Here is a 230,686-nt window from a genome sequence, read left to right as displayed (position 1 = left end):
TTCCTGAAGATATTGCTGCGGAAGAGTGCGATGCCTCCCCTCTCCAAATTGTGGAAAACAAAAGACCGCTTTCCAACGAATCGTCAATCAACCAGGCGGTTGACCTGATCTCCAATGCCAAAATGCCGTTACTGCTGATTGGCGCTGCGGGGAACCGCAACCGAGTGTGCAAAGCTTTGGCTGGTTTCGTCGGGAAAACGGGAATCTTTTTCTTCAACACCCAGATGGGTAAGGGGGTGATCGACGAACGCCACCCCTTGTTCCTCGGAACCGCTGCCCTTTCCAGCGACGACTATCTGCATTGCGCCATTGATCGGGCGGACCTGATCATTAATGTGGGACACGATGTGATCGAGAAGCCGCCTTTTTTCATGGATAACTATGGAGCAAAAGTCATCCACATCAATAATTTCACCGCCCAGATTGATGAAGTGTATTTTCCGCAACTCAATATTGTGGGCGACATTGCCAGCAGCATTGAAAACCTGACCTCCCAGATCCAAAACAGCCCCGGATGGGATTTCGAATTTTTTAAACGAGTCAAGCGTGATGTCAAAGAGTTTACCGGGGTAAAATCAGATGATGCGAGGTTTCCTGTAATCCCGCAGTATCTGGTTTCGCAGGTAAGAAAGGCCATGCCGGACGATGGCATCATCGCACTCGATAACGGGATTTATAAAATCTGGTTTGCCCGCAACTATCCGGCTTACAGACAAAACACCGTCCTCCTGGATAACGCGCTGGCCTCGATGGGAGCAGGATTCCCATCAGCCATGGCAGCAAAAATCGTCTATCCGGAAAGAAAGGTGATGGCGGTTTGTGGCGATGGAGGATTTATGATGAATTCGCAGGAGTTGGAAACAGCCGTGAGAATCGGGCTGGATCTCGTCATCCTCATCCTGCGCGATGACGCTTACGGCATGATCAAATGGAAACAAACGGGAATGGGGTTCCAGAATTTCGGATTGGATTTTGGCAATCCTGACTTTGTAAAATACGCTGAGTCTTATGGAGCGCAGGGTCATCGTCTGAAAGAATCCGACCAACTGGCAGAGGTATTAACAAACTGTCTGGACTCCAAAGGAGTGCATTTAGTCGAAGTAAAGGTGGATTATTCTGAAAATGAAAAAGTCCTGATCGAAGAGCTCAAAAAGAGAACCTGCGTTTTATAAAATAACGAGAAAGAGATTCTAACAATGCCCGACTCATTACAAATTACTTCGCCCTTTGATGGAAAGATGGTTGGAGAACTTCCTTTGCAGGGCTTCGATGATGTTGAAAACGCTCTTTCCATAGCCCATGGCCTGGCCAGCAAAAGCGACAACGTCCTAGCCACAGCAAAAAGAATCGAGATACTGGAAGCAACAGCTCTCATCGTGGAAGAAAATTTGGAAGCATTTGCCCTGGAAGCGGCACGGGAAGGTGGCAAACCTTTAATCGATTCCCGGGTTGAGCTGGACCGGGCGGTCCAGGGGATCCGGGCCGCCATTAATGGCATCAGTCAATTGACAGGTCGTGAAGTTCCCATGCGCCTGTCCCCATCCTCTGAAAACAGGATGGCGTATACCTTCCGAGAACCCATCGGAGTGGTGGCCGCCGTGAGTGCATTCAACCATCCTTTCAACCTGATTGTTCATCAGACTATTCCCGCCATTGCGGTGGGATGCCCGGTGATCATAAAACCTTCGCTGACCACCCCCCTTTCCTGCATGAATCTGGTGAACAGCCTTTACAAGGCCGGGTTGCCCAAAAACTGGTGCCAGGTTCTAGTGTGTGAAAACGAGGTATCCGAAAAACTGGTTACGGATTCCCGGGTGGATTTCTTTTCCTTTGTGGGATCTGCAAAAGTGGGTTGGACTTTACGTTCAAAGCTGTCACCCGGTACACGCTGCGCCCTGGAGCATGGTGGGGCAGCTCCCGTGATCATTGACAAGAGTGTAGACATTGACGAGGCTTTACCCCTTATCGCAAAGGGGGGTTTTTATCATGCCGGTCAGGTTTGTGTTTCGGTGCAACGGTTATTTGTTCATGAAAGTTTACTGGATGAAGTTTCTAACCGGTTAACAAAACTGGCAAATGAATTGGTTGTCGGAGACCCAACGCATGAAGCTACAGAGGTTGGCCCGTTGATCCTGGAACAGGAAGTAGAACGGGTCGAATCATGGGTCAACGAGGCCAAAGCGGCTGGAGGGAAAATTTTAGCGGGAGGTTCTTCTATAAACAGCACTGGCTACGCTCCTACGTTAATCCTCAATCCACCGGATACGGCCAAAGTTTCTACAGAAGAAATATTTGGCCCGGTTATCAATATTTATTCTTATAAAGACCTTTCAGAAGCGATAGACCGGGCGAATCAAATCCCGTTTTCTTTTCAAGCAGCAGTGTTCACTGAAAATCTGGACGTTGCCCTGGGTTGTGTCAAGAGATTGAACGCAAGCGCAGTGATGGTTAACGACCATTCGGCATTTCGTGTAGACTGGATGCCTTTCGCAGGACGCAAAGTTTCAGGTCTCGGTGTCGGAGGCATTCTCCCTGCAATGCAGGAATTAACAGAAGAAAAAATGATGGTCATACGTTCTCAGGCTTTATAAAAACCCGGTGTGAAGGTTTTAAAGGAAATTCCTACATGATTGAAATCAATTGTTCTGAAATCTGGGGAGGAATCAATTCTACAAATAATGATGTAACGACCAGAAGAGTCAATGCCAGCCTTTATTCCAGAGCCCATGATAATGATTCAGGTGGGGACATCTATTACTTCAGCGTTTGTGGAAAAGATTTGATTACCCGGATCGCCATTGCGGATGTCGCAGGTCACGGTTCCAGTGTCAGTGAAATCAGCTCCTGGCTGTATGAAGCTCTTTCGGACAACATGAACCAGGCCGAGGGACAAAAGGTACTGAACAAAATGAATCAGACAGCTCTTGAAGAAGGGATCAAAGGCATCACAACCGCCTCGGTATTCACGGTCAACGCGATGAGTTCAAAGTTATCGTTTTCCAACGCAGGTCATTTCCCTTTTCTTTACAAAAAATGTAACGAAACCTTCTGGAAACCCATCTCCTTCACCAACCCAAAAACCAAAGGGAACATACCCCTGGGCACACTGCCAGGAACCCATTTTGATGAAGAATCACTTGAAATCCGTTCCGGTGACCGGTTTTTTATTTATACCGACGGGTTATTTGAAGCCTCGAATAAGGAAAAAGAAAGTTTTGGAAGCATACAGTTACTTGAAACGCTAAACGATGGACCTGATTTGGAATTAAGCGAACTCAAAGAAAGTATGGTCCAGGCACTTGAAACTCACCGGGGAGAAATGCCGGTCCAGGATGACTTAACTTTTATGGTAGTAGAGTTTGCCAATGAAGGGTCCTGAACAATTTCCCCGTCCAAATTGGAGAGCATTGCAATGAACAGTTCTTCCTCCCCTAAATTGGTAACCAATATTGAAAACTTGTCGCTGGAAAATTTCATGCACGGCCTGGTGAGACGAAACCCTGGCGAAGCCGAGTTTCACCAGGCTGTCGAGGAAGTCGCAGGTTATCTGATCCCTTATATAAAAGAACACCCTATCTATTTTGAATCAAGAATACTAGAAAGACTTACCGAGCCTGACCGCATTCTCATTTTCCGCGTATCGTGGGTTGATGACGAAGGGAATGTCCGCACCAGTCGGGGATACCGGGTTCAATTTAATAATTCGATCGGCCCTTACAAGGGAGGGTTAAGGTTCCACCCATCAGTGAACCTCAGCATCTTAAAGTTTCTGGGGTTTGAGCAGATTTTCAAAAACAGCCTGACCACCCTGCCTATTGGTGCTGGCAAAGGGGGGTCCAACTTCAACCCCAAGGGTAAATCGGATGCTGAAGTGATGCGGTTTTGCCAGTCTTTTATGACTGAGCTATCCAAACACATCGGGGAAAACATAGATGTTCCCGCTGGAGATATCGGAGTGGGTTCCAGGGAAATCAGTTTTTTATTCGGCCAATACAAACGGATCAAAAATGAATTTACCGGATCAATGACGGGGAAAGGCCTGGAGTTTGGGGGAAGCCAGATACGGAAGGAGGCCACCGGGTTTGGCTGTATCTATTTCATGCAGGAAATGCTGAGACACGAGGGAAAAACACTGGAGGACAAAGTATGTGTGATCTCAGGTTCAGGGAATGTAGCCCAGTATGCGGCCATTAAGCTTATCCAGTTGGGAGCAAAGGTCGTTACCTTGTCCGATTCAACCGGATTTGTGCATGACCCGGACGGACTTAGTCAGGACAAGATTGACTACATCATCGAATCGAAAACGAAAAGACACGAGTCACTTTCCATTTTTGCCAAAGAGTTTAAGTTGAAATTTCATAAAGAAAAGCGTCCCTGGAAAATCCCCTGCGACTACGCATTTCCCTGCGCGACACAAAACGAAATCGAGAAGTCAGACGCGGAAGATTTAATAAAAAATGGATGCGATGGAATCGCAGAAGGAGCCAATATGCCGGTGACCGGTGAGGCCATTACAGTTTTTAATAATGCCAAAAAACTGTATGCCCCTGGCAAAGCTTCTAATGCAGGCGGTGTGGCTATTTCCGGACTTGAGATGACTCAAAACAGCATCCGTATGTCCTGGTCCCATGAAGAACTGGACAATCACCTTCAGGGAATCATGAAAAAAATCCATCAGCAATGCGTTGATTATGGAATGGAAAACGGTTACGTGAATTATGTGAAGGGAGCCAACATTGCGGGGTTCAAAAAAGTCGCTGATGCCATGCTGGCATATGGCGTTGTTTGATTCTCCCCTATCCACAGTTTCAAACCCGGGGAGACAGTTCGACCACTACTTCAATGATTATTTTGAGGAAAGGGTATAAACCCCCTGCCACTGTTCCTCAGGGGGTGATTGTTCCAGTTCGTGGCACCGGGCAATTAAGATTTTAGATGGGCCATCATCCGGGTCAATCTCCAGCGCCTTTTTAAATAAAATAATCGCTTTTTCCCACTCCCCCTCTTTATAAAGAGCCAGACCCTTTTCGTAAAATTTGATCATTTCCTTTTTGTCTTCCTCAAGGCATCCCTTTACCCCGATCAACTCAAATATTTTTACTGGCTTCTTTCTACCAACAACCTGGATATAATCCATTTCCCTAGCCTCAATCGCATCCTTTGCCTGCAGGTAAGTCGATTCCGCGATCATGGTCCAGGTACCGTAGAATTTGTTTGCTCCTTCCAGTCGTGCCGCCAGGTTTACCGCATCTCCATTCATTCCATAGCTCATTCGCGTTTTGGAACCCAGATTTCCAACAACAATCATTCCAGTATTGATTCCTATACGCATCTTTAGTTCGGGAAGCTCTTTTTCTTTCCATTCATGATTGAGCTCTTCTAGACGTTTTTGCATAGCTATCGCCACCATGCAGGCTTTTTCTGCATGATTACTGAAATAAACGGGAGCTCCAAAGAAAGCCTTGATAGCATCACCGTCATACTTGTCCAGTGTCCCCTCATGTTTCAGCAAAATATCGGACATCTCGCCCAGGTATTCATTTAAAAATTTGACCTGTGCTTCGGCCGTCATTTTTTCTGAAAAGGATGTGAAACCTGCAAGATCTGTAAAATAAGAAGTGAGCTCTTTTTCTTCGCCTCCCAGTTTCATATTGTCCGGATTCGAAATAAGCCGATCGATGACCTCTGGAGAAACATACTGGTCGAATACACCCCGGATGAATCGTTTCTGGTTTTGTTCCACCAGATATTGGTAGGCAACCATTAAAGACAAAATCACCAGGCTTTGCAGCATGGGAAGTGTGCCGAAAAGAAAAAATCGCTCGCTGACAAAAAACCATTGAACTATACAAAAATATCCGAAATTCAAGGCCATCCACAACCCCAGCCCCCAAACAGGTTTTGCCAGAGAAAACAGGATCGTCAGAAAAACTCCCCAAACAAACAGGAACCCGGGTTCTGCCAAATCCAGCCAGGCGGGGCGATACAAGGATTTGCCATTCAGAATATTATCAATAATAGTGCCATGAATTTCGACTCCGGGAAAAACAGGATCGAAGGGGGTTAGCCGGATATCCTTTAAAGCAGTCGCCGTGGCACCCACCAAAACGATTTTGTCTTTGAAAATTCCAGAATCCAGTCCCCCCTCCCTGGGGGCATAGATATCTGCCAAAGAAATGTAAGGAAAACTCCCTTGAGGCCCGAGAAAATTGATCATGATTTCCCCCTTGGAATTGGTGGGAATCACAATGGGTTCTTTTGCATCAATCAAAACCTTTTCAACACCAGCAGGCCCAACCTTGAATAACATGGTTCCCTTAAAAAATTTCTCAACGGATTTGACAGCAAGCGAAGGGAAGAAAAAATCGCGACCGGAATCTGCATCATGATATTGGACAAGTAACGGTTGACGACGCAGAGTGCCATCTGTTTCAACATCGAAACTGAAAAACCCTGCATGGCGTGTGTTTTTTGATAACTCATCCAGGTTGGATTCCACAGCATACGCCTGCAAAATATTAAAGTCGGAGGGATCGATGGATTGGTCTGATTTAATAAATCCCCTGAAGCGGGTGGATTTAATATTTTTAAAATTCTGGTCCAGTTCCTTACGCGAAAGATGGCTTAAAGTGGAGGGATCAAAATGAAAAAAATATCCAAGGACAACTCGTCTCGAATTTTTAATGGCGGTAGCAAATAGGTTGTCCCGATCTGCGGATTCTATGGATTCATCCAAAATGGATAAAACAGAAGAATCCTTAATCCCTTTTTGACCCAGTTTATCCTTTAGCTTGAGGAACCCTGGAAGCCCTCCACTATTATCTTCGCCCGAAAATACCATATCAAAAGCAATTACCCTGGCACCCATAGCGGTCAAATTATCGACAATACGGGCAAAAACATCCCTGGACCAGGGCCATCGACCAAGTTTGTCCAGGCTTTTTTCATCAACCGAGGCGATGACAATATCCTTTCCCGGGGTATCGGGTCCACGCCAGTGAAACTGCGCGTTCTGGTAAAGCAATTCCAGATCTTTTATAAATCCAGGCGACAAACTATAGATGATGAGAGTGAATATAGTGGCCGCAAACCCTAAAAAGTACTCATTTTTCTTTTTAAAGGTCATAAAAATATCGCCGAATCAAAGTTTCAAACTGGCTGATCCTATTTATGTTGGGAAACTACCGCTTGGATAAAAGGATTTTCTTGTACAAAACCTCGTACCGCTTACACTATGATGGGTGGTATTATTATAACCCCATCACTAAAAAGTCCAACTGTATTGAGTTTCTGTATGCAAGCAAACCAAATATTGGGTTTTGAGTTTTTCCAGAAAATCCCCCGTACTCAAGCCGAAGAAATCCTCGCCAATTCAGAAACCATAGTGGTCGAAGGAGGGGAATTTTTGTTTCAGGAAAATGAAACAGATCCTTTTTTCTATTTTGTTCTTGAAGGCGAAATTCTGATATTCAAGCAGGAAAAAGAACTGGCCGTCAGAAAGGCCGGAGAATATTTTGGGGAGATGGCCCTGATCGACAATCAGCCAAGGGCAGCAGGAGCAAAAGCATTGACCCAATCTACACTGCTTAAAATCGGGCAGGATAGTCTCGATTTATTGATTGCAACGAACCCGGAATTTTCGAAAAACCTCCTGCAAACCCTCGTTTCCAGAACCCGGGATGACCTTGGGGAGCTCAACCAGGGATACAGAAAACTAAAAGTCCAAAAGAAAAAAACATCCAGTCTCAATCGAATCCTGGATGACACCACCAATGAGATCTATATTTTCGACTATTCCAGCTTGAAAATTTCCCAGATGAACAAGCGTTCGCTGAACAATCTGGGGTACACACTGGATGAAGTCAAACAGTTAACTCCTTTGGATATTCTGGCAGAAACTAATGAAGAAAGTATACGTAAACTTCTAAACCCCCTGGTGGCTGAATCGCAAACCCAGGCAGCATTTGAAGGAAGACAGACCAGGAAAGACGGCACCACCTACCCGGTCGAAATCCGTTTTCAGTTAATGGAAGCCGAACCCAGAATCCAATTGGTGGCTATTGTTCATGATATTTCTGAGCGAGTCAAAATGGAGAGAAAAATCCGGCAACTCGCGTATTTCGATCACCTCACCTCACTGCCAAACCGAAACAGTCTGCTGGAAGACATTCAAAATCTTGAGGAAAATAGTGGCCTGGATAAAATCAGGCTGGGCCTGTTTCACATAGATATGGATGAGTTCAAGAGAGTAAACGATTCACTCGGCCATCAAGGGGGGGACATTCTTCTGAAAGAAGTCTCCAAACGACTTAAAGATGAGTTCAGTCCTGTTGCCAATATATACCGACTCCGCGGTGACGAATTTGCCCTTCTCATGCCATGTGTAGATACCACCGAAAGTGCGATACGTTTTGCAGAAGTGATCATGAAGCTGATCGATAAAATGTTCAGCATCCATTCTTTTGATATCCACTTGACTTGCAGCATTGGTATTGCCCTGTTCCCTTTTCACGGAAACAGTGCAACCACCCTTGTTGAAAATGCAGATCTGGCCCTGACACGATCAAAACAATTAGGGAAAAACCGATACAGTTTTTATGAATCTTCTTTAGAACCCCTGGCACTCAATAAACTGGCTCTTGTCAGCGGTATCAAAAATGCCCTGGGAAAAAGTCATTTCTATTTACTCTACCAACCTAAAGTTGATGCCAGGACAAAGCAGGTTGTGGGCGCAGAGGCGCTTGTCAGGTGGGATCACCCCCAAATGGGAAGCATTTCACCAGGCAAATTCATTCCAATCGCCGAAGAAAGCGGATTAATCATCCCCATGGGAGAATGGATTTTAAGAAAAGGATGCTCACAGCTTAAAAAATGGCACAACATGGGCTTCACCGATTTTACGCTTTCAATCAACTTCTCTGGAATCCAATTCAGCCATGATGGAGCGATTGATCTGGTAAAGGAAATTGTGGAATCTCCGGAATCTGCAGACCATGGCATTGAATTGGAATTGACCGAGAGCATAATCATGGAAGACACTGAAGAAGCTCTTATAAAGTTGCAAGATCTCAAAGACCTCGGACTTCTTCTCACTATTGATGATTTTGGAACAGGGTACTCCTCTATGAAATACCTTAAAGACATGCCTTTGCACTGCTTGAAAATCGACCAGTGTTTTGTCCGGGGAATTGAAATCAAGTCCAATCAGGCCATTGTAAAAACCATAGTGAATCTGGCTAAAATGCTTGACTTAAAAACGGTTGTAGAAGGTGTAGAAACAAAGGAAGAAGACCAGATAATGGAAATGCTGGGCTGTGATTTGATCCAGGGGTATCTGTACTCAAAACCCGTTTCCCCGGAAGCCATTGAAGAAATGCTCGAAAAACAAATAAATAAAATATTGGATTAAAAACAGGAATATAAAAACCTGAATACCCTGTTTCATTTATATATAATAAAATATCAAGAGCTTAAAATATGCCCTAATAATTAATGGACCAAAACAATACTTTTAAAAAGCATCATAATCAAAGGCTTTAAGTAGACAGTTTTCATGCAAACCAAACTGGCACAACCCTTGGCTAATAATTCTTGGCTGGCTTAATAAGGTCAAAAGGTTAAACTAAAATTGTATTTTACCTGCGATGTTTTGGAGTCAAAACAACATGTATGAATTACCCATAAAAAACTCGTTGAAAAGACAGCGACTTCCCTTAGGTAAATTGCTTGGGACTTTTTTTGTTGCCGCGTTTCTCGCATTTCCCGTTTACTCCCTGGGGCAAAAAGAAGAAGTGACTCGCATGGAGTTTATCCGGCTCATGGCCAAGGAGCAAAGCACCAGTAAAATGGTCCCCCAAAATGCGGCCAGGCTCTCAGATGACGAATTGTACAAACAGGTGACGCAAAACCTTAAGAAGAATGGATTTAATATTCTCGACAGTAAGAAGCCGGACCAGCCTTTAAGCCGACAGGAATTTGTCCGCCTCACCTATGCATTTTCGGGTCAACCCGCAGGGAAGTCCCTTTTCGACCAAAAACAATATTTAAAAGATGCTCACATCATCAGCACTGCTGATGTGGGCCTCACCACCGGATTGCAAGGACGTGCCGTTCAATACCGCGATGAGGTAGAGGGCTATTCTTCATCCGAACTGGCCGGACCGGTTTTTATGCAGGACCGGGTGGAAACGGATCTCGATTCCATGATCACCTTTACCTTTGACGATGGCAGCACCATGTCACTGGGTGAAGATGCGGTGGTCAACATTACAGAGCACATTTACGATCCAGATAAAGATTTTCGCAAGACCATCGTGAATGTGGCTTTAGGTGCGGTTCGCTTTAAAGTCACCAAAGGTAAAGCCGAGGGATCCATATTCAAGGTGCTGACCCCGGTCGCCACTGCGGGTGTCAGGGGTACCGAGTTTGTGACTATCGTTGAACCCGGTGGCAACACAAAGTTTATCGGGATTGAAGGCCTGATCGAAACATTTTCCCGACTTCCCAATGGCAAGGAAGGCAAACACGAAATGGTTTCTGCAGGAACCATGAACAGTATTTCTGAAAACGGTGCTTCTTCGGGGGTGCAGAAAGCAGATGCCGCCACGTTAAACAATGTAATCCAGCAAACAAGTCCCGATCAAACATTGACTGAACAACCCGGAATGACCCTGGCAAAAGCCATGCAAGCAACAGGAGCAGACCTTAAAGCGGCAAACATCCTAGCCAATGATGTAGTGCAATCAGCAGCGAGCGATGCTGCAACGCAATCCGCAGCGACCGAGGCCGCAAAAGATGCTGCACAGATGGCCGCAAAAGATGCTGCACAGATTGCTGCAATAGGTGCTGCCCAGATTGCTGCAATAGAGGCAGCTAAAGAGGCCGCCATACAGGCCGCAAAAGATTCAATAAAAGCTTCTACAAAAGATGTGATCAAAACAACCGCAAACACTTTTGGAGGAATCGCCGATCCTGGTGGCAACCCGAGCACTGTGAGTGCAACAGGCCAATCAATTGGGGAGGTTGTAGGAGGCTTGAGTCAATCCAGCGCCGGTGTTGTTAGCGGCGGAATCGGTGGAGGGATTGGTGCTGGAGGTGGAGTTTCCCTACCGGGAATTGGAGGTGGCGGTGGAATTTCCCTGCCGGGAATTGGCGGTGGTGGTGGAATTTCCCTACCGGGAATTGGCGGTGGCGGTGGAATTGGCGGTGGGGGTTGTTTAATCCCGCCCTGTTAACGTCAAAGGACAAGGGAAGGGGAAAGGTATAGAAATTGGTTTAGGACCGTAAAGCTTTCTTAATCTTCATACAAGCACCGGGACCCAGTCAAAAGGGGATCCCGTTTTTTTTTAACTATACCGTCTCTCATTACCCAAATAGTTGTTTTTTTTATTTTTATATTAGCTTGATAGAGTCAATCCACTTAAACCTATAAACTATTGAAAAATTTAATGCTCCGCTAACCCAACTTGCCCTGCCTGGAAAAAATCAAAATATTTCAATGGTTTACAGGAATTAATTCGGCATATTTGGCTTGAAAAATGGTCTATAATCGCTAAGCTGTTAAAATCTAACGGCTAATTCTATTTTTTTGGTGGAGGGGTATTATGTCGGCCCGACATAATCTGGCAGGCGTTTTTTTGTTTTCCTGCCTTTTATTTTTTGCGGTTATTTTCATTGGAGCCCCCCTTCCGTCATCCGCATCGGTAACCGTAACCACCCCCATTAAATCCGGGATCGAAAATTATAAAAAGGGGCTGTTCTCCAAAGCCATTAGAGATCTTCAATCCGGTTTGCTCGAATCGGCCTCTCCTCCGGCAGAAGCTTATTATTATCTGGGAGCAAGCCTGAACAAGGTCGGTAAATTTGGCGAGGCGATTGAAGCTTTTAAAAAAGCACTGGAGATCAATCCAGACTATTCCCAGGTCTATATGGATCTTGGGATTGCCCACCACAACAGGAAAAATTATTCCGAGGCCCTTTCCAGTTTTAATAAAGTTATTTACGCGGACCCGGGAAATGGCGCGGCCCTGTTTTTTCAAGGACTGGCTTTACAGGGTCTGAAAAAAGTGGATCAGGCCATCAACAGTTTTAATATGGCGGGGTCTATGGATCCCGACTTTGAACAACTGGCCAAATTCAATATAGGTTTATTGAGATACAAAGCCAAACAGTATGAAGAAGCAAAAGCACAATTTGAAGCTTGTATACAGACCAACCCCGAATCCAATACAGCCAATTCTGCACGCGAATTCCTGTCCCTGATAGAAAGCCAGAAACCACCCAAGCCCTGGCGAGTCGCTTTACGTGCTGGTGCGTCCATAGACGACAACGTCACCTTAACAGACTTAAATCTAACGACCGGGGTTGGCGACCTTTTGACGTTCTATTCATTTTCCGGGTCTTATCAGTTCGAACCCATTGAAACATTCACGTTGGACACTGGATATGATTTTTTCACAAGCATTTATGACAACCTGCACCAGTTTGATATGCAAATCCATTCAGGTTTTGTGAATGCCACCAAAAGTTTTGAAGATGTCGACTTGAAAATGGGCTACACCTTCAACTACATAAAACTGGATGAAATCGATTTTGAATACATCCACACATTCAATTCCGGTGTCAGCTTTACCCTGAAAGATTGGTGGTATGTGGACCTCAGTTATTTCCTGAGTTCCAAGATATTTGTCAGTGCTCCGGCGCGCGATGGTCATAACCATTCGTTGCGCATATCCAACTATTTCACGCTGAATGATGACGGTGGATTGGCCTGGATTTCCTATGCACCAGAAGCGGATGTGACCCGGGATCCCCAGGTCACTTATGTCGCTCAAAATATTTCTGTCGGTGCAGTACACCCTGTCCCCTGCCTGGAAAAGCTAAAAACCAAAATCCGGGCCAGCTATAATTTCACCTATCAGGACTATCTGTTTATCACTCCTTTTATTGGAGAGGAGCGCATAGATTTCAGAAATTCTGTTTCGTTTGAAATCATCCAACCCGTTATGGACTACTTTGATATCATATTCCAGTATCAGTACATGAATAGCGCTTCCAATTTCCTGGCGAACGATTACGTCCAGAATGTCTTCAGCCTCTCCGCCGGCGCCTCTTTCTAAACATCCCTGTTTTCGCCATACTTTTTTCAAACCAGCAGGGCTACTCTGTTTTTATCCTCCCTATAAAAATAATTCTTACGTTTAAATGCATTTTAATACCCCTCCTGGAATACATTCCAGGGTGTAAATGTTTATAAAAAATGTACCACCTTTAATAAATAAATGATCTACAGGCACTATCATCGAATTTCAAAGAAAAAAGAACTCCCCTTTATTTTCAATAAGTTAGAAAATAAGTTCAATGTAAATCAATATGGCACCAACCTTGCTCTAGTAATGATGCACAGGCCAGATGGGCCAATTTCAAATATTAATCAAATTTTTCCCTACGTAGGTGGAGGCAAGGAAAAAATGAGTTGGTTATTAATAAATACTTCAAATAAAAAAATCGGGAGACTGTCCCGAAAGATCTTAAGCGCAATTCTCATCGCCTCTTTTCTGGCGGCCCCTGGTTTTTCGTTTGCCCGTGAAGAAGATGAAGTCACTCGCATGGAATTCATTAAACTCATGGTAAAAAACCAGAAACAGAGTTCGGTTATTCCTTCCAATGCATCCGCACTGTCTGATGAGGATTTGTATGGACAGATCGCGCATAATTTGAAAGAGAAAGGTTTTAACGTATTGGCCAGCAAAAATCCGGACCAGCCTCTATCGCAGCAGGAATTCGTGCGCATCACCTATGCCTTTTCCGATCAACCCGCGGGGAAATCCATTTTTGAACAAAAGCAATACTTGAAAGAAGCAGAGATCATCAGCACAGCCGATGTCGGCCTCACCACAGGGCTCCAGGGCCGTGCAGTTCAGTTCCGGGGTGAAGAAGAATCCTATAATCAATCCGAAATAGCGGCACCCGTATTTATGCAGGACCGGGTGGAAACAGACCTGAACTCAATGATCACCTTCACTTTTGATGATGGCAGCACCATGTCCCTGGGTGAGGATGCAGTCGTCAATATCACCGAACATGTTTATGATCCTGAGCGCGACTTCCGGAAGACTATCGTGAATGTTGCACTTGGAGCTGTCCGTTTCAAAGTCACCAAAGGGAAAGCTGAAGGTTCCATGTTTCGGGTCATCACTCCAGTGGCCGTTGCAGGGGTTAGAGGCACTGAGTTTGTGACCATTGTAGAACCGGGAGGAAAAACAAGGATTGTGGGGCTCGAAGGCAAGGTCGAAACCTTCCCCCGCCTGCCCAATGGCAAAGAAGGTAAGCATGAGTTTGTAATTGCCGGCACCATGCACGAAGTTTCAAAAGATGGTTCTTCCATAGGGTTACAGCAAGCTGATGCGGCTTTGATGAACAGGGTTTTCCAGAAGACCAATCCGAATAAAAAAATGAAAAACCGGCCGAAAATGACAATGGCCAAAATTATGAAAGCTGCAAAAGCTGACTTTAGAAATAGAAAGGCTTTTGGAAAATCCATCAACAAAGGCAACAACAAGGCAAAAGTAAATAACGGGATTGGCAAAGCAAAGGGGCTTCAGAAAAAACTGGCCAAAGGGCTTAACGTAAAAGGAAAAAGTCTGGAAAATAAACTCGCCAAGCTCAAAAATATTGAGAGCAAAATCCTTGCGAATGGGATAATTGGAAATGAAATGGTTGGAGACTTAGCCAAAAATGCAGCCAAGATTGTTGCTAAATCAGCAGCCCAGTCTGCAGCAAAAAACGCAGCAAAAGGGGTTGCCAAACTAGCGGCTAAAAGCGCTGCCAAAATGGCGGCCAAGGATGCTGCAAAAATGGCTGCCAAGAGCGCAGCAAAAGTAGCGGCTCAAACGGTAGCCAAGAACGCAGCGAAAAATGCAGCCCAATCAGCAGCAAAAGAGGCTGCTCAAACGGTAGCCAAAAATGCAGCCAAAGCTTCCGCAACACAGATGGCAAAAAACGCTGTAAAGGAAACCACAATGCAGGCCATTTCCACCACTTCAAACTCCCCGGCCCTGAATGGCAACGGAATCGTGAATGGGGTTGGAAATGGACTTGGTAACGGCATTGTTAATGGTATTGGTAACGGAATTGGCATTGGCAATTGAATTGGCAGGGTAAGGATTAAATAATAACCACTTACCTCATAAGAAGGATTTCCTGGGAACAATCGCCCGTCAGGATCAAGGCAAAACCTGGCAGGCGGGATTTCGGGCAGGGGCTTTAATAAATGACAATGTCATACTCAGCGACATTAACCTGCCAACCGGCGAGGAAAACCTTCTCACTTTTTCCAGTTTTCCTGGTTTTACAACTGGTCTCCTGCAGAGTCATTCAACCTACAGGCTGACTACGGTTTCTTTCAGAGTATTTACGATACCCTGCATTCATTCGACATGCAGATTCACACAGGGTCCCTCACTCTGACAAAGGAATTTGAAAAAATTGAAACTAATATTGGCTATTCCTTCAGTTATATAAAACTCGGAGAACTCGACTTCGAAAAGACCCACACGCTGTCATCCGGCCTTTTTTTCTCAGTTATGTAAAACTGGCTACTTGATCTTTAATACGCTTTAACCATAAAGGATTCCTTTGCGATTCCACAGCGTGATGGCCAAAACCACACCCTGCGGATATCCAACTAAATAACGCTGGATGAAGGCGAAGGGATGATCTGGTTCTCTTATCTCACCTGAAGGTAAAATCACACGCGACCAGCAATCCACCTAAGTCGCTCAAAACCTTTCAATTGGCGGGGACCACTTGATACCTTAGCTCGAAAACCTGGAAATCAAAGTCCGAGCCAACTACCAATATATTTATCAGGATTTCCAGTCCATCACACCACTGATTGGAATGGAACACCAGGACATCGTCAACCAGGTCTCATTTAAAATCGTCCAACCGATTCCAGGTTTCCTCGATATCACCTTTCAATTCCAGCATATCAACAGCGATTCCAACCTATCCGCAAACGACTTCGCAGAACATATTTATTCCCTGTCCGCCGGCACCACTTTTTAAAGACGGAAATTTTTTCACTCAAGTGGTAAACGGTATTGGATAAAACCCGACTTCCTGGCAACTTTGTCGTAAAGCATCTGAGCTGTTATATTGTCCTCATGTGTCATCCAATAAAGACGTGCACATCCCGCCTCTTGTGCACAGTCTTGCACTGCACTGATTAGTTGCCCCCCGATACCCCTGCCCCGCTTGGAAGGGGAAACAAAAATATCTTCCAGATAACAATAGTGACTTTCGGACCAGGTTGATCGATGCAAAATGTAATTCACAAATCCAACCATGGTTTCGCCCTCATAAGCCCCCAAACTGAATACAGGTTCATTTGGATCAAAAAAACGTTCCCAGGTGAGGTCGGAAATTTTTTCTGGCAAATCGGATTTATAAAATTCAAGATAACCTTGCCACAACTTCAGCCAATCTGATTTATCATGAGCATTGGGCGGATTAATACTAGCCATAGCGACACTATTCTTTTAATAAGGAATTAAGGAAAAAACAAACTTTTCCTTATCTTAACTCAGGGGATCCAGCCATGAAAGCTGTCGGGTTATACCAGTACTTACCTATTGAAAACGAACAATCACTGGTCGATGTCGAAATGGATTGTCCGGAACCTGCCGGGAAGGATCTGCTGGTAAAGGTCCAGGCCATTTCAGTGAATCCGGTCGACACCAAAGTGAGGGCGCCCGGAAAAGACATTGCAACCACGCCGCAGGTATTGGGTTGGGATGCCGCCGGTGAAGTGATTGAGGTTGGTCCAGATGTGGCCCACTTTTCCGTTGGAGACAAGGTCTTCTATGCAGGCGATATCACACGGCCCGGCAGTAATAGCGAGTTTCAGTTGGTCGATGAGCGCATTGTTGGAAGAATGCCTCAATCACTCTCATTTGAAGAGGCCGCAGCATTGCCACTCACGGGCATTACGGCCTGGGAAGCCTTGTTCGAACGACTCGGTATTTCATCAGAAGGGAAAGATGCGGGGCGATCGATTCTCATCATCGGCGGTGCTGGCGGGGTTGGGTCCATTGCAATCCAGCTGGCAAAAAAACTGGCAAAACTTAAAGTGATCGCTACCGCTTCCCGTCCGGAGTCTTCCGCCTGGTCCAAAAAGCTGGGTGCCGATCTAATAGTCAACCACCGGAACCCTCTTGATGCAGAGTTAGTTGCCATTGAAACGCCCCAAGTTGATTTTATTCTTTGCCTCAACAACACAGGCCAGCACTGGGGGGCTATGGCAAAAGCGATTGCCCCGCAAGGCAGTATCTGCTCCATTGTCGAAACATCTGAACCGGTTGAACTCGGTTTACTGAAGAGCAAAAGCGCTTCCTTTACCTGGGAGTTCATGTTCACCCGATCCATGTTCCAGACGGAGGATATGATTGAACAACAGAAATTGCTCAACAGAATTTCGGACCTTGTGGAAAAGGGGGAGCTCGTCACCACAACCAATAACGTCATACGTCCTATCAATGCAAGCAATCTGCGCAAAGCACATGCTCTGATCGAACAGGGAGCGACTATCGGTAAGATCGTTCTTGCCGATTGGCCTGAAAAGTGAGAACCGAATAAAAATCGAACTGATAAAAATATATTTTTTTAAACTTTTTCCTGTGGTAACAGTTTCAAAATCAGTAGCAGATGTATTAATACTTTTAACGATAGAAAACTCATCCCATCACCCTTGAATTGTTTTAATCTCCAAGGTAAATTTTTATATCATTGGGGTAAAAATTCCATCATTTCCCTAACTCCTGCCCGATCATGATCCGGTGCCCATCATTTGTTCGCAAGCCAAACTCCCTCATATTCCATGGCTCGTTCCTGATGTCTTTTATTAACTCCACGCCCTTTCCTTTAACCTCTGCGAAATATTCATCGATATTATTTACAATCAAATATGCAAAATAGGAATGATCCCCCAAATCGTGAGCCGGGATAGAATCGGGACAATGCCCTGCCATGATCTGACACGCATCTTTTTCAAAAATTCGCCATCCATCGTCCCCGATTTCTTTTACTTCAAACCCGAGAATATCGCGATAAAAAGTGATAGACGCTTCGAGGTCCCGCACCGCGAGAACAAACATGCTTTTCTGAATCATTTTCAATCCCAAAAAGATTTCTAATTTTATCTTCAAACTTGAAAGGCTGTCTGGATTATACACAACCCCTTTTAGCCGGTTAATTATTCCCCACCTACCCTACTGCTCAACAAGCGCTTTGTGGTACAATTACAAACACGCTAAACCATAAAGAATCAATAAATTAGAGGTCGCCGGACCAACCCGGCTATGAGTCTTGATGTTCAAAAAACTCCTCATTATTCCCGGTATCGCCCTGGGTGTATTCGCCATGATGTATCTGGTAGGAACACGCCAGCAACCCAGGCAGGTGACGGTTGCGGAACGTGCAACCACTGTTAAATACATCCAGGTTCCACAAATAGATCTCATTCCACGGGCGTCAGGTTACGGCTACGTTCAACCGGGAAAAACCTGGGAAGCGGTGGCGGAAGTCTCCGGGCGCATCACCCAGATGCGCGAACCTTTAAAAAAAGGAGATTTTGTTTCTGCCGATGATCTCCTCTTTCAGATTGAACCAGACTCCAGTCGACTTCTGGTCCAGCAATACGAAGCGGATATCCTGAACACCCAGGCGCAATTGGCGGAACTCAACCAAGTTGAAAAGGAAACACTCCGAAAACTGGAAACTGAAAAAAAGGCTCTCGAGATCAACCGTGACGAATTGCAACGCCAGCAAAAGCTCGCTGACGAAGGGATCATCGCTCAATCGCAGTTGGACAAGGAAAAGCTGAACCTCCTGGCAAGGATGAATACGGTAGAAAATTATATCGGCTCACTCGACCGCCTGCCCAGTCAGCGTAAGGCACTGGAAGCCACATTAAAAAGCCAAACTATGCGCAAGGAAGATGCCGAAATCGTTCTGGATAAAACAACCATCTTCGCACCGTTTCCCGCCCGAGTTACAGAAGTCAGCGCCGAAGTGGGTCAGGCCGTTTCCGCGGGCAAGGTGTTGACCAAACTGGGCAGTATTGATTTAGTAGAAATCGAAGCGCAGATCCCTGGATTCCAGTTGCGAAACTTTGTGCCACGCTGGATGTTCGCCCCCAATACAAACTCTACCTCTCGCTCGAAAAACTATCAGGATGATATTGACTTGCAGGCCATCATCTTACGGAAAGAAGGCGACCATATCATCAAGTGGAAGGGAAGGTTTATACGATTCAGCGAAACCGATCCGCGAACCGGAACGATGGGTGTCGTTATTGCCGTTGACAATCCTTATTCGCAAAACAGTAAAAAACGGCGCCCTCCCCTTGAAAGGAACATGTACGTTGAAGTTCAGCTTTCAGGTAAACCCCTGGCAAAAAAGAAAGTGGTTCCCCGCACCGCTATCCATGAGAACAAATTGTATGTGGTCAATTCAAAAAACAGGCTGGAGCGACGCCCCGTAATAATCGAATTCTTCCAGGGCAACCTGGCTGTAATTGATTCCGGTGTTAAACGGGGAGAAAAAGTGATCACCCACGATATCGTTCCTGCGATTGACGGCATGCTATTAAAACCTGAAGAAGATACCAAAATTAAAAATATACTATCCGGGAAACGCTGACGCTATGGGTCGCCACCTCCAATTCATGCGTTTCTTCGCCGGTCACCCAACGGCGGCCAATCTTCTGATGATCATCGCTCTGTTCTTTGGCTTCATCAGTATCGGTGAACTTCAACGCGAAACCTTCCCCCATTTTGCTGCAACCAAAGTCGAGATCTCCGTTCCCTACCCTGGCGCCACTGCAGAAGAGGTCGAAGAAGCTGTCAGCCAGCGGATAGAAAACGCGGTCCGCGACGTCAACAATGTCCTCGAAATAAAAAGTGAATCGCGGGAAAACCTGGGTCGGGTTGAAGTGGAGATGTATGAAGATGCCGATATCGGCCGCTTCCTGGACGAAATCAAAACGGAAGTTGAAGCCATCGATGACTTTCCTGACCAGACAGAAGTCCCCGTGATCCGGGAGTTGGGACGAACGGATTCGGTTGTATCGATCGCGGTGTCGGGTCCCATGTCGGTTTCAGATCTCAAACTGTATTGCGAAGCCCTTAAAGACCGCCTCTTACTTTTGCCAGAGGTTTCGCTGGTGGAAATTTCTGGTTTCTCCGAACATCAATTCCGCGTGGAAATACCTGCGGCCACATTAATGCAATACGGTTTGAGTGTTGTGGAAATCAGCGATGCCATCGCACGGCAGAATATTGATTTGCCTGCTGGCACACTTGAAACCCCTGGCTCGGATATTTCCGTCCGTTTTAAAGATGAACGCCGGACCTTGAAAGAGTACGAAGACCTGCTGATCATTTCGCGAACCACCGGCGAAGAAGTGCGTCTGGGAGAGATAGCGACTATTACCGACCTGTTTGAAAATGAGGAGGAGAAAATCCTTTTTAATGGAAAACGTGCCGGGTTACTCAAGATCCAGAAACTCACCACTGAAGATTCATTGCGCATCATCAAGGTGATCCGGGATTTTATTGAACAGGAAAGACAGGCATCACCTCCCGGAGTCAGTTTTTCCCTGACCCAGAATCGAACCGACATTATTAAGGACCGATTAACCATGTTGAGCCGCAATGCGATTCAGGGATTAATACTGGTTTTCATTACATTATGGTTGTTTTTCACTTTTCGTCTTTCCTTCTGGGTTGCCATGGGATTACCCGTGTCCTTTATGGCAACTTTCTTTTTCATGAAAAGCTTCGGCCTTTCTATCAACATGCTGACCATGGTCGGCCTGTTGCTTGCCCTTGGACTATTGATGGATGATGCGATCGTCATCTCGGAAAATGTGATGACCCAATTAACCAAGGGTAAAAATTCACTGGATGCCGCGGTTGAAGGAACCGGCCAGGTGACGTTGGGTGTGTTCTCTTCCTATATAACAACCATGGTGGTTTTTGGCAGCATCCCCCTCATGCTTGAAGGAGAAATGGGAAAGGTTTTATGGGTGTTGCCTGTGGTACTTCTCCTCACACTCAGTGTCAGTCTTATAGAAGCCTTTTTCATTCTTCCAAATCATCTGGTCCATTCCTTAAAAAACTACGACCACAACAAACGCAACTTGTTCAGAGTGAAATTTGAATCCTTGTTTGAAAAGGTGCGGCACAAAGTTCTCGGAAGATTGGTCGACTCTGCTGTGAAATGGCGCTATTTGTTTATTGGACTTTTGATTGCAGTGATGCTTTTTTCCATGGGAATGATCGGTGGAGGTCGAGTCAAGATCGTGGGTTTCCCAGAAATAGATGGTGACGTCCTCCAGGCCCGGATTCTTGCCCCACAGGGAACTCCACTTGAGGAAATGGAATCCATTGTGAAACATGTTGTGAATTCCATTATGCAGGTGAATACAAACCTGAAACCCAGGCAACCCGGAAACCAGGACCTCATTCAAAATGTAGTGGTTCATTACAGTCAAAATCTGGATGCTCACGAAACCGGCCCTCACGTCGCCACTGTATCCGTCGATCTGTTAGCAGCAGAAATCCGCACCTCGGATCTGGAAACAGTTACAGGGCAATGGAGACAGGAAGTCGGATCCATCCCCAGGGTTATCAATATCACTTACAAAGAACCGGCTATTGGACCGGGAGGATTGCCCATCGATATCCGTTTGCAAGGGGAAGATTTGACTCAGATGAAACGTGCATCGCTTGAGTTGCTTGCCTGGTTGAAACAATACGAAGGCGTTTTTGATCTTCAGGATGATTTGCGACCGGGGAAACCGGAAATTCAGGTTCGAATGAAACCTGGGGCCTTAGCCCGCGGGCTCAATTCTTCCATGATCGCCGGCCAACTACGCGCTGCCTTGTTTGGGCGAACCGCAAATGAAATCCAGGTCGGTTCAGAATCGTATGAAATTGATGTTCAGGTGAGCAGACAGGATCAGAACAGCTTGTCAGATCTGGAAAATTTTTACGTTACCGATGCGGAAGGCAATCTTTACCCTCTGGGTGAGGTGGCTTATCTGGAGCAAGGCAGGGGCATTGCCCGGATTCAGCGGGTAAATTCACAACGCACGGTTTCGGTTCAAGGCGACATCAATCCTCAGGTCACCAATGCACAGGAAGTCATCAAAGATACAGAAAAGCGTTTTTTAAAGGGATTGATCCAAAAGTATCCCGGCGTCACTTATTCGCTGGAGGGTCAGCAAAAAGAAACCGGTAAAACTGGAAAATCCATGATGAAGGCGTTCATGTTCGGAATATTTGGCGTGTTCATCCTTTTAAGCTTCCAGCTGAAAAGTTACGTGGAGGCCTTGATCGTTATGGTGGCCATACCCTTTTCATTGATCGGCGTCATCTGGGGACACGTGTTGATGGGGCTCGATCTTTCAACGGTCAGCATGATGGGATTTGTATCGCTGGCCGGTGTCGTTATCAACGACTCCATATTACTTGTTGAATTTATTCGTATGGGAGTCGAGGAAGGAAAAGAAGTCGTCGAAGCAGCCAAGCAGGCCAGTCGTCAACGATTTCGGGCGGTGTTACTGACTTCCCTCACCACCATTGCTGGCCTATTGCCTCTATTGGCTGAAAAAAGTTTGCAGGCACAGGTGCTCACTCCCCTGGTGACCAGTCTTGTTTTCGGGCTCATCGCCTCCACCGGACTTGTTTTGATCGTCGTGCCCTGCTTGTATTCCATACTATCTGATTTTGGAAGAAAACCCGCTGGAGCCAGGCAATAGAAATATCCTAATTAATCAGACGCCAGATTTTCTATAAAAACGACCGGACATATTCGTCCGCATATCCATCTTGAAAAAAAATCCTTTTTTCCAGCAGGCATCTACGTTTTTTGATCTGCGTTATAATAGAGTATTAATTATATCCATTTAAGCAGGACAGAATATGAAAGCTAGCCCAGAGACCAGAGATGAAATTAAAAATGTTTTGGACAAATATTTTGAGTCGTATCTTAAAGGTCAGTTGGATGACGTGATCACCCATTATTCACCAGAACCGGACACGACATTGATAAATTCCGGCCTGGAGGAAAAACAAATCGGCCGGGAAAATATCCGATCCAGGATCGAACAAAGTCTAAACCAGAAAGAGAAGATAACTTCTTTGAAATACCATAATTTGATGGTCTCCGAAAAGGATACAGTGGCCTGGATTTCTTCTGACCTTGAGGCCAGGCTTGCCTGGGAAGACCAGGAAATTAACTTGATGCTGCGGTTAACTGGAGTATTTGTAAAAGAAAAAAACAACTGGTTAATTACCCAAATGCATTCCTCAGCCCCCTTTACGATGGAAAAGCATGAAGACTGAAAAGCCCCCACCCTTTTTCCGCTTCTTTTTTCCTGGGACATAATCCATGATTGGTTTCAATATTGTTCCAACATTTAAAGGGAAAAATTTTTTTGTAGTCGATACCACAACAGAGTTTTTGGGAGGTTTAGCCGAACGCCTCGAAAGTCTGGTTAAAAACCGATTGTGGCTTAAAGTAATAATTGGGTTGATTGCCGGGGTTATTGTTGGGGCCATATTAGGACCGGATCTGGGATGGATGCCTCCTGAAAAAGCCCATCAGATAGGTGGTTGGTTGGCCCTTCCCGGTAAATTATTTTTAGGGCTGATTGGAATGGTGGTCAGTATTCTGGTTCTGGCTTCCATCATAATTGGCCTGAGCCAGTCCTCCAGTGGGGAACAATTAAAAACCATTGGGGCGAAATTCACGGTTTTTGTGGTTGCAACCACTGCTCTTGCAGCGGCCTTGGGAATCGCATTAGGGTTGACCATCCAACCGGGTTCTTACGTTGAACTTAAAAGCACCAGTACCCAACCCAGTATTCCAGCCCCTTCTCTTGAAAAAAAAGAACCACTTAATTCCAGTGTCCCAGAACTGATCGCGGGGCTGATTCCCAGAAAACCCTTAGCCGCACTTGCGGAAGGCGAAATGTTAGGGATCGTGATTTTTTCTATTTTGCTGGGGATTGCCTGCACGACAGCCGACAGAGAAAAAGTAAAACCTTTTCTGGACTGGATGGAGTCCATAATGGAAGTTTCCATGACCGTTGTCAAATGGGCCATGCTTCTGGCACCCTGGGCGGTTTTTGGTCTTATGGCGCAACTGATTTCAAATGTGGGGTTTGACACAATTGTTGGTATGGGAGTCTATGTTTTAACCGTGTTGTCAGGATTGTTTCTCCTCCTGGCTTCCTATTTCATTTTAGTTACAATCATTGGTCGACAAAATCCTCTAACCTTCGCCTCAAACATCGCGGAAGCCCAGCTACTGGCGTTTTCAACATCCAGTTCTGCTGCTGTGATGCCATTGTCGATTAAAACCGCGGTCGAAAAGTTGAAAGTTCCGGAAAGTATTGCCAGCCTGGTCGTACCACTGGGAGCCACTGTTAACATGGCCGGAACCGCCCTTTATCAGGCCGTTGCCATTATATTTTTAGCCCAGATGGCACATATTGAACTTTCAGTTGGAGAATTATCACTGATTATCGTTACCCTGGTGGCCTCATCCATCGGTTCACCCGGAACACCGGGGGTGGGATTGGTCATCCTTGGAAATATTGCAGGTGACTTTGGCATCCCAACAGAAGGACTTGTTTTGATCATGGGGGTAGACCGCATTCTGGACATGAGCAGAACAGTCGTCAACCTCACTGGTGATTTGGCGGCCTGTGTCTTACTGGGATCAGCAGCGCCTTTTTCAGAGCGAATCACACCTGTGGATCTCTCTGAAACCGGTATCGAGAAAATCCCATTATAAAACTCCGGTTTTTTATTTTCAGTTTTTTGTAATGATCAAATTCATAAGGTAAATCATTTCATACAATACCAGTTACCCTTCCTTAAGACGTCCCTTCATATCGGTGTAAGCCGATTCGATCAGCCTCTTCAGAGCCTGGGTATCGACGTCACTTTGGGGCCTCAACTTTACATGACGCATGAATTTACCAGTGCCCTCAAGCAAACCATCCGGGTCGGCGAGCTCTGCTCCGCGGAAGAAACCAACATTGACGTGGGCCTTAAAGGCATTGACATAAGCAAACGCGGCTTCACCAACACAAGCCGTTGGATGGCCATCGTGCAATAGCTCCCGGACATCGTCTCCCGAAGCCCTCATCACCGTAAACCAATGCCGGGCGATAGCGCCAAGCTCATCGGGCCTCTCATTCATCCAACGGTCGATGGCTGGGTCTCGTTTAACTGAACTCGAAAACAGGAAAAGACCTTTCATAGAGGTTTACTCCATTACTAGACTTCATACTTTTTACTAGAGAAACGCTGGGAATCGAACTTCTTTTGGCAGGATGTCATTTTTTGGACAGACAAAACGAATAGATAACTCAGGTTCCGCAGAAGGTTTTATAGGATGGGTCGGGTACAGGTGGCGGCCCGGCATAAGCTTCTTTTCCTGGAACTTCATCGAATGGATGACTTATAACAGATAGCAATTCCGTGAAAGGTGTCATGTCTTCCTTATCGGTTGCGGCGGCAAGAGCTTCTTCAACTTTATGGTTGCGTGGAATATAGATCGGATTTACCTGGTCCATGGTTTGTGCACCAGACTCCGGATCAGTTCCTTCCTTCTCCAGGCGCTTCTCCCACCGCCGAGCCCAGACATTAAAGGCACCGGACTGATCAAGCACTTCTTGCACTGGGTCGGAATCACCCCGCAAGACCTGAGAGAGACGGCGGAAAAAAAGAGTGAAATCTGCCTCGGCATCTTTCATCACCCATAAAAGATCGTTCATCAAATCCAGATCCTGCGGATCTTCCGTCGTCAAACCAATCTTCGATCGCATCCCGGCCAGCCAGTGTGTTTCATAAAGTGATGGAATATTCTGGATGCATTCATTCAACAGTTCGATGGATCGGTCCTTGACAGGATCAACCAGGGGAATCAGCGTTTCAGCCAATCGAGTCAGGTTCCAGCCCAGGATCACTGGCTGGTTCGCATAAGCATATCGGCCGTGACGATCAATCGAACTGAACACGGTGCCCGGTCGATAGGTGTCCATAAATGCACAAGGCCCGTAATCGATAGTCTCGCCGGAGATCGTCATGTTGTCGGTGTTCATCACCCCGTGAATGAAACCGATATTCATCCAGCGGGCCACCAGAGAAGCCTGGGCGTCGGAAACAGCTTTGAAGAATGCCAGGTATGGATTTTCCGCATCGGCTATATCCGGGTAATGCCGTGCAATTGAATAATCGGCGAGCTCGCGAACTTTTTCGACTCCACCTTTCCTTGCAAAAAATTCGAAGGTTCCAACACGAATGTGGCTGGCGGCTATACGGGTGAGCACAGCACCGGGCAAAACCTTTTCCCGATAAACATCTTCACCGGTGGCGACGGCAGCCAGGGCCCTTGTCGTCGGGATCCCGAGAGCATGCATGCTCTCTCCAATCAGGTACTCGCGTAACACCGGCCCAAGCGGTGCCTTTCCATCTCCGCCCCGCGAAAATGGAGTGGGGCCCGACCCTTTCAACTGGATATCGCGGCGTTTTTGATTTGTATCAATCACTTCACCAAGAAGCAGCGCGCGTCCATCCCCCAGTTGAGATGCGTACCCGCCAAACTGGTGCCCGGCATAAACCTGGGCTATGGGTTCGGCGCCAACGGGTACTTCATTGCCGGAGAATATCGCCTGGCCTGCTTCCGAATCGAGTGCAACCGGGTCCAGCCCAAGCTCTTCAGCAAGTGCATGGTTGAATTGCAATATTTTCGGAGCAATTGCCGGGGCCGCCTCGCAAGGAGCGAAAAAGCCCTCAAAGGTACGGGCGAAGCTGTTATCGAAATTGAACTGGGATTGTTTAGAGTCGAGTGTTTCCATTCTTTTTACAGCTTTCCTTATCATTAAAAACTAATTTTAAAAATCAGTTCAATTTCAATTCACATCGTTCAAGATTCAGATGCATTCTTGACGGCTAAAGATTCTTTTTACCTGAAATTCAAAGGTTCGTCAGAGGAGGGTTTTTCTAAGGGAAGCGTTCTGTGTAATAAAATTAGTATTAAAGCTGTGAATGACAAACCAGTTTAAAAGGAAACGAAGGCATGGCATCACAGCGTCTCCCGGAACACTTCCCGCCCTCAATTTAAGAAATCTTATCTAATCCTTAGTAGCCAATGCAGTTACTAATCCGTTTTTAATATCCCTTGTCACCTTAGTAAACCCTGTTAGAGTTATTAGCTTTTCGATCGAATAAGGAATAAATTGAAAACCAGACTTTGTTTTCCCCTAAGCTCTTTTTTTACTTTTGTGCCACGAAATAGCAATTTTGGAAATCATGGTCCAGGCGGTTGATATTCACTTTTTTAAAACCTGTTTCCCGAAGCATGTCTTGAGCTTTTTCAATGCCCCACATTGCTCCAAGACCTTCGCCTCCTTGTTCCAGAGATACGATCATACAATGCATACAGGAAATGGTATAGAGCAGTGTCCCCAAGGGATGACTTATACTTTTGTGAACATGTGTGGATCCTGAAATATCCTGCATCATAAAACTTCCCTTGGGATTTAATGATTGATAAATATTTGCAAGGACCTGTCTCGGATCAGCCTGATCATGGATAGAGTCCAAGGCTAGAATCAGAAAAAACTGTTCCTTTTCATTGAAACTTGAAACATCCCGGACCAGGAAATCCAAACTCGCCAAACCTCTTCTTTTCACTTCCTGATTGGCATAGGCGATTGCTTCATGAGAAAGATCGTAGCCGGTGAAGCGGCTTTCCGGAAACGCTATTGCCAGTTCCAACAGTGCCCTTCGCCTACCGCAACCCACATCCAGAACATTTACACCCTCAACCAAAGCTTCCTTCATTCCATCAAAGGAATAACCTGATCTACAATTACAGGGAAAAACGATTGACCACTATCCTCTTCCATAATTTCATGGAATCGCTTGAATGATGGATAGGGAACACCTCCACCAATTTTAAAGCAGTCTAATATTTGATCCTCGACGCTACACAGCTGCGAAATATATTGCCCAAAACCGCAATATTGCCTTCCACAGACTTCCGCGACAACCATGCTGCATGTTCAGGAAGCAGAAAATATGATTTATCCTCCGCGTCATACTTTATAACTCCACCGGTAACCATGTTCTATGGCCCAAAGAAAGCTTAAGGGATAATGCGCCCCGGCTTAACGTTGCAACTAAACTTTCAGATAACTGATCCGATGCCTTTTTATCAAACTTTTGTGTTTGCAGCATGGCACCTCCTCAATAATTTCCCCAGACCTTAAAACAGGCCGGTCTGTCTAGTTTTTCAGGGGAGGGGAAGATTTGAGCAACCGATCAAGGAAATTCAAATCAGTCTTTTCATAATAAAAGGAGTACTCTATATGAAACCCGTGTCTACGAGGGTCCAGGAACTTTTAAAAATGTGATTCCAATAAAGGTGTTGAAAGTCCACACAATTCAACAATCGGAATCCTCTCATCTATTCATGAAAAACAATGAACACATAGGAAGACCACCAACAAAACCTTCTATCCCCAAAGAATAGATATTAAATTTCATAGTAACGACGGTTGCCTGGGAAACCACTTCTTTAAATCAAGGCAACAATCAGCACCAGCAATACAAACTCTTCAAAAGAAAACTTTCCAGGAGAAAACAAGATGGAAAACCCGGCCTTTTATGTTCTAGTCACCTCAATGATTGCCAACTTCATTGTGCTGGGAATTTCTTTAAACCGGCCAAATTCCTTTTTCCCAGTCAGTCTTTGCGCCCTTTCCATTTCTTTGCAAGGTTACGCATTGAGACTGATCGCCTTAAACTCAATCAGCTGATTTATTTAAACAGGCAAAACGTTTTTGCGTAGAGACAATGATCCCAATTTGAGGATACAGCTTTCTCTCCAGGCACCAAAATGGGACCGTGTTTCAACTGGAAAGATTTGAAAAAAGGTTTTACTGTTTCCTGTCAGTCCATGTCGTCAGACAGACCTTGATCGATATGGTTTTTTGAGATAGAAACACGAGGATTGAAAAGAAGCATCACAGGAATTTTCCCCACTCTGGCACTCATCCCCCAAACAGTATTGGATATCCAATCCAGATGGTTCTTTCCTTACCTTCCCCAAGCTAAAAAGACTCCCCTTTTTCTCCAGGGAACAAAACAACACGAGCTTTCAGATATTTCCACCCGGATTTCCAGTTATTTCTATGAGATCATAGTAAATACCTCATGTCATTTTCCGTTTTAACCGCTATTGGTATAAGAGTACCTCTAAAGTGAGACTTTCTCTTTACTCAAAAATCTTCACATACCAAGAGGGTTGGGTGCGTTAAAGCTGAAAATAACTTTTTAAAACAGCCTCAAACCCAAGAATTAACCCAACGATTTTTAATATTTTATAACTTATAAACGTTCTTCAGCCTAAAAGTTCCTCTCCCTTAACTTGCTAATGGAATGGAACCTTATGAACTTTTTCTTAGTTTTTGATGTCAGTATTTAATTTCATTTGGAAGTTTCCTGGGGAATACAAACCTGCACTTTCCCTGATATTATTCATTCTATTTTTCATCACCACCCCTTCTTTAAGTACCGAGATAGACTATGAAGTGGATTTTGAAGGATCGCAACAAGAAGATTTACTGGAAATGCTTCAAAACTCTTCAAACCTGACCCAATTAAGAATCCTCCCTCTAGCCACATCGGCCGGTCTGATTCATCGGGCAAAACAGGATCAGGTCCGATTACAAAAGGTTCTCGAATCATTTGGATATTATTCCGGAACCATTGAAGTTTTTATTGGATCGCTTTCTCTGGAAAAAATAAATTCCAATTCGATTCCTTCCAACATAAAACACAAGGTAAAAATAAAGGTCACCCCCGGTCCCCAATATCGCTTCAACAAAATTAGGATCAAGGGACTACATCCCTCTTTCATTAAAAAACTCACGCTTCCTATTTCAAGGGGAGAACCCTCCATTCCATCAAAAGTGCTGGACTTGGAGAAGCTGATTTTAACCAGGTTAAATAAAAATGGTTTCCCTTACGGGGCTGTCAAAAAACGAACGCTAACCATCGACACTGAAAAAAACACAATGGATGTGTTTCTTAAAGTTTCGATAGGACCCAGGGTTCGGCTGGGAAAACTGATTATCAAAGGAACCCAAACAGTGTCCCCCGCTTTCATCGCCAAACTGGCTCCCTGGAAAAGGGGAGAATTTTATAATCCAAAAAAGTTTTCAGATTATAAATCCAACCTGCTTTCATTGGAGGTTTTTTCCTCCATTAAACTGAAATTCCGAGACAATGCCCCTAAACATGCTTCCAAAACGATCACTCTACCGGTCATTCTCCATTTAAAAGAACGCAAAAGAAAGTTCATCGGAGCTGGAGTGAATTACTCAAATAACATTGGTGGAGAAATAAAAACCTACTGGGGCCACCGGAATTTATTTGGACAAGGGGAGCGCCTAAAAATCACTGGAACCCTTAGCCGTATTGGCATCAATGAATTCGAAGAAATAAACAAAACACTTCATGGTGAATTTTTGAAACCGGAGTTTTTGACTCGGAAACAGGATTTTTTGATCAATGGATCAATTGCCAGTGAAAAGTTCGATTCCTACGAACGTGAAGCAGTTTTTGGCTCGCTTGGTTTGAAACGTCAATTCACTCCTGCCTTAAGCGGTACAGCAAGTGTCACAGCGGAACTTTCTGAAATTGAAAACAATAATGGCCTGGAAACCTTTGGTGTGCTCGGGCTTCCATTAGCCATGACCCACGACACACGCGATGATTATTTTGACCCCAGGTCCGGCATGAGCCACGAAATCGGACTTGCTCCTTATCTGACCCTGGTGGGACCCGGCACCGGCTTCACTATCCTTTCTCTGACAAGCCGTGGGTATTGGGATGTTCTTAACAACGGGCGAGCCATTCTCGCAGGGCGTTTTACCGTCGGCAGCATTCTTGCTGATATGGAATCGACCATCCCTTCAGACAAACGGTTTTATGCCGGAGGAGGAGGCTCTATTCGTGGCTATGAATTCCAACAGGTCGGCCCCTTGGATAATCAAAATGACCCTCTTGGGGCGGAAAGCCTTATGGAACTCAGCCTTGAACTTCGTCTTCGAATCGGTGACATAGGAGTTGTTCCTTTTATAGATGGAGGAAATGCATTCGACTCTGAGCTCCCAGACCTGGACGAAGGATTTCAATGGGGGGCAGGAGTCGGGTTTCGTTATTACACCAGTTTCGGCCCACTCCGGCTTGACGTTGGTTTTCCAGTCAACAAACGGCCGATTGATGACGACTGGGCCTTCTATATTAGCATCGGACAATCATTTTAAAATGACATCGAAACGATCCCAATCATTCGAACCCCCAGAACTTTCTGACAAGAAAAATTCTGGTTCCTTAACAGACAAGGGAAAGCCAAAGCAAGTTTCCTTTTCCAAGGTAACCCGGTTTCTGTTTCGTACACTTCTTTGGGGAAGCCTGACACTCCTGATGACTCTGGCCGTTCTACTGGTTGGCATACAAACCGATTCCGGAAAGGAAATCATCATCACTCAGGCAAGAAACATTGCCGCGCAATCGGGACAGAAATTTGAATTAGAACAGTTAGAAACCAACCTCCCCTTCTCTCTTCAGTTTCAATCTCTCAAAATAATGGATGAAAACGGGGTTTGGCTGGATTTGATCGGTTTCAAATTAAACTGGAACCCCTGGTCTCTGTTTTCAGGAGAGCTGTTTATAAACCAATTTACTCTAGATCAGTTGACACTGGCTCGCATGCCCAATGCTGAACAAGAAGAGAACGCAACCAGATTAGAGACTTCAAAACCTTTCAACCTTGAATTACCTGTCGGAATCACACTCAATCGATTTGCAATAGGCAAGATATCACTTGGGAAAAATATTCTGGGCGAATCAGCACAATTCACTCTGGCAGGGTCAGCCGATTTAGGGGATTTGGAAAAAGGAATTTTTGCAAAAGTTGCTCTGAAACGAATAGACAGAACTCCCGCATTTTTAAATGCAGATATCGTATTCAATCCCTTTAACCATTCTCTTCGCCTATCAATGGATGCAGGTGAACCCGCAGGCGGCCTTTTTGGCAAACTCCTTGACCTGAGAGGAAATGAACCTGTTTCGGCAACGATAAAAGGTAGCGGTCTCATTAAGGAATGGAAGTGCCTGATCGACGTGAAGGCAGGAACAGGTTTATGGCTAAAAGGAGACGCAACCATCCAAACCGATAGTCAAAATATTTCGACTTTGAAAACCAATCTAAAGGGAAGCCTGAAATCGATTCTTCCAAAACGACTTCATCCCTTACAAGGAAAAGAAATCATTTTTTCTTCTGCAGTATCCAAAGAAACTTCCGGTGCCCTTCAGTTACGCTCCTTTAATTTATCCGGAAAATTTGGAGAAATAACCACAAAAGGAAAAATCGACCTGCCAGGTTCGAAGATGAACCTCGATTATTTTCTAAAAGTATCTACAGTAGGAGATTCACTGGTTCAGGGAGTACACTGGAAATCGCTTGCCCTGTCCGGGAATGCAAAAGGCCCTATTAAATCCCCTGTTATTACCTCAACTCTGAAAATCACACATCCCCAGTCCAGGCTCATCACCCTCGATTCATTTGACTTGTCTTTAACAGCCAGACCCGCAACCCACCTGAACGCTTCTTCATCCGCGTGGGATGTCCAGGCAAATATGAAAGCAGTCAATCCGCAGAGACTGGACCCAAAAGTATTGGACCTGCTAGGCCCCCAACCGAATTTTGATATCCAATTGACAGCCAACCTGGAAAACCGTGAGGTGCTGATTCATAGAGCCCTGCTAACTGTGCCCAATATGAACCTTCAGACAAGGGGTCGGCTGGTTAACTGGGGAGAAACCCTTCTCTTGAACAATCAGGTTGAGATTCCAGATTTAAGCCAATTCAACCATCTCACAACCAGCAAGCTCGGCGGCTCCCTTTCCTTGACTGCAGAGAGTAAAGTTTCAAATTCAGGAAAACAGATCAATTCATTGTTTGCAGCAAAGACAAATCGATTTTCATCGGGAATCACAGAATTGGATAATATCCTCAAAGAGGATGTTTTCATAAATGGAAAACTATCCAGAAACCCTGAAGGGCAAATAGATGTTTCCAAACTTGTCATTTCTGCCCGACCCGTTACCATCACAGCAAACGCCTCGCTCGATTCCAGAAATCACCTTTTCGCAAACTGGAATGCCAACCTCCCCCAAATCAACTTTATTGAAAAAACCATCGGCCAACATGTGTCTGGGAAACTCAAAATCACAGGACAGGCCACCGGAAATATTCAACATATTCAGGTAAAAGCTCAACTGGAAAGTCCACAAATCAAGTTCAACGATATCAGCATGAAACACCTAAAGGCCAGCTTAACTGGCCAGAATCTTGCCAAACAACCCAACGGTTCAATTCAGCTTTTGGGACATGTTCAGGGACTCGAAACCCAATTGAAAGCCCACTACCGCCTAACTCCACAAAAAGTGGTTCATGTTTCAGGTCTCGGCATCACTCTCCCTGGCCTGGAGTTGAGAGGCAACTTGTCACACTCGATCTTGTCAGGTTTGTCTAAAGGTTCGATTGAAGGTGGGTTTTCGGAACTTTCCATGATTGCAAACACGTTTGATCAGCAGATTTCCGGCAAGCTCCAAGTTAAAGTAACGGCGTTTGAAGAGTATAAACAATCCCTGAGATTCTCTCTGAACGGGTCAGATTTATCCGTAGGAAAAAACACACCCATCACTCTATCAAAAGCAAACTTGACAGGACGGATTCATCACCTTCTTGATAGTCCGGAGATCAATTCCAAGCTGATCCTTAAGGGCATGAAAACCGGCAAAGGAATTCTCGACACACTGAATGGTAAGGTGAAAGGGAAGATGAACGATCTAACCTGGGCGTTTCAATCTACCGGGCATTTCAAGGAAACTGTAAGAGCTAACTTAAATGGACAATGGTCGCAAAGTGGTGCAGGAAGTGAATTTACAATTTCTCGATTAGAAGGATCCTTTGGAAAAACACCTATCGAAAGTGTCAATCCTATAAAACTGGAGTTTTCTGATGATGTGACAAAAGTTTCCAATTTAGATTTACGTGTTCTGGGTGGTCAAATTCAAGCTGATCTTTTTCTCGGTTCTCCCAGACAAACCTTGAGTGCAAATTTTAATCAAATACCTCTAGCTCTTCTCGACCACGCCTTGCCAGAGTTAAAAATACGAGGGCAACTGAATGGACAAGTCAATCTCAGCGGTAGTCCGGCAAACCCGGATGGAACAACCCATCTAAATGTTTCCAATGTTCATTCTCTTAATGTGGAAGATTCAAAACAATACATGGGAACAGGGAATATAGATATTAATTTGAAAAATGACTTGATAAGTGCCCAGGCGGCCTTCAAACAACCCAGGATTGGACACCTTTCTTTTAACGGTTCTATCCCAATTTTAAAAGCCTCACATTGGGACAAACTCATTTCAAACTCGGCAGCTTTGAATGGGAAATTAAACGGAGATATTGATCTCACTGGGTTAAACCCTTTCCTTGTCGGCGCTGGAAACTGGATTCGTGGTCATCTAAATTTAAATGGCTCCGCCCAGGGAACAGTCGGATTTCCCCAGTTAACAGGCTCTGTAAATTTAAAAGAAGGGGAATATCAAATCGTCCAGTTTGGGACACACTTAAAGAATATTACGCTAGACCTGTCAGCCACCCCGGGCTCCATCCATCTGAAGCGACTTTCAGCAAATACACCTGAGCAAGGTGTGATTTTAGCCAAAGGCACCTTGCATAAAACAAAAGAAATTGATTACACCGCCAACTTCACCGTCAAAATGAACCAGGCTATCCTTGCAGCTATAGACATGCTCAAAACTCAGGTGAGTAGCGACCTGACTTTAAAAGGCCCGCTTTCAAACAGTGTTCTTTCAGGAAACGTTGAAATCAACAAGGCCGAGATAAGAATTCCCGACAAACTGCCGTCGAACCTGGTTGTCGTCGAAGTAGAGAGAAAACCAAAATCAGGCCATTCGGAAAAACCTTCTGCTAAGGATTCGAATACCTCGACTCCACCCATCCAATCCAGACTGGATGTAAAAATTCACGCACCTAACCAGATATATCTGAAAGGCCGCGGGCTGGAAGCAGAAATGCAAGGTAACATTCACGTGACAGGAACTACAAATACCCCCAACGCAAATGGGAAACTCAAAGTACGGCAGGGATTATGGAAGATTCTGGGGAAAAATTTAAAATTCAAACGTGGGATAATCTCCCTGGAAAACGCTCCCAAAAAAGATCCCGAAATTGATTTTGAGGCTGAGGTCGATGATCCAAAATGGAAAATTATTTTTTCTTTAACCGGCCCCGCCACTCAGCCTTCTATTTCATACCGGTCCATCCCTCAAATGCCACAGGATGAAATACTTTCGCGTTTTCTGTTTAACAAAGACGCGGGAAATATTACGCCTTTTGAAGCAATCAAACTAGCTAGTTCCGCAGCTGAGTTGGCGGGTCTTACGGGGTCAGGCCCTTCCATAACCGATAAACTCAGCTCAAATCTTGGTTTAGATTCTGTTGATATTGGTGGAGACGGCGATGGGGGGGCTAAGGTGGAAGCTGGAAAATATATTTCAGACAAAGTTTTTGTTGGCGTCACCCAGGGAAGCAAACCCGGGTCGACAGGTGCCAAAGTTCAGGTCGAAGTGACTCCAAACTTAAAAATAGAAGGAGAAATGACCGGGACATCTGATTCAAAATTAGGGCTCAATTGGGAAATGGATTATTAAGGTATTAAATACAAGAAAAAATCACATCTCGGAAGGGAGAGACATCTATTTCAACAAAATTTATATTTTCCAAACCTAAGTCAGGAGGTTCCCTGTCGCTAAATGAGGGTTTTAAATTTTTTTAGTAATTATTTAATCAGCGAAACTTTGTCGTGGAAGAAATAAAAACATAGAAATTAAAACGTTTTTAATCCCTTTTATCATTTGCAACTTTCCCTTAAGTATTCAATAAAACAACTGATTGATGTGTTGATTAACACGGGCGATCAACACCTGCGCCTAGCCCAGTTTCTATTTTACTTACTTTCGGTGTTGTGGTGAACTTACTGGCCGCGTCGCGAAAAAGAGAGCGATGACCAAACCTCTTCCACAGCAGGCGTTGCACGTATACTAATTTTGGATTGTGTTCCTCTTCCTCAATAATTGCCCGGGCGATAATTTCATCCCAAGTTTGCCCTACCTCCACAGCCTCAACCTGATCGACAGTATTCTGGTATTTTGAATGGAGAGCTTCCAGTGTTGCCCGAGTTGGAATGTCATCATCAGAAAAAACAATTCCTAGCATGGCTGTCCAATAACATTTGATAGCGCGTTTCTGATGATGGGCGGGGATTCGGTTTACAATTTGTTCCATCCCATGCAAAGAGGTAATTAGATGGAGCACGATGAAGTCTCCCGGCTTGGCCAAATATAAAAGAGTGGTCCCCTCATAAAGCTCTCTCCATATTGTTTCCATATCGAGACTCTCAATCCAAGCGGGGGTTGTGTGGATTAGTGGATGTCCTTCTGTTAATACCTTGGCGATATCGTATTGAAACCCCGTCATCGAGAGTTCGGGATGAAATCCAGAAGAAGCAATGTACTTATCACTGGCGAGAGTTGCTTGACGCCACTTGTCTAGAGCTTCGCCATTTGTTTCCCACTCTTCGGCCATATGAAGTAACGAGCCCAGGATGGACTTGTCCGCTTCTGAATCGAAAGTCGATGAAAAAATTTTTTCAGGCTGACACGAAACATAAGAAAATGCCATATAGGCCAGGCCTTCAATGATCATCCAGCGATTGCCAGAGTCTAACCCCCACCCAAGGTGTATCGTGCCGTGCATGAGGGAGCCAACACATCCCGGTAACAGAATGGGAACATACTCTTCCAGCAGCCGATCCATTCCAAGTTCTTTTTCCTTTTGATCAAAAACCTCGCAATAGGAAGTGAAACTGCAATGCTTCCCAAAATATACCTGCCAGTTGTTTTGAGTGATTTCGCGCTCAGAGATTTTCGGGGTCTCCAATCCAAACCCATAAGTAGTTTGCTTCGCATAGTGCTCGTAATACTCCTTAATCCTTTGAGCGGATGCACCAAGCCCCATAAGGGCGACAACCCCTTGTTTGGCATGGTTGGTTAAGAAACCATTGAACTCTATATGGTAAGACTGATCGTTGAGCAGCATTTCAACAATTTCCAATTTGGACATTGAGGTATTCCTTTTTAAATAACAAGAGATCGAGTTATGACTGATTTCAATTTTAAATTAAAATAAACTTCCTGTCGGCTTTGAGTCGAATAGAGACGGTCATTCAAAAAACCAGGACACCAGCTTTATTACTAAAAACATTATTACATACAACCAACTGCGGGATCGAATGGTCCGAGCAGATTCTGCCCAGTTTTTTAACAAAATTTTTTCGAGCCACGGAACCCAATTGTCCATCAAAGTTTTTGCCGATTTAAAGATGCGCGAGAAGATCAGGATTTTTCGAAAAAGAAAACCTTGAACGGACATATTTATTGTATTTTTGAGGAATAAAAAGGCAAAAATTTAACGTTCCCGCGTCACTTAAAGAAAGTTATGAGGCTGCGGTCAGGGATGGAAAACAAGTTATCCAAGATGAAACGGTATCACGGCTTGAGGCGGGCGCGGTTCAGAGGATTCAACAAATTCCGGCTACATATTTATTTTACGGCGGTGGCGGTGAACATCAAACGGTGGACTTACAACGCAGGTCCTGCGGGTAGGTTTAAGTCGGAAGCTTTGCTCTAAAGGTCATTAAAAAGACTCTTGAACTCTGTATTGGATATGTTCCTGGATTTTTCTAAAACAGGAGGGTTGGTTAGATATAAAATCTACGTGTACTATTTGCTATTCGAACGAGTGATAACATTACAGGTACTTCAACAAGGACACCGACAACAGTTGCTAATGCCGCCCCTGAATTCAACCCAAAGAGGCCAATCGCTGCTGCAACCGCCAGTTCAAAAAAGTTGGATGTGCCAATCAATGCAGCTGGAGCGGCAGTGTTAAATGGAACCTTCCATATATAGGCCCAACCGTAGGCTATCGCAAAAATACCATAACTTTGTATCAAAAGTGGTGTCGCAATTAAGGCAATGACAAGTGGCTTTTCAATAATGGTTTGCGCCTGAAATCCAAACAACAGCACTACAGTTGCTAAAAGTCCCATGATTGAAAATGGTTTTATTTTTGCTGTAAAACTGTCAATGCGTTCATGTTTGCTGGAACTGTCCAGAACCTTGCGAGTGAAATACCCAGCCACCAGGGGAACTACCACGTAGAGGACGACAGAAAGAAATAGCGTTTCCCACGGCACAACAATATTTGTTACGCCTAAAAGAAAAGCAGTTATCGGCGCAAACGCAAAAACCATGATAATGTCATTTATTGATACTTGCACCAGAGTATAATTCGCGTCACCCCGAACCAATTGACTCCAGACAAATACCATCGCTGTACAAGGAGCAACACCCAGTAAAATCATTCCAGCAATATATTCCTTTGCCGTTTGTGGTTCTACAAGGCCAAGAAACAAGTTCTCAAAAAACAAAATACCTAAGGCAGCCATCGTGAAGGGTTTAATAAGCCAGTTCACAACGAGCGTTATGCATAAACCCTTTGGTTTTTTCCCAACATCCTTAATTGAAGCGAAGTCTACATTGACCATCATTGGATAAATCATTATCCAAATAAAAACCGCTACAATAAGATTCACGCTGGCGTATTCTATCTGGGCTACTGCCTGAAATAAACCAGGCAAAACAAAACCCAGGCCAACTCCAGCTAATATACATAACCCTACCCATACGGAGAGGTACCGTTCAAACAAACCCAAAGGTGATGTTTCTTCAGATGTCATAACAACTCCATCCCCTCAAAATGATTCTTTAAATTTTTTGCATCAATATCATCTTTCAGAAAACCCACCAGAGTCTTGATTCGTTTTTCAAGCTGCTCAAAAGTTTGTTCAAAGGCCTTCATACGTTCTGCATACGATCCTCCAGCGGCAGCAGGGTCTTCCAATCCCCAATGAAGTTTGATGGGATTGCCTATCCAGACTGGACAGGTTTCTCCAGCGGCGTTGTCACAAACGGTAATGACTATGTCGAAGTTTGGAGAATTTGATTTTGTAAACTCATCCCAGCTTTTGCTTCTTAAATAGGGTTCCCAGACTCCCCGGTCGCCCAAGAGAGCAATGGCAAGTGGATTCACTGCACATACAGGATGGCTGCCAGCGCTGTAGGCCTGAAAACGGCCTTCAGCTATATTATTTAGAATAGCCTCCGCCATGATGCTCCGGGCTGAATTGCCAGTACAAAGGAAAAGAACATTTATTACCTTGCCGGACATTGTTATTTGCCTGATGCCTCAGAAATACTTACGACAGAGTTTTCACAAGTTTCTGCATCTCCCTTGCAGCAATTTTCAGTCAGGTAAGCCATGAGCTCATTCATCGACAGATAATTTGCAGAATAAAATAAGGTCCGGCTTTCCCGACGACATTGAATCAGGCCTGCATTTTTGAGTTGGCTTAAATGAAAAGAAAGCGTCGATGGTGGTATACCCAGTTTTTTTCCAATTTCACCTGCCGGAATACCTTGAATCCCTTTACGTACAAGAAGACGAAAAATTTCCAACCGGTGTTCCTGTGCCAGGGCAGATAGGGCTGCAACCGCAATAGATGATTTCATATTTCTAAATTTATAGAATTATAGAAAAAAGTAAAGGGAAAAATCATGGTCTGCTGGGACAATGGCCCTAAGTTATTTAAATTTAATACTTAAAAAAGGAATTGAAAGAAATATTATTTATGAATTTAGAAGGCACAATTCAAAATAAGATTAAATTTCACTTTTTACCTACCCCTATTCCATTGTTATTTCCGGCGGGATATGACCCTATTGGTCAAGTCAGACTCTCCCTTTTCGTCTTAAGCCCGCACCCAACAGTAAAAAGTAATTACAGAAACCTCAAAATAACGGCAGGTTTTAGAAACGTTTTCGGTTTCCTTGGCGTGGTCCAGAACTCTCAGTTTTGGACTGATATCTCGTTCTTCAGGTGTCACCTCACGATCTAAGGTTGAAAAGGTTCAATACTACCAAAGCCTGGCAACCAATCTCGTGCATTTTTAATAACCGGCCAAATTAAAAAATGTATATGTTGCAGGAGAACGAAGAAACCCGTTCACTAATGCGGAAAAGGGGCAAAATACATTTGGCTCAGATCATTTGCCGGTTTGGGTTGAATGCACGGCCTTCTGGTACCGGATTTGACATTATTTGGGTTTAATGGCCCAATAATAGAGTTGGTTCTTGAGTGATCTCACCATTACTCAAATTGAATGAAAAAACGAAATGTATTGTGGAGGGGCTTTACAGGAAATCATTTCCATTTTGGTCTTCTAACCCTAGCTTAGATGGAAGGAACCTGAACCATGAACATTCTTATTTTCTTTCTTCTATCAATTGCCTTAGTTGTATTTAAATTCAGGACCCACTCATAACTTAAAACGCAGTTTTCTAATTAAGAAACCTCCCAGCCTCTCCTCTCCAGAGAGTCTTGGGAGGTTTTTTTTGTTGGTTCAAAGTGTTCGACTATCAATGGCCGCGACAATTTTATTTTTTTGGCGCGGTCATTGAATTTTTAAACTCAAAATAAATTCCTTCTTAAACCTCAATTACCCATTAGGTGTTCTTGCATAACCTTTCCGGATCTTTAAGACTTACCATTAAAGAATTTTTCCTTGCTGGCAACAACAATGTTTTGAGTTTGTGAAAAAAAAAGAAAGGCTTTTTATCCATCTCTTAAATTGAACCACCAAGCAGCCAAGGCTGGGGCGCCCGTCCCGTTTGTTCTGATTACGGGGTGGAATGGACGGTTTTCTTTGAGGTTTATAGTACGTGCCTCATTAAGTATTAAATCTGACAACTTGATACTCTGACTGTACCACCCTGCATGGTCAATCAGGGAGTTTCCAGTTTTTTCCAACGCTGCTGCTTCCTGCTTATAAACCAGTCAACAGGCTAGAATTATTCCCAGAGCCGTGAAAGGCAATACAAAATAAAGCTAACGTCATAATTTCAGGAATTTTAAAGTTGAAATAGTTTTGGAGTTAGAACTCCTGACCCAGATCCTCTGAAAAACTCCCCAGTAAATTACAAGTTTCTATGGCAGAACGAATAGACCATTTTGGATCGTTTTCCGAGTGGGCGGTTTGTCCAATTAACCATTCCCCATAAGTAATTCCTGATGAAGAGAACGGTTTTTCCCAAACCCTTTTTCCAATTTCGGTCAGTTTTTGAGAGCCATATTCTGGCTTAGTATTATCGGGCATACTTTTGTCCCCTGATTTAGGCGGTTTTTTTTCGAAACTGGACAACCTTCTTAGGAGGAAGGTCTATCCTTCGGGCCAACTTCGAATTATTTAAGGGACGAATTTAAATTGGATTGTTCGGGCAGGTTCTTCAGTTGCTCGAGGTACTTTCCCAAAATATTGATCCGGTCCCATTGGTCCTCACAGTTATTGAGGAGTAATTTCAGAAGCAAGTTCTTTTCCTCTTTTAAGAGTTCCTCTTGGGAATCCGGTTATTAAAAATATTCTAAATGGATACTATCAAATTCCTGAGAAAATTTCTTGCTAAGAAAGGATCTCTTACCTTTATTTTATTGGAAAAATTAACTTTACAACCATATGTTTGGGTAAGGGGAAATTTTCTGAAAACTCTGAAACAGATAGGAGAAAATACTTAATTCCCAAAAAACTCTTCCAGGCTCCCCTCTCCAGAGAGTCTAGGGAGGTTTTTTTTTCGTTGGTTCAAAGTGTTCGACTTGCAATGGCAGTGACAAACCTTTTTATCTTGGTGTGAGAGTCCGGAAATCGGTTAACAGTTTAGGCTGTGGACTTGTGGAAAATGCTTAGCGTTTTCGCACAGGGCCCACAGCTCTTCAACTGGCCATTTTTTCTTTCAGGATTTCATACGGGGTTTTCCCTTTAAACGCTCCGTGAGGTCTATGGCAGTTGTAGAAGTTTTCCCATTCTTGCAGTTTTTTATTCAAGTCCACGTCATCCGTATATTCCAGTAGCTGATAGAACTCCTGCTTATCAGTTTTGTGGGAACGTTCGACCTTACCGTTGAGGCGCGGAGTACCCGGTTTGATGTAATGATGGCGAATGCCTCTATCCTCTACGTGCCTGTGGAATTTTGATTGGAACTCGTGCCCGTTGTCGGTCCGGACAGTTTGGATTCGAAAGGGAAACTTGTCGATCACATAATCGATGAAATTGATCGCATTCTTTTGCGTGTGTTTTTTGTAGACCTTTAAAGCCCTGATTCGAGTGGCATCGTCAATCGCCGTGTATTGGTACCGTTTGATCTTCGATCCGTCTGGTTGGGGAAATATAAGAAACTTCACATCGACTTGAATGTGATGACCCGGCACCTGTTTTTCATAACGAACCGTTTTCAGGGCTTTCTTTTTTGGTTTCTGGGAAGGCGGTTCAATCCGTGTCGAACCAAGGTCCGGGGAGCCGCACCGGATGAGATACGAATTTTGTGATAGCGTTCAAGGTACCACGCGATTCTTTGCGGACCCATGTGATAGGTCTTACGAAGGTAAAGGATTTTTTCATAAACCTCATCCGGGTATAGGTGCGGCACATTTCCATAGGAAGGTCCTGGGCTTCGATTGATCAGGCCAGGCTCTCCTTTTTCCTCGTAGGCCCGCCTCCATTCATAGAAAGTGGTTCTTGAAATCCCGAAATAGCGGCAGGTTTTGGAAACGTTTCTGATTGCTTTTGCGTGATCTAAGGCTCGAAGCTTACGATGAATATCTTGTTCTTCTGGTGTCATCACGACCTCCGGTTAAAAAGGTTCAATACTACCAAAACCTGTCAACCTATCTCGTGAGTTTCAAACTGTTGAGAGTTACTCAATTGCTCGACCATGGGCATTTTCAACCAATGACCTCGTCGCATTTTTCGCCTGAATTTTTGCTGCCTAGGATGATCTCTCTTGTGTAATTCCTCTCCAGATTAGTTGTGGGATCCCAATTAAGCCGGCCAGTGCAATTACAATAGCTCTAATTTCGTTGTGAAATTTTAAAAATGTCTCAACCATGAGAAATTTTTTTTGATTACGAGTTTGTAAGAATTGTTTCTTTAATTTCTGCTATAGCTGGTAAATGTCCGACCTTAAACCTAAGGCAGTTGATTCCCGATTCCCGAAGGATTTCATCTCTTTTGAAATCTTCTTCTCCTTTGTTTTCATGAGATTTATCGTCTAGTTCGATTGCGCAAATGATATTGAATGCTTTATCGCAAATTAGAAAATCTACGACTTTCTGCCTGGCAGTTCCAAAGAGAGCGAAGTTTTCCTTGCTGTCTCCTCCTCTTGTTCCAATGAATTGGGAGAAAGCCACTTGTGGCAGTATCAGCAAATCCGGAACTGCTCTAACGAGTGCAAAGTATAGTTTTTGTTCAGCCGATGTGACGGGTCTTTTTGAATAAAAGTATGAAGTGCTGATTCTTCTATCAAACTGCTGACTTTCATTCTGGCTTTTTTGTTCAGTGAAGTTTTCTTTTTTAATTTTGGTGACGACTATATTTTTTGCCTTGGAGAATAATGTTTTTAATATCGTAGTAATTATCCATTTTGCTGTTAACGCTAAACCTAGAAGCAGAGCAAGTTTTGTGAATATTGAAGGCAGTTCTGATTTTAAGGATTCTTGTAGCACGCTCATAAATCATTTTTATGCCTTTTGCTTTCTTGCTCGAAGCTTGACAACCTTCCTGGGTGGAAGGTCTATCCCTCGGTCCCGCTTCGATAGCTTAAAGGGTAATGTTTAAACAGGTTTTTCTCCAGAAGGCCCCTCAAATATTTGATATAGTTTTCCAATATTTTGAGTCTCTCTCTGTGATCTTCTCGATCTTCCATTAGCACCTTTAATAGCAAGGCATTTTCCTCTTTTGAGAGTTCCTCTTGGGAATCCGGTGATTGGGGTTTTGGCATGTCGATATTATCAAAAATTTGATCTTTTGTCCTTTTTTTTGTTTCCCACGCCTGCAAAGTGTTACATGTAATCCCAACCTCCTTAGCCAAGGCCTCCAAAGTACCTCATTTTGATCGCGCCTCTCTTAATCGAATGCTAAATTCTTGCGACATAAAAAAACAAAATATACTCGATTTGGGCGTGAAAGGCCGCAATCGATCCTAAACATCCTGATCGAAATTTCTACAAGCTATTTAACGACAGGGAATTAAGGTTGGCAGGCTCCAAATCCCCTTTGGAGAAGAGGTTAGACAGTACTAAGACAATAATCATTTTACAAGGAAGGTCTTTTTTATTCCCATTGCTTTAATACGAGTAGTAAGAGTTGTTGGTTTGATACCTAAAAGTTTTGCGGCACCGTCTTCCCCGTATATTTTTCCTGCACATTGATTGAGAGCGTGAATAATATTTTCCTTTTCCCGACGCTTCATTTCTTTTTCAGGTATCACCTCAGTGACATCCACTTGTGAGGTGGTTTTTTCCTTTACTGTTTGTTCCGTTTTAACATCAGGCAGTTCTAATTTAATCCTTCCTCCTTGAGAAATGATTACCGCACGTTCGATCAAATATTGAAGCTCCCGGATATTTCCTGGCCAGTCATATTTTTGCAGTTGGGACATTAAATTTGCGGACAAGGGTTTTACTGGTTTATTAAATTTTCGGGAAGCCAGGCTGACAAAATGATTCGCCAGTAAAGGGATGTCACCTTTGCGTTCTTTCAAGGGTGGAAGTTCGACAGGAAATACATTCAGACGATAAAACAGGTCTCCCCGAAAGGCTCCCGCCTGCACTTCCTTTTTTAGGTTTCGATTAGTCGCCGCCAGAATTCGCACCTCGGTTTTTTGAGTGCGCTCGTCACCAATTCGCTCGAACTCTCCCTCCTGGATCACCCGCAACAGTTTGCTTTGCATCTCCAGTGGTATCTCCCCTACTTCATCCAAGAACAAAGTTCCTCCGTTGGCAAGTTCAAAACGTCCCCGCCTGTCCTGAATGGCCCCGGTGAAAGAACCCTTTACATGACCAAAAAATTCGCTTTCATAAAGGTCTCGTGGAATGGAGGCGCAGTTAACTTTTATCAATGGCCGGTTCGAACGTTGGCTCCTTTGGTGAATCTCCCGAGCCACCAGTTCTTTTCCGGTCCCGGATTCTCCGGTTATCAAAACATTGGCATCCGTGCCGGCTACCATTTCAATCTGCTGCACCAGGGATTTCATGGGAGGACTCTGGCCCAGTATTTCCCCAAAAGCCGCAGTCTCCTCAAGCTCCTGGTTCAGGTATTCGTTTTCTTCTGCCAGTTGTTTATTGAGCACTTCAATTTTTTCGAACGCTTCAGCGTTAGTGATGGAAACTGCCAGATGATCAGCTACCAATCTTCCCCAAAAAAGCCCTTCACCTTTCATATCCGCATCTTTAAAGGGAACAAAGCTGTTTACTCCAAGCACTTTCCCCCGAAACACAACAGGTATAACCGCAAGCCCCAGGACATTTACCCGCTGAGCCCAATGTCTGGAAACCATGTATTCCAAATCTTCTTTTTGCGATAGAGCATCCTCCACCTCTGCGGTGACTGCGGAACGTCCGACTTTTCCAACGCCCAATGGAATCCTGGTGTAATCGTCCTCTGTATCTACTTTTTTTGGGTCAGCTCCCACCCCATAACTTTGAGCAACCAGATGCAAACACTGGGTCTGGTCAAGGCACTCTTTTCTAAGCCTGCAGGTTTCACATTGATCTCCCGGACGAATAAGCCAGATCCGGCAGAGCGCAAGTGATGGGTCCTCAGCGTATTTTTGAATCATCATTTGAAGTAAAGAATCCACATTTCGAGCCTGGGGTAAGGCTAAAAGCAATTCTCTAAGTTTGCTGATCGCAGTAGGGAAATAGTCTGACTCATTCATGGCCCTATCATAACGTAATTACGTTGCCTAGCAATGTTTTACCGTTATAAAACGGATTAATATTTTCAAAGCACGAACCAAACAAATATAAAAATATAATAAAAACAATAGGTTAAGAGGACAGGACTGTTTGGCATCAAAACTGCTATTTAAAGTCAATGAAAACCTCAGTTCTGTTTTTTTAACCCTTATATGTGGAGAAAAAAAATGAACGATTTAAAACATTCTTTAAGTGAAAAAAACTGGGCTTATTTTTGCAAACAAAGTTTTTGGATGACGTTGCTCACCGGTTTCCTGATCCTAAACTTTTCAGGGCCAGCCCAGGCAGATGATGCTGATGACAAAAGAGCCATAGCCAGTTGGCGGGCAGAAGGGAATGTCTATCCTGTAGGTAAAGGGCAGGAGTTTTACTCGGGTGTAATGAAAGGAACATTTTTTGTAAAAGATCATACAAATAAAACCCATTACATGCATGCCGCCAGAATGGATTGTCCTTTTGCAGTTCATATTAATCAGTCAGGAAATGATGTTTTACAAGGCACCTGTCAGTTAACCGATCAAATAGGATATAAGGCCAACGCTAAAATTTCCTGTGAAGGTCCCAAGGAAAACTGTCAAGGCAAATTAACCTTCACATCTGGAACGGGTAATTTAGAAGGAATTCAAGGCGGAGGCGCAATTAAGGTTCGTGTGGATCTTATCAAACAGGATTCACAGCAAGACTCAGATTCATCTTATGGAAAAAACATGACAGCATCTGGTTATTTAATCATCAACAACTTGCAGGATAACGTCAAAGACCAAGATGGCCACCCAGTGGTTCATTAACCCCCCTGGTAAGGCAGGAGTGTTTCTGGAACCACTCCTGCCTCGCCATCTTAAGTTGAAAGCAACCCAACTAATTTATAACTGTTTATATCTGGAGAAAAAGCCATGGATTATTTAAAACAATTTTTTAAAACGGAAGATTCCATTACCCCTCTTGTACTGCGTATTACCTTGGCATTGGTTATCTTTCCTCATGGAGCGCAAAAGGTTTTAGGATGGTTTGGAGGGTTCGGGTTTGAAGGGACTCTGGGATTTTTTACCCAAAAAATGGGACTGCCCACGGGACTGGTCTTGTTGATTTTTGCTGGAGAATTTTTGGGAAGTTTGGGGCTGCTTACCGGTTTTCTCACTCGATTTAGTGCCGCCGGAATTGCGGCAATCATGACGGGTGCTGCTGCCACCGCTCACTGGGGCAATGGATTTTTTATGAACTGGTCTGGCAAACAAGCTGGTGAAGGTTTTGAGTTCCATATTTTAGCAATCGGGATCGCTGTTGCCTTGATTATCACCGGAGGCGGAAAGTTTTCTGTCGATCAATGGATTTCAGAAAAGTTTTTGAAATTTTCAAAAACTCCTTTCGTTTCAAGAAAGCTTTCCTTGTTTACTCAATAAATTTTTAGAGAGGTGTTGCCATGAAAAATAAAACAAACATGTTTTCCCGAAGAAACTTCTTAAGGACCGGTCTGGGAACGGTGGGGGCCGCCGCTGGAACCCTGATCACAAATTCGGCTTTTGGCCAGATGTTAAACCTTAAAACTCCAAGACAGACGCTGGGGCCCTTTTTCCCTGATGATGGGGATCCGGTTCATGAGGTTCGTGAAAATCTTGACTTTCGGCTTCCCATAAGTGAAGCCAACGACAACGACCTTACCCTCATCAATGGCCATCAGGAAACTGCCCGGGGTCAGGTGGTATATATCAAGGGCAAGGTTTTATTCAAAGATTCGGACAACACAAAGAGCCCCCTACCCGGAGCCGTCCTCATTATGTGGAACGCTTCGGCCTCCGGACGCTACAACCACCGGGGAGACACGGATGCACACCGTTTCCAGCACCCGATAACCGGGGAATGGATCGAAAGAAAACTCGATGAAAATTTCCAGCATTGGGGCCGTTGCATCACCGATGCAGAGGGAAATTACTGGTTCAAGACCGTCGTTCCGGGTTTCTACCCCGTGCGGATCGGGAAAGATAACGAATCGGATAAACCGAGTCTGGGGAATAGCTGGTATCGACCTCCGCATCTGCATTTCATGGTTACCGCACCGGGCATCCCTCAGTTGGTGACTCAACTTTATTTCAAGGGAAATCAAATCGAGCACAATGATTTCATTCAGAAGTTGAACGCCAAAGATGCAATTTTAAGAAGCGAGCGACTGACTCAGGATGAGCAGGAAAACATAATCATAGAATACAAGAAAGACCGTGCTAACAAAATAACCGATGGGTTGGTGGGGAATTATGATTTTGTCCTCACTTTTTAGGGGAAGAAGGTAAAGAGATGAATACAATTCAAAATCAAAAAATGCCAGCTTTGTTTTTAGGCCATGGCAGCCCGATGAATATCATCGAAAAGAACAAGTATTCAAATAACTGGGAAATTTTGGGGAAATGCCTTAACAAACCTAAAGCCATCTTGTCTATTTCCGCTCATTGGGTAACACGAGGCGCTTTCGTGACCGCAATGGAGAACCCGAGAACCATTCACGACTTTGGAAATTTTCCTCAGGCTTTGTTTGATATTCAGTACCCGGCAAAAGGCAGTTTAGACCTTGCAAAAAGAATTCAATCCCTAATAACCAAAGTCCATGTTGAACTGGATTCCAGTTGGGGGTTGGATCATGGGACCTGGGGACTTCTGATAAAAATGTATCCTGAAGCAAATATTCCAGTTCTGCAATTGAGCCTGGATAGAAGTTTGTCTCCTCAAGAACATTATGACCTGGCTCAAGAATTAAAACCTCTGAGAGACGAAGGGGTGTTGGTTTTAGGTAGCGGAAATATCGTCCACAACCTTCAGTTTTTTAGTTCTAATCCGGATGACGAACCTGCGGATTGGGCCATCGAGTTTGATGAAAAGATCAAACACCTTTTACTAAAAGGAGATCATCAGGGAATCCTGGAGTTTGAATCCCTGGGTGAGATTGCGCACCTTTCAGCGCCAACACCGGAACACTTCTTGCCATTGATCTACATTATTGCCCTGCAGAATGAAGAAGAGAGAGTCACTTTTCCGATTGAGGGAATGGTTTCCAAAGGAATATCAATGCGAGGAGTTATGATCTCATAAATTTTAAAAAACCTTCGTCATATACGTAACACTCTTTTTTGAAATTTTTGAAATATGAGCAATCTTTTGACTAAAGGAATATAAAAAATGAATAAGTTTATTGGTGTGGTGTTGATCACAGTCTTTTTTTCATTTGGTGTCGCATTTGCTGAAAACCTCCCTCCTCATACTGCCAAGATAGATGATGGTGTTTATAGCTATGGGAACCCAGCGAATGGTTATTTTTCAATGTTTGTTGTAACTAACGAGGGTGTGATTGCTATTGAATCCGTTAATTCCAAACATGCAGCAGGATTCGTAGAAGCAATCAAAAAAATTACAGACAAACCAATTCATTATCTGTTACACAGCCACAATCATTGGGACCATTCGAGTGGTGGTCAGGTGTTCAAAAATGCCGGAGCGAAAACCTTGGCTCATATCGAAGCCTACGAATGGATGCAAGCTAACCCAGGGGCAGATATGGTGGTACCGGATGAAAGCTGGAGTGGAACCCGGAAGGATCTTTCGCTTGGTGGCACGACGGTTGAGTTGCACTATTTTGGGATGAATCACGGTTTGGGCATGACGGTCTTTCTTTTGCCAAAGCAAAAAATTGCTTATATAGCGGATATAGTTACACCTAAAAGAGTGATGTTTAATATTGTTCCAGATTTTAATATCAAGGAGTGGGAACGATCTTTGGAAGAAGTTTTGAAACTGGATTTTAAAAAATTTGTAGCATCGCACAATGAAAGACAACATCCTTTACAAGGAGGGTCGAAACAAGATGTCGCTGATAGTTTGCAATTCATTCGCGACTTACGCGCCGCCATTTTTGCAGAATTTAAAAAAGGAACGAACCCTATGATGGTTCCGAATGTAGTTCAGCTTCCCAAATATAAGGATTGGGCTATGTATAAGGAATGGTTGCCGATGAACGCTTGGCGGATTCTCCTCGATGAATGGATGGGGCCATTTCCGTGGAGACCAAATAAAAAATAATTTTTATGGGCTATTTTGATGCCCACCAAGGAACCTAATTTAGGAAAAATTTGGAAGAAAGCCTGGTCCTTCGGGGTCAGGTTTTTCTCTTTTAAGATTTCTAAAGTTGACTACTTTCACCTTAACCTAAACATGCTCATTAGATGAATGTCCGCTTTGGGTTGGGTTTAGATGATCTTCCCATAGATTTGAACATCTGCTTTTAAACTATAAGCTTTATCATATGTCCATAGCTAGCCGATAAATTAATCCGAGCAATGCTTCTACCTTGGCATTCGAAACGAAATTTTTCGAACCTCTGGAACCCCACAGTCCATCAAACTTTAAGCCGATTATTAAAGGTTTAGGTTTTTATGGCGTTCTCGAAATAGCTGGCTTTAAAAAAGTTTGTCGACAACCTGAATAATCGCCCCAGGAAAACCTGTCAGTATCTGACACCCAACCAAATGTTTAACAATCGATTCGTGCCTCTTTTATGAGTGGAATTGGACTTATTATTTGAATCCGCGTTTATTTGACTTCACGCAATGGCACCAGGTTCGAACCTGTTTTCCCAGATCGCTACCCCTCTTCCTTATTGTAGACCACTGGCATTCTGCCTTTCCACTTGTGCCACGTGTCCTCGTTGCAAATCAAATCCGCCATGAAGTAACTCACATTTATTCGGCTGGTTGTTCCAGCATTGAAAATTGCACATCGAGTCGGCGAGGGATGGACTGTAAATTCACTTACTTCATCTTCATCGAGCAAACTGTCAGGACGCACCACCACCCATTCAATGAGTCCATCATTCTGGCCGATCTGGGTGCGCAGGTAATCTGCAGCTTTTTCGTTATCCACGTGAGGTGGCAACATGAGGCGAAGGAGACCAACGACACATTTATTCCTGAAAGAAACCTTTTCCTTAAGGTCCCGGTTACTATTTCCAGCCGTGTTCATGAGCACAAACTTGACGGGTCTTTCTGGATTGTTTGCCTTTAAGGCATTGCAGAGTCGCCGAGTAGCATCCGATACAAGCCTGCGCGGCGGACCGAAAATCCCCTTAAAACTCAGATTATGCCCAAGACAAGATGCCAATGCGTTACATCCCCTAACATGTTGGGCAAGCTCCGCATCACTCAGGTCCACGACATTTGCCTGGATGACAGTTAAATTATTGTGGTTGGCGACTACATCGGACAGGCTATCAGTGGATCGGACAATGATTCGCACCTGTTGCCCACGGTCCAATAAATGATTCAGGAGCAAACGTCCAGTTGCCCCGCTGGCTCCTACAACCAAAGTCGTCATGTTTCACTTACCTGCACTTGATAACGAGCTAATTTAATGAATAATTTATAAGCTCATAAGGGTATGACCAAATACCGATGGGATCAACTAATAATGATATTTTCGAATCTCTGGAACCCTGCTCTTAATCAAGCGTTGAGCGATTTACAATAAGTAAATGAAAATTATCAAAAGAGAGGCTTAGAGTGCAGACTTGTATCATCCATAAACATAAATCATGACTATAATAATAAAATGACAAGCAAACTGGAAATTCGCCAAAGCCGCCCCAGTGACCTTTCCGGGATTGAACAACTATATAAAGACGCCTTCCCTGACGAGGACTTATTACCGCTTGTGAGAACACTCCAGGGTTTTGGGCCAGGAGTGAAATCACTCGTTGGAAAAAATGAAAAGGAAATCGCAGGACATATTTGTTTTACTTTTTGCCACATTGAAGGAAGCAAAAATAAGGTGGCGCTATTAGGTCCGCTTGCAGTAACACCTGCTTTGCATAGGCAGGGAGTTGGAAGTGCGCTGGTTCACAGGGGTTTAAAACATCTGGAAAATTGTAAAACCGGTTCTGTATTTGTTCTTGGTGACCCGGCTTATTATTGTCACTTTGGATTTAAAGCAGAGGACAAAGTCAAAACACCTTATCCATTACCAACTGATTGGCATGGCGCCTGGCAGTCCATCCGCCTGTGCAATTCAGAACCAAATTATGAAGGAAAATTGTTGGTACCAGAACCCTGGCGTCAAATTGAGCTGTGGACATCCTGACCCGCCAGTTCAGGTAACACCAGTATTCGAACTACAGCTTTTTATTTCACCTTGATATTTTTTCTACTAACCCACCCGACACCTGCCCGGCCTCAGTGAGGTAAAGGAAGGGAAAATTTTCAAGCCTTCCAGTTGTAGTCAGGAAAAGACTTGCCTCTTTCCCTTTATGGTTTTCGGTTAATTACCTGAAGCGGCATCCCTCGTCACGGTAACGTCTATTTTTTTCCGTCTTCTTCGCCCATCATCATATTTCATAAAAAAATGACTCCCCTTACTACGAATAATTTTGAAGCCAAATTTCTGTAGACAATTGAGCAGTTTCCTGCCCGTTATCCTGGGAAGGGGAGGCATGTTTTATTACTAAATTGGAATTCGAAATGCCCCAACAAAACGGGATGGCATCTCTGGAGGGCCTTCAACATCTATATAAAGACTTACAGCTTCTTTTAGCCTGTTCATCAATCCTTCGAAAGACTTGGCTAGAGTATGGCACCCTGGAAGTTCTACTACCGAAGCGACATAAAATCCTTCGTCATCAATCTCAACAATCACATTTAATTCTTCAGGGGAAATATTTTTTGAAAACAGCCTGTGGTCTTTCTTCATACCTTTTCTCCCCAAAAAGAGAGAATAAACTGGCGTCCCCAGCGGGATTCGAACCCGCGTCGCCGGCGTGAAAGGCCGGTGTCCTGGGCCTGGCTAGACGATGGGGACGCCCTGTAACTTTTTGATGACAAAACTCGCATGAAAAATCCGGCGGGGAGCCGGACTCTCTTGCTGGTCACCTTTTCTGCTCACAGAAGAAAACGGTACTCCATTTCCTCTGCGATTAAAACCGGAAAAAACGGGACAAGCCTCGTTCCGGCTTGACCCGTAACTCTCTTGCGAGTAGTGAGCCGCGAAGGGCTCGAACCTTCGACCCACGCCTTAAAAGGGCGTTGCTCTACCAACTGAGCTAGCGGCCCGCAAATACCGAACGTACTGAATATCAAACCCATTGTAGCATGTCAATTTATTTTATGGGGGTCCCCACCAAATCAGCCATATATAGGGGTCCCGACCCTGCCCCAAAACCCCATGGCTTCGCCTTCCCCCCCTCCGGTAATGATAGATTTGCGAAACTAAAACAAAATTCCAGATTCCCTTGTTCAAGAAGCGCTATTCGCGATTTTGAATTAAAAAGGAGGGGGTATGGGGAAGGTTGATTCCATGACCCCTCCCGCATCCTTCCCTCGCAAGGGGAGGGAAATTTACAACTGATTCTGATTACTTATTGATAAAACAACAGGTGATGAGAGTTTTGCGTAACTGTATTTTTTAGGGGGCAAGCAAGGAAGCCCCACCTCCCTTCGACCAGCCCAGGACAAGCTCCAGGCGCAGTGTGACAAATAAAATCAAGGGAATGTCATTTTGAGGAACCCGAAGGGTGACGAAGAATCTCGCCTTTGTTTTTGATCTTGGAGTTATGCAAAGGTTTCATCGGTGAAGGGGGAGGAATCTGTTTTCTGCCTGGAAATCACCTGGAAGAAACCCCTTCCTGATTTACAGGGTTTTGCGATGCTCTCCACCCGAATCCACCCGCACTGCTTGCCCTTCCGCCCCCTTCCCCCACTTTTTCGAAAATCTACTCATTTAACTTGATTTTCCCCCGATGCCCTCTCTACAATGATCAAAATCCGGCGCAACCCGAATAGTGGCAAACGGTAACAGAACGCCCCCCGGTATTTGGAGCCCCAACGTTTATGATATCCTGACGCTTCCTCTTTACAGGCTAAAGAGTGATCGAGGAGGATCTACTAAACACCGGGTATTTCCCTTTGGCGTTGGTAGAAAATCAAAGCACATGCGGACCCCAAACACCCAAAATTAACTTCAAGCAGGATGCCAAGCGGTATGGAAAAATCTGAACAAATCTGGATGGACGGCAAGCTCGTCCCATGGCACGAGGCCAATGTCCATGTCCTCACCCACACATTGCATTATGGTTACGGAGTCTTCGAAGGCATCCGCTGTTACCAGAAAAGCGATAAAACCTCTGCTATCTTCCGTCTCCAGGAACACGTCGACCGTCTGTTCGGCTCGGCCCGCATCCTGGGTATGGACGTTCCTTTCAGCAATGAAACAATTTTCAACGCCATCGTTGAAACGGTAAAAGTCAACAAACTGGAAGAATGCTACATCCGCCCGATCATTTTCCTGGGCGATAACAAGATGGGGTTGAATCCTGCCGGGGTCGACGTGCGCGTTGCCATCGCCGCATGGCCCTGGGGCACCTATCTTGGCGACGAAGCGCTCAACAAGGGCATCAACGTCCGCCTGTCTTCATACACCCGGCATCACATCAACGCCACCATGACGAAAGCGAAGGCCTGCGGTTACTATATCAATTCCATCCTGGCCAAAATGGAAGCGGTCCGCGATGGTTATGACGAAGCGATCCTGCTCGATCCCAACGGTTTTGTCTCAGAAGGTTCCGGCGAAAACTTATTCCTGTGGAAAAATGGAACACTACAGACACCACCGCTGGCCAGCGGTTGTCTGGATGGCATCACGCGCGATGCCGTCATCAAAATCTGTGGACACCTCGATATCCCGTTAGTCGAGCGCCAAATGACACGGGATGAGTTATACACAGCAGAGGAAATTTTTCTGACCGGTACCGCTGCGGAAATCACCCCCGTTCGCGAGGTCGACTCACGAGTAATCGGGTCGGGTCACAAAGGGGAGATCACTGACCGTATCCAGAAGACCTTTTTCGATATCCTGCGCGGGAAAATTGATCTCTATCCGGATTGGCTGACCCCTTTATAAGTCCGCCATCTCCATTTCTGCCTAATTTTTCAGCAGACATTGGGTTTTTAGGATATAATCTTGAATGATCCTGATCGGGCAAGTGGCCATGGCAAAAAATGATTCAAGGCCTTGCCACGTCAGTTTTTAGGTATTATTGAGAGACAGGGCAAATCCAAATTTACCCTGTCCCATTGGAAAAATCTGACGTCAGCCACCCCCCGGGGTTCTAAAAAATATGGAGGAAAGTTTCAATGCCGATTTATGAATACGAATGTGGAAAGGGGCACCAGTTCGAGTTAATGGTCTCGATCAGTGGTCCCGACCCCAAGACCTGCATTATAGACGGATGCCGCAGCAAGCCCAAGCGCATGGTATCCGCAGCTGGCTTTATTCTGAAAGGCAGCGGCTGGTATGCGACTGATTACCCATCGGAATCCCGCAGACAGGGAATAGACAATGAAGCCAAAGACGCCAACCCGGGTGCAGGCCACACCTGTGGCTCCACTTGCAGCCATGGTGTAAAAGGCGATGGAGGACCAACGGATGAATCGGCTCCCCCGCCCAAAGCGTTGACCGAACCGATTAAGAAGCCTAAAGAAAAAAATCCGTACTCCACCCGGAGCAAAAAGAAAAAGAAAGCGACCAAAGCTTGACCCTTCAAGCCAGACTGTCATGACAGGGAACTCCACGTTTGCCCCGAACATTCTGGCTTCTCTGATAGATTCTATTCTGCTGGTTTCTCCTGAAGGCATAATCAAGCAGGGAAATTTTGCCACCGAGGAAATGTTTCGCCAGTCTCAGGATGCCTTTTGTGGTAAATCGATCACCGAATTTTTCCCCAATCATCCCGAAATAGAAATGAAGATTAAGGAGACCTGCCAGGATGGAACCTCCTTCCGCGATATCGAATGTTTTGGTCGCAGAAAAAACGAGCACGTCCCCTTTCCCGCAAGCCTGACCATCGCACCGTACCTTCCTGGAGAACAGGGCATTCAGTGGGCAGTCCTGCACATCCGTGATCGTAGTCTGGTCCAGGAACTGGAAGAAACTTCACGACAGATCGACCAGATTTCGCGCATGGGAGTTCTTTCTCTGGGCATGGCGCACGAAATAAAAAATCCACTGGTCGCCATCAGTGGCTCGGCGCAATTACTGAAATCCAGATTGGAGGATGAAGAGCACAAGGAATACCTGGACATTGTCATCAAGGAAGTGGATCGTATCAACCGGATGATGAGTCGCATGCTGAGTCTTGCCGAACGGAATCCTCCAAACCTTGAGCCAATCAACATCCATCGTATCCTGGAAGAAATATTGATATTGGAAAAAGACCAGGCCAAAAACAAAATCGAGTTCATCCAGTGTTATGATCCCAGTCTGCCGCAGATTCCAGGTGATGAAGATCAGTTAAAACAGGTGTTCCTTAATTTAATCCGCAACGCTCGCGAGGCCCTTCAAGATGGAGGGAAAATAAAACTGACTACCCGGTTCCGCTCGGATTACACCGTAAAAACCAAAAATAATCCCAGCCCGCACCAGGATATTGTCGTCGAAATTGCCGATGATGGAGTTGGCATTCCAGAGGAACATCTCAAGACCTTGTTTGTGCCATTTCAAACTACAAAATCAAAAGGCAGCGGGCTGGGACTCCCCATTTCCTTGAAGATAGTGGAAAATCACCACGGAAATATCAAGGTCATCTCCAGTAAGGGCGAGGGCACGCAGGTTCAAGTCTTTCTCCCCATTCAACAGGTCTAACACCTATGACGGTTTCCAATAAAATCCTTGTGGTCGATGACGAAGAGAGTATCCTCTGGGTTTTCAAAAAGGCCCTCGAAAAAAGAAACATCACCGTGCACACCGCAGAGTCTGCCCAGCAGGCATTAGATAAAATCCAGCGCAACGACTACCTCCTCATCTTCACCGACATTTTCATGGAAGGCATGAGCGGACTGGATTTGCTAACAGCAATAAAATCCCGCAAGCCCTCCCCGCCCGTTGTGGTGATGACCGCACAGGACACGATGAATAACACGATTGAGGCCATGCGGCAGGGAGCCTTTGATTACGTGAGTAAACCCTTTGACCTCGAAGACATCTACGACCTTGTCGACCGTGTGGTGGAAACCAGTAATATCAAACCTCCTGAAAAAGAACCAACTCCCCCTGAAGAAGCTTTTTCTGTCGATGCCATCATTGGGCGCAGCAAGCACATGCAGGATATTTTCAAAACAATCGGAAAAGCATCCGTCACCGATCTCGCCGTTCTGATCACAGGTGAAAGCGGCACCGGGAAAGAAATGGTGGCGAGAGCGCTGCACTATTATTCGCACCGGGTGGAAGAAAAATTCATCGCCATCAACTGTGCCGCCATCGCCCGAGAACTTTTGGAATCCGAATTGTTCGGCCACGAGAAAGGGGCCTTCACCGGGGCCGTCGAATCTAAAAAGGGTAAATTCGAACTCGCCAACCGAGGCACCTTGTTCCTCGATGAAATTGGTGACATGGAAATTTCACTACAGGCAAAAATTCTGCGTGTATTGCAGAACAACGAGTTTTATAGAGTCGGCGGTCGGGAGCCTGTCAAAGTTGATGTCCGCATTATTGCGGCGACCAACCAAAACCTGCATGAGTTGATGAAACAGAAATTGTTTCGTGAAGACCTGTTTCACCGCCTCAATGTAATACAGATTCCACTGCCACCATTACGCGAACGGCTGGAAGATGTCCCGCATCTTGCGAATTTTTTCTTACGCAGGATTTCAGAGGAACTCGCGCACGAATCGGTTTTTCTTTCGCCGGAGGTGGATCGTCTTTTTAAAAACTATCAGTGGCCGGGCAATATTAGAGAACTGGAAAACGTAATCAAGCGCGGTGCGGTACTGGCCTCAGGTGGTGCCATCCTTCCCGAACACCTTCCACCCGGACTGCAAGAAGGTGTCATCGGAAAATCTGCGGTCAATGAATTCTGGGAACAACACCTTGATCCGTTGGTTCGGGGCTTTCTGCAAAGCCATGCAGAAAGTGACCACGGGAACCTGTATGACAAGCTGGTGGACGCACTTGAGAAAAACCTGTTTGAACACCTGTTGCGCAGACTCAATGGAAACCAGGTCGCCACGGCCAAGGCTCTTGGGATCAATCGCAACACGTTGAAGAGAAAAATTGATGCGCTGAATATCGAGCCTAAAAAAGGTCGCCATCTCAACCAAAAGGAAGGAACCCCCGAAGACGGGATCAAATGAAAACCGAGGTCATCGCTTCATTTGAAACCCCGTTTTTAACCCGGGTGGAACTCCTCCGCCAATCCTTCCTGCCCGAGAAAAAACAAGTCAACACTCCTCGCCTGGCCTTTATCACGGGCCTGCATGGGGACGAACTCGAAGGCTTGTACGTCGGACACCGGCTTCTCAATTTTCTTGAACAAATAGAAACGAATAACCCGTCATCACTTTTGGGTGAGGTACACGTATATCCCGCGGTCAATCCTCCGGCGCTTAATCACGCTTCACGGTTGTGGCCTGGTCACGGCACTGACATGAACCGGACCATGGGTCTTCCCAAACCAAAAGAGCTCACGGCGCAATTTTCATCAAAACTGATTGAAGATATCAAAACCCATGCCGATATTGCGGTGGATTTTCATGCCAGCAACCTGCACCTCCAGGAATTACCACAAGTCCGTATGATTGATGAGTGGTCTTCCTCGCTGTTACCGCTTGCCATGCTCACCAATACAGATCTGGTATGGTCCCATCCCATGGCAGACCTGTTCGCGGCGACTCTAGGCTACAACCTGAACAAATCCAAAGTCCGCACCCTTGTCATCGAAGCCGGAATCTGCCACCGCATCACACCCGAGTATGGCGACCAGGTATTTGCTGGGATTGTTCACCTTATGAAAGAAACCGGTATTCTGGATCAATCAGTCTCGGTGGCAGGACGAATGAAAAACCCTTTGCCGATCAGGGCCAATCAGGTGATATCGGTCAGTGCTGAAAAACCAGGGCTGTTTGTTTCGGATTGCCATTTGGGCGAATTTGTTGGAGAAGGCCAGCACATTGGAAACATCCTGGATCCGGTCCGGGGAAAAGTGCTGGAAGAAATAAAAGCCCCGGCATCCGGATTGCTGTTCACTCTTCGGGAACATCCCATCACATATGCCGGGTCACTTTTGGCGCGGGTCGCACTGGAAAAGGAGCCTCCACCGTGATGGAAATCCTTTACGAAACCACATCACCATTAGGAGAACCCGTCACCCTGTACAAACGGTCCTGGTTTGGAAAAGAAGAGATTCCCGAGACCGTTTCAATTGTGACGGGCCTGCACGGTCATAGTCTTACCGGACTTTACAGTGTCATGCGTCTCGCTGCTTTTCTCGATCAGATTTCGGATGGATTGGGAAATGGTTACCAGATCACAGGAAACATTCAACTGTTTCCTGTGGTTCATTTAAGAGCCATGGAAGCCGGTGCCTCTGTCTGGAACTTTGACCACCTGGATACAAACGTCGCATTCCCCGGAACCATTGAAGGGGAACTCACGGAAAAACTGTGCAATATTCTTCTGCAACATACCGTCCGCTCCGACTTCGCAATCGTACTGAAAGGACCAAAAAGATGGTGGCAGGAAATGCCTCACGTCAATCTGTTAAAAGCAGATGGCAAAATGAAAAAACTTGCCGGCTCCTTAGGGCTCGAAGTGGCTTTGCTGGAAGAAAAAAACCCTCTGGAAAATTTGCAGGTCCTCAAACAATGGCAGGACTGCCATTTAAAAGCCCTGGCCATCGGAACAGGTGAGGCCTCTGTTATGGACAGAAATAGTGGAGAAAAGTTATTCAAGGGGATGTTGAATTATCTTCTTGCCACCGGATTACTAACGCACCCTGAAATGAAAGAAGCGAAACAAGATACCAGCCTCTATGCAGCCAATGGGGAGAGGGAAATAACCTGTGAACGCGCAGGCTTTTTTATCAGCGAAGTTGGAACAAAGATAACCGTTGAAGCAGGTCAAAAACTGGGTGAGATTCAAGGATTGTATGATGGAAAAGTCCTGGAAGAAATAAAGGCACCAGAAAAAGGTCTTGTCTTCGCTTGCCGTCATCACCCTTTAGTGTGTTCCGGCGAGCCAGTGATCCGGCTTCTTACTAAAAAATATTCACGCTGGTCCAGATTCCTGGGATAGGTGGACTGCGTTTTCTATTTTTCCCCAGCTTTCACTCTACATTCATAAAGAAAGTGACCGCTCCATATATCGCGCAGCCCAGCCCTGTAAGTGTCATAATTGTGCCGCGCATCGATTGTCTCTTCAGGTCACGGGTGCGTTTTTTATCTTTGTCGATCATCTCCCATTTGAGTTTGGGGTCACGTAAAATCTGGTAGTCACGCCGCTCCATTTTGGCACACCAGTTCAATAAAAATACTCCGAGGAGGAAAAATCCAACACCCATCATTTGCCCCTCGTTCATCAAATTCTTGATAAAATCCATATCGCTCCCCCATCTGATCAGTCCTAAAGAGAACCAAAATCGTTACGGCTGTACGATTATAAGGACAAACCTTCTTTAAAATCAATTACTTTCACAACCCCTCTCCCCCGTCAAACCTTGTGCACAGGGCATGTTTGGGCTAGACTGTGCGCTTAAGAGGCCGATGACCCATATTATTAATGGGTTATCGTTTTTCAGGAGCTTCCGTGAGTTTGGTTCTCGATCAAAATGGGACAGGCTATCGGTTTTCAATGGAGCCTTTTCTTCTGGCAGACTTTGTCAGACCGGAAGCTGGCAGCCGGTGCCTTGAAGTGGGGACGGGCTGTTCCATTATTCCGTTATTACTGCTCACCCGGCAGCCGAAACTTTTGTTCCGTGCTATTGAAATCCAGGAATCCCTGATCCAAAAAGCGCAATCCAATTTAGCAGACAACAATGCACTGGACCGCGTCCAACTGGTGCACGCAGATTTCCTGGAATGGTCCCTGGCACATTTAAATGAAACCTTTGATTGGGTTATCAGTAATCCACCCTATCGAAAACTTAACAGCGGACGTATCAACCCGGATCGGGAAAAAGCACTGGCACGACATGAAATTACCCTGACTCTTGAGTCTCTAGTCTCCCGCGCAGAGAAACACTTAAACCCTGGCGGAAAACTGTGTCTGGCGTATCCCACTGAACGGCTGGAAGAAGTCAAACAGGTACTGGTTTCGAATGGACTCCAACCCGTTAAGGTAAGGAAAGTTTTTGGCAACGAATCTTTGCCCGCACGGTTTTTTCTGATACTAGCTGAACGGAACCTTGAGGAGGCAAACTGCGAGGAAGACCGGTTTTTTATCTATGAGAAAAACGGTTCTTACACCTCAGCAATGAAATCAATCTATGAATCCTTTAATTATCCTGGCCGGTCCCACCGCTACCGGGAAGAGTGAAACTGCCGTTGAACTGGCAGAAACTCTGAATACGGAAATCATCAGCGCGGATTCGATGCAGGTCTACAAGCATTTTGATATTGGCACCGCCAAACCATCAGCCGAACTGCGCGCACGTGTGAAACACCACCTGATCGACAGCCTGGAACCCCACGAGGAGTTCACAGCCCACGATTTTAAACAACGTGCAGAAACCATAATTCATGGCCTGCATCAAAAGAGCCGTATTCCTGTTCTCGCCGGAGGAACCGGCCTTTACTTAAAGGTACTCATGGAGAATTTTGAGTGTGGTGAAGCGGCTGACCCGGAACTCCGGAACCGGATTCGAAAAGAAATTAAATTGAAAGGTCCGGAGGCGATGCACGCCGAGTTGGTGAAGGTAGATCCCGTCGGCGCTGAAAGAATTAAACCCACCGACCCTTCTCGAATCGAACGAGCGTTGACCGTTTTTTATCAAACCGGGAACCCATTGTCTCAATATCATGAGAAAGACTCCCACACCTTCAGAAACTACGATGTCCATCTCTTTGTCCTGACCATGGACCGCACCCGACTTTATGAAGCAGTCAACAAACGCGTGGACCAGATGATCAAAAAGGGGTGGTTAGGCGAAGTGCGCGATTTGCAGGATCAGGGAATCCCCGAAACATGCAAACCGTTTCAGGGAATCGGTTATGCCCAATTGAACAAGGTCATCAAGCATCAAATGGACCTTGAGGATGCAGTAGAAGATATAAAACGTGAAACCCGACGCTACGCAAAACGACAAATCACCTGGTTTAAAAAAAGCCCGGGAGCACAAACGATTGAAGTCGGCCCAAAAGAAACTCCCCGAACCTTAAAAACCCAGATCCTTGCAAAACTGTCAGGGACCATCAGTGCAGTGGCTGCACTGTCAGTCCTTGCCCTTTTTCTGGTATTTCCAGTTGCGAAATCCTGGGCAGGGCAAATGCAGGACGCGGCCCGTTATCTTAAGTACAAAAAACCCAAAGCTGCTTGCGAAGCTTTGAAGCCCCTGGTTTCTAATGAAGCAAACACCCCTCAGGGTATCCGCGCTGGATTTTTAATGGGGCGCTGCCTTTCCAAACAAAAAAAATACAAAGAAGCCACGACCTATTTTCAAAAATCACTAACTGCTTTGCCAGAACTGGAGGATTACACACGGCTTGAGCTGGCAAAGATCAACCTTGCTTTGGGTTCCGCGAAAAGCGCCTTTGAAGAAACCTCTTATCTGTTACAAAATTTTCCACAGTCGCGGATCATCCCTCAAGCCGAACAATTGCGTGCCCGTGCCCTGCATGGACTTGGCCAGACTGAGCAGGCTATATTTTTTCTGGAAGAGGCCATAGCCCGTTTGACTGGCAAAAAGGCAGAGTCAGATTTTGCCCAGTTTATTCCAGAGCTCATCCTGCAGGCGGGCAGACTCCAGGAAACAGAAAAACTACCCAGTCGTGCCTATCTCAACTATCGCAAAATTTTTGTGGAACACCCCAATCACGAATCAGCAAAAGTTGCAGAGAAAGCTCTCAAGAGGATTGTCAGGAGCCAGGCTCTCAAGCCACCCTCCCTTACAGAGCGAGAGCTAAACAAAAGGGTCTCACGCCTTTTCAAGTCCGCACGATACAAAGAGGCTTTGCGTGAACTGAATGCCTACAAAAATGAAATGGGCAACAGGAAACTTCCCGTTGAATGGTACTTCAATATGGCGAAAGCCTATAACGGAGTCCGAAAGCGCCAGTTGGTAGTTTCTATCTTAAAAGAATTTATCAAAATCTACCCCAACCATGGAAAACTCCAGCAGGCCAGATTCAAAATTGGTCGTACGCTATGGAACCTGGGACACGACGGGGAAGCAAAAAAGTATTTCAGAAAAGTCCTCGAGACTACTTCAAAAAATTCCTGGAAAGCCACGTCGCGTTTTTATCTAGGTCGATTGCACGAAAACAGCAAACAATATGATCCCGCAAAAAAATACTACAGTGAACTGTTGGCCATGGGTGGAAGCAGTTCATACCTTGAAAAAGCCGCATGGCGGCTCGGGTGGATCGCTTTCAGGACAAAAAATTTTGGTGAAGGAATCAAACAGTTTCAGAAAAACATCGAACGCTGGCCGGGCACTATCTGGACTGCAAAAAATCTTTTCTGGCTTGCAAAACTCAACGAGTTATCCGGAAAAAAACTCGAAGCTCTAAAGACTTTTGCCACCCTGCTTGAACAATTTCCATATACTTATTATGGGGTACGCGCTGAGGAGAAGGTGATATTGCTCAAACAGGAACTACCGGCAAATACTGTGCCTCGCATGATCAAAACCGGGTTCACCTCTCCAGGGGAAAGCCCCAAAGGACTAAACCGTTCCTTGACCGAACAGGAAAATTTCCATTACACTCGGGCCATTACCTTATCGGAAATGGGTCTCTACGATGAAGCCCGACTGGAAGCGCGGAAAGCTGTTTCCACCCTGCGTAAAAACCTGTCCGGGGTTTTGTGGGCCTCCGACTTGTATATTAAAAGCCGGGCCTACCCGGAAGCCATGCGGGTTCTTTATATGTACCGCGATTACAAACAACCGGCTGGGGAAAAAGATTTACCCGTCGCATTTTGGAAAAACTTTTTCCCCCTGGCCTATTTCGATCTGATCAAAAAACCTGCAGCCGCCTACTCGGTTGATCCGTTTTTTGTCGATGGGCTTATCCGGCAGGAAAGCCTTTTTGACGACGACATTGTCTCGCCTGCCGGAGCACGCGGGTTGATGCAGATCATGCCTGAAACCGGTAGGCGCCTGTATTCTGCAGGAAAGGGCGATACTTCTTACGACCCGGAAACCCTGTTTGACGCACGGGTCAATGTGAGTCTGGGTATCAAGTTTCTCGGGCAGCTCACAGAACGGTTTGGAAATAAGGGTATGTACCTTCTCATTTCATATAATGCCGGACCGCATGTTTTGGAAAAATGGCTCAAGCGATTTGCTCACATCCGGGACGAAGATGTTTTTATAGAATCTATTCCCTACCCTGAGACTCGAGGTTATGTCAAACGGGTCATGCGCAACTACGGAATTTATAGACGTTTATATTCAGATGCCGCATCCCGTCAGGAAAACAACAGGGTTTTCTAACCTCAAACGCATCTTAAAAAAATGAATCAGATAGTTCCGATTCAAGGTTAGAATAGGCAACGGATTTTATGTTTGTGAACAATCGCTAGGAAGCGGGTCCGCGTTCATCGAACTGAATCGAACAGCAGCCAAAATCAAGACCGAGGGATTCTTTTGTAAGGAGGGATCGTACTTCGGGTTCAATGAAATTAATGATTCTGGTGCCTTCGCGGCGAGACCCTGTGAGACCGCTGGCCCTTAAAATAGACAAGTGGTGGGACACTTGAGGTTGAGGCATGGCCAGGAGATCAACCAACTCGGAAACATTTTTTTCACCCTGCAACAAGTGACGAACTATGTGGAGTCGGGATTCGTCGCCAAGTGCTTTCAAAATACGGGCGCATTCACCTGTGTCAGGTTGTTTGGTCATGAGTGCAGTATAGGAACTCAACCGGGACCCGTCAACAAGGGACAACAGGATATCGGAACAATTAATGAGCGAATCCCTGAACAGTGAGGAATGGGTTGATCGCTACGGCGACATGTTGTACCGGTTCGCACTGGTCCGGGTCAAAGATCAGGATGTCGCTGAAGAACTGGTCCAGACAGCCCTGATGGCAGCGCTTCAATCAAGCAAATCCTTTCAGGGCCGATCGACCGAGAAAAGCTGGCTCTTTGGCATCCTGAAACATAAAATCCTGGACCATTTCCGGCACGTCAAAAAACAAAGGACTTTTGAATTAACATCCGACGACGATTCGGACCCATACGAAGATGCCTATGATGAAACCGGACACTGGATTCACCCTCCACGGAAATGGGCACTCGAACCTGAAAAAGCAGCAGAGAACACGGAATTGGCGCAAGCGTTGGCCAAATGTATGAATAGATTGAATGAGAAATTTAGGGCTATTTTTGTTATGAAAGAGGTCGAAGGGTTGGATTCTGCTGAAATTTGTAAGGAATTTGATATACAACCGACAAATTTATGGGTAATACTGCATCGTGCAAGAAACCAACTAAAGAAATGTCTTGAGAATCACCACAATCTGGATCAGAAATGAGTGGCTCCCTGGTTGAAAAACTGAATACTCGCGTGGTTAAATGGATGAGACTATCCTGCGAACAGACTTCTCCTCTCATTTCGGAAAGCCTGGATCATCCTCTCACTTTCTGCCAGAAAATGAGACTTAGAATGCACTTGGTCCTGTGCGGGGTTTGTAAATGTTATCTGCAACAACTCCAGACTCTTGGAGGTCTTGCCCAATGCCTGGGACAGGAAGATTCTCCAGTGCTAAAGAATGAACAGCTCAGTCCGGAGTTTAAAGAGCGACTGAAAAAATCTCTTAACCCCTGACAGGCTCCCAATTAACGAAAGGATATCAGCATGAACGACCGGTCATCTGCAAACCAGGCCGCAACCCAACAAGGTGTTTCTCGCAATGAAGTTCGGGATTTTTATGCAAAAGCGGCTGTCGCCAGCCAGGAAAGCCTGTGCTGTCCGGTCAAATATGACACGGGCGATTTATCCCATATTCCGGAAGAGGTTTTGTCTATTTCCTATGGCTGTGGCAGCCCGGTCAGCCGTGCGTCCATTACATCCGGGGAAACACTGGTCGACCTTGGTTCCGGTGGAGGCATCGACTGTTTCATCGCAGCAAAAGTTGTGGGTGCAGAGGGCCGCGTGATCGGTATTGATATGACCGATGAAATGCTGGACAAAGCGCGTCACCATTCAAAAGAGGTCGCTTCCAACCTGGGGTATTCAAACGTTGAATTTCATCAAGGGTTTCTGGAAGCCATCCCTGTAGATGATACCACTGCCAATGTCGTGACCTCCAACTGCGTGGTCAACCTGTCGACTGAAAAACAAGAGGTCTTTCGCGAAATCAAGAGGATTCTCAAACCCGGCGGTCGTTTCGTCATTTCAGACATCATTTCCGACCAACCTGTGCCAGAAACCATGCGCACCAATAAGGAACTCTGGGGCGAATGTATCTCGGGAGCACTGACACTAGAAGAATTTCTGGACTATGCACGCAAGGCAGAATTCCACGGATTCCGCGTGGTGAAGGACTATCTCTGGAAAGAGGTCGAAGGCATCAAGTTTTACTCCTATATTCTGGAAGGCTTCAAACCAGATCCACTCGCCGACCCTTCATGCTGCAAAGAATTTTTCGCGGTTTACGGTGGCCCATTCAACAAGATAGAAGTCGCCGGACAGGAATACCAGGTAGGTGTTCCCACTGAAGTCGACGACTCAACAGGACACCTTTTGAGTCAACCTCCCTACCGGGACCATTTCAGCATCATCGACCCGGACAACGAAAATTTTGAGCCGGAAGCTGGCGACTCCTGCTGCGGCTGACACAACCCCCCTTTAAAATATGACTCGCGCCCGGTTCCTGCAGATTATTGCGGGATGGGCGTTTTTATTTGCTGCCCTGCCCTTCCGTGCTCTGGCTGCTTTAAAATTAAAACCGGTGGCCAACATGGCCCCGCGATTCACCGTTCCAACAGGCGATACTTCGCCAATAACTCCCACCTCACGTTTTTATGTTGAAGACATCTCCGGTGTTCCCGACTATGTAAAAGCAGGAGCTCCAGATTGGATGCTCCAGATCCATGGTGAAGTCGAACGGCCTCTTTCTCTGAATCTGAAAGCGATCGCTGCTAAACCACAGGTTCAAAAAATCATCACGCTCTCCTGTATTGGTAACCCGGTAGGGGGCCACGCAATAGGCAACGCCAAATGGCAGGGTATCTCGTTACGCAAACTGCTGGAAGAAGTTAGTCCAAGTAGTGATGCTGACTGGATGATTGTGAGAGGGGCCGATGGTTACCATGAATCAATTCCAATAAAGAAAGCACGCCACCCGGCTGCTTTGCTGGCCACGCATATGAATGGCGAGAGGCTGACGAAGGACCACGGTTATCCGTTGCGGCTACTCATTCCTGGACTTTACGGAATCAAACAGGTCAAGTGGATACAGGAACTGGAATTCTCAGCAGGAAGACAACCTGGATACTGGAATAAAAAGGGGTGGACGCGCGATGCCCGTGTCCAGATTTTTTCCCGTATCGATTGGCCGCACCAGGGCGAGAATCTGTTACGGGGTAACCATAACATTCGTGGTGTTGCTTTTGCTGGAGATCGTGGAATCATCCGGGTCGAAATTTCGTTTGATGAAGGCAAAACCTGGCAACTTGCAACCCTGGGGAAACCCCTTTCAAACTATTCCTGGGTATTCTGGAATGCGTCGGTCCCGCTGGGTCCCGGACATTATTCCGTGATGGTTCGTGCTGCCGATCTTTACAGTGGAATCCAGAGCGGGTACAAACGTGACCCCTTCCCTGCAGGCGTAAACGGTTTCCACCGGATTGAATTCAAGGTTTTCTAAAACCTTTACAACAAGCAGGCACACCGTGGGACCGGTCCACAAGGACCGGTCTCAACGGTATACCGCGCTGCGCCTCCCCCAGGAGGGCAGCATCGGATCCGGGGTGGCCTACTCCGGACCCGGGGTGGAAAACAACACGCTCAGGTCGATTTTCCCCTGACCAAACTGGGGAAACCCGGGGGTGGTGGGATCACCCTCGTTTAGATTCGACGCGGTGTTATCCGGTGGGAACAGAATAAGACTACGGAGAGCTTTAAGAATCTGATCCTGTTGATGCCTTGGGAGGTGTCGAAAATTTTTCTGGGATTTTTCAGCTTCACCGCCATGACGCAAAATCACCTCTTTCAAAGATATACTGCGTCCATCGTGGCCATAGGGAGCGGTAGACCCTACTCCCCAAAGTGGGGCTGTCATAAATTCTTTCTGGATGGTCCCGTCATAATTCAATTCATGAAAATTTGGTCCCAGGTCGTGTCGTTTGAAATCGGTGAAAATTTTATTAACGCGGAAAGCATCGCCGTCAGGTAAAATTAATGGAAGCGGTTGTCCATCATCTTCCTTGTAGAACCGCGTTTCAGCTTTCGCGAACAGTCGATTCCATTGGCCTTTTTTCGGGTTGAATCGGGTTTCAACATCGGCCACTCGCCGGTCAGATTCGACCTTCAGGTTTTGTTGGTGGCAGCGGGTGCAACCGATCTTTTTAATCAGTTCAAATCCTGCCTGCGTGTCAAAATCGGTTTCACCCGTACCTGGCTTGAAATAATTCAATAGATAAAATTCAAGATAATCCACCACCGCAGGATCCACTTCATGGGTGACCCCATCCAGGTCGCCGTCCACTGAGGAGTCTGCAATTGGCGGCGCTTCAATTGCGTCCAGAGCTCCATCAAGAACCATCCCGGAAGGAGTAACACACATCCCACCTGCTGAGGCGGCTTTCAGACAGGGGTCGGCAGACTGCAAACCCATTTCGGCACTTAATGCTCCAACAACAAATTCGCGAATAGAGACAGTCCCTCCCTCGGCAAAGAAAGGCCGAACTCGAAGGTCAGGATTAATCCCCTTCACCTGGCTTGTATCCACAGTGCCATCCGGATTCGCGGTAAGCTTTCCGTAATGGATACCCTTGCTTTTAAGCCTGATCTGCTCCGGAGTGCCGGAAGCGGCTGCGTCGATGAGAGCCTGCTCACGAAGCGCACGCAAGTCGCGAGTTATTTCATCAGCCAATTGTTCTTTTAAGCCCAGACCAAAAAGATGGGGGGCATTGCGCCCATCCGGTCGCGTCACAACATCACCACCAAAACCTGCTGACCCACGAGGCAATCCGTGACAAGCGGCACAGGAATCAGATAACCCAGCGCCGAGAGCACCTATTGTTTCAATATCTCCTATTCCATCTGTTGAAGTTCGTGGACCCTGCCCCTGCGCACGAGTAAACTTTCGCTGAAACAACTGGCGCCCTCGCCGGATGGCCCGGGCAGGATCGCGTTTGATTTGATAGTGGGAGGAGTCTGGGGTGGTAATATTGCCAGAACCAACACTAATCTGTTGTTCCAGCGACAAAGCAATTCCCCTGCCTGCGGTGTTCGGTGTTTGAGTAATGTCGGTTAATTGAGCAAAGGCTTCTGTCTCAAACCCCGCCTGACAACTTAGCAATACCGCTAATACAAAAACCAATGGCCTGGAATTAAGAATCATACAGTTTCTCCCAAAAATTTTACAAGTAAAATTAACATTAAAAAGTTATCGAAATAAAATTTTATTGTCAAATTTTTAAACAGATTACCAGAAAAAAGAACTTTAAAGTCACAAAATTCAATGAATTTAAAAAATATTAGTACTTTTTACCACACAATTATAGTAATGAAAATCATTTTTAAAAAATTCCTTGCAAGTGCCTTGGTCTCTTTCTGAATATTTCTCCAACCCTCCCACTAAGGCCATTAGTGTTTTTTTTGAGCCTTTACCCAAACCAGATCGGGAGGGAATTTCTGCTTAATTTATTTTCGATTTAGAGTTTTGATTGCAGATGAAAAAAAATCAAACGATTCTACATTGAGGAAATAGGAGGGAAAAACAAACAGGAGCTGATTATGGGATGGGCTGGGCAACCCACACTCCTGTCTTTTTTTGAATAGTTTCTCAGAATTTCAGGCGAAAGTTTCCTTGATAACATCCAAAAAAAAAGAGCTCTTTAAATACAAATAGTAAAAATTTGAGAATTGTTCTTTTCGGTTTTGTGGTGGTATCAGGTGACCCGCCGGCCCACTAAACCCTGAGTCCTTTGTCCCGGAAAGACTTACGCTTTGTGGACCTTTTCGAATTTTTTTTTCAGAAAAACCTTCAGGCAGGAAAAGATTGTCTTTTTCGCTGCTTGAGTTTTTGATAAAGAGTCGGCACCAGGGCAAACAACCCAAGAAGAATGAAAGCCCCCAGAACCTGAGGCGATGCAATATCTTTCAGTGAGTTGATGGAAGCCAGGTTGCTACCTGCATTGGCATAAACAAATGTCCCCGGAAGCGTGCCAATCATGGTTCCAAGGAAAAAAGTACGCGCAGGGATACGGGTTATCCCGGATGCAAGGTTGACGAGGAAAAAAGGAAATAACGGGACCAGTCTCAGGAACAACATATAGTTGAAGGCATTTTGTTCGAAACCCGCCTGAAACGCATTGAGTCGTTTACTAAACTTCGATTGGACCCAATCCTTTAACAAAAACCTTGCCGCAAAAAATGCCAGCGTTGCACCGCACGTAGCTCCCACATTTACGATGAAAGTTCCCTTGACCGCGCCAAACAAAGCGCCACCGAGCAATGTCAGCAAGGTTGCACCTGGCAATGACAAGGCAGTGGTCGCTATATAAACACCGATAAATCCAAGAATCATTAACACTGGATTCAATTCGTAATAAGCCTGAAGATCATCGCGGTGGGTTTTCAGACTTTCCAATGAAAGGAATCGACCGAGGTCGAAAATGAAAAACGCCGCAACACCCAGCGCAAAAATACCAAGCAGTATTAATTTCTTATTCATGGCTTATACCTGTATTGCAAGTTTTCACTCGCAGGTTTCCGGAATTATAGCACCGCCTGATAGTGGAGCGATGGATATGCATGTTTTTACCCGTCAGTTTATCGTCAACCACTTCACCCCAATTCAGGGTTTTTACAGGATAAGCCTTGGCCTTTCCTTTAAAGTGAAGACCCAACACCCTGTCGGCGCCATTCGAAAACTCCTCCTCTGCAGTTTTTCCAGAAACAAATGCAGGATCAGTTAAAGCAGGGATACCATCCCCGGGAGGTCCACAGGACTTTATTTCAGCAAGAGGAATACTGTGACTGGATAAATCCAACCCGGATAGCAGCGTCCCAAACAAGATACAATCGACAACCGTTCCTCGCATTGAAACTTCCTCCAATAACATGATAGGAAGTCGCTATCCGTGTCCTTTCCTTACAAGTTTCATTGAACAGCTTGGGCGGGGTTGATACATTTAAGGGGTCAACAGTCGCGATGATCGTGCATTTCTTTCAGGCGTTGATGAAACACATTCTGGATTTCACCTCTGATTTTCGAGGATTCATATTCCACCATACTGCCGCCATTTTCGATAAAGTCGATTTGTTTTTCGATTTTCGGGCATACGGCAGAGTCTACATTTCCCGCATTTTTTCCGGAAGCGATCATCAGATCACAAAACCTTATCCCCTCTTTCACGGTTTTAGCCAATGCCGGGTTGATATTGTACCCTTTGGTTTTTTCCAGGTAACTGGATATGGTGAGAACTTTCTGAAATTGTTTCCGTGCATTGTCATAATTCCGGTCAAGAACAAACTGTATGGCCTTCATCATGGATAACCCCTTATTGCCAATAAACTGGTCGGGTGCCGTTTCTTTGAAATACCGCGACTCGTATTCCATCAGCAACTCCAATGCACGCTTGCGGCAAACCCCAGGGGACAGAGGTTGACCCTGTTCAGCAGAAGCGTTGTCCGGGTTGATCTGTTCTGAAATATAAAACCAGATGAGGGTTTTGAGCGCCAGAGGACGCGACAGGATCGGTCCTTTTAAAGCATGCTCAATGTGCTTCAATCCTTGCAGCCGAAGGTCTCTCCCTCCCTGCATTAAAAAATTGGAGATGCCTCCGATCCTGGTATTGCCATATTCATAAACACCGAGCCCAACATAGGCATCGTTGTAACGCGGGTCCAGATCAAGTGCGTCTTCCAGATGGTTATCGGCATTCAATCCATTCATCAAGGCAGACAAAATATGACCCGCCCCATATTCAACAATTCCCACATACCCTTCGGAGGCTCCAAGATAAAAATAGGCCTCCGCCTGCTGATCTTTGGAAATTCCCGGCATTTCCAGAATATCCTCAGCCAGTTCTTTCGCTCGCTTGCTGTTGCGGTCAAAATCATCACGAATAGAATCTATCTTGTACTTGCTGGTAAAAGACAACACATGAGACAGTTCCGCCAACAAACCGGCAAGGTAAAAATGGAACTTCATCAGCTCCAGTCGGTTTGCAATGGCAGGGGTTTTGTTTTCGAGGGTGGAAATACGTTTGCGAAATTGAGGAAACCATCGGTCAAAGTCGTAATACAGAGTGCCCACAATAGCCCTGGAAATCATCTCATCCGCATCAAGTTGATCCAGGTTTTCAGAAAAAACCTGTGCCGGCCTCTTGTCTTTAACGACCCCTCCGATACCGGTCAATAAAACCAGACTCAATAAAAGAATGACAACAAACAACAAACGCTTGAAACCCGCAACGGGTTTGACTCTTTTTGTAGCCATTGTTTGTATACCGTATTCAGTTGTCAAGCTGAGAAAGAATTTCCCGAATCTTGTCTGCTTTTTGAAAGTCTTTTAGTTTGACACAGAGCTTTTCGCCTTTTTCCAAAAACAACCGGGCCTGTTCGGGATTTTTCAAATGAGTTGCGTTTAACTGCCCTAGTAAAAGGTAAGCATCCGCCAGATCCGGCTTAATCCTCAGGGTTTCCTTAAGTGCGGTCGCAGCCTTTTCATACAGCCGGGAATCCATCAGCACCAAACCAAGGGTGAACCGGGCATGGACAGAGTCTGGAGCCAGTCGCGCCGAATGTTCGAGCACCCGTACCGCATCATCATAACGTTGAGTGGATCGATAAGCGTTTCCCAGATAAAAAAACAGATTAGGGTTTTCAGGGGCAAACTCTGTTGCTTTTTCCAAAAGGTCGACTGCCTCTCCCGCTTGCCCTTTTCTGAGATAGGCCGCTCCCAGGGCAATGTAGGCGTGGATGAACTCCGGGCCCAACCGTATAGAATGCTTAAATGCACCTATTGCATTGTCCAGTGTGTCAAGTCCCTGATCTTCCAGGCTACCATAGGCGATCCCCATGTTGTAATAAGCGTCCAGGAAATCAGGGCGAAATTTGATCGCCATCTTGTAAACATCCACTGCAGCCTGATAGCGCCCCTGCTTGTGAAGACGCAGCCCCTCCTGAAGCCAGGCATCCGCCGACGACTCATCAATTTCATTTGATTCGTTGCCCTTTAACAGCTGTTGAGTAAAACGGGCTCTTTTTACGTCACCTTTTTTCTTAAACAGGGTCTCGGCTTTTCCAAGATATTGGGACGCGCGTTTTTTGTTTCGTAATTTTTTGAGATGGAGGACTCCGAGCTGAAAATAAGCAGAAGAAAATTCAGGTTCAATCCGCACAGCATTTTTAAACGCCTGCCGTGCCGAAGCATTCAATCCGACCTCCAGCAAGGCATTACCCACCAGGTAATAACCCATGGAAACACACCGGGCTTTTTCAGCCAGCGCTTTTTCTTCGTTGCCATAGATGTCCAGAAACCGACCCAGGTTATCCGATGCAAATGTCAACCAGTGATCCAGTACATCAAAATCGGGCTCCAGATTTACCGCACGCTTCATCGCCTCATAGGCTTTGGGCAAGTTATTGAGGGCTTCATAAGAGCAGGCGAGATCAAAATAAAACTGACAGATATCAGGACGCAGGCGTAAAGCCTTTCGATAACATTCCACTTCCTGCTTATATTTCCCCATGCTTCCACACACGTAACCCAGAAAATACTGTGCGGCGTATGCTTTGGGATCCTGCTCGCAAATTTCCGTAAACACTCCCAAGGCTGTCACATTATGCCCCCGGATCATTAAAATCATACCTTCATAAAACGCGTTGCGGTCCTCCCAGTTATAAGGGAACAGATCGCACACCTGATCAACCAGTCGACCTACCACCTGGTCAGATTTCTGTTTCGCCACTTGTTCAACGAGTTCAGGATATTTCTGCCGCAACTGGTCGCCGAGCGCTGTCCAGGTATCCTCCGGACCCGCAAATACGGTTCTTGCTTTTTGAGCTATAGTGGGTTTCATAATCGGTATTAAATGATGGTGGGTTTCATAATGAGTTTCAAATGGTTGAACTGCTATTATAGTATTTCAATCAAGACAATAAAAGCAGCCGGGAATATAACAAAAAGCAGAAGAGCCTGATTCTCATGAAATTTTTCTAATCCGATGGTCCTCAGGCAAAACCTTTCCCTGATCCAATATTATTTGAGTGTCACTAATCCGCTGGGCCTGTAACGGATCGTGAGTCACCCATACCAGCGTGCGGGATGATTTTAGCGACAAGGCCATTTCTTCAATAACGGCTGCGGATTTCTGATCAAGTGAAGCTGTGGGTTCATCTAACAGCAAAACATCCGGATCAAGGGCCAGGGTTCGCGCCAGTGACAGCCGTTGCTGTTGTCCCTGAGATAAAGCCTGGGCAGGTGCCTCCAGCCTGTCTTTGACTTCCTGCCACAATCCAGCTTGAACGAGCGCCTGCTCTACAAGGTCTGGAAACAGGATCCGGTCCTTCGGCCGATGATAATTTAATCCGAAAATCACATTTTGATAGATGTTCTTCGGAAACACACAGGGTTTCTGGAATAACAACCCTACCCGTCGACGAAGTTCGCAAAGGTCAGTGTTTTCACCATAAATATTCTCACCAAAAATTTCAACCGATCCCGTTTGAGAAAATCCTGACAACCTGTCGTTCATTCGACACAACGTTCTAAGCAAAGTCGATTTGCCTGCCCCGGAAGGTCCGAGAAAAGTGGTGATACTGTTGGCAGGAAGATTCAGTTTTATATCCTCGAGTACCAGGTTGTTTCCAAATCGAACACAGAGGGAATTCACACTTATTTGAGAGGAACCGGAAATCATGAGTCGGCCTCCACAACATATCGCGAACGCAATATTAGAGACAATCCGATCAGAAAAAACACGATACAAATCAGCGCAAACCCTGCACCCCATGCATTGGCCAGTGTGTTTGGGTCAACCGCTTCCTGTGCCAGGGTAAGGATATGGGTTTGCAGTGTGAGCACCGGGTCGTTAAAGGATTCAGGAATCAGGATCCCGGAAAAGACCGTTGCCGTGAACATGATGGCAGCCGTTTCACCCGTTGCCCGAGCCAACCCAAGCAAAACCCCGGTAACAAGACCATATGCGCTTTGTGGAAAAACCACGGCCATTATCCGCTGCCAGGTCGATAAACCCAGAGCCCTTGCTGCCTCCTGGTAATGCTCAGGAATTGCCTCAATAGATTGGCGCATTGCCGTTTGTATTGTGGGCAAAATCATCACTGCCAGAATCAAAACACCTGTAACCCATGAGACGCCGGTGTTCAACCAGACACCGAATACCATGAATCCGATTAAACCAAATAAAACCGTAGGCACTGCATTCAGTGAATACATCAACAACTGGAATAATTCAGAAACTTTGCCCGGTCTCAGGATTTCAGTCTGGAACAAGGCAGCCCCCAATGCGATGGGAAAACTCAAAATGCCCGCACCTGCCATCAGCAAAAGCGTTCCCAATACCTGATAGAAAATACCACCTTCTCCAAACTCACCCGGTTTCGAAAATAAAAATTCAATACTGAGAGCGGAATGACCACGCCACAATACCGCCGCAAGAACCAAAACCAACAGACTGCAGCCCACACCGGCACAAACTCCAAGAAACCAGCGAACAAATTTATCTTTCGTTTGCCGATTCATGCTGTTTTCCTTTTTAGCAATCGTGTCCCTATCAGGCTGATCACAATTACCATTAAAAACAATACCAAGCCGGAAGCAATCAGAGCATTCCAGTGCATGCCTGAACCCAACGCTTCAGCGGCTTCACGACCAAGTTTGGAGGGAATACTCTGACCCGGTTGGGTGATGTCAAACCAGGGTTCTGGGATTAAGTCCAGCCCCCCTATAACAAGCATAACGGCCACCGTCTCTCCCATAGCCCGGCCGAGTCCTAACAATACAGCCCCTGCCACACCGGGCAGGGCTTGAGGCAACACCACGCCAAAAGTAATTTCCGAGGAAGTCAGACCAAGAGCCCGCGCGGTTTCGCGATATTCAGAAGGAACAGCACGTAAGGCATCTTCGGCCAGGGTCATGATCGTTGGCAGAATCATCGCCGCTAAAAGGAAAGAAGCCGTTAACAATGTATTGCCATCAATCAGTCCAAAAATATCTTTGACCCAGACGGCCAAAAATGAAACGCCCAGAAGCCCAAACAAAATGCCTGGAACCCCGGAAAGAAGTTCCATCATAGCCTTGACCACACGGCGCCAACTGGGAGGAAGATACTCAGAGGAGTAAAGAGCACAACCCAAAGCAGGAGGCATCACCCATACCAGCGCCAGGGCTGTAACAATGAGAGATCCGTAAACCAGTGGCAATACACTGTAACTCTCACCGGGCAACCAATCTCCACCGGAAAAAAATCCAAAACCGAATTCAGCGAACACAGGGAAACCTTGAACGACCAGAAAAAGAAACAGGAGGATTACAGAACCCGAAGCCAGCGTGGCTGCCAATCCGGTCACCCAAACGACGGGGTGTTTCCAATTGACTTCCGGATCGACCAAAAATTGCATGATGAGTAAATTACAAACCGGGGACTTTTCCCGCCAGATGGGAACCTTCGGTTTTACGGGCAGGAATATAGTGGAGATCAGCCACTATCGACTGGCCGCTCTCGCTCAAAACAAATTCCAGAAACTTTCGGGATTCAAGGTTAGCTTTTTCAGAAAGTAACATATTCAGGTTGCGGACAATGGGATAGGTCCCATTTTCCACATTGTCCTGAGTAGGCTGGATGATTCGGTCCCCTTCAATCAGATCAAGTCCACGAACCTCTTCGTTCATCCAGGCAAAAGACAACATTCCAATAGCGGCGTTGCTTTGCGCGATTTTCGCCTGCTCTTCGTTATTGGAGCCGGTAACCAGCCGGACTCCCCGGGCACGTGCTTTAGGGTTGCCAAAAATATAATTCATGAAGACATGCCGCGTCCCGCGATGTCGCTCCTTATCGATAACCACAATACGGCTGTCCGGCCCTCCTACATCCTGCCAGTTGCGGATGCGTCCTTCATAGATCGCCCGGATCTGTTCACGAGTCAATGCCGTTACACCTGCTTTATAAATCTCGGAGGATACAACGCATGCCACTGCATCGCGTCCGATCACATGCACTTTAAGGCCCTGTTGTTTAAATTTCTTAACTTCTTCAGGAGTCATTTCACGCGACGCCAGTCCGATATCCAACAGGCCACTCCCTGCCCCTTGAATACCCACCCCCGAACCACCGCCACTGACTGTAACCTGAACTTCAGGATTTAACCCGTTATAGCGGGCTGCCGCCTTGGAAACGACAGGCAGAACCGTGGTTGAACCACCAGATCGAATCAGAGTTCCGGCAAAAGATGAAGTCACCAGGAATAAGAAAGAAAGGGCGATAACCCCCGTGAGTGCGCCAGGGAAAGTGTTTGAAAACAGGAAATGAGCAGGCTGTTTTGGCATGAGTCCTCAAAAATGAAGCAAACATCTAATTATATAGATAAATACATACAACAAACCAGTATTAAGTCGGACCCCTGACTAACTCCTTACAAACATTGAAATTATTATTGGGAAAAAAGAAAATTCAGGTGAAAATAGTCTGGTTTAGACTGGCCCAGGCGGGTAGGAAGCCACGATCAGCGGCACGGTAAAACCATCGTTGTGACAGCTTGGGATTCGGAGCAATCCCCCTGCCTGTGCGGTAGAGGAATCCCAATCGGTGTTGGGCTTCCGGGTGCCCCTGTTCGGCTGCCTGCTGGAACCAGGTGAATGCTTGTCGTGGGTCAGCCTCAGTTCCCGCCCCTTCAAGATATAACCGGGCCAGAGAAAATTGGGCATCGGCAAGACCACGCTCAGCCGCTTGTGAAAATAGTTGGAACGCTGTATTTGTATCTTTTCTGGAACCAAGCCCCAGATAATAAAGTCGACCCAACCGATACATCGCTTCATCGCATCCAGCTTCAGATGCCCGACGATACCACTCCATGGCTCTGGAATAATGAGCTTCACCCTTCACACCATTTTTTTCATATCTGAGACCAAGTTGGGTCTGAGCTTTTCGCGACCCATTGGCAGCCACTTTTGCCAGCCATTCGACATCCACATTGAGACCGTTGCCCGAAAAGTTTTCACTACTATTTGTTTCGCTCCCGGTTCCCCGGCGAAACCAGTAGGCCGCCTCATCAAAATCTTTATCCATACCCCGTCCGGAAAAAAGGAGTGTGCCTAAACGGCTTTGCGCTCTCTTCATTCCCTGCACTGCGGCCTTCCGGAGCCAGCGGGCAGCCTCGCGGGCATTGGGATGACAACCATCCCCCTCAAGATACATTTCACCCAACATGCATTGAGCATGCGGGTTCCCTTGCAGTGCGGCCCTTTTCATCCAGAAAAATCCCTGAACCCTGTCCCGGGTCGAACCTTTTCCTATACGATAAATTTCTCCGAGCTGAAATTGCCCGTAGTCATGGCCTTGCTCTGCCGCTTCGTGGAACAGCGCGATGGCTTTTCCATTATCTCCACTTCCACCTTGCCCATTTTTAAGCATCCGGCCCAGATTGTATTGTCCCAAAGAGTTATTTTGCTCGGCCGCTTGTTCATACCAGTAACGGGCTGCACCAAAATCCGGTGTGGTCCCGATACCATGGTAAAGTGCCCGGCCAAGATGATATTGCCCAAAGGGATCTCCAGCTTCTGCGGCAAAACGGTATCGTGAAAAAGCATTTTCAAGAGACACCGGACCTGCAAGACCATTTTCCTGGATGATGCCCAACAGAACTCCCGCATGCGAATAACCGCAATTGACAGCACGTTCCAGATGGTCTCTTGCCCCTTCAAAATTCTGGGGAATCCCCACACCCAGGAATGTCAAAACACCCAGGTGAAAATCAGCATCATTTATTCCCTGGCGAGATGCCTCCTCAAACCAGTGGACAGCTTCTTCCAGATCAAGTGAAGTCCCTATTCCCTGTTCCAACAAGCGTCCCAGTTGCAATTGAGCTTCAGGATGACCCAGCATCGCTGCCCTTCTCCACCACAAGACGGCCTGGCTGAATTCCTGCTGGTCAAACATCGCCTGACCCCGTGCGAACAAATCTTCCGGTTTAGGAGATTGTGCAAGGTCAATGAACTCCAGGAATTCGCGCGCTCTTGAATCTTCCTGACTCACAGCTTCACACATCCAGTAAAGCGCCTTTTGGGGATCCTGCGCGACTCCTTCTCCGGAATAATAAAGTGTGCCCAGTTTGAATTCGGCCAACTCGCAACCCGCTTCACAGGAAAGATGGTACAACCGTGCCGCTTCTTCCGCATTCCGGGTCACACCGCTGCCGGTTTCATATAGTTCTGCAAGATTGTACAGCCCCTCAGCATGTTGTTGCTCTGCAGCCTCCCCATACCAGTGAGCGGCTTGCTCCATATTTATTTCAGTTCCCTGCCCAGTTTCATATAAAAGACCCAGCTGGTTTTGAGCATCAGCCAATCCTTCTTCCGCTAACTCCTGAAACAATTCAAAAATATTGCGCTGGCTTAAATTTCCGCATCCTTTATTCAAATACATGAGCGCCAGGTTGAATCGCGCTTCAAGGTGGTTTTTCTGGGCAGCCCTCCGATACCAGTGCAATGCTTTTTCCTGATCGCGGGAAACGCCAAACCCCTGCTCATATAAAATTCCAAGATAAGTTTGTGCCGGGGCGTAATCCTGGGCTGCAGACTTCCTGAACCAGCGAAAAGCTTCCCGGTAATCAGTACCCTCGCCATATCCTGTGGTGCGCATCACACCCAGGTTGAACTGTGCCACCGGGTTACCCTGTTTGGCCTGCCTGTACCACGAGCGAACCCGGCGCGGGGTCAAGGCTCCCATCAGACGTGAGTCCATTGACCTGGACTGCCCTTCTGAAGAACCTGTACAGGCACGAACAAGAAACCGGGTTTCAGAGGATTTACTCCAGGAGACTTCTTTTTTTTGTGATCTGGAATTTGATTTCATTGTCATTCACAAAATAGAACAATCCGATGCCAACCGGGCAACACGCATTTTCAGGGAATCAATCTTTTCCTGGGCTTCATCTGCCATTTCCTGAAGAACATCGCGACCTTCCGTTTCACCTTTATTGCAATAGGTTTTTAAACGCGCCATGTCAGAGTTTCGCAGTTGTTCAATTTTTTTTTCTATTTGCAATAACCGGTGGCGAACCTGCCCCGTCTGCTTCAACACGCGGGATAATTGCTGCCTTACTGAATGGGATTTATCTTCTTCAGGAAAATTCGCCTCACCTTCATCTATCAATGCACGAATTTTTTCGGAATCCATTTCAAGGTAGGCTGCATTGAGACGCGCCATTAAATCGTGACGTTTTTCCCTTTCTTCAGTATCGGTTGTAAGATCTGGATGAAATTTTCTTGCGGCTTCGCGAAACAGCTTTTTTAAAGTTTCATCGGGGGTGAATGGATCCCCTTCACCAAAAATATCCGCTGAACCCGTATCATCTGTTTCTTCGGATTCATCAAATGAAAAATTTTCCCAGTCTTTTTCAAAGTTTTTCTGTTGGTCACTGACGGTCTGCGATCCTGAGGAATCAAAACCTGCGGCAAAATCGAGAACACGTTTTTTTAGACGTTCCAGCTCGTTTTGACGCTCCCCCATGATCCTGTTATAGACATTTTCAAAAATTTGGAGCTCGTTATGTAAAGTCGACAGCTCCAACTCCTGTTCCGTAAGTGATTGCTGGAGTGCTTTCAGTTCCGCCTGACGACGCACCAATTCTGCCCGATCCAGGGTAGCGGTTTCTGTTACTGTGCTCATATTTCACTCCACAAAACGATACTGAAAAAACTTTATTCATCTTTAACCAGATAATTATTATCAAGGGGTCTTTAGGATGTGGCAAGCTTATAATTATATTTTTCAGTATTTTGGAACAAATTTACATTGGCATCCGGATATTTTCCGTCCTGTTAATAAAGTAAAACTCGGTTAGAATAACGACCCATGACCTCCTCTCTTTTTCCAGATTCATCAGAATTTATCAAGCGGGACACTCGAAAGACCCGTTGGGCCATCCCTTATCATTCAGAATGCCTGAACGCCCGAACCCATGTTTTACTGGGTCAGAATGGGGATTCGCTTGATGGAAAATCTGTTTTCGATGCCGCCTCACATATTGGAACCCTATCCTATGCTGCCCTACAACTGGGAGCGAATCATGTGAGGGGAGTGGACTCTGAAGCTCGAACGATTACCACCGCAAATGAATTATTCGAACACCACGGAATCACAAAGGACCGTTACCGTTTTGAGGTGGGGGATGTTCTGGAATTTCTGGAGGAGGCGGGACCCAACGCTTTCGATACGGTCCTGTGTTTTGGCATGTTGTATTACACAGCGGAACCCTACCGGCTGCTCAAGCTGATGTGTCGAGCAGCGCGTAACTGTGTTTTAATCGACACCTTCACTGCCAAATACGCCGCGCTGACAGGAAAAGACGCGGCCCATATTCTCCCAAATGTAACGGACGAAACCTGGCAACTGCCGACCCTCATCACCACGCTAACCCAATCAGCCAAAAAAGATTACACCCTGCCGGAATCATTTCCTTATAAAGACAACCCCGTTTCACTCACCGCTTTCCCGACTGAATCTCTGCTGGAATTATGGTTTGATTCGCTTGGGGGGACTTATCGGAAGCTGGACTGGTCGGCTTATAAAACACGCGATTGTTCCTGGCGGGACCTCATGACACCCGATCAGAAAAAATCATCGCATTGGGCGGATGTTTATACGGCGGGTGTAAGGGTTGCGTATCGACTGGATCTTAAAAGCTAGGCGGACTCTGGTTCAAAGAATTCGGTCGACCCGTGTTATCGTTCCATTATTATTGAACGCCTGTGCGTAAATCGACCAGGCCCCGCCGAGGAAAGCTCCGGTCACAGTAATCCGCTCACTCATGTGGTCGTAACCCATTGCGCCTCCACCTCCCCCAGTCCCATAATCACCATAGACAGAGACCGCGGCTCCCGGGTGACCGGCGAAATGGCCGTTTGCGAGAATGCTGGTTCTGAGACCAACGGCATTGCCCGGATTGGGCTGGATATGCGCTGCCAAAATTCCATTCCCCGTATCCAACACGACAAATGAACATCCGGTCAGCATCCCTGTGACCATCAGGATATGCGCAGACGGCACCGGCAACAGATAACCGGCAATGGCGGGAATAGCAGTCGCCCCTTCGCCCACCATCTGGACTGAATGCGCATTAAACGTTGTCGCACCGACCGCAACAGCACCACCCCCATGCCGACCGATCGAAACTTTGCGGGTGCCGTGTTTGCGTAAGTTCCCCAAAATCTTTCCTGGACGATAATTATCATATCTCGGCACAATTTTTCCTTTTACAACTTTAATGTCGTCAAGCATAGAGGCGACATACTGACTCACCCCCGAGGCGCCAGGATCTCCGGCAATAGAAACCTGGTTGTAACGTAAGAAAGTACCGGGTGTGGTCTTGAGCTTGTTGATGGCTTGAGCTGCTGATAGCATGGAAAACCTCTGGAGGGGTGGGGGAACAAGCGGGGATGGAATCTGAAAATTCCCTGGTAAAACCATACATTAAAAAAGCAAAATAGCAATCCTACCCCCCAGGCAACGCCTTCACCATTCTCATTCCATCAGCTGACCAAAAAATAACCGTTGGCTACCACCTCCTTCATTAAATAGAGACCTTTGCAATAAGCCCAGAAGAAGGACTGACTTACTCACAATTATTTACCTCTTCTAGAACTGCTATTTGCCTCCTTAAATCCCCTCCTTAAAAAAGGAGGGGATACAGGGGAGGTTGTTTTAATGACCCCTCCCGCACCCTCCCCTTTCCAGGGGAGGGTAATAAATGGTTACCCAAAAGGTTCTGTTGAATTAGAAATTATGGGTATTGCAGTGGTCACCTATAAATAGACCCGGAAAATAGGGCCAAAGGTTCCCCTCTAAAAAAACTTATTTTACATTGACCGTCATGATGACGAACTCTTTATTCATCTGGGTTCCCTGATGCGGCTCAACATAGGTTCCATCGTAGTAATACCATTGCAGGGGAACCATCTTCCCAAGTTCTTTTGGTTGTCTGGGAAGTTTGCTTACATCCAGTCCGTTTTCGATAAACGTTTTTGGGTTCAGGTAATACACAATGTCTTCCTGGGTGTTTTCCGGGTTAGATGAAAAATGCGTCATGTTGTGCTTGGTCACCGTTTCCAGCATGCAGTATTCACCGCTGGCGTTTGTGATATCGATCGCTTTAATCTTGGAACCCGGAGCAAACAGATTCGCGATGGCGTTGATTTCTTTCTTCGCCGTTCCTTTTAATTTCAGGACAGGTCCAAATTCCTTTTTAATCGACTCCAGTTCTTTTGCGGGATCGCTTGAAGCAAAAGCCGGATTGGAACTTCCAGATAAAACCAGCAGACCAACCAATAAGGACAGCGTTATTAAGGGTAAGTTGAGGTTTCGTTTCTTGTTCATGATGTTCCCTTTTCAAAGATAAAATTTTAAGAGTTGGAAAATAAATTCAGTTTTTTTTCAAGAAAACCTGGTACAGGCTTCCCAAATTCTTAAACCAAGAATAGAGAATTCCATAGATATTAAATATCGACAGAAGGACAATAATTTCGGGCCCTTCATTGATTTTTCGCATAGTAAAACTACTACAATTCAAAAGATGGCGATTATTAAAGGACACATGTTCTCGATTTACCCCCTCCACCTTAAATAAACCCCTAATTTCATCTTCTTAAGGGAAGTTTCTGTTCCCTGGATATACGTTTACACAGAAACCCTCTCGTGCTAAAAACATAGGCATATTATCGGTTTAGGAATGACAAGGCAGACGGATTGATGGATTTCCAATAGAAATTCCCAAAACTCCGAAAACCATTGGGCTTTTAATTCTGATGACAATTTTATACGGCTACCGGATTAATTTAAGGAGAGGGAAAATGTTGCCTGCGAAAAATCATTTTTTGGGAAAGAGCCTTCATCTGGTTCTTTCATTTCTGCTACTCAGTTTTTTTGCAAAAACCGCCATTGCCCAGACACCCTATCTTGTAAAAAATATTAATACTCAACCTAACCCGGTTAGCAGCGGTCCGAGAAATTTTGTACAGGTGGGTTCCACTACCTTCTTTACCGCGCGTACACTCGCTGAAGGTGTGGAACTTTGGAAATCTGACGGCACACTAGGTGGAGCGACCCTGGTAAAAGATATATTCCCAGGCCCTGACGATAGTTCACCCTCAGAGCTCGTAAATATTGGCGGAACTCTATTTTTTATGGCTTCAAATGGAACAAATGGACAGGAGCTTTGGAAGTCAGACGGCACCACTGCAGGCACGGTGATGGCCAAAGATATCAATCCGGGAACTGGCAACAGTTCGCCAAGGGAACTGGTTAATGTAGATGGGACGCTTTTTTTTCAGGCCAATGACGGGACTAATGGAACGGAGCTTTGGAAATCTGATGGCACCACTTCCGGTACAGTACTGGTGAAAGATATCCGGCCCGGACTGGGGGCTAGTTCGCCTTGGGAAATGGTAAATGTCGGGGGGACGCTATTTTTCAGGGCTCTCAATGGAACAAATGGACAAGAGCTTTGGAAATCTGATGGAACGACTACGGGCACAGTATTGGTTAAAGATATCAATCTAGGTTCTGCAAACAGTTCCCCAGGCAGCTTGGTCAATGTGGCCGGAACACTTTTTTTTCAGGCAGATGACGGGATCAATGGTCGTGAACTATGGAAGTCTGATGGGACATCTTCAGGTACCGTTTTTGTAAAAGATATCAATCCAGGGACTGGGGGGACTGGGGGTAGTCCCCCTGGTTCCTTCTTAAATATGGGAGGAATACTGTTTTTTTCAGCTTTTGATGAAACCAATGGACTGGAGCTATGGAAATCTGATGGGACGCCTTCTGGCACAGTATTAGTAAAAGATATCAATCCAGGGAGTGGAGGCAGTGGACCTGGGGAACTAGTTAGTGTAGGCGGTACGCTATTTTTTAGTGCAAGTGACGGGATCAATGGAGGTGAACTTTGGACATCAGATGGAACGGCTTCTGGTACGGTACTAGTGAAAGATATCTATCCAGGAACTGAAACCAGTTTCCCTCAGGAACTGGTTGATGTAGAGGGGACTCTTTTTTTTAATGCCAATGATGGTGCAAATGGGGAGGAGCTTTGGAAATCAGATGGCACGACTGCCGGTACAGTGTTAGTAAAAGATATCAATCCGGGGACTATGGGCAGCGGCCCGATTGGACTCGTTAATGTAGGCGAGACATTATTTTTTACTGCCTATGATGATGCAAATGGATTAGAACTTTGGAAATCTGACGGTACGGCTGTTGGCACATTACTCGTAAATAATATTGGAATCGATGAAGGGGGTAGTTTTCCAACGGAATTCGTTAACACAGGCTCAACACTGTTTTTTATGGCTAATGACGGAACAAATGGGCATGAGCTTTGGAAATCTAATGGAACCCCTTCGGGTACGGTGTTAGTGAAAGATATCTTTCCAGGGCTTGCGGGTAATTTTCTGGCTGAAATTGAAAATGTTAGCGGAACCCTGTTTATTACAGCCAGTGATGGCGTAAATGGACAAGAACTTTGGAAATCAGATGGTACCCCTTCAGGAACGGTGCTAGTAAAAGATATTGTTCCAGGGGCTGGGAGCGGCATTCCGAGATTGCTCACGGAAGTTGGTGGAACGCTGTTTTTTCAGGCAAATGATGGAACAAATGGACACGAGCTTTGGAAGTCGGACGGCACGGCTGCGGGAACGGTAATGGTTAAAAATATTTTTCCAGGGTTTGGGAATGGGGCACCTCAAGAACTAGTAGATTTAGGAGGAGTTCTTTTTTTTAGAGCTTCTAATGGGACGAATGGTTGGGAGCTTTGGAAATCAGACGGCACCACTACTGGAACAGTGTTAGTAAAAGATATCTTTCCGGGGTTTGCAAGTAGCAACCCAACGGAACTACTTGATGTGAATGGAACACTTTTTTTCACTGCTACAAATAGCGTTGGAATCAAACAGGAGCTTTGGAAATCAGACGGTACCGCTTCTGGTACTTTATTGGTAAAAGACATTAACCCCGGGTATGCGAAAAGCGACCCGAAGGACCTAGTAAATATAAATGGGACACTGTTTTTTACTGCTGATGACGGAACAAATGGACGTGAGATTTGGAAATCAGATGGCACAACAACTGGCACAGTCATGGTAAAAGATATCAATCTGGGGACAGACGGTAGCAATCCGGAGGAACTCATAAATGTGGACGGAACCCTGTTTTTTACGGCTAGTGGTGGAATAAGTGGCCGGGAGCTTTGGAAATCAGACGGCACGACTGCTGGTACCGTGATGGTTAAAGACATTAATCCAGGGCTTGGAACCAGTTCTCCACGAGGTCTTGTTGATATAAATGGGATACTATTTTTCACCGCTTCTGATGGGATAAATGGAGAAGAGGTTTGGAAATCAGACGGCACCTCTTCGGGCACCGTCAAGCTTCCAGATATTGCGCCGGGTTCTTTTTCCAGCAATGCACATGAATTGACCCAGGTAGGTAATACCTTATTTTTTTCTGCGAATGATGGCCTCACGGGTCGGGAACTCTGGGCCTTTTCCCTTCCAAAATATCAGGTGCTCAATGATTTCGATGGGGATGATGATTCCGATGTTCTGGCTGTCCATTCCAGCGGGGTGCTGGTTTCGGTGCGATTGGAAAACTCGGTGTTCCAGGATTTCGGGTTCCTCCTGCAAGCCGACCCGGCGGCAGGCTGGACGGTCAACGCTACGGGGGACTTCAACAACGATAAAAATTCCGACCTTCTTTTGTACAACACAACCACCGGTGAATACCGCACCGTTCTGCTCGATGGCAATTCGGTATTGAGTGACACTGTCGTGTTCACAATCGATCCGGTTATCGGTGTCGAACCTCGCGGTGTTGGCGATTTCGACGGCGACGGTGAAGACGAAATCATCATCTACCATCCGCCGAGTGGTTTCATAGGGTTGGTCTATCTTGCAAGCGGAACGTTCTCCTCTTTTGAAGAAGCAACAACGATTGATATCGCGAACAACTGGACTTTAAAAAACACAGGGCATTTCAACAGCGACAACAAAACCGACCTCCTCATTACCAACACGGTCACAGGGGAATCGGCTGTCATCGAAATGGATGGTTCCACCGCAACGCCTCCAACCTCTATCTTCACCTTCGATCCAAGCTCTGGATGGACAGTAATCGACACTGGCGACTTCAACGGTGACAAAAAGTCGGATGTTCTCATACTGCACACGTCCGGTGCGCTAGGCGTACTGGTTATGGATGGGCTGACGTTCCAGAGTTTTTACGTGCCCGGTGGTCTGTCGCCCGGTTGGGAACTGGTAAACGTCGGCCACTACAACAGCGACAAGAAAGCCGACTTCCTGATTCACGACACCAACACAGGCGACTTGTTAACCGCCGTTCAGGATGGCGCGACTGTCACCACCTACACACCCGTGCTCAACCTCGGCGTTGGGTCGGGCTGGTCGTACCACGGCGGGAAACCGTAGACACTTCTTTGTTTTAGTTTTAGCAACGAGAAAATGGGTTTAGAAGGCACTGCCTTTCAACCTGGCCCTTAAACTAATTATTTCAACAATGTGAAAGTCTGGAAATCAACAAGGATTTATTCTATAAACACTAAAACCTATTTGGGCAGCCAAATTATCATTGACATATTTTTAGCGCATGCCTAATAATCGACAATCGAAATGTCACCTCCTTTTCTAAAAACAGTACCACCCACTCTTTTAAAATAATCCGTTTTGCTGTTTTAAAAGAAAATTAGTCAGATTTACATTTGTGTGACAAAGATGTCAGAAAACAATAATGGACAGACACCCTGGGCTATTTCTTTTTTATTGGTATTTTCCGGAATAATCGCATTTCAAACTTCTTCCCCACTTAAAGCCTCCCGCCCTTCAAATAATTTTGAGATAAAAAATAATTACTCCCAACTAGAGGAAATAGATTCTCGTCTATGGGAAGATCCTTTTGCTGCAATAGAAAGATTAAAAAAAAGAAATAAAGACGATTTAAAGGTATTGGCTTCCGAAAAATTCCTCATCACAGAAACGGGTGACCACGAAATCGAAGTCAATGCGACTCTTAAAGAAACAGCAAAAGACTTCTTCTATAAAACAGATGAAATGCTAAGGGTGAAATTATTAAATGGCACAATCTTCGATGATAATTTTGACCGTCTTTTAGTCTTGGGGGTTTTGTTTCCGGAAGGCAAATACTTTGAAGACACAGAAACCCGCCGACGGCGAAGATACGCCATTCTTTCCGCGATGGGCGAAGAGGGCTACACCCCAAACAACCCCAAAAAAATCGGGATACTTCCATACAAAACCAATAACAACACACGATCTGAACTCATTCCTTTTGAAGGACTAAAAAAAGGAAACGATCAAGTTCTCATTTTTTGGCTGAATGAAAGTTTTTTTAATTCGATTAAATTTCCTGATAGTGCGGAGCCAAAACCATTGAGGAGCATCATTGATTTCATGGATTTCCTTGCAAACGATCCCGAGAACACAAAGGTTGTTTTTAAAATCATTGGCCCCACAAGCTCAGACAGTCTAAAAAATATCCTAAAGGAATTGACCCAGATTGAAAAAAATTTTCCGAAAGGCAAGATTAAACATCCACGAAAGCTGGAAATCATTTCACCCAATACAACTGCAGATGAAACAGAACTGCTAAAAACAATAAACAGCAAGGAAAATTCTATTGCAAGTCTCTTTGAAAAAGGCGCAAATGACATTTCGTTCATCAAGGCAACACCCAGTGACAAGGAATTGGCAAGAGCCGTCTGGGACGAACTAGCCCTAAGGTGTATTTCAAATCTTGACATGAATTGCGACCAGGAAAAATACAATGTCGCCTATATCTCAGAATGGGATACTTTTTACGGGCGGAAGCTACCCGAAGCCTTTAAAATCACAAAGGCGGAAAAAGGCTTTAATGGGGAAGATATCGTTTATCATTACATGAGAGGTTTGGATGGTAAAACACAAAACCCATCTTCTCCTGAAGCCAAGAAAGAAACTTCGAATTCTGAAAAAGAGACTTTAATTAATTTAGGCCAACTCGAAAAAGCCGAAGGTAACAACCAATATGATTACCTAAGGAGAATTGGCCAAAATTTAAAAAAACGTGACAAGGAATTATTTCAGAAAAAAAGAGAAAAAATTAACGCTATAGGCGTATTGGGTTCAGATATTTACGACAAGCTACTGGTCTTAGAGGCATTAAAAAAGGACTTTCCAAAAGCTGTCTTTTTTACGACAGACCTCGATTACATTTTTCTTCATAAAGATCATTTTACCTGGACCAGGAACCTCATAGTTTCATCAGGATACGATTTCCAACTCAACAAAAAATGGCAACAGGTTGCTCCTCCTTTCAGAAGCAGTTACCAGACAGCAAACTTTCTTGCAACGCTAATAGCCCTGGATAATTTTGAAAAAACTCCTGCTATGCCGGGGAAAACAGCAAATTGGATTGAACTTATTAGGTCCAGCGGTCCACTGGTTTATGAAATCGGGAGGACAAAAGCGTTCCGGCTTGACAAAAATAATATTAACGAAACCCTGCACCCTGAAAAAACCCCCTTCTTACAAAACAAAGACAGTTGGTTTTTTATTTTCCCAATTGGGTCAATTTTACTTGCAGCATTAATTTTTTACCTGATATTTCCCGATTGGAGGAAGGGATTTAAAAGGTGGTCTCCCAAAATTGCTGTTATTTTTATAGCACTCATTTTAATTATCTACTTCGATACTGTGAGTTCCACTGGTGAGATATTTTCATTTTCACACGGTGTCAGCATTTGGCCCACTGAAATAATCAGAGTTCTTGCAATATTCATTGCGATCCTTTTGTTTTTAAATGCCAGAAAAACTATCAGGGAGAGCTCTGATAACTTGAAAACATATTTTTTGACCGAGGACAAAAATCTTAATAAAAATTCCCATCGTTTTAAAATGGTAACCGGGTTCCCTGGAGGCCCATCAAAATTATGGAGATTCATAAAATCGCCAAAAAAATTTCTTCGGGCCTATGAATGGAGTTTAATCCCCAAAAAACCAAAAAATGGCTGTATCAATCCGGTTAGTTTCTGGAAATTATTCAGGCTACTGGATTCGTTTGGATTCCGAATGTACAGGACATGTGTATTATCTATCCTCTTTACGGCATTTGGCATCCTCATGGCCAGACAATGGCCCCCTTACATACCTTACCGCGGAGTATTTAATCTGACGTTTGATTGGATTATTCTTTATTGCCTCCTGATACCATCATTTTTAATTCTGGTGTTTTTTGTTGTCGATGCGACCTCCCTTTGTTCTCGGTTTTTGCATGAACTCCGTAGCAGGCCAACTGGCTGGAAAAAACATACGCTTGAAAAGCTCCTATCTCATAAAATAGAGAATGATACACACATTCAGTACTATAGAGATTGGGCTGATATTAAAATTGTCGCCAAACAATCTGAAACTATCCAAAAAATTATCATTTACCCATTTTATATTGAGTTCCTGGTAATCGTTTCTCGTAGCACCCTGTTTGACAGATGGGATGCCCCTATCAGCCTTTCTATTATCTTTTTTCTCTGCGCCGCATTCCCTATTTTTTTCGCATATCGCCTTCAAATTGATGCCAAGAAAATTAAAGAAAAATGCCTTGAAAACTTGTCCCAGAATATAATCAAATTAAAAGAGCAAAACTTCCCCGAATCCAGAAAAATAATTCGACAATTGAAAAAATTTGCTACAGAAATTGAAACTATTAACGAGGGCACCTTCCGTCCTTTTTCTCAACAACCCGTCATCCGTAACCTATTAGTCCCATTTAGTGGTTACGGAGGGCTGGCTCTTTATGAGTACATTATGTTATCAACCTCTTGAACTTCACAAAACTGGCAAAAATAAAGATAAAACGAAAGGAGCAGGTCTTTTCTAAACTTCGATTTTAAATAATCAATTTTCAGTGTTGAGCGGTGCCAAACTGTAAACCCGGTCTGCTTCTCTTGCCACCTTGCCGTGGATGTACAGGGCCAGCCAGCGTTTGCCACCCTCGCGGGCCACGGTGTAGGCGATGTCCTTGAACAACACTCCGGGGTTACCTCTCTTAAAAGTCTTGTAGGCCAGCGTGGAATACTTCACCGCTTCCCCGACCTTGTACTTTTTCAAATAATCAAACCACTGACTGTCCAGCACAGTATCCGCCACTCTTTTGATTTTCAAAAGATGAGACAGGCGCAGGTCGAGCACTTTTGATATGACCTTGCGGTCTTTCAGTGACGATAGACTCTCGCACATTCGCGACAAACTGAGCAGACAATCCAACAGGGTCGCTTCTTTCAACGGCTGCTCGGCCTCCGGATGGTAGTTTGCAGCGATGTCCTTCACCAACTGCCGGTCGATCTGTTCGATCTCCTTCCACGTCAGTGTTTTGGTGGCGAGCAATAATTCCCTGCGCGACTTTTCGACAATGGCCCGGACTTCTGGAGGAAAATCCGCTAACTCGACCTTTGGCTCCTCCAGATCATCCAGATCTTCGAGCACTTCGTCATCGGGAAGCTGGGGGCGGCGGTCCGGTCCGCCATAGACCTCCAATGCCACTTCCCCAAGCGCAAGGTACCAGCGCACCAGCATCCGTTTAAACGCAATGTCATATAAAACGAACCCACCGGATTTGAACAGCCAGAACAGGGCATCGCCACAGCGCGCAATATTCGTCGCCCACTTCATGATGAAATAGACATTCCAGCGCCGGGCAAACTTTCCGAGGGTAGAGTTATCCCACGCTTTCTTTTTCTGCCAGGCGTTTTGCAGGGTTTCGATGTGACGCAACCGAAGTTGCAACAAACCGCCCATCCCCGGCATGCGGGTCAGTTCCAGCAACGCATCCTTTAATCTCAGAAAACCGGTGAGCATCGGCCCGATACGGGCACGGGTCAGAGGATCTTCTGAATCGGGATGATACGCCGCCGCCATCCCCGATACCATGGTGCGGGACACCTCCCACGCGTTGAGTTGCCCGGCATCAAGAAACCAGCGCGCCTGCAGGGAATCCACATGCGCCAGCAGGATTTCAATGGCGCGTCTTTCTCCTGGAGTCGGTGCTGTTTCCCAACGGGCACGCAGGTGGGCGAGTTTGGCATCGTCACTTTTGGCAAGTCGACGGTAGACCTTTTTCTGTCGACGCGCCCAAAGCACCGTTCCCAGAGCAATCGCGACCGCACTCCAAATCCACCAGGCCTCAAGCCAGCTCAGATCCATTCCTTCAGAAAAAAACATGTTGTTGGGTCCCGATGGTATTAAAAAAGTTGGATGGCTGACATAAAAAAATAGCTGGATTGGATTCAGATAACATGAAGCATGTTGAACAGAAAACTAGTTGCAGGATAGATCAAAATAAAATTCACTGCCCTCACCCAGGCGACTCTCGACACCCACTTTCCCGCCATGAAGGGAAATTATTTTTTTCACAATGGCGAGACCCAGGCCCGTGGATTTTTCTCCGCCTGTAGGTCTGGAAGTCAGTGTCTGAAATTCACCGAACAACAGTTTTTGGTCTTCGGGCGACAATCCCGGCCCTTCATCACGTACAGAAAACCTGACAAAACCTTCCCTGGCTTCAGTCACTATTTGGACTCGGGTGTCGGGTGGTGAAAATTTGATCGCGTTTCCAATAAAATTACCAATGACCTGGACAATGGCGCTTTCATCAAATTTCACCTGCGGGATTCCACCGAGAGACGTTTCCAGGCGGATTTGTTTCTTCTCTGCCAGAAGCTGGTTCAATTCAAACTGGGTTTGAACAACCCTGTTCAAATCCTGCAGTTTCATATCAAGATCAATTTTTCCACTTTCAATTTTGGAAATGTCTAGCAGGTTTTCCAGAAGACTTTTCATGTAGTCGCTGGAATTGAAAATTTTTTCCAACAGCTCTTTTTGTTTGTCGGTGACCGGTCCTACCGTCTCCTCTTTAATAATTTCACTGAACGATCGAATCAGATATAGAGGGTTTCTTAAATCGTGCGAGGCGATACCAAGAAACTTGTTTTTCGTTTCGTTCAACTCCTGCAGCTGGCGGTTCTTTTCCCGGATTTCCTCCTCCACCTGCTTGATTTCCGTAAGGTCTCTTTCAATGGCAGCGAAATGAGTCACTTTACCCTGCTCATCCCGGAGGGGGATGATATTTATATCAAGCCAGTATTTTTCCCCGGACTTTGAAAAATTTACGATGGTGGTTCTGAAAGGTTCCTGCCTCTCCAGGGCCTTCCTGATCTCTGCCCGGGCTTCTGGAGAGGAGTCCTTACCCTGCAGTATCCGGGGAGTTTTACCTACCACCTCATCAAGCAGGTAGCCAGTGAGTTGAGTGAAGGCCTCGTTTACATAGACAATCCTCGGCCCCGGATCGTCAAGGGGAAATGCTTCAGTTACGATCACAATATCATTGGCAGACTTGATAATATCTTCGTATGAAAAACTGGAATCCATATCCCCCCCCATGTTTTCAATCGATCAGGTCTCAGAGTACCATCATTTAGGCGGCATTCAGGTGAATCAAGCCCTGAAACCCATTTGACAGCCCGGAAACCATTAATTTTGTCAAAGTTTCAACTGCCTTTCAGGACAAAAAACCCCTCAATCCAAAAAATATCTGATTTTTTTAAGACTTAACCCCTTTTATTTTCAACCATTTAAAATTTTATTTCATTTTGTCTAGAAAATAATATTGACATATTTTTAAATTTGTCTAATATAAATCCTAGACACCAACTAAAGAACAACAAACAACATGACCATCAAGTTCTATTCAGGCCACCAGGAGGCACCCAAAATGAAAACCCAAAAAATAGCATCAGCCATCTCAGCAATCGCATTCGCATCCCTGCTCGTCGCCGGAACGGCCTCAGCGCACTCAGCTCACGACCACAGTCACCTGCCGGTTGGCTGGACTTTCGATAAACAGGTCACAAACAAAATACAGAAGAACCTGGAACAGGGTCATAAAAAGACCGGGCTTTCCTCTCAGGAACAAAAAATTCTCGGCCAATATGGAATAGGGATCGGAAACTCCTTCAACACCCGTGTGGATGGTCAGACTTTGAAGGTCACCCGAACCGATTCTGGAATCCGTGTTGAAGGCCAGATCAAAATGTATGCCGATGGTCTTCAGGAAAATCTTCCGATTCGTGAGAATGCAGAGGTTGCAAGGTCTTCCTTCTCCCAAAACCACACCGGTCACGACCATAGCCACCTGAAGATGTCCTGGGTTTTCAATCCTGCCATTGAAGAGAAAATACATGACGCCCTCGTGACCGAACGTGCACATAGAGCCATCGGATTAACTTCAGGCGAGCAACGGGTTCTGGAACGATACGAAATCAAAATCGGGAACTCCTTTTACACCTATGTGGATGGAAAAACGTTTACGGCTAAACGCACCTCAATGGGTTTACGGATCATGAATGAAGTTGATGGTCGCACAGTGGCCTCTGCTCCGGGTGCTGGCAGTGGGTCCTACTGAGCGGGAGTTCGGTCCCGGGGAACCTCCTTTTCCCAGTGGTCAGGCAGATCCCGGGACCGGCTTCTTTTCGGAAGCCTGGTCCAAAAACCAGGCCCAAAAGAACTGAAGTTTTGAACAACTTACTAACCCCTCGTTAACTGGAAATTAAAATGCAATCCACATTAACCATAGGCGAACTCGCTCAAATGACAGGATTCACCACCCACACCCTCAGGGTCTGGGAAAAAAGGTACGGAGCCCTCGACGTTCTCCGGCTGCCATCGGGTCACCGGCGTTATCCCCGGTCTGAGGTTTGTCGATTACGGGCCGTTTCACAGGTTTTGAAACAGGGTCATAAACCGGCAAAAGTTTCCTCCAGCAGCTTGGAGGAACTCAATCAGCTGCTTGATGTCCATCCCACACAAATAACAGCTTCGTTTCTGGAACAAGATTTCCTGGAATACCTCCCTGAAGAGCCATTAACCCAGGAATGGTTAACCGCCACCGATTACTACGATGAAGTGACCCTAACTAAACTATTAAGCAGGGAATGGAGGGAGCGCGGCCCCCTGTTATTTATTGAAGAATGTTTAACACCGTTTCTATCGGCGGTAGGACTTCGCTGGGAAAAGGGAGAGTTAGCAATTTCCCAGGAACATTTTGCCTCCGACTGCGTGAACGATTTCCTCTCCAGTAAATGGAGAGAATTAAACAAAGAAAACAAAGGGCAACCAATAATCCTGACAACGCTCCCCGGCGAGCCCCACCGCTGCGGTCTACTGATGTGCGCAGTGGTTTCAGCCTTCGCGGGCAAACGGGTTATTTCACTCGGCGTCAACACGCCCACAAAAGAAATAGTGAACACCGTTAAGCGTAGCCAGGCGGTTGCCCTAGGAATCAGTATCTCGAGTCATTACCCAAAAGACAGATCATTGCAGTTCCTGACCGCCTTAATGGAAGATCTTCCTCCCACAACAAAACTCGTTGTGGGAGGAGAAGGCAAGCCTGTTCTTCCAGAAAATATTTTCACCTTTAACAATTGGGGAAATTATTTTCTCTGGATTAAGAACCTCTAAAAGCGAAATCAATTACAAACGTTCACCATTTTTATAAAAATTTGATCAAAGGGAGAACATAATGAGGAAGGAAAATATTCTGATAACTGGAGCAACGGGCTACATAGGACACAGCCTGGTACAGCGCCTGACCGAAACCAATTTTCCCGTCCACTGTCTGGTTCGCGAAGAAAGTGTTGAAAAGCTCGATCCCAAAGACAAAACCAATATTCGTATTGGAGACCTTCTCGATGCCGAGAGCCTTTCCTCCGTTTTTAAGGGAATCGACATTGTTTATTATCTGGTCCACAACCTGGACAAAAAAGACAACTTCGAACAACTAGAAAAAAAGGCTGCAATCAATTTCGTTACTGCTGCAAAAAAAGCGGGTGTAAAACGGATCATATATCTAGGCGCTCTTGGTAACCCGGAAGAGAAAGACTTGTCCCCACATTTAAAAAGCAGAAAAGAGGTGGGCGAAATCTTAAGGGGATCGGGAATCCAGGTCATCGAATTCCAGGCTTCCATTATTATTGGTTCCGGGAGCCTTTCGTTTGAAATGGTGCGAGCCCTGTCCGAAAGACTGCCGGTCATGATCATGCCAAAATGGGTCAGCGTTCTGGCCCAACCCATTTGCATACGCGATGTCCTGGAGTATCTGGTGCAATCCATTTATCTGGAAACAAAAAACAACGAAGTGTTTCAGATAGGCGGGCGCGATAGGGTGACCTATAAAGATTTGATCTCTACCTATTCAATAAAACGCGGTTTAAAAAGACTGTTGATTCCTGTTCCAGTCCTCACTCCCGGGCTATCCAGTTTATGGCTGGCTTTGATAACTCCGCTCTATGCACGGGTGGGTAGGAAATTAATTGAAAGTATTAAAAGCCCGACAATCGTGCAGGACCGGCTCGCAAGTTCGGTCTTTCCCAATATCCACCCCATGGGAATGGAAGAGTCTATCGAATACGCACTTAGAGAAAAACCAATTGATATCAAAATTCAGGGGCAACAGGCTTATTAAAATGGGCATGTTATTAATATGATATAGTTTCTAGTATGGTCGGAAGTTTTTATACCGCCACCCTATACAGGAATCCTATGAAACCCTTCGCTCTAATACGCATCTCCATTTTTCTTCTTGCCCTGCTTTTAGTTCTTCCGGCATGCGGTTCAAAAACACGGGATGAATATATCCAGGAAGGATTGGTCTCCATCGAAGCCAATCACGTACAGGATGCAAAAGTCGCTTTCATGCAGGCGATCGATGCTGATCCAAAACACGCCGAAGGCTATTACCATCTGGGCAGCGTCTTTAATGTCCAGAAAGAATATGAAAATGCAGTAGAACAGTTCACCATTGCCATCCGTATCGACCCCACCCATTTCGACGCCCACTACAGCCTCGGGTATGCTCTTGAACAACTTGGAAAAAAAACCGAAGCTGAAAAAGAATACGCTATCTTCAGACGCCTCAGGAAAATGTCCAAAAAACTGGAAAATAAACGGCAGCAAACAGGATGAATAACCGGAAACCTGTCAGGTGGATCGCAGCCGTGTTGGTCATCGGTCTTTTGGCTGGCTGCGGTGGTGGGTTTTCCAAGAAGACCAAACCGCCTGTAGCCGGTGAACACTTTCCCCAACAAAAAACAAGCGACCTCCCCCAGAACGCAGTTGAAGAAAACAACGAATCCTTTCCTGAAGAGGATGTTGAAGAAAAAATCATAGCGCAATCCCTAGCGCCCCCATCGCGACCCGTATTCCAACCCACATCACTTCCTACCGGTTCGCCTTACCATCCTTCAGACCTGTCGCAGTTACCGACAACAATCAACCGGACGGATCGCTCTACCATGGTACTGGTACCGAAAGGATCGTATCTTGTTACTAACGCCAGGCGGGTTTCGGGTGGACCCTTCGGCAACAAAGAGGCACTCTACCCCGTGCCGATGCCAGCGTTTTACATCGACCAACACGAAATCACCGTGTCGCAGTTTAAACGTTTATATTCGGAATACGATGAAACCGCTTTTACCGGGGGTACCCCCTGCCCAAACTGCCCGGCAATGGGCATCACTCTGGAAGAAGCGGAATCCTATTGCGCCCGAACGGGCAAGCGGCTGCCATCTGAAGCACAATGGGAAGCCGCAGGACGCGGCACCCGAAACCAACCCTATCCCTGGGGCAAACGGTTCGAATCAGATCGTGCCAACCTCAGCGGCGACAAGGATGGTTCCAAAGGACCCGCCAATGTGGGGTCGTTTCCTACGGGAGCGAGTGCTTTCGGATCAATGGACATGATCGGCAACGTGTGGGAGTGGGTCAATAGCGGAGAATCTACGGTAGCGTTCAAGCCTATGCTGGGAAAAACGCTTTCCGATAAACTGGAGGAAACCCGATCCACATCAGTTCCTTCACGGCCCAAACGGATGGGACTGGTCAAGGGAGGAGGCTATCGGACCACGCCGATGGTTGCGATTCTATCAACTCGGCATCGAGTCCCGGCCGACATGCGCAACCCCACCTTCGGCTTCCGCTGCGTCAAACCGCATCTTGGGAACTGACTTCTGGACTCTTAAAAAACTCTGAAACTCACCTTTGCTTTTGGTTTTATACAATGTTCCCTCTTGTAAAGAGGGTGATTATTTTGGACTGGCTTAGGCGTAGTCCGAACCTTGCGAGTTACGCGTTTGCAATCCATGGCAAAACTTCTTCTACTTTCGGGTTAAGGCCCGACGCTCTCCGAACAGAATTGCCCACCATCATCAGGCATTCCCTTTGGATATAGAAAGGAAGGCGGCCACCACCCCAAAAGAGGTCTTTATTCCAGTATTTCTGAAATGCCAGGGCCAAAGAAGTTTATCTTTAGAAAAATCATATAAGCGCACACAATTTGAGAAGGCCGTAACTTGGCTTTGGCAGGGGTAAAGTCAAGTTACGGCCTTTGAACCGCGGTGGCTCAGGTTTTGATGAGGGCGAACGCTTAGGAACAACCCGAGGTCGCACCGCAAGAAACGCATTTCAGGCAGGTCCCGTTGCGGACCAGTGTCATCTGTCCGCATTCTCCGCAAGGATCGCCTTCGTATCCTTTTAATTTTGCCAGCACCACTGCGGTATCGGCTTTCATCACAGCAGTCGCAGACGATTCGCCCTTGGCGTGCCCATTGCCATTCCCGTGACCATTTCCATTTCCATTTCCGTTACCATGGCCATTGCCATTACCCGGAGTTGCAGGTTCAGGAGATGTTGATTCCAGTTTCGGATCAGATCCATCAAGCTGTTCTCCTCCACCATCCGGATAATCCGTGTCATCATCGAGGAGTTCTCCCCCACGCTGCAGGGCATCGGCTCGCAAGTCTTCCTGTGTCACCTGCGCCAGATCATTTCGACCTAGATAGGTAATCGCCAGCTCGCGGAAGATATAATCAATGATCGAAGTTGCCATCGTAATTTTGTCATTGCCGGTGACGATTCCGTTTGGCTCGAAGCGGGTGAAGACAAACGCATCGACGAATTCTTCCAGCGGGACACCGTGCTGCAACCCGAGGGAAATAGCAATCGCGAAGCAGTTCATCAGACTACGGAAGGCGGCGCCTTCCTTATGCATGTCGATGAATATCTCGCCGAGATCTCCGTTGTCATAATCACCCGTGCGAAGATAAATTTTGTGTCCGCCCACCACCGATTTCTGGGTATACCCCCGGCGGCGCATCGGCAGTTTTTCGCGCAAACCCTTTTTAACATCCCGTTCGATGTATTTAACAATCGTTCGAGCTGCCTTGACCGGATCCTGCCGGACTTCTTCTTCGTCCAGATCGTCGAAAGCAAAATCTTCGCGGGCCACAGAGTTGAGCGGCTGACTGAGCTTCGACCCATCGCGGTAGACGGCGGTGCCCTTCAGCATCAGTTTCCAGGACAACATGTGAGCCTTTTCAACTTCCTCAATGGTAGCTTCATTCGGCATGTTGATGGTTTTGGAAATCGCTCCGGATATAAACGGCTGGGCAGCGGCCATCTTGTAGATGTGCGCTTCGTGCCGGATAAAGCGTTTGCCGTATTTACCGCATTTGTTTGCGCAATCGAATACCGGGTAATGCTCGACTTTCAAGTGCGGTGCCCCTTCAATCGTCATGGTGCCGCAAACATGATCATTCGCTTTCTGGATCGCGTCTTCTGAGAAACCGATTTCCTTGAGCAGGTTGAAGTCCAGAGCATTCAGGCGGTCCTCGCTCAGGCCCAGCGTGTTCTTGCAGAAGTCTTCACCCAGCACAAATTTGTTGAACGCAAACGTGATGTCAAACGCTTTGGGCAGTTCGCACTCAATAGCCTCGATCAATGTATCGGTGAAACCTTTTTCCTTGAGCGATTCACGATTGATACCCGGCGCGTTTTCAAAGCTGCCGGCGCCCACGCAGTAAGCGACGATGTCCTGCACCTGATTGTGGGTGTAGCGCAAATTGCGAAGCGCAAGAGGCACGGACTGGTTGATGATTTTGAAATAGCCACCCCCCGCCAGCTTCTTGTATTTGACCAGCGCAAAGTCAGGTTCGATCCCCGTTGTATCGCAGTCCATGACCAGGCCAATCGTGCCGGTCGGAGCGATACAGGTGGTCTGGGCGTTTCGGTAACCATACTTTTCTCCCATCTCCAAAGCCTTATCCCACGCCTTGCAGGCGGCTTCCCGCATATATTCCGGGCAGAAATCAGGATCAATAGCTTGTGGCAGTGTGGTCACGCCTTCGTAATCATGGGAACCAGAATTGTAGGTGGCACGACGGTGGTTGCGCATTACACGTAACATGTGCTGGCTGTTTTCCTCATAACGAGGAAATGCTCCCAGTTCCTTTGCTATTTCTGCGGAAGTGGTATAGGCAACCCCGGTGAGAATTGAAGAAATTGCGCCGGTGATAGCCTGCGATTCATCAGAATCGTAAGGAGTGCCAGATACCATCAACACCGTACCAAGGTTGGCATACCCCAGACCCAGAGTGCGATATTCAAAACTTTTCTGCGCAATAGATCGGCTCGGGAACTGAGCCATCATTACTGAAATTTCGAGAGTGATGGTCCACAACCGGCAAGCGGTTTCAAAAGCGGGAATGTCGAACCGGCAGGCTTCGGCATCGAAAAAGCGCATCAGGTTGATAGACGCCAGGTTGCAGGCGGTATCGTCCAGGAACATATACTCCGAGCATGGATTCGACGCGTTGATGCGGCCGCCTTCGGGGCAGGTGTGCCATTCATTAATGGTGGTATCGAACTGGACACCCGGATCAGCACACATCCACGAAGCTTCATTGATACTACGCCACAGGTCACGGGCCTTAAGTGATTTGGTCGGTTTTCCGGTGGTCCGTCCTATAAGGTTCCAATCTCCATCCCGCTCCACTGCCAGCAGGAAATCGTTGGTCAGACGAACCGAGTTATTGGAGTTCTGCCCCGCGACAGTTTGATAAGCTTCGGATGTCCAGTTGGTGTCGAACTCTTCAAATTCGATATCCTTGACGTCCTGTTGGCCCAGTTGAATGATACGAAACAGGTAGTTTTCCGGAACATAATCACGGCAGGCATCCCGTAAAGCTTTCTTCAGTTTCTTGTTCTTTTTGATGTCGAACCGCTCGGCGTCGTTGTCCCAGGCCCAGCATGCGGCAAGAACAGCCTTTAAATGTTTACGGCAGATCTTGCTGCCCACAGCCAGAGCAGCTACCTTGCGCTCCTCTTTCACCTTCCATTCGACGTATTCCTCGATGTCCGGGTGGTCAACATCCAGAGTCACCATTTTGGCTGCCCGACGGGTTGTGCCTCCGGATTTAATCGCACCGGCAGCGCGATCTCCGATTTTAAGAAAACTCATCAGACCGGACGATTGTCCTCCACCCGACAAGGGTTCACCTGCTCCCCGCAATTTAGAGAAATTGGTGCCCGTTCCGGATCCGTATTTGAAAAGACGCGCTTCATGGGTCCAAAGATCCATGATGCCGCCCTCGCCTACAAGGTCATCATTAATCGCCTGAATGAAACATGCATGCGGTTGCGGGCGCTCGTAGGCTGTTTTAGATTTCTGAGTGACACCAGTTTCTGAATCGGTGTAGTAATGGCCTTGTGGGGGTCCTTCGATACCATAGGCCCAGTTCAGCCCGGTGTTGAACCATTGCGGAGAGTTGGGGGCTCCACTCTGTGTGGCCAAAAGCCAGAACATTTCGTCATAGTAGTTTTTGGCGTCCGCCTCGGAAGAGAAAATACCTTCTTTCCAGCCCCAATAAGCCCAGCAACCGGCCATACGGTGGAACACCTGCCGGGAATCATCTTCTCCTTTAAATCGCTCCGATTCGGACAAGGAGGCCATCGCTTGGTTATCGGGTTCGGAAGGGCACAACCATTCCGGAACCCCTTCTTCAACCTTGCGCCGGGTTTTGGCAGGAACTCCCGCTTTGCGGAAGTATTTTTGAGCCATGATGTCGACCGCTACCTGGGACCAGCCCTCGGGCACAACCACCTTGTCCATTTCGGAGACTACAGAGCCATCTGCATTGGTGATTTTGGAAGAACGTTCTTCGAAACGAGGACTTCCGTGGGATTTTTCTGTAGTATCTGTGAAGTAGCGGGGGATTTGCATTTAGAGCTCCGGCGGGAAAAAGTTTCTAACTATTGTGTTTAAAGGCCTTTTATAATCTGTCATGTTGCCAAACAGGATAACGACCCTCCATACGCCATATTTTGTACCGGTCAAAATTATGGCCACAACATGTTGTATTGTCAATGATAATTTTCGGCAGGAACAGCATACCAAATTTTAAGGATTCGGAAACCTTTTCAAAATAAGTCTTTAATAATCAAATGTCTTTATTTCCGGTTCCTGCTTCTCAAAATGTTTCTCACAGCTAATAACGGGGTACAAAATAGGGTATAGGCTTTTCACCCCTGATTTAAGCCTTAACAAGGGTGGAGACCTTCTAAAAGCCTGATATTTTGGCTTTAATTCGATGGCAAGGCGGGAAATTATTTAAAATAAGCCTTGGAACCCTGTGGACTTCGGGAAACCCCTGAATTTATGCAGGATTTTTTGGTGAATGGTCAGGAGATTCAGACCTTACGAGGCTAAAATGTGGCGCCGGTAGACCAGAACTGAACAAGAACAAAATATAGTGTCTCCGATTCTGTAAAAACAGTATTTTTATCTGATTTCGGGTTAGTGTGACCTGAGTATCCCCCTTAATTAACGAGAGCTTTGCACAATTTGAAACAAGGTGCGCACCATTGCGGGGCCACTGCGACGAAGCAATAGAGCCGGGCAACGCCCGGAAGAAATGGACAACCCCCCTCTGGGTCTACCCCTTCGAGACACGAAAGTTCAGGGAAAATACCACGACTGCGCTCCCTCTGGTCGCTCGCGATCACTTTTTTTTGACTCGGTTGTTTCAGAACAACACTGCTTTGATACCGGGATTATGCCAAGGTCTCTTAGTTAATCGACTTGAATTCACTTCGCTTGCAATCCATACCATTTCACATTTATAATTTTTTATAGACCTGCTTATCGAATATCCAATAATCTTCAGCATTGTACGCTATTTATTTATTCATGAACTGGCGCGAGGGTGCCATTTTTCCACCTCCCCTCCTGCCAGAACAAATCTACCGGCGCACCTTGTAAGGAAAACTGGATGAATTACATCAAGCGCTTGGATTCTGTATTTGCAGCCAAAGTTATTACTCTCCTTTCGCTATCCATTTTTTGGTTTTTTTTCACATTCAATTCTTCACGCGACGAATTTTCTCACGAAGCTGCCAGTGTTTTAAAATCTTATGTGGCGTTAATTCTATTAACCCAGTTTATTATTATTTTCTCTTTAAGGGCAGCTTCCCTGAAAAAGATTTCACGCAGCTTGTTCCCGATATTTTCGACCCTTAATATTTTCTCTCTATACATTACTTTTGAAACAAACTTTATTCAGTTGGAGTCCGGGTATCAATTGGCTGTTTTATTGCTGGCTGTATTTATTTTCCATGCGATGTATCAACAAATAGCACACGACCCCGGCACCCGGGTGATCACACCGATAGCGGCTATATTGCTGGCACTTTATGGAGGCTTTTTCCCTGATTTAAAAAATTCACCGCCTTTACAGGAAGCCCCGAAAAACATCCACAAGGTCTCGTTTAATAAAACACCAAATATTTATTTTGTGTCCTTTGATTCTCTTATTCCAGAAGCGGTCGCGAACAAATATTTAGGACTTAAGTCCATTGCATACCCGGATATCTTGAGGCAATACAAAGCCCGCATCTTCAAAAATGCATTTGCCGATGCCGTCCCCACCCAATCATCCTTAAACAGCCTGATTGCACTTGATATCGGGGAATGGAAAAAAAACCAACAGCATCCTTTAAAGTATCTATTAGGCCATTCCAATGGGGCTCTTTATCAAATCTTAAAAGCTAATGGTTATTCGCTAAACTTTTTTTATACCGATCATTATTTTGGTACAGAAAAAGGGCCTTATCTGGACAACTATTTTACTATGAGCAATTACCCCCATTGCCGTTTTCTAACTAAACTGACGCAGGAATTTGGCTTCTTTGGAGTCTGCCACTTCTTAAAGGGAAGTCTCAAAAAAAAGACCTCTTCGGAACTGGCTCAGGATCTGCTCGATTTCTGCCTATCAAAATTTTCGTCCCAAATTAAGAATGGCTCGCCCAACTTTAACCTGGCTTATTTGATATCACCAAAACACACGCCAAAAAACTTTGTTTACCAAAAGGCATCTGACCTGGAGAGCTATAAAAAACGATTCGACACCAACAGCAAGAGTGTTGCATTGCAAATAGAAGCATTAATTAATTTTGTAAGACAGAAGGACCCAGGTGCCTTATTGTTTATCTTTGGGGATCATGGCGCTTACATGTCACGCAGGCTAAATCATGCTGAGAATATGACTTTTATCCAACAAGATCGGCATGGAGTAATGGCAGCATTTTATCCTCCTCAGGTCTGCGCCCAGTCCTTTGACAACCCATATTCACAGGAAGTGGTCACGATCTCACAAATTGGCCTGATGATGATTCGCTGCCTTGCCAACGGCCAGGAGCCACTAATGTCCCCAAAAAAAATGGGCGCAGAAGCAGTTAAACCTTTTTTAGGGTACCAGTATGAATAATTTAAAAACGCTTCAAAAAATCTGCACATTTTTGACCCGACAACCCGTTCTCACTTCAATGCTAAAAAGGGTTCGTGGTCAGAGTCAATATTCAGAAATGTCCTTAAAAAAAACCGGGGGCCGATACCTGGACATCTTTTTCCTGACATTTTTTCTTTTTATCGCCGGGACAAAAAATGCTTCAGCCTATATTGACCCAGGAACAGGCGGGATGATTATTACAGCCATTCTGGGGTTTCTCGGTGCTATCAGTTATACAGCACGAAAATACTATGCGGCCTTGAAGAACTGGTCACAGGGGAAAAAACCAGAAAGTGATACTGAGGAAAAATCCGATTAACTCGAACCGGCTTTTTTGGACATGACAATTCAGGCAGATGCAGGTTCATTCCGGGACCCGGGCAACAAGGTCTACCGCATAGGGAACAGTGTATTGCGTGGAATGGACCCGGCATCAATGGAATGTTTCAACCGATTGAACAAAGAAAACTTTTACCAGGAGTTCCTGAAAAACAATTTTATCGTCTCCGCAGTTCCGCAATCCCCAGAAAATAAATATGCAACAGAGATTTTAAAATACGGCTGGGCAGGAGTCCTCGAGCATGATTTGATTCCCTTTATCTCTTATCCCTATGAATGGACTTTTTCCATGCTCAAGGACGCGGCGTTGCTCCAGTTACACCTCATTGAATCCTCTCTTGAGCACGACTGGACCTTGAAAGACGCAACATCCTACAACATCCAGTGGAATGGCATTCTCCCTATTTTTATCGACACTCCTTCCCTCGTCCAACGAACCAAGGGCGAGCAATGGGTCGGGTATCGTCAATTCTGCATGCTGTACTTGATCCCCTTAATGCTCAAAGCATATACAGGAATTCAGTTCAATCCTCTGCTGCGATCCCAACTTGACGGTGTTAGCCCTATCGAAGCCGCAAACTACTTCAAGGGTCTCAATCGTTTTAAGAAAGGAGTCTTGACGCACATCATATTTCCAGCAACAGTGGAGACTCGGATCGTCAAAAACAAACAAATTGCCAGCGCCCAAAAAAGAATTCAGCATACCCGGGCCATGGTTTTGGGTCTGGTCCAGGGACTACAAAGACTGGTTCAAAATCTCGAGATAAAAATGGAAGATACCGTTTGGTCACAGTACGACAAGACCCATTCCTATATGGAAGATGCCTTCAATAATAAAAAGCTGTTTGTTGAAAAATATGTGTCGCTTCACACAAGACGGTTAACCTGGGACCTGGGATCCAACACAGGAACCTTTTCAGAAATCAGTGCCCGGCATTCGGACTATGTCGTCGCGGTCGATGCAGATCATGATGCAGTGGAAAAGCTTTATCGGAAAATGAAGAGAGAGAAGCAATCAAAAATCTTGCCTCTGTTCATGGACCTATCCAATCTATCGCCAGGTCAGGGGTGGAGAGGAGCTGAAAGAAAGGCTTTTGATAACCGCGAACAACCAAGCCTCGTGATTTGTCTGGCTCTCATCCACCACATCGTAATATCCAAAAATATCCCGATAGCATTCTTCCTGGATTGGCTGCGAGAGTTAAACTGCGAGGTTATCATCGAGTTTGTTACCCCGGAAGATGAAATGGTTCAAAAGTTATTGTCTAATAAAAGCGGATTTAATCCAGACTATGAACTTGAAACATTTATACGGGAAGCGAGTGAGCGATTTAATATAGTCGACCAAATGCCTTTGAAAGATGCAAAACGGCACCTGTTTTATTTGACTCCCAACCATTAGGCCTCCTCTAGAAAAAGACTTTTGCAAAATTCGAAAAACAAAAACGAGAAAATTTGCGGTCGCTCACAATAATTGAAACTAAAACAGGATTCCTGTGTTCTCAATTATCCAGAATCTCGACTTGTACCTTGCCCAGGAATTCCATCAGCTTGATCGCTCCCTGGTAATTGCCCACCGATAATTTGATATGGGTCGCATCCACTGCGTCCTGCCCAAAAGTCGGGTCCAGCGCACGCCATTCCCCCACATACACCTCCGGCCATGCGTGATACAGAAATCCTTTATATTTTTTTGAATACACCAGACCGTTCACCACCCGGGTGGGAATCCCCTCTGCCCGCGCCAACGCTGTGAACAGGTTGGTATGAGACTGGCATTCACCTCGTTTACTGTTCAGGGCATCGAGGGCCGTAAAAGCGTCGACCATGACTTTTTCAAGTTGTTCATGAACCCAGCCATTGATGAGAAGAGCGGATTTCCATGCATCTGTTTCCCGGCCAACAATCAACCGGGCCTGACCACGAATCAGGCCATTGCGTGACTGGATTTCCGCTGCTTCTTCCAGGTATTTTGGGTCTGGAACATCCGTCACCGGTCGTTTCGGTCCGGGGTTTTGCATCGCCCTTTCACGCTGGATCAATACCGTTGCCATAAATCCACCTTGCCCATCCGGCTCAGCTTTCAATATCTTCTGACGTTGATCCTGCGGCACCGAGTCCGCTTTTTGCAGCGCCGACATTTTCAGCTTCAGGGTTGACAAGTTACCGGGGTTTTTTATTGCACGATTCGGTGTGACCAGACTCAGCGTGATGAAATTGGATACAGAGATGGCTTTTTTATCGAGTTTCTGTGCAAGGTTTTTGTCTTCCTGCAAAGACTCAAAACCCTGCTGGGTACTTTCGCGCAAAACTGATCCATCGGGCGTGACCCACAAGGTCGTTTTCATTCCTCCGTATTCCTGCACCACAACAATCGCATCGTGACTTTGTCCTTTAATGTCCACTTTTTCATGACGGAGAATGGCGTACGTCATCGGAACGATCATCTGGAATGGTTCAATAAAAAGTTTGAGCGTTCCCTTTTTGCCTATATCAAGACCTCGGTCGAGAATATTCAACCAGGCCGTGGAAGATGGCACAACATCCACCGGGAAATCCATCGATTTAGTTTTCTGATAACCACTGGTAGTCACCTCGTATTCCAGCTTGTCATTCACCCGTTGTCCGAGGACCCGCTGCCGACTCCCCATAATTTCCTGCAGCAAAGAGAATTTTTTTAACTGTAGATTTTCATCCAGAGTGGTGATCTGGCTGATAATAGTAGTCTGGTCTTCTCCACCCGCATGTAGACGAAAAAACACACGAGTATGGACCTCAAGATCCTTGCCCTTATGTTTTACCTGACTGTGCGTGAATCCCAGCTTGTGACCTTTGAAATAGGTCCCAGACCATTCATCCCGTTCCTGAACAGCCAGAGGGGACGCTGCCAGTGCAGGAAGACCTGCGACCAGAATTAACAAAACCAAAATCAGTAATGCTGTTTTTTTCATGAGACAAGATTAACAGGGTGACAACAGGAAACACAAGTTGCCAAAAGGAAATATCCAGTAAAGAAGGCTTTAGAATTTAAAGGGCCCTGATCCCTTGCATAAACCTGCCGAAGAGACGGTTTATTTTCGATAGCCCTCTGACAATACTCCCCTTATAATAAATATCCCGGCACACAACCCAACAGGTCTCCGATGGACGGCGACCCGAAACTTCAGGAGGTGTTAATGCTGATCACCAACACCGAGATCATTCCCGGTAAAACCATTACGCAATTTCACGGCATGGTTTCCGGATCGACGGTAAGAGCAAAGCACGTCGGGCGTGACTTGATGGCAAGTTTTAAGAATATTTTTGGTGGTGAATTAAAGGGGTACACCGAATTGCTGAGCGAATCCCGCAAGGAAGCTGTGGAACGGATGACCGCGCAGGCCAGGCAAATGGGAGCAAACGCAATCATCAACGTCCGGTTTTCAACTTCATCGGTTGCCTCAGGTGCTGCTGAACTCTATGTTTACGGCACCGCCGTCACCCTGGCTTAGGGAGACCTTTTATGGATAACCTGATTGCCATTATCGTCCTAACCCTGATCGGCTTCATCACAGGTAAGGTTGCCGAAAAGAGGCACTACACCTCTATCAAGGAGCGTGAAAAAGCCACTATGAAACTGCCCACGACCAATACCAGGAAACCGCTGGGCGTAGAGCCCGGAAATGTACGCATGGAGCTGGTTTCGGGGTCCGTGGTAATTTCGGTCGACTATTTCAAAATGATGCTGGCCGGTCTCCAGAATATTTTTGGCGGTCATGTCACCGCCTACGAACCTCTTATTGACCGGGCGCGCCGCGAAGCCATATTGAGGATGAAGGAACAAAAACCGAACGCCATCCAGATATTCAATGTCCGTATTGAGACCACCTCTATCTCGAAAAATGCAGGTCGGGGCGCTGTCGGCAGCGTTGAGGTCCTGGCGTATGGGACCGCGTTGACCAAAGCCCACTAGTCTGTGCAATACACACCCAAATTACCTGAAGAAAACGACAACGTTTCCTCTTCCTCCCCGGTTAAAGATTTTACTATCCTGCTTTCGGGACTGATCGGAATCATCGTTGTCGTTTACATGGCTCTGGGCTTTGCGATTGATTGGGCTGTGGAGAAAATGGATCCCAGAACAGAAGCGAAAGTATTCAAAACCATCTCGTTTGACCTGGGACTTGACGAAGACCACGATGTCCGAAAATCCGCCATCCTCCAACGCATGGTGGATGAACTGAATCGAGACTGCACCCGGCTTCCCGTAAAGTTCAAGGTCTATGCAATTCCTGATGAAATGATCAACGCCATGGCATTACCCGGCGGAACCATCCTGGTTTTTGGCGGTCTGCTCGATATCATGGACTCGGAAAATGCGTTGATGATGGTGCTGGGCCACGAACTCGGCCACTTCAACAATCGCGACCATCTTAAAGGAATTGGTCGGTCCCTCGTATTGATGGTCCTGTCCTCCATGCTGATGGGACCCAATAATATGCTCAATGACTGGATGAGCACTTCCCTGACGCTATCACAACTGGCCTATTCAAGAGGGCAGGAATCCAAAGCCGATGCTTTCGGACTGAAAGCCCTGCAGTGCCGGTACGGTCACGTTTCCGGCTCAACCCAGTTTTTTGATACGATGTCAAAAAAGCACCATATCGGAAATGTACAGAAGTTTTTTGTTTCACACCCGGTAAGTGAGGAACGCGTCGCCAATCTCAAAGCACTGGCCGCGCAACAGGGATTTGGCGAAGGCAAACTCACCCCGCTTCGGGAAGAATTAAAAACAGAAAAACTGATGGAAGATTAGTTCTTCACTACATTCCCTGGGATTTTTCAAAATATTCATTGAATCCTTCCCAACTTTAAAACAAAATTTTTATGTAATGGTCTACTTTTTCATTCGACTAAGCTGTCGTCAGCATATGATTCATTGACCAAGGAGGCCGTATGGCCAAACGCGACTACAACCTTATTGCTATAGGAGCCGGCTCAGCAGGTCTGGTGACGACTTACATCGGCGCGGCGGTGAAAGCCAAAGTCGCACTCATCGAAAAACACAAGATGGGAGGTGATTGCCTCAACACGGGCTGCGTGCCGTCCAAGGCGCTGATTAAATCAGCATCTGTCCTTTCCCATATAAAACGCCATAAAGAGTACGGTATCCGGAACGCCACGGCGGATGTCGAATTTGCCGAGGTCATGGAGCGTGTCCAAACGGTCATCAAAAAGGTCGAGCCGCACGACAGCATTGAGCGTTATACAGGTCTTGGAGTGGACTGCATCACCGGCTCGGCATTTATCAAATCACCGAACGAAATCGAAGTAAACGGAAAGACCCTGACCACGAACAACCTCGTCATAGCCACCGGCGCGCGTCCTTTTGTTCCACCGATACCGGGGCTGGATCAGGTCGACTTTCTGACTTCGGACAACGTCTGGAACCTGCGTGAGAAACCAGAGCGGTTGGTAGTGCTCGGTGGCGGCCCCATCGGCAGCGAACTGACCCAGACTTTTTCGCGGCTCGGATGCAAAGTCACCCAGATTGAAAAGGCGCCCCGCCCCCTGAACCGCGAAGACCCGGAGTGTGGCGACTTTATCAAGAAACAGTTTGTGAAAGAAGGGGTCGACGTTCGCACAGACACCACCTGCAAATCCATTGAGGTAGAGGATGGACGGCAATACGCGGTAGTGGAAAAGAGCGGTCAAGAAGAACGCATCGAGTTCGATAAAATTCTGGTGGCCGTCGGGCGCGCACCCAACACGAAGGGTTTTGGACTGGAGGAGTTGGGAGTCAACTTGACCAAACGAGGAAATATTGAAGTTGATGATTTCCTTCGCAGCACTTCCCATTCGAATATCTATGCGTGTGGAGATGTTGCAGGTCCCTACCAGTTCACACACACTGCTGCACATCAGGCCTGGTATTGCGCGGTCAACTCGCTTCTAAGTCCTGTTAAAAAATTCAAGGTGGACTACAGCGTCATTCCGTGGTGCACGTTCACCGACCCTGAAGTCGCACGGGCAGGCTTAAGCGAAACTGAAGCGAAGGCCCAGAACATTCCGTACGAAGTTTCCACCTACGGGATCGACGACCTGGATCGGGCTATCGCTGACAGTGAAGACCATGGTTTTGTGAAAGTGCTCACAGTACCGGGCAAGGATAAAATCCTGGGCGTGACCATCATGGGTCACCATGCAGGAGACCTGATTGCAGAGTATGTGCTGGCGATGAAACACGGGATTGGCCTGAATGGAATCCTCGGAACCATCCACATTTATCCGACGCTGGCAGAGGCCAACAAGTATGCGGCAGGCATCTGGAAGAAAAACCATGCACCACAGGGGTTGTTGAAATTAGCACAAAAGTTTTTCAACTGGCGCAGGTGAGTGTTGTCAGGAATTTCACGTCCAGGCAGGAGTCAGATTTCGATATAGATACCGTCGTCCCTCAACAGGACCCGGTAAACAGGCATTGAATTGGTCCGGTCATACTTGAGCAAACCTGTTTTAAAATTCCACGGGTGCTCCTGCCCCGAACAGGTCACAAATAAACCGTTGATCTTGCCTGCAGCCAGGCTGGCACCGCATTCCTTGCAGGTGTCGGTGACAACAAAATACCTGTTTTTTGCAAAATAGATTGACAGTGGGTACGGGTATTCGGTCAGAGGGTGAATAAGTTCGACATACTTGGCTTCACCTTCCACCGGAAGATCATTTGAGTCGAGCAATTTGACTTCAGACATCCCGATTCACCCTTCTTCCTTTGGCAGATACGGACCCCAGTGGTCCCGGAAATACTTTTCAAGATCCCAACGGAACTTGCCTTTTAAATGGGGCAGTTTTTCAGCCACATCGTGATCGAAGGCCACATAGTCCTCCGATTTTTCCTGCAACTCTTCCGAGCGCTTGATATTAGGATCCAGATAAGATTCCCCGAGTGCTGAGGTAGCAACGATAAGCTCCGCTCCCTTGCGAATCCATTTACCAAGTAACAGGCGTTCCTCGTCGGAACCGGGCTCGATGGCCATAAACAAAAAACTCCAGAAAATTGAAATTGATAGAACAACTCAAAATATAACAGTGTCCCCGGCAGCTTGATCGTGGGTGGATTTTGAGCGGAACATAAGGTAGCATAGGCCCAATCCAAGATCAAATAATCCGGTATTAACCGGGTTTATTTTTTTAGAAAGGAAAGGTTAATGACCTCCGATACCGAATCCTCACACAGTGCAGAGGACTGGTTTAAAATTGGCCTGGACCGCGGCCGGGCAGGCGATCATCAAGGCGCAATCGAAGCTTATCAGGAAGCTGTTGAGCAGGACCCCAATCATTTTAAAGCTTATATGAACATGGGCCTGCGCTACGGTAAGTTGCTGATGAATGTCAAAGCGCTGGATTCCTTCAAAAAAGCTATCGACATCAAACCGGACGATCCTATTGCGCATTACAGTCTGGCTCTGACTGCAAACTTGTGTGGCCTTACCGATGATTCCATCAAGCATTATAAAGAAGCGGTCAGAATTAAACCCACCTATGCAGAGGCCTACAGTAATCTTGCGACAGTCTATTACCAGTTCAAGCAGGGTAAGGATGCGATTGAAAATCTGTTGATCGCGCAAAAACTGTTTGATGAGCAGGGTAACCGACAGATGGTCGCCACCGCACAAAGCCTGCTCCAGGATTTATACAATGAGTTTAATATGAAGCGGGAAGACTTTCCTGAGGGTTAATCACCGCTCCACCTTGCGGTGGGCGATGTACAACCTGTAGGCAACAAAACTGGAACCTTGAAGCCCATTTCTTTAACCACCTTGCGGTGGGTTACTCGGCGCAGGGCCAATAGTTGACCTTTTTTGAGCCAAGGGGAATTTTAGAGCGCGTCGCACAACACTTTCCGCTACCGTCCGGCAGGGACACCTCATGGATTATGATGTCATTATTTTAGGCGGTGGATCGGCAGGCTATTCCGCTGCCGATACTGCGGAACGCCAGGGAGCACGGGTCGCAATTGTCGACCCCGGGCCCCTGGGCGGGCTCTGTATCTTGCGTGGGTGCATGCCCACCAAAACCCTCCTGCGTTCATCCGACGTAATCTCTCTAATGAAGCGTGCACGGGAATTTGGACTGTTGCCAGTCGATGCGCGTGCGGATCTTTCTGCAATTATCGACCGCAAGAATAAACTGATCGACGAGTTTGCCAGCTACCGCATAGAACAACTGCATAATCCTCGGTTCTCTTTGATTCAGGAACGAGGAGAATTCATCTCCCCCAACGAAATCCAGGCAGGAAGCAAAACCCTCAGCGCGGATTCGATCATCATAGCAACCGGATCTGTGGTGAACCATGATTTTTCTGTCCCCGGACTGGACAATGCTAATTGCCTGACCAGCGATGATGTCCTGACCTTACGCGAACAACCTGAATCCATGATCGTGCTGGGTGGCGGGCCTGTCGCGCTAGAACTAGCCCAGTTTTACCAGCGCATTGGCACTCAGGTGACTTTAATCCAGCGTAGTGCTCACATCCTGTCTACAGGCGATGAAGACCTGGCGCGACCGGTTGAGGAGAGGCTGCGTGAGGAAGGCATGCAGGTGTTCACCGACACAAAACTTTTAAACGTTAAAGAGACTGCCGGTCAAAAACAAATTGCTTTTGAGCACGAGGGGAAAGAGCAGACTGTCGAGGCAGCAACCATTTTGCAGGCGTTGGGTCGCCGACCCAATATTGATGGACTCAATCTTGAAGTCGCTGGAGTACAAACGGAAGGAGGCCGGGTCAGAGTGGATGCCGAAATGCGAACCAGCCAGAAAAATATTTTTTCGATTGGTGATGTTAACGGTAAACACGAGATAGTTCACATTGCCATTGAGCAGGGTGAGATCGCCGGCCACAATGCACTCAATGCGGATAACCCTCGTCGCTACGATGACCGTTTGAAAACATCCGTTGTGTTCACCGATCCGCAGGTGGCCAGTGTGGGTTTAAGCGAAAAAGAATGTAAAGCTCAGGGCATCGATTATCGTGCCGCCTCGTATCCATTCAACGACCATGGTAAATCAATGTGCCTTGGAGAAACGCATGGCCATGTAAAACTGCTGTCCGATCCCGAATCGGGGAAACTCCTCGGCGGACATATTGTCGGGCCCGAAGCCGGAGAACTGATTCATCAACTCGTCGCCATCATGTATTTCAACGGCACCATGCAGGATATGCTCAACATGCCGTATTACCATCCCACCTTATCGGAAATCCTGACCTACCCGGCGGATGAGTTGATTTTATAGAAAATAAAAATCACCTTGATTCATAAAACCCCAACGATTTCAATCAACTCTTGGTTGTAATTTAATTCCATTCCTTTGATTTACATATAGCTATAAAAGTAAATCTTGTTTTCCAAAATTTCTTATACTATATTTTCGACATCTCACACTATTTCTAGCTGACGTGGCGAAACCAAATCTTTCGGATTGGATTAAAAAAGGATTTTGTATCGGGTCCTTGGTGCTCCTTACGGGCTGTTCCGTTGGGCCATACGGGAGTCTCGCCAGTAAGGTTACCTACACTGAATCAGCAATGGTGGTGGAGGTGTATTCCCTGGGTGTCCATTTGCGACCAGGGGGATTCGATGGCGGTGCCTCTATCGGACACAGGCAGGCCGTTTATATTTTTCCCTGTTCCGTAGAAGAGCTTCGGGAAAATGGAGCCGGGTGGCATTGGTTCCATGCCCCTCTTCCAGATGGGACACCCCTGACCAGAGCGGTTTCCTCTTATGGCCTGGAAATGGAAACAACTCCTTATCAAAGGCGGGTTGCTCTGGGGTATTCAGACCAGATTGAAACCATCGGGCCCGAACCAGGTGATTCGATTCTGGCCAGAGTCTTTTTTGACCGGGAATACCCGGAAAAAACTCACGTTTTTCTGAAGGAGAAACTGGATGAGCCCCAAATCAGTTTATGTCGGTAGTGGCCTGTGTCTGCTAGCGATGCTTGTTACCCTCTCGGGGTGCGGGAATTCTAAGAATCTGGTATATCGTCAAAACACTGTAATCGGTCTGGAGGTATCCGCCAATCCTGAGGGCACCAGCGGCAAAGCCGTACTGGGCTACGACCGTGAGACCAATGCTGTCGTTCCGAAAAAAATGAAAAGTGGTGGTGAAACTGCAGGACAGGAGGCGATGTCAGCTGTATCCATTTCACATGTGCAGATCGGCTTTCTTGAGGCAAATTGTATTTACGAGGCATTTGCCACAGGAGATGCTGCCGTAAACCTTGCAGAAAACAAGGGCAAATTGCATGGTTTTCTCCAAGGAGCCACAACAAACAATAATTCTGGTTCCTCGACAAACTCCGACCAGTCAGCCGAAAGGGCCATTCCTAATTGCACAAAAGGACAATATTCAAACAACGAGGAATAACCGTTGCTTTAATGGAATATTTTTTTTCCTAAACCATCCCAGAGGATTGTGATGAAAACATTTTTGCGCCTCCAGTATTTATCATTGCTTGCTCTTTGCCTGTCACTATCTGCCTGTGCAGAAAACTCAGTCGTCTTCCATGAGCGAACCCAATTTGGCCTGAACCTGGAGGCCCGCCCCGAATTAAGCACACCTGTAAACCTCAACATGGCTTACAACAGAAACCTGCTAGCGGTGGTCCCATCAAAAAATGAAGGAGATGAGTCTACGGAAAATAGCGCTGGCAGTCGAAGTTCAAATAATGACCAAAATGATGACTCCGAAGAAGCTGTATCAATCCTGTCGACCTTTGGGGTGAACTATAAAAAAAATGAGGGATTTTTTTCAGGATCAAATGTTTTTATCCACAACCATTTTGCAACAGGGAAAGCAGCAAAGGCATTAACTAAACCTGCCTCTGGAAACGGCGGTACAGAAAGCAATGTAAATGACAGGGTGGGGAGTTCAGTGGAAAGTACAAACGGAAATTCATCATCCGAGAACATCATGAATGTTTTAACGGGTGGCCCAAATTGAAGCTACCAGGATAATAAATAGAACTTAGAGCAACGCTAAATCACATTCAAAGCGTTCACCAACCGTTCCATATCATCTTCCGATGTAAGTTCGGTGGTGCAGAGGAGGAGGCAGTTGCCCAGCTCTTCGTGGTGAGTGCCTAGGGGCAGACCGGCAATAATTTTCTCTTCAAGCAACCTCGCCTGGATTTCTTCGGCCGGTCCCGGGCATTCCAGAACAAATTCGTTATAAGTGGGTGCGTCAAATTTCAATTTGAAATTTTTGAGTCCTGCCAGCTTTCTCTTGAGTAAATCCGACCGCTTCACGTTTTCTACAGCGATTTCGCGTAATCCTTTCTTTCCCATGGCGGACAGCCATATCGTCACTGCCAACGCGCACAACCCCTGGTTGGTGCAGATGTTGGATGTGGCTTTTTCGCGCCGGATGTCCTGTTCTCGCGTTTTTATGGTCAAAGAAAATGCGCGCCTGCCTTCTCTGTCCACGGTCTCACCGACAATACGACCGGGAATCTGCCTGAGATATCTATCATGCGTTGAGAAAAAACCGACGTAGGGTCCGCCAAATGACACGGGTAATCCAAAACCCTGGCCTTCACCGGCAACGATATCGGCTCCTCTTTCACCGGGGGGTTTGAGGATCCCCAGTGAAGTAGGTTCTGCAACGGCCGCGACAAGCAGGGTTTTCTTTTCGTTCAAAAACTCTCCGAGCCCCTCAAATTCCTCAACCACACCGAAAAAGTTGGGACTTTGCACTACTACGGCACAGGTGCTATCGGTCACTTTGTTCTGCATGGCGACAAGGTCGCTCTGCCCGTTCGAGTTCCAGGGAACGCGAATGATATTGACATCCGACCCGTGCAAATAGGTTTCGACCACTTGCCGGTATTCGGGATGGACCGCATCAGACATCACCACTTCATTTCCGCCAGCCACTCGATGCGCCATCAAAACAGCTTCTGCAAGTGCCGTCGCTCCGTCATACATGGAAGCATTCGCAATCCCCATTCCCGTTAGCAGGCTGATAAAGGTCTGAAACTCAAAAACCGCCTGCAATGTTCCCTGGCTGACTTCCGGTTGATAGGGAGTGTAGCAGGTGGCAAACTCACCACGCAGGATCATATGGTTGACTAACGAGGGTGTGAAGTGCCGATAAGAACCCGCACCGAGGAAAGATGCACAATCCTCGGCACTCATATTTTGACGGGCCAGATCCTTCATCGCCGCAGTCAAATCAGATTCCGCCAGTGCCTCGGGCAACCTCAATGGCTCGGTCAATCGCAACGGTTCCGGAATGCTGGTGAACAGGTCGCCGACCCCGTCAATTCCTATCCGGTCAAGCATTGCCCGAATATCGTTTTCAGTGTGTGGGATATAACGCATAGTGTATTAACTCATAAAAAAAATGGAGGCCATTCAATTTTCATATTTTGAAAAGCAACTCTTTAGTAACAATCAGTCCTGCTCCTGTTCCTGGATAAATGCTGTGTAAGCTTCAGGAGTCAAAAGATCATCAAGTTCCTTGGTGTCGGTGATTTCAATTTCAACGATCCACCCGTCCCCATAAGGGGCAGAATTCACGAGTTCCGGCTTGGCTTCAAGCTCGGTATTGGCTACCGTCACCTTGCCGCTCACAGGAGCGAATAAGTCAGAAACGGTTTTAACTGATTCGACTACACCAAAAGTCGCATCCTTGGTCAATTCCGTGCCTGCCTGGGGTTGTTCTACAAAAACAACATCTCCTAACTGATCCTGGGCAAAATCGGTGATACCAACTATACCTTTGGAATCTTTTACTCGGACCCATTCATGTTCCCGGGTGTATAAAAGATCGTTTGGGACCTCCATGAACTACCTCCTTTATTTTTTCACGTGACTTGGAACAAAAGGCAAGGGAACAACTTCCGCCGAAACCCCCTGCCCTCGGATTTCTATCTCAAATTTCTCACCGGATTTTGATTGCCCCGCAGGAACAAACCCCATCGCAATCCCCGTATTGAGTGTGGGGGAAAACGTACCTGAGGTCACCTCACCCACTGGAACACCCTCTTTTAAAATTTTATAGTGGGAGCGGGGAACCCCTCGTGCACTCATTTTCAGTCCAACCAATCTGCGTTGAATACCCTCTGCCCTGGCCTTCACCAAAGCAGTTTTCCCGCAAAATTCGTTTTCCTTATCCAGCTTCACCACCCAGCCCAGACGGGCTTCCAAGGGGTGAATGTCGGAGTTTATTTCCTGACCGTACAAAGCATACCCCATTTCCAGCCTGAGAGTATCACGCGCACCCAGCCCAATAGGTTGAATACCATGCGGCGCCCCAGCTTCAAGCAAATGACGCGCCAGAGCGGTCGCGGATTCTGCAGGCAGGTACAACTCAAACCCGTCTTCCCCCGTATACCCTGTGCGGGAAATAATACAGTCAATTCCTCCAACCTGGCCTCGCAAAAAATGATAGTAAGCAATCGTTTCAATTTTTTCATCCGTTAAGGACTTTAAAACCTCGAGAGCTCTGGGCCCCTGCAAGGCCAATTGAGAGGTTTGTTGACTGATATTCTTTACCTCAACGTCAAACCCGTTCGACTGGCCGGTGGCCCATTCAAAATCCTTGTCTGTATTCGAAGCATTTACACAAAGGAAATAATGATCCTGAGAATGGCGATGCACCAGTAAATCATCGACCACCCCACCATTTTCATAGCACATCACGGAATAGAGGATGCTGCCATCAACCAGGGTCGAAACGTCGTTAGTAACTAAATACTGCAGATAGTCCAGCGACCCCGGCCCCGTGACTTCAATTTCCCCCATGTGGCTGACATCGAATAGACCCACCTTCTCCCTTACACAACGGTGCTCTTCCATCACTCCTGCAAACTGGATAGGCATGCTCCAGCCTGCGAAGGGGACAATTTTACCTCCAAGCTCCCGGTGCAGGTCGAGAAGCGGGGTGGTTTTGAGAGGAGTTTTCAATTCGGTCTTTTGTCCTTTGCGGGCAGCAAAAAGGCGTTTTCCTGTAATGCCCACGAGAAGTTTTTCCAGTTTATAAAAATCAGCTTTTTACCAACATCAGCCTTAGGGTGGCACCCAAGGGTCGAAGGCTATATCTTATTTACTCACAAGTTGGGGAACGCCCTTAAATGTATTTCATCACCCCATGCAAGTGAGCTCCCTGTATAATCAAAAACAATAAGGAGATCAAGAGACAATCTCCTTTCCCGGGTGCATTGTGAGGCGACAAATGGCTCCCAGTTTCATATAATGGAGCTAACCAATTGAACTATGGACCCCTTGAACGATTCACAGCAATTTGATGCCATCCTGCTGGCTGGCCAGGGCGAATCAAGCTATAAGGTCTTGAACCAGCACAAGGCTTTCCTGCGCCTTGAAGGCCGATGCCTTGTCACCCATGTTATTGATTCTTTAAGGCAAGTGCCTTCTGTTCGATCAGTTTATGTCGTGGGCCAAAAAGATGATCTCAAAAAGACTTTGATGAACGACGGCATTGATCTGGAAACCCCCAGACCGATCACCCTGCTTGAACAAAAGGAAAATTTGTATCAAAACATATGGCACACCTTTCTCGCTACCCTTCCTGAGGACCACAACAAACAACCGTTGGAAAGCGGGCCTTACCGCGACCGAGCCGTCTTAATCGTCCCCTGTGATGCTCCCCTGATCACTCCACATGAGATTGATCACTTCATTCGGCATAGCGACATCAGCCGTTATGACCACATTCTGGGAATTACACCCGAATCCCGATTGAAGCCTTTTTATCCATGCCAGGGAAAGCCTGGAATTCGCATGGCATACCTGCATTTGAAGGAAGACAATTACCGGATCAACAATCTTCACCTGGTAAAACCCCTCCGAATCGGTCATAGGGAATACATCCAGCAGATGTACCAGTACCGCCACCAACGCAATATCAGAAATGTGATCCCTTTTGCCTTCAAATTGTTTTGGAAAGACCAGCATAAAGGGTATCATTATTACCTTGGTTTGATCCTGAGCCTGTTATTCTCCAAACTGAACTGTCCGCAGCTTGTCCGGTTCTTTAAATCCTGGGTTCCGCGCAATGAGTTGGAAGAATGGATATCCAAAGGACTCGCGACCCGATTTAAAAGCCTGGCTGTTCCCTATCCCGGAGCAGCTCTGGACATAGACAATGGACCGGACTTTGAAGCTATGAAGTGTCGGTATCAGGAATGGCGGACTCTGTTAAAACAAATGGAAGGGGATCCTGTACCGGAAGATGGATCCCAGCCTGAGGTCAAGCAAAAGCCCTCCCTGGCATTTCCCCAGCTCACTAAAACCTGAGGTCGTATCTTTTCACAAGAAAAGTGACTCAGGCTTCCCCGGTAAACCTTCAGGAATTTTTCTTAGTCAGGACATCTATTTTTATGGACCAGAACCAGATTCGTAACTTTTCGATCATCGCCCATATCGACCACGGCAAATCGACTTTGGCTGACAAACTGATGTTATCCAGCGGCGCTGTGACCAATCGGGAAATGCGCGACCAGTTGCTTGACAACATGGACATAGAACGTGAACGGGGAATCACCATCAAAGCCCAGACGGTTCGCATCGATTACCAGGCTGAAGATAAAAAACAGTATATCTTCAACCTGATCGACACTCCCGGCCATGTAGACTTCACCTATGAAGTATCACGCAGCCTTGCCGCCTGCGAAGGCGTGCTGCTGGTGATCGACGCCACCCAGGGGATCCAGGCTCAGACCATCGCTAACGTAAACCTTGCCATGCAACACGATCTTTTCATCATTCCTGTCATCAATAAAATTGATCTGCCCTCAGCAGATCCGGATCGTGTCAAAGAGGAAATCGAAGACGTTCTGCAAATAGAAGCCTCAGAAGCAATCCTTGCCAGCGCTAAAGAAGGGATCGGTATTGAAGACATCAAACAGGCTGTGGTCGAACGAATACCTTCACCGGTGGGAGACGCCTCCAAACCGTTAAAAGCCCTGTTGTGTGATGCCTGGTATGACATGTATCGGGGCGCAATCATTCTGGTCCGTATCATGGAAGGGGTGCTCAAAGCGGGGTCGAAAGTCCTCATGATGGCCACCGGCCAAACCTACGATGTGGAAGAGATTGGAGTCTTCACTCCAGCTCCAAAAGTAGTCAAGCAACTGGAACCGGGAGAAGTCGGGTTCATCGTCGCCGGGATCAAACAACTCGACCAGACTCGTATTGGGGACACAGTAACCCTGCCCGAAGAACCGACAAAAGAACCGCTGCCCGGGTACAAGGAAGTCAAGCCCATGGTGTTTTCAGGGTTGTACCCGATCGATGGTGTGGATTATGAAAACCTGCGCGACGCACTGAAAAAACTCAGGCTGAACGATGCTTCGTTCAGCTATGAACCCGAAACGTCAGCAGCACTCGGTTTCGGTTTCCGCTGCGGATTCCTCGGGCTGTTGCACATGGAAATTGTACGCGAACGGCTGGAACGGGAATATAACCTGGCATTGCTCACCACAGCCCCCACGGTTATTTACAAAGTACACACCACCGATGGTGAAACGGTGATGTTGGACAATCCGGTAAAACTCAGGGAAATTTCCAATCTCGATCATCTGGAAGAACCCTATATCCACGGAACCATCATCACACCAGAGGAGTTTGTGGGCAGCCTGATTCAGATTGCCATTGAACGCCGCGGTATCCAAACGAAGATGGAATACCTCACTCCCAAAACGGTACGGCTCGAGTATGAATTCCCTTTCAATGAAATCGTACTTGATTTCTATGATGTGCTGAAGTCCCGCACCAAAGGTTATGCTTCTTTTGATTATGAATTTATAGATTTTCGGTCGGCTGATCTGGTAAAGTTGGATATCCTGTTCAATGGGGAGCTGGTGGATGCCTTGTCTACCATAGTCCATAAGGACAAGGCTTACTTCAGAGGGCGGGATCTGACCAAAAAACTCAAGGAACAAGTTCCCCGACAAATGTTCGAACTGGCCGTCCAGGCTGCCATCGGGGGGAAAATCATTGCTCGCGAAAGCATCAAGGCTCTGCGTAAAAATGTTCTGGCCAAATGTTATGGTGGCGACATCACCCGGAAACGGAAACTTTTAGAAAAACAAAAAGCCGGAAAGAAAAAAATGAAACAAATCGGCAAAGTTGAAATCCCACAGGAAGCTTTCCTGGCAGTGCTGAGGACCGATGTCAAATAATTCCACCAGTGAGGAAATCACCGGAGAAAAAGAAAAGCCGCAAAAAGGAAGCGCCAGGGAACTGTTAGAAGCCCTGCTCGTTGCATTTTTACTGGCAATTTTTATTCGCACGTTTTTCGTTCAGGCTTTCAAAATTCCGTCTGGCTCGATGAAAGACACCCTCCTGGTGGGCGACCATATTCTGGTAACCAAATACAGCTACGGAATCCATATTCCCAACGAAATCCTTTTCACCGACATTCGGCTGTTTTCCGATATTGTGTTTTTCCAGGATATCCCGGAACGTTTCGATGTCATCGTTTTTAAATTCCCGAAAAACGAAAGTGTGGATTACATCAAGCGTGTCATTGCACTTCCGGGAGAGACATTGGAAATCAGAAGGCAGGAAATATACATCAATGGGAAAAAACTGGAAGACCCTCATGCCCACCATACAATGCCTGTTGACCTGGATGGGGCTCGGGACAATTATGGTCCGATTCGCATCCCTGAAGGTCATGTCTTCATGATGGGAGACAACCGCGAAAACAGCCGGGACAGCCGGTTCTGGGGTGTGCTCGACGTTAAAAAAATCAGAGGTAAAGCCCGTCGGATTTACTGGTCCTGGGAAACGACAGGCGACTGCTTTCTCTGCGGCAGGGTGCGCTGGGACCGGCTATTCAATGCTATCGAATGACCCCTGAAAACGAGCCAAAAGATCCTCAGGTAATCTGTTCGCGGCTGGGAACACTGCTCAAGCCTGTTGAAGCACTTGTTCTGGACTTTGACGGGTTGCTGGCAGACTCTGAACCCTTCCATTTCAAAGCCTACAACACTGTGTTCGAACGTTACGGACACTCGCTGGACCCGGATGAATACTGGGTTGAATTCACTTCAAAGGGAACCGGTATTCAGGGAGAGATTGACCGCCATAACCTTGAGCTGCCAGCAAGTGTCAACACAATCCGTCAGGAAAAATTCAAAGAATATTCCGATTTTTGTAACAACGGGGCGATTCCACTCTTTCCTGCAGCCCAACGGTTCATTGAGTTGGCAAAAAAACGATTCACCCTCGCCATCGCATCCGGCTCTTGGGAACACGACATCCGTGCAATACTCAAACATGCAGACGCAGATGGACTTGTCACCACCATACTCGGCAAGGCCCCCGACAAACGCAGGGAAAAACCCGCGCCGGATATTTTTATCGAGGCCGCCTCTATCCTCAACCTACCTCCTGAAAAGTGCCTGGTGATTGAAGATGCCTTGAAAGGTTTAAACGCAGCACGGGAGGCGGGCATGCCCTGCCTGATCGTACGCAATAAGCTCAATATGAAAATTGATTTTTCTGAAACCGATTTGGTCATCCCGGACCTCGACCATCTCGTAACGCATCTGGAACAAAAAACATAAAAAAAACGGGGAGCCGAAGCTCCCCGCTATAAGAACCGTTTTAGACGGGATGTTCTTATCTACTTCCCGTTTCTGAAATACCGATGCGCTTGTAATCCTCTTCCGTCAACATTTTGTGCCCACTGCTTCCGCTTGAGGAGGGAGCAGCACTTGCAGAGGATTTACCCCCGGAGGAGGCTCCGCCGGAACTTCCCTGACCTTGCGTAGCGCAACCAAGGCTCAATACAACAAGAAGTACCAGGCCTGTGCGAATCATCATGTTCATGTTTAACGCTCCTTCATGTTAGTCAAAAGAACAAGTGAATAATCATTTCCTCCTGAGGGCCAGGGAAAACATCCATGTTCCCCTTAAGCATCTCCTATATGGAACCTCAGAGACCCTCTAAATTAGTTAGAGTGTGTCACATAGATAAACACGGTGTCCGTTACCGACGGATTGTAAGGGATGTGATTCCCCTTGGCAAAAAGCGCCCGAATAGTATGCACACCTGCACTGAATTCGATAGTTTTACATTTGGAACCGTCACCCATGTGAATATGCTGGGCATCCTTGGGAATAGGTGATCCCAGATCGGGGAGGTCTGCATCTATGATCAGATGATGGTGACCTTTACCCGCGTTCACTCCATTTTTTGCTGGCTCGACAGTATACCCATTGGTTTCCATGCAGATTTCAACCGGACCCACATGATGCTTGCTTGCAGTTTCCGGGCTCACAATAGTCACCCCGGTACCACTATCGCGAGTACTTCCTGATGAATCACTCGTGGAAGTGCCTGATGAACCTGCAGAAGAACCCCCTCCTGATCCGTGGTGCATGGTCTCACAACCTACCAGCAATACTGCCATTGCAACCATAAAAATGCGTGTGAATATTTTCATTTAACGTCCCTTTCTTACAATTAATTCCCGGATGCACTGGGGGCTTACTTTTTATTTGTAACCGAATTGGTAGCCGTTCCCCCACCCTTGTATCAATTTTATTGTTTTGTAATCGGTTATCGGGATAAATTATAATGGAAAAAGAGCCAAAATCAACCAAAGCGGGTAAATAAATCTCCTATGGTGACCTCCGATACTTCATTATTTGCTTCCCAGGGAAAAGTCAATCGGCTTCTTTCCAGAGATGAAGGATCCCTTAGATCAGTTTTTCGGAGATTGTTGGGGAAACACAGCTATCCCTCTATAAGTTTTGTCGTTATCGCTTTTCTTTTTAATTTCCTTCCACAGTTTGCCCTGGGTGGAAGCTTGCCCCAGAACTGGGAAAATATAGAACCCGGACTTGAAATGGCCTCCTTCCCAGCCCCCGGTATAGTACGGCCCGCAACGGCAGCCTCCATCCGAGTCCTCAGGATTGATCCCAGCCGCTTCGAATTCCGCTTGCTCAATGCTTCCCGCAAAAAGGGAGGCAAACCCCTTTCGGCCCGACAGTGGTCCCGTCGTCATGAACTGGTCGCCGCCATCAACGCCAGTATGTACCAACGCGACCACATGACCAGCGTGTCTTATATGAAATCAGGAAAGCACGTCAACAACACCTGGTTCTCAAAAGACAAGGCCTTACTGGCATTCGATCCGCAATCCCCTGCCCTGCCGCCCGTGCAGATTCTGGACCGTGATTGCCAGGACGTAAAACAATTGCGAAAACAATACCAGTCCCTGGTGCAAAGTATCCGGATGGTGTCCTGTGACCGCAAAAATGTATGGGAACAACAAAAGCGAAAAAAATGGAGCGTCGCCGCAATCGGCGAGGACCTGCAAGGCCGCATTCTGTTCATCCATTCCCGCGTTCCCACTTCGGTTCACGATCTCATCGAACACCTGCTCAAACTGAAAACAATCCAGTTGAAGCGAGCCATGTATGTAGAGGGCGGCCCGGAAGCACAACTGTTCGTGAACGCCGGAGAATCGAAACAGGAGTTCGTCGGTACATTTAAAAACAGCCGACCGGAAAGCACAGGCAACACCATCGCCTGGCCCATCCCGAATGTCATCGGCGTCGTCCGCAAACCCGTTAAATGATGCCGAAATCCAAAACCCCAGGTAGCCAGGAAACCGTGAAATGCAAAGCGCGTTTCCGTATCACCGTGCAGGGGGAGATCGCCCTGGGTCCTGGAAAAATTGATCTACTGGAAGCGATCGACAGCGCAGGGTCCATTTCAGGCGCCGCCCGCGAACGGGGACTCAGCTACAAACGGGCGTGGGATATGGTGGCAACAATGAACCAGTGTTTTAAAAATCCACTGGTGTCGCGTGAAAAAGGGGGTGCAGGAGGAGGCGGGGCCAGCCTTACAGAGCTGGGTCGGGAAATTATTTTGCTATACCGCGATATGGAAAAAAAATCCCAGAAAGCGACCGACAAGGAATGGATCGCAATCAAAAAACAATTGAAGAGTTGATGATGAACTACTGTGTACTCCGATTTTGCCCATAAATATATTTAACAAACCAAAGACTAAAGTAAAAAAGAAATAATCCAAGGCGAGATTTGGAGCCTGTCCTGAGCTTGTCGAAGGGTCGCCTACGGCTTCTCAGAATGACATAAAATATCGTATTGTCATGCTGAGTGAAACGAAGCATCTCGCCCTGGACTTTGATTATCCATTATTGAAAAGCTCCATTCGGGAAGAGGGAATATCGAAATCGTATTCCGGGTCAATCTATTATTTGATTTGCCTGTAACGGAAGCAGGACGTTTCGTGGTCGTTGACCATCCCCACCGCCTGCATGAAGGCATACATTATGGTTGACCCCACAAAACGAAAACCACGCTTCTTGAGATCTTTGCTCAAGGCATCGGAAATGGGAGTAGTGGCGGGAACTTGCTTTAACGATTTCCATTTGTTGCAAATTGGTTTTCCATCCACAAATCCCCAAATGTAGGCATCGAAACTGCCAAACTCTTTTTGAGTTTTCAAATAGGCCTTCGCGTTGGAAACGGCGGACTCTACCTTGAGCCGGTTGCGGATAATGCCGGTATCCTGAAGCAGTCTCTCAATCTTTTCCTGCTTAAACCGCGCCACCTTTTTTGGATCAAAATCAGAGAATACTTTTCGATAATGATCCCTTTTCTTTAATATTGTGTCCCAGCTCAAACCCGCCTGCGCCCCTTCGAGAATCAAAAACTCAAACAGCAGACGGTCGTCATGCGCTGGCACCCCCCACTCCTCATCGTGATAGGGAATACTGTTTTCGTTAGTCGCCCAGGCACAGCGTTTATTTTTCATTGAGGTTCACTCAAATGTGGAAGACATTTGATAATGGAAAATACGTACGATGACACTCCAATATATTTCATTTCAAACTAGCGACAACTACCTGTCTGTAGAGACAAGGCTTTCTTCGGGAACAAGAAGGTCACTCCCATTCGATGGTGCCCGGGGGTTTGGAACTGATGTCGTAGCAGACGCGGTTGACGCCCTGCACTTCGTTGATGATCCGGTTGGAGATTTTACCGAGAAGTTCATAAGGAAGGTGGACCCAGTCGGCTGTCATGCCGTCGGTGCTGTTGACGGCGCGCATGGCGATCACGTTTTCGTAAGTGCGCGCATCGCCCATCACACCCACCGTTTTCACCGGCAACAGAACAGCGAACGATTGCCAGATGGATTTGTAAAGTCCGGCGGCTTTGATTTCTTCGAGTATGATCTTGTCGGCCAGGCGGAGGATATCCAACCGCTCACGGGTGACCTTGCCGATAACGCGGATGGCGAGCCCTGGACCGGGGAAGGGCTGACGGGAAATCATTTCATCGGGCAATCCCAATTCGCTGCCCAGCGCGCGTGCTTCGTCTTTGAACAGTTCACGCAGCGGTTCGACCAGCTTGAGATGCATCTTTTCCGGCAAACCGCCCACGTTGTGATGGGATTTGATGACTGCCGATGGCCCGCCTTTGAAGGAAACCGATTCGATTACATCCGGGTATAACGTTCCCTGCGCCAGGTATTCAAAATCTCCAAGGCGGTTGGCTTCTTCTTCAAAAACCTCAATGAACACATTGCCGATGATCTTGCGTTTCTGTTCGGGATCTTCCACTCCCTCCAGCTTGTCGAGAAAACGATCAACCGCATCGACCACGATGAGATTGATTTTGAAATGCTCACGAAAGGTTTCCGCAACTTTCTGACGTTCGCCGGTTCTTAAAACTCCGTTATCCACAAAGATACAGGTCAACCTGTCGCCGATGGCCTTGTGCAGCAGGATTGCCACCACCGAAGAATCGACCCCGCCACTCAAACCGCACAGCACTTTTCCATTGCCAACCTGTTTGCGGATGTTGTTGATGGAAAACTCGGCCAAAGAATCCATTTTCCACTCGGATTCCACAGCACAGATTTTATAGAGAAAATTCTTCAGTATGTGCAGCCCCTCCTGGGTGTGCACCACTTCGGGGTGAAACTGCAGACCATAAAGTTTCAGTAACGGATGCTCCATCGCTGCGATGGGTGAGTTGTCTGTGAACGCGGTGGTACGGAAACCTTCAGGCATACGCGAGATACGGTCACCGTGACTCATCCAGACAATCGACTTGTTTTTCACGCCATCGAACAGGTGAGAAAATTCCTTTACCATGAGCTCGGCGCGGCCAAACTCGCGTTCCGTAGACGGATCGACACGACCGTTCAGCAGGTGGGTCAACACCTGCATTCCGTAACAAATTCCCAGCACGGGTATATTCAGTTCGAGAACGTTGCGGTCTATTTGGGGCGCACCTTTTTCCAGAACACTGGCCGGACCGCCGGAAAGGATAATTCCTTTCGGATTAAACTTTTTGATTTTTTCCAATTCCCAGGTGCAAGGGTGGATTTCGCAATACACCTCGCATTCGCGAACTTTCCGGGCAATGTTTTGTGTGTACTGGGATCCAAAGTCAAGAATGAGGATTTTATGATCGTGCAGGCTCAATGATTTCCCCCCAGGCTCCCGGGTTTCCGGGAGACCTCAATGTAGTTTTGAATTTTGCAGGATGCGGTTGGGTGAGCAAGGGTGGCCAGTCTTTGCCCGTTCCCTGTTATTCGATATGGTAGTTCGGTGCTTCTTTGGTCACGATAACATCGTGGACGTGACTTTCGCGCAAACCGGACGGAGTGGTCCGGATGAATTTCGATTTTTTTCGAAGATCTTCGATACAAGTGCTTCCGCAATATCCCATACCCGCCCTCAGTCCGCCAAGCAACTGGTGGACGGTGATACGCATGCCACCGCGGTAAGGTATTCGTGCCTCGACACCTTCCGGCACCAGTTTGCTTTCGTTAAGACCCAGCTCCTGGAAATATCGGTCGGAACTGCCCTTCTGCATGGCGCCGATGGACCCCATGCCGCGATACTCTTTGTAGGACCGCCCCTGATACAGGATTTTCTCTCCCGGACTTTCCTCGGTACCGGCAAACAGCGAACCGATCATGACGGCACGGGCACCGGCCGCGATGGCTTTGGTGATGTCTCCGGAGTGGCGAATACCCCCATCTGAAATAATGGGCACTCCTTTCTTTTCAGCGACCTCATTACACTTCATGACAGCGGTGATCTGTGGCACACCCACTCCGGAAACCACGCGGGTGGTGCAGATAGACCCGGGCCCAATCCCGATCTTGACCGCGTCTGCCCCTACCTTGATGAGTGCTTCTGTACCTTCTGCAGTGGCCACGTTCCCACCAATGACCTGCAGTTCCGGGAATGTTCCTTTGATCTCGCGAATGGTGTTCAATACTTTTTCCGAATGCCCGTGGGCACTGTCAATAACGAGAACATCGAGTCCAACCGTGACCATGTCCTGAATGTGCTGCAGGGTGTTGGTGGAAACGCCAAGTGCAGCTCCCACGCGCAGTCTGCCGTGGTCATCCTTGGTCGCGCCCGGATATTCGGTTGCCTTCAGAATATCTTTCAGGGTGAGCAATCCTTTGAGGTTGCCTCGATCATCGACCACTGGCAGTTTTTCGATCCGGTTGTCGTGCAGGATGCGTTTTGATTTTTCAAGTGAAGTGCCGTCCGGAATCGTCACCAGGTTTTCACTCGTCATCAATTCCGAAATTTTCTTGAGCATCTTCGTTTCAAACCGGATGTCCCGGTTAGTGAGAATACCGACCAGCTTGCGATCTCGGGTGATTGGGATACCGGTGATTTTGTATTTGTCCATGATCTCCAGCGCTTCGCCGAGTGTTTTGTCCGGATCAAGGGTAATCGGGTCTGGAATGATGATGCTTACCGCGCGTTTGACCCTTTCCACCATCTTGCGTTGCACTTCTGGCTGGAGATTGCGGTGAATGATGCCGATTCCACCTTCCTGCGCCAGAGTGATCGCCAACTCGGATTCCGTGACTGTATCCATCGGTGCCGAGATCAACGGACATTTCAACTCGAGGGATTTGGTCAGTTGCGTAGAGATATCCACATCCGAAGGCAACATGGTGGAATATGCCGGCAGAAGAAGAACATCGTCAAAAGTAAGGTACATTTCAGGATCTTGTATTTTGGCCATAAAGTCTTGTGTTTCCGGATGCTGGAGGTGTGGGTGGTGACGCTATCGCAAACGCCTGAAAAAGCATAATAGCACGGTCTAACCGGGGGTTGGGAAGGGAAAATTTGACGCTTTTTATTTCCGTATTTTACACGGCATTGGGGGTCCCTTTTTGCATTTCAGGTGGTCGTCATTTCAGTGACAGAAATATCACCTTTGATTTGGCCCCAGGATCATGGGACACTTTTAAAGTGGCTGGAAGATAAAAAATTTAAATCGGAGATTTATATGAAACGCTTGTCCATTGCCTGCCTTTTACTCGTTGGATTTATTTTTACTGCACCGGCTCAGGCCGGTTTTTTTGATGAATTACTTGGTGGCATAACAGAAAAAGCTCCGGCTGTCACATCCGGAGACCTATCTCTGGAGAAAATTGTTTCAGGATTAAAAGAAGCGTTGTCTGTCGGGACAGGCAATGCGGTTTCGGTGCTGTCGAACCCGGGTGGCTATTTCAAAAACGAAGCAGTGAAAATTCTACTGCCTGAAAAAATCAGAAGCATGACCAACATGCTGCGGGAGGTTGGTTTTGATGGACCGGTGGATGAATTTGAATTGAGCATGAACAAGGCCGCAGAAGCGGCAGTCGATAAAGCCAAACCGATTTTCATGGATGCGGTTAAGGAGATGACGTTTGAAGATGCCAAAAAGATTCTCGATGGCAGCGACACTGCCGCGACGGAATACCTCCGCGAAAAAACTTCAGGCAAGATCGCCGAAGCGTTTCGTCCGATCATTTCCAACAGCATGAATGAAGTCGGCGTGACACGGAGTTATCAGGCCCTCGTCGACAAGTTCAACACGATTCCCTTTATGAAAGCCGATTCAATGGACCTCGAACCTTATGTGACCGAGAAGGCCATGGACGGTGTGTTCCACATGGTGGGAGAAGAAGAGAAGAAAATCCGCACCAATCCGCAGGCCCGCGTAACCGACATTCTGCAGGAAGTGTTTAAGTAGACCCGAGGTGGGCTTGCTCCCCCTTCTCCGAAGGGGGCTGGGAGGCTTCTTCCGTAAAATCTTTTATCAATAATCTTTTAGAAGTAAGGCAGGATACAGCGGCACGGAATTGGTCAAAGCCCCCTGCTCTTTACTGGCTGTGCGCCAGCACCTTCGCGTCCCTCTTCGGAGAAGGGGGAATTTTGAAAAATCCAAGGCGAGATTCTTCGTCACCCTTTGGGCTCCTCAGAATGACATGCGGTGTTTTTGCTATTTGCCGACCGCAGAAGGACACATAGAAAAACTCTTCAATGTCCCAATTGTATTGCCAAAGGTTGTACGCTGGCCGTGCGCCAAGCACCGTTGCCCGCCTGGCTAAGTCTTTGGTTGGGCGACGATTTCGATGCCCATGAATTTGAGGGGGAGGTTCTGGCCGGGGAAGTGGCTGTAGGCATCGGTCTCATCATAATATTCGTTCGCATCAAAATGCTCGACGGCAAAATTGGCTGCGCGCACGTCTTCTATCATATGGTGGCAGAACTTGTCTTCTATAGGAACCAGGGTTTCCAGATAACCAGGCATGAGTTTTTCTCGATACAGGGGGTCTTCTGCGTCTTTCAGGATGCGGTACTCCAGGTCGGTGTCGATGATGATGAGTTGTCCGTCCGGCTTCAACGCCGTCTGTGCCCAGGCGAGAAATGCGCGCCTCTGTTCACGTTGCAGGTGATGTAAAAATTTACTGACGTGAATCCTGCCGAAGGTTTTCTTCATTTTCCCCTGCATGTCTTTTTCAAGCGGGAAACTCCATGACTGAATCGTGACCTGCTGTTTTCCCATCAACTGGCGGAAGTGGTTGAGCCCTTCCACAATAAACGGCATGGTGTCGGACAGGGTCAGGGGAGGATGCGATTCGGGCCAGTCGTGGATCAGGCTGAACCCGGTAAGACCGGTGGCGACGTCCAGCACCGGGCCATCCTTGGGCCCTACTCCTTGCGGAAGCGGATCTTCCCAGGGAAAATTTTTGGTGAGCCAGAGATAAAAACTGTAGCTCTCCGCCAGCAGCTTGACCAGAGTTGGATCGTTTAAAAACCGGTTGTCGGCACGTAGAGTATTGGCCAGAGCGTAGAACACCGCTTCCATGCGCGTATTGAGCAATAGTGGGTCGAGTTCCAGCTTTGCTGCATCGGCTTCGCGGTTGAGGTGCAGGTGATCGAGGTTGAGAAACACCATGGGCCGCTCATGCTGGACGTACAACAGGTCGGCAAGATCAATCATGATCTCGGGATAGCTGTAACGCAGGAGTTCGTTGAACGCTTCCTGCTGAACCTGACCTTCGGGAGAATCGCGAAAACCGAGCCGGCCATTCAACGTTTCAAAAAAGTCGCGCACGCGTTCGTTGAGGTCTGGCGCGTTGGACCTATCGAGTCCCTTGAACGCCCTGCCCCGTTCGGTTAACAGTGGCAGGCGGTTGGGGTCTTCAATAAATATTCCAGCAGATGTGTTCATGTTTTTTTACTTATATTAATCTCTGAAAATGTTTCCTATTGTCATTGCGAGGAAATGTGGTGACGAAGCTATCCAGCGGGCCACCCCTAAAATCCATTTTCAGCTATGACTATGGATCGCCACGCCCCTTTTTGTCACTCGCTATGACGAAGAACACTCACTCCGAAGATTCATTTTCTAACAAAAGAAAGGCCGCCATTATACACACAAGATTTCTACCAGCATCACGGCCAGTCCCAGGCGGCACGGCCCAGGTAATAAAAGGCAATGACGACCGTTGACAAGACCCAGGGCACTATAGGAAATGCAGTTCCAGCGATGAGTGTATACACCGAGACACCTATCCGCCCGGCGTAAATAAGCGCGAGAGACATCGCAAGCTTACGACCCTGGCGTGCAATCAGTAAGGACAATCCCCCACTCAGGACAACGGCAACCAGGCAAAACATGACACCGTAGAAGGGATCAAGCCCCACGGGTGGCATCACAAAAAAAGTGATCACCAGGTACAGCAGATTCATCCCGGTGAACATCCAGGCGGCTTGTTTGTATTTTTTCATCCTGCCATTTTCTATTGATGGGACATCAGTCATTTATTTTTGCTCTACTAAAATCAGGTTTTGGGATAAGCCTTCAATTGCAGTTTGCCGGGGGGTATGATAGCGTTCAATTCCTGTTCAACCAAACAAACTTATGCGACCTTTAAACGAACAACTTCAGATCATCAAGCGTGGAACCGTCGAGATCATCGACGAGAAAGACTTTACCGAACGTTTGGAGAAGTCTATCAAAACAGGGAAACCCCTGCGCGTCAAAGCCGGGTTTGATCCGACAGCGCCCGATCTCCATCTCGGCCATACGGTTCTTCTACATAAGATGCGGCATTTTCAGGAAATGGGTCATGAGGTGGTGTTTCTGGTCGGAGATTTCACCGGGATCATCGGAGACCCGACGGGAAAATCCGAGACCCGCAAGAGCCTCACTCCGGAAGAGGTCAGTGAAAATGCGAAGACCTATCTGGAGCAGGTTTACAAAATTCTGGACCGTGAAAAAACGACGGTAATGTTTAACAGCGAATGGATGAACAAGCTGACCCCGGTCGACTTCATCAATCTTGCCGCCAAGTATACGGTAGCGCGGATGATCGAGCGCGACGATTTCCAGAAACGCCTGGCGGCCAACCTGCCGATCTCCCTGCATGAGTTATTGTATCCGCTGATTCAGGGCTACGATTCAGTCGCGATGCAATCGGATGTTGAACTCGGTGGTACGGACCAGAAATTCAATTTGCTGGTGGGGCGTGATCTGCAACGAGCGCATGGACAGCCACCGCAAAACATCCTGACCATGCCGCTGCTGGAAGGCACCGACGGTGTTCAGAAAATGAGCAAGAGCCTGAATAACAGCATCGGCGTGCTCGATTCCGGCACCGAGATGTTCGGGAAAATCATGTCCATTTCAGATGAATTGATGTGGCGCTACTATGAACTGCTCAGTGATATTTCCACTGAGGAGCTGGAGGAGTTGAAAAAGGATGCCAGCTCCGGGACGCTCAATCCAAAAGTGGCGAAGGTGCGGCTCGGACGCGAGCTGGTGGCCCGATACCATTCAGAGGCAATCGCCGACAAAGCTGTTCAGGAATTTGAAAATGTGTTCAAGAAGCACCAGTTACCGGATGAGATACCCGAGTATTCCGGCTGGGGTAGTGAGAAATGGCCAGTCTGGAAAGTGCTGAAGGAAAGTTCGCTCTGCCCCAGTACATCGGATGCAAGGCGCATGATTAAGCAGGGTGCAGTCTCAATCGACGGAGAGAAAGTCGCGGATGAGAACCAGGAACTTTCAGGAGACCGCGACTGCCTGATCAAAGTTGGCAAGAAGCGGTTTCTAAAAATAAAGGCAGGCTGATAGTTTCAAAGATCCTGGGAAATATGATTGGATCTGCTCCGGCAACTCACAGGCCTTTAAAATAAAGGCCCGCTCGTAGCCGAATACAATTTGGATTCCTTTAGCGTTTACTGCGAATGCGGTGGCCGGGTAATATCGGTTCAGACCCATCGACAATCATTGCAGTCGAAGACTTACCGCCCACCTTGACCACAACCAGCTCACCAATAACCCGGTCAATGGACAAACGCGGCTCCGGATCGACAATTTTCTCTACGTGGTTGATCAGGCTGCGGATCACTTCCTTTTCTTCCCTGGCTGCGGCCAGAATATCGAAGCGGTCTCCCGGTGCCACGTTATGCGTCTTTCCAAGGTCGATGAACACAATATCCCGTTCACTGCTTAACAGATAGCCTTCCCGGTTTTCCATAACAAAACCGGACAGATTTTTACGGGGACCTCGAAAATCTTCGGTCATCATGGCCGGAAGGTTCTTTGGATAAGGAGCAACAAAAGATCCGCGTGGAATGAGCTCGATCATTTCAGTAACCTGCGCCCGCGCTTTTTCAGCTTCAACCTGCTTCACTTCCAGGATACCCACCACGCGAACCATGTCTCCGCGGTCTTCACCTCTTGCGATCATCAACTCATCAAACCATTCCAGTTTTTTCTTCCAGATCCCTGTTTCTCCAGTGCCGATTTTCATGTCCCACAAATCATTGGCGACACCACCATCTCTGGTTTTCAGATAAGGATGGTCGGATTGAACCGGATGGCGCACGGGAACTTCCAGATCAAACCCCTGGTTAAAATTATCATTGATGAGATAGGCCAGCAGTTTGTCGCCGGGCTTCAAGCCCTTGTTCGTTCCAATGTCGAGGTCAACAATCTCATAGTTGATCGCATTGCTCCAAAACCCTTCGTTACGAATAATGGAACCAAATGGAGTGTGTTCATCCACCAGATATCCGGAACGGATGTATTCTCCAAGAGTGATGAGGGACAAGTTTTCATTGAAGAACTGGGTCGGCGGGCTGGCTGCGGTGACTTGCTTGGAAATCACCTCCGGGGCCGGTAACCGAGACGCAACCTGCATAGGGTTGTCGGATTGTGCCTGGGATGCTGGCGTTTCCGTTTCTTCCAGATCGCCACGATAAAGGGGCAACATATCAGAACCCGAGGTCAGTTCTGCCATAACCTCAGGTTCCGCCAGAGCCGGGCCGGTAGCCACAAGAGCCATAAGCCCCATAACAATCAAATAGTTGAAGACCAAACACTTTCGCGTTTTGTGCCGCATGGTCGCGTTCTCCTGCAAATGGAATATCCCGCCTCTTGGGCAGAATTTAACCAAATTTACATTATTTTTGGGTAAATTAGATGGTACCAGATTATTCCTGTTTGTAAACCTGAAAAAGATCCTCAAGTCAAAATAATTCAGAGAGATAATGGGATTTTATTCAAAATAACGGCTTTTGGAAAGGCTGGATGTAACCTCCTAAATTTACAGGTTTTCTCCCTTGACAGGTGCCTGAGGCAATGAAATAATCCCTGTTCAACTTTCAACGTGGTTTGCTCCCGGAAATGGTTCGTCATGCCCGGAAATAGTGCTAACCCACCCAATTCGATATCAATTAGACATGAAACGAACTTTTCAACCGAACAACCTGAAACGCAAGCGCACCCACGGGTTTCGCGCCAGAATGGCCACTGTAGCGGGTCGCCGGGTACTCTCCAACCGCCGCCGTAAAGGACGCAAAAGCCTCACGGTTTGACCATGGGGCAGCAATTGTTTCCCAAGGAAAACCGGCTTTTGTCCCGTCCCGATTTTAAACGGGTGATGGATCTTGGGCGAAAACGGCGCGTCGATAAGCTTTGCCTCCTGTTTTTCCTCCCAAATGACACGGGTCTAAAACGGCTCGGCATCATTGCTTCCAAAAAGGTAGGGAATGCCGTCGAACGCAACCGGGCAAAGAGGAAGATCCGGGAAGTGTTTCGACTGAATATGGACCGGTTCAAGCCCGGCACGGACGTCGTCGTGGTATCCGGAAAACCCATGGTGAAAACCCTGTACGGGGAAATTGAAGGTCGTATTCTTTCCCATTTACCCAGGTCCTGAACAAAAATCCTAATGATCAATTCCATCCTGAAAACTGGTGTACGTGGTTACCGCTATCTTGTTTCTCCGCTGATGGGACCGTGTTGCCGATTCAACCCCACGTGTTCGCACTTTGCCCTGGAGGCGCTGGACCGGTTCCCGTTCTGGCGCGCGATCCCAAAGATCTTCCTCCGTATTTCCAAATGCCATCCCTTCCATAAGGGTGGTTACGATCCTGTGAACTGACGAGGGAGACACCTGCTTGGAAAACCGACTGCTCATTGCCTGCGTCCTGTCGCTGGGAGTCTTTGTGCTCTGGGGATGGCTGATGTCCGTCGTCCAACCGCAACCCCCCAAAGGGAATGCGGATTCGACGGCAAGCGAACAAACAGCTGAAGCTCCCGGGAACTCATCACGAAATAAAGTTAAACCAGCAGACGATGCTTTACCGGTTCCCTCTAAAATCGAGGAACCTGATGAAGACGCAACTCTGGAGTCTCTACTCCCGCCAGCTAAAAGTAATACGCTGAGTGAAAATGGAGAAAGCCTGTCTGGTGAAGCGATGCTGGAAACCGAAGGTAAAAGAGAAGAGCAGATCTCAGCTCCCCCCAAACCCGCAGCTCCTGCAATTCCGGAACGCACAATCGAAGTGGTCAGTGGAGCGCTCACCTATACTCTGTCTAATCGTGGCGGGGTGATCACGTCTGTTGGCAGTCGCCACATGAAAAGCCTGAAAGGTGAGGCAGCGGAACTGGTGCCACACGAAGAAGGCACAATTCACCCGATGACACTGGTGACCGACCACACCGGCATGAACAAGGCACTGGCGCAATCGATTTACCAGACCGACGCGCCCCCCAGCCAGATGCTCGATTCAAACAATTCAAAAGTAATAATTAGTTTTCATCTTAAGCATCCCACTGGGCTCACCGTCGACCGTACCTATACCTTTGAGCACGGCAACCCGGTGTTCAAGGTTGAGAACAAAATAGATGGCCGGGTATTTGCTGGGGAGAACCTGCAATACAGGATCCTTTGGGGCCCGGGACTTGGGGGTTCTAAAGAATCGCAGGCCGATTACATCATATTTTCCGGACCGACCACTTTCCTCAACAATGAACGGGTTGAGACGAATCCTGCTGACATGACAAAGGATCGGGTGGAGCATAAGGGTGATCTGAAATGGACCGGGTTTCAAAATAAATACTTCGCTGCGGCCCTGCTACCGGTTGATGGAATCGATTCCGGAGTTGTGGAGAAACACGGCGACAAGGAAATTTATGTCGGATTGCAGATGGATTCGGCGCAGTCCAGTGCATCCTCGATTGCAAAAGTGTACGTCGGCACTAAAGAGCTGGAAGTGCTGGAAAATGCTGGCGACCACCTGGTTCGTCTGATCGACTACGGCTGGTTTGGAAACAAGTTTGCATTTCTGGTGAAACCCATTTTAAAAGCCCTCAACTTTTTCTACGGGCTCACGGGTAATTACGGCTGGTCGATCATCTTCCTGACGTTCGTCATCAAACTGCTGTTCTTCCCCCTGACGCACAAGAGTTTCAAATCGATGAAGGGCATGCAGAAGGTCCAGCCTTACGTCAAGATTATCCAGGAGCGGCACAAGGGCGACCGGCAGAAAATGACAGAAGAGATGATGGAACTGTACCGCAAACACAATGTCAGCCCGATGGGCGGGTGTTTGCCAATGTTGTTGCAGATTCCCGTGTTCATCGCGCTGTATCACGCATTATTCTTTTCGATAGAACTGCGTGGCGCTCCATTCATGTTGTGGATCACCGACCTGTCTGAAAAAGATCCGTTTTTTGTGACTCCGGTTATCATGGGTGCCACCATGATCCTCCAGCAGAAAATGACACCCACTGCCATGGACCCGATGCAGGCCAAGATCATGATGATGATGCCGATCGTGTTCACCTTCCTGTTCATCACCTTTCCAGCGGGACTCGTCATCTACTGGACAATCAACAATATCCTCACTATCGCCCAGCAGTACTATATTTATAAAGTGGCGAAGGACTAGCGATCACATTCCCCTGCTAATTCATTCAAAAAAGATGCTTTACCCCGCTCCCTGACCGCCAGAACACAAATGAACAAATGTTCATTGTTTACAATTACACGGCTTCCCGCCATACTGAAAGTTAGAAATAAGGACAGGAGCAAACAGAATGCAACGCTTATCAATAGAAGTTACCCCGGAGCAACATAAACGGCTAAAGGCCGTCGCCGCTTTACAGGGCAAGTCTATCAAGGAATATGTTCTGGAACGGGTATTGCCTCCTCTGCCGGAAATGGACTCCATGTCGGAAGAAGAAGCGATCAGCAGACTGGAAGAGTTTTTAAAGCCACGCATTGAAGGGGCACGCAGAGGGGAGTTTGCCACACGGTCAGTTGAACAAATTTTTGAGGACGTTCGGCAGGAATCCTAATAGTGCTTCCATATGAATTGACCAAAGGTGCGGAAGCCGACCTGGAAGGTATTTCCCGCTACACGATCCAAGAGTGGGGGGAGGCCCAGGCGAAAAAGTATCTTGGGAAAATCAGTCAGGGTTTAAAAAATATCGCGGCCAGAAAAGTATCTTCACGGACCTTTTCAGAAAAGTTTCCAGAGGTGCAGGTTGTCCGCTGTGAACATCATTTTATTTTCTATTTTTATTCCGAAAGCGGGAAACCTGTCATATTAGCTGTCCTTCATGAGCGAATGGATATGCTGATCCGCCTTAAAGAGCGACTGAAATAATTTCTCCTCTTATTTAACACCCGGACCATCGCCCAGCAGTACTATATTTATAAAGTGGCCAAAGACTAGCAATTGCCAGACATAGAAACCCCACCTCTATCATTTTAGATGAAATTTCTCTTGGGCTCTTATTTCAATAGAACCCTTTTGTTGAAATATACAAATAACGCATTACACTAAATACACGCCCTGTTTAATTCCCAACCAAAGGTTGAGCTGAAATGCCTGACTCACTTTGCCAAAAGAAAATAAACGGTTGGATAATTACCTTTTGTGTCCTTTTTGCAGCTTTAACCTGGCACACCACGGCCTTCGGCCAACAGTATTCCAAATCAAAATATTTCAAATTGAAGAAAGGGACGGGCCTGTTTCACTACGACCGCGAGAAGCAGGAAAACTGGCTGAAAGGAGCCATGTGGAAACAATACAAAAAAATCCCACTATCAGTTTCCAACTATGCACGGGAAAGTTACACTTATCTTAAAGATGTCGAAACGGTTGAGTTGATTAAAAAGGAATCCTTCACCCAAAAAAGAGGCACGGCAAACAATTATTACGAAGAAGGTGGCGTGGGTTATGTACAACTTCCCGATGATATTCCCGAACACAATTTGACCATGTACAGGGTAAAAGTTTTAACTGGCGAGGCCGTCGGCAAGGAGGGGTGGGTTTACGAAGATTATCTGGGATCTAAAACGGGCAAACCCGGGTATCAGCCCAAATCAAGTTCTGGGGAAACCGCCTCAGCGGCATCCAAACCCAGGAGCGCCTCATCCAGAAAAGGATCCTTGTTTCTTGTTAAACTGAAATCCGGCAAGACCATTGTGTCCAAAGTGTACAAGGAACTCAATGACACGGTTACCTTAATGAAAGGGGCAAAAACCTTGACCTTGCCCAAAGAAGAAATCGCTTCTGTTAAGACCTTAAAATAAACAACCCATATTAATAACCACATCTTCGGTTTAGGGAGCTCGTTTTCGAATATCCCCCTGAAGTAAATTCCAATTAATGAGGAAATAAATCCTGAGAAAACCGCTTCAACTCTTTTGATGTTTAGAAAGCTCAAATATCAACATGTAGTCAATTAAAGACTTGACCCCTTTAAGGACACCGGAAACCGTTTTCAAGGAAGGTCTTCCAAAACCAGATAAAATACAGGAGCAAAAACAAAAAAAGACGGCTAAAATAGCCGCATAAATCACATACCCAACAAGGGCCACTGTTCGGCAAATACTAGCTTTGTACACATATATAAAATCTTTCTTCTTTGCTTAACTGCTGGTAATGTCTCATAGGTGCGATTCCTTTGGGTGAGGGTAAGATTTTTCCGCAAATCAATCCTACCTCCTTTTTTACCAAAGGAATTGCACTTATTGTATGAATCCGCGCATTAAAATTATGTTCTCCTAAATCGGGACGGCCAGGAACTGGTTTCCCTTTTTTCCATGTTTTTTGTGTTAGGTGCTAACTGGACAAACGAAACCTAAATATTATTCACAAAAACTATTACGAATAAAAAATTTCGATGGAAGAACATACAATTTCTAGGGCAGCATTATCATCAATATCAATGAATTGATAACATTTATATGGATGATTGCTGGGAATGACGTTTTCATACAACCTACTCAAAGCATGTTGTAATACTTCGCTATCTCCAATGATTTCAAAAAAACCTGAAATACCATTCACGTCGTTATCAACTACCCGAATCACATCGTTAAAGTTTATCGTAACTTGGGACTCGTTCCATGCCCTAATTTTCACAACAAATAAACTATGTTTTTTCAAATAAGAGACAAACTCAGAATCATTAAAACCAATTTGAGTTTTAACATCAATTTTTTCCATTATTGCGCCCCTGGAAATTTTTCACCCGGTAAAAAGCCGGTCCCTTCCCCTCGTTGGTACTCGGGAGGCTTTACCTTAGTTGTATTATTTTTATTGTTCCAGCTTTTCGTCGGATCTGTCCGTGTTTCAACATGGTAGTGTTGGCCATGGTGCCTTGGAGAGTAAGTTTCGCCTGGCTTTACGGGATGTTTTTCTGGGCGAATACGAACCTTGTCGCTTGGATAAATTCTCCCTTTTGCGTCACGAGGTAAATCCGGAAGTAAATCATCCGGGTTTTCCGGAAATCTATTTCGATTATTTTTAGCCGCTTTTGCGGCTTTTGCTCCTTTTGCAAATTTAACTATAGCACCAAGGGAAACGCCGCCGGTGGCCCCCATGACAGTAGATTGTACTATTTCCCATCCGTCATAGCAGTCAAAATTTAAACCATGCTCCATAAACTGAAGGCCAATTTCAAATACTAAGCCTCCAGCGGCACCCGCAGCAGCGCACCACGGGCAGAAACAATTTGGACAATTCCCAGTGGGGTCAATGAAATTGATCGGATCGTTGAGGACGTGATACCGTCTGAAAACCCCGGATAGTGCAGTCCTGGCGTGGAGTGATCGGGAGTTTTGGGTGTGCCGGGGCACATGATTTCAGCCTCGGCCTGTCCTGTTCTCCCTGAGTCCCTCGGTTTCACCTCCTTTGCTTCGTTTGCTTCTTATATTAATAAGCTGACTCCAGTTTTATATTATAGGGATCACGTCGGTGCGGGATCGGACTGGACTTTCAGTTTCTCCATCTCCAACTTGATCCATCGTTTGATATTCACCGCAACCGCCGTGAAGTAACATTGAAGCTTCATCTTGTTTAGTCCCCGATACCTGGCCCGCGTCAGCCCGTGATACCGCTTCATCTCGGACAGTTTTCCCTCGATCGCCTGCCGGAGTTTCATGTCTTCCTTGAACTGATCAGTCTTGTTATAAACTTCCGCGTCTCTCAGTTCCTGGTGCGCAGGACCGATCCCCACCACACGCCGTTTCTCTTTTGCTTTTGTGCATTTTGACAGGTGCTCGCATGGGCCGCACTTTGTCAGGGGAAAGTGAAACATCCGTACGTCCTTCTGGTAATCGTGAAAACTCTGCTTGATCGTCACACCGGCAGGACACGTCAGCGTGTTCTTCTTCGCGTCATAATCGAACATCGACTTCGGATACACGGCTCGCGTGATGTTGTTCATGATCCGCAGGGGCGCGACCAGTTCCGTGCCGTGTTCCTTGAGCGCTTTTCTATATCCTCCGTCGCTGTATGCCGTGTCGCCGATCAGTTTCTCCGGCTTGAGACGGTGCGGCTTTTGTTCTTCTATTGACTGCACCGTCACCGATCCGTCGCGCTTGTTTCCCGGTGTTGCCTGCACACTGGTGATGAAGCGGCTGTTGACGGTCTCGGTGATATTGGCCTTGTAACCGTGGAACTTCTTCGTCTTCGACTTCGCGCCGAAGCGTGCATCGGGATCGACCGGTGACACCAGCAAGTCGGCGGGCTTCTCCTTGCGCACTTTCTCTTTAGGCTGGTTGTTCTCATCTTCGGTGATGTGTTCCCTCAATATACGTTTCAGCATTTCGACGGATTTCGAAAGGTTCTTGTCACCTTTAACGGACTCGGCCTTGCGAAGCACTGTCCGGGCATCAGTCACCACCTCCACCAGTTTCTTCTCCTTGGCCGCAAAATCCAGACGACCATCCACTTCATGGTCCACCTTGCGGTGATCGTACTCCTCCACCGTGATCTTTTTGCCAAGTGATTGGTATAGTTTCGGATGTTTCTTCTTCAGCGGGATCAGCACGTTCCGCACCCCCTTCTTCACCAGCACCGTCATGGTGGGAAGCGCGATATCCGCGATCACGTGCGTCGCATCGATGCGCTGGATTTCATTCCGGCCGATCAATCCCTCCTTGACCAGTTTATCGAGGAGTTTGTCGAAGACTTCCTTCTCCTTCTCATGTTCTAAAAGGCGTTTTCTGAAGTCGCCGAGAGAAGAGTGATCGAACGGGCGTTCGTCCAGCCGTAACCCTAATGCAAACTTGATCTCGATATCGAACGCACAGGCACGCTCCATCTCGCGGTCCGAAAGATTCCGGTGAAACTGGAGGATGGTGGCCTTTGCCAGCAAGGCCGGGGAGATCGGCGGACGACCGTTGTCCAGACAATACATCGAAGCGAACATCTTATCCTTGATGAGCGGATTGATCTTCTCTTTGAACCGCCGGTAGAAACTGTCTTCAGGAATAATCCGGTCACACACATACTCCGGATCAAAAAAACTGCCCTGACCGGAATGCGGGGAAGAGGCAGAAGGCTTCAACATAAAACCTCCAGGGAAAGAGGGGGAAGGGAACTTCTAAAACGACTTTTAAAACTTAGGTTGCAAAGCTATTCTATCGCGTCTCGAAAAAAAAGATATAGGCCACCCATAATAAAAGCCCCTCCAATAATCACCATAATAGTCTGAGCTAATAAGAAGTTACGATAATTAGTCTTTTTATTAAAAGCCTCTTTCCCCCAAATATTTAAGTGGTGAGACAAGACGGCAGAAGAAATTCTCTTCCTCTTGAATAATCCAATCAGACCCAAAAGAATAAATATTATGCTATTTATTGTTTCCATTAATCAAAATCAATAATTTTAATAGTTTGAGTTGCTCCAATCGATACACCGAATCCCAAGCCCACTCCAGCTCCAGCTCCAAGATTTAATTTCCCTTTATCATCAACAGTCACCGATCCTTGAGCACCAACGGGAACGCCTCTAACAGGAAAACCACCTCTTGCAATTATACCCAAACCAATTCCTTCACAAGGATCACCTGTATTAATGGTTGCTGACACTCCTTTTCCGATTCCTAATCCAAACCCATAAGTAAAAAATATCCCTTTGGGCCCTATTTGAATTGAAACAGTTCCCCCAGGACCTGTAGTACCAGTAGCAGACCCTGATGCACCAACATCTATGTACCATAAACCATTTAAATCGATAAAGTTTACGGGGTCTTGGGGCGTGTACCCATACAGGTTTGTCTCAACCAGGGGTTTTCCGACACTATCGACGTATCCAAAGAGGTTAGTGTCGCCGCCTTCGAACTCGATCGGGTCTTTGCTGGTCCAGCGTCCAATCTCCGGGTCATAATCGCGAGCACCGAAACGAACTAGCTTGGTGTCTTTGTCGTAGAGACCTCCTGCAAAACCGAACGGGATGAGGTCACGGTTGCCGCTAACGATGGTCTCGACACCCCATTCGTCGTAACTCAGCTCAAGCGCGGTGGTTCCATTACTGATATCGATGACAAAACGCGGACTTCCTAAATGATCCGAAATAATGCGGTAGACATAAAAGCCAGAAAAAAAATACAGAGGAAAAAACAAAAAAGACGGCTAAAATAGCCGCCTAATTCCAACATCTAACAAGGGCCAATGTTAGCTAATTACGATTCTTGTACACCCTTTTTTTAATTTATGAGGATAAAATCATCTCAATTTTTTTTTCTACAAAACCGTAACCCATAAGGGAATCTTTAGGATATTTTTTTTTATCAATTTTTTTAATTTCTACTTCTTGTTCACCAATAATTTTTAGAGTGTTTTCATCATATTGGCTCAAATAACCAACTGAACTACCCTCCTCAAACCTTAAAAACAATGGCATTGGCCACTTTTCCCTAGACCACTCAGAAACTCTACCTATTACCTCCCATTTTTTCTCTAAAAAACCTAAATCACCAAATTGACCTAAAAGAACCGCATTTTCAGGAAATATGTTTTCGTCGATAACTAATTTTTTAAATTGTTCAACTTTAGGGCCAAAAAAATAACCAAAAATACCACCACTTCCATCCATCCTGGCTACAACTCCACGCGCATACCCCCCTTCTGATAGAGGTACAGAAAAACAATCTCCTTCAGAATAGTTCAAAGTTTTCTTAGGCATCTAAAGTTTCCCTCCAGAATCCATATACTTTTTGCGATTGCGATTCCTGTCACCAATAGGGTTCTTCTTATTTAAACCCCCATTTTCCACTCGCGCTTCCGGGTGCTGATCATGAACAATTTGTTCTCGACCACGTTGGGCATCATAAGAATCAGTTCTTTTGTCAACTTCAAACTCAAGGTCCTTTGTTTGAGGATCCCTTTTGTGCTCTTTTTTACGTCGCTCAAGATCCTTAGATCGTCCTGTTCTTTTTACACCACCATCAGGAGTTTTTAATTTATAAGTACCTCCTTTAGGTAAAAACTTACTTCCATTCCCTGCTCTGGCAACACCAGGGGGTAAAACCGCCCCAACGGCAGCCTTACCTACGGCTTCCCAATCAATGCACTCAATTTTACCTCCATTTTGGGTCATTTGAATGGCAATTTCGATTAAAATTTCAATCCCGATTTTGACGCACCATGGGCAGTTGCCGGTAGGATCAATATAGTTGACGGGGTCGTTGAGGACGTAGCCGAAGAGGTTTGTGTCACCGCCTTCGAATTCGATCGGGTCTTTGGAGGTCCAGCGTCCAATCTCCGGGTCATAATCGCGAGCACCGAAACGAACTAGCTTGGTGTCTTTGTCGTAGAGACCTCCTGCAAAACCGAACGGGATGAGGTCACGGTTGCCGCTAACGATGGTCTCGACACCCCATTCGTCGTAACTCAGCTCAAGCGCGGTGGTTCCGTTGCTGATGTCGATAACGAAACGCGGACTTCCAAGATGATCCGAGATGATGCGGTAGACGACCGGGTTTGCCCCCGACACATCCACCATAACGTCCGGCACATTGGAACGGGTGCCGTAAATGAACCGCTTGGTGATGTTGTCGTTTAAGTCGAGTTCCGCAATCGGGTTGAGCGGGTCGCCATACAGCCACTTCTTTGTGATAGTCCCGTTGACCTTCTTCGCGATCCTCCGATTGCTACCGTCGATGATGTAGTCGATTACATCGTTTGTTAAAGGCGGGTCGACCTGCCGGAGGTTGCCCAGCACATCGTAGGTGTAGGTCGTGGTGCCGGACGCATCGACCTTCGTTGCAAGCTCACCGTTGTCGTTGTAGGTGTATGTGGCGGTGGAGTTTGCCGTCAGCCGGTCCTGCACATCATAAACCGCACCGTTGTTCAGACGGTCCACACCAGACGGGCGACTGACTCAAAAAATATTAAATTTCACAAAAAGAATCACAAAAATAAAAAAAGACGGCTAAAATAGCCGCCTAAATCCCAAACCCAACAAGGGCCTCTGTTAGCCAATTACGATACTTGTACATTAAGATGGGTTTTCTTTAATTTTTCTGAATTTTTGGTTTATTAATTGGCGAATCTTTTTGTATAAAAATGGAACTAACTTGAACCATTGCAAATAACCTGCAATTGATGAAAGGGTCCAAAGTAAAATGTAGTGAAAATAGGGATGTGAGTTATACAAAAAAGGATCTGGAATAGAAAAACCCTCCTCAAAAATTTCAATCAAAATTCCTACTAGTCCAAATAACAAATAATTTATTGGAAACCCTAGGAGAATCATACTCCAAGAAAAAAATGCTCCCGTATGACTATCTTCAATTCCCGCAATTGAAACCAAAAGTATAACCACTGCGGCCAATACCCAAATAGTTCGAAGAATATTGAAAGTCCATTTCATTTGATATCAAAGCCCAGGTCGATTTTTCAAAATACATTTTAAGCTGCATCTTTCATTTACTGCATCATCGTATTCTTGGCAATCTTGCCCAAAAGGTATGCCATATTTCGGGCGAGGTTTCGCCCACTCTTCAATCAGACAAGATTCAAAACATTCGTTGTTTTCTTCGGAAATTTGACAACCTGGAAATCTAAGTTGATCATCACTTGCTTTTCCATCACTTCTTACGGGGCTTCCCTCATGATCTTGTCCACCACATTGAACTCCATCAGAATTGACAATACAGGAATATTGATGATAAGCGTACACAACCTCATCGTGGGCCCACTGACTGATGCCAATTCCAAATTTATTTGTTAAAGCGTCTAACGGCTTAGTGCATTTATAAGTAATAAGTCCAGTAGGATCAATCAAATTGATGGGATCATTGACGACATAGTTGTAAAAATTAGGATCGTTTCCTGTCAAACGAATGGGGTCTTTACTTGTCCAGCGTCCAATTGCAGGGTCATAATCGCGTGCACCATGACGGACCAGTTTTGTATCAGGATCATACAGCCCACCAGCAAAACCGAAGGGTTGAAAGCCAGAATTAGTATCACTCAATATATTTCCCCATTCATCATAGCTTAGTTCCTGGATTATTGCGCCTGAAGTCGTGTTGACAACCAATCTTGGAGAACCTAAGTGGTCGCTAATTATTTTAATAAAGGTGTCAAATCTTTATTTGACATCTTTTAGGTTTTATTGATTCCAACTATTTAAATTCCAAATTTTTCTGCCTCCATTCAGATAATTTTCCAACAAAAAGATTTCATAAATTCTTCTCCATCGCTTTAACAACATTTCTTGAAATGATTCGATTTCCTTCTTTGGAAGGGTGGATGCCATCGATCATCAGCTTATCGAGGCCTATAGGAGATTTTTTAAAGGCTTCGTTCGCATTGATAACGGGGGCCTGCATCTTTTTTCCCAAGTCGATCATCGATTGAATATAGGCTTTCTTCAACCGTGAAGGGAATGGATGTAGTTCCAATGCCTCTTCAAACAAAGGGAGCCAACCCTTTTGGCCCTGTCGCTTCAACAACTGCCCTTCTATAAATTTGGTCCGGTAGTAATCAGGTGCCAGCTCTTTAAGCCTGACGATAACTTTTTTCACCTCATTATAATTGCTCTCCTTTAAAAACTTCCCCGCAGAGCTTACCAGTTCGTTTACTTTGCCTGTGCCATTCGGGATTTCCAGTAAATAGGGAGCGCCTGGATTACTGGGTGCGATTATGATGAATGCGGGAATTCCTTTTTTATTTGCAACCTCGAGAAATTGATTCAGGTTGTCAGTGAACTCCGGCAAACCAACTCTGACGGGCTTTTTCAGCACTTCCTCAAGCGACAACACCCCAAGCATTTTAAATGGCTTAACCGGGACCAGTTTCTGTTTTAAATACTGATAGGAAAGGAAATGATTAAAAAACTCCTGAACCCCTATCAAGGATTCCGCCTCTTTAAACTTTTGAAGGTCATTTGAGCCCGCCAGGGAAACATCATTATTTCCTGTATACAGGATCACGTAGTCGGGCTCGACCTGGTCGACCAATTGCATAAATTGATGCAGGTTTTGGTGGGAGGTGTAACCAGGCACCCCGCCATTAAAAACCTGCACACCGGGTAGCGAATCCTGCAAAGCTTTTTCGAGAAGATAGGGATACGTGTCCTCGTAATCCATTCTCCAACCAAAGGTGCTGGAGTCCCCTAAACATAAAATTCTGGGACCTTTATTCGCAACTACCGGAGTGGAAGGATGGATGCGCATTCCATATTCATCTGTCCTGGTCTCAATTCCCAAAAAAGACACCTGGGTGTTGGGAAACAGTTTCCACCACAAACGAGGCGATTCCTGGAACAACATGGGAGAGTTTCGATCATCACCAAACAGGATGGAGTAAAACCGGTTGCCCTGGAAACCACTCAGGTGCAAACCTCCTTCAACCAAAGCAAATAAAATAATCAGAGGCATTAAACAGAACAGGATATTTTTTAAAATCTTTCTCATTACATTTCCACTGAATGATTAGTCCAACATACAGGTTAGGTGCAAACCGTGGATATGGAGACAAAAAAATGGATTTTCAAGACAATCAATAAAGACAAACCCAGCTTGCAAAGAGAAAGAAAAATCTTATTAAATGAGTAGCACCGACTTTTTTTGGGCAAGGAAGAACTTTGTTTCATTGGCATACCACCCTTGACAAATCGCAATTTCTGTCTATAATAAGAATTAGACATTTCTTAATGGAGGTGAGTCATGAACACACATTCTGATAAGAAAAGTTTCTGGGACTATTTCAGCTATGACAATGCCCCTCATTGGGTCAACGTCTTCATCCATATTGGCTTTGGGTTTGCAATCCTATCAGCGCTCATAGTCATGATCATGGCCTTGATGGGGTCTTCATTGTAAAAATTAATATTTTTATCCAGGAAGTCAACAATCCCGGTAATTTAATTGCCGGGATTGTTTTATTTGGAAAGCATGCAGGAAGGCGGGTCAATTTTCTCAGGCAGTAATTTTCAAATAATTGTAGAAGTCCAAATAACGTACCTTTGGCATCCTTATCATCCCACAAATGGCCCCAGGTAAAGCCGGTTTTCCGGAACTGTACTGGAATTCCACTCATGGATTGTCTTAAAATCTCCGCTAATACAGGGAAAACCATTGAATAAATGATGAATACCAAAACTTATTCCCCACATTGCATTGCGTTGTCCTTTATTTTGCTTTTTGGAGGCTGCACAACAGTAGGGCCGGATTATATTCCTCCGGACCCCAAAGTGCCGGAAAGTTTTAATACCAAGGTGGAAGATCAAACATTCAAACCCAAAAACAGTCATTCGAACGAGGATAACAATCAGAACCTTCCAGAGATTCCCGTCAAACGCGTCACTCCGGAAATGCTGGCTGATTGGTGGAAGACTCTTGAAGATCCCTTGTTGAGTCAATTGGTAAAGAAAGCGGTTGAAAACAATCTGGATTTAAAACTGGCGCAGTCCCGTGTCAGGGAAGAACGTGCCCGCCGGGAAATTGCAAGTGCCGGCAACAAACCCAATGTCAATTTGGGTGGAAGTACAACCAATCAACGAGGATTAAACCAGGTCGGGGGTGGTAGCTCAACAAACACTCTGGTTTCATCCGGATTTGATGCCAGTTGGGAAATTGATTTGTTTGGCGGCATCCAACGTTCCGTTGAAGCGGCGGATGCAACGCTTCAGGCAAGTCAGGAACAACTCAATGACACCCTTGTCACGCTGGTTGCTGAGGTGGCTTTGAATTATCTCGAAATTCGTACTTTTCAGGCCAGGCTTCAAGCAGCAGAAAAAAACCGGAAATCCCAGGAAAACTCATTACAAATCGTAGAAGACAGGCTGAAGGCAGGTTTAACCACAACACTGACCCGCGCACAGGCACGATACAATCTGGAAAGTACCCGGTCCGAAATTCCCACATTGAAAATAGGAATTGAGCAGGGAAAGAATGGTCTTTCAGTTTTACTGGGCGAATTTCCCGGAGCGCTCAAACAGAGTCTCGATGATGATTCCAAAATTCCTTTAACCCCGATAGAGGTGGTTGTAGGTGTTCCAGCCGATCTTTTGCGAAGAAGACCGGATGTTCGTCAGGCAGAAAGAGAATTGGCATCGCAAACCGCGCGGGTCGGAGTCGCCACTGCTGAACTTTACCCAAAACTCCGCTTGCTGGGTTCAGTGGGGTTGGAGACCATTTCGGCGGCAAGCTTTTTTGCAGGGCCTGCCGCAGCTTACCAAATTGGTCCACAGGTGAGTTGGAATATTTTCAGTGCAGGCCGGATCAGACAAAACATCAAAGTCGAAGACGAAATCCAGGAACAGGCGTTGATTCGCTACGAATCCACTGTCTTGAAGTCAGTCCAGGAAGTTGAAAACGCCCTCATCGATTACGCGGAAGAGCAGGTCCGACGGCAGTCTTTATTGAAATCCATAAAATCCGCTCAGGAAGCGGCAGAGCTTGCACGCGAGTTGTATACAGCCGGACTATCTGATTTCCTCGGGGTTCTTGAGGCAGAACGATCTCTTTTTACTTTTCAGGACAGGCTTGCGCAGAGCGAGGGGAAAGTGGTTTCCAATCTGATTCGACTTTACAAAGCGCTGGGGGGTGGTTGGAAACCTCTGATGGCGGACGCTCCTGAGGAAAACCTAAACTCATAATGATTCAAAAACGGAATTCAATTTTGCTGAATAAAAAAAATCAGTTCTTTATATATTTAGGCATTTTACTGACGACCACTTTAATGGGATGCCAACAGGAAAAAAGTGCAGCCACTCCGGAACCCAAACGGCCCCCACCTGCTGTAACGGTGGCTCCCGTTGTTCTCGAAAAGGTCATTCGCACCCATGAGCTGGTTGGGCGCACAACACCAGTCAAAACGGTGAAGCTGGTAGCCCGTGTGACGGGGTACCTTGAAAAGAGAAATTTTAAGGAAGGGGAGGATATCGCCAAAGGCGATCTTCTTTTCATTATAGAACAGGAGCCGTATCGAATCGCGGTAAGAGCGGCAGAGGCCAATGTAGTGAAAGCCCAGGCCACGTTGGAAAATGCCAAAACCTATTTAAAGCGCGTTCGTTCCGTTCGAAGAGGGGCTGTGTCCCAATCCGATCTGGACAAGGCACAGAGTGATGTTCTTACAGCTGAAGCCAGTATGCTGGAAGCCCAGGCCAATCTGGAAAAAGCGGAGTTGAACCTGAGCTACACCGAAATCCGGTCCCCCTTCAATGGTCGCATAGGTCTTGTAACAGTCAATGAAGGCAATCTGGTCTCGCCGGAAACCGGCGCCCTCGCCACCCTGGTTCAAATGGACCCGATGTATGTCCTTTTTACCGTGAGTTCCGCTGCTGTACTCACTGAATTTCAAAACCAGATAAAGAAAGGAAAGGCCACAACCTTCACTCCCAAGATCATGTTGCCCAATGGAACTTTCTATCCCTTTGAGGGCCTGGAGGATTTTGTCAGCCATATTGTGGATGAAAAAACGGGGACAATCACAATCCGCGCTGTATTTTCAAACCCCAGTAAGAATGTAATACCTGGCAAAGCCAATATACCCCACACTATTCGTCTGCTAATGCCAGGGCAGTTCGTCAAAGTGATTGTACAGCGCGATGAAGTTCGCTCCGAGAAAGTCATTCCCCAGATCGCGATTCAGGAAGACCAGCAAGGTAAGTTCGTCCTGATAGTCGACAGCGAGAACCGTGTTCACAAGCGGCCCATCAAGGTCGGAGAAAAACATGGGGTGAAGTGGATCGTTAAGGAAGGACTGGAAGTCGGAGAACGGGTCATTTCGGAAGGGCTCCAGAAAGTGAGACCCGGGGTAACCGTCGACACTTCATCATCCGCGCTCAAGCCTGGAAATAAATAAAGAATGTTCAGTCATTTCTTTATCAACCGACCCCGCTTTGCTTTTGTCATATCGATCGTCATTGTCATTGCCGGACTGGTAGCTCTCCCTCAACTGCCGGTATCCCTTTATCCGCGAATCGCACCTCCCGTAGTCCAGGTTTCTGCAAGTTATCCCGGAGCCAGTGCTGCTGTACTCGAAAACACCGTTGCAGTTCCCATTGAAACCCAGGTCAATGGCGTGGAGGACATGCTCTATATGTCCTCAAATAGTACTGATAGTGGTACCTACACGCTGGACATCACTTTTGAGGTCGGAACTGATCCCGATATGGCAGCGGTCAATGTTCAGAACCGGGTGTCTTTGGCAACACCCTCTTTGCCAGAAGAGGTGAATCGATCCGGAGTTTCGGTCAGGAAAATGTCACCGGAGATGCTTCAGATCATTGGATTTAATTCACCTGATAAAACATACGACCAGTTATTTTTAAGTAATTTCATATCGATAAATATCAAGGATGTTCTATCCCGCGTTCCGGGAGTGAGCCAGGTGGTCATTTTTGGCGCCCTGGATTACTCATTGCGGATGTGGTTGGACCCGGCGAAGATGGTGGATCGAGGCATCACCACCAATGATGTTATTTCAGCCATCCGTGACCAGAACCTTCAAGCGGCAGCGGGAAAGGTGGGACAGGCACCGGCATCTCCCAACCAGCAATTTCAATACACCATACAAGCCAAAGGCCGGTTGTCTGATGTTTCAGAATTTGAAAATATAATTATCCTCGCCAAATCGGATGGGTCTGCGGTGAGGATAAAGGATGTTGCCCGGGTTGAGCTTAGCTCGCAAACTTATGAAACGTTTACACGTTTAAATCATTCCCCTGCAGTCAGTTTTGCAGTTTTTCAATTACCTGATGCAAACGCCCTGGATGTAGCCCAGAGAATCCGAGACAAGTTAGCTGAGTTATCGAAGAACTTTCCTGATGATATTGACTACACGATTGGTTATGACTCCACCGCTTTTATAGAAAGCTCTCTTCAGGAACTGATCGAAACACTTTTTGTAGCACTTTTGCTGGTTATTCTGGTGGTCTATGTCTTTATCCAGGATTGGCGCGCCACCCTGATTCCTGCATTAGCGATCCCGGTATCATTAATTGGGACCTTTGCCCTGTTACTTGCGTTAGGTTATTCCATAAACTCTTTGACGCTCTTTGCTCTTGTGCTGGCCATCGGTGTCGTGGTGGACGATGCCATTGTCGTCGTGGAAAACGTCCAAAGACACCTTGAAGAAGGGCTACCTCCAAAAGAAGCCACCCGCAAAGCCATGGATGAGGTGTTCGGCCCAGTGGTTGCCACCACGCTGGTTTTGCTGGCTGTATTTGTGCCGATTGCCTTCATGGCAGGCATTCCGGGCCAACTCTACCGCCAGTTTTCAGTAACCATTGCCATTGCCGTATCCTTCTCCTCGCTAAATGCGCTGACGCTTAGCCCGGCGTTATGTTCGATTTTTTTAAGAAAGAGGGAAACCAGGCCCTGGTTCGCGTTGCGTTGGTTTGAAGCTGTTTTTGTGAAAATTTCTTCTGCCTATCTGTTTTTTGTCAGGCTGCTTTTAAAGGGCCTGGTCGTGAGCTTTTTATTATTTTTGATTGTTGGCGGCGGAACCTATTGGGTTTTTAATAATTCACCAACGGGTTTTATTCCGAAGGAAGACCAGGGAGTCCTGTTTGTTGACCTTCAATTACCAGATGGTGCTTCCTTAAACAGAACCGATGGAATCACCCAGCAGGTTGAGGATATGGTGGCGACTCTTCCCGGGGTTCAGAATATTGTGGCCCTTGTTGGAAGGGGATTAATCAGTGGTACCAAGCCAAATTCGGGAACTGTTATCGCCGTACTAAAACCCTGGGCAGAACGAAACACTCCGGAACTTTCAAGTGATGCTTTACTCGGAAGAATCTGGCAAATGACAAGCCAGATACCGGGAGCACGTGCCATCGCATTCACCCCTCCGCCAATTCGCAGCCTGGGAAATGCCAGTGGTTTTGAGATGCAGCTTCAGGACATGCGTGGAGGTGATCCTCAAGATCTTTCCTCTGCCATGCGGGGGTTTGTGTTCGAGGCCAACCAAACTCCGGAATTGCAGAACGTTTTCAGCACCTTCACTGCGGAAGTTCCGCAAATCACCCTGGATATTGACCGTCTTCAGGCCAAAGCACTGGGTATCCCGGTCGCGGACATTTTTTCAAGTTTACAAGCTCAGCTTGGTTCCTTCTATGTAAACGATTTTAATAAATTCGGACGCGTCTACCGGGTCATGATACAAGCTGAATCCAACTACAGGGATGATCCTGACGATATCGGACGAATTTATGTCCGAAGTGCCGACGGCACCATGGTTCCTCTAAACACCCTGACCAAGACCTCATCCATCCTGGGACCGGAATCCCTCACACGTTTTAATATGTACCGGTCCGCAAAGGTTAATGGATCACCTGGTCCCGGATTCAGTACAGGACAAGCGATTGAATCTGTCCAGAAGTTGGCCGGGCGGGTTCTTCCCGAGGGAATGGGATTCGAATGGTCTGGCATGACCTTCCAGGAAATCAAAGCCGGGGATCAGGGTCCCTTGATTTTCGCACTTGCCTTAATCCTGGTATATTTATTTCTTGTTGCCCAGTACGAAAGCTGGTCGATTCCGTGGGGTGTTATCTTCTCTGTTCCCCTGGCCCTGGGAGGCGCGCTTCTGGCTTCTCGTGAGTTCGGGCATAACCTGGACATCTATGCACAAATTGGTTTGATCATGCTGGTAGGGATGGCATCAAAGAATGCCATCCTGATTGTGGAGTTCGCCAAAACTCTCAGGGAAGAAGGAAAATCCATTTTCGATGCGGCTTTTACATCAGCCCGACTTCGCTTCAGGGCCGTGATGATGACAGCGATCTCATTTATCCTGGGGGTCCTGCCTTTGGTTATTGCTACCGGGGCGGGGGCCAATAGTCGTCAATCTCTGGGAACCATCGTGTTCGGGGGAATGCTGGCTTCTGCCATTATCGGCACATTACTTGTCCCCTCTTTTTACAGTATGATTCAATCCCTGACAGAAAAATTAAGTGGGACCAAACCTAAGGAGTGAAGAAGGTTATTTTCTAATCCTTGGATTTCAAAAACAACATCCTTATTGTAATTAAAAATCGTTGGAAGCTGGCCGAAAACTGACAAAGGTGGAAAGGTTCAGAACCCAAAATAACTGTATCTTAAATTTGCGGTGATACCCTATTCCTGTTTTTCTATAAAGGCGCGACCTATAAAATTCGTGTCCTCTCCGAACCACAGGGCTCTTTTATTTGCATCGAACATCATATGACGCACCGATCCCCCGCTTTCCGGGATCTCCGTGATGCTGACGAATTTCTTAGCAGAAGTATTAAATCCCACCAACCGGTTTGGCATGCTCCCGGTTTCGACCAACCATACCTTGTCTTCATGGTCAATGGCCATGGCATAAGGCCCTGAACCTTCACCACCGGGCAAAGGCCATTCACTGAATTCCTCGTTTTTGGGATCAAATCTTCCAAGTATTCCCTGGGCGTAATCTCCATACCAGATCATCCCATCAGATGTGACCACAAGTCTCCTGGGTAAAGCGTCTTTTCGGGGAAGTTCGTATTCTTTTAGTTTCATCGTTTCCGGGTCCACGCTGGCGATTTTATTACTTCCAAAAAGTGCAACCCAGGGTCGATTCCGGGAATCCATCCAGATTCCATAAGGGCGGGAATTCCGAGTCGGAACCTCTACAAGACGTACCTCACCCGACTGAGTAAACAGCTTGCCGATGAAATTGCCTTTCTGGACTGTGAACCAGATATCGCCTGCGCGATCGAAAACCAGCGTGTGTGGGTCCTGGGCCTCTTTATGGGGCATTTCGAATTTAGTGATATTGCCAGTATCAGGATCAAGCTTGCCAATATAGCCGTTACGGTTTCCTGCAAACCAGATGAATCCAGCTGTATCAACAATCAGATTGTGCGGCCCTGCGCCCTGGCCCAAATCGAATTTTTTGAATTTTCCGGAAACGGGTTCCAGATACGCGATGAAACCGCCTTTTTGCCCGCAAAACCATACACGACCTTTCTGGTCGACATGAGGATCGCGCGGCCGGGAATTATCCCAAGGCACTTTCCACTCTGTAATTGAAACTGCTTCCGCATGCGCGGTTTCAACAGCCAGCATGATCCCGGCCAGCATGGAAAAGACAGTAAATATTACGATGCTTTTTATTGGATTCATGATTATTCAGATTGTTATAGGTTAATTAAAAAGTTGCCCTCACACGAATAAAATTTTCTTTCTATTGACCTGCCCTCTGGTAGTTAAAAATATTCTTCATATATGGTTTCAGGAGTTCAATCTCCCACTTTCAAAAATTTATTTCCAATTATTGTAGATCATCAAACCTGATCAGGAGTAGAGCAGGTATTGCTTGAATGCCCACCCTGGGTCGTCATAAGTCGGCTGAAAGCGGACATTCTTCAAGAAGTAATTTTACTCTTAGTATAACTTGATATTTTCCCTGAAAGGTCACACTTTTGGCTGATTTAAACAACTCTTTAAGCTTTTGTTCAAAAAGGAGGGGTCCTGGATGCAGGAAAAATCCGGGTCTCAGCACAAACATGTCTCTATCCAGGTTTTCACCACCTGGCGTAAACAAAGCAAACGCATTGCGCAATTGGTAAGCCAATGACCCAGGATGATCCACATTTCAATACTTGATAAAGGGAAAAAAGAACGGTTTGGGCTACTTGCCCGGAGGGGCGATCAGATGTTTATCGCTTTTAAATGTAGGAGGGCTTTGAATATACAGGATGAGCAATTTTGCCAGGGCTTCAAGAGAATCGAAGTGAACACGTTCATAACCATGAGACGCATCAAGCCCGAATCCAAGCAACGCAGTCCGTATATCGTTTCCAGCTTCCATGGCAGAAGCGGCGTCGCTCCGATAGTATTTAAAAACATCCCGGCTGTGTTCTATTCCATGTTCTCCGCATAGCTGAATTAGTTTGTGGGTCAGATGATAATCGAACGGTCCACTGGAATCCTGCATGGCGATTGTGACACCTGATTCACAGCTGTTCTGGCCTTCGGCCACGGTTGCATTGTCAACCGATACCAGTTCTGCAACATCTCCGTGAAGAACGTGGGACGCTCCCACTCCGACCTCTTCTGAAATGGTAAACAACAAGTGACAATCAACAGGCAGAGTCAAGCCGGTTTCCTGGATCGACTTTGCAGCGGATAAAATTGCCGCAACCCCCGCCTTGTCGTCCAAATAGCGTGAAACGATAAAATTATTCTCAATAATTTCTGCACCAGGATCAAGGGCAATAAAATCGCCAACATTGATTCCGAGACATTCAAGTTCGCTTTTGCTGTTACACAGTTTATCGATGCGGACTTCGAGGTTTTCCCACGAAATCTGCTGGGTGTCGATTTCTTCATTAAAAGTGTGGCCGGAAGACTTCTTTGGAAGAAGGGTTCCTCGCAATTGTCGATCATCATCGCAAAACATGGTAACCCGGGCCCCCTCAGCAAACCGGGAAGACCAGGTGCCAATGGGTACGGTTTCAAGGCGGCCATTATTTTTAAGGAATTTTACCATCGCTCCCAGAGTATCCAAGTGAGCCACAACGGCCCGATCCGGGCTTTCCTGTTCACCTTTTAATTCCGCTCGAATTGCGCCTCTGCGGGTCAGTTCAAAACGAATTCCGATTTGGGTGAGTTCATCGCACACGTAACTGACAATTTCATCGGTTCTTCCGGTGGGGCTTGGAATATTCAACAGGTTGACCAGGGTATCCTGCAGATATCCTCTATCGATAGGGTAATTTGACATGGGTTTCAGCACTTTCTGTTCAGGGTCAGACTCTGCTTTGAATGGTTGTTTGAGGAAACAACAGGTCCATAAACCGTTCCGCAGTCTGGTGGGGTTCGTGGTTTGCCAGGCCGGGTCGCTCGTTGGCCTCTATGAAATGATATTGGGGCTCTTGAATATCCTTAATCATCAGGTCAAAGCCAACCACTGGAATATTGATCGCCTTGGCCGCCTGCAGACAGACCCTGATAAGTTCAGGATGGAGTTTACTGGTAACATCATGGATGGTTCCGCCGGTGTGCAGGTTTGCCGTTTTCCTCACGAAAAGGGACTCGCCAGCCTGCAATATGGTGTCGAAACTATAACCCGCAATTTCGACGCAACGTTTTGTCTCTTCATCTTGAGGGATGGTGCTTTCTCCACCAGTGGCGTTTTCCCGCCGCCTACTTTGTTTTGCGATCAATTCCCGGATAGTGTGGCGGCTATTCCCTGCAATTTGTGCTGGTCGACGAATTGCGGCAGCAATCACTTCGTTTTTAATCACCAGCACACGTAAATCCTGGCCCTGAATATATTCCTCAAGGAGGACATCTTCACAAACTTCATGTGCCCTTCGGATGGCGTGTTCCATTTCCTGGGGATCGGTCAGATCAATCGTGATTCCGGTTCCCTGTTCTCCCTGCAACGGTTTTACCACTATGCGACCATAGCGATTTAGGAATTCAGCATTGACCGCAGGGTTCGATGCCAGGATTTGCCCTGGTACTTTGAGATCGTTTCTTTTGAGGATTCTGTGAGTTAATGCTTTGTCTGAACAAATCTGGAGAGCCACTGAACTGGTCAGCTCAGTCAATGATTCACGACAATGAATGGTTCTTCCGCCAAAGGAAAGACTGAATAAATTACTTTTGTCGTCCAGGATTTCCACCCCGATTCCCCTGCGGCGGGCTTCATTGATGATGATCATGGCATAGGGGTTTAACCTGTTTTCAGGAATCGGTCCGGTAAACAACACTTCATTAATAGCGCTTTTATGTTTCAGGAAAAATTGCGGCAACCTTAAGAACCCAAGTTTTTCATAAAGGGAAATCGCCTGGTCGTTATCATGCAAGACCGACAGGTCAATGTATTCCGCTCCTTGTTCTAAAAACTGCTCGACACTGTGGCGGACCAGCATCTCACCGATACCAGGTTGTGATGCCTGAGGGTCCACGGCTAATGACCAGAGACTGATTCCATTTTGCGGATCTTGAAATATTTTCCTGTGATCCACACAGGTTATGACTCCTAGAAGTTTTCCGGATAAATTTTCTTCGGCAACAAAAAGAAGGACCTGTTCCGGATTATGATTCTTTTCAAAATAAGAACTGGAAATCCGGACCATATCTCTGGACAGATTTATTTCGTTAATCCTTTCGACATCACGTTTTGGATCGCATGGACGAATGGTGAATCCCCGGGCCATATGGGGGCTGGGTTTGTAATCCTTCTTTAAAAGGCGGTAGTGGTGAGAAGGATCCAGAAACAATTCCTGCGGGGCCATCGATAAGATGACATGAGGATCTTTTGAGTAAATTGCAATGTCTCTTTTCCCCGGTTCTTCATTGCAAAGAATTTCGGCGATATCCTTTTGGCTTTCGAAGGTGTTTGCGAAAATTAAACGACCCCAACCACAGTCGACGACCACATCTTTCGACAACGGGTCGGTAAAACTTCCTGCAACAGGCTCCTTCTCAATCAAATTTGGAATTGAAAGCATTCAATGTGTCCAGTGAATTAGGTCTGCAATTACTTGATGTTGTGGGTCTGGAGCCAGAACTCAAGCAGAGCCACCTGCCAGAGCTTGGATCCCTGAAGAGGGGTAATATGTTCTTCAGGATTTTTTAACAACGTTGCCACATAATCCTGATTAAAAATCCCCCGTTGCCTGGCCTGAGGACTTTCCATCAATTCCCGCATAAAACTCAGGTATTCTCCCCGGATATATTTCAAGCCTGGAACCGGGAAATAACCTTTTGGACGGTCAATCACTGCGGAAGGAATGATCTCCCTGGCCACCTCCTTAAGAATCCATTTTCCATCTCCCTTGATCTTTAAATCGGGGGGCATTCGTGCGGCCAGTTCGACAAGTTCGTGGTCCAGGAAAGGGACCCGCGCTTCCAGTCCCCAGGCCATGGTCATGTTGTCTACTCTTTTGACAGGATCATCCACCAGCATTACCTGGGTGTCGAGTTTAAGGGCTTTATCCACAGGGTTTCTGATATCCGGTTGCTGGAAAAACATCTCAACCAGCCGTGTGCTGTAATCATCTCCTGTCAAATCGGGGTGCACGATCTGACAATATTCCTCATGAGTTCGATCAAAAAATGCCCTGGAGTAGGCTTTGGTTGGGGACATGTTGCAATCCATTTCCTGATACCAGAAATAACCTCCGAATACTTCATCCGCCCCCTGACCACTTTGGACCACTTTCATATGCCGGGAGACTTCCCTTGAAAGCAGATAAAAACCAATATTATCGTGGCTCACCATAGGTTCGGACATGGCCTGAACGCAATCGGTCATTTCATTCAGGACAGATTCGGATTGAATAAAAATTTTATGGTGTTCCGTGTTGAAATGCCTGGCAATCAAGTCGGAATACGAAAATTCATTTCCCTTTTCATTATTTACATCCTCAAACCCGATAGAAAATGTATTGAGATGGGTTTGCCCAGCCTCTGCAAGCAGGCCAACAATGAGGCTGGAATCCAGACCACCGGACAACAGGACTCCCACGGGAACGTCGGCAACAAGCCGCCTTCTCACAGCCAGGCGCAAAGAATTGAGGAGAAGCTCTTTCCAGTCTTCCACCCTCAGTTCCTCATCCTGCGGTCTCATACCGAATTCAAGGCTCCAGTAATTAGTAAGTCTTTCCTTGCCATCGGGCTCAATCACCAGGATGGATGCAGGAGGAAGCTTTCTGACACCTTTCAATAACGTAAAAGGGGCCGGGACCACAGCGTGAAGGGTCATGTAATGGTGAAGTGCAATGGGGTCGATGGCTGTATCAACTCCCCCCCCTTCCAGTAAGGCGGGAAGACTGGAAGCAAAACGCAGGAGATTTTTTCCGGAATTCAGATAGAGTGGTTTGATTCCCAAACGATCCCGGGCCAAAATCATTCGACCAGATTTGCGCTCCCATAATGCGATGGCAAACATACCTTGCAGCCGTTCTGCAAAACGTTCACCCCAGGCATGATAGGCCTTGATAATGACCTCGCTGTCGCCCCGGCTGAAAAACCTATATCCGATAGTTTCCAACTCCTCGCGTAGTTCGGCGTAATTGTAAATAATTCCATTAAACACCAGGGCCAGCCCCAAATGGGGGTCCACCATGGGTTGCTGCGAGGCATCGCTCAAGTCGATGACTTTCAGGCGACGGTGCCCCAGGGCCACATTGTTCTGGGAAAATTGACCGGAAGCATCCGGGCCTCGTGGAGCCAGTTTCTCCACCATCCGGGCCACACGGTTCACGTTTGCAGGTTGACCATCGAACCTGATTTCTCCACAAATTCCGCACATATAAATTCCTGCTCGCTTGAAAATTTAAAAAGTAGACCACAGCTTCCATTTCCAAAACTCAGATTAAAGAGTGTCGCACCCAGGACAAATAAAGTAAAATTGAAATATCATTACATTGGATTAATGTTTTTCTTATCTATAAGGAGAGAAGAATGAAGCGTCTGCCTAATTTCAATCATCTTTATTACTTCTGGACGATTGCCCAGGAGGGGTCTATAAAAAAGGCAAGTCAGAAATTGAACCTCACTCAACCCGGATTGAGCGGCCAATTGAAAAACCTGGAAGATTACTTTGGGAAAAAACTGTTCGACAGAAAAGTCCGAAAACTAATATTGAATGATGTAGGCAAAATAGCACTGGAATACTGTAACAATATATTTGGACTTGCAGAGGAGATGGAATTTGCGGTCAACCAGATCAAGCCTAGAAAACAAACATTGATCCGAATTGGTGTTCTGCCTTCCCTGTCCTCCACTCATATACACGATTTTGTCGTACCGCTATGGAAAGACAAGTCTGTTCTGGTAAGTGTTGTCGAAAATAATTTAAGCGAATTACTGTATCAGCTTGAAAACCGGACTCTGGAAATTGTTTTAAGTGATCGTGAGGTCCATAAAAAGAAGGGAATCTTCAGTTATCGATTGCGGCCTCGAAAAATCATCGCTGTAGGAAATGAGAGCTATGCGTATGCCCGAAAAGGGTTCCCCAAATCACTCGACAATTTACCCATGATTCAATTGACAGGCCACAGTCAGATTCGCCGAGAAATCGATCACTTCCTCAATGAGCAGAATATTCGCCCCAAGGTGATTGGAGAGGCCGATGACGTCACCCTCCTGCGACTGGGAGCTATCCGTGGAAATGGGGTTGCCGTTCTTCCTGAAAATACGGTAAACGAAGCCATCAGTCAGGGTCTCCTTTGCAAGCTGGGGGAATTGAAGAATGTAAAATCGGATATGTGGGCCCTCGCACGCTCAGATTCAACCAAAATAAACGTCGTAAAGAAAACAATTAATAAATTTATATCCAAACCCTGACATTGTTCTTGCGGCAATGAGGCCCCTCCGCGCTTATAGATAAATTTATTTTTATCTTTAGTTAAATAAATATTAAATTTTAATTATATATGTTTTTTAATATAGTGCGAACGTACTCAATCAACTGGCTCCACAAAAAGAATTGATGATCTTGTATGAATTAAATTATTTCAAAAATAAACGGTGGCGACTATAGAGGCAGGTACTTACGAATTCAAAGCTGGAATCAGAATTGGAATCAAGGAAACCTGTGAATTTAATGATTGAGGAAAAGAACAAAGAAAGCTGAAGTTTTATTTATTTGAATGAAAACTTCCCTTCCGTTCATTTAGAAAAGGAATTTCAATGTTTCAAAGAATTTTGAGAAACCGGCCTATCCTGATTATTCTATCCGCCTTCGTTTGTATTGCCTTCTCCTCAGCGTCGGAGGCCCGCAAAAAGAATCCCGATAATTACAAAACAAAATACGTAGGCTCTCTCAAATGCGACGGAAGTTGTCATGATGCGTATTATCAAGCCTGGAAAAATACAGGTCATGGGAAATCCTTCGACCTTTTAAAGCCAGGGAAACGTACCGAAGCCAAGAAAAAAGCCGGGCTGGACGCTGATAAGGACTACACCAATGATCCTAATTGCCTTCGGTGCCACACGACAGGATACCGTCAACGCGGCGGGTTCCGTCCGGCCTCTTCAAAAAAAGCAAGTTTCATCGACCCCAGTGAGCCCAACAAGGAACAGGTAGGGTGCGAAATGTGTCACACCGTTGCTGGTGGCTCGGAAATTCGCAAAGTGATGAAAAATACACGGGGGGATTTTGCAAAAGCGGATACTGAAAAGCATGGTCAACGCTGGGATTACAAGAATGTTTGCAAACGCTGTCACCTGCACCCCAAATCACCATTTAAACCTTCTGTGGATCCTAAATATGAATTCAATTTTGATGAACGGGTAAAGAATGTCCATAAGATTAAAGACTATTGGACTGAAGACAACATAGACCAGAAACTTGAAAATTTAAAAGATCGAAAAAAAGAGAAGGGCAAAACCGAAGAAACTCCCTTGATCATTGAAGACTGGAAAATCAAACAAAAGAAAAAAGGGCCGAAACTGTATCTGAAAAAATCAACAAGACCCTACAACAAGGTTTGGAATAAGGACCGAAAACCATTTAAAAAGAAACATGGCAAGAAATACAAAAAATCAAAAGAATGGAAAGAGTTCCTGAAAAACAGGGAATGGTTTAAATACCAGGAGAAAAGCTGACTCCTCCAGCATGAATGTCCATATTGCAAAAACGGACCTGCCTCTTGATAGAGGTACCCGTTTTATAATTGTCACTTCCCGATATTTTTACCTGCTCCCATTTCGAGTAAACCCTCAATCACACAATTGCCAAACAATTTAACAAAAAAGGGATTAGCTCGTAAGAGCTAACCCCTTTGAAATCAAAATGGAGCTGAGGGGGATCGAACCCCTGACCTCTTGAATGCCATTCAAGCGCGCTCCCAGCTGCGCCACAGCCCCAGCCTGTCTGAAGGTTTTCCAAAGGAAGGCCTTGAGATCAAAATTCAAACTCTCCAGCCTTACCGGGAAAACTATCTGCAGGTTTTTATTGAAACTGATTGAATACTAACGAAATTCTCGATTCTGCGCAACCCCCAATACCGGGCATTAAAATACCTCCTGCCTTGTTCCTGCCCCCTTCCTTCTATACAATGAGCGGGTGTTTTGATTTTTTTGGAATTGAAGCTGATTGGAAAATAAACCCCTTGTCGCGGGGACCCTCACGTGTTTAAAAAACTGAAAAACCGGTTGCGCAATTATTTCATCACCGGGCTCCTCATCACGTTGCCCATTGCGTTCACTATCTTTATCCTGAATTTTTTATTCCGTCTTCTTGACGATTCACTCTCTCCCACTTTCACCAAACTGCTCATCATGGCGGGCGCTCCTATCCAGGAAGGGTACCGCATTCCCGGGCTGGGCGTTTTCATGACACTGGTCGTCATTTTTCTCATCGGGGTGATCACGACCAACGTGATGGGCGCGAAACTGTTGCAACTTGGAGAAAAAATCCTGGAACGCATCCCCGTCGTTCGCAATGTTTACACTGGCGCAAAACAGGTGGTCACCACCATCGCCACAACCGACACCGGTGCGTTCAATGAGGTGGTAGTGGTCGAGTTCCCCCGCAAAGGCATCTGGTCGATGGGGTTTATCACCAGCCAGACGCGCGGCGAGGTTCAGGCAATCACCGAGGAGGAAGTGGTCAATGTTTTCATCCCGACGACTCCCAACCCCACATCGGGCTTTCTTATTTTTGTTCCCAAGGCTGACACGACTTCGCTTTCCATGACAGTTGAAGAGGGGATCAAAATGGTGATCTCCTGCGGCATCGTTACCCCACCTTTCGTTAAGAATAGTGCCCTAAAAGAAGGGCAGACGGTTGAAATCGACCCCAATATGATCCCCCAACAGGATGTGAAGTCTTGAGCGAAAAGAAAAACCCGCCTCCCTTCTTTATTCTGTTCGAAGATGCACACCTCATTGCCGTAATAAAACCTGCAGGGTGGCTCGCCCAGGGAGACAGCTCTGGCGCCCCTGCAATAACCGGGGCCATTCGGGATTACCTTAAAGCGAAACAAAAAGGGAAACAGGACGATATTTTTGTCGGGCTGGTGCATCGCCTCGACCGCAATGTTGAAGGGGTGATGGTTTTTGCTAAAACCCGCAAGGCCGCATCCGACTTGTCAGATCAGATTCGCCGGCGCAGCATCAAGAAGTTCTATCGTTGTCTGGTGGAAGGAATTCCTGATAAGGAAGAGGACCGCCTCACCCATTTCATCCGTAAGGGAAAATCCATGAAGGCCACGGTTTTTCCCAGGGCCGCACCAGATGCCAAACGCGCAATCCTGGAGTACCGGGTGATCAAAAAACAAAAGCAATTTGCTTTGCTTGAGGTGGCCTTGCAAACGGGGAGGTTTCACCAGATTCGGGCTCAACTGTCATTCATCGGGCACCCTATTGTCGGTGATTTAAAATACCGCGCCCAAACCCGGCTGGGAGACTATAAAATCGCACTCTGCGCCAGCAAACTGATCCTGACACATCCACAGAATAATAAGGAGCTTATTTTCGAAGCCCCCGCTTCAGAATGGGAACCTCATTAGGACTCTTCATCTCAGAAAATTCAAGTTCATCAAGGACTCGATTTTTCGTCAAAATTAATAATGAACGATTCATCCCCTTCTTTAAGCGTCACCTCGCCCTCTCCATTAATGCTGTATATCGAGTCGCTTCCTTCGTACACCGCTTCGGCATAAAAAGTTGCCCGCGTCCCGGATCCGGTAATGATGATCTTCGGGTTTTCCACGTAAGGCAGATCACTGTCTGCGGCCACATCCGGGGTGCAAATCTGTTCATCCCCTTTTTCCTGCCAAAAACTGTCACAAGCGGCGTAATAACTACCCAGTTGAAAGCCGGCCATCAACCCCCCGGTCACTTCATCTCCTGTATCGAAATCCTCGAAAAAAGCCAGGGCGAAATACACCATCACGGCAATGGGCATGACAATAAAAAATATAACAAACCAGGTCCATGCGGGACCATCCCCCCGCATCTTGAGTTCACCCTCTTCTTCCCGGGCGTACCAGTCATGAATTCCATTAATTTTATATTGAAGATAAATGTTGCCCAAAAATAAAGTCAGTGCACCGGAAATCAATTTCAATCCGGATAAGTTCGCATCAAAATGATCCAGTAAAATCCGTCGCACCTTGAACGCCTGAAAAACAAAAAGAATGTAAACCGTTAGAGCCACAAATATCTGGATCAAATCGATTCCAAATTTAATGTCAAAAGCCAACTCAAGAACATCAAAAACAACCAGGGACCCTGTCAACACAAACAAAGCCTGCAACAAACCCGGAGACAGTTTGTTTTTCGAATCCAGATTGTTTATTGACGGGAGGCGACTTAAAAACCAGAATACGTTATAGAGCCCCAGAGTGATCACACCGAGAAAAATCACCAACAACACAGGTGTCCTTTTTATATCGAGTAAACGCCTGTCATCATTTTTCTCTATCAACTCGGGGGCATCCTCAAGCACCCAATTGACTCCTGGAACTTCGAAATCTTTTTCACTGATGGTATTGGACGGAGGAGAGGCAGGAGAAACCGCAACGTTAGCAGCTTGAACTGTAGCGACTGCAGGCTCTGGTTTCAAGGCAGGGAGCAACTCAATTTCAAATCCCAACTTTTGGAAAAAAGTTTTGGCCTGTCCAGCTTTACCATCATCAACGGGAACCCCATATTTCCAGGTCCTCCCTGTCGCCAGCAATTCCATCACCGTTTCTGACTGTTTTGTTTTTAGCTTGAAGACTTTCGATAATTGCTGTGTAGACCTGGCGACATCTTTTCCCGACCAACCTTTAAATTTGATAAATACCGGCATTGTCCCACCTGACAACAAGCAAAATAATTTTTAGAAAATTCTTTTTTTATAAATCTGCTAATGATTCGCAGCAGAAGCAGCTTCATTGTCCGCCAGCGATTCTTTAACCAGGTCTTCACGCCTGGTGTGAAATCCAAGGTCTGTCATAAAAGATATTAAAACGGGTATCAGGAATAAAGTAAACAGCGAAGAAAATGCCAACCCTCCAATAAGTGCCGTTCCCATCCCCCGGTACAATTCTGTCCCGGATCCCTCACCAAATGCCAACGGAATCATGCCTGAAATGCTGGAAATAACCGTCATCATGATGGGCCGCAAACGGGTTTCGCAGGATTCCAGCAACGCTTTCCTTTCGTCCATTCCTTCCCGAATATTATTGAGCATCTGATGAACAATCAATATCGCATTATTCACCACAATCCCGGCAAGTATGATTATGCCTAATTGGGTCAAAATATCAAACGTGATCCAGTTCCAACCGTCCAGCATCTGCTCCGGGTTCGGCACATTAAAATCTTCGAGGTACCTCCGAATGCTCCCTTTTTGCCAGAGATTGTTCCCCGCAATTCCGAAAAACGATCCACTCACCGCCAAGGCAACAGTCAGCATCACAATAAAGGGCCGTAAAAATGACTTGAACAAGGCCACCAGCAGAAGATAAATAAATCCGACGGCATACCAGAAGCTGTTGAGCAGGGACTGGGTGGTCGAGGCCAGATCATCCGCCGAACCGCCTACCCGAAGCCCATACTCCGGACCGAGAGATAAACGCTGTCCATCCAGGATTTTATCTTCTACCTGATCGATAACTTTCTGCATGGGAAACTCTTTTTTCACCTGCACCAACAGTTTGATCGACCTTTCCTTTTCGATGTGATCGATTCGCGCTGGACCTGCCGCCGTTTCGACATTTACCAGATGACCCAGATGCGTCATGCGTCCACCGGCAGACCAGACAGGAAGGTCGCGATAGTCCTGGAGACCCATCTTCTTTCCGTCCTTTTTTTGCACCAGGACAAAATCAATCGGCTCCCCACGGTCATTAAATTCCCCAAGATAAGTTCCTGCGTTGAGAGCTTCTACCACCCGCCCCACCTCGGGCACCCCCATATTCAGACGCGCACTCAATTCCCGTTTCGGTAGAAATCGAAGTTCCGGGTTTCCAAACTTGAACTCCGGCCGAACTGAATGAACGCCTTTAGTTTGGGATATCTGACCGATCAGGGAGATGGCTGTGTTTTTCAACACCAGCATGTCGGGCCCAACGATTTCCACATCAAATGTTTTATTAGCTGAAGAGAAGATGGGACGTTGTGAGGCAAAAGCAAACCGGTAACCGGGTATGGTGAATATTTCTCCTCCCATTTCCCTGGATTTAACAGCCATTTTAACTTCGCCGCGCTGCCCCCCAGCCAACTCAGGGTAAATAATAGCCCCCCCACCATTGAAACGATTGGAGAACACCAGAAAATTATGTTCCACATCCTCCATCTGCGTGATCTTTTTTTCATAAGGAGCCATGAACTTCATATTCTGATCGACTGGCATACCTGCAACCGGCTCGATGAACATAAACACCATATTGCTGTTACCAAAGGGAAGGTAATCACGATCCGGCAATATTTTGGTACTCAATACCAGCAGGGAACAAATTCCTGTGATGATGGCTCCCTTTAAAACTGTTTTCGCAAATCCCTTCCCCAGCAAAAAACGTAACAATCGGTCATAACCCTTTTTCGTATTGTTTCCGATCCACAAGAAGGGTCGAAACCAGCCTTTATTAAAAAATCCTGTATCGTATTCTTCCCCCGGCTTCAATTTGATCAAAAGGGTTGCGAGAGTTGGAATCACTGTAATGGAAACCAGAAGGGACAACGCTATGCTGGCACTGATAGTGATCGCAATATCGCGAAACAATTGTCCGGCCTCCTCCTGCACAAAAACAATGGGCAAGAAAACCGCAAGCGTGGTCAATGTGGAAGACAGGACTGCACCCCAAACTTCAACCGTTCCATCGTAAGCAGCACGAAGCACGCCTTTACGCATGGTGAGGTGACGATAAATATTTTCGAGAACCACGATTGAATTGTCGACCACCATTCCCACTGCGAACGCCATACCCGCCAGAGAAATAATATTGATTGAACGGTCGAGTAACTTAAGAACAATGAACACACTGACCAGACTGACCGGGATACTGATGCTGATGATGAGAACCGAGCGGAAAGAACCCAGAAAAAACAGGAGGACTGCAATCGCGAGAATTGCCCCCAGACCGAGATTGTCTTTCACCAGCTCCATGGCTTCATTGATATAGTCCACGTCCTGATAAACAATTTTCAGCCGCATCGGGATACCGCGATTGATCAACTCCTGATTGAGTTCCTCCACCGTTTCCCGTGCCAGGTTGCAGGTCTTGACCACATTGGCACCCGCTTCACGAATAACACCGAAAGCGTTCGACATTTGACCATTGATTCGAACGATAGAGGTCGTCCTCTTATAACCATCGACCACTGTGGCAAAATCGCGTACCCGGATGGTTTTTTCACCATCGCGTTTGACCACCGTGTCCATAATATCTTCTGGACTTTTAAACTCTCCGAGTGTGCGTACCGTGTATTCGCGTTTGGTTTCATCGTGAAAACCTGCGCGCGTGTTCTGGTTTTCATTGGAAAGACGGGAAATTACCTCGGAATAGGTTAAGTGCAGCCGCGCCATCGCATAGGGGTCAAACTCCACACGCATCTCGCGTTCTTCACCGCCAAAGTGCCAGACATCCCCAACCCCTTCGACACGATTGAGTACGGGTTTGATGAGATCTTCACCGATCTCGAACATTTTGTTCTTGCCGAGTTCCTGCATTTTTTCATTCGGCTTTTGCACGATAATCCACATGATCGGCTGGGAGTTATCCGAAGACACCGATTTCATGGTGGGCTTGTCCGCAAGCACCGGCAGGTCCTTCACCTGTTGCAGCTTGTTGTTCACATCGATCATCGTGGTCTTTTTGTCCACCCCCCAATCGAACTCAAGGGTGATCGAGCTTTCACCGTGCTGGGAACGCGAGGTCATTTTTTTCAGACTCTCAACATTTTCCAACTGGTCTTCAAGACGGCGGGTGATGTTGCGTTCGACTTCGTTGGGGGAGAGACCGCGGTAGGAAGTGGTCACCTCAATGAGAGGCTTATCGACAGTTGGCGTGAGCTGGCGCGGCAGAATTTCGTAACACAACGTCCCGATCACTGCCGCCATCACAATGGCAACCGTCACAGTATGGTAGTTACGAATAGAGTAATCGACCAGCTTCATGAGGGTTTCCCGGTTGGTTTGGTTTCCGGCTGGCCCGAAGCTTTCGCCGGGGAACTACTTGCCGGTTTTTCAGCATTCCTGGCTGGAGGGTTTTCTTTGGATTGACCTTTGGCTGGCCCTTTTGAGGGGCTTCCTGGACCTTTGCCTTTTTCAGGCGGACCACCACCTGGTTTTTTGCCTTTGGGTTTTCCTGGCGGACCCGCTCCCGGGGGTCCTCCACCAGGCGGTCCTTTTGGCCCCCCGATGGTTGCCATTACACTGGCCCCGGGGAAAACCGCTCCTGAACCACGAATGATCAAATTTGTCTGTTGAGTAAGTTGGTTAGTGAAATCGGTAACCTCTACCCAACCATCCCGTTCCAGTCCTGCCTTAACCGGAACGAGGGCAGCTTTGCCATCACGGGCAACATAAACAATGGTTCCTTGTTCACCGATTACAAGGGATATCGAAGGCACATGCTTGACATTTTTTCGAACATTGAACCGAAGATAGGCTTCCAGCGTGACACCGGGAAACAGTTTGGGATCCGGATTGCTCAACTCCACCTGAGCTTGAATGTTGCCGGAAAAAATACTCGCATCCGGAATAATCCGGACCCGCGATTTCAACCGCGACTTTTCCTTAAAGCGGATACCCAGTTCCGGAATATAAAATTCTATTTCTCTCAATTCCCTTAAGCGGGAACGATACGATTGAGGCAATTCAATCAGGGCTTTTAATGATGAAGCGCCGATCATTTCGGCAACACTATCGCCATCTTTCAGGTAGGCCCCTACTTCCACCTCACGCGACAGGAGAACTCCATTGTAAGGAGCTATAATCGATGTTTTCTCCAGATCCAGTTCAGCCATTTCCAGTTGTTTGGTCATCGACTCCAGTTGGGCGCGCATTTTGTGAATGTCTTCTTCCCGTCCTTTTTTCCCTGCGGCAAGCTCAGCCTTACTCGCTCGGAAACTTTCTTCAGCCTGAAGAACACGATCCTTTACAGTATCGTACTGGGATTGTGAGATCACCCCTTCTTCAACCAGCTTGCGGAAACGTATTTCTTCTTTCCTTGCAAGGTCCAGAGCACTGGCTCTTGCCTGTTCCTGGGCTTTCAACCGGGCCTGATCTTCAGGACGCGCACCCTCCTCCGCCATATCCAAATCTTTTTGCGCGCTGACCAAATCAGCATGCAATCGTTCTACCTGTAAACGGTATTCTCTCGGGTCGATCTGGGCGACGAGATGACCCGCCCGAACACGCTGCCCTTCCTTAACCGGAAACTCGACAAGCTTGCCTCTCACTTCTGATTTCAGGATGACCCGCTGGTCCGCGACAATATTTCCAACTGCACGCACCTCGTCAACAATGGAACGGAATTCCACTTTGCCTATTTCCACAGGCAGCATCATTCCACCTCTTCCCGACGAACCACCCTCTTCCGGCTTATCGGAACAACCCGGTAAACACAAAATTGCCGATAATATTAGAACTATTACAACAAAAAAATACCGGGTATCCCCGGTTCCAAATAGCTTCACAATCCACCAAACCTCATTTAAGTATTTGATTTTATTATCCTATATTTCCCATTCAATTTCAATTTCAAAAACAATGAAAAAGGGATCGGTAAAAGCAACCCTGTCACTTCGTTAGATCATATTTCCGGTATAATCACCAAAACTTTTTGGGAGGCATCATGGCCCTGGAATTCTACAAAGAACTACAAGAACACGCACAAAACCAGCCGGATCATCCGGCCATTATTGAAACTCAGGAAACTATTACCTACAAACAGCTTCTGGACCGGGTGGAGAGGTTCGCTGGAGGGTTGGATGCACTTGATCCCGGCCCCGAAAGCAAACTGGCCATTATGGGATTGAACCAGAGCGAAACTCTGATTTCCATGTTGGGAGCTTTTTTAAAGGGAGTACCAGTCGTTCCCTATAATTATTTGCTCACACCCGACGACCTGGTGTACATCACTCAGGATGCAGGAGTCGACTTGATGATGGTCAATCCTGCTTTCATCAAGGATGAAACCAGTCCTTTCTTTAAAAGTTTTCGCCACCGCATTCTTACCGGCCCTGAACAAGGCCATGATTTTCCCAAAGAAGCGACCCATTCTTTCACCACGTTTGTCGAACAAGGCGATCGGGAAAAAGGGAAAGTACGTATTTCCCGGCCCGATCAGGTACCAGATATGATTCTCTACACTTCCGGTACCACAGCGCGTCCCAAGGGAGTAGGACTGAATGAATCCCAGTTTTACGATAATACCAGTGGTGTTCGTGAACACCTGCCCTTCACTCCGGAAGACCGTGCCATTATGGCATTGCCGCTGTTTCACTCCTTCGGAAACATCATCGCGCTTGTGTTTTTAAGAGCTGGAGGTACTTTGATTTTGATTCCACAGTTCCAGCCAAAGTCAATTTTGCAGGGCATTACGGAACACAAGGCTACGGTGTTGCCACTGGTCCCAACAATCTATTCATTTCTGGTCCAGCTCTACCAGCGTGGAGAATACGATGCCACTTCCTTGAACTATTGCATATCGGGAGGAGCAGCCCTGCCCCATGCCTTATTGCACCAAGTCGAAAAAACTCTTGGTTGCACAGTGCTGGAAGGCTATGGCCTCACAGAAACCTCGCCGGTGATCGCTGTCAATACCATGCAGCACGGTAGTGTCGTCGGATCGGTAGGCCCGGTTCTCCCAAATGTTGACGTTAAAATTGTGGATGATCAGGGAAAAGAAGTTACACAGGGCGAGGTGGGTGAAATTCTGTGTAAAGCGCCAACCGTGATGCAGGGTTACTGGAAAAAACCGGAGGAAACTAAAGAAGTATTAACAGAAGATGGCTGGTTGAAAACCGGGGATCTCGGTCATCTGGACGAACAAGGGCGATTGTATATTTCTGCCGGGCGCAAGAAGGACCTCATCATCCGTGCCGGTGAAAATATTTCACCACTCGCCATTGAAAATGTACTCATGAACCACCCTGCCGTAGCAGAAGTTGCCGCTATTGGGGTTCCGCATGAACGAATGGGCGAACAGGTAAAGGTTTGTCTGGTTCTGCGGGAAGGAGCAGAGGCAACCATACAGGACCTGCGCAATTACTGTCGGGAAAAAATGCCTGCATTCATGACACCAGACAGCTTTGAATTATACGAGGCACTTCCCAAAACCCCGACGGGCAAGGTCTTGAAAACTCAACTCAGGGGAGAAGCTGCTAACACCTGAGTTTGATTCTATTCACTTTTTGGAGCTTGTATGTCTCAGGAAATGGACGAAAATCAGTTTCAAACACTAATAAAACTTGACCCTGGTCAACGCTACCGGTTCGCCATCCAAAAGTTTATTGAAACGGAGGAAGTGTGGAGCCTTGCGGAGGACCAGTTGTGGGCTGTAGGTCAGGACCCGATGGGCCGACAATTTCTGCCTATTTGGCCACATCCGGATCTTGCGAATCGTTGCCGCACAAACAACTGGACCGGGTATCATCCCAGAGTGATCACCCTAAAAGCCTGGCAGGAACGATGGATCTCCGGTATTCACAGTGCAAACAAATTTATCTCCGTCTTTCCCGTACCCAAAGCCGGTGCGGTGATGGTTTCCCCCGAACGCATGCGGCGCGACCTCGACGCACAAATGAATCTGGGGAATCAGTGACGCGCTATCCTCCTATTTGGAGACACAGCGGAAACCGAGTCCATCACTCCTGAAGTTGGGCCAGAAACCGGTGCGGTTTGATGTCCGAATAAAACCGGCTGTATTGTGCCAGCCACCCCCGCGAATAATTTTGTGATCCAGCGGGCGGGGTCCTTTCGGATTATCCTTTGGACTGTATCGGTAATAATTCGGATCCCACCAGTCACTCACCCATTCAGCCACATTGCCCGCCATATCGTGCAACCCTAATGGGTTAGGCGGGAATTTGCCTACCGGTGCAGTTGTCTCGTACCCATCGTCAATACTGGCAACACGAATATTGAGCGTACAGTTTTTATCGCAAAAGTTAGCTTCCTTGCCTTTCACCGTATCACCCCAGTAAAAATTGGTCGTGGTGTTACCACGAGCGGCATATTCCCATTCAGCTTCAGTGGGCAGACGGCGACCCACATTGGCGCAATAACGATCCGCCTCAAACCAGGTCAAATGCTCAACCGGTCTGTCTGCGCCAATCACTTGTGAAGGGTTGTCATCCATCACAGCTTGATATTGGGCCTGGGTGACCTCATATTTATCCATGTCAAAATCATTAAGGCAAACCTCATGGACGGGTTTTTCCAGGGGAGTGCCTTCCTTGTTGCCCATCTGGAAACACCCTCCCTTGATCTTGACAACTTCAGTCGTTCCACTTGTCCCACCCTTTGCAACAAGCGCACGATCAACTTTTAGTGAAAACTCCTGGACTTCCTCGTAGGCCCTTCTTAAAACCCCATCGTATTCTATGCGAACCACGCTTTGGGGTACCAGTTCCATCTTGTCGGTATTTTTAAAGAACAGTCGGTAATGGGGAATGGGCGCGTTGCCTTTTACATCAAGATAATTGCGCATGTTGTTTTTTGTACGCTGGGGCGGCAAAACGATTTCATCTACCAGTTCCGCCGGTTCACCTTCAGCTGAGTCAGGATAAAAAACTTTAACATTGCGACCGTTTGCAACCGGCATCGCCAGAATTTTATTCACCAGATTCTGAGACGCCTGGTACTGCTTGGTATCAAAATAGATTCCAGCAAGAGCAAACATCACCCGCCAGTTTTTGGGGTCTTTCTCCAGAATTTCTGAATAAAGTTTACGGGCTTTTTCCAACTCTTTTTTCCCAAGGGCATCATCCGCCGCACGGATCATGGCATCAAGTTTGACAGCATCCGCCGCAAAACCCGTTGTTGTCAGGAGTCCAGTCAGAGCCCACAAAGCAAAAGCTGCAGTATATAAACAGTTAAATTTTCTCATCCAGAGCATCAGGTCCCCCAGGATGTAAAGGTTTGAAATATGGAATGGGCGCAGTATATAACACTGTCCGCTTTCCCCATAATGGAATTGCCGGGGAAATAAGGTTTCATTCCAGTTTGAGTATCAGGGTTCCGGTTTATCTTCAGGTGGGGATTCAGACTTCTGAGGTTCCTTTTTTTTGGTCGGTTTAGCCTGTTTCAGTTTGAGTTCTTTCAATTCGTTCCAATCATCACCTTTGGCCCGTTTTTTCTGGAAGTTGTTACGACGGTCAAAAAAGTCTATTTCATCAATCATGGCACTTTTCCCAGGATTTTTTCCAAGAAAAACTTGTAATGAATTTGTCCTGAACAGTTTACAATGAGCTATCCGGTTTTTCCCAGAAGAGTTTTCCCCCTATATAGAAATAGTTCAAAAGGCTTCAGGTCAGAAGCAGCCCATCAAAACTCCTCCAGGTTTTCAATCTTTCTAAATCATCCAGGTCAACGCCACTATGCGCATAACACAGAACCAATATTTCAAAATAATATTTTACTAATCTGGTAATCATAATTTTCTGCTCCTTAAGTAACCAGCTAAACTTATTTTCCACAAATAAAATAATCTCTCGGACAGATTAAAAAGAGCGACATCGACATCCTTGAAAACAAAGGCGTTTTCCCCGATAATGACAGGCAGGTGATCCCGCCTTCAACCGCCGGCTCCTGACCGGCTCGAAACCGCCGTGGACCTTTCTTATATTATCGTCAATTATCGTAGCAGTCGCAAACTATTGCGCTGCCTGGAGTCCATTCGTGCATCAGAATTCTCCGGGGAAAAAGAGATCCTGGTGATCGACAACAGCGATGTCGATTCCGGCATCCCGATTGTCCGTGAAACATTTCCGGAAATTAATTTGATTCGAAATGAGGAGAATATCGGATTTGGCCGTGCCTGCAACCAGGCTGCAAAGTTGGCCACGGGTCGGCATCTGTTTTTCGTTAACCCGGATGCGACTCTGGACCCGCAAACCACAGCCAGCCTTTCCTGTTATCTGGACGACCATCCGAATGCAGGTGCTGCAGGTCCAAAAGTTTTAAACCAGGATGGAACTCTCCAATTCTCCTGCAGGCGTTTCCCTACTATCTGGTCGGGGCTTTTCAATCGTTATTCACTCTTCACTCGATTGTTTCCCAATAATAAATACAGCCGACATTACCTGATGTCTTATATGGACCATAATGCAACGCAAACTGTTGATTGGATCTCAGGCTGCTGTCTGATGGTAAAGAACGACGTGTTTAACAAAGCCGGGATGTTTGATGAAAAGTTTTTTCTTTTTATCGAGGATGTCGATTTGTGCAAAACCATCTGGGCAAATGGATTCGAGGTTGTCTACCATCCTGAAACATCGATCACTCACATCTCTTCAATGAACCAGCGCGCCTCGATCAATTCAATTATTAAACGACATCAAGGCATGAGCCATTACCACCGCAAACACATAAAAGGAAACATTTTAACCCGCACAATTCTTGACGGAATGATCACCTTGCGATGCGGCCTTCAACTTATGTTGAATTTTTTTCGCTGACTTAATTGCCCTATAAAGAAACACCCAAATATGATTGCCAACCACCCTATTTCAGGTCCTACCTTCCTCGCTGCGTATCTATTGACTCTGGTATTGTCAGGGGGAATTGCCTACACCACTATTGTGTTTTTGAAAGGGGATAGCCGTCTGGCCAAATTGATCCACACCCAGGTTAATACTGGCAAGCCCGGGGTGGTTTCATTTGGGGGTGTAGCGGTGATGGTTTCATTTTTTTTCACTCTTTGGACAGCCCCCTATCTGCTCAGCCTCCACCCGGATTACAACACATTATTCCTGGGGATCACCCTCGGCGGTGCCCTCATGTTTCTCCTCGGAATATACGATGATCTCGTGGTTGCACGACCCTGGACAAAACTCGTAGCGCAGATCGCCATCGCCATTGGTTTGTACTATTTCGGATTCAGGATTGACCGTATTGGGGACTGGTGGGAATTGGGACCGTTGTCGCCTGTGGTAACCGTTCTGTGGATCGTGGGGATTTCCAACTCCCTCAACCTGATTGACGGTAAAGATGGTCTTGCCGGCGGCCTGATTTTTCTTTCCTGCCTTACCTTAACCCTGGTTTATCTGGAACGAAAAATTTTTGGTCCTTCATTTTTATCTGTGATTCTATCCGGAAGTGTCTTCGGCTTTCTTCTATTCAACTATCCGCCAGCAAAAATAATTCTGGGAGACACAGGAAGCCTGCCATTGGGGCTGATTATTTCACTTGTAACTTTACTCCCACTGGCACAAGGGTTCACCGATGAAATTTACTACCTCATTCCTGTGGTAACGTTACTGGTTCCCATTACAGACACGATCTGGGCCTTTGTGCGCCGGGTAAGCAAAGGGATCAGTCCTTTCAGCCGGGATGCAGAACATTTCCACCATCGACTTGAACGGTTGGGACAAACACCCACCAAAACCATTTTCATATTGCTCGGTATTGCGTTCTATTTCGATCTCTGGTCATTGATTCCGGCCTTCAACATCAACCTGATCCCCAAGTTCACTCCGATTTTCTTTATATTCATCGTCGTCCACCTGGTTTTTCTGATCACCTGGCTGCGCCGCAAGGAGCGGGACCTGAAATCGTGACCCCATGAACAACGATCCGGGATCTCTTCATATTCGTAACTGGTTCACCCTTCTGTTTTTTTTATTGGCAGCAGGTTTCGTCTATCAAAACAGTTTTGAAGGTTCATTTCACTCCGACGATTACTCCTCCATTCAATACCATTCTGAGATAGAACAACCCGGGTTATTCTGGCGTTTTCCTCCTCACTATCGGCAATGGCTGACCACTTCCTATGCGCTGAATTTTGCCCAGGGAGGGCTTGATCCGTTTGGGTACCACGCAGTCAACCTGGCTCTCCATTTACTGACAACCTGTATGTTGATAGCCCTGATCCGATTGACCCTCAAGGAAGGGTCCGGTTGGACTGCGCAAAAATCTTACAGGGTTGCCTTAATTTCAGGAGCCTTGTTCGCCCTGCACCCGGTTCATACCGAAACGGTAACTTATATTTCCGGTCGCAGCAGTGGAATGTCGTCCTTGCTTTATATTTCCGCACTGTACTTTTTTGCGACTTCACAATTAAAAAGTAATCGCTATGTAAAAAAGGTTCTCGCGATATTCATGGTGTTCCTGACAGGAATGGGAGCCCTTTTAACCAAAGAAACCTGCCTGACCCTGCCCCTCGGCCTCCTGTTATTCGATTTTTGCTTCATGCAAAACAATTACTGGATGCCACGGTCAAACAGGTGGAAATTTTTATACGGACCTCTGGCCGCAGGCTCCGTAATAATTATTTTGATCTCTCCAACCTTTTCAACCCAGGTGTCAATCTGGTTAAACCGTATCCAATGGAACCTGATACTTGATCAATTGCCGGTGTTGACTTACGCATTCAAATTAATGTTCCTGCCCGTTAACCTGACCTTCGATTACGATTTTCCCCGAAACACTTTTCTGAGTGGATTCTTTAAAAACCTGGCGATCCTTTTCTGGGCGTTGATACTTTTTGCCGCCTGGAAATTTCGAAAACAAAGCCCTCCGGTTTTCACCTTCGCCGTGTTCTGGTTTCTGATCATTCTCTCACCCACCAACAGCATTTTGCCTCGCATGGATTTACTGAGTGAAAGAAATCTGTACCTGCCTTCGATCGGATTTTGCTGGTGGTGGGGCATGCTGTTCAATAGTCTTTTAGAAAAAAAATCCTCTTTTCGTCTGGTTCCAGTTGTAGCGTCTGCCCTGGCCATTGTGTGTCTTTGTTATGGATTATTAACCTACCAGCGAAACAGGGTTTATCTAAATGACATCACCCTGTGGCAGGATACCCTTACGAAATCGCCTAACAAAAGTGAAGTGCATTACTATCTGGCCATGGCACATTATCTGGCCGGAGACCCTGCCGCTTCACGGCTTGAAATTACGCGTTTGTCAAAGAAAGATCCATCCCTTGCAAAAAAAATCACTGCCTCCGTTGAGGAATCACAAAAACAACTGGAAAGCTACCTGAAGCTGCTGGAAAACCTGAAACAGGTCGTGCAATCGGACCCGGGTCAGTTCAAAATGTACGGGCAGGTTTACCGGGAACTGGCCGGGTTGTATCGAAACTCTGCCCCTTTATATTTCACCAGGCTTTTTATGGGAGCACAATTGGCCAACAAGGGCAGGTTGCAACCTGCGGAGGTCGAGTTCAGAAAAGCCTTAACGGCCCGCCCGCACCTGCCTCATGCACATCTTGACCTGGCCGCACTTTTTCTCCGAAGGGGAGAAACGGAGCAGGCTTTCAATGAAATGGAACGGGCAAAGGATAAAATGGACCTGTCTCCTGACCTGGTGCCTCGATGGCATCTCACACATTCCCGGATTTTTTTCAGCCAGAGACAATTCGAAGAGGCCAAACGAGAGGTGAGACAATTCTTAAAAACTGGATCCAAAAATAGTGAAGGATATTTGTTGCTTGGCGATATTGAGATGGCTCAGGGACACCCGGACAAGGCTATTGCACACTGGCAACTCGTTACGACCCCAAAACTAATAAAAGCTGAAGCCCTGTTTAAAACTTCAATGGTTCATATCCAGCAAAACAGGATCGCAGAAGCACAAACAGAACTCAAAAAAACCCTGCAATTATCGCCTTCAAACCTGGCGGCACGCTTTAACCTGGCCAAACTTATTCTTGAGCATGGAGGCGATAAAAATCTCGCACGTCACCATCTTGAAACCATATTAAAAAGCACATCGGATCAAAATAAAATCAAGATGGTTGAACTTTTGTTATCTCAAATCTCCGGGGAATATGCCCTCAATTAACACACCCAACCAGCATCGTCTGGTCTTTATCTTTATTGTGGCTGCCATCAGTCTTGGTGTCGCTCTGGGTTATTCCTCCGTCCTGCATTCTCCTTTCAATTTTGACGATGGATTGGTGGTCCTCAATAATCGGGCAATCCTCAATCTGGCTACTTTTTTCCAGCTCCACACAATTCACTATCGTCACCTGTTTTACCTTACCTTTGCTTTCAACTACCATCTGGGACAGGAAGATCCATTTGGTTACCATCTCTTCAACATTGGCGTTCATCTGGTCAACAGCCTGCTGGTCTTTGCCGTGGTTCGCATCACGGTAGAAAAAGGTTGCGACTGGGGTCGTAGTTCCGCGATGCGCATAGCCACACTCACCGCCCTGGTGTTTGCATTCAACCCGATCCAGACCGAAGCCGTGTCCTACATCTCCGGACGCACCAGTTCACTAATGGCTATGTTTTACCTGTTATCGCTGATGGGTTTTATCCAGGCAGAAACCCGACAAATCTCATGGAAAGGTCGAGTGTTCTGCTACAGCCTGTGTTTTCTTGCCGGCGCATCTGCTATTTTGTCCAAGGAAACCGCCATCACCCTCCCTGCAGCACTACTGCTTTACGATGTTTGTTTCATGCGAAACAAAAATTTTCGCACCTTTAAACCTCGCATCCTCTGGGTGTACGGGCCTGTACTCCTTTCAATCTCCTGTCTATTTTTCCTATCCCCGTCCATGTGGGAACATGTGGTTACCTGGTCACAAAAAATCAATCCGGGTTATGCCCTTCAACAACTGACGGTAATTCCATTTGGCGCAAAAATGGTCCTGTTTCCCATCAACCAGGTGTTCGACTATGACTGGCCTTATTCAAGCCTTTCAACCGACACCCTCCGTATCTTCAGCTCCCTGTTAGCCGTTGGTATTTTTTCAGGAATCTGGCTGAAACTTTATCGTGCCTTTCCACTGGCAGCGTTTGGAGTCGGTTGGTTCTTATTGATTCTTTCACCAACAAACAGTTTTCTTCCAAGAATGGATTTGCTGAGCGAGCGCAATCTATACCTTGCGTCTTTCGGATTACTTCTGATTGGTGCTGCTACTGCAGAGTGTGTTGGATTTGGTGCCCGTAGCAGCAAAATTGCGCGTCTGCTGGTCACCGTTTGCGCAGCCATCGTTGTGGTTTGTTTCATGACTTTGCTGATACACCGCAACGCCGTTTACGAATCAAATATTTCCCTCTGGGAAGACGCACTGAAAAAAAATCCGGGTAAGCCCCGTATTTATCACAACCTCAGTCATTTCTACACAGAAAGAAAAGATTTCGACAACGCCTTCATCATGTTGAAAAAACTTGCTGCATCAAACGCCACTCCCTATTACCGCTCCTATGCCCACACCAACCTTGGCAATATCTACGCTTTGTGGGGTGACATGGCGAATGCCGAACGGGAATTTGTTCAAGCCGTCCAGATCTATCCTCGTCTGCCTTCAGGCCATTTCAACCTCGGTGTTCTGTTTGCAACCCGGGGAATGGACAAAGAAGCCCACCTCTCTTTCAATCGGGCACGGGCGGCAAAAAAATATCATCCGCAGAAACATCTCCTTCCTCCAAAAATTGCGCTGTATCAGGGACGGGTACTGCTCAATCTGAAAAGGTACGACAGGGCAGAAAAAGAAGCCCGGAGATTCCTCAAGGAAAAGCCAAACCATATCGATGGCCAGTTGCTACTGGGTGAAATACTTGAAGAAGGCGGAAAGTCCCAGGAGGCATTGGACTGGTACCAGTCGATCCGAACAAAAATAAAAGAAAAACATCTTTCAGCCAGGATAGAAGCCTCCATTGCCCGAATTCACTTGAACCATGAGCAGTGGAAACAGGCCATTGGAGCACTTGAGCGGTCCTTAACTTTTGACCCCACAAATGGACCACGGCAATACTTTCTCGGAAAACTGTTTTGGGAACATGACAATAGAGCGAAAGCGGAAAAACACATACGCGAGGCATTGGCGCTTCATTTAGATCCTGCACTGACACTTGAAGCAGAGGCACTGCTGACCGAGATAGAGTCCGAATAAAGGTGTGGAAATTTTTTAAAAAATAAGTTTAAGAACTTTTTTTCCTGAACCGCTGGGCAATGGGGATTCGGCGGCCACTGCCAAAGGCTTTGCCTGTTACTTTTAGTCCCGGAGCCGCCTGATTGCGCTTGTACTCGTTATTGTCCACCTTGGACGTGATCTCGCTCACCAGTTTCGAGTCATGCCCCTGCGCGACAATCTCCTCTAGACTCAGATGCCGCTCGATATAACTCTCAAGAATCGCGTCCAGCGTTTCGTAGGGTGGCAGGCTGTCCTGATCGGTTTGATCCGGTCTCAGTTCGGCTGTTGGAGGCCGATCTATAACGCGTTGGGGAATCACCTCTCCATTTCGATTGATCCATCGCGCCAGTTGATAGACACGGGTTTTGAGTACATCGGACAGCACAGAAAGGCCGCCGGCCATATCTCCATATAAAGTGCAGTATCCAACCGACATTTCACTTTTATTTCCGGTTGAGAGCACCATGCTTCCCCATTTATTGGACACCGCCATGAGTAGATTGCCGCGAATTCTTGCTTGAATATTTTCCTCGGTCACATCTTCTGGTCCCTCACCAAACAGCGGCCTGAGGGTTTCCTTATACTGTTCAAACAGGGGGAGAATTGGAATCGTCTCAAACCTTATTGCCAAAGAACGTGCCAGTGCTTCCGCATCCTCTTTACTTGCGGTCGCTGTGTAACTGGAAGGCATACTGATTCCGGTCACGTTTTCTGCACCGAGAGCCTCGGCAGCGAGTACTGCAACGACGGAAGAATCGATCCCACCGGAAAGACCTATCACGGCACGTTTGTACCCGCATTTGTTCAGGTAATCGCGCACTCCAAGGGTCAGCGCCATGAACATTTCTTCTTCCGTATTCTCGGTCCAGGGTGTCAATTCCTGTGGGGGTTGATTCAGGTCAACTACTAACAGATCTTCTTGGAACCCGGGAGACTGGGCCAACACTTTTCCATCGGCATCCAATACATAACTGTGACCGTCAAATAATAAATCGTCGTTGCCACCAACCTGATTGACCAGAAGTAACGGGACCCCTGTTTCTTTGACAATAGCGCGGCCAAGCTCCTGGCGTCTCGCACCACGCCCCAGACGGTAGGGAGAAGCCGACAGGTTTACCAGGCAATCAATGCCTGATTCCACCAGTTCTGTTACCGGTTGACGTGTGTAGCAATCGCGATCGTAAAACCCGGGAACATTCCAGATATCCTCACAAATGGTGATTCCGATTCTCATCCCATTCAATGTGGCGACCACAGGCGCATCGCCGGATTGAAAATAACGCAGCTCATCAAACACATCGTAAGCAGGCAATAATATTTTTTCGTGGCGTGCCAGCACCCTGCCATCCTGAAACAGGGTCGCACAATTGACCAGTCGCTTGCCGGTTTCACTCTGGCTTTCATCAAAATGTCCGAGAAGAACTGCCGGCCCACGAGTCTGCTGAATCAACTGTTGGACTACCCGGGAATGCGTTTGGATGAACTCCGGCTTGTCCAGTAAATCCCGGCAAGGGTAACCCGACACCGCCATCTCGGGAAACAGAACACAATCGGCCTGCCCTTCTGCAGCCTTTTCTATGGCCTCACGGATTTTTTCAACGTTCCCTTCGAGATCACCGATGGTCGGATTGACCTGTGCCAGTGCAAATTTCAAAAGTGCCTCTATTTTTTTGGGCCATTAATTTTTCGACTACGAAACTGGCGGTAAGGTGCCAATGCATCGCAATCAATAACCGGCAACAACCTTTTTTGATTCACCTTTATTTTCGATTGTACCCGCTGCCTTTTATCCATAACAGCAGGCAACCCGAGCAAGGCATCACACTTCGCTTTCCATATAGCCCCCGGCTGCCCCCTCAGGGAAAACACAATCAGGAAAATAAAATTCCAGATCAGGTGCAACGGTAAAAACTTCCAGAACAGGGGACCAGGCATGTTTTTAAAATAAGCCCAGACGAGGTTGCGATGACCATGGTAAATAGAAAAGTCACTGCTTTTGGTCGTTGTCCCCCACCCCACATGCTCTACAATCGCTTCAGGAATATAACGTCCGCGATGGCCAAGCAGACGCAGGCGGAAACCAAGATCCACATCTTCAAAGTAGCAGAAAAAATCTTCGTCAAATCCTTCTGCATCCAAAATCGCTTGTCGTTTATAGAGAGCCGCCGCCGCACAGGGAGAAAAAATTTCATCTGCCATATGGCCCTCCGACACCTTGAAACCATGATCGCGCCGCCACCCGACTCCGCTGGCATGATATACATCACCTGTCCCATCGAGCCTGTCACGCTGGCCATGACACAACATGCGGCTACCGAAAAACGAGTCCTCGGCATACGCCTGAGTCGCGTCCATCAAACGCTCCAGCCAATCAGGGTCAGCGAAAGCATCCGGGTTGAGCAAGGCAACCCACTCACAATTGTCAGCTTTGGCGATACCAAAATTATTAGCCGCAGCGAAACCCGTGTTTTTTTCCTGGATAAAAATTTCTACGTCAGGCCAGGAAGCGGTAATACCGTCCAGGGAACTGTCCGTGCTCGCGTTATCAATCAGCAAAATTCGGTCCGGCTTACGTGTTTGTCTACCCAGTGCCTCAAGACATCTCGTGAGATGCTTCCCGGCATTATAATTTACGATGATAACCGCAACGGTGTCCGTTTGCATGGTGCCTGCAATGTAACAAAACCATGGGAAGGTGACAATTGTTACCGGAAGGAGTCAGGGCAAAAATCGTTTACAGGTTTCGAACACGGTTTCTGGCAAAATAGCCGACAAACCTTTTTCGGCATCTGGCATGCCTTTTGATTCCACCACTTCAAATTGGGATGGATCCACATAGGGGCCGCAATCCAGTGGTGACTTCCCTGAAAACAAGGCTACCAATGGAGTCCTCAGTGCAGCAGCCATATGCATGGGACCTGTGTCTGGCGCTACAAACAGATTCATACGTGCGATGATGGCCTTGTAGCGCTCAAAGTCTGGCGGCTCCGATAAAACGATTAATGTATTGTTGTTCTTCTCAATCAGTTCTTCGAGTAAAGGTCTTTCTTCAGGCAAAATATCAACCAGGACTTTTAGGTCGACCCCCTTTTCCTTTCCGTGTTGGTTAAGCATATTTGCAAGTCGGGCAAAATACGCTTGCGGCCAGGTACGGTGTTTTTTCCTGCCACCCCATTGACGATAAAATGGCAACGTCATTCCACTGTATGTGGGATGCATTCCCACAAGGAAAGTCGATTCGGTCACACCATGTCGACCCAGCAGGTCCTCCGCTTTAGTCTGTCCGTTTTCCGTAACCGGTAGAGTGAGCCAACTCCTTTTCGGAGCATTGTCCATATTGCTTTCCACTACTTCAATACAGCGGACACAATAGTGCACGTCCGGTTCCAGGTTGGTGATCCTGTGCAGGTTAGAGCAAACTCCGTTCAGCAAATCTGTGTAATGGGGATTCGTTTCAAACAGGAAGATTCGCTCATAATTCTCTGCTTTCAACTCCTTGACCAGTCTGGGACCAATCCACCAGGTTTTTGGAATCCGTCTTGAATAAAGAAAAAACCGGGCCAATCTTGGATGAAATCCTTTGAGGACCCGACGTCCGTCCGGACTGGTGACAAGATGTACCTCCGCTCCAGGGTAACCTTCCAGAATTTGAGTGAGTGCTGGGGTGATCATGACCATATCTCCCGCCCGCCCCTGTCTCACCACCAGAATTTTCTGTGCACCTGCCATTTAATCTCCCCAAAGTTCAACTAAATACACGCGATCCTTTACACGCGTCACTCTAGCAAATGTTAAGGATACCGGCAAAGTCTCAAAAAACCTGCCCCAATAAATTAAAAGCTCGTAAAAATGTACCTCCCATTGGCGACAGGCGGAGCGCATTGAGTTGAACCCTGATTTTTGTTAGACTCTCTTCAGCCTTATTGGCCACTCCGCCCCATAAAAAAACAACCTTTTGATCAGGATTTCCGGCCCAACGCATGCTCATTAACCTGATAAAAGAGCAAAAGGCCAACATCGGTGTCATCGGCCTTGGTTACGTCGGACTCCCTTTGGTCATTGAGTTTGGCAAGGCGGGATTTACCGTTACCGGTTTCGATATCGACCAGTCCAAGGTTGAACAGCTTTCGTCAGGTAAAAGTTATATCCGCCATCTTCCAGGTGAAGCCATCGGCGATCTGGTCTCTTCCGGAAAGTTTTCTGCGACCACGGATTTTTCCATGGTCAATCAGATGGATTGCCTGTTGATCTGCGTTCCCACTCCCCTGACCAAAAACCGGGAACCTGAAATGCGGTATGTGGCCAACACGGCACGCTCCATCGCTCCACACCTGAAAAAAGGGCAATTGATTCTTTTGGAATCGACCACCTATCCCGGAACCACCCGCGACGTGCTGATTCCACTCATGGAAAAAGGATCCCATCTGAAAGCAAACGAAGACTTTCATGTCGCGTATTCTCCAGAGCGCGAAGACCCGAATAATCAGGATTTCAGTACCCGGACCATCCCGAAAGTTGTTGGAGCCGACACAGAATTTGGACGTGAGGCTGCCATCTCTTTATATAGCCAGATCGTCGAAGAAATCGTACCGGTTTCCGGAACCTCCACTGCAGAAGCCACGAAGTTGATGGAAAATATCTTCCGTGCCGTCAACATTGCACTCGTCAACGAATTGAAAGTCATTTTTGACCGAATGGACATCGATGTGTGGGAAGTGATCCGCGCTGCCAGTACCAAACCATTTGGTTATATGCCGTTTTATCCCGGCCCCGGCCTGGGGGGGCACTGCATCCCAATCGATCCCTTTTACCTGACCTGGAAAGCACGCGAATACGGAATCACAACGCGTTTTATCGAACTTGCTGGTGAAATCAACCTGCAAATGCCGACCTACGTTGTGCAACGACTCATGTGGGCACTCAATAAAAAAGGCATTGCGTTCGGGAAAAGCCGGTTACTGATCCTCGGTATGGCTTATAAAAAAAATGTCGACGACTATCGCGAATCACCAAGCCTGAAAATCATGCAATTACTTAAGGACGCGGGTGCCCAGGTGGAATATCATGATCCTTACATACCCCGCATTGGCCCTTCGCGGGAATACCCAATGTTTACGGGAAAGGAATCGGTAGATCTGTCTACCGTTCCCGATTTCGATGCCGTATTGATCCTAACGGACCACACGATGTTCGATTATTCTACTATTGTGGAAGCCGCACAAATGGTGCTCGACACGCGAAACGCCTGCGAACACATCCAATCTGACAAAATCATCAAAGCCTGAATTTCTCTCCTTAATCTACAGAGGTCATATTGAAACTGTTAATTCATACCGATGTCATCGTCGACCTGGCAGTAAATCCTAACGACGACCTTCTTCAATTACTTTGCCGCGATGGGATCCAGGCCTGGGTACTTGGTGCCTGTGTCCCCGATGCCTCCAGGCAAATTCAAAAATCCCTGGATGACAAAACGGCCCGGGAACGGTTGGCAACGATACTGTCCCGCTTCTCCCTGACTCCAATATCAAACCCGGAAATCGCAGATTCTCTTTCGGACAACCGTGGCGGGTTTTCAGAATCTCTTTCCGCAAAAACCTTGCATCGACTCAATCTTGATTTGGTACTGACCCTGGACACTGAATCATTTAAGACGCTGGAAGTTCTGGCACTCACCCCGGCCGAACTTAAAATCCGTCTGGAACAACCAGCCGCCCCTTTAAAAAGTGTCGCGCTGCTCGACATCCCGGGCTCCTATCACGAATGGTTGAACGATGCTGAACGGGAAATGTATGAAGTCATTCGCTCCGGTAAATTCATACTCGGCCCCCAAGTCAAGGACCTTGAAGACAAGATTGCCGAGTATTGTCAGTCGCGTTTTGCAGTGGGGGTATCTTCCGGAACCGATGCACTGGTGATCGCTCTGATGACAGCCAATGTCGGCCCGGGTGATGAGGTCATCACCTCCCCTTTCACATTCTTTGCAACGGTAGGTTCCATTGTCCGCGTTGGAGCAAAACCGGTATTCGTTGATATCGACCCGGTGACCTTCAACCTTGATCCAAGCCTGATTCCCGCAGCCGTTAATGAAAAAACAAAAGCCATCATTCCCGTTCATCTTTATGGACAGTGTGCAGAGATGGAGGCTATTAACTCCATTGCAAAAGAAAACAATCTGGTTGTCATTGAAGATGCCGCACAGGCGATCGGTTCTGAATACAAAGATCAGCGGGCAGGGTCACTCGGGGATATGGGTTGCTTTTCCTTTTTCCCGACAAAAAATCTAGGAGGAATGGGAGATGGTGGACTCGTCACCACCAACTCGGAAGATCTTTTCGAGCGGCTCAAGATCCTCCGCGTTCACGGCTCGCATCCGAAGTATTACCACAAATGGGTTGGCGGGAACTTTCGTCTCGACACCCTGCAAGCGGCTGTGGTCGCGGCAAAGCTGCCGTACCTCGATAAATGGACCCAAAAGCGGCAGGACAATGCCGACCGTTATCGCAAACTCATTTCTGACGCCAAGCTGGATGATCACATTCAGACCCCGCAAGAGGTCATGACTCGCCATATTTACAATCAGTTTGTCCTTCGGGTGGCGGATGGAAAACGCGATGCGCTGCGCCAGCATTTTCAGAAAAACGGAATTGGTTGCGAAGTGTATTATCCGCTTTCCCTGCATGAACAGGAATGTTTCCGGGACTTAGGCTACAAGACAGGTGATTTCAAGGTTTCTGAAAAAGCCGCAGCGGAAACCCTGGCTCTACCCAATTCTTTTGAAGTAACTCCACAACAACAGGAATATGTGGTCGCTGCAATTCAGGACTTTTTTTCCTAAACCTTCCATGAGATGATTCGTCCATGAAAACATATTTAGTAACAGGCGGAGCCGGTTTCATAGGCGGCAACTTTGTTTTGCTGACAATGCAACGGCCAGATGTAAAAATTATCAATCTGGATGCCCTCACCTATGCAGGGAATCTGGACACCTTGCAATCCCTCAACGACAACCCCAACCATGTGTTCGTGGAAGGTGATATACGGGATCGTGAACTGGTCCGTTCCCTCTTCAAAGAACACCAGCCGGACTATGTTGTCAATTTCGCGGCTGAATCCCATGTGGACAGGTCAATAGATTCTCCAGGAGACTTTATCCTGACTAACGTGGTGGGTACTTTTGAAATGCTGGAAGCTGCCAGGGCTCATTGGCTGTCGCTGGAAGGTAAAGCCAAAGATGACTTCCGTTTCCTCCATGTCTCGACCGATGAAGTTTACGGTTCACTGGGTGCAACTGGATTGTTCACCGAAACCACACCCTATGCCCCCAATTCGCCCTACTCGGCCTCAAAAGCAGGAGCCGACCATCTGGCGCGGGCTTATAACAGGACGTTTGGTTTGCCTGTTCTCACTACAAACTGTTCAAACAATTACGGTCCTTACCAGTTTCCGGAAAAACTCATTCCATTGGTGACCGGCAAAGCACTGGCTGGAGAACCCCTTCCTGTCTATGGAGACGGACAACAGGTCCGCGACTGGTTATTTGTAGAGGATCATTGCAGTGCCATCCAACGGGTACTGGAAGCAGGAACCCCCGGAGAAGTTTACAACGTTGGTGGCGACAGCGAGAAGCCCAACCTGGAAGTGGTCAAAACCATCTGCCGTCTGCTGGATGAAATGGCCCCCGATCGCGGCCCCGTTCCCCACGAGGAATTAATTACTTTCGTGAAAGACAGACCCGGGCACGATCGAAGATACGCCATTGATGCTTCCAAAATAAAAAATCAACTGGGATGGAAACCGGAAAACGATTTCGAATCGGGTTTGCGCAAAACCATGCGCTGGTACCTCGACAACACGGAATGGCTGGAGCGGGTGACCTCGGGTGCCTATCGCGGTGAGCGCCTGGGAACAACGGATTAGCAATACTTCAATTCACAGGATTCAATACAAATGGTTAAAAAAGGAATTATTCTCGCAGGTGGTTCAGGGACCAGGCTGTATCCGCTGACACAGGTGGTGAGCAAACAACTCATGCCGCTGTATGACAAACCCATGGTCTATTATCCCCTGAGCGTGTTGATGCTGGCGGGGATCAATGAAATCCTGGTTATCACGACTCCGCAGGACCGTCCCTTATACGAAGCGTTACTTCAAGACGGCACTCAATGGGGAATTAAAATCCAATATGCAGAGCAGCCCAGCCCCGATGGTCTTGCGCAAGCATTCATCATCGGCCGCGATTTTGTTGGTAGCGATAGTTGCAGTCTGATTCTTGGAGACAACGTTTTCTATGGACACGGACTGACTGATCTTTTGGCGAATGCACGAAACCGGACCGAGGGTGCTACCGTGTTCGGGTATTGGGTAAACAATCCGGAAATTTATGGCGTCGTGGAATTTGATGATGCCGGACGCGCCATCAGTCTGGAAGAAAAACCGGCGAATCCGAAATCCAATTATGCGGTCACGGGGCTGTATTTCTACGACAACCAGGTGCTCGACATTGCCGCCAACCTGAAACCTTCGGCACGTGGTGAACTGGAGATCACAGACCTGAACCGGGTTTATCTGGAACGCGGACAACTTACAGTGGAAATCATGCAACGCGGCTACGCCTGGCTCGACACCGGCTCCCACGATGCTTTGCTGGCGGCCTCCAACTTCATTGAAACCATCGAAAAACGGCAAGGATTAAAAATCTGCTGTCCCGAGGAAGTCGCCTTCAATATGGGAACCATCGATGCCGACCAATTGGCGAAACTGGCAGAGCCTCTGGGTAAAAATAATTACGGACAATATCTTTTAAAACTCGCCAAGAGCGGAAAGCCTCTTAAGTAATGAGCCAGGACCGGATTCGAACTTTCCTTAACAGCAGCGCAGATTTAAAGCGAACTATCGCGGACACCATGGCGAAAGACATCGACCAGGCGGTCCAAATTGTCCGGAAAAGCCTGAAGGGTGGCGGCAAGCTTCTCCTCATGGGTAATGGAGGAAGCGCTGGAGATGCTCAACACATTGCCGCTGAACTGGTGGGACGCTACAAGAAGGAGCGGCAATCGGTTCCCGCGTTGGCTCTGACGGTAGACACTTCGGCTTTGACGGCTATTGGCAACGACTATGGATTTGAGGAAATTTTCTCGCGGCAGATTGAGGGCCTTGGTCAAAAAGGTGATGCCATTCTTGCAATCAGCACCAGCGGACAATCGGAAAATGTTGTTTGTGGCGTTCAGCAGGCCAAAGGAATGGGAATCCACACCATCGGGCTATTAGGAAAAGATGGCGGTAAACTAAAAGATATCGTGGACCTTGCCCTTGTGGTTCCTTCCAGCGAAACCGCACGTATTCAGGAGGCACACATCACAATAGGCCATATCATCTGCGAAATACTGGACGACGAGTTTTAACTCTCCAATTCTCACTTCTAAAAATCCTATTCAGGGGAATCAGCACGGCCATAACGATCTTCAAAGCGAGTGATATCGTCTTCGCTTAAAAGAGGCCCAATCTGAATTTCTACCAGCACCAGAGGTTCTTTCCCGGGATTGGACAAACGGTGTTTGGCCCCTTTTGGAATGAAGGTCGACTCATTCACCTTGAGCTGCTGGTTCGAACCGTCGCATTCCACCTCCGCTTCTCCCGAAACCACCACCCAATGTTCGGAACGATGATCGTGCGCCTGCAGGCTGAGCTGATGCCCCGGCATCACGGTGATGCGTTTGATCAGATAATCCTTTTGGCGAATGAGATCGGTATAACTGCCCCAGGGCTTGGCAACCGTTGAATCACTTATAACTTCTTCGCGCTGATGTGCTTTCAGTTTATCGACCAGCTTTCGGATGTCCTGCGCGCGATCCCGCCTGCAAACCAATAGGGCATCGGGTGTGTCGACCACAATCAGGTTGTCAATTCCCAACGCGGCAATGAGTCGACCATCCACATGAATGAGGTTGTTAGTGCAGTCGAGCAGTTCTACTCCGTCCGGTTTCACATTGCCATCTTCATCAGAATCAAACAGTTCGTTTAGCACTTCCCAGGACCCCACATCACACCAGTCCATTTCGCAGGGCACCACTGCAACGCATTGAGATCGCTCCAGCACACCGTAATCGATGGATAACTCCGGCAGCTTTTCGTAAAGACTTCCACCCGTATCGTCAAAAACCTGAAAGGGGAAAAAACCGGTATCGTTTCGAAGATGCGCATCAACACCTTCCAGAGATTGACTGAGCTCTGGCATCCACAATTGGATCTCCCTCAACAACACACCGACCGTTCCAAACAACATCCCGGAGTTCCAGAAGAACCCTTCCTTTTTCAGATAGGTATTCGCGGTTGCAACATCGGGTTTTTCCCGAAAGGACTTTACTTTAAACCCCGTCGAGTTAGAGATTGCCTCACCGGATTCAATATAACCGTATCCAGTCTCGGCCCGGAGGGGAGGAACACCGAGGGTGACCAGGTAACCTCGCCTGGCTAATTCTTCAGCATCCTTGATTCCTTTTTCAAAAACTTTGGTGTTTTCTACCAAATGGTCGGCTGGGAAAATTCCAACAACCTCATCAGGGTCGGCTTCGAACAAACGGGTGGTCAAAGCCACGGCAGCCGAGGTATTGCGTCCTATCGGTTCAGCAACCAGGTTTCTGGCATCGAAACCAAGGAACTCCAATTGACGACAGGTTTCGTCGGCTTGATCGCGGTGGGTGATCGCGTGAATATTTGCAGCGGGAACCACAGGCAACAACCTTTCCATCGTCCCTTGTAAAAGGGACCGGTCACCTGCAAACTTCAGGAATTGTTTGGGGTGCATCTCCCGGCTCAGCGGCCAGAATCGGGTACCGCTTCCCCCGGCAAGCAGAACGGCTTTCATCAATCTGGAATGGGAAAAAGTGGAGAAGAATTGGTGGCATTGCCACCAACAAGAGTGGCAGAATTACCAAAATTCTAACACAACAACACCTTCCGTCAAAGGTACGGTTCCCTTTATTTCCTGTAAACGGGATTTAATATTAGCTATACTCGTTGGCAGTCGTCGCCTTCCCAGGGTAACCAGCACCTTTTTCTAATTTCTTCCTCCACGCCCATGAGCGGCTTTATCTTTTCCCTCTTTTTGATCGCTCTCCACACCATCGGCGTGGGCTCCATTCACGTTCCATTTGACCAACTTGAAATCACCTGCTTGTTTCTTTTCCTGGCTCTGTCCTGCCTTTTGTTTTGCCTTCTGGAGCAAAAACAGAAAAAGGAAGAGATATTACCTGATTTTGCAGGATCTATCTGGCTGGCCCTATTTTTCTTCTGGGGAATGATCGGTTTTTTCTATTCAGTCCGCCCCGAGATGAGCCTCCAGTTTTTTTTGAAATACATTACCGGCATCGCCCTCTTATTATTTCTTCATCGGACACTTAAAACTCTGGAACAGGTGAGAAGATTGTTCTGGCTATTGACCTCCATCGCAGCACTTCAAGGTGTGTTGAGCTGGATTTTCCAGGCTTATTTTCCCATGGTCAATGTCACTATCAATTTTGTATTCATAAATTCCAACTTTCGTGGTGGCTATCTTCTGTTTCCTCTTTTCATGGCTGCCACCCTGTTACTTACAGAAAAGGATAAAACCCGAAAAATAACTGCCTGGATCATGTTCGTTTTAATCTGGGCACAACTGGGATTTACCAATTCTCGTGGAGCCAATATTGCTGCAGGCGTGGCCATGTTCCTTCTGGTTTGGGCATTGATTAAAAACGAGAATAAAAAAAATGCCGGTATATTGGCTCTCGGGTTTGGGGCAGGCCGGTTGTTATTCCACCTGCTATTCATAAACTTTGGAAGCGGGCAGGAAGATTCTTCCTTTGCTGAGGTTTCTGCAGCCACATCTTCTTTTTTCTTCCGCCAATTGTTTTGGGACGGTGCTCTGAAAATTTTTTCTGACTATCCTTTTATCGGCTCGGGACCCTGGACCTTTTCCCTGCTGTTTCCATACAAAATAGATTTTCCCCTATCGTCTGCCATTCCTCCAATTGTGTTGCCTCCACCTCATGCCCATAGTATTTACCTCCAAACACTGGCCGGTATGGGATTGATCGGGTTGTGCCTGTTTCTTACAGCATTCTTTAAGTTTTTTAAGGGGCTGTTTCCTGTTTATCTTAAAAACCAGGGACCAGAAGCGGTGTTTGCCCTTGGCTTGATGATCGGGATGGCAGGTTTTCTGACACACGGCCTGGTGGAAACAATATGGCCTTCCCCTTACTTTATATTTACGGTGACAATTTGTTTTGGAGCCGCGCAAGTAATAATCACAAAAGGATTTCCACAAAAAGCAAACAAAGACTTGAAAAAAACCTGGACTGTTTTTTCCATCGCCATAGTTTTAGTTGGCACTGGCACTCTGTGGACCACATTCAACTATTCGCAAAAATTTGTTGCGGCAAGGTCACCGGAAATACCAATGGAAGAAAAATTTCAAATGACTGAAGAAGCCGGTGAACTTTGCCCGTTTTGTGATCGTCCTTTAACGTTCCGAGCCTATTTATATACCCACTTATATGAGAAAACACATGACCCTGTATTTCGAGACAAAGCAATTCACACACTGCAGCAAACCAGAGAGGGTGTTGTACCTCTACCAGAATCTATCCTGATTCGAGGAATGCTGTTTGAAGTTGAAAGAGATTACGTCCGGGCTATGAATGAATACCTGAGGTACTATCAGGTTGGAAACCAGCCGCATCTATTGCGGAAAGCATTTGACCGGATCAGGATGAAAAAACAAAAGGAAGCATCTTTGAATCCATGAACTTCAAAGCATCTGCCTTTTGATCGGTTCGACAATCCAGTACAATAAACCCAGCCAACCTTTTTATTGTTATTTGAAGGTTTTTATCAAGTTTGTTCCTCTGGATTTCGATATGGATAATAGCGTCCACCCCAACCCCAAATAAACCCAATGAAAATCGGAATTACAGGAGCAAGCGGTCAAATTGGCTGGCACCTCAGATGCCACCTGGCCTCCCAAAACGAACTCAACGTAGTTCTCGCAGACCGCTCCACATTTTTCAACTCTGAATCGATGGACAGCTTTGTTTCTGACCTCGACATATTGATTCATCTTGCAGGGGTGAATCGCGGTGAAGCCGGGGAAATCGATTCCGTAAACAAGCAGCTTGCAAAGCTTTTGATCGAAGCGCTGAACCGGACTGGCGCCAAACCTCATCTCGTCTTTTCCTCTTCCATTCATCGGGACCGGCATACCGCATACGGCAATGCAAAGCGTTATTGTTCCGAAAGGTTTGCAGATTGGTCAAAGGAATCTGGTGCCTTATTCACCAATATGATCCTGCCTCATGTCTTTGGGGAACACGGCAAACCTTTTTACAATTCCGTTGTTCACACTTTCTGTCATCAAATTGCAAATAACGAAAAACCTCAAATCATAAATGATGAGCCTCTATTTCTGGTGCACGCTCAAAAGGTAGCTGAACGCATGCTTGCCGCCGGGCGATCGATGTCTTCCACCCAGCAAGTAGTCGATGGTGAAGAGATGCTGGTATCCCAACTGCTCGCCAAGTTGACTGAACTTTCTGAAACGTACCAGCAAAATATTGTTCCCGACCTGAGCGATCCCTTGACCCTGGCATTATTCAACACTTACCGGTCATACCTTTACCCAAAACATTTTCCTCTTGACCTCACACGACACAGTGATAACCGGGGCGACCTTTTTGAACTGGTAAAAGAACTCAATGGTGGGCAGGTTTATGTTTCCACCACCAAACCCGGAGTGACTCGGGGAAACCATTTTCATTGCCGCAAGTTTGAACGTTTCGTCGTTCTAAAAGGATCGGCCACCATTTGCATCCGTCGCATGTTCACTGACGAGGTCAAACGTTTTGAAGTTCATGGCGACCAGCCACAAGTACTGGACATTCCCACCCTGCACACCCATAATCTGATCAACAGCGGCCAGGACGAATTGATGACCCTGTTCTGGGCGAATGAAATTTTTGATCCTTCTCTACCGGACACGGTCCGGGAAATCGTTTAAGTATTTATTGAGGTTTTTTCCATGGCATTGCCTAAAATCATGCTCATTGGCTGTAAAGGGCAGGTCGGATTTGAACTGGAAAATTTGCTCGCCGCAAAATCCAGCTTAAGCTCCTACGACCTCCACAATCTGGACCTGCGCAAATTTGACAACGTCAGGACCACCATTCGTGAAATTAAACCAAACCTGATCATTAACGCTGCAGCTTATACCCAGGTGGACAAGGCTGAAGAAGAACCGGATACCGCGCGACAAATAAATTCTGAGGTTCCCGCTTTGCTGGCTGAAGAAGCAGAACGTTCAGGAGCGGCCTTGATCCACTATTCGACCGACTACGTTTACTCTGGTGAGAAAACTTCTCCCTATGTAGAAGAAGATCCCACCGGCCCGTTGGGTGTATACGGGGCCACCAAGCTGGAGGGAGACCTCGCTATTCAAAATAGCCAGGCCCCACACCTGATTTTTAGAACGAGTTGGGTGTATGGAATTCGTGGGAAAAATTTTCTTCTAACCATGATGCGACTTGCCAAAGAAAAACCCGAATTAAAAGTAATCAACGACCAGTACGGTGCTCCGACCTGGTGCCGCACCATTGCCCAAACGACGGTGACAGCTCTCGAAAAAATCCTGGGTAAAAGCCTGGATGAAAATATTGGAAAAATAAACGGTGTTTCCGGGATCTATCACCTGACTTCTGGCGGACAAACAACATGGTTTGGTTTTACTCAGGCCATTGTTGACATACTTAAGCTAGAAAAACCTCCCGCATTGTATCCGATCCCGACCAGCGAATACCCGACCCTGGCGGTTCGGCCTAAATATTCTGTATTGAACAACTCCAAACTCAACCGTACATTTGGAATTCCACAAACAGACTGGAAACAGGCGTTAACCAGTTGCATGTCTGTGGACCCGGAATCCTGATCCTTTGGAAAAATAATTCGTGCTCGTCCAGAAAACCATCAAGGTCTATCAACTGATTTTCGATAGGAAAGTAATACCATCTTTAAAATGCCACCCACAGGAGGACCAGAATGTTTAAAGGCAAAACAGTATTGATCACGGGTGGCACCGGTTCGTTTGGCAACCAGATGGTGCACTACCTCCTGAAAAAAGATTGCCAGGAAATCCGTATTTTCAGTCGGGATGAAAACAAGCAGGATGGTATGCGAACCGACCTCAACAATCCGCGCCTGAAATTCTTCCTTGGAGATATTCGCGAAAAGCAAACGCTCGATGAAGCCATGCGGGGGGTCGATCTCGTGTTCCACGCAGCGGCTTTGAAACAAGTCCCCTCTTGCGAATTTTTTCCGATGGAGGCCGTGAAGACCAATGTCCTTGGAAGCCGAAACGTGATTCAATCGGCAGTCGAGCACCGGGTCCAATCACTGGTCTGTCTCAGTACCGACAAAGCTGTTTATCCAGTCAATACCATGGGGATGAGTAAAGCCCTCATGGAAAAAACGGCCCAGGCCGCATCCCGGGAACTCAAATCAGACGACACCATCATCACCTGCGTTCGATACGGCAACGTGATTCACTCGCGCGGATCCGTCATTCCACTTTTCATCAAACAGATCCGCGAAGGAAAACCCCTGACGGTAACCGAACCCACCATGACCCGGTTTTTCATGACACTGGAAAATGCGATTCATCTTGTGGAGTTTGCATTCGCAAAGGGGCAACAAGGCGACCTTTTTATTCGCAAAGCGCCAGCCTCGGACCTCAACACTCTTGTCGAAGCTGTAAAACGGGTGTTCAAGGCTGAGAATCCTGTGGACATCATCGGTATGCGGCACAGTGAAAAAATGCACGAGACTCTGGCCAATCAGGATGAACTGAGTCGAGCTGAAGACCTGGGAGATTTTTATCGAATCAAAATGGACAACCGTGACCTGAACTACGAAAAATACCTCACAGAGGGTGAGCCTGCCCGGTCTGACCTTGCCGATTTTTCATCGAAGGTTGCGCGTCAATTATCTGTAGAAGAAATTGAACAACTGCTCCTGTCCCAACCCGAGATCCAGGACTACCTGAAAGAAATGAACCCAGGTTAAAATCCGCACACATCAGTTTTTTGGATTTTGGCTCAATTCCAGTAGATGCGGTTGTTTCCCCGCCTTTATTTGGCTATATTGATTAAAAGACCTCAAAACAAATAATCTGATTCGTAACACAAAGTTGCCCATTTGTTTCTTAAAAGCACCTTGCCAACATTTAAAGATGGCGACTAGAAACTTTTAGCGCGCAGTTTTCTCCAATCACCCTGATACGGTAATTTTTTATGAGTTCTTCGATAAACCTGGCGTTGGTTGGTGCCGGCTACTGGGGGAAAAACCTGGCACGGGTGTTCAACGAACTCGGGGTCCTGCGCGTTATCTGTGATCCTTCTGAAGAAATTTTTGCGCGGAAGAGCAACATGTATCCCGGGGTTCCCATCACTCCTTCTTTCACTGACCTTCTCAATCAAAAAGAAATCGAAGCCATCGCGATTGCCACTCCGGCAGTCCATCACTATTCAATGGCGAAAAATGCCCTGCTTGCAGGCAAGCATGTGTTTGTTGAAAAGCCTCTTTCACTAACGGCTGAAGAGGGGCAAGAACTAACCGAACTTGCGAAAACACAAAAACGCACTTTATTCGTAGGTCATATCCTCCATTACCATTCAGCCATAATTAAAATCAAACAAATGCTGGCCGAAGGTGAACTCGGGCGTCTGCAATATATTTATTCGAACAGGCTCGCATTAGGGAAATTCCGTCGCGAGGAAAATATTTTATGGTCGTTTGCTCCACACGACATTTCAGTGATCCTGTCTCTCGTTCACGAGGAACCGGATTCCGTCTGGGCCGTAGGCAGCAATATATTGCATCCCAATATTGCAGACACCACCATCACACACATGAAGTTTCCATGCGGGGTTTCATCCCACATTTTCGTTTCGTGGTTACACCCGTTTAAAGAACAGAAGCTTGTAATTGTCGGTGACCGTAAAATGGTCACCTTTGACGACACGGTCCCTGTTGATCGAAAGATCATGGTGTACCCACATAACATTCTCTGGCGCGAGGGCGTTCCTGTTCCGGAAAAGAAGGAGGGCACAGCAGTGGACCTTACAGACACTTGGGAAGAGCCGCTGAAGAACGAGTGCAAAACTTTCCTGAACGCCATACAAGGGGAATCGTTTTACACCACTGGAGAAGAAGCGGTACGCGTCCTTTCGGTTTTACAACGCTGCCAGACCGCTCTGGATAAAGGTTGAGCAACAACCTGCCCGCCTGCAGGCGGGGCACCAGGGCTTGCCGTTACTTCGTTTCGAATTTCTTTTTCTGATAACTCTGGGAATAAACATTCCATGAATCTTGGAATTATCACCTACAATTTTCCCCATCTAAAAACTGAACAGGTATTGCTGCGTTTGGTCGAAATGGATTGTCAATCGATCCAGTTGTTTGCGCTTCCCTTCAAACCAAGAAAGCCCAGGAAACCGATCATCGTCCACCGTCCATTTCAAGAAGCTGGGGCGCATCCGGAGGAAATGGCAAGAAAATTTGGCTTAAGATACCAGACCATTGACCAGGATCACGACATCCCCGGCGGACTGGACTATTACCTGATTTTAGGTGCGGGTATTTTGTCTGAAGAATTTATTCGTGGAAAAAAGACGATCAACTGCCACCCCGGTGTCATCCCGGCCTCCCGCGGACTGGACTCCTTCAAATGGAGCATCCACGATCAAAAACCTTTAGGCATCAGTCTCCATTTCATTGATGAAAAGGTCGATGCCGGGGAGATCATTTCAATCAAACCAACTCCTGTATTTTCCAATGACACGATTGAAAGTCTTGCACGCAGGCACTATGAGCTGGAAATCGATATGACGGCACGGTTCCAGGAGTTCTTCGAGAAACCGGTCAATCCATTTGAGGACATTGCTGTGGGAGAACCCCATATGCGAATGAACCAGGAAACCGAAAAGGTAACGTTGGCGAAATTTAAAGGTTATCTTGAGAAATTCAGTTTTAAGGAGTGACTTGTTTTAAAACAGGAGAGGGCTTGAACACAAAGGTTTAATCTTTGCTTTCTTCCGGAGCCAGTCCCGATGAAGGATCACCTCCAAGCAGGATCGGGTCTGTTTCCATAATCCGTGAACCACTGCTTTTCACCAGGCTTTTTAAATTAGACTCCAGTGTTTCCAAAGTCGCAGTTCCCACATCGTCACAGAGTTGGGTCATCCGTTCCATAAACTCCTGATCGGCCCGACAGGGCGGCAGTACCCGTTTGATTTTTTTATGGCTGGTGGGTCGCTCTTCTTCACCATCGGCAACCAGTTCCTCATATAATTTTTCGCCCGGACGCAATCCCACATACTGAATTTCCATATCCTTGCCAGGAATAAACCCTGACAATCGGATCATCCTCTTTGCCAAGTCGACAATTTTGACTGGCTTACCCATATCGAGAAGAAAAATCTCTCCCCCTTCCCCCAGCGAAGCCGCCTGCAATATCAACTGCGCCGCCTCGGGAATCAACATAAAGAACCGCTCCATGTCGGGATGAGTGACCGTCACCGGCCCGCCATTTTCAATCTGGCTCTTGAACAGGCGTACCACGCTGCCGTTACTGCCGAGGACGTTTCCAAACCGAACGGTAATGAAACGCGTGTCTTCGCTGGAAGATTTGAACTGCAGGATTTTTTCACAGATATTCTTGGTCATTCCCATGATGCTGGTCGGGTTGACCACTTTATCAGTTGAAACCAGCACAAACCGTTCAACACCAAACCGCTCTGAAAGCTCAGCACAGGTACGGGTTCCAAAGATATTATTGTGAATGGCTTCATCCACATTTTCCTCCATAAGAGGAACGTGTTTATGTGCAGCTGCATGAAATACCATATCCGGGCGGTACTCCTGAAACACGGCTTCCATTTTCTTCTGATTCGTTACCGAGCAGAACACACAATGAGTCTTGGTGCCCAGCGTTTCCAACCTGACCTTGAGATTCAGGTCATACAAATAATTTTCACCTTTATCCACCATGATGAGCCGATCCGGATGGTACTCGAGGATTTGTGAGCAGAGCTCCGACCCGATCGACCCTCCCGCTCCGGTCACAAGAACCGTTTTTCCGCGGAACATTTCCTGAATGGCCTGTAAATCCAGCGACACCGGGTCCCGGCCCAGCAGGTCACTTATTTCAACATTTCGAATCTGGTTGATATGGATATTCTGGGAGGATATGTCTTTTACGGAAGAGGCCAGTTTGCATTTAACACCGAGCATCTGGCAGCGGCCGACAATTTTACTCAGCTCGTCTGAATCAATCTGGTTAATCGCAACAAGCACTTCCTTGATTTCGTAGTTCTGGATAACCTCAGGTAGCTTGTCCATCCCTCCCAATACCCGAACCCCCATCAACTGGCTGTTCCATTTAGAAGGATCGCGGTCGATAAAACAGCAAACACGGTAGTGGGATGAAAATTTCTTAAGGTACTTGAGCAGGTAGGCTCCAGTATCTCCCGCCCCGATGACCAGCGTGTTACATCCTGAAGCAGACTGGACGATTTTCTTCTTTCGTTCTTTCCAGAACCTCCAGAAAACTCTTGAACCACCGAGAAAGGTGATAGCCAGGATTGCCTCAATAACCAGAATCGAACGCGGAATGTGAAATGCGCGGTTGTAAAAAAACAAAACGGAAACAGCGACGAGCGAACTGAGGAGCACTCCTTTTACAATCTGAAACAAGTCTTCCAGACTCGAATATTCCCAGAACCGGTTATAAAAACCCAGGTAAATTAGACAGACAGCCCTCGACATCAACAGAAAGGGCAACACCGTTTGGAAGACAACGACATCTTCCTCCGGTATGGTCCCATCAAATCTGAGGAAAAAAGCCAGATAGAGAGCGGCAATAGAAAACACCAAGTCCAAAACCAGCAAGAAGGACCGGTGTGGCTTTGAAAGAAAAATACTGAGAGGATTCGAACGCATGATCAGGCTTTAATTCGGTAATTCAGACGAACTACGAATGTGAGTAAAAGGGAAGAATGGGAAAAACAGGAAAATCAACCTCAATTTCGTTTTCCTGATATTGCAAAGAACAACTGAGAGTTCCCGGCGTCAGGATATAATGCCGAGTAGCGAAAAGCCAGCCACGATTTTCCCTGATTATTATGCCTGAAATTTGATATAATTCCAGCAGTTTCAATCACCTTTTCCCTCCATTTCACTGGATATTTCATAAAAACTGGAAGATTCCAGGATCCTTCCCAATCAAACTCCAAATGAAACTACTTGTTACGGGAGCCGCAGGGTTCATTGGATTCCATACCTCCAAACGACTTTTGGAGGACGGACATGAGGTGACAGGGCTCGACAACCTGAATTCCTATTACGATGTCCGATTAAAAGAAGATCGACTCTCCCTGCTTAAGAGATCCCCCCGGTTCAGCTTCGTGAGGGAAAACCTGGAAAACCGGTCTCCTCTCGAAAACTTATTCGAAAACGGAAATTTTGACCGGGTGGTTCATCTGGGTGCGCAGGCAGGAGTCCGACACTCGCTCACCCATCCCCACGACTATATCGACAGCAACGTCACCGGTTTTCTGAATATCCTGGAAGGATGTCGGCATCATAAAGTTTCTCATCTTGTTTTCGCCTCGTCCAGCTCCGTTTATGGACTTAACAGCCACATGCCTTTTGCAGTGAATCAAGGAACCAACCACCCCCTGGCCCTGTATGGAGCCACCAAAAAAGCCAATGAACTGATGGCTCACAGTTACGCACACCTGTTCCGGATGCCTGTTTCAGGCCTGCGCTTTTTTACAGCTTACGGTCCATGGGGAAGGCCGGATATGGCCCTGTTTATTTTCACAAAAAATATTCTGGAAGGGAAACCAATCGACGTTTACAACAAAGGGGAAATGACCAGGGACTTTACTTACATCGACGATATTGTCGAGGGCATCCTCCGCGTGACCCAAAAACCAGCGGAACCCGACCCGGACTGGGACTCCGACGCCCCTGATCCCTCAACATCGAGTGCCCCTTACCGTATTTATAATATTGGCTGCAGCAACCCGGTGCCTTTGATGAAATTTATCGAGGAGCTTGAAAAAAATCTGGGACGAAAAGCCACCATCAACTACCTTCCCATGCAGCCCGGGGATATTCCAAAAAACCATGCGGACGTCTCCGACCTGAAAAAGCAGTTCGACTATAGCCCCAAGCGTGACGTGTCTTATGGCATCCAGCAGTTTGTGGCGTGGTACCTGGACTACTACAAGGGAAAAAACTCCTGACCCCTGGTACCGTTTTAGAAAACCAACCCTCTTTCCAGATCTCGCCACGGTTACATCCCGAACTTTTATAAAACAATTCCCTCTCCGCCAACAAGAAGGTATGATGTTTCCATCGCGAAAATAACTTGCAATCAAACAGTTATGCCATCATCTTGGATAGAAGCCCAGGCGTAGTAGTTTGCCCGAACCAGATTTAATTATGGAGGCAGGTATTCATTGAACTGGTCAGATAAATCCGTTCTTATCACCGGGGGTACGGGATCATTTGGAAACGCTTTTGTCTCCCACCTGCAGAAAACCCACCCTCCAAAAAAGCTGATTATATTCAGTCGTGATGAACTGAAGCAGTTTGAAATGAGTCAGGTCCAGGACGGAGAAAACCTCCGTTATTTCCTCGGAGATGTCCGCGACCTCGACCGGCTCAAACGCGCTTTCCGTGGGGTCGATATCGTGGTCCACGCAGCGGCCTTAAAACAGGTAGAAGCTGCTGAGTACAACCCCTTTGAAGTCATCAAAACCAATATCATAGGCGGACAGAATATTATCGACGCCGCTATTGAAGAGGGAGTCCAGAAAGTGATCGCCCTCAGTACCGATAAAGCGGTGAATCCGGCCAACCTTTATGGCGCCACTAAATTATGCTCGGATAAAATTTTTGTCGCCGGCAATGCCTATTCCCAGGACAAAACAATCTTCAGCATTGTGCGCTATGGCAATGTGGTCGGCAGCCGTGGAAGTGTGGTTCCTGTTTATATGAAACTAAAAGACACCGATGAGGTGCCCATCACCGACGAACGCATGACCCGGTTCTGGATCACTCTCGACCAGGGTGTCGATTTCGTTTTGAGGATGCTCGAACTCATGAAGGGCGGCGAGATATTTGTACCCAAAATTCCCAGCATGCGGGTAGTCGATCTTGCCAAAGCTATTAAACCCGAATGTAAAATAAAAGTGATCGGTATCCGTCCCGGAGAAAAAATTCACGAAACACTTATCAGTGAAGACGATGCCCGCCACACGGTCGATCTGGGAGACTTCCTGGTAATCAAACCTTATGTGGACTGGTCACACCAGGATCCGTGGAAACATGGCAAACCACTTGAAGAGGGGTTTTGCTATCGCAGCGACACCAATAGCGACTGGTTAAATATGGAACAGTTGGCAGAATTAGTGTCCCAGGGAAAAAATAATGGATCAGGTCAATAATCAGGAAGCAACCCAGCAACTGGCCCTTAATGGTGGCACACCTGTCCGCCCCAAATTACTTCCCTATGGCCGGCAGTTCATTGACGACGAAGATATTGAATCTGTCAACGCGGTATTGCGATCCAGCCATCTGACGACAGGCCCCAAAGTCGCCGAATTTGAAGCGCGGTTTGCCGAGGAGGTTGGGGCCAGACACGCCATTGTGGTCAGTAGCGGTACCGCTGCACTCCATTCGGCAACCATCGCAGGTGGCATCGCCCCTGGAGATGAAGTCATCACCACACCCATCACATTTGTCGCCACCGCAAATTGCGTCCGCTTTCAGGGAGGTACAGTTGTATTTGCTGATATCGAACCGGACACACTCAATATAGACCCGAATTGTGTGGAAGCGGCTATTACGGAAAAAACCAAAGGCATTATCGCCGTCGACTACGCGGGCCATCCCTGCGATATGGAACGGCTTGAGGCAATCGCCGATAAACACAACTTGCTGTTGATCGAAGATTCAGCACATGCACTCGGTGCCACACTGAATAACCGGAAGGTTGGGGCCATGGGCAAGCTCACTGCATTCAGTCTTCACCCTGTAAAACATATCACCACCGGAGAGGGTGGCATGGTGACCACAGACGATGCTGAACTGGCCGCAAAGGTGAGGCAGGCACGCAATCATGGCTTAACCACCGACCACAGGCAACGGGATAAATCCAACGACTGGCATTATGACGTAGTCGAACTTGGCATGAACTACCGCCTCACGGATTTCCATTGTGCTCTGGGGATATCGCAAGTCGACAAGCTTTCAAAAATGTTACAGAGAAGACGGGACATCGCCAATGCCTACAACGCCGCGTTTAAGGATTTGGAAGAACTGGAACTTCCCGTTACCAGACCGGGAGCCAACCCTTCGTGGCATCTCTATGTGATCCGGCTCAATCTGGACAAACTGAATGTCGACCGCGAGGTCATCTTCAAGGCATTGCGGGCAGAAAACATAGGGGTCAACGTTCACTATATTCCCATTCCCTGGTTCACTTATTACCAGAACCTCGGATACCCCAAACACGATTGGCCGGTCGCGGAATCCAGCTACCAACGAATCTTGAGCCTGCCCATCTGGCCAGGCATGACGGACGAAGATGTCCACGATGTGGTGGTGGCTATATACAAAGTGATAGACGCTTACCGCACCTGAAACCAGGAGACTCTCGCCTCCAACATGGAACCCCTCATCATCATTCAGGCCCGTATGGGAGCGACCCGCCTGCCGGGTAAAGTGTTGCTCGACCTTTGCGGAAAATCCGTTTTGCACCATGTGGTCGAGCGTGTGCAGGCCTGCCCCAAAGTCAAAAATATCGTGGTGGCCACAACGGTTAATGAAAACGATGATGCCATAGAAAAAGAAACGAGAAATATCGGGATTTCCTGTTTTCGAGGAAGTGAAACCGATGTCCTCGACCGGTACTACCAGACAACCCAGACATTCTCCGGAGACCCGGTTGTCCGTATCACCGCGGACTGCCCCCTGCTGGACCCCGAACTTTTAACGTCCATGCTGAAAACATATGAGAATCTTTCATCATCGAAGAACCTGCTTTATTTGAGCAATGTTCAGGAACGCACTTTTCCACGCGGCCTTGATATTGAAATCTTCAACCGTGATGCGCTCATCCTTGCCTGGGAAAAAGCGGAGGCACCGGAAGAAAGAGAGCATGTCACTCCCTATATTCACAGAAATCCGGAAAGGTTTTCTTTGCACAATTTTTCACAAACAAAAGACCTGTCTCAACTCCGATGGACGCTCGACACCCCGGACGACCTGATTTTAATTCGTGAAATTTACGAGGCCCTCTATAATGAAAAGGTCGGTGCTATTTTCAGTACGCGGGATGTGCTCGACCTTTTGGAAAAGAATCCAGAGCTAAAAACATTGAACGCACACATACAACAGAAAGCACATTGAGTTCGAAAAAACATGGCTTCTTTTAAAACAGAACAGGAACAATTCTGGGCAGGCGAATTCGGTAAGGAATACGCCAACCGCAATCAGGGCGGGGACCTCGTCGCCAGCAACCTGGCATTTTTCACAAAAGTGCTCAACCGATGCGGGTCCATCGATTCTGTTATCGAATTCGGCTCCAATATAGGGCTGAACCTTGTGGCCTTGCAACGCCTACTGCCGAAAGCAAAGTTGTCCGCCATTGAGATCAATCCGGAATCCGTAGAGATCCTGAAACAAAATGTAGATGGAGTGACTGTATTCCCGCAATCGATCCTGAATTTTGAACCGGGCAGCCAATGGGATTTTGTTCTTTCAAAAGGTGTGCTAATCCACATCAACCCAGATGAACTTCCCTCCGTTTACGATTTAATGCACCGGTCTTCCAAACGGTTGATCTGTGTGGCCGAGTATTACAACCCACAACCGGTTGAGATTCCTTACCGGGGCCATTCCGGGAAACTGTTCAAACGCGATTTTGCCGGGGAATTGATGGACCGCTTCCCCGACCTGTCTCTGGTCGACTACGGTTTCGCCTATCACCGCGGACCTTTTCCGCAGGACGACCTCACCTGGTTCTTGCTGGAGAAACGATGAATCGCCCGGCCTCCTCTCAAAAGTCCGTACTGCGCTATTGCAGCCAATGCGTGATGCCGGACACCAAACCGGACCTCAAGTTTGACGAAGAAGGTGTCTGCAGTGCCTGCCGCAGCTATGAAAAACGAGTTGAGGTTGACTGGGACTCCAGACGAAAAGAACTCGACACCATCGTTGACCGCTATCGATCGAAAGACAGTTCCAACTGGGACTGCGTCATCCCGGTGAGCGGCGGCAAAGACAGTACCTATCAGGTCGTGCGGGTTTTGCAAATGGGACTGAATCCCCTGTGTGTTACGGCAACCACCTGCCATCTGTCAGACATCGGACGCAAAAACATCGAAAACATTAAAAGCCTGGGAGTCGACTATGTTGAGTTCTCTCCCAATATTCAAATACGCAGAAAACTCAATCGCATCGGGCTGACCCAGGTGGGTGACATCTCCTGGCCGGAACATGTTGGGATTTTCACCATCCCCATTCGCACCGCTGTTGAATACAACATTCCCCTCATTGTCTGGGGAGAAAATTCACAAAATGAATATGGAGGACCCGCCGCTGCGCAAGAAAACAATGTCCTTAACCGGCGTTGGCTGGAAGAGTTTGGCGGGCTGCTCGGACTGCGGGTGACCGACCTCGTCGGCATGGAAGGAATCGAAAAGCGGCACCTGATTCCCTACACCTACCCCACTGATGAGGAATTAAAAAGTGTGGGAGTCACAGGAATTTTCCTCGGCTACTACATTCCCTGGGACGGTTACGCCAATGCGTTGCTGGCACAGGGCAAAGGATTTGCATCACTGGAGACAACGGTCGAAGGCTCCATCGTTAATTACGAAAACCTCGATAACCACCAGACCGGCATCCATGATTATTTCAAGTTTCTAAAATTCGGATTTGGTCGTGCCACCGATCTGGCCTGTCTTCATCTGCGGCGGGGCCGCATCACCCGCGCCGATGCCATGGATCTGGTGAAGGAGCATGATGGTCGCTTTCCCTGGACCTACCTCGGAAAACCCATCGAGGAAATTTTAGATCCACTTGAAATTTCCCTGGACCAGTTCATCAAAATCTGCGACCGGTTCACCAATAAAAAAATATTCAAAACTGACAACCGGGGTAGCCTGGTCAAGGATGCAAAAGGGAACCTGACCAAGGTGAATCACGATAACATCTGACCACCTATCGTGAGTACAAACCTGAAAGCCCCAAAACTCATTCTCCCCTTCCCCCGTGTGGTTCGGATAGAACCGGCCAGTCAGTGCAACCTCGCCTGCAACCACTGCCCCACCGGTACAATTGAGATGGAACGCGGTGTGATGAAAAAAGATACCTTCGATAAAATTTTTGAAGCCATTCAAACCGAGCGAGACAAAATCAAGGTTGTCGTTCTCTATCACGGAGGCGAACCCCTCCTCAATAAACAGTTTTTTGAAATGGTAAAACGACTCAGGACGTTGGGCAACATCATGATCAAGACAGTCACCAACGGGATGGTAATGACAGACTCGATGATGACACAACTCGCCGATTGCGGCCTCGATAGTATCGAGTTTTCACTTGATGGGTTGAGTCCGGAACAAAACGATTTCATCCGGGTGAACAGCCAATACTCCAAAATTGTTTCCAACATCAAACGTCTGATTCGATATCTGGATGGTCATCAAAAAGGAAAACCGGAAGTTTTTATTGCCACCACCCAGTTTAAAAACCACTCTCCTGCAAAAGAAGATGGGAACCCGGCTTTACCGGAACACTTGCTGAATGAGTTTTCAGGGCCTGAGAAAATTGATCCCTCTCATTTTAAATCGACCTATGCCATGCATTGGCCCCACATCCATATTCCCGATGAGGTCTATGATGTTGTTATCGACCCCGCAGACGATACGGTGAGAAACTACTGCGATCATGTCATCAACACGATCAGTATTCGGGATAATGGCGATGTGGTTCCCTGTTGCTATGATTTAACCAGTCAGAGTGTGATGGGTAATGTTCATGAAGAAAGCCTCAGCGCCATCTGGAATAACCCCGCCTATCAGGCTTTGCGCCAGTCTATTCACGAAAAAAAATTTATTCCTCTTTGTGACGGTTGTAACGTTGTCAAACCAAACGCCTTCCTTCACGTAAAAGAAAACGCATTTCCGGACGCCTGACACCTCAATGACAACCCTCATAGTCAATTACGGGATGGGAAACCTGGGATCTGTCTCACGGGCTCTCGAAGAATGTGGAGCCGATGTTCTGGTTTCAGAAAACCCGGACGACCTTTCAAGTGCGACCCATGTCGTTCTTCCAGGTGTCGGCGCATTCAGGGATGGCATGACCCGGCTAAAACAGGGCGGCTGGGTGGAACCTCTCACCCGATTTATCATTACAGAAAAATTTCCCCTGCTCGGTATCTGCCTTGGCATGCAACTTCTCGCCGACATTGGCCATGAAGGGGGAGAAACCGAAGGGCTGGGCTGGATTCCGGGCGAGGTGGGACGACTTAATCCTTCCTCAAAAGAAACCCGGATACCGCATATTGGATGGAACGAAGTGCATTTTAAACAGGAGTCTTCCTTCCTGTCAGGAATCGATTCAGGACACGATTTTTATTTTGTCCACTCCTATCATTTTGCTCCCCGGGACCCTTCGCATGCCCTCACCACCACACCCTATTGTGGTGATTTTGTCTCCTCTGTCCAAAACGAAAATATTTTAGGCGTCCAGTTTCATCCGGAAAAGAGTTCCCGGATGGGCTTGAAACTTCTACAAAATTTTTTAGATTTTTAAAATAGAACCAGAAAATACCTCTCTTAATATTCTCCAGTACCCTACTTCCACTCTCAAAATTTCCTCCCTGCCTTTTAAACAAAGCAAAGAACTTTTGCGGAAAAAGGCCTGATTAAAATGGACTGTAGTCTACTGGCAGAATTAACGACTCCTTCCCTCTTTGAAAGCCCCGCGTTTCAGGTTGCTTTTCAAAAGTTTTGTCCTGATAATCATTTAAAGAAGCTATTGGTTTTCCTTTATCCCCAGAACGCAGGAGACGGATCTTTTGAAAGTTTTAATGGTCAATCCATCAATAAGGCCGGACAGTCCGGTGTTGTTTCCCAATGTAGGTCTGGGTTATATCACTACTGCCATTAATCGCGCCGGGATTGACTTTGAAATACTCGATATAGACGCCCACCGTTTTTCTGACGAAGAGGTTGAACGGCAAATCCGCAACAAACAGTTTGACGCCCTCGCCATAGGGACACTGACCAGTCATTACAAATGGGTGAAACAATTCACCCAAATGGTCAAACAGTACCACCCACACACTCCAATCATCGGAGGCAACACGCTTGCCACATCGGTCGCTGATACTCTTGTGACGAGGTCGGGAATGGACATTGCGGTTCTTGGCGAAGGCGAAATCACCGTTATCGAGTTATTGACAGCACTCGACAATGGCGGATCACTCGAGGAAATTCCAGGCCTGTGTTTCCGCAACGAAAACGGACAGGTTGTTCACACCGAGGAACGGCCGGTTATTGATGACATCGACACCATCCCGTTTCCTGACTGGGACCTGTTTGACATCGAAATATATCTTTCGAAAAGCAAACACATGGCTCCCCTCTCCGTGCAATCAGAAATAAATTACGACAAAATCGTTGGTATGCCAGTCAGCACGGCACGCGGATGCCCGTTCCGTTGCACGTTCTGCTATCACGCATTCCAGGAAAAAAAATACCGTCACCGCACTCCAGAAAACGTGATGGATGAAATTGACCATTACAAATCCAAATACGATATCAACTTTGTGAGTTTCTGGGATGAGTTGACCTTTTACCAGAACAAGGCGACTGAACATTTTGCAGACGTGATGATCGAACGCGAGGCCAATGTGTTCTGGATCGGAAGTTGCCGGTCGGACCTTTTAAAAGAAGGTGACCTGCATATCGCCCAAAAGCTGAAACAATCCGGCTGCAACGGACTGGGGTTGGCACTGGAAAGCGGCAATGACGAGATCATGGAAGTGATGAACAAGAAATGTGACGCCAGTGACTTTATAATCCAGGCATCGTTGATGCACGAAGCGGGACTCGAAGTCTACCCAAGTGTCATTATTGGATATCCACAGGAAACTGAAGAAACAATTGAACAGACTTTTGATGTTTGTCGACGCGCCAAAGTCTATCCAAGTGTTGGCTTCCTGGAGCCTATGCCAGGCACGCCTATGTACGATTATTCTCGTGAGCACGGTTACATCACAGATGAGGAAGAATACCTGCTCATCATGGGAGACCGGCAGGATCTGCGCATCAATCTGACTCAAATGGAAACCGACCGCATGGAAAATGTAGTGCAGACCAAACTTAAAGACCTCAATCGATATCTTGAGCTGGGGCTTGAAGAAGACAGCCTCATCAAAACGCGGGTCTACCGGGCGGCCAAAACTGAAAAAGGGTTTCTCACGGATAAAACGAAAAAAGCGGTTAAAGAATCGTTTCTCGAAGGGTTTGGTACCGCTGCGGCTGTTGCATCCGGGGAAAGTTCCAAGAAAAACGACTAGTTTTAAAATCTCATTTCAGAAAATAACCTCTCCCCTCCCCCTACCCGGCGCCCCCCCTTCCGGCTTTATACCTGTTCGATTATTCAATGCTGTCAACCTGACTTCAACGCTATATAATTGATTCGGCTGTTTGCATTACTCCCTTTGTAATTTCCTTTAACCACGAACTCCCCCGATATGTTAAAAGTCCGTCTGATACCAACCCTGCTCTGGAAAGATGTCGGGCTGGTCAAGGGAACAGGTTTTGATAGCTGGCGAAGGGTGGGCACTGTCTTACCAGCAATCAAGGTCTACAATACCCGTGATGTCGACGAACTGATCCTGCTTGATATAGCAGCCACTCCGGAGGAACGCGATCTCGATTATGATTCCGTGGAGGAGTTTACATCAGAGTGCTTTGTTCCTTTGACAGTTGGCGGTGGAGTCGACACTATAGAAAAAGTGCAGACTCTCTTGCAATGCGGTGCAGACAAAGTAACCATCAACACGGCCGCTTATGTTAATCCGCAACTGATCACCGATGCCGCCAACCGCTTTGGTTCGCAATGCATTGTCGCCAGTATTGATGCCAAAAAAATTTCTGGAGGTTCCTACGAGTGCATGAGCCACTGCGGAACCCGGAGGCAAACTATCTCACCATCTGACTGGGCAAAGCGGCTTGAAGAGCTTGGTGCGGGTGAAATTCTCATCACCTCGGTTGAGCGGGATGGAACCCTGCAAGGGTACGACCTTGACCTGATCAGGCAGGTAACAGACAGCGTTTCACTGCCGGTGATCGCATCCGGAGGCGCAGGTAAGCCGGAAGATTTTTATCAAGCCGTATCACAAAGCAATGCCTCAGCCGTTGCAGCTGCCAGCGTTTTTCATTTTACTGAATTGACACCAGCAGAAAGTAAATCTTATCTGGCGGACAAGGGAATCCCGGTCAGAAAGTAATCTATTCAGGAATACTGTCATGCATATCTGTTTTCGCGTCGACGCATCAAAAGAAATCGGGACCGGGCATCTCATGCGATGTTTCACGCTGGCGGAAGCTCTCATTGAGCGAGGAGCGCGGGTTACTTTTTTATGCCGACATCTGCCGGAAGAGTTCCATGGGCGGTTTCAAACTTTGAAGATGGATTGCGTGATTCTCAATTTGGAAGGCAACTCCCAGGCAAAGAATCCATCGAACCAATACACCCAATGGCTTGGCGTACCGCCTGAAGTAGATGCCATTGACGTCGCTTCGGTTCTTCCCGATCTGGTCCCACCTGTAGACTGGGTGGTAGTCGATCACTATGCTCTTGATGCTGAATGGGAAATTCAGATTAGGCCGTTTTGCAAACAACTAATGGCCATTGATGATCTGCATCGTCCGCATGCCTGTGAAATTCTACTCGACCAGAACCTGCAGGAGGGTGGAAAGAATCTATACAACAAGATTGTTCCAGAAGGTAGTCTCGCTCTCCTTGGCCCCGCTTATGCCCTGCTTCGCCCACAATTTCTGGAAGCCCGCCAAAAGCTTTCTCCAAAAAACGGATCTCTCGATCGTATCCTGGTGTTTTTTGGAGGAACCGACTCATCCAACAATACCCTTAAAGCGGTCAAAGCTGCCCGGACTTTTAACCGGGACATTGCTCTGGACATCGTACCGGGGGTTTTCTATCCTTATCGTGATGAATTAAATTCGTTTTGCGCGGATTTGGAATCGGTCACGATTCATGATGGACCCGATATGACGCAACTGATGCAGGCGGCTGACCTCGCTCTGGGCAGTCCCGGCTCGACAACCTGGGAACGCATGGTATTGGGGCTCCCGGCTGTTGTTGTGATCTCGGCAGACAACCAGGACGCAGTTGCGAAACAGGCACATAATCAAGGAACCCTGATCAACCTTGGCGATGAAAAAAATGTATCTGAAGAGGATTGGGTCGAAATTCTTAACAATCTCTCTACTAACCCAACGCTACTCAGCGAAATGTCTGAAAAAGGAATGAAACTGTTGGATGGACAGGGAACCCGACGCGTTGCTGAAATCCTGATGCTCACAAAATCCGCTTCCTCCTGAAAGAGGCCAGATTGGAATTTTCGATCACATTGAGATCTGCTCAAAGGGAAGATTGCAAATCGGTTTTTGCCTGGCGCAATGACCCGGAAGTGCGCCAACATATTTTTGATCCTGCACCCATCGCATGGGAAGACCATGAACAATGGTTTAATAAAATACTCGAGGCTTCCGATCGACACTTATTAATCGGTGATTCTGAAGGCAAATCCATCGGTGTGATACGGATTGAACCTGTTGACCAAGAGGGTGGGGAAATTTCAGTTTATCTTGTTCCGGGGAACTCAGGGCAAGGACTTGGGTCTCTGCTCATTAGCAAAGGCATTGAGTGGGTTGCCCAGCATCATCCACAAATAAAACACCTCCAAGCTAAAATCCTGGGCGAAAACGCAGCTTCATTAAAAGCGTTCCAACGCGCAGGCTTTAAGGAGTCTTACCGATTCTATGAATGGCATGCCCCCTGAACCATTCAAACTAGGTGCCAGAACCGTTGGCGAAGGACAGCCCCCGCTCATCGTGGCGGAGATGTCCGGGAATCACAATCAGTCCCTCGATCGTGCCCTGGAACTGGTCGATGCAGCGGCTGATAGTGGTGCGGACGCAGTTAAACTGCAGACTTACACTGCTGACACTATGACCCTGGATATCGACAAGGCCGATTTTTATATCGACGATCCCGGCAGCCTGTGGAAAGGCAAAACTCTCTACCAGCTTTACGAAGAAGCGCACACGCTCTGGGACTGGCACGAACCGATAATTGAACGTTGCCGAAAACGGGATATTGAATGGTTCAGCACCCCCTTCGACGACACAGCTGTGGAGTTTCTGGAACAATTCGATCCTCCAGCCTATAAAATCGCCTCCTTTGAAAACATCGATCTTCCACTAATACGCAAGGTGGCTTCAACGGGCAAACCGGTTATCATCTCAACTGGAATGGCAAGCCTCGAAGAAATCGGGGAAGCGGTGCAAACAGCGCGTGATTCGGGGTGCCGTGACCTGGTGTTGTTGCACTGTGTCAGCAGCTATCCCGCACCGGCTAATGAATATCATTTAAAAACCATTGCCGACCTTGCCGAACGGTTTGCCGTGCATGCTGGATTATCCGATCATACTCTGGGAACTGCAGTGGCGCTGGCCGCGACCAGCCTGGGAGCCTGTGTCATAGAAAAACATTTCACTTTGAAGCGATCTGATGGTGGCCCGGATGCAGCTTTTTCCCTTGAACCGGGTGAGCTGAAACAATTATGCGAGGGATGCCACACCGCCTGGCAGGCGCTCGGCAGAGTAAACTATGACCGCGCACCTTGTGAAGAACGCAATGTGAAATTTCGTCGATCCATTTATGTTGTGCGAGATATTAACCCTGGTGAAGCCATAACCGCTGACAACATCAAAACCATCCGTCCGGGTTATGGACTCCCTCCCAAACATTGGGACTCAGTGCTCGGCAAAAAAGCTCGCGAAAAAATAGACCGGGGAACTCCATTGCAATGGTCTTTACTGGAACCCTGATACAATCCAGCCTAAAAGAACTTTCATAATTCCTTATATTTAGAGGCCAACCATAACCAACAATCTCCCAATTTCGGCTGAACACGCCTTCCCCGGGCCATGACACCAACCCAAAAGCTTGGCAGGGGATCCTTCGTTTATACCGCAGCCAACCTGCTGCAAAGAAGTCTTTCGTTTTTTCTTCTGCCTTTATACACACATTACCTGTCACCCAACGATTTTGGCATCCTCGCTGTGGTGACCACTCTCAACGGATTTCTTTCCGTCCTATTCACCTGGTCGCTCCCCGCAGCAATCGGGCGTTTTTATTTTGATTACCGTGACGACCCCAAAACACTACAGGAATTCTGGGGAACGGTCATCATTGCCGTTTTGTTTTCCTCGCTGATAGGCGGTCTGGCCTTGCTCCTGACGGGCTCAACAATACTAAAACCGGTGATGGGTGACATTCCATTCTGGCCCTATATTGCAATCGGAATCAGTTCCCTCATATTCCAACCTTTATTCCAGGTTTTTTTATCTGCTATGCAGGTGCAGGGGCAGGCTGGCCGTTTTGCCATCTATTCAACGGTACAACTCATAATCCACCTGGCATTAATTCTTGGATTGGTCATTTTGTTTGGATGGAAGGCAGAGGGTCCCCTGTTTGCAACGCTGATCACCTCAATTCTATTTGCCATCGTAACCCTGATTTCTTTCAGGAAAAGCTTTAAGTGGGTGTTCCGGATTCACCTGTTTAAACAGGCTGCAAAATACAGCTTACCCCTTGTGCCTCATTCCCTATCTGCGCAAATTCTGGTGGTAACCGATAAGTTTTTTCTCAATACGATGATCAGTGCCGCCTCAGCCGGTATCTATCACATTGCCTTTCTATTCGGAACCATCGTCACCACCTTTGTGGACAGTGTAAACCGGGCTTATGTTCCAGTTGCGATGGAAACACTTGAAGATAACGAAGCCACTTCCCTGCAAGAGCTAAAAGCCAATGGCATGACTTTAATTGGAGGTTACTGTTTGCTTGGCACACTGGTCTCCCTGTTTTCCCTTGAAATGCTGCAATTGTTTACGGCTGAACCCTACCATTCCGCCAGCCGTGTGATCCCATTCGTCGCTTTCGCATTTGTCCTGCGTGGAATTTATTACATTCTGGTCAACATTCTGATGTTCAAAAAGGATGCGACCCGCTGGGTCTCCGTTGGAACTTTTACCGGGGCCATTGCCAATATTGGCCTGAACTGGCATCTAATCCCACTTTACGGAATGACGGGTGCCGCACTCGCCACACTTCTCTCGCAGCTGGTGATGACCATAATCATTGGCAAACTGGGATTGAAGCACGAACCCATTCAATGGGACTACGTTAAAATCAGTCTGGCGTTCACCATCACACTGACTCTTTGCATTGCAGTTTCAAGGTTTTCCGGATCATCGCCCTTACTGTTATTTTCAATCAAGCTCATCATTTCTTTTTTGGCCTTTATCGGGCTGGGACAATATTTTAATGGCCAAAAACAGTATTACTTTCGTCTGATCACGCGCATCCCAAAACTATTCAAAAAACCTGAATCTGCTTCCTCACCCAAACAGGATTAAGCATGCGCCCATCAGATGTCATGACATTCATCAATGAAATGGAGACCCGGTTTCCTGTGGATCAATGGCAGGCAGACGGGGTCCATCTCTGGCCTATTGCGCGTTTCCGCCTGGCGATTGAGATTGATGCCCAATTCATCATGCAAACCGACCAACCTGTCGCGGGCCCCGACACCAGTTCCCTGGCCATTGAATTGGTAAAATCGAATTTAAATTTTATTAAGTACTGGTGGCTGGATCGGAAACACAACGCTTCCTGTCCAAAACATACCGATGTCCTGTTTCTGGTGGGAGGGATCACTTATACCGAGATCAACGGAAAATTCTATGAAAAATTTTGCGACCCCATGCGTGAACATCTGGCTGAAAAAGGGCTCACCAGTTTTTTTCTTACTGCTCAAAATCGAGGACATATCCCGCGGTATACACCTTCAAAATTCATCCAGCCCTATCTGGATGCTGCAAAGTTTCCCTGGTTGTTTAAAAGTTTCTTTTCAACTATTGATCGCGACCAATGTCTCCCGGGTCACCGTGATTTAATAAACGCGGTAGAAAAAAAATTAGGTTTCAAAACAAGGTGTCTCCATCGCATTGAGTTGAAAGGGAAACTGATACGAGAATACTCAAATTATTTCCTCAAAATACTGAAAAAGCTGAAACCTAAACTGGCTGCGGTGGTTTGTTACTACAATATGGAAGGCTATGCCTTCAATCTCGCCTGCAATCAATTGAATATTCCAGGAATGGATCTCCAGCATGGCTTTCAGGGGCCTTTACATTCAGCATACGGACGCTTCGTTAACGTTCCAAATGGAGGGTTCAACACCTTTCCTAAGTATTTCTGGTGCTGGGGTGACCGGGACGCAGCGACTATTCGCGACTGGACTTCTAAAACCGGAGCAAACAATGAAAGTCTGGTAGGGGCCAACCTGTTTCTGGAGTTATGGCGGTCCGGAAAAGGTTTTTTTGTTACGGAATATGATAAAAAAATTCAACACACACTCAATGGCAAACCATCACTTAAAAACATCCTGATCACTTTACAAACTCCCAAGGCTAATGAATCGTTCTGGCATTTTGTCGATACCGTAATAAAACAAACTGCAGATCGTTACCGTTGGTGGGTTCGATCCCATCCTGGATGGATGGCCGAGGGAGAAAAGTTTAAAAAACGTTACAGTGATCAGGCTCATGTTGAATTCGATCTTGCCACCGACCTTCCGCTTTATGCCCTGCTGAGACACATGGACCTGCATCTCACTTATGGGTCGTCAACAATCATTGAAGCAGAAGAATTTGGTGTCCCCTCTGTAATGCTGACCGACACACAAAAAGAATACTTTCTGGATGCCTTTGAATCCGGGATCGTGGTGAGCGCAAAAAACGCGGAAGAACTGGATCAGGCTATCGAGCTGCAACTTCAAAAAAAGAAACCACTCTCAACTGTTCAGGAAGAAAGCATTAAAAACCTGAACCGCGCACTGGAACTGCTATACAATAAAGCTCGCTAATTGAGCCGCCCCGATGGCAGAGGGCCCGCCTGAAATATTTTTTGGGGCGAAACTGCCTGTTTTGGAAGTATCTTCCGAACCTTTGCTCAGGATGACTGATGCGCCTTGCCTACATCAATCTGGTCACTTCAAATTTTAAAGGGCAATCGCATAGCATCCTTTCCAAAATCAACCTGCAAGCCAAAGTCGCGCGGAAACTTGAATTGCCTTTTGACTTTTACTGGCTTCCAAAAGAAACCAATGCTGAAGACGACCAATACACTTATTTAAATATCAAACCGGTTGGGGGAAACAGTCGGCTTGGAATCCGTTTCAACCAGGCCCGTGCTGTCAATAAATTAACAAATAAGTATGAACGGGTGATCTTAAGGTACCCTTTGGTGGATCCTTTACTGTTCCTTCTTATAAGAAACAAAGACAGGATAATTCTGGAACACCACACCAAGGAATTGGAAGAATTGCAAACTACTGGCGATGTCCGTCTGCAATTCGAAAAATGGCTGGGTGGTTGCTGGATAAAAAGCTTCAGGGCACTCATCGCTGTAACACCAGAGATACTGGAATACGAAATCAAACGCTCTAATTTTTCGGGGCCTACCCGGTTTTTTCCAAATTCCATTGACCTGGACTCTTACCAGAGTTTTGAAAGAATTCCTTCTTCAAAAGAAGAGATGCCAGTTCAGGTAGTGATGGTCTCGACCTACTTTTCGAAATGGCAGGGACTGGATATCCTTCTTGACCAGATTGAAGACAACACCGATTTACCTCCTTTTGAACTCCACCTGGCGGGTAAAATTGATCCGGATTCCCTTTTGCGTTGCAAACGCCAGGCACGAATCAAATATCACGAAACGCTGACAAGCGAACAGCTCTTTGAACTATATCAGTCAATGGATCTAGGGATCGGCAGCCTGGCTGTTACTAAGAAAGGTATGACTCAGGCCACGGCACTTAAAGTCAGAGAATACCTGGCAGCGGGCCTGCCTCTGGTGCTGAACTACGATGATCCGGCCATTCCAAAAGATTTCCCGTATGTGCTTTATCAGGAACAATTTAATTTCAGGGAAACATTGGAGTTTGCCAGACAACATCGAGCCACGCAGGGGAAAATTATTCGAGAAGCAGCCATTCCCCTCATCGATTCTAAAGTCGTCACCGGAAATCTTTATGAATTTTGCATCAACACTTAACCAGAGAATATTCAACTCATGTGCGGTGTCGTTGGTTTCCTGAATCAAAAATCAAATGGAAGCGATCCAGCCCAAATTCTGGAGTCGATGTGCCAGACTTTGCACCATCGTGGTCCCAATGACCGTGGACAATGGTTTGACCAGGATTCCGGCATACACCTGGGACACACCAGACTGTCTATTATCGACTTGTCGCCTATGGGACATCAACCGATGGTCTCTCATTCAGGTCGGTATGTCATCAGTTACAATGGAGAAATTTACAACTTTGCTGCACTAAAAGAGGAGCTGGATAATCATCCCGATACCTCCAAACGAGCACCTGAATGGAGGGGACATTCCGATACAGAAGTCATACTCAACTGTATAGAACAATGGGGATTGGAAAAGGCTCTCCAACGTTTTATTGGCATGTTCGCCTTCGCTCTCTGGGACCGGCAGGAACGCACACTACATCTGGTTCGTGACCGAATCGGAATCAAGCCCCTTTATTATGGCTGGCAAAACGATACTTTTATTTTTGGCTCCGAGCTTAAACCTTTTAAAAAACATCCCTCATTTAATGGAGAGATCGACCGGGAGGCCCTGCAGTTATACATGCTGTATGCCTTCATTCCGCCTCCCCATTCTATCTATCAAGATATTTCCAAGCTGCCACCGGGCCACCTTATTTCCATCAAGGCAACGTCCACGAAACAGACTCCCGACCCGGTGCCTTACTGGTCGGCGGAGCAGATCGCACAGGAAGGACTTTCCAATCCGTTTTCGGGAAGCGACCAGGAAGCCATCGAGGAATTGGATCAATTGCTTCGCGATTCCATACGCCTGCGCATGATCGCGGACGTTCCTCTCGGTGCTTTTTTATCCGGAGGCATTGACTCCTCCACAGTAGCGGCCATCATGCAGGCGGTAAGCTCATCACCTGTTAAAACTTTTTCTATAGGATTTGAAGAAAAAGATTATAACGAAGCGGAATACGCCCAGGCGGTAGCCCGGCACCTCAATACTGACCACACAGAATTGTATGTGACTCCCGGGCAGGCACGTGACGTAATTCCAAAAATGCCAACTCTATATGACGAACCGTTTTCAGACTCTTCTCAAATCCCTACCTTCCTGGTTTCTGAGCTCACTCAACGGTATGTAAAGGTGAGCCTTTCGGGCGACGGGGGTGATGAAGTATTCGGCGGGTATAACCGTTATTTGATGTCTCCCAAATTATGGAGACGCATGAACCTGTTTCCAGCAGCTCTCCGCGAGGCAGGCAGTCTGATTTGCACAGCTCTTTCCCCATCCCAATGGGATGCACTGTTCAGGATAATGGAACCTGTTCTTCCGGCCACATTGAAGCACAGTAACATCGGTGACAAAATCCATAAACTCGCCGAAGTTCTTCCGGCCCAATCCCGGCGGGAGTTATTTTTTCTTATGATCACTCATTGGAACAAAAAAGAAAAACTTGTGATGAATCATGCGAATCCAACGACCTCAAGCCCAGGATTTCCTGTGGCTTCTGAACTGGAAAATTATTCCCAGGACATGATGCTTCTGGATCTTCTTGGGTACCTGCCGGGTGACATCCTGACCAAGGTGGACCGGGCCAGCATGGGGGTCAGTCTGGAAGCGCGGATACCACTGGTGGATCATCGTGTGGTTGAGTTTGCATGGAGGCTGCCGCTTCACATGAAAATTCGACATGGAAAAAGCAAATGGCTTTTGCGTCAGGTACTCAGGCGTTACATTCCCGATTCGCTTATCGAGCGCCCCAAGATGGGATTCTCAATTCCACTGCATCAATGGTTGCGAGGCCCCTTGCGGGATTGGGCGGAGGACCTTCTCGATGCTAACCGCATGCGAGAGGAAGGATATTTAAATCCGGAGCCTGTTCAAAAAAAGTGGCAGGAGCATCTTTCCGGTAAATTTTCATGGCCGCATCACTTATGGGCCGTTCTTATGTTTCAGAGCTGGCTCCGTCAGAAATAGTCAACGAAACACTTCAAACAATTCAACTCATTTTTAAAAACATGTTACAGTGTCCCTCTAAAATCCATCTCAAACGAGAAATTTGAAATGAAAAACTGGTTCATGTTGACACTCGTCGGGAAAGACCGAGCCGGAATTGTCGCAGGAGTAACCCGGGCACTTTACGAAGGCGGCTGTAATCTTGGTGAAGCATCTATGGTACGGCTCGGCGGAATGTTTACCATTATGATGATGGTCGAATCCGATCATGACAGGGCTCACCTGGAATCGTTGACCCGACCGGCCGATGATTCTGCTGGATTACGGGTTCACATTGACCGGATTGAAGGAAGTCTGCACAACCACATCGAACCCAATTACCGGTTTACGGTGTACGGTGCCGATCAGGCGGGTATCGTGGCCGAGACCACTGAAGCTCTAGCGCGGCTGGGTCTTAACATCATCAACCTGGAATCCGATGTGGGTGGTACAAAAGAGAATCCGATTTACATCCTGCATATTGAAGGTCAAACCAAAAAGAAACATGAAAAAATTGAAAAAGCCCTGGATGAACTTTCCCAGCGAAAAAATATCGAAATCCGTATCACCCCGATCAACACATTGATAGGCTGATCATGGCTCAGCTGGAAATCCTCACCTTCCCCAACGAACGGTTGAAACAGGTATCCCAACCCGTGGAAGTGTTTGACGATGACCTGCGTTCCTTCCTGAAGGATCTCGAAGAAACAATGGACGGAGGTCCCTCATCGGTAGGAATCGCTGCGCCCCAAGTAGGGCGATTCGAACGTATCGTTCTCGTTGATGTTTCGGCCAAACCCAAGACGCCCAATCACGGTCGCCTGTTTTTGATTAACCCCAAAATCGTGACCGAACAGGGCCAGGTGGTTGGCCGCGAGGGTTGCCTTTCTGTACCGGACCTTACCGGCAATGTTTCCCGAGCGGAAACCATTGAACTGGAAGCCCAGGACGGAAATGGGAATCCATTAAATTTTAAGATGGAAGGTTTCGAAGCCCGAGCGGTTCAACACGAAATGGATCATCTGGATGGCCTGCTTTTTCTCGACCGGTTGGTCAGCCGCCGCGACCTCTTCCGTAGAAAAAAGTACAAATAGTTCTGGCCGAACAGGCCACGAAATACATTTTCCGGTAACTTCCCTGTCATTCTCAGCACAAAAAGTTCATCCAGCTAGTCTCTCCGTCACTGATGCTTGAAATATTGCTCCGGTTCCGCTAATCTCGTCTCTTTCTAATCCGAGGCGATACCCATGCTCCAGACCACCCTGATCGGCCATGCCTGTCTGCTCATCCAATCTCGCGAAACCACGGTACTGACCGATCCTGTCTGGTTCGATTATCTGTGGGAAGAGATCAACGTGTTGTGCCCCAGTATTGTGCTGGAAAAAGAAAAAATTCCTCCAGTCGATGTCCTCAATATTTCGCACCGGCATCAGGATCATTTTGATGTGCGTACACTCGCATACCTGCTCCAGGACAACGGCGTGCTTAAACCTGATGTCACCGTTCTCGCTCCCAACGACGACATTGTGCTCAAGGTGATGAGAGAACTTGGATTTGAAAACATTACGGTGGTTTCAGACTTTGAAACCATCCGTGTGAAGGATATTGAAATAACACCCACACCCTCAGGCAATCAGGAAAGCACAGCGCAGGATACATTTCCCGAACATGGCTTACTGGTCCACGACGGTGAAGTCACTCTGTGGAATCAGGTGGATTCGCTGGTCAATCCCAATACGATCGAGCGCATCAATCAGAAATACGGGCGGGTCGATCTGGCCCACGGCCGGTTTGTCCCTCTGCTCGAGGGAAATTTTTCCTATAACAAACCTTTTAATCTGCCCTTCAATGAATACTGCACATTTTTGAATATGGTCAAAGCCCTGCAACCGCGATTTGTTGTTCCCGGATCAGCCGCTTTCCGTTACCGTGATGAGTTTTCTTTTCTGAACCGGTACTCTTTTCCAACAACACAGGATCAGTACTTGCGGGACTTAAAAAACTTTTGCCCCGAGGTACCAGCAGGCCATTACAATCCTGGAGATGTTGCACACATCACAACCAGTGAAGTAAAAATCGAACATCAAAGCTCACCGTTCGTCCGGGTTCTTGAAGACGATAGCGAAAAATTGATCTTCAAACCTGTCATGGAAGTGGCACCTATGCGCACTCGAACGAAAGACTCCAAAGAATGTGATGAAGAAATGTTGCGGGTCCGGGAGTTCGTAGAAAACCGGTTCCTGGTAAAATTGACCCAAAGTGAATTACTGGAAGCCTGGCAACACTGGAATGTCGTTTACCAGCTTGAAGTTTTTGGGAAAGAAGGCTCGGAAATCTGGAGTATCGACTTTGAAGAAAACCCGGTACGTGTTCAAAATTCCTGCCTCGGCAAAATAAACCTTTATGAAGGCATAGCGGCATCTGAACTGGATGCGCTGGTACGAGGCGAAACTTCCTGGGATTTTGTGGCTTTGTGCGGTAACTACCGGACCTTCAACAATATCTACCGTGTCACCAATGGAAACTTTGAATACTTTCCCAGCGAAAAACTCGATGTAGCCCTCGAGCCCCTCATGGTAGCCTTCCCTTGGAACAGCGAAATGGATCTCGATAAATTCATGCGTGATGTTCGCCGTTGGAAAGGAGTTCCCCAAAGCTAAGGGGACCACCCTTATCCAATTAAAGAATGATCATGCTCACATTCGGCGAGTAGGGAAACGTTTTCACAGAATAATTTGATATTTTCAACTCTTCGAGAACAGATTCCGTCATCCCAGGGTAGATGGCGTTGTTCAAGGTTAAAGGAACAATAACACTACCCTTCGGCATTCTGGGCACAAAGGCTTTTAACGCGGCCAGAGTGGGTTCATATAGATTGACGGTGAGGGAAAGAACACGCACCACCAGATGGCGGTTTTTTTCCACATATTCTTTTGCCGTCTGACGCAGATCCCCCTTCACCAACTCAACTTTGGGAATATGGGAAACGGGTCGGTCCTTATCAAAAATATCGATACACTCCTTGAGATCATCCAAGCTGTCTGAAAAATATCCGCCCTCTTTTTTATGGGGTCCGGAAGCATCGGATTCATCCTTTGCTGACATTCCGACGTTGCCTTCAAATGTATCGAAACCTATCACCTTGGCTGGATAGTTATATGGCTCGAAAGCCGCCAGGAGCTTGGCCCACGTCATCAACCCATTCCCATGAAACACACCGCATTCGATAAAGGATCCGGCCACATCCCGGGTCTGATTGAAAATTTCATAATAGGTGATGAGTTTGGCCAGGTTCTGACGAGACATGAACTTCATGAAATTGTTGACGCATTCTTCCGGCTGCTCGGCTGCTTTTTTAAAATAGTTCAGTCGCCGAAAAGCAACATCTTCCTGATCAGAAGAATTGTATTCTGAACCCATCTTGGATTGAGCAGTCATTTCCTATCCTTTCGAAGGTCTTCATTTTGAGGTTCATAGCAGGTCTACCTGAACACATAATCTCGGAGATTCTTTACTCACTATTCTATTAGGAGTCCTCAACCAGAGAAAGTCCATTATTTTTACTCACACTTTGTTTTTGTTTTAAATCTTCAGTCAGGTCATTTCAGCCTGGCCACACGGCTTCAATCAGGTTCACCTTTTAACGACTGCTTCCATCACCCGCCTTCGATAGAGAACCATCAGAATAAATATCACACCCGCAACGGATAATGTCGCCGGAAATAGTGTCGTGGTTAAAGAAAAATGTTGAAGCGCGGCAATCGAAACCACATTTCGAAGTGTGATGAGAACAAAAAAGAGCAACTGCTCTTCATCGGGTCGGGCGTATGCTTTTTTAAAGGTAGGACCGAAACCCAGCAAATCTACGGCCGTTAAAATCACCACCGCCCACAGAGGGTCCGATGTCAAATACCAGAATGGAAGAGAGGACATCGCAGAAATAAAAAAAAACCAGTCGATGGATGTGATCTGGTTATCCGTCTTTTTGGTATACGCCAAACACGCAACATAAATTGTTATTAAACCGGACACGCCAATCGGCCAGGCTCCCGCGCCCCCTTTCCCTGCCAACTGGGCGAGAAAAACAACAAACGTACTGGAACCCCATATGACCCAGGAAAAAACATGGGGTTTTGTCTGGCCATTTCTTATGGACTGAATATAAGGAAAGAAAGCGAACAGTGTCAGTCCAATTGCAATCGCACTTAAATAATATTGAAAACCCACCTGAAAACCTTTATCTGTTTCGAACCACTAAAGGAAAATCATTCTAGTGCCTGGGGCTGTGGATACAAAACATTTTCGAAAGGAAGGAAGACGAATCAGGTTTGTGAGCACTCGAACAACTGGCTAAAAACAAAGGGGAAAGAAACCCCAGCCTCATAAATCCAGCAATAAATTTTTTCATATTTTTTCCATACATAAAAAGGGTTAGGTTTCACTTTCCTTTTCATGTCGTCTTAACCATACAATTCTTACAGCAAATACTCTGTTCTCTGGACCAATCATCCTGGCAACACAGAATGATTAACCTGAGGTAGCTGGAAAGATATTATTTCACCATGGACTTCTTATATAAAGAGCCCGTCTTCGTTGCAAAAAATGACTTCAGTGCAATGTCCTCCTGTTTTAAAAATCCTTTTTTGGGAACCGCGCCCGTGGCAACCAACTCGACCACCGCCGAAACGGAAGCCGCTGTAGTCCAGGCGATGGCGCGCCAGGGTTTTCCATCAATATCAATCGGGAAATAACGTTCCACAAATTCCTCGCGGAACAATTGTCCGTCCTTAACCCCTTCCACCGCAGCGTGAACCACGACCATATCTTCTTCAACGGGTGGTTTGGCATTGACCAGTATTTTTCCTGCACGTTCGCGATCTTCATTCATTAATAATTCGTCAAAGAAAAAACGCATGAGTTTACAGTGTCCAGGGTAGCGAATAGTTTTATAATTCAGGTTCTCGACCTTTCCCTGGAACGTTTCGCACATGGAGCCCAATCCACCCGATGTCGTGAATGCTTCAAAAGGAACTCCGTCGATGACAATTGTCTCCAACGCCTCCATAGGTGGTACTTCATCGCGCTGACCTTTTCGGATAACTTCACACGGGTTCAAATACTCATTCACCACACCCTCCGGCGACCAGTTGAAAGCATAGCCAAGTAATCCGCGCGGATGCTGGGGAAGCGCTCCGACACGCAATTCGATACTACGCAGTTTCTCAAAACGCCTGGCGAGGTCTGTCCCCACAATGGCGATAAACCCTGGAGCCAGGCCACACTGGGGGGCCATTACTCCTTTTGCCGTGGCGGCCATCTCCCTGATAGCCTGGGTTGTCGGCACATCCTCGGTTAAATCAAAATAATGCCGATCCAGTTTATGAGCGGTAGTTGCTACCGCAAGGTTCAGGTGATAGGGCAAGCACGTGACCACCGCGTCATGCGACTTGATTAAAGAATCCAGTATATGACGATCTGAAATATCACCCTGCAATGTCTCAAACACCACTCCTTCGTGAGACTTACTATCAAACCCCGTTACCTTGAAACCATTCCCATGAAGAAGTGAAGCTACCAGGAGCCCAACCTTCCCAAGCCCTATAACAAGAACCGATTCAATTATTTTTGACATTGGAAAAAGTCTCCCCGCAAAAAACCGATCAATTAAATATGCCCGATTTGGCTAAAAATAATTAGCATCGCACAATATTTTTCCATTTATATTTTCTCACGTTTAACCCGATTCAATCTCTTGATAAAAAGCAGGAAAATCCGGTGTAAATCGTCTCCCAAAGACTGACTAACGTATTCAACTACTCCGATTAATAGAAAAATTTACAGTACAGGTAATTTAATCTTTAACTCTATATTCTCATTTTTCCCTTAACAATGCTATTTTCAAGGGCGATTCCTTGGCTATCAAAATCAGTTCCGCAACCCAAACAGAAACCCCCCTGATTATAGAAACTTTTATGGGAAAATTTACCAAATCCAATAACAAATCCTACTACAAACCATCGATTTCCCTGGGGTAATTATTTTTTGCTATTTAAAAATCAATAATTCAAAGGTTTTAAAAAATTTACATAATTTCTTATCACTTTCACATCAAACCCTGTTTGGTTTTTATATCTGTTTTGATATATTTTTAAGAGTTGCCCGCCGACATTTATTGGAAAAATAAATAAAGAAAAAGTTTCACCAATTTTGTTCGTTGGTTTGCCAATATTAAATAATTCATTTCAAGGAGATGTAATTTTATGGCGAAGCGAAAAGTCCCCACAAAACAGACAAAGCCCCCCGCAAAAAAAGTGACCACCCGGACCATAACAAGAAAACCCACCCTGAGTGATACAAAACAAACCACATTACAAATTGATCTTGGTGACCGTACCGATTTCAAAGAACCAATGGGTGCCTATCTTTTTGATTCGGCCGGTAACCTTGTTGAACGAGCCGCGGTCAGGTCTAACCGGGCGACTTTAAAAAGCTCTTCCCGAACCATCGCCCATAGCAGATTATTCATCGCTCCAGAATCAAAAGAGATGGAAAATGAACTCCGCCCTTCCATCCAGAGAATGGAAAGAATCGGTGCTTTTGAACCTGTTATCTCAGTCGGTGGTATCCTGAACGAAAGAATTCGAATTCCAGGGCATATTATCGACCAGTGGTTCCTTTGCCTGTGCTGGGTTCGCGGCAGAGTGATTAAATCGGACAGCGGCATGCCAATCTGCGGAGCCCGAATCCATGTCTGCGAAGTAGACAAACTATTCTGGTGGATTCAAAAACTACCCGAAATTGACATCCATCGTCTGAGAGATGACATCCTGGAGGAAATCCGGAAGCCCCGGATTCCAAGACCTCCGCGTCCTATTCCGGATCCTCCACCCTTTGCACCCCGTTTCGACGAGATCGGATTTAATCCGCAACCAGATCCTCCCAGCCCACTACAAATTCAAACCAATGTCACCAACAGGCTGAGTGAGGTTGCCTTTAATCCTCAACCTGAACCACCGTCTCCAGAAGCTTTCGAGAATATTCAACTCCGCAGCCTGCAAGCCAATCTCACCTCTTCCTCAACCCACCTGGTGAGAGAGACTCTTGCTTCGAATATTCGTCTCCTGATTCCTTACCTGTGCCTGTGGCCAAGATGGTGGCGCTTCCGTTGCGATGAGGTCCTCGTTCTCGAAACGGATAACCTGGGACGCTTCTCAGGAACCATCCTCTACCCCTGCAACGGCGACAAGCCTGATCTTTATTTCTGGGTGGAATACGAAATCGATGGTTCATGGGAAACAGTTTACAAACCACCGATTCCATGCAACACCTACTGGGATTACAAGTGCGGAGCCGAGGTGACCATACGTGTCAACGACGACCGGGTACCGGGCTGCGACGAAGAACCGGATCTCGCAGGTTGCGTGGTGCAGGTTCTTTCCATTGGACGCAAGATCAGCATGTCCGAGATCCTTGGGCCAGGCGCGTCTGCAGGCGAGGAAGGTCTCAACGTCGATACAGTGCAGCGCCCCTTCGGTGGTAAGCTCGAACCGCGTTTGTGGTTCAGTCGATCCAAACTGCGAGATGATAAAAATATCAAGTACTACAAATGGTCTTACCGGAAACTGACCGAAGGAGATGGGACCCCCCTGACCCCGCCAGGTGACTGGACACCGCTCAAGCGAGCAGTCGTCCGTCATTACGCCAAACCCGCTTCGGGCGGTGGTGTTTCGCACGTACCTTACCCACTGGGGCCGCAACCCGTTGGCATTCAAACGGATCTTTATGAAATCAAACCCACCACCCTGCCGCCAGGCGGAATCGAGTGGACTGTGGTTGATGAACGTGAAGATCTCGCTTCGGGTCATTTTGAAACCCAAAAACTGGGTAGCGCAACAGACCCTCAACGGGCGTTCAATACCGCCGGAAAATATGAATTGAAGCTGGAACTGTTCAAGGGCACCGGTGCACTGGTCGACTGGACGGCAGAGGGCATCGACCTGCAGGTCACAGACGTCCCCGCGCCGTTCGGAACGGGAACCGTCACGGCAACCACAGCTGGAAACTATAACCGCATCCTGCATCCGGTTTCAGGGCATACCCTGGCGTTCAGGATGGTTCTTCGCGTTGATAATAATGCCTGCGAAGCGAGCGTGGAA

General features: G+C 46.9%; 187 protein-coding genes, 3 tRNA genes and 4 pseudogenes (2 of these 194 only partly in view). 116 read left to right on the top strand and 78 right to left on the bottom strand.

Going from position 1 to position 230,686, the window contains the following annotated elements:
* The 4 genes from G3M70_10765 to gdhA all read left to right on the top strand — a co-directional run.
* A protein-coding gene (locus G3M70_10765) for an acetolactate synthase large subunit (GenBank protein QPJ62324.1) crosses the window boundary here: on the top strand, positions 1-1,172 show its 3' portion. Its footprint begins 469 nt before the window's first position; only the last 1,172 of its 1,641 coding nucleotides appear in the window; the start codon falls outside the window, past its left edge; the stop codon is at positions 1,170-1,172.
* Positions 1,173-1,196: 24 nt separating this feature from the next.
* On the top strand, positions 1,197-2,591 hold the full coding sequence (locus tag G3M70_10760; GenBank protein QPJ62323.1) for an aldehyde dehydrogenase family protein: 1,395 nt from the start codon (positions 1,197-1,199) through the stop codon (positions 2,589-2,591).
* A gap of 35 nt (positions 2,592-2,626) precedes the next feature.
* Positions 2,627-3,379, top strand: a complete 753-nt coding sequence (locus G3M70_10755) for a serine/threonine-protein phosphatase (protein QPJ62322.1) — start codon at positions 2,627-2,629, stop codon at positions 3,377-3,379.
* 69 nt (positions 3,380-3,448) lie between these two features.
* Positions 3,449-4,789: an NADP-specific glutamate dehydrogenase gene (gdhA, locus tag G3M70_10750; GenBank protein QPJ63787.1), complete on the top strand. Its 1,341-nt coding sequence runs from the start codon at positions 3,449-3,451 to the stop codon at positions 4,787-4,789.
* Positions 4,790-4,846: 57 nt separating this feature from the next.
* Here the strand turns inward: gdhA and G3M70_10745 are convergent, their stop codons facing one another.
* On the bottom strand, positions 4,847-7,126 hold the full coding sequence (locus G3M70_10745) for a CHASE2 domain-containing protein (GenBank protein QPJ62321.1): 2,280 nt from the start codon (positions 7,124-7,126) through the stop codon (positions 4,847-4,849).
* A 168-nt stretch (positions 7,127-7,294) separates the two neighbouring features.
* Here G3M70_10745 and G3M70_10740 point away from each other — a divergent pair, with 168 nt between their 5' ends.
* The 5 genes from G3M70_10740 to G3M70_10720 all read left to right on the top strand — a co-directional run bounded on the left by G3M70_10740 (position 7,295) and on the right by G3M70_10720 (position 16,068).
* Positions 7,295-9,409 carry an EAL domain-containing protein gene (locus G3M70_10740; GenBank protein ID QPJ62320.1) on the top strand — a complete coding sequence of 705 codons (2,115 nt, stop codon included), beginning with the start codon at positions 7,295-7,297 and terminating at the stop codon, positions 9,407-9,409.
* 256 nt (positions 9,410-9,665) lie between these two features.
* Positions 9,666-11,234: a FecR domain-containing protein gene (locus G3M70_10735; protein ID QPJ62319.1), complete on the top strand. Its 1,569-nt coding sequence runs from the start codon at positions 9,666-9,668 to the stop codon at positions 11,232-11,234.
* A 369-nt stretch (positions 11,235-11,603) separates the two neighbouring features.
* The gene (locus G3M70_10730; protein QPJ62318.1) at positions 11,604-13,118 is read left to right on the top strand and encodes a tetratricopeptide repeat protein; all 1,515 of its coding nucleotides are present in this window, start codon (positions 11,604-11,606) and stop codon (positions 13,116-13,118) included.
* Between the two features lie 351 nt (positions 13,119-13,469).
* Positions 13,470-15,149 (top strand): FecR domain-containing protein, encoded by a 1,680-nt coding sequence (locus tag G3M70_10725; GenBank protein QPJ62317.1) that lies wholly within the window; start codon positions 13,470-13,472, stop codon positions 15,147-15,149.
* Positions 15,150-15,900: 751 nt separating this feature from the next.
* Positions 15,901-16,068 (top strand): hypothetical protein, encoded by a 168-nt coding sequence (locus tag G3M70_10720; GenBank protein ID QPJ62316.1) that lies wholly within the window; start codon positions 15,901-15,903, stop codon positions 16,066-16,068.
* A 14-nt stretch (positions 16,069-16,082) separates the two neighbouring features.
* On the opposite strand, the gene G3M70_10715 is transcribed toward G3M70_10720, so the two are convergent.
* On the bottom strand, positions 16,083-16,526 hold the full coding sequence (locus G3M70_10715) for a GNAT family N-acetyltransferase (GenBank protein ID QPJ62315.1): 444 nt from the start codon (positions 16,524-16,526) through the stop codon (positions 16,083-16,085).
* A 74-nt stretch (positions 16,527-16,600) separates the two neighbouring features.
* Here G3M70_10715 and G3M70_10710 point away from each other — a divergent pair, with 74 nt between their 5' ends.
* Positions 16,601-17,626, top strand: coding sequence for a zinc-binding alcohol dehydrogenase family protein (locus G3M70_10710; GenBank protein QPJ62314.1), 1,026 nt, complete (start codon positions 16,601-16,603; stop codon positions 17,624-17,626).
* A 178-nt stretch (positions 17,627-17,804) separates the two neighbouring features.
* On the opposite strand, the gene G3M70_10705 is transcribed toward G3M70_10710, so the two are convergent.
* Positions 17,805-18,170 carry a bleomycin resistance protein gene (locus tag G3M70_10705; GenBank protein QPJ62313.1) on the bottom strand — a complete coding sequence of 122 codons (366 nt, stop codon included), beginning with the start codon at positions 18,168-18,170 and terminating at the stop codon, positions 17,805-17,807.
* Between the two features lie 199 nt (positions 18,171-18,369).
* Here G3M70_10705 and G3M70_10700 point away from each other — a divergent pair, with 199 nt between their 5' ends.
* From G3M70_10700 to G3M70_10685, 4 genes are all read left to right on the top strand, one after another.
* Complete coding sequence (locus tag G3M70_10700; protein ID QPJ62312.1) at positions 18,370-19,701, top strand: hypothetical protein; 1,332 nt, start codon at positions 18,370-18,372, stop codon at positions 19,699-19,701.
* Positions 19,702-19,705: 4 nt separating this feature from the next.
* On the top strand, positions 19,706-22,825 hold the full coding sequence (locus tag G3M70_10695; GenBank protein ID QPJ62311.1) for an efflux RND transporter permease subunit: 3,120 nt from the start codon (positions 19,706-19,708) through the stop codon (positions 22,823-22,825).
* A 163-nt stretch (positions 22,826-22,988) separates the two neighbouring features.
* Complete coding sequence (locus G3M70_10690) at positions 22,989-23,411, top strand: nuclear transport factor 2 family protein (protein ID QPJ62310.1); 423 nt, start codon at positions 22,989-22,991, stop codon at positions 23,409-23,411.
* 46 nt (positions 23,412-23,457) lie between these two features.
* Positions 23,458-24,867 carry a dicarboxylate/amino acid:cation symporter gene (locus G3M70_10685; GenBank protein QPJ62309.1) on the top strand — a complete coding sequence of 470 codons (1,410 nt, stop codon included), beginning with the start codon at positions 23,458-23,460 and terminating at the stop codon, positions 24,865-24,867.
* A gap of 72 nt (positions 24,868-24,939) precedes the next feature.
* Here the strand turns inward: G3M70_10685 and G3M70_10680 are convergent, their stop codons facing one another.
* The 3 genes and pseudogenes from G3M70_10680 to G3M70_10670 all read right to left on the bottom strand — a co-directional run bounded on the left by G3M70_10680 (position 24,940) and on the right by G3M70_10670 (position 28,322).
* Positions 24,940-25,338 (bottom strand): DUF1801 domain-containing protein, encoded by a 399-nt coding sequence (locus tag G3M70_10680; protein QPJ62308.1) that lies wholly within the window; start codon positions 25,336-25,338, stop codon positions 24,940-24,942.
* Positions 25,339-25,447: 109 nt separating this feature from the next.
* Positions 25,448-26,938, bottom strand: coding sequence for a YdiU family protein (locus G3M70_10675; protein QPJ62307.1), 1,491 nt, complete (start codon positions 26,936-26,938; stop codon positions 25,448-25,450).
* 418 nt (positions 26,939-27,356) lie between these two features.
* Positions 27,357-28,322: pseudogene (locus G3M70_10670) on the bottom strand (class I SAM-dependent methyltransferase).
* A 1,235-nt stretch (positions 28,323-29,557) separates the two neighbouring features.
* Between G3M70_10670 and G3M70_10665 the strand changes: the two are divergent.
* Positions 29,558-31,417 (top strand): BamA/TamA family outer membrane protein, encoded by a 1,860-nt coding sequence (locus G3M70_10665; protein QPJ62306.1) that lies wholly within the window; start codon positions 29,558-29,560, stop codon positions 31,415-31,417.
* A gap of 1 nt (position 31,418) precedes the next feature.
* Complete coding sequence (locus tag G3M70_10660; protein QPJ62305.1) at positions 31,419-35,903, top strand: hypothetical protein; 4,485 nt, start codon at positions 31,419-31,421, stop codon at positions 35,901-35,903.
* Between the two features lie 253 nt (positions 35,904-36,156).
* On the opposite strand, the gene G3M70_10655 is transcribed toward G3M70_10660, so the two are convergent.
* On the bottom strand, positions 36,157-37,374 hold the full coding sequence (locus G3M70_10655; GenBank protein QPJ62304.1) for a questin oxidase family protein: 1,218 nt from the start codon (positions 37,372-37,374) through the stop codon (positions 36,157-36,159).
* A gap of 375 nt (positions 37,375-37,749) precedes the next feature.
* Between G3M70_10655 and G3M70_10650 the strand changes: the two genes are divergently transcribed.
* The gene (locus G3M70_10650; GenBank protein ID QPJ62303.1) at positions 37,750-37,941 is read left to right on the top strand and encodes a transposase; all 192 of its coding nucleotides are present in this window, start codon (positions 37,750-37,752) and stop codon (positions 37,939-37,941) included.
* A 70-nt stretch (positions 37,942-38,011) separates the two neighbouring features.
* Here the strand turns inward: G3M70_10650 and arsB are convergent, their stop codons facing one another.
* The 7 genes and pseudogenes from arsB to G3M70_10615 all read right to left on the bottom strand — a co-directional run bounded on the left by arsB (position 38,012) and on the right by G3M70_10615 (position 46,139).
* Positions 38,012-39,052, bottom strand: coding sequence for an ACR3 family arsenite efflux transporter (gene arsB / locus G3M70_10645; protein ID QPJ62302.1), 1,041 nt, complete (start codon positions 39,050-39,052; stop codon positions 38,012-38,014).
* On the bottom strand, positions 39,049-39,543 hold the full coding sequence (locus G3M70_10640; protein QPJ62301.1) for an arsenate reductase ArsC: 495 nt from the start codon (positions 39,541-39,543) through the stop codon (positions 39,049-39,051). Before G3M70_10640 ends, arsB begins: the two co-directional genes overlap by 4 nt.
* A gap of 2 nt (positions 39,544-39,545) precedes the next feature.
* Positions 39,546-39,884, bottom strand: a complete 339-nt coding sequence (locus G3M70_10635) for a winged helix-turn-helix transcriptional regulator (GenBank protein ID QPJ62300.1) — start codon at positions 39,882-39,884, stop codon at positions 39,546-39,548.
* A gap of 1,421 nt (positions 39,885-41,305) precedes the next feature.
* On the bottom strand, positions 41,306-41,572 hold the full coding sequence (locus G3M70_10630) for a hypothetical protein (GenBank protein ID QPJ62299.1): 267 nt from the start codon (positions 41,570-41,572) through the stop codon (positions 41,306-41,308).
* 566 nt (positions 41,573-42,138) lie between these two features.
* Positions 42,139-43,043, bottom strand: a pseudogene (locus G3M70_10625) (IS481 family transposase).
* Between the two features lie 283 nt (positions 43,044-43,326).
* The gene (locus tag G3M70_10620) at positions 43,327-43,932 is read right to left on the bottom strand and encodes a DUF2726 domain-containing protein (GenBank protein ID QPJ62298.1); all 606 of its coding nucleotides are present in this window, start codon (positions 43,930-43,932) and stop codon (positions 43,327-43,329) included.
* Positions 43,933-44,510: 578 nt separating this feature from the next.
* Positions 44,511-46,139 (bottom strand): AAA domain-containing protein, encoded by a 1,629-nt coding sequence (locus G3M70_10615; protein ID QPJ62297.1) that lies wholly within the window; start codon positions 46,137-46,139, stop codon positions 44,511-44,513.
* Positions 46,140-46,346: 207 nt separating this feature from the next.
* Between G3M70_10615 and G3M70_10610 the strand changes: the two genes are divergently transcribed.
* The 5 genes from G3M70_10610 to G3M70_10590 all read left to right on the top strand — a co-directional run bounded on the left by G3M70_10610 (position 46,347) and on the right by G3M70_10590 (position 50,241).
* Positions 46,347-46,967, top strand: coding sequence for a hypothetical protein (locus G3M70_10610; GenBank protein ID QPJ62296.1), 621 nt, complete (start codon positions 46,347-46,349; stop codon positions 46,965-46,967).
* A 105-nt stretch (positions 46,968-47,072) separates the two neighbouring features.
* A complete protein-coding gene (locus G3M70_10605) occupies positions 47,073-47,579 on the top strand; it encodes a DoxX family protein (GenBank protein QPJ62295.1) in 507 nt (168 codons plus the stop codon).
* 20 nt (positions 47,580-47,599) lie between these two features.
* On the top strand, positions 47,600-48,451 hold the full coding sequence (locus G3M70_10600) for a hypothetical protein (GenBank protein QPJ62294.1): 852 nt from the start codon (positions 47,600-47,602) through the stop codon (positions 48,449-48,451).
* Between the two features lie 17 nt (positions 48,452-48,468).
* On the top strand, positions 48,469-49,257 hold the full coding sequence (gene ygiD, locus G3M70_10595; protein ID QPJ62293.1) for a 4,5-DOPA dioxygenase extradiol: 789 nt from the start codon (positions 48,469-48,471) through the stop codon (positions 49,255-49,257).
* Positions 49,258-49,344: 87 nt separating this feature from the next.
* Positions 49,345-50,241, top strand: coding sequence for an MBL fold metallo-hydrolase (locus G3M70_10590; protein ID QPJ62292.1), 897 nt, complete (start codon positions 49,345-49,347; stop codon positions 50,239-50,241).
* A 561-nt stretch (positions 50,242-50,802) separates the two neighbouring features.
* Here the strand turns inward: G3M70_10590 and G3M70_10585 are convergent.
* The gene (locus G3M70_10585; GenBank protein QPJ62291.1) at positions 50,803-51,531 is read right to left on the bottom strand and encodes an SDR family oxidoreductase; all 729 of its coding nucleotides are present in this window, start codon (positions 51,529-51,531) and stop codon (positions 50,803-50,805) included.
* A 234-nt stretch (positions 51,532-51,765) separates the two neighbouring features.
* Here G3M70_10585 and G3M70_10580 point away from each other — a divergent pair, with 234 nt between their 5' ends.
* A complete protein-coding gene (locus G3M70_10580; protein ID QPJ62290.1) occupies positions 51,766-52,293 on the top strand; it encodes an N-acetyltransferase in 528 nt (175 codons plus the stop codon).
* A gap of 177 nt (positions 52,294-52,470) precedes the next feature.
* Here the strand turns inward: G3M70_10580 and G3M70_10575 are convergent, their stop codons facing one another.
* The 4 genes from G3M70_10575 to G3M70_10560 all read right to left on the bottom strand — a co-directional run bounded on the left by G3M70_10575 (position 52,471) and on the right by G3M70_10560 (position 53,258).
* Positions 52,471-52,644: an addiction module toxin, HicA family gene (locus G3M70_10575; protein QPJ62289.1), complete on the bottom strand. Its 174-nt coding sequence runs from the start codon at positions 52,642-52,644 to the stop codon at positions 52,471-52,473.
* Positions 52,645-52,653: 9 nt separating this feature from the next.
* Positions 52,654-52,899: a type II toxin-antitoxin system HicB family antitoxin gene (locus G3M70_10570; protein ID QPJ62288.1), complete on the bottom strand. Its 246-nt coding sequence runs from the start codon at positions 52,897-52,899 to the stop codon at positions 52,654-52,656.
* 30 nt (positions 52,900-52,929) lie between these two features.
* Positions 52,930-53,007, bottom strand: a tRNA-Glu gene (locus G3M70_10565).
* Between the two features lie 178 nt (positions 53,008-53,185).
* Positions 53,186-53,258: transfer RNA gene (locus tag G3M70_10560), tRNA-Lys, on the bottom strand.
* 928 nt (positions 53,259-54,186) lie between these two features.
* Here G3M70_10560 and G3M70_10555 point away from each other — a divergent pair.
* From G3M70_10555 to G3M70_10530, 6 genes are all read left to right on the top strand, one after another.
* A complete protein-coding gene (locus G3M70_10555) occupies positions 54,187-55,104 on the top strand; it encodes a branched-chain amino acid transaminase (GenBank protein QPJ62287.1) in 918 nt (305 codons plus the stop codon).
* A gap of 233 nt (positions 55,105-55,337) precedes the next feature.
* A complete protein-coding gene (locus tag G3M70_10550) occupies positions 55,338-55,739 on the top strand; it encodes a zinc ribbon domain-containing protein (GenBank protein QPJ62286.1) in 402 nt (133 codons plus the stop codon).
* Positions 55,740-55,758: 19 nt separating this feature from the next.
* Positions 55,759-56,844: a PAS domain-containing protein gene (locus G3M70_10545; GenBank protein QPJ62285.1), complete on the top strand. Its 1,086-nt coding sequence runs from the start codon at positions 55,759-55,761 to the stop codon at positions 56,842-56,844.
* A 5-nt stretch (positions 56,845-56,849) separates the two neighbouring features.
* Positions 56,850-58,331, top strand: coding sequence for a nitrogen regulation protein NR(I) (glnG, locus tag G3M70_10540; protein ID QPJ62284.1), 1,482 nt, complete (start codon positions 56,850-56,852; stop codon positions 58,329-58,331).
* Positions 58,328-59,299: a succinylglutamate desuccinylase gene (locus G3M70_10535; GenBank protein QPJ62283.1), complete on the top strand. Its 972-nt coding sequence runs from the start codon at positions 58,328-58,330 to the stop codon at positions 59,297-59,299. Before glnG ends, G3M70_10535 begins: the two co-directional genes overlap by 4 nt.
* A complete protein-coding gene (locus G3M70_10530; GenBank protein ID QPJ62282.1) occupies positions 59,299-60,270 on the top strand; it encodes a hypothetical protein in 972 nt (323 codons plus the stop codon). Before G3M70_10535 ends, G3M70_10530 begins: the two co-directional genes overlap by 1 nt.
* 31 nt (positions 60,271-60,301) lie before the next feature.
* On the opposite strand, the gene G3M70_10525 is transcribed toward G3M70_10530, so the two are convergent.
* Positions 60,302-60,574, bottom strand: coding sequence for a hypothetical protein (locus G3M70_10525; protein QPJ62281.1), 273 nt, complete (start codon positions 60,572-60,574; stop codon positions 60,302-60,304).
* Between the two features lie 206 nt (positions 60,575-60,780).
* On the opposite strand from G3M70_10525, the gene G3M70_10520 reads away from it, so the two are divergent.
* Both G3M70_10520 and miaA read left to right on the top strand, forming a co-directional pair.
* The gene (locus G3M70_10520) at positions 60,781-61,509 is read left to right on the top strand and encodes a methyltransferase (GenBank protein QPJ62280.1); all 729 of its coding nucleotides are present in this window, start codon (positions 60,781-60,783) and stop codon (positions 61,507-61,509) included.
* Entirely contained in the window at positions 61,460-64,627 is a 3,168-nt protein-coding gene (gene miaA, locus G3M70_10515) for a tRNA (adenosine(37)-N6)-dimethylallyltransferase MiaA (protein QPJ62279.1), read from the top strand. The genes G3M70_10520 and miaA overlap by 50 nt, the downstream gene beginning before the upstream one ends.
* Positions 64,628-64,712: 85 nt before the next feature.
* Here miaA and G3M70_10510 read toward each other — a convergent pair whose 3' ends face one another.
* Complete coding sequence (locus G3M70_10510; protein ID QPJ62278.1) at positions 64,713-65,057, bottom strand: winged helix-turn-helix transcriptional regulator; 345 nt, start codon at positions 65,055-65,057, stop codon at positions 64,713-64,715.
* A 43-nt stretch (positions 65,058-65,100) separates the two neighbouring features.
* Here G3M70_10510 and G3M70_10505 point away from each other — a divergent pair, with 43 nt between their 5' ends.
* The 4 genes and pseudogenes from G3M70_10505 (at position 65,101) to G3M70_10490 (ending at position 68,007) form a co-directional block, all read left to right on the top strand.
* Positions 65,101-65,670: a sigma-70 family RNA polymerase sigma factor gene (locus tag G3M70_10505; protein QPJ62277.1), complete on the top strand. Its 570-nt coding sequence runs from the start codon at positions 65,101-65,103 to the stop codon at positions 65,668-65,670.
* 44 nt (positions 65,671-65,714) lie between these two features.
* Positions 65,715-65,858: pseudogene (locus G3M70_10500) on the top strand (zf-HC2 domain-containing protein).
* Positions 65,859-65,993: 135 nt separating this feature from the next.
* A complete protein-coding gene (locus G3M70_10495) occupies positions 65,994-66,974 on the top strand; it encodes a methyltransferase domain-containing protein (protein ID QPJ62276.1) in 981 nt (326 codons plus the stop codon).
* 19 nt (positions 66,975-66,993) lie between these two features.
* Complete coding sequence (locus G3M70_10490; protein ID QPJ62275.1) at positions 66,994-68,007, top strand: molybdopterin-dependent oxidoreductase; 1,014 nt, start codon at positions 66,994-66,996, stop codon at positions 68,005-68,007.
* A 108-nt stretch (positions 68,008-68,115) separates the two neighbouring features.
* On the opposite strand, the gene G3M70_10485 is transcribed toward G3M70_10490, so the two are convergent.
* The 11 genes from G3M70_10485 to G3M70_10435 form a co-directional block, all read right to left on the bottom strand.
* A complete protein-coding gene (locus tag G3M70_10485) occupies positions 68,116-69,702 on the bottom strand; it encodes a thiol oxidoreductase-like protein (GenBank protein ID QPJ63786.1) in 1,587 nt (528 codons plus the stop codon).
* A gap of 648 nt (positions 69,703-70,350) precedes the next feature.
* The gene (locus G3M70_10480; GenBank protein QPJ62274.1) at positions 70,351-71,040 is read right to left on the bottom strand and encodes a TVP38/TMEM64 family protein; all 690 of its coding nucleotides are present in this window, start codon (positions 71,038-71,040) and stop codon (positions 70,351-70,353) included.
* A complete protein-coding gene (locus G3M70_10475; protein QPJ62273.1) occupies positions 71,033-71,410 on the bottom strand; it encodes a DUF3179 domain-containing protein in 378 nt (125 codons plus the stop codon). Before G3M70_10475 ends, G3M70_10480 begins: the two co-directional genes overlap by 8 nt.
* A gap of 98 nt (positions 71,411-71,508) precedes the next feature.
* Positions 71,509-72,810 (bottom strand): hypothetical protein, encoded by a 1,302-nt coding sequence (locus tag G3M70_10470; protein QPJ62272.1) that lies wholly within the window; start codon positions 72,808-72,810, stop codon positions 71,509-71,511.
* A 16-nt stretch (positions 72,811-72,826) separates the two neighbouring features.
* The gene (locus G3M70_10465; protein QPJ62271.1) at positions 72,827-74,395 is read right to left on the bottom strand and encodes a tetratricopeptide repeat protein; all 1,569 of its coding nucleotides are present in this window, start codon (positions 74,393-74,395) and stop codon (positions 72,827-72,829) included.
* A gap of 123 nt (positions 74,396-74,518) precedes the next feature.
* The gene (locus tag G3M70_10460) at positions 74,519-75,235 is read right to left on the bottom strand and encodes an ATP-binding cassette domain-containing protein (protein ID QPJ62270.1); all 717 of its coding nucleotides are present in this window, start codon (positions 75,233-75,235) and stop codon (positions 74,519-74,521) included.
* A complete protein-coding gene (locus tag G3M70_10455; GenBank protein ID QPJ62269.1) occupies positions 75,232-76,077 on the bottom strand; it encodes an ABC transporter permease subunit in 846 nt (281 codons plus the stop codon). Before G3M70_10455 ends, G3M70_10460 begins: the two co-directional genes overlap by 4 nt.
* Positions 76,074-76,955, bottom strand: coding sequence for a phosphate ABC transporter permease subunit PstC (gene pstC, locus G3M70_10450; GenBank protein QPJ62268.1), 882 nt, complete (start codon positions 76,953-76,955; stop codon positions 76,074-76,076). The genes G3M70_10455 and pstC overlap by 4 nt, the downstream gene beginning before the upstream one ends.
* 10 nt (positions 76,956-76,965) lie before the next feature.
* On the bottom strand, positions 76,966-77,880 hold the full coding sequence (locus tag G3M70_10445; GenBank protein ID QPJ62267.1) for a phosphate ABC transporter substrate-binding protein: 915 nt from the start codon (positions 77,878-77,880) through the stop codon (positions 76,966-76,968).
* Between the two features lie 124 nt (positions 77,881-78,004).
* Positions 78,005-80,404, bottom strand: coding sequence for a sel1 repeat family protein (locus G3M70_10440; GenBank protein ID QPJ62266.1), 2,400 nt, complete (start codon positions 80,402-80,404; stop codon positions 78,005-78,007).
* 6 nt (positions 80,405-80,410) lie between these two features.
* Positions 80,411-81,220, bottom strand: a complete 810-nt coding sequence (locus tag G3M70_10435; protein QPJ62265.1) for a hypothetical protein — start codon at positions 81,218-81,220, stop codon at positions 80,411-80,413.
* A 186-nt stretch (positions 81,221-81,406) separates the two neighbouring features.
* On the opposite strand from G3M70_10435, the gene G3M70_10430 reads away from it, so the two are divergent.
* Entirely contained in the window at positions 81,407-82,240 is an 834-nt protein-coding gene (locus tag G3M70_10430) for a methyltransferase domain-containing protein (GenBank protein ID QPJ62264.1), read from the top strand.
* A gap of 12 nt (positions 82,241-82,252) precedes the next feature.
* On the opposite strand, the gene G3M70_10425 is transcribed toward G3M70_10430, so the two are convergent.
* Positions 82,253-82,954 carry a hypothetical protein gene (locus tag G3M70_10425; protein ID QPJ62263.1) on the bottom strand — a complete coding sequence of 234 codons (702 nt, stop codon included), beginning with the start codon at positions 82,952-82,954 and terminating at the stop codon, positions 82,253-82,255.
* Between the two features lie 450 nt (positions 82,955-83,404).
* Positions 83,405-83,836: pseudogene (locus G3M70_10420) on the bottom strand (hypothetical protein).
* 518 nt (positions 83,837-84,354) lie between these two features.
* Between G3M70_10420 and G3M70_10415 the strand changes: the two are divergent.
* Both G3M70_10415 and G3M70_10410 read left to right on the top strand, forming a co-directional pair.
* Complete coding sequence (locus G3M70_10415; GenBank protein ID QPJ62262.1) at positions 84,355-88,029, top strand: hypothetical protein; 3,675 nt, start codon at positions 84,355-84,357, stop codon at positions 88,027-88,029.
* Between the two features lie 303 nt (positions 88,030-88,332).
* Complete coding sequence (locus G3M70_10410; GenBank protein QPJ62261.1) at positions 88,333-91,434, top strand: hypothetical protein; 3,102 nt, start codon at positions 88,333-88,335, stop codon at positions 91,432-91,434.
* Between the two features lie 72 nt (positions 91,435-91,506).
* Here G3M70_10410 and G3M70_10405 read toward each other — a convergent pair whose 3' ends face one another.
* Both G3M70_10405 and G3M70_10400 read right to left on the bottom strand, forming a co-directional pair.
* The gene (locus tag G3M70_10405; protein ID QPJ62260.1) at positions 91,507-92,829 is read right to left on the bottom strand and encodes a hypothetical protein; all 1,323 of its coding nucleotides are present in this window, start codon (positions 92,827-92,829) and stop codon (positions 91,507-91,509) included.
* Between the two features lie 96 nt (positions 92,830-92,925).
* The gene (locus G3M70_10400) at positions 92,926-94,035 is read right to left on the bottom strand and encodes a PAS domain-containing protein (protein ID QPJ62259.1); all 1,110 of its coding nucleotides are present in this window, start codon (positions 94,033-94,035) and stop codon (positions 92,926-92,928) included.
* 343 nt (positions 94,036-94,378) lie between these two features.
* Here G3M70_10400 and G3M70_10395 point away from each other — a divergent pair, with 343 nt between their 5' ends.
* The 5 genes from G3M70_10395 to G3M70_10375 all read left to right on the top strand — a co-directional run bounded on the left by G3M70_10395 (position 94,379) and on the right by G3M70_10375 (position 98,666).
* Positions 94,379-95,068 (top strand): hypothetical protein, encoded by a 690-nt coding sequence (locus G3M70_10395; GenBank protein QPJ62258.1) that lies wholly within the window; start codon positions 94,379-94,381, stop codon positions 95,066-95,068.
* A gap of 149 nt (positions 95,069-95,217) precedes the next feature.
* Positions 95,218-96,123 carry a MerR family transcriptional regulator gene (locus G3M70_10390; protein QPJ62257.1) on the top strand — a complete coding sequence of 302 codons (906 nt, stop codon included), beginning with the start codon at positions 95,218-95,220 and terminating at the stop codon, positions 96,121-96,123.
* A 61-nt stretch (positions 96,124-96,184) separates the two neighbouring features.
* Positions 96,185-97,126 (top strand): NAD(P)H-binding protein, encoded by a 942-nt coding sequence (locus G3M70_10385; GenBank protein ID QPJ62256.1) that lies wholly within the window; start codon positions 96,185-96,187, stop codon positions 97,124-97,126.
* Between the two features lie 77 nt (positions 97,127-97,203).
* Complete coding sequence (locus G3M70_10380) at positions 97,204-97,626, top strand: tetratricopeptide repeat protein (GenBank protein QPJ62255.1); 423 nt, start codon at positions 97,204-97,206, stop codon at positions 97,624-97,626.
* On the top strand, positions 97,623-98,666 hold the full coding sequence (locus G3M70_10375; GenBank protein QPJ62254.1) for a formylglycine-generating enzyme family protein: 1,044 nt from the start codon (positions 97,623-97,625) through the stop codon (positions 98,664-98,666). Before G3M70_10380 ends, G3M70_10375 begins: the two co-directional genes overlap by 4 nt.
* A gap of 419 nt (positions 98,667-99,085) precedes the next feature.
* Here the strand turns inward: G3M70_10375 and G3M70_10370 are convergent, their stop codons facing one another.
* Entirely contained in the window at positions 99,086-102,718 is a 3,633-nt protein-coding gene (locus G3M70_10370; GenBank protein ID QPJ62253.1) for a vitamin B12-dependent ribonucleotide reductase, read from the bottom strand.
* Between the two features lie 1,048 nt (positions 102,719-103,766).
* Here G3M70_10370 and G3M70_10365 point away from each other — a divergent pair.
* Genes G3M70_10365 through G3M70_10355 form a run of 3 tightly spaced genes read left to right on the top strand, consistent with a single transcriptional unit; the run spans position 103,767 to position 107,022 of the window.
* On the top strand, positions 103,767-105,260 hold the full coding sequence (locus tag G3M70_10365; protein QPJ62252.1) for a hypothetical protein: 1,494 nt from the start codon (positions 103,767-103,769) through the stop codon (positions 105,258-105,260).
* Positions 105,253-105,600: a hypothetical protein gene (locus G3M70_10360; protein ID QPJ62251.1), complete on the top strand. Its 348-nt coding sequence runs from the start codon at positions 105,253-105,255 to the stop codon at positions 105,598-105,600. Before G3M70_10365 ends, G3M70_10360 begins: the two co-directional genes overlap by 8 nt.
* Before the next feature lie 21 nt (positions 105,601-105,621).
* Positions 105,622-107,022 carry a hypothetical protein gene (locus G3M70_10355; GenBank protein ID QPJ62250.1) on the top strand — a complete coding sequence of 467 codons (1,401 nt, stop codon included), beginning with the start codon at positions 105,622-105,624 and terminating at the stop codon, positions 107,020-107,022.
* A 100-nt stretch (positions 107,023-107,122) separates the two neighbouring features.
* On the opposite strand, the gene G3M70_10350 is transcribed toward G3M70_10355, so the two are convergent.
* Positions 107,123-108,571, bottom strand: a complete 1,449-nt coding sequence (locus tag G3M70_10350; GenBank protein ID QPJ62249.1) for a hypothetical protein — start codon at positions 108,569-108,571, stop codon at positions 107,123-107,125.
* Positions 108,572-108,796: 225 nt separating this feature from the next.
* Here G3M70_10350 and G3M70_10345 point away from each other — a divergent pair, with 225 nt between their 5' ends.
* The 4 genes from G3M70_10345 (at position 108,797) to G3M70_10330 (ending at position 111,995) form a co-directional block, all read left to right on the top strand.
* Positions 108,797-109,111, top strand: a complete 315-nt coding sequence (locus G3M70_10345) for a YbjQ family protein (protein QPJ62248.1) — start codon at positions 108,797-108,799, stop codon at positions 109,109-109,111.
* A gap of 11 nt (positions 109,112-109,122) precedes the next feature.
* Positions 109,123-109,572, top strand: a complete 450-nt coding sequence (locus G3M70_10340; protein QPJ62247.1) for a YbjQ family protein — start codon at positions 109,123-109,125, stop codon at positions 109,570-109,572.
* Positions 109,573-109,575: 3 nt separating this feature from the next.
* A complete protein-coding gene (locus G3M70_10335; GenBank protein ID QPJ62246.1) occupies positions 109,576-110,415 on the top strand; it encodes a M48 family metallopeptidase in 840 nt (279 codons plus the stop codon).
* A gap of 140 nt (positions 110,416-110,555) precedes the next feature.
* Entirely contained in the window at positions 110,556-111,995 is a 1,440-nt protein-coding gene (locus tag G3M70_10330; protein ID QPJ62245.1) for a mercuric reductase, read from the top strand.
* A gap of 32 nt (positions 111,996-112,027) precedes the next feature.
* Here the strand turns inward: G3M70_10330 and G3M70_10325 are convergent, their stop codons facing one another.
* Together G3M70_10325 and G3M70_10320 are read right to left on the bottom strand one after the other, a co-directional pair.
* Entirely contained in the window at positions 112,028-112,351 is a 324-nt protein-coding gene (locus tag G3M70_10325; GenBank protein QPJ62244.1) for a hypothetical protein, read from the bottom strand.
* Between the two features lie 6 nt (positions 112,352-112,357).
* The gene (locus tag G3M70_10320) at positions 112,358-112,636 is read right to left on the bottom strand and encodes a hypothetical protein (GenBank protein ID QPJ62243.1); all 279 of its coding nucleotides are present in this window, start codon (positions 112,634-112,636) and stop codon (positions 112,358-112,360) included.
* 171 nt (positions 112,637-112,807) lie between these two features.
* On the opposite strand from G3M70_10320, the gene G3M70_10315 reads away from it, so the two are divergent.
* The 5 genes from G3M70_10315 (at position 112,808) to G3M70_10295 (ending at position 116,602) form a co-directional block, all read left to right on the top strand.
* Positions 112,808-113,338 (top strand): tetratricopeptide repeat protein, encoded by a 531-nt coding sequence (locus G3M70_10315; protein ID QPJ62242.1) that lies wholly within the window; start codon positions 112,808-112,810, stop codon positions 113,336-113,338.
* Positions 113,339-113,528: 190 nt separating this feature from the next.
* Positions 113,529-114,893, top strand: coding sequence for a dihydrolipoyl dehydrogenase (locus tag G3M70_10310; protein QPJ62241.1), 1,365 nt, complete (start codon positions 113,529-113,531; stop codon positions 114,891-114,893).
* Between the two features lie 220 nt (positions 114,894-115,113).
* On the top strand, positions 115,114-115,575 hold the full coding sequence (locus G3M70_10305) for a hypothetical protein (GenBank protein ID QPJ62240.1): 462 nt from the start codon (positions 115,114-115,116) through the stop codon (positions 115,573-115,575).
* Complete coding sequence (locus G3M70_10300; protein QPJ62239.1) at positions 115,547-116,026, top strand: hypothetical protein; 480 nt, start codon at positions 115,547-115,549, stop codon at positions 116,024-116,026. The genes G3M70_10305 and G3M70_10300 overlap by 29 nt, the downstream gene beginning before the upstream one ends.
* A 51-nt stretch (positions 116,027-116,077) precedes the next feature.
* Positions 116,078-116,602 (top strand): hypothetical protein, encoded by a 525-nt coding sequence (locus tag G3M70_10295; protein ID QPJ62238.1) that lies wholly within the window; start codon positions 116,078-116,080, stop codon positions 116,600-116,602.
* A 35-nt stretch (positions 116,603-116,637) separates the two neighbouring features.
* Here the strand turns inward: G3M70_10295 and G3M70_10290 are convergent, their stop codons facing one another.
* The 3 genes from G3M70_10290 to gcvT all read right to left on the bottom strand — a co-directional run bounded on the left by G3M70_10290 (position 116,638) and on the right by gcvT (position 119,568).
* Positions 116,638-117,981, bottom strand: a complete 1,344-nt coding sequence (locus tag G3M70_10290) for an aminomethyl-transferring glycine dehydrogenase subunit GcvPA (protein QPJ62237.1) — start codon at positions 117,979-117,981, stop codon at positions 116,638-116,640.
* Between the two features lie 72 nt (positions 117,982-118,053).
* The gene (gene gcvH / locus G3M70_10285) at positions 118,054-118,446 is read right to left on the bottom strand and encodes a glycine cleavage system protein GcvH (protein QPJ62236.1); all 393 of its coding nucleotides are present in this window, start codon (positions 118,444-118,446) and stop codon (positions 118,054-118,056) included.
* Between the two features lie 12 nt (positions 118,447-118,458).
* The gene (gcvT, locus tag G3M70_10280) at positions 118,459-119,568 is read right to left on the bottom strand and encodes a glycine cleavage system aminomethyltransferase GcvT (protein ID QPJ63785.1); all 1,110 of its coding nucleotides are present in this window, start codon (positions 119,566-119,568) and stop codon (positions 118,459-118,461) included.
* Positions 119,569-119,877: 309 nt separating this feature from the next.
* Here gcvT and G3M70_10275 point away from each other — a divergent pair, with 309 nt between their 5' ends.
* The 4 genes from G3M70_10275 (at position 119,878) to G3M70_10260 (ending at position 124,196) form a co-directional block, all read left to right on the top strand.
* Positions 119,878-120,918, top strand: a complete 1,041-nt coding sequence (locus G3M70_10275; GenBank protein QPJ62235.1) for an NTP transferase domain-containing protein — start codon at positions 119,878-119,880, stop codon at positions 120,916-120,918.
* 83 nt (positions 120,919-121,001) lie between these two features.
* Positions 121,002-122,804: an elongation factor 4 gene (lepA, locus tag G3M70_10270; GenBank protein ID QPJ62234.1), complete on the top strand. Its 1,803-nt coding sequence runs from the start codon at positions 121,002-121,004 to the stop codon at positions 122,802-122,804.
* Positions 122,794-123,480: a signal peptidase I gene (gene lepB / locus G3M70_10265; GenBank protein QPJ62233.1), complete on the top strand. Its 687-nt coding sequence runs from the start codon at positions 122,794-122,796 to the stop codon at positions 123,478-123,480. The genes lepA and lepB overlap by 11 nt, the downstream gene beginning before the upstream one ends.
* On the top strand, positions 123,477-124,196 hold the full coding sequence (locus G3M70_10260; protein QPJ62232.1) for an HAD family phosphatase: 720 nt from the start codon (positions 123,477-123,479) through the stop codon (positions 124,194-124,196). Before lepB ends, G3M70_10260 begins: the two co-directional genes overlap by 4 nt.
* 55 nt (positions 124,197-124,251) lie before the next feature.
* On the opposite strand, the gene G3M70_10255 is transcribed toward G3M70_10260, so the two are convergent.
* Positions 124,252-124,461 (bottom strand): hypothetical protein, encoded by a 210-nt coding sequence (locus tag G3M70_10255; protein ID QPJ62231.1) that lies wholly within the window; start codon positions 124,459-124,461, stop codon positions 124,252-124,254.
* Between the two features lie 122 nt (positions 124,462-124,583).
* Positions 124,584-125,015, bottom strand: coding sequence for a DUF4399 domain-containing protein (locus G3M70_10250; GenBank protein QPJ63784.1), 432 nt, complete (start codon positions 125,013-125,015; stop codon positions 124,584-124,586).
* A 429-nt stretch (positions 125,016-125,444) separates the two neighbouring features.
* On the opposite strand from G3M70_10250, the gene G3M70_10245 reads away from it, so the two are divergent.
* Together G3M70_10245 and G3M70_10240 are read left to right on the top strand one after the other, a co-directional pair.
* On the top strand, positions 125,445-126,218 hold the full coding sequence (locus tag G3M70_10245; protein ID QPJ62230.1) for a phosphodiester glycosidase family protein: 774 nt from the start codon (positions 125,445-125,447) through the stop codon (positions 126,216-126,218).
* Positions 126,215-126,595, top strand: a complete 381-nt coding sequence (locus G3M70_10240; GenBank protein QPJ62229.1) for a LysR family transcriptional regulator — start codon at positions 126,215-126,217, stop codon at positions 126,593-126,595. Before G3M70_10245 ends, G3M70_10240 begins: the two co-directional genes overlap by 4 nt.
* A 264-nt stretch (positions 126,596-126,859) precedes the next feature.
* On the opposite strand, the gene G3M70_10235 is transcribed toward G3M70_10240, so the two are convergent.
* The 3 genes from G3M70_10235 to guaB all read right to left on the bottom strand — a co-directional run bounded on the left by G3M70_10235 (position 126,860) and on the right by guaB (position 130,674).
* Entirely contained in the window at positions 126,860-127,423 is a 564-nt protein-coding gene (locus G3M70_10235) for a DNA-3-methyladenine glycosylase I (GenBank protein QPJ62228.1), read from the bottom strand.
* A gap of 130 nt (positions 127,424-127,553) precedes the next feature.
* Complete coding sequence (gene guaA, locus G3M70_10230; protein QPJ62227.1) at positions 127,554-129,101, bottom strand: glutamine-hydrolyzing GMP synthase; 1,548 nt, start codon at positions 129,099-129,101, stop codon at positions 127,554-127,556.
* 106 nt (positions 129,102-129,207) lie between these two features.
* Positions 129,208-130,674 (bottom strand): IMP dehydrogenase, encoded by a 1,467-nt coding sequence (gene guaB / locus G3M70_10225; GenBank protein QPJ62226.1) that lies wholly within the window; start codon positions 130,672-130,674, stop codon positions 129,208-129,210.
* Between the two features lie 267 nt (positions 130,675-130,941).
* Here guaB and G3M70_10220 point away from each other — a divergent pair, with 267 nt between their 5' ends.
* Positions 130,942-131,670, top strand: a complete 729-nt coding sequence (locus G3M70_10220) for a DUF4197 domain-containing protein (GenBank protein QPJ62225.1) — start codon at positions 130,942-130,944, stop codon at positions 131,668-131,670.
* Positions 131,671-132,024: 354 nt separating this feature from the next.
* On the opposite strand, the gene G3M70_10215 is transcribed toward G3M70_10220, so the two are convergent.
* Together G3M70_10215 and G3M70_10210 are read right to left on the bottom strand one after the other, a co-directional pair.
* Positions 132,025-133,155 (bottom strand): class I SAM-dependent methyltransferase, encoded by a 1,131-nt coding sequence (locus G3M70_10215; GenBank protein QPJ62224.1) that lies wholly within the window; start codon positions 133,153-133,155, stop codon positions 132,025-132,027.
* Between the two features lie 224 nt (positions 133,156-133,379).
* Positions 133,380-133,748, bottom strand: coding sequence for a hypothetical protein (locus G3M70_10210; GenBank protein ID QPJ62223.1), 369 nt, complete (start codon positions 133,746-133,748; stop codon positions 133,380-133,382).
* Positions 133,749-133,848: 100 nt separating this feature from the next.
* Between G3M70_10210 and G3M70_10205 the strand changes: the two genes are divergently transcribed.
* Positions 133,849-135,060: a tyrosine--tRNA ligase gene (locus G3M70_10205; protein QPJ62222.1), complete on the top strand. Its 1,212-nt coding sequence runs from the start codon at positions 133,849-133,851 to the stop codon at positions 135,058-135,060.
* 100 nt (positions 135,061-135,160) lie between these two features.
* Here the strand turns inward: G3M70_10205 and G3M70_10200 are convergent, their stop codons facing one another.
* Positions 135,161-136,336 carry a hypothetical protein gene (locus G3M70_10200; GenBank protein QPJ62221.1) on the bottom strand — a complete coding sequence of 392 codons (1,176 nt, stop codon included), beginning with the start codon at positions 136,334-136,336 and terminating at the stop codon, positions 135,161-135,163.
* Positions 136,337-136,676: 340 nt separating this feature from the next.
* On the opposite strand from G3M70_10200, the gene rpmH reads away from it, so the two are divergent.
* From rpmH to G3M70_10165, 7 genes are all read left to right on the top strand, one after another.
* Positions 136,677-136,811 (top strand): 50S ribosomal protein L34, encoded by a 135-nt coding sequence (gene rpmH, locus G3M70_10195; protein ID QPJ62220.1) that lies wholly within the window; start codon positions 136,677-136,679, stop codon positions 136,809-136,811.
* A gap of 2 nt (positions 136,812-136,813) precedes the next feature.
* On the top strand, positions 136,814-137,155 hold the full coding sequence (gene rnpA, locus G3M70_10190; protein ID QPJ62219.1) for a ribonuclease P protein component: 342 nt from the start codon (positions 136,814-136,816) through the stop codon (positions 137,153-137,155).
* A gap of 12 nt (positions 137,156-137,167) precedes the next feature.
* Positions 137,168-137,380, top strand: a complete 213-nt coding sequence (gene yidD, locus G3M70_10185; GenBank protein QPJ62218.1) for a membrane protein insertion efficiency factor YidD — start codon at positions 137,168-137,170, stop codon at positions 137,378-137,380.
* A 16-nt stretch (positions 137,381-137,396) separates the two neighbouring features.
* Positions 137,397-139,172: a membrane protein insertase YidC gene (gene yidC, locus G3M70_10180; protein ID QPJ62217.1), complete on the top strand. Its 1,776-nt coding sequence runs from the start codon at positions 137,397-137,399 to the stop codon at positions 139,170-139,172.
* A gap of 148 nt (positions 139,173-139,320) precedes the next feature.
* Positions 139,321-139,581, top strand: coding sequence for an antitoxin (locus tag G3M70_10175; GenBank protein QPJ62216.1), 261 nt, complete (start codon positions 139,321-139,323; stop codon positions 139,579-139,581).
* Between the two features lie 2 nt (positions 139,582-139,583).
* Entirely contained in the window at positions 139,584-139,892 is a 309-nt protein-coding gene (locus G3M70_10170; protein ID QPJ62215.1) for a type II toxin-antitoxin system RelE/ParE family toxin, read from the top strand.
* A 221-nt stretch (positions 139,893-140,113) separates the two neighbouring features.
* On the top strand, positions 140,114-140,824 hold the full coding sequence (locus G3M70_10165) for a hypothetical protein (GenBank protein QPJ62214.1): 711 nt from the start codon (positions 140,114-140,116) through the stop codon (positions 140,822-140,824).
* Positions 140,825-141,398: 574 nt separating this feature from the next.
* Here G3M70_10165 and G3M70_10160 read toward each other — a convergent pair.
* From G3M70_10160 to G3M70_10115, 10 genes are all read right to left on the bottom strand, one after another.
* Positions 141,399-141,743, bottom strand: a complete 345-nt coding sequence (locus G3M70_10160; protein ID QPJ62213.1) for a hypothetical protein — start codon at positions 141,741-141,743, stop codon at positions 141,399-141,401.
* Complete coding sequence (locus tag G3M70_10155; GenBank protein ID QPJ62212.1) at positions 141,743-142,180, bottom strand: hypothetical protein; 438 nt, start codon at positions 142,178-142,180, stop codon at positions 141,743-141,745. Before G3M70_10155 ends, G3M70_10160 begins: the two co-directional genes overlap by 1 nt.
* Positions 142,181-142,203: 23 nt before the next feature.
* Complete coding sequence (locus G3M70_10150; GenBank protein ID QPJ62211.1) at positions 142,204-142,425, bottom strand: hypothetical protein; 222 nt, start codon at positions 142,423-142,425, stop codon at positions 142,204-142,206.
* A 60-nt stretch (positions 142,426-142,485) separates the two neighbouring features.
* Positions 142,486-144,093, bottom strand: a complete 1,608-nt coding sequence (locus tag G3M70_10145) for an IS1182 family transposase (GenBank protein QPJ62210.1) — start codon at positions 144,091-144,093, stop codon at positions 142,486-142,488.
* 298 nt (positions 144,094-144,391) lie between these two features.
* Positions 144,392-145,135, bottom strand: a complete 744-nt coding sequence (locus G3M70_10140; protein ID QPJ63783.1) for an RHS repeat-associated core domain-containing protein — start codon at positions 145,133-145,135, stop codon at positions 144,392-144,394.
* 100 nt (positions 145,136-145,235) lie between these two features.
* Positions 145,236-145,709, bottom strand: coding sequence for a hypothetical protein (locus tag G3M70_10135; protein ID QPJ62209.1), 474 nt, complete (start codon positions 145,707-145,709; stop codon positions 145,236-145,238).
* Positions 145,710-146,888 carry an RHS repeat-associated core domain-containing protein gene (locus G3M70_10130; protein ID QPJ62208.1) on the bottom strand — a complete coding sequence of 393 codons (1,179 nt, stop codon included), beginning with the start codon at positions 146,886-146,888 and terminating at the stop codon, positions 145,710-145,712. It lies immediately after the preceding gene.
* A 135-nt stretch (positions 146,889-147,023) separates the two neighbouring features.
* Positions 147,024-147,398 (bottom strand): hypothetical protein, encoded by a 375-nt coding sequence (locus tag G3M70_10125; GenBank protein QPJ62207.1) that lies wholly within the window; start codon positions 147,396-147,398, stop codon positions 147,024-147,026.
* A gap of 6 nt (positions 147,399-147,404) precedes the next feature.
* Positions 147,405-148,106, bottom strand: a complete 702-nt coding sequence (locus G3M70_10120; protein ID QPJ63782.1) for an RHS repeat-associated core domain-containing protein — start codon at positions 148,104-148,106, stop codon at positions 147,405-147,407.
* Positions 148,107-148,212: 106 nt separating this feature from the next.
* Positions 148,213-149,448 carry a hypothetical protein gene (locus G3M70_10115; GenBank protein QPJ62206.1) on the bottom strand — a complete coding sequence of 412 codons (1,236 nt, stop codon included), beginning with the start codon at positions 149,446-149,448 and terminating at the stop codon, positions 148,213-148,215.
* 252 nt (positions 149,449-149,700) lie between these two features.
* On the opposite strand from G3M70_10115, the gene G3M70_10110 reads away from it, so the two are divergent.
* From G3M70_10110 to G3M70_10095, 4 genes are all read left to right on the top strand, one after another.
* On the top strand, positions 149,701-149,856 hold the full coding sequence (locus G3M70_10110) for a hypothetical protein (protein QPJ62205.1): 156 nt from the start codon (positions 149,701-149,703) through the stop codon (positions 149,854-149,856).
* 263 nt (positions 149,857-150,119) lie between these two features.
* Positions 150,120-151,634: a TolC family protein gene (locus G3M70_10105; GenBank protein QPJ62204.1), complete on the top strand. Its 1,515-nt coding sequence runs from the start codon at positions 150,120-150,122 to the stop codon at positions 151,632-151,634.
* Positions 151,634-152,842, top strand: a complete 1,209-nt coding sequence (locus G3M70_10100) for an efflux RND transporter periplasmic adaptor subunit (protein QPJ62203.1) — start codon at positions 151,634-151,636, stop codon at positions 152,840-152,842. Before G3M70_10105 ends, G3M70_10100 begins: the two co-directional genes overlap by 1 nt.
* 3 nt (positions 152,843-152,845) lie before the next feature.
* Positions 152,846-155,959, top strand: a complete 3,114-nt coding sequence (locus G3M70_10095) for a multidrug efflux RND transporter permease subunit (GenBank protein ID QPJ62202.1) — start codon at positions 152,846-152,848, stop codon at positions 155,957-155,959.
* A gap of 140 nt (positions 155,960-156,099) precedes the next feature.
* Here G3M70_10095 and G3M70_10090 read toward each other — a convergent pair whose 3' ends face one another.
* From G3M70_10090 to G3M70_10075, 4 genes are all read right to left on the bottom strand, one after another.
* A complete protein-coding gene (locus tag G3M70_10090) occupies positions 156,100-157,113 on the bottom strand; it encodes a lyase (GenBank protein QPJ62201.1) in 1,014 nt (337 codons plus the stop codon).
* 508 nt (positions 157,114-157,621) lie between these two features.
* A complete protein-coding gene (locus G3M70_10085) occupies positions 157,622-158,716 on the bottom strand; it encodes an osmoprotectant NAGGN system M42 family peptidase (protein ID QPJ62200.1) in 1,095 nt (364 codons plus the stop codon).
* Positions 158,717-158,741: 25 nt separating this feature from the next.
* On the bottom strand, positions 158,742-160,454 hold the full coding sequence (ngg, locus tag G3M70_10080; GenBank protein ID QPJ62199.1) for an N-acetylglutaminylglutamine synthetase: 1,713 nt from the start codon (positions 160,452-160,454) through the stop codon (positions 158,742-158,744).
* Between the two features lie 29 nt (positions 160,455-160,483).
* Complete coding sequence (locus tag G3M70_10075; GenBank protein ID QPJ62198.1) at positions 160,484-162,259, bottom strand: N-acetylglutaminylglutamine amidotransferase; 1,776 nt, start codon at positions 162,257-162,259, stop codon at positions 160,484-160,486.
* A 152-nt stretch (positions 162,260-162,411) separates the two neighbouring features.
* On the opposite strand from G3M70_10075, the gene G3M70_10070 reads away from it, so the two are divergent.
* Together G3M70_10070 and G3M70_10065 are read left to right on the top strand one after the other, a co-directional pair.
* The gene (locus G3M70_10070; GenBank protein ID QPJ62197.1) at positions 162,412-163,296 is read left to right on the top strand and encodes a LysR family transcriptional regulator; all 885 of its coding nucleotides are present in this window, start codon (positions 162,412-162,414) and stop codon (positions 163,294-163,296) included.
* A gap of 345 nt (positions 163,297-163,641) precedes the next feature.
* Complete coding sequence (locus G3M70_10065; protein ID QPJ62196.1) at positions 163,642-164,559, top strand: cytochrome C-554; 918 nt, start codon at positions 163,642-163,644, stop codon at positions 164,557-164,559.
* 188 nt (positions 164,560-164,747) lie between these two features.
* Here the strand turns inward: G3M70_10065 and G3M70_10060 are convergent.
* Positions 164,748-164,820, bottom strand: a tRNA-Ala gene (locus tag G3M70_10060).
* Between the two features lie 264 nt (positions 164,821-165,084).
* Between G3M70_10060 and G3M70_10055 the strand changes: the two genes are divergently transcribed.
* Together G3M70_10055 and G3M70_10050 are read left to right on the top strand one after the other, a co-directional pair.
* On the top strand, positions 165,085-165,789 hold the full coding sequence (locus G3M70_10055) for a DUF502 domain-containing protein (protein QPJ62195.1): 705 nt from the start codon (positions 165,085-165,087) through the stop codon (positions 165,787-165,789).
* Positions 165,790-165,818: 29 nt separating this feature from the next.
* Positions 165,819-166,466: an RNA pseudouridine synthase gene (locus G3M70_10050; GenBank protein ID QPJ63781.1), complete on the top strand. Its 648-nt coding sequence runs from the start codon at positions 165,819-165,821 to the stop codon at positions 166,464-166,466.
* A gap of 29 nt (positions 166,467-166,495) precedes the next feature.
* Here G3M70_10050 and G3M70_10045 read toward each other — a convergent pair whose 3' ends face one another.
* The 3 genes from G3M70_10045 to G3M70_10035 are packed head-to-tail and all read right to left on the bottom strand — an operon-like array spanning position 166,496 to position 172,458.
* Positions 166,496-167,752, bottom strand: a complete 1,257-nt coding sequence (locus tag G3M70_10045; GenBank protein ID QPJ62194.1) for a DUF4234 domain-containing protein — start codon at positions 167,750-167,752, stop codon at positions 166,496-166,498.
* 57 nt (positions 167,753-167,809) lie between these two features.
* Entirely contained in the window at positions 167,810-171,064 is a 3,255-nt protein-coding gene (locus G3M70_10040; protein QPJ62193.1) for an efflux RND transporter permease subunit, read from the bottom strand.
* Positions 171,061-172,458 (bottom strand): HlyD family efflux transporter periplasmic adaptor subunit, encoded by a 1,398-nt coding sequence (locus G3M70_10035; GenBank protein QPJ62192.1) that lies wholly within the window; start codon positions 172,456-172,458, stop codon positions 171,061-171,063. Before G3M70_10035 ends, G3M70_10040 begins: the two co-directional genes overlap by 4 nt.
* A 287-nt stretch (positions 172,459-172,745) precedes the next feature.
* Between G3M70_10035 and G3M70_10030 the strand changes: the two genes are divergently transcribed.
* Both G3M70_10030 and G3M70_10025 read left to right on the top strand, forming a co-directional pair.
* Positions 172,746-174,287, top strand: a complete 1,542-nt coding sequence (locus tag G3M70_10030) for a long-chain fatty acid--CoA ligase (GenBank protein QPJ62191.1) — start codon at positions 172,746-172,748, stop codon at positions 174,285-174,287.
* 30 nt (positions 174,288-174,317) lie between these two features.
* On the top strand, positions 174,318-174,716 hold the full coding sequence (locus G3M70_10025; GenBank protein QPJ62190.1) for a DUF2750 domain-containing protein: 399 nt from the start codon (positions 174,318-174,320) through the stop codon (positions 174,714-174,716).
* A 12-nt stretch (positions 174,717-174,728) separates the two neighbouring features.
* On the opposite strand, the gene G3M70_10020 is transcribed toward G3M70_10025, so the two are convergent.
* A complete protein-coding gene (locus G3M70_10020; protein ID QPJ62189.1) occupies positions 174,729-176,012 on the bottom strand; it encodes an SUMF1/EgtB/PvdO family nonheme iron enzyme in 1,284 nt (427 codons plus the stop codon).
* Positions 176,013-176,724: 712 nt separating this feature from the next.
* Here G3M70_10020 and G3M70_10015 point away from each other — a divergent pair.
* The 4 genes from G3M70_10015 to G3M70_10000 are packed head-to-tail and all read left to right on the top strand — an operon-like array spanning position 176,725 to position 182,960.
* Positions 176,725-177,573, top strand: coding sequence for a glycosyltransferase family 2 protein (locus tag G3M70_10015; GenBank protein ID QPJ62188.1), 849 nt, complete (start codon positions 176,725-176,727; stop codon positions 177,571-177,573).
* Between the two features lie 30 nt (positions 177,574-177,603).
* Positions 177,604-178,674 carry an undecaprenyl/decaprenyl-phosphate alpha-N-acetylglucosaminyl 1-phosphate transferase gene (locus G3M70_10010; protein ID QPJ62187.1) on the top strand — a complete coding sequence of 357 codons (1,071 nt, stop codon included), beginning with the start codon at positions 177,604-177,606 and terminating at the stop codon, positions 178,672-178,674.
* A 4-nt stretch (positions 178,675-178,678) separates the two neighbouring features.
* The gene (locus tag G3M70_10005; GenBank protein QPJ62186.1) at positions 178,679-180,898 is read left to right on the top strand and encodes a tetratricopeptide repeat protein; all 2,220 of its coding nucleotides are present in this window, start codon (positions 178,679-178,681) and stop codon (positions 180,896-180,898) included.
* Complete coding sequence (locus tag G3M70_10000) at positions 180,885-182,960, top strand: tetratricopeptide repeat protein (GenBank protein ID QPJ62185.1); 2,076 nt, start codon at positions 180,885-180,887, stop codon at positions 182,958-182,960. Before G3M70_10005 ends, G3M70_10000 begins: the two co-directional genes overlap by 14 nt.
* A 28-nt stretch (positions 182,961-182,988) precedes the next feature.
* Here the strand turns inward: G3M70_10000 and G3M70_09995 are convergent, their stop codons facing one another.
* From G3M70_09995 to G3M70_09985, 3 genes are read right to left on the bottom strand one after another with little or no spacing between them, the layout of a single operon-like run.
* Positions 182,989-184,635 (bottom strand): NAD+ synthase, encoded by a 1,647-nt coding sequence (locus tag G3M70_09995; GenBank protein QPJ62184.1) that lies wholly within the window; start codon positions 184,633-184,635, stop codon positions 182,989-182,991.
* 8 nt (positions 184,636-184,643) lie between these two features.
* The gene (locus G3M70_09990) at positions 184,644-185,645 is read right to left on the bottom strand and encodes a glycosyltransferase family 2 protein (protein ID QPJ62183.1); all 1,002 of its coding nucleotides are present in this window, start codon (positions 185,643-185,645) and stop codon (positions 184,644-184,646) included.
* 54 nt (positions 185,646-185,699) lie between these two features.
* Positions 185,700-186,710, bottom strand: a complete 1,011-nt coding sequence (locus G3M70_09985) for a glycosyltransferase family 9 protein (GenBank protein ID QPJ62182.1) — start codon at positions 186,708-186,710, stop codon at positions 185,700-185,702.
* Between the two features lie 251 nt (positions 186,711-186,961).
* On the opposite strand from G3M70_09985, the gene G3M70_09980 reads away from it, so the two are divergent.
* From G3M70_09980 to G3M70_09960, 5 genes are all read left to right on the top strand, one after another.
* Positions 186,962-188,266, top strand: a complete 1,305-nt coding sequence (locus G3M70_09980; protein QPJ62181.1) for a nucleotide sugar dehydrogenase — start codon at positions 186,962-186,964, stop codon at positions 188,264-188,266.
* A gap of 503 nt (positions 188,267-188,769) precedes the next feature.
* The gene (locus G3M70_09975; protein QPJ63780.1) at positions 188,770-189,819 is read left to right on the top strand and encodes a DegT/DnrJ/EryC1/StrS family aminotransferase; all 1,050 of its coding nucleotides are present in this window, start codon (positions 188,770-188,772) and stop codon (positions 189,817-189,819) included.
* 23 nt (positions 189,820-189,842) lie between these two features.
* A complete protein-coding gene (gene rfbB, locus G3M70_09970; GenBank protein ID QPJ62180.1) occupies positions 189,843-190,901 on the top strand; it encodes a dTDP-glucose 4,6-dehydratase in 1,059 nt (352 codons plus the stop codon).
* 30 nt (positions 190,902-190,931) lie between these two features.
* On the top strand, positions 190,932-191,819 hold the full coding sequence (gene rfbA / locus G3M70_09965; GenBank protein QPJ62179.1) for a glucose-1-phosphate thymidylyltransferase RfbA: 888 nt from the start codon (positions 190,932-190,934) through the stop codon (positions 191,817-191,819).
* A complete protein-coding gene (locus G3M70_09960) occupies positions 191,819-192,385 on the top strand; it encodes a D-sedoheptulose 7-phosphate isomerase (protein QPJ62178.1) in 567 nt (188 codons plus the stop codon). Before rfbA ends, G3M70_09960 begins: the two co-directional genes overlap by 1 nt.
* Before the next feature lie 26 nt (positions 192,386-192,411).
* Here G3M70_09960 and G3M70_09955 read toward each other — a convergent pair whose 3' ends face one another.
* The gene (locus G3M70_09955; GenBank protein QPJ62177.1) at positions 192,412-193,848 is read right to left on the bottom strand and encodes a mannose-1-phosphate guanylyltransferase/mannose-6-phosphate isomerase; all 1,437 of its coding nucleotides are present in this window, start codon (positions 193,846-193,848) and stop codon (positions 192,412-192,414) included.
* A gap of 213 nt (positions 193,849-194,061) precedes the next feature.
* On the opposite strand from G3M70_09955, the gene G3M70_09950 reads away from it, so the two are divergent.
* From G3M70_09950 to G3M70_09925, 6 genes are all read left to right on the top strand, one after another.
* Positions 194,062-195,768, top strand: coding sequence for a hypothetical protein (locus G3M70_09950; GenBank protein QPJ62176.1), 1,707 nt, complete (start codon positions 194,062-194,064; stop codon positions 195,766-195,768).
* A 150-nt stretch (positions 195,769-195,918) separates the two neighbouring features.
* The gene (locus G3M70_09945; GenBank protein QPJ62175.1) at positions 195,919-197,016 is read left to right on the top strand and encodes an SDR family oxidoreductase; all 1,098 of its coding nucleotides are present in this window, start codon (positions 195,919-195,921) and stop codon (positions 197,014-197,016) included.
* A gap of 21 nt (positions 197,017-197,037) precedes the next feature.
* Positions 197,038-197,940, top strand: a complete 903-nt coding sequence (rfbD, locus tag G3M70_09940; protein QPJ62174.1) for a dTDP-4-dehydrorhamnose reductase — start codon at positions 197,038-197,040, stop codon at positions 197,938-197,940.
* A 110-nt stretch (positions 197,941-198,050) separates the two neighbouring features.
* A complete protein-coding gene (locus G3M70_09935; protein QPJ62173.1) occupies positions 198,051-199,073 on the top strand; it encodes an SDR family NAD(P)-dependent oxidoreductase in 1,023 nt (340 codons plus the stop codon).
* 227 nt (positions 199,074-199,300) lie between these two features.
* Positions 199,301-200,278 (top strand): Gfo/Idh/MocA family oxidoreductase, encoded by a 978-nt coding sequence (locus tag G3M70_09930; GenBank protein ID QPJ62172.1) that lies wholly within the window; start codon positions 199,301-199,303, stop codon positions 200,276-200,278.
* 93 nt (positions 200,279-200,371) lie between these two features.
* Positions 200,372-201,049 carry a hypothetical protein gene (locus G3M70_09925; protein QPJ62171.1) on the top strand — a complete coding sequence of 226 codons (678 nt, stop codon included), beginning with the start codon at positions 200,372-200,374 and terminating at the stop codon, positions 201,047-201,049.
* A 37-nt stretch (positions 201,050-201,086) separates the two neighbouring features.
* Here G3M70_09925 and G3M70_09920 read toward each other — a convergent pair whose 3' ends face one another.
* Positions 201,087-203,009 (bottom strand): polysaccharide biosynthesis protein, encoded by a 1,923-nt coding sequence (locus G3M70_09920; protein ID QPJ62170.1) that lies wholly within the window; start codon positions 203,007-203,009, stop codon positions 201,087-201,089.
* A gap of 293 nt (positions 203,010-203,302) precedes the next feature.
* Here G3M70_09920 and G3M70_09915 point away from each other — a divergent pair, with 293 nt between their 5' ends.
* From G3M70_09915 to G3M70_09820, 20 genes are all read left to right on the top strand, one after another.
* The gene (locus G3M70_09915; GenBank protein QPJ62169.1) at positions 203,303-204,319 is read left to right on the top strand and encodes an NAD-dependent epimerase; all 1,017 of its coding nucleotides are present in this window, start codon (positions 203,303-203,305) and stop codon (positions 204,317-204,319) included.
* A gap of 216 nt (positions 204,320-204,535) precedes the next feature.
* Positions 204,536-205,525: a UDP-N-acetylglucosamine 4,6-dehydratase (inverting) gene (gene pseB / locus G3M70_09910; GenBank protein ID QPJ62168.1), complete on the top strand. Its 990-nt coding sequence runs from the start codon at positions 204,536-204,538 to the stop codon at positions 205,523-205,525.
* Complete coding sequence (pseC, locus tag G3M70_09905; protein ID QPJ62167.1) at positions 205,509-206,723, top strand: UDP-4-amino-4,6-dideoxy-N-acetyl-beta-L-altrosamine transaminase; 1,215 nt, start codon at positions 205,509-205,511, stop codon at positions 206,721-206,723. Before pseB ends, pseC begins: the two co-directional genes overlap by 17 nt.
* A 24-nt stretch (positions 206,724-206,747) precedes the next feature.
* Positions 206,748-207,491: an NTP transferase domain-containing protein gene (locus tag G3M70_09900; protein ID QPJ62166.1), complete on the top strand. Its 744-nt coding sequence runs from the start codon at positions 206,748-206,750 to the stop codon at positions 207,489-207,491.
* 12 nt (positions 207,492-207,503) lie between these two features.
* Positions 207,504-208,124 carry a pseudaminic acid biosynthesis-associated methylase gene (locus G3M70_09895; GenBank protein ID QPJ62165.1) on the top strand — a complete coding sequence of 207 codons (621 nt, stop codon included), beginning with the start codon at positions 207,504-207,506 and terminating at the stop codon, positions 208,122-208,124.
* A complete protein-coding gene (locus G3M70_09890) occupies positions 208,121-209,302 on the top strand; it encodes an N-acetyl sugar amidotransferase (protein QPJ62164.1) in 1,182 nt (393 codons plus the stop codon). The genes G3M70_09895 and G3M70_09890 overlap by 4 nt, the downstream gene beginning before the upstream one ends.
* Before the next feature lie 9 nt (positions 209,303-209,311).
* Positions 209,312-210,280: a radical SAM protein gene (locus tag G3M70_09885; protein QPJ62163.1), complete on the top strand. Its 969-nt coding sequence runs from the start codon at positions 209,312-209,314 to the stop codon at positions 210,278-210,280.
* A gap of 7 nt (positions 210,281-210,287) precedes the next feature.
* Positions 210,288-210,902, top strand: coding sequence for an imidazole glycerol phosphate synthase subunit HisH (gene hisH / locus G3M70_09880; protein QPJ62162.1), 615 nt, complete (start codon positions 210,288-210,290; stop codon positions 210,900-210,902).
* Positions 210,903-211,167: 265 nt separating this feature from the next.
* On the top strand, positions 211,168-212,673 hold the full coding sequence (locus G3M70_09875; protein QPJ62161.1) for a B12-binding domain-containing radical SAM protein: 1,506 nt from the start codon (positions 211,168-211,170) through the stop codon (positions 212,671-212,673).
* Between the two features lie 177 nt (positions 212,674-212,850).
* On the top strand, positions 212,851-213,609 hold the full coding sequence (hisF, locus tag G3M70_09870; protein ID QPJ62160.1) for an imidazole glycerol phosphate synthase subunit HisF: 759 nt from the start codon (positions 212,851-212,853) through the stop codon (positions 213,607-213,609).
* Positions 213,610-213,628: 19 nt separating this feature from the next.
* Complete coding sequence (gene pseG / locus G3M70_09865) at positions 213,629-214,723, top strand: UDP-2,4-diacetamido-2,4,6-trideoxy-beta-L-altropyranose hydrolase (GenBank protein QPJ62159.1); 1,095 nt, start codon at positions 213,629-213,631, stop codon at positions 214,721-214,723.
* An 11-nt stretch (positions 214,724-214,734) separates the two neighbouring features.
* Positions 214,735-215,184, top strand: coding sequence for a GNAT family N-acetyltransferase (locus G3M70_09860; protein QPJ62158.1), 450 nt, complete (start codon positions 214,735-214,737; stop codon positions 215,182-215,184).
* Positions 215,174-216,235, top strand: a complete 1,062-nt coding sequence (gene pseI / locus G3M70_09855; GenBank protein ID QPJ62157.1) for a pseudaminic acid synthase — start codon at positions 215,174-215,176, stop codon at positions 216,233-216,235. Before G3M70_09860 ends, pseI begins: the two co-directional genes overlap by 11 nt.
* A 99-nt stretch (positions 216,236-216,334) precedes the next feature.
* Positions 216,335-217,828 carry an oligosaccharide flippase family protein gene (locus G3M70_09850; GenBank protein QPJ62156.1) on the top strand — a complete coding sequence of 498 codons (1,494 nt, stop codon included), beginning with the start codon at positions 216,335-216,337 and terminating at the stop codon, positions 217,826-217,828.
* Between the two features lie 2 nt (positions 217,829-217,830).
* Positions 217,831-219,339: a glycosyltransferase gene (locus G3M70_09845; GenBank protein QPJ62155.1), complete on the top strand. Its 1,509-nt coding sequence runs from the start codon at positions 217,831-217,833 to the stop codon at positions 219,337-219,339.
* A 98-nt stretch (positions 219,340-219,437) separates the two neighbouring features.
* Positions 219,438-220,529: a glycosyltransferase family 4 protein gene (locus G3M70_09840; protein ID QPJ62154.1), complete on the top strand. Its 1,092-nt coding sequence runs from the start codon at positions 219,438-219,440 to the stop codon at positions 220,527-220,529.
* Positions 220,530-220,547: 18 nt separating this feature from the next.
* A complete protein-coding gene (gene asnB / locus G3M70_09835; GenBank protein ID QPJ62153.1) occupies positions 220,548-222,512 on the top strand; it encodes an asparagine synthase (glutamine-hydrolyzing) in 1,965 nt (654 codons plus the stop codon).
* Positions 222,513-222,599: 87 nt separating this feature from the next.
* Entirely contained in the window at positions 222,600-223,124 is a 525-nt protein-coding gene (locus tag G3M70_09830) for an amino acid-binding protein (GenBank protein ID QPJ62152.1), read from the top strand.
* A gap of 2 nt (positions 223,125-223,126) precedes the next feature.
* Positions 223,127-223,624 (top strand): peptide deformylase, encoded by a 498-nt coding sequence (def, locus tag G3M70_09825; GenBank protein QPJ62151.1) that lies wholly within the window; start codon positions 223,127-223,129, stop codon positions 223,622-223,624.
* A gap of 153 nt (positions 223,625-223,777) precedes the next feature.
* A complete protein-coding gene (locus G3M70_09820) occupies positions 223,778-225,190 on the top strand; it encodes an MBL fold metallo-hydrolase (protein QPJ62150.1) in 1,413 nt (470 codons plus the stop codon).
* 19 nt (positions 225,191-225,209) lie between these two features.
* Here the strand turns inward: G3M70_09820 and G3M70_09815 are convergent, their stop codons facing one another.
* The 3 genes from G3M70_09815 to G3M70_09805 all read right to left on the bottom strand — a co-directional run bounded on the left by G3M70_09815 (position 225,210) and on the right by G3M70_09805 (position 228,162).
* Positions 225,210-225,968 (bottom strand): class I SAM-dependent methyltransferase, encoded by a 759-nt coding sequence (locus G3M70_09815; protein QPJ62149.1) that lies wholly within the window; start codon positions 225,966-225,968, stop codon positions 225,210-225,212.
* A gap of 195 nt (positions 225,969-226,163) precedes the next feature.
* The gene (locus tag G3M70_09810; protein ID QPJ62148.1) at positions 226,164-226,757 is read right to left on the bottom strand and encodes a hypothetical protein; all 594 of its coding nucleotides are present in this window, start codon (positions 226,755-226,757) and stop codon (positions 226,164-226,166) included.
* Between the two features lie 325 nt (positions 226,758-227,082).
* The gene (locus G3M70_09805) at positions 227,083-228,162 is read right to left on the bottom strand and encodes an L-lysine dehydrogenase (protein QPJ62147.1); all 1,080 of its coding nucleotides are present in this window, start codon (positions 228,160-228,162) and stop codon (positions 227,083-227,085) included.
* A 628-nt stretch (positions 228,163-228,790) separates the two neighbouring features.
* Here G3M70_09805 and G3M70_09800 point away from each other — a divergent pair.
* Positions 228,791-230,686: the 5' portion of a hypothetical protein gene (locus tag G3M70_09800; protein ID QPJ62146.1), read on the top strand. The gene runs 411 nt beyond the window's last position; only the first 1,896 of its 2,307 coding nucleotides appear in the window; its start codon is at positions 228,791-228,793; its stop codon lies off the right edge, out of view.

It is taken from the genome of Candidatus Nitronauta litoralis (assembly GCA_015698285.1).
In the GTDB taxonomy this organism is placed as follows: domain Bacteria; phylum Nitrospinota; class Nitrospinia; order Nitrospinales; family Nitrospinaceae; genus Nitronauta; species Nitronauta litoralis.
Note: the sequence above shows the minus strand (reverse complement) of the source record. Positions and strands in the feature narration are given on the sequence as shown.

Coding starts and splice junctions, on each gene's coding strand:
- G3M70_10395 (QPJ62258.1), top strand. CDS start 94,379: ATGAAAACCCAAAAAATAGCATCAGCCATCTCAGCAATCGCATTCGCA.
- G3M70_10175 (QPJ62216.1), top strand. CDS start 139,321: ATGCAACGCTTATCAATAGAAGTTACCCCGGAGCAACATAAACGGCTA.
- rnpA (QPJ62219.1), top strand. CDS start 136,814: ATGGGGCAGCAATTGTTTCCCAAGGAAAACCGGCTTTTGTCCCGTCCC.
- G3M70_10345 (QPJ62248.1), top strand. CDS start 108,797: ATGCTGATCACCAACACCGAGATCATTCCCGGTAAAACCATTACGCAA.
- G3M70_10525 (QPJ62281.1), bottom strand. CDS start 60,574: ATGGATTTTATCAAGAATTTGATGAACGAGGGGCAAATGATGGGTGTT.
- G3M70_10115 (QPJ62206.1), bottom strand. CDS start 149,448: ATGAGAAAGATTTTAAAAAATATCCTGTTCTGTTTAATGCCTCTGATT.
- G3M70_10585 (QPJ62291.1), bottom strand. CDS start 51,531: ATGACGACTTTGGTTGTAGGAGCCAGCGGGGCAACTGGACGTTTGCTC.
- G3M70_09985 (QPJ62182.1), bottom strand. CDS start 186,710: ATGGCAGGTGCACAGAAAATTCTGGTGGTGAGACAGGGGCGGGCGGGA.
- G3M70_10065 (QPJ62196.1), top strand. CDS start 163,642: ATGTTTCAAAGAATTTTGAGAAACCGGCCTATCCTGATTATTCTATCC.
- G3M70_10535 (QPJ62283.1), top strand. CDS start 58,328: ATGAAAACCGAGGTCATCGCTTCATTTGAAACCCCGTTTTTAACCCGG.
- G3M70_10435 (QPJ62265.1), bottom strand. CDS start 81,220: ATGAGCACAGTAACAGAAACCGCTACCCTGGATCGGGCAGAATTGGTG.
- G3M70_10025 (QPJ62190.1), top strand. CDS start 174,318: ATGTCTCAGGAAATGGACGAAAATCAGTTTCAAACACTAATAAAACTT.
- G3M70_10005 (QPJ62186.1), top strand. CDS start 178,679: ATGAACAACGATCCGGGATCTCTTCATATTCGTAACTGGTTCACCCTT.
- G3M70_10695 (QPJ62311.1), top strand. CDS start 19,706: ATGGGTCGCCACCTCCAATTCATGCGTTTCTTCGCCGGTCACCCAACG.
- G3M70_10205 (QPJ62222.1), top strand. CDS start 133,849: ATGCGACCTTTAAACGAACAACTTCAGATCATCAAGCGTGGAACCGTC.
- G3M70_10135 (QPJ62209.1), bottom strand. CDS start 145,709: ATGCCTAAGAAAACTTTGAACTATTCTGAAGGAGATTGTTTTTCTGTA.
- G3M70_10480 (QPJ62274.1), bottom strand. CDS start 71,040: ATGAATAAGAAATTAATACTGCTTGGTATTTTTGCGCTGGGTGTTGCG.
- G3M70_10460 (QPJ62270.1), bottom strand. CDS start 75,235: ATGATTTCCGGTTCCTCTCAAATAAGTGTGAATTCCCTCTGTGTTCGA.
- G3M70_10605 (QPJ62295.1), top strand. CDS start 47,073: ATGGATTATTTAAAACAATTTTTTAAAACGGAAGATTCCATTACCCCT.
- G3M70_10365 (QPJ62252.1), top strand. CDS start 103,767: ATGAATTACATCAAGCGCTTGGATTCTGTATTTGCAGCCAAAGTTATT.
- G3M70_10735 (QPJ62319.1), top strand. CDS start 9,666: ATGTATGAATTACCCATAAAAAACTCGTTGAAAAGACAGCGACTTCCC.
- G3M70_10380 (QPJ62255.1), top strand. CDS start 97,204: ATGAAACCCTTCGCTCTAATACGCATCTCCATTTTTCTTCTTGCCCTG.
- G3M70_10110 (QPJ62205.1), top strand. CDS start 149,701: ATGAACACACATTCTGATAAGAAAAGTTTCTGGGACTATTTCAGCTAT.
- G3M70_09890 (QPJ62164.1), top strand. CDS start 208,121: ATGAATCGCCCGGCCTCCTCTCAAAAGTCCGTACTGCGCTATTGCAGC.
- pstC (QPJ62268.1), bottom strand. CDS start 76,955: ATGCAATTTTTGGTCGATCCGGAAGTCAATTGGAAACACCCCGTCGTT.
- G3M70_10000 (QPJ62185.1), top strand. CDS start 180,885: ATGCCCTCAATTAACACACCCAACCAGCATCGTCTGGTCTTTATCTTT.
- G3M70_10300 (QPJ62239.1), top strand. CDS start 115,547: ATGAGCCCCAAATCAGTTTATGTCGGTAGTGGCCTGTGTCTGCTAGCG.
- G3M70_10445 (QPJ62267.1), bottom strand. CDS start 77,880: ATGCCAAAACAGCCTGCTCATTTCCTGTTTTCAAACACTTTCCCTGGC.
- G3M70_10530 (QPJ62282.1), top strand. CDS start 59,299: ATGGAAATCCTTTACGAAACCACATCACCATTAGGAGAACCCGTCACC.
- G3M70_10580 (QPJ62290.1), top strand. CDS start 51,766: ATGACAAGCAAACTGGAAATTCGCCAAAGCCGCCCCAGTGACCTTTCC.
- G3M70_10385 (QPJ62256.1), top strand. CDS start 96,185: ATGAGGAAGGAAAATATTCTGATAACTGGAGCAACGGGCTACATAGGA.
- def (QPJ62151.1), top strand. CDS start 223,127: ATGGCTCAGCTGGAAATCCTCACCTTCCCCAACGAACGGTTGAAACAG.
- yidD (QPJ62218.1), top strand. CDS start 137,168: ATGATCAATTCCATCCTGAAAACTGGTGTACGTGGTTACCGCTATCTT.
- G3M70_10705 (QPJ62313.1), bottom strand. CDS start 18,170: ATGATTCAGAAAAGCATGTTTGTTCTCGCGGTGCGGGACCTCGAAGCG.
- G3M70_10425 (QPJ62263.1), bottom strand. CDS start 82,954: ATGCTATCAGCAGCTCAAGCCATCAACAAGCTCAAGACCACACCCGGT.
- G3M70_10145 (QPJ62210.1), bottom strand. CDS start 144,093: ATGTTGAAGCCTTCTGCCTCTTCCCCGCATTCCGGTCAGGGCAGTTTT.
- guaB (QPJ62226.1), bottom strand. CDS start 130,674: ATGGCCAAAATACAAGATCCTGAAATGTACCTTACTTTTGACGATGTT.
- G3M70_10210 (QPJ62223.1), bottom strand. CDS start 133,748: ATGACTGATGTCCCATCAATAGAAAATGGCAGGATGAAAAAATACAAA.
- G3M70_09915 (QPJ62169.1), top strand. CDS start 203,303: ATGAAACTACTTGTTACGGGAGCCGCAGGGTTCATTGGATTCCATACC.
- G3M70_10085 (QPJ62200.1), bottom strand. CDS start 158,716: ATGTCAAATTACCCTATCGATAGAGGATATCTGCAGGATACCCTGGTC.
- G3M70_10325 (QPJ62244.1), bottom strand. CDS start 112,351: ATGTCTGAAGTCAAATTGCTCGACTCAAATGATCTTCCGGTGGAAGGT.
- G3M70_10160 (QPJ62213.1), bottom strand. CDS start 141,743: ATGGAAAAAATTGATGTTAAAACTCAAATTGGTTTTAATGATTCTGAG.
- G3M70_10030 (QPJ62191.1), top strand. CDS start 172,746: ATGGCCCTGGAATTCTACAAAGAACTACAAGAACACGCACAAAACCAG.
- G3M70_09980 (QPJ62181.1), top strand. CDS start 186,962: ATGCTCATTAACCTGATAAAAGAGCAAAAGGCCAACATCGGTGTCATC.
- G3M70_10635 (QPJ62300.1), bottom strand. CDS start 39,884: ATGAAATCATCTATTGCGGTTGCAGCCCTATCTGCCCTGGCACAGGAA.
- G3M70_10075 (QPJ62198.1), bottom strand. CDS start 162,259: ATGTGCGGAATTTGTGGAGAAATCAGGTTCGATGGTCAACCTGCAAAC.
- G3M70_10440 (QPJ62266.1), bottom strand. CDS start 80,404: ATGAAATCAAATTCCAGATCACAAAAAAAAGAAGTCTCCTGGAGTAAA.
- G3M70_10275 (QPJ62235.1), top strand. CDS start 119,878: ATGGACCCCTTGAACGATTCACAGCAATTTGATGCCATCCTGCTGGCT.
- G3M70_10105 (QPJ62204.1), top strand. CDS start 150,120: ATGATGAATACCAAAACTTATTCCCCACATTGCATTGCGTTGTCCTTT.
- G3M70_10690 (QPJ62310.1), top strand. CDS start 22,989: ATGAAAGCTAGCCCAGAGACCAGAGATGAAATTAAAAATGTTTTGGAC.
- hisF (QPJ62160.1), top strand. CDS start 212,851: ATGTTAAAAGTCCGTCTGATACCAACCCTGCTCTGGAAAGATGTCGGG.
- G3M70_10350 (QPJ62249.1), bottom strand. CDS start 108,571: ATGAAAAAAACAGCATTACTGATTTTGGTTTTGTTAATTCTGGTCGCA.
- G3M70_10200 (QPJ62221.1), bottom strand. CDS start 136,336: ATGCGGCACAAAACGCGAAAGTGTTTGGTCTTCAACTATTTGATTGTT.
- G3M70_10755 (QPJ62322.1), top strand. CDS start 2,627: ATGATTGAAATCAATTGTTCTGAAATCTGGGGAGGAATCAATTCTACA.
- G3M70_10360 (QPJ62251.1), top strand. CDS start 105,253: ATGAATAATTTAAAAACGCTTCAAAAAATCTGCACATTTTTGACCCGA.
- asnB (QPJ62153.1), top strand. CDS start 220,548: ATGTGCGGTGTCGTTGGTTTCCTGAATCAAAAATCAAATGGAAGCGAT.
- ygiD (QPJ62293.1), top strand. CDS start 48,469: ATGAATACAATTCAAAATCAAAAAATGCCAGCTTTGTTTTTAGGCCAT.
- G3M70_10555 (QPJ62287.1), top strand. CDS start 54,187: ATGGAAAAATCTGAACAAATCTGGATGGACGGCAAGCTCGTCCCATGG.
- G3M70_10615 (QPJ62297.1), bottom strand. CDS start 46,139: ATGAATGAGTCAGACTATTTCCCTACTGCGATCAGCAAACTTAGAGAA.
- G3M70_10575 (QPJ62289.1), bottom strand. CDS start 52,644: ATGCCTCCCCTTCCCAGGATAACGGGCAGGAAACTGCTCAATTGTCTA.
- G3M70_09975 (QPJ63780.1), top strand. CDS start 188,770: ATGTATGAAGTCATTCGCTCCGGTAAATTCATACTCGGCCCCCAAGTC.
- G3M70_09925 (QPJ62171.1), top strand. CDS start 200,372: ATGAATCTTGGAATTATCACCTACAATTTTCCCCATCTAAAAACTGAA.
- G3M70_10095 (QPJ62202.1), top strand. CDS start 152,846: ATGTTCAGTCATTTCTTTATCAACCGACCCCGCTTTGCTTTTGTCATA.
- G3M70_10100 (QPJ62203.1), top strand. CDS start 151,634: ATGATTCAAAAACGGAATTCAATTTTGCTGAATAAAAAAAATCAGTTC.
- G3M70_10665 (QPJ62306.1), top strand. CDS start 29,558: ATGTCAGTATTTAATTTCATTTGGAAGTTTCCTGGGGAATACAAACCT.
- G3M70_10715 (QPJ62315.1), bottom strand. CDS start 16,526: ATGGCTAGTATTAATCCGCCCAATGCTCATGATAAATCAGATTGGCTG.
- G3M70_10760 (QPJ62323.1), top strand. CDS start 1,197: ATGCCCGACTCATTACAAATTACTTCGCCCTTTGATGGAAAGATGGTT.
- pseI (QPJ62157.1), top strand. CDS start 215,174: ATGCCCCCTGAACCATTCAAACTAGGTGCCAGAACCGTTGGCGAAGGA.
- G3M70_10370 (QPJ62253.1), bottom strand. CDS start 102,718: ATGCAAATCCCCCGCTACTTCACAGATACTACAGAAAAATCCCACGGA.
- G3M70_09955 (QPJ62177.1), bottom strand. CDS start 193,848: ATGAAAGCCGTTCTGCTTGCCGGGGGAAGCGGTACCCGATTCTGGCCG.
- G3M70_10125 (QPJ62207.1), bottom strand. CDS start 147,398: ATGAAATGGACTTTCAATATTCTTCGAACTATTTGGGTATTGGCCGCA.
- miaA (QPJ62279.1), top strand. CDS start 61,460: ATGAATCCTTTAATTATCCTGGCCGGTCCCACCGCTACCGGGAAGAGT.
- G3M70_10215 (QPJ62224.1), bottom strand. CDS start 133,155: ATGAACACATCTGCTGGAATATTTATTGAAGACCCCAACCGCCTGCCA.
- G3M70_09815 (QPJ62149.1), bottom strand. CDS start 225,968: ATGACTGCTCAATCCAAGATGGGTTCAGAATACAATTCTTCTGATCAG.
- G3M70_09960 (QPJ62178.1), top strand. CDS start 191,819: ATGAGCCAGGACCGGATTCGAACTTTCCTTAACAGCAGCGCAGATTTA.
- G3M70_10710 (QPJ62314.1), top strand. CDS start 16,601: ATGAAAGCTGTCGGGTTATACCAGTACTTACCTATTGAAAACGAACAA.
- G3M70_09820 (QPJ62150.1), top strand. CDS start 223,778: ATGCTCCAGACCACCCTGATCGGCCATGCCTGTCTGCTCATCCAATCT.
- G3M70_10235 (QPJ62228.1), bottom strand. CDS start 127,423: ATGAAAAATAAACGCTGTGCCTGGGCGACTAACGAAAACAGTATTCCC.
- G3M70_10455 (QPJ62269.1), bottom strand. CDS start 76,077: ATGAATCGGCAAACGAAAGATAAATTTGTTCGCTGGTTTCTTGGAGTT.
- G3M70_10640 (QPJ62301.1), bottom strand. CDS start 39,543: ATGTCCGGCAAGGTAATAAATGTTCTTTTCCTTTGTACTGGCAATTCA.
- G3M70_10310 (QPJ62241.1), top strand. CDS start 113,529: ATGGATTATGATGTCATTATTTTAGGCGGTGGATCGGCAGGCTATTCC.
- G3M70_10355 (QPJ62250.1), top strand. CDS start 105,622: ATGACAATTCAGGCAGATGCAGGTTCATTCCGGGACCCGGGCAACAAG.
- G3M70_09945 (QPJ62175.1), top strand. CDS start 195,919: ATGAAAATCGGAATTACAGGAGCAAGCGGTCAAATTGGCTGGCACCTC.
- pseC (QPJ62167.1), top strand. CDS start 205,509: ATGGATCAGGTCAATAATCAGGAAGCAACCCAGCAACTGGCCCTTAAT.
- G3M70_10745 (QPJ62321.1), bottom strand. CDS start 7,126: ATGACCTTTAAAAAGAAAAATGAGTACTTTTTAGGGTTTGCGGCCACT.
- G3M70_10465 (QPJ62271.1), bottom strand. CDS start 74,395: ATGAAACCCACTATAGCTCAAAAAGCAAGAACCGTATTTGCGGGTCCG.
- G3M70_10730 (QPJ62318.1), top strand. CDS start 11,604: ATGTCGGCCCGACATAATCTGGCAGGCGTTTTTTTGTTTTCCTGCCTT.
- G3M70_10220 (QPJ62225.1), top strand. CDS start 130,942: ATGAAACGCTTGTCCATTGCCTGCCTTTTACTCGTTGGATTTATTTTT.
- G3M70_10295 (QPJ62238.1), top strand. CDS start 116,078: ATGAAAACATTTTTGCGCCTCCAGTATTTATCATTGCTTGCTCTTTGC.
- G3M70_10340 (QPJ62247.1), top strand. CDS start 109,123: ATGGATAACCTGATTGCCATTATCGTCCTAACCCTGATCGGCTTCATC.
- G3M70_10720 (QPJ62316.1), top strand. CDS start 15,901: ATGGAACACCAGGACATCGTCAACCAGGTCTCATTTAAAATCGTCCAA.
- G3M70_10260 (QPJ62232.1), top strand. CDS start 123,477: ATGACCCCTGAAAACGAGCCAAAAGATCCTCAGGTAATCTGTTCGCGG.
- G3M70_10650 (QPJ62303.1), top strand. CDS start 37,750: ATGAGGCTGCGGTCAGGGATGGAAAACAAGTTATCCAAGATGAAACGG.
- G3M70_10035 (QPJ62192.1), bottom strand. CDS start 172,458: ATGATGCTGCCTGTGGAAATAGGCAAAGTGGAATTCCGTTCCATTGTT.
- G3M70_10680 (QPJ62308.1), bottom strand. CDS start 25,338: ATGAAAGGTCTTTTCCTGTTTTCGAGTTCAGTTAAACGAGACCCAGCC.
- rfbD (QPJ62174.1), top strand. CDS start 197,038: ATGGCATTGCCTAAAATCATGCTCATTGGCTGTAAAGGGCAGGTCGGA.
- G3M70_10330 (QPJ62245.1), top strand. CDS start 110,556: ATGGCCAAACGCGACTACAACCTTATTGCTATAGGAGCCGGCTCAGCA.
- G3M70_09830 (QPJ62152.1), top strand. CDS start 222,600: ATGAAAAACTGGTTCATGTTGACACTCGTCGGGAAAGACCGAGCCGGA.
- G3M70_09990 (QPJ62183.1), bottom strand. CDS start 185,645: ATGCAAACGGACACCGTTGCGGTTATCATCGTAAATTATAATGCCGGG.
- G3M70_10590 (QPJ62292.1), top strand. CDS start 49,345: ATGAATAAGTTTATTGGTGTGGTGTTGATCACAGTCTTTTTTTCATTT.
- G3M70_10070 (QPJ62197.1), top strand. CDS start 162,412: ATGAAGCGTCTGCCTAATTTCAATCATCTTTATTACTTCTGGACGATT.
- G3M70_10545 (QPJ62285.1), top strand. CDS start 55,759: ATGACAGGGAACTCCACGTTTGCCCCGAACATTCTGGCTTCTCTGATA.
- G3M70_10660 (QPJ62305.1), top strand. CDS start 31,419: ATGACATCGAAACGATCCCAATCATTCGAACCCCCAGAACTTTCTGAC.
- G3M70_10045 (QPJ62194.1), bottom strand. CDS start 167,752: ATGCCGGTATTTATCAAATTTAAAGGTTGGTCGGGAAAAGATGTCGCC.
- G3M70_10700 (QPJ62312.1), top strand. CDS start 18,370: ATGTTCAAAAAACTCCTCATTATTCCCGGTATCGCCCTGGGTGTATTC.
- G3M70_09935 (QPJ62173.1), top strand. CDS start 198,051: ATGTTTAAAGGCAAAACAGTATTGATCACGGGTGGCACCGGTTCGTTT.
- G3M70_10040 (QPJ62193.1), bottom strand. CDS start 171,064: ATGAAGCTGGTCGATTACTCTATTCGTAACTACCATACTGTGACGGTT.
- G3M70_09920 (QPJ62170.1), bottom strand. CDS start 203,009: ATGCGTTCGAATCCTCTCAGTATTTTTCTTTCAAAGCCACACCGGTCC.
- G3M70_10010 (QPJ62187.1), top strand. CDS start 177,604: ATGATTGCCAACCACCCTATTTCAGGTCCTACCTTCCTCGCTGCGTAT.
- lepA (QPJ62234.1), top strand. CDS start 121,002: ATGGACCAGAACCAGATTCGTAACTTTTCGATCATCGCCCATATCGAC.
- G3M70_09840 (QPJ62154.1), top strand. CDS start 219,438: ATGCGCCTTGCCTACATCAATCTGGTCACTTCAAATTTTAAAGGGCAA.
- G3M70_10240 (QPJ62229.1), top strand. CDS start 126,215: ATGATGCCGAAATCCAAAACCCCAGGTAGCCAGGAAACCGTGAAATGC.
- G3M70_10390 (QPJ62257.1), top strand. CDS start 95,218: ATGCAATCCACATTAACCATAGGCGAACTCGCTCAAATGACAGGATTC.
- G3M70_10655 (QPJ62304.1), bottom strand. CDS start 37,374: ATGTCCAAATTGGAAATTGTTGAAATGCTGCTCAACGATCAGTCTTAC.
- G3M70_10315 (QPJ62242.1), top strand. CDS start 112,808: ATGACCTCCGATACCGAATCCTCACACAGTGCAGAGGACTGGTTTAAA.
- hisH (QPJ62162.1), top strand. CDS start 210,288: ATGACAACCCTCATAGTCAATTACGGGATGGGAAACCTGGGATCTGTC.
- glnG (QPJ62284.1), top strand. CDS start 56,850: ATGACGGTTTCCAATAAAATCCTTGTGGTCGATGACGAAGAGAGTATC.
- G3M70_10290 (QPJ62237.1), bottom strand. CDS start 117,981: ATGCGTTATATCCCACACACTGAAAACGATATTCGGGCAATGCTTGAC.
- G3M70_10740 (QPJ62320.1), top strand. CDS start 7,295: ATGCAAGCAAACCAAATATTGGGTTTTGAGTTTTTCCAGAAAATCCCC.
- rpmH (QPJ62220.1), top strand. CDS start 136,677: ATGAAACGAACTTTTCAACCGAACAACCTGAAACGCAAGCGCACCCAC.
- G3M70_10610 (QPJ62296.1), top strand. CDS start 46,347: ATGAACGATTTAAAACATTCTTTAAGTGAAAAAAACTGGGCTTATTTT.
- G3M70_10600 (QPJ62294.1), top strand. CDS start 47,600: ATGAAAAATAAAACAAACATGTTTTCCCGAAGAAACTTCTTAAGGACC.
- G3M70_09950 (QPJ62176.1), top strand. CDS start 194,062: ATGAGCGGCTTTATCTTTTCCCTCTTTTTGATCGCTCTCCACACCATC.
- G3M70_10020 (QPJ62189.1), bottom strand. CDS start 176,012: ATGCTCTGGATGAGAAAATTTAACTGTTTATATACTGCAGCTTTTGCT.
- G3M70_09850 (QPJ62156.1), top strand. CDS start 216,335: ATGACACCAACCCAAAAGCTTGGCAGGGGATCCTTCGTTTATACCGCA.
- G3M70_10475 (QPJ62273.1), bottom strand. CDS start 71,410: ATGCGAGGAACGGTTGTCGATTGTATCTTGTTTGGGACGCTGCTATCC.
- G3M70_10410 (QPJ62261.1), top strand. CDS start 88,333: ATGTCAGAAAACAATAATGGACAGACACCCTGGGCTATTTCTTTTTTA.
- G3M70_10405 (QPJ62260.1), bottom strand. CDS start 92,829: ATGTTTTTTTCTGAAGGAATGGATCTGAGCTGGCTTGAGGCCTGGTGG.
- G3M70_10090 (QPJ62201.1), bottom strand. CDS start 157,113: ATGAATCCAATAAAAAGCATCGTAATATTTACTGTCTTTTCCATGCTG.
- G3M70_10375 (QPJ62254.1), top strand. CDS start 97,623: ATGAATAACCGGAAACCTGTCAGGTGGATCGCAGCCGTGTTGGTCATC.
- G3M70_09845 (QPJ62155.1), top strand. CDS start 217,831: ATGCGCCCATCAGATGTCATGACATTCATCAATGAAATGGAGACCCGG.
- G3M70_09805 (QPJ62147.1), bottom strand. CDS start 228,162: ATGTCAAAAATAATTGAATCGGTTCTTGTTATAGGGCTTGGGAAGGTT.
- G3M70_10250 (QPJ63784.1), bottom strand. CDS start 125,015: ATGCACCACGGATCAGGAGGGGGTTCTTCTGCAGGTTCATCAGGCACT.
- G3M70_10620 (QPJ62298.1), bottom strand. CDS start 43,932: ATGAGCGTGCTACAAGAATCCTTAAAATCAGAACTGCCTTCAATATTC.
- G3M70_10685 (QPJ62309.1), top strand. CDS start 23,458: ATGATTGGTTTCAATATTGTTCCAACATTTAAAGGGAAAAATTTTTTT.
- G3M70_10570 (QPJ62288.1), bottom strand. CDS start 52,899: ATGAAGAAAGACCACAGGCTGTTTTCAAAAAATATTTCCCCTGAAGAA.
- G3M70_10495 (QPJ62276.1), top strand. CDS start 65,994: ATGAACGACCGGTCATCTGCAAACCAGGCCGCAACCCAACAAGGTGTT.
- G3M70_10470 (QPJ62272.1), bottom strand. CDS start 72,810: ATGGCTACAAAAAGAGTCAAACCCGTTGCGGGTTTCAAGCGTTTGTTG.
- G3M70_10430 (QPJ62264.1), top strand. CDS start 81,407: ATGACCTCCTCTCTTTTTCCAGATTCATCAGAATTTATCAAGCGGGAC.
- G3M70_10415 (QPJ62262.1), top strand. CDS start 84,355: ATGACAATTTTATACGGCTACCGGATTAATTTAAGGAGAGGGAAAATG.
- lepB (QPJ62233.1), top strand. CDS start 122,794: ATGTCAAATAATTCCACCAGTGAGGAAATCACCGGAGAAAAAGAAAAG.
- G3M70_10490 (QPJ62275.1), top strand. CDS start 66,994: ATGACTCGCGCCCGGTTCCTGCAGATTATTGCGGGATGGGCGTTTTTA.
- G3M70_10725 (QPJ62317.1), top strand. CDS start 13,470: ATGAGTTGGTTATTAATAAATACTTCAAATAAAAAAATCGGGAGACTG.
- G3M70_09895 (QPJ62165.1), top strand. CDS start 207,504: ATGGCTTCTTTTAAAACAGAACAGGAACAATTCTGGGCAGGCGAATTC.
- G3M70_10165 (QPJ62214.1), top strand. CDS start 140,114: ATGCCTGACTCACTTTGCCAAAAGAAAATAAACGGTTGGATAATTACC.
- G3M70_10505 (QPJ62277.1), top strand. CDS start 65,101: ATGAGCGAATCCCTGAACAGTGAGGAATGGGTTGATCGCTACGGCGAC.
- gcvH (QPJ62236.1), bottom strand. CDS start 118,446: ATGGAGGTCCCAAACGATCTTTTATACACCCGGGAACATGAATGGGTC.
- G3M70_10255 (QPJ62231.1), bottom strand. CDS start 124,461: ATGAACATGATGATTCGCACAGGCCTGGTACTTCTTGTTGTATTGAGC.
- G3M70_10675 (QPJ62307.1), bottom strand. CDS start 26,938: ATGGAAACACTCGACTCTAAACAATCCCAGTTCAATTTCGATAACAGC.
- G3M70_09930 (QPJ62172.1), top strand. CDS start 199,301: ATGAGTTCTTCGATAAACCTGGCGTTGGTTGGTGCCGGCTACTGGGGG.
- G3M70_10155 (QPJ62212.1), bottom strand. CDS start 142,180: ATGGAGCATGGTTTAAATTTTGACTGCTATGACGGATGGGAAATAGTA.
- ngg (QPJ62199.1), bottom strand. CDS start 160,454: ATGCTTTCAATTCCAAATTTGATTGAGAAGGAGCCTGTTGCAGGAAGT.
- pseG (QPJ62159.1), top strand. CDS start 213,629: ATGCATATCTGTTTTCGCGTCGACGCATCAAAAGAAATCGGGACCGGG.
- arsB (QPJ62302.1), bottom strand. CDS start 39,052: ATGACATCTGAAGAAACATCACCTTTGGGTTTGTTTGAACGGTACCTC.
- G3M70_09900 (QPJ62166.1), top strand. CDS start 206,748: ATGGAACCCCTCATCATCATTCAGGCCCGTATGGGAGCGACCCGCCTG.
- G3M70_10320 (QPJ62243.1), bottom strand. CDS start 112,636: ATGGCCATCGAGCCCGGTTCCGACGAGGAACGCCTGTTACTTGGTAAA.
- G3M70_10550 (QPJ62286.1), top strand. CDS start 55,338: ATGCCGATTTATGAATACGAATGTGGAAAGGGGCACCAGTTCGAGTTA.
- rfbA (QPJ62179.1), top strand. CDS start 190,932: ATGGTTAAAAAAGGAATTATTCTCGCAGGTGGTTCAGGGACCAGGCTG.
- G3M70_10400 (QPJ62259.1), bottom strand. CDS start 94,035: ATGGATTCCAGTTTTTCATACGAAGATATTATCAAGTCTGCCAATGAT.
- rfbB (QPJ62180.1), top strand. CDS start 189,843: ATGAAAACATATTTAGTAACAGGCGGAGCCGGTTTCATAGGCGGCAAC.